210 protein-coding genes, 1 tRNA gene, 1 other RNA gene, 3 pseudogenes and 2 riboswitches (2 of these 217 only partly in view) are annotated in these 227,500 nt (G+C 63.3%); of the genes and pseudogenes, 116 read left to right on the top strand and 99 right to left on the bottom strand.

From position 1 onward, the window contains the following. Window positions 1-71, top strand: partial view of a 1-aminocyclopropane-1-carboxylate deaminase gene (locus ABIE49_RS18780; protein WP_192735600.1) — the 3' portion only. It extends 943 nt beyond the left edge of the window; 71 of the gene's 1,014 nt are visible here — the last part of the coding sequence; its start codon lies beyond the left edge, outside the window; its stop codon occupies window positions 69-71. 15 nt (window positions 72-86) lie between these two features. On the opposite strand, the gene recQ is transcribed toward ABIE49_RS18780, so the two are convergent. The 4 genes from recQ to ABIE49_RS18760 all read right to left on the bottom strand — a co-directional run bounded on the left by recQ (window position 87) and on the right by ABIE49_RS18760 (window position 5,108). Continuing rightward, window positions 87-1,949 carry a DNA helicase RecQ gene (gene recQ / locus ABIE49_RS18775; protein ID WP_192735599.1) on the bottom strand — a complete coding sequence of 621 codons (1,863 nt, stop codon included), beginning with the start codon at window positions 1,947-1,949 and terminating at the stop codon, window positions 87-89. Between the two features lie 82 nt (window positions 1,950-2,031). Beyond that, complete coding sequence (locus ABIE49_RS18770; RefSeq protein WP_192735598.1) at window positions 2,032-3,408, bottom strand: vWA domain-containing protein; 1,377 nt, start codon at window positions 3,406-3,408, stop codon at window positions 2,032-2,034. Window positions 3,409-3,413: 5 nt separating this feature from the next. Next, window positions 3,414-4,364, bottom strand: coding sequence for an AAA family ATPase (locus tag ABIE49_RS18765; protein ID WP_192735597.1), 951 nt, complete (start codon window positions 4,362-4,364; stop codon window positions 3,414-3,416). Between the two features lie 108 nt (window positions 4,365-4,472). Next, window positions 4,473-5,108, bottom strand: coding sequence for an HAD-IA family hydrolase (locus ABIE49_RS18760; RefSeq protein WP_354067539.1), 636 nt, complete (start codon window positions 5,106-5,108; stop codon window positions 4,473-4,475). Between the two features lie 110 nt (window positions 5,109-5,218). On the opposite strand from ABIE49_RS18760, the gene ABIE49_RS18755 reads away from it, so the two are divergent. Continuing rightward, window positions 5,219-5,980 carry a S1 family peptidase gene (locus ABIE49_RS18755; protein ID WP_192735595.1) on the top strand — a complete coding sequence of 254 codons (762 nt, stop codon included), beginning with the start codon at window positions 5,219-5,221 and terminating at the stop codon, window positions 5,978-5,980. A gap of 99 nt (window positions 5,981-6,079) precedes the next feature. Here ABIE49_RS18755 and ABIE49_RS18750 read toward each other — a convergent pair whose 3' ends face one another. The 3 genes and pseudogenes from ABIE49_RS18750 to ABIE49_RS18740 form a co-directional block, all read right to left on the bottom strand. After that, window positions 6,080-8,302 carry an acetate--CoA ligase family protein gene (locus ABIE49_RS18750; protein WP_192735594.1) on the bottom strand — a complete coding sequence of 741 codons (2,223 nt, stop codon included), beginning with the start codon at window positions 8,300-8,302 and terminating at the stop codon, window positions 6,080-6,082. A gap of 198 nt (window positions 8,303-8,500) precedes the next feature. Further along, on the bottom strand, window positions 8,501-9,070 hold the full coding sequence (locus ABIE49_RS18745) for a class GN sortase (RefSeq protein WP_192735593.1): 570 nt from the start codon (window positions 9,068-9,070) through the stop codon (window positions 8,501-8,503). 118 nt (window positions 9,071-9,188) lie between these two features. Beyond that, window positions 9,189-11,409 (bottom strand): annotated as a pseudogene (locus ABIE49_RS18740) (marine proteobacterial sortase target protein). Window positions 11,410-11,654: 245 nt separating this feature from the next. On the opposite strand from ABIE49_RS18740, the gene ABIE49_RS18735 reads away from it, so the two are divergent. Together ABIE49_RS18735 and ABIE49_RS18730 are read left to right on the top strand one after the other, a co-directional pair. Then, entirely contained in the window at window positions 11,655-12,419 is a 765-nt protein-coding gene (locus ABIE49_RS18735; protein ID WP_192735592.1) for a helix-turn-helix domain-containing protein, read from the top strand. Window positions 12,420-12,622: 203 nt separating this feature from the next. Beyond that, window positions 12,623-12,832: a cold-shock protein gene (locus ABIE49_RS18730; RefSeq protein ID WP_192735591.1), complete on the top strand. Its 210-nt coding sequence runs from the start codon at window positions 12,623-12,625 to the stop codon at window positions 12,830-12,832. 107 nt (window positions 12,833-12,939) lie between these two features. Here ABIE49_RS18730 and ABIE49_RS18725 read toward each other — a convergent pair whose 3' ends face one another. Both ABIE49_RS18725 and ABIE49_RS18720 read right to left on the bottom strand, forming a co-directional pair. Next, a complete protein-coding gene (locus ABIE49_RS18725) occupies window positions 12,940-14,490 on the bottom strand; it encodes an acyl-CoA synthetase (protein WP_192735735.1) in 1,551 nt (516 codons plus the stop codon). A 69-nt stretch (window positions 14,491-14,559) separates the two neighbouring features. Further along, window positions 14,560-15,768 (bottom strand): ABC transporter substrate-binding protein, encoded by a 1,209-nt coding sequence (locus tag ABIE49_RS18720; RefSeq protein WP_192735590.1) that lies wholly within the window; start codon window positions 15,766-15,768, stop codon window positions 14,560-14,562. Between the two features lie 173 nt (window positions 15,769-15,941). Between ABIE49_RS18720 and ABIE49_RS18715 the strand changes: the two genes are divergently transcribed. From ABIE49_RS18715 to ABIE49_RS18680, 8 genes are all read left to right on the top strand, one after another. Continuing rightward, window positions 15,942-17,096: an acyl-CoA dehydrogenase family protein gene (locus ABIE49_RS18715; protein ID WP_192735589.1), complete on the top strand. Its 1,155-nt coding sequence runs from the start codon at window positions 15,942-15,944 to the stop codon at window positions 17,094-17,096. A gap of 114 nt (window positions 17,097-17,210) precedes the next feature. Continuing rightward, window positions 17,211-18,365: an acyl-CoA dehydrogenase family protein gene (locus tag ABIE49_RS18710; RefSeq protein WP_192735588.1), complete on the top strand. Its 1,155-nt coding sequence runs from the start codon at window positions 17,211-17,213 to the stop codon at window positions 18,363-18,365. 34 nt (window positions 18,366-18,399) lie between these two features. Next, a complete protein-coding gene (locus ABIE49_RS18705; protein WP_192735587.1) occupies window positions 18,400-19,611 on the top strand; it encodes an acyl-CoA dehydrogenase family protein in 1,212 nt (403 codons plus the stop codon). A gap of 79 nt (window positions 19,612-19,690) precedes the next feature. Further along, window positions 19,691-20,347, top strand: coding sequence for a glutathione S-transferase family protein (locus ABIE49_RS18700; RefSeq protein WP_192735586.1), 657 nt, complete (start codon window positions 19,691-19,693; stop codon window positions 20,345-20,347). A gap of 195 nt (window positions 20,348-20,542) precedes the next feature. Continuing rightward, complete coding sequence (locus ABIE49_RS18695) at window positions 20,543-21,361, top strand: helix-turn-helix domain-containing protein (RefSeq protein WP_192735585.1); 819 nt, start codon at window positions 20,543-20,545, stop codon at window positions 21,359-21,361. Window positions 21,362-21,470: 109 nt separating this feature from the next. Next, on the top strand, window positions 21,471-22,337 hold the full coding sequence (locus ABIE49_RS18690) for a beta-keto acid cleavage family enzyme (RefSeq protein WP_192735584.1): 867 nt from the start codon (window positions 21,471-21,473) through the stop codon (window positions 22,335-22,337). Window positions 22,338-22,432: 95 nt separating this feature from the next. Continuing rightward, window positions 22,433-24,049 carry an acyl-CoA carboxylase subunit beta gene (locus tag ABIE49_RS18685; RefSeq protein WP_192735583.1) on the top strand — a complete coding sequence of 539 codons (1,617 nt, stop codon included), beginning with the start codon at window positions 22,433-22,435 and terminating at the stop codon, window positions 24,047-24,049. A gap of 5 nt (window positions 24,050-24,054) precedes the next feature. Beyond that, window positions 24,055-26,013, top strand: coding sequence for an acetyl/propionyl/methylcrotonyl-CoA carboxylase subunit alpha (locus ABIE49_RS18680; RefSeq protein ID WP_192735734.1), 1,959 nt, complete (start codon window positions 24,055-24,057; stop codon window positions 26,011-26,013). Between the two features lie 152 nt (window positions 26,014-26,165). Here the strand turns inward: ABIE49_RS18680 and ABIE49_RS18675 are convergent, their stop codons facing one another. From ABIE49_RS18675 to ABIE49_RS18645, 7 genes are all read right to left on the bottom strand, one after another. After that, the gene (locus ABIE49_RS18675) at window positions 26,166-27,158 is read right to left on the bottom strand and encodes an ABC transporter ATP-binding protein (RefSeq protein ID WP_192735582.1); all 993 of its coding nucleotides are present in this window, start codon (window positions 27,156-27,158) and stop codon (window positions 26,166-26,168) included. Continuing rightward, on the bottom strand, window positions 27,155-28,168 hold the full coding sequence (locus ABIE49_RS18670; protein WP_192735581.1) for an ABC transporter ATP-binding protein: 1,014 nt from the start codon (window positions 28,166-28,168) through the stop codon (window positions 27,155-27,157). The genes ABIE49_RS18675 and ABIE49_RS18670 overlap by 4 nt, the downstream gene beginning before the upstream one ends. Then, window positions 28,168-29,061, bottom strand: a complete 894-nt coding sequence (locus ABIE49_RS18665) for an ABC transporter permease (protein WP_192735580.1) — start codon at window positions 29,059-29,061, stop codon at window positions 28,168-28,170. Before ABIE49_RS18665 ends, ABIE49_RS18670 begins: the two co-directional genes overlap by 1 nt. Window positions 29,062-29,072: 11 nt before the next feature. Then, on the bottom strand, window positions 29,073-30,020 hold the full coding sequence (locus tag ABIE49_RS18660; RefSeq protein ID WP_192735579.1) for an ABC transporter permease: 948 nt from the start codon (window positions 30,018-30,020) through the stop codon (window positions 29,073-29,075). A 39-nt stretch (window positions 30,021-30,059) separates the two neighbouring features. Further along, entirely contained in the window at window positions 30,060-31,655 is a 1,596-nt protein-coding gene (locus ABIE49_RS18655) for an ABC transporter substrate-binding protein (protein ID WP_192735578.1), read from the bottom strand. Window positions 31,656-31,906: 251 nt separating this feature from the next. After that, entirely contained in the window at window positions 31,907-33,469 is a 1,563-nt protein-coding gene (locus ABIE49_RS18650) for an AMP-binding protein (protein WP_192735577.1), read from the bottom strand. 74 nt (window positions 33,470-33,543) lie between these two features. Further along, a complete protein-coding gene (locus ABIE49_RS18645; protein WP_192735576.1) occupies window positions 33,544-34,698 on the bottom strand; it encodes an iron-containing alcohol dehydrogenase in 1,155 nt (384 codons plus the stop codon). 1,009 nt (window positions 34,699-35,707) lie between these two features. Here ABIE49_RS18645 and ABIE49_RS18640 point away from each other — a divergent pair. Then, complete coding sequence (locus ABIE49_RS18640; RefSeq protein ID WP_192735575.1) at window positions 35,708-36,010, top strand: DUF6916 family protein; 303 nt, start codon at window positions 35,708-35,710, stop codon at window positions 36,008-36,010. Window positions 36,011-36,116: 106 nt separating this feature from the next. Here the strand turns inward: ABIE49_RS18640 and ABIE49_RS18635 are convergent, their stop codons facing one another. From ABIE49_RS18635 to ABIE49_RS18615, 5 genes are all read right to left on the bottom strand, one after another. Beyond that, window positions 36,117-36,650: a GNAT family N-acetyltransferase gene (locus tag ABIE49_RS18635; RefSeq protein WP_192735574.1), complete on the bottom strand. Its 534-nt coding sequence runs from the start codon at window positions 36,648-36,650 to the stop codon at window positions 36,117-36,119. Next, window positions 36,647-37,171, bottom strand: coding sequence for a phage tail protein (locus tag ABIE49_RS18630; protein WP_192735573.1), 525 nt, complete (start codon window positions 37,169-37,171; stop codon window positions 36,647-36,649). Before ABIE49_RS18630 ends, ABIE49_RS18635 begins: the two co-directional genes overlap by 4 nt. 9 nt (window positions 37,172-37,180) lie before the next feature. Next, the gene (locus ABIE49_RS18625; protein ID WP_192735572.1) at window positions 37,181-37,702 is read right to left on the bottom strand and encodes a phage tail protein; all 522 of its coding nucleotides are present in this window, start codon (window positions 37,700-37,702) and stop codon (window positions 37,181-37,183) included. A gap of 9 nt (window positions 37,703-37,711) precedes the next feature. Further along, on the bottom strand, window positions 37,712-38,212 hold the full coding sequence (locus tag ABIE49_RS18620) for a phage tail protein (protein ID WP_192735571.1): 501 nt from the start codon (window positions 38,210-38,212) through the stop codon (window positions 37,712-37,714). Between the two features lie 181 nt (window positions 38,213-38,393). Continuing rightward, window positions 38,394-45,344: a cadherin domain-containing protein gene (locus ABIE49_RS18615; RefSeq protein WP_192735570.1), complete on the bottom strand. Its 6,951-nt coding sequence runs from the start codon at window positions 45,342-45,344 to the stop codon at window positions 38,394-38,396. 730 nt (window positions 45,345-46,074) lie between these two features. On the opposite strand from ABIE49_RS18615, the gene ABIE49_RS18610 reads away from it, so the two are divergent. The 3 genes from ABIE49_RS18610 (at window position 46,075) to ABIE49_RS18600 (ending at window position 51,818) form a co-directional block, all read left to right on the top strand. After that, window positions 46,075-47,286 carry an efflux RND transporter periplasmic adaptor subunit gene (locus tag ABIE49_RS18610; RefSeq protein WP_192735569.1) on the top strand — a complete coding sequence of 404 codons (1,212 nt, stop codon included), beginning with the start codon at window positions 46,075-46,077 and terminating at the stop codon, window positions 47,284-47,286. Then, window positions 47,283-50,438 carry an efflux RND transporter permease subunit gene (locus ABIE49_RS18605; protein WP_192735568.1) on the top strand — a complete coding sequence of 1,052 codons (3,156 nt, stop codon included), beginning with the start codon at window positions 47,283-47,285 and terminating at the stop codon, window positions 50,436-50,438. Before ABIE49_RS18610 ends, ABIE49_RS18605 begins: the two co-directional genes overlap by 4 nt. 189 nt (window positions 50,439-50,627) lie before the next feature. Continuing rightward, window positions 50,628-51,818 carry an ABC transporter substrate-binding protein gene (locus ABIE49_RS18600; protein ID WP_192735567.1) on the top strand — a complete coding sequence of 397 codons (1,191 nt, stop codon included), beginning with the start codon at window positions 50,628-50,630 and terminating at the stop codon, window positions 51,816-51,818. A gap of 145 nt (window positions 51,819-51,963) precedes the next feature. Here ABIE49_RS18600 and ABIE49_RS18595 read toward each other — a convergent pair whose 3' ends face one another. The 4 genes from ABIE49_RS18595 to ABIE49_RS18580 form a co-directional block, all read right to left on the bottom strand. Beyond that, the gene (locus ABIE49_RS18595; protein WP_192735566.1) at window positions 51,964-52,356 is read right to left on the bottom strand and encodes an MAPEG family protein; all 393 of its coding nucleotides are present in this window, start codon (window positions 52,354-52,356) and stop codon (window positions 51,964-51,966) included. 162 nt (window positions 52,357-52,518) lie between these two features. Continuing rightward, window positions 52,519-53,604 (bottom strand): lipocalin-like domain-containing protein, encoded by a 1,086-nt coding sequence (locus ABIE49_RS18590; RefSeq protein WP_192735565.1) that lies wholly within the window; start codon window positions 53,602-53,604, stop codon window positions 52,519-52,521. Continuing rightward, on the bottom strand, window positions 53,594-56,056 hold the full coding sequence (locus tag ABIE49_RS18585; RefSeq protein WP_192735564.1) for an ABC transporter permease: 2,463 nt from the start codon (window positions 56,054-56,056) through the stop codon (window positions 53,594-53,596). The genes ABIE49_RS18590 and ABIE49_RS18585 overlap by 11 nt, the downstream gene beginning before the upstream one ends. Further along, the gene (locus tag ABIE49_RS18580; protein WP_192735563.1) at window positions 56,053-56,727 is read right to left on the bottom strand and encodes an ABC transporter ATP-binding protein; all 675 of its coding nucleotides are present in this window, start codon (window positions 56,725-56,727) and stop codon (window positions 56,053-56,055) included. The genes ABIE49_RS18585 and ABIE49_RS18580 overlap by 4 nt, the downstream gene beginning before the upstream one ends. 314 nt (window positions 56,728-57,041) lie before the next feature. On the opposite strand from ABIE49_RS18580, the gene ABIE49_RS18575 reads away from it, so the two are divergent. The 4 genes from ABIE49_RS18575 (at window position 57,042) to ABIE49_RS18560 (ending at window position 61,257) form a co-directional block, all read left to right on the top strand. After that, entirely contained in the window at window positions 57,042-58,313 is a 1,272-nt protein-coding gene (locus ABIE49_RS18575; protein ID WP_192735562.1) for an MFS transporter, read from the top strand. Window positions 58,314-58,317: 4 nt separating this feature from the next. Further along, on the top strand, window positions 58,318-58,977 hold the full coding sequence (locus ABIE49_RS18570) for a glutathione S-transferase family protein (protein ID WP_192735561.1): 660 nt from the start codon (window positions 58,318-58,320) through the stop codon (window positions 58,975-58,977). 18 nt (window positions 58,978-58,995) lie between these two features. After that, window positions 58,996-60,105, top strand: coding sequence for a hypothetical protein (locus ABIE49_RS18565; protein WP_192735560.1), 1,110 nt, complete (start codon window positions 58,996-58,998; stop codon window positions 60,103-60,105). 111 nt (window positions 60,106-60,216) lie between these two features. Then, entirely contained in the window at window positions 60,217-61,257 is a 1,041-nt protein-coding gene (locus ABIE49_RS18560; protein WP_354066871.1) for an N-acetylmuramoyl-L-alanine amidase family protein, read from the top strand. A gap of 33 nt (window positions 61,258-61,290) precedes the next feature. Here the strand turns inward: ABIE49_RS18560 and ABIE49_RS18555 are convergent, their stop codons facing one another. Beyond that, window positions 61,291-61,863, bottom strand: a complete 573-nt coding sequence (locus tag ABIE49_RS18555) for an outer membrane protein (RefSeq protein ID WP_192735559.1) — start codon at window positions 61,861-61,863, stop codon at window positions 61,291-61,293. Between the two features lie 167 nt (window positions 61,864-62,030). On the opposite strand from ABIE49_RS18555, the gene ABIE49_RS18550 reads away from it, so the two are divergent. After that, entirely contained in the window at window positions 62,031-63,323 is a 1,293-nt protein-coding gene (locus tag ABIE49_RS18550; protein WP_192735558.1) for an enoyl ACP reductase FabMG family protein, read from the top strand. 172 nt (window positions 63,324-63,495) lie between these two features. Beyond that, window positions 63,496-63,687: a hypothetical protein gene (locus ABIE49_RS18545; protein ID WP_192735557.1), complete on the top strand. Its 192-nt coding sequence runs from the start codon at window positions 63,496-63,498 to the stop codon at window positions 63,685-63,687. Window positions 63,688-63,772: 85 nt separating this feature from the next. On the opposite strand, the gene ABIE49_RS18540 is transcribed toward ABIE49_RS18545, so the two are convergent. Both ABIE49_RS18540 and ABIE49_RS18535 read right to left on the bottom strand, forming a co-directional pair. After that, window positions 63,773-65,515: an N-acyl-D-amino-acid deacylase family protein gene (locus tag ABIE49_RS18540; protein ID WP_192735556.1), complete on the bottom strand. Its 1,743-nt coding sequence runs from the start codon at window positions 65,513-65,515 to the stop codon at window positions 63,773-63,775. 79 nt (window positions 65,516-65,594) lie between these two features. Then, window positions 65,595-66,833, bottom strand: coding sequence for an MFS transporter (locus tag ABIE49_RS18535; RefSeq protein WP_192735555.1), 1,239 nt, complete (start codon window positions 66,831-66,833; stop codon window positions 65,595-65,597). Window positions 66,834-67,022: 189 nt separating this feature from the next. On the opposite strand from ABIE49_RS18535, the gene ABIE49_RS18530 reads away from it, so the two are divergent. Continuing rightward, complete coding sequence (locus ABIE49_RS18530) at window positions 67,023-68,270, top strand: hypothetical protein (protein ID WP_192735554.1); 1,248 nt, start codon at window positions 67,023-67,025, stop codon at window positions 68,268-68,270. A 127-nt stretch (window positions 68,271-68,397) separates the two neighbouring features. On the opposite strand, the gene ABIE49_RS18525 is transcribed toward ABIE49_RS18530, so the two are convergent. Beyond that, entirely contained in the window at window positions 68,398-68,553 is a 156-nt protein-coding gene (locus ABIE49_RS18525) for a hypothetical protein (protein ID WP_354066869.1), read from the bottom strand. A gap of 159 nt (window positions 68,554-68,712) precedes the next feature. On the opposite strand from ABIE49_RS18525, the gene ABIE49_RS18520 reads away from it, so the two are divergent. Further along, complete coding sequence (locus tag ABIE49_RS18520; RefSeq protein ID WP_192735553.1) at window positions 68,713-68,952, top strand: hypothetical protein; 240 nt, start codon at window positions 68,713-68,715, stop codon at window positions 68,950-68,952. 111 nt (window positions 68,953-69,063) lie between these two features. Here the strand turns inward: ABIE49_RS18520 and ABIE49_RS18515 are convergent, their stop codons facing one another. The 4 genes from ABIE49_RS18515 to ABIE49_RS18500 form a co-directional block, all read right to left on the bottom strand. Next, on the bottom strand, window positions 69,064-69,351 hold the full coding sequence (locus tag ABIE49_RS18515) for a hypothetical protein (protein ID WP_354066868.1): 288 nt from the start codon (window positions 69,349-69,351) through the stop codon (window positions 69,064-69,066). A 6-nt stretch (window positions 69,352-69,357) separates the two neighbouring features. Continuing rightward, entirely contained in the window at window positions 69,358-69,597 is a 240-nt protein-coding gene (locus ABIE49_RS18510) for a transcriptional regulator (RefSeq protein WP_354066867.1), read from the bottom strand. A 115-nt stretch (window positions 69,598-69,712) separates the two neighbouring features. Further along, window positions 69,713-70,729 carry a DUF6925 family protein gene (locus ABIE49_RS18505; RefSeq protein WP_192735551.1) on the bottom strand — a complete coding sequence of 339 codons (1,017 nt, stop codon included), beginning with the start codon at window positions 70,727-70,729 and terminating at the stop codon, window positions 69,713-69,715. A gap of 99 nt (window positions 70,730-70,828) precedes the next feature. After that, complete coding sequence (locus tag ABIE49_RS18500; RefSeq protein WP_354066866.1) at window positions 70,829-73,111, bottom strand: TonB-dependent receptor; 2,283 nt, start codon at window positions 73,109-73,111, stop codon at window positions 70,829-70,831. 114 nt (window positions 73,112-73,225) lie between these two features. Beyond that, window positions 73,226-73,425: riboswitch (cobalamin riboswitch) on the bottom strand. A 134-nt stretch (window positions 73,426-73,559) separates the two neighbouring features. On the opposite strand from ABIE49_RS18500, the gene ABIE49_RS18495 reads away from it, so the two are divergent. From ABIE49_RS18495 to ABIE49_RS18485, 3 genes are read left to right on the top strand one after another with little or no spacing between them, the layout of a single operon-like run. Further along, window positions 73,560-74,603 (top strand): FecCD family ABC transporter permease, encoded by a 1,044-nt coding sequence (locus tag ABIE49_RS18495; protein ID WP_192735550.1) that lies wholly within the window; start codon window positions 73,560-73,562, stop codon window positions 74,601-74,603. After that, window positions 74,600-75,382 (top strand): ABC transporter ATP-binding protein, encoded by a 783-nt coding sequence (locus tag ABIE49_RS18490; protein ID WP_192735549.1) that lies wholly within the window; start codon window positions 74,600-74,602, stop codon window positions 75,380-75,382. Before ABIE49_RS18495 ends, ABIE49_RS18490 begins: the two co-directional genes overlap by 4 nt. Next, entirely contained in the window at window positions 75,382-76,212 is an 831-nt protein-coding gene (locus ABIE49_RS18485; protein WP_192735548.1) for an ABC transporter substrate-binding protein, read from the top strand. Before ABIE49_RS18490 ends, ABIE49_RS18485 begins: the two co-directional genes overlap by 1 nt. 137 nt (window positions 76,213-76,349) lie before the next feature. Here the strand turns inward: ABIE49_RS18485 and ABIE49_RS18480 are convergent, their stop codons facing one another. From ABIE49_RS18480 to soxC, 10 genes are all read right to left on the bottom strand, one after another. Beyond that, window positions 76,350-77,390, bottom strand: coding sequence for an MBL fold metallo-hydrolase (locus ABIE49_RS18480; protein ID WP_192735547.1), 1,041 nt, complete (start codon window positions 77,388-77,390; stop codon window positions 76,350-76,352). A gap of 123 nt (window positions 77,391-77,513) precedes the next feature. Further along, window positions 77,514-77,975, bottom strand: coding sequence for a DsrE family protein (locus tag ABIE49_RS18475; protein WP_502915914.1), 462 nt, complete (start codon window positions 77,973-77,975; stop codon window positions 77,514-77,516). After that, window positions 77,972-79,714: a thiosulfohydrolase SoxB gene (gene soxB / locus ABIE49_RS18470; RefSeq protein ID WP_192735546.1), complete on the bottom strand. Its 1,743-nt coding sequence runs from the start codon at window positions 79,712-79,714 to the stop codon at window positions 77,972-77,974. The genes ABIE49_RS18475 and soxB overlap by 4 nt, the downstream gene beginning before the upstream one ends. An 85-nt stretch (window positions 79,715-79,799) precedes the next feature. Next, window positions 79,800-80,108 carry a hypothetical protein gene (locus tag ABIE49_RS18465; RefSeq protein ID WP_192735545.1) on the bottom strand — a complete coding sequence of 103 codons (309 nt, stop codon included), beginning with the start codon at window positions 80,106-80,108 and terminating at the stop codon, window positions 79,800-79,802. After that, window positions 80,105-80,968 (bottom strand): sulfur oxidation c-type cytochrome SoxA, encoded by an 864-nt coding sequence (gene soxA, locus ABIE49_RS18460; RefSeq protein ID WP_192735544.1) that lies wholly within the window; start codon window positions 80,966-80,968, stop codon window positions 80,105-80,107. The genes ABIE49_RS18465 and soxA overlap by 4 nt, the downstream gene beginning before the upstream one ends. After that, entirely contained in the window at window positions 80,965-81,276 is a 312-nt protein-coding gene (soxZ, locus tag ABIE49_RS18455; RefSeq protein WP_192735543.1) for a thiosulfate oxidation carrier complex protein SoxZ, read from the bottom strand. The genes soxA and soxZ overlap by 4 nt, the downstream gene beginning before the upstream one ends. 27 nt (window positions 81,277-81,303) lie before the next feature. Continuing rightward, window positions 81,304-81,798 carry a thiosulfate oxidation carrier protein SoxY gene (gene soxY, locus ABIE49_RS18450; protein ID WP_192735542.1) on the bottom strand — a complete coding sequence of 165 codons (495 nt, stop codon included), beginning with the start codon at window positions 81,796-81,798 and terminating at the stop codon, window positions 81,304-81,306. A gap of 27 nt (window positions 81,799-81,825) precedes the next feature. Further along, window positions 81,826-82,149 (bottom strand): sulfur oxidation c-type cytochrome SoxX, encoded by a 324-nt coding sequence (soxX, locus tag ABIE49_RS18445; RefSeq protein WP_192735729.1) that lies wholly within the window; start codon window positions 82,147-82,149, stop codon window positions 81,826-81,828. Between the two features lie 114 nt (window positions 82,150-82,263). Beyond that, window positions 82,264-82,938 (bottom strand): c-type cytochrome, encoded by a 675-nt coding sequence (locus tag ABIE49_RS18440; RefSeq protein ID WP_192735541.1) that lies wholly within the window; start codon window positions 82,936-82,938, stop codon window positions 82,264-82,266. Then, window positions 82,922-84,202 carry a sulfite dehydrogenase gene (soxC, locus tag ABIE49_RS18435; protein WP_502915998.1) on the bottom strand — a complete coding sequence of 427 codons (1,281 nt, stop codon included), beginning with the start codon at window positions 84,200-84,202 and terminating at the stop codon, window positions 82,922-82,924. Before soxC ends, ABIE49_RS18440 begins: the two co-directional genes overlap by 17 nt. Before the next feature lie 208 nt (window positions 84,203-84,410). Here soxC and ABIE49_RS18430 point away from each other — a divergent pair, with 208 nt between their 5' ends. From ABIE49_RS18430 to ABIE49_RS18410, 5 genes are all read left to right on the top strand, one after another. Beyond that, a complete protein-coding gene (locus tag ABIE49_RS18430; RefSeq protein WP_192735728.1) occupies window positions 84,411-84,746 on the top strand; it encodes an ArsR/SmtB family transcription factor in 336 nt (111 codons plus the stop codon). A 9-nt stretch (window positions 84,747-84,755) separates the two neighbouring features. Then, window positions 84,756-85,451 carry a DUF938 domain-containing protein gene (locus tag ABIE49_RS18425; RefSeq protein WP_192735539.1) on the top strand — a complete coding sequence of 232 codons (696 nt, stop codon included), beginning with the start codon at window positions 84,756-84,758 and terminating at the stop codon, window positions 85,449-85,451. A gap of 113 nt (window positions 85,452-85,564) precedes the next feature. Further along, window positions 85,565-86,809, top strand: a complete 1,245-nt coding sequence (locus tag ABIE49_RS18420) for an MFS transporter (protein WP_192735538.1) — start codon at window positions 85,565-85,567, stop codon at window positions 86,807-86,809. Window positions 86,810-86,833: 24 nt separating this feature from the next. Then, window positions 86,834-87,193, top strand: a complete 360-nt coding sequence (locus ABIE49_RS18415) for a nuclear transport factor 2 family protein (RefSeq protein WP_192735537.1) — start codon at window positions 86,834-86,836, stop codon at window positions 87,191-87,193. A 206-nt stretch (window positions 87,194-87,399) separates the two neighbouring features. Next, window positions 87,400-88,650 carry an MFS transporter gene (locus ABIE49_RS18410; RefSeq protein WP_192735536.1) on the top strand — a complete coding sequence of 417 codons (1,251 nt, stop codon included), beginning with the start codon at window positions 87,400-87,402 and terminating at the stop codon, window positions 88,648-88,650. Here the strand turns inward: ABIE49_RS18410 and ABIE49_RS18405 are convergent. Both ABIE49_RS18405 and ABIE49_RS18400 read right to left on the bottom strand, forming a co-directional pair. Further along, window positions 88,601-89,095, bottom strand: coding sequence for a VOC family protein (locus tag ABIE49_RS18405; RefSeq protein WP_192735535.1), 495 nt, complete (start codon window positions 89,093-89,095; stop codon window positions 88,601-88,603). The two genes, ABIE49_RS18410 and ABIE49_RS18405, sit on opposite strands and share 50 nt — an antisense overlap. 92 nt (window positions 89,096-89,187) lie before the next feature. Continuing rightward, complete coding sequence (locus tag ABIE49_RS18400; protein WP_192735534.1) at window positions 89,188-89,733, bottom strand: carboxymuconolactone decarboxylase family protein; 546 nt, start codon at window positions 89,731-89,733, stop codon at window positions 89,188-89,190. A gap of 158 nt (window positions 89,734-89,891) precedes the next feature. Here ABIE49_RS18400 and ABIE49_RS18395 point away from each other — a divergent pair, with 158 nt between their 5' ends. Together ABIE49_RS18395 and ABIE49_RS18390 are read left to right on the top strand one after the other, a co-directional pair. Beyond that, complete coding sequence (locus tag ABIE49_RS18395) at window positions 89,892-91,076, top strand: acyl-CoA dehydrogenase family protein (RefSeq protein WP_192735533.1); 1,185 nt, start codon at window positions 89,892-89,894, stop codon at window positions 91,074-91,076. A 172-nt stretch (window positions 91,077-91,248) separates the two neighbouring features. After that, window positions 91,249-92,389, top strand: a pseudogene (locus ABIE49_RS18390) (acyl-CoA dehydrogenase family protein). 161 nt (window positions 92,390-92,550) lie between these two features. Here the strand turns inward: ABIE49_RS18390 and ABIE49_RS18385 are convergent. From ABIE49_RS18385 to ABIE49_RS18350, 8 genes are all read right to left on the bottom strand, one after another. After that, window positions 92,551-93,591 carry an amino acid ABC transporter substrate-binding protein gene (locus tag ABIE49_RS18385; RefSeq protein WP_192735531.1) on the bottom strand — a complete coding sequence of 347 codons (1,041 nt, stop codon included), beginning with the start codon at window positions 93,589-93,591 and terminating at the stop codon, window positions 92,551-92,553. Window positions 93,592-93,648: 57 nt separating this feature from the next. Continuing rightward, window positions 93,649-94,248, bottom strand: coding sequence for a L,D-transpeptidase (locus tag ABIE49_RS18380; RefSeq protein WP_192735530.1), 600 nt, complete (start codon window positions 94,246-94,248; stop codon window positions 93,649-93,651). 175 nt (window positions 94,249-94,423) lie between these two features. Continuing rightward, window positions 94,424-94,525 carry a DUF2474 domain-containing protein gene (locus ABIE49_RS18375; protein ID WP_192735727.1) on the bottom strand — a complete coding sequence of 34 codons (102 nt, stop codon included), beginning with the start codon at window positions 94,523-94,525 and terminating at the stop codon, window positions 94,424-94,426. Window positions 94,526-94,614: 89 nt separating this feature from the next. Further along, window positions 94,615-95,622 (bottom strand): cytochrome d ubiquinol oxidase subunit II, encoded by a 1,008-nt coding sequence (gene cydB, locus ABIE49_RS18370; protein WP_210337217.1) that lies wholly within the window; start codon window positions 95,620-95,622, stop codon window positions 94,615-94,617. Further along, complete coding sequence (locus ABIE49_RS18365; protein ID WP_192735529.1) at window positions 95,619-97,028, bottom strand: cytochrome ubiquinol oxidase subunit I; 1,410 nt, start codon at window positions 97,026-97,028, stop codon at window positions 95,619-95,621. Before ABIE49_RS18365 ends, cydB begins: the two co-directional genes overlap by 4 nt. Before the next feature lie 87 nt (window positions 97,029-97,115). Then, on the bottom strand, window positions 97,116-98,099 hold the full coding sequence (locus ABIE49_RS18360; protein WP_192735528.1) for a hypothetical protein: 984 nt from the start codon (window positions 98,097-98,099) through the stop codon (window positions 97,116-97,118). Between the two features lie 53 nt (window positions 98,100-98,152). Then, window positions 98,153-98,632 (bottom strand): cupredoxin domain-containing protein, encoded by a 480-nt coding sequence (locus tag ABIE49_RS18355; protein WP_192735527.1) that lies wholly within the window; start codon window positions 98,630-98,632, stop codon window positions 98,153-98,155. Window positions 98,633-98,944: 312 nt separating this feature from the next. Continuing rightward, window positions 98,945-99,136, bottom strand: a complete 192-nt coding sequence (locus tag ABIE49_RS18350; RefSeq protein WP_192735526.1) for a hypothetical protein — start codon at window positions 99,134-99,136, stop codon at window positions 98,945-98,947. On the opposite strand from ABIE49_RS18350, the gene ABIE49_RS18345 reads away from it, so the two are divergent. Beyond that, a complete protein-coding gene (locus ABIE49_RS18345; protein ID WP_192735525.1) occupies window positions 99,135-99,299 on the top strand; it encodes a hypothetical protein in 165 nt (54 codons plus the stop codon). The genes ABIE49_RS18350 and ABIE49_RS18345 overlap by 2 nt on opposite strands. 12 nt (window positions 99,300-99,311) lie before the next feature. Here the strand turns inward: ABIE49_RS18345 and ABIE49_RS18340 are convergent, their stop codons facing one another. From ABIE49_RS18340 to ABIE49_RS18320, 5 genes are all read right to left on the bottom strand, one after another. Next, window positions 99,312-99,923, bottom strand: a complete 612-nt coding sequence (locus tag ABIE49_RS18340; RefSeq protein ID WP_192735524.1) for a sigma-70 family RNA polymerase sigma factor — start codon at window positions 99,921-99,923, stop codon at window positions 99,312-99,314. 360 nt (window positions 99,924-100,283) lie between these two features. After that, window positions 100,284-101,021, bottom strand: a complete 738-nt coding sequence (locus tag ABIE49_RS18335; protein ID WP_192735523.1) for a response regulator — start codon at window positions 101,019-101,021, stop codon at window positions 100,284-100,286. After that, window positions 101,018-102,763, bottom strand: coding sequence for an ATP-binding response regulator (locus ABIE49_RS18330; protein ID WP_192735522.1), 1,746 nt, complete (start codon window positions 102,761-102,763; stop codon window positions 101,018-101,020). Before ABIE49_RS18330 ends, ABIE49_RS18335 begins: the two co-directional genes overlap by 4 nt. Further along, window positions 102,733-104,799 carry a sensor histidine kinase gene (locus tag ABIE49_RS18325; protein ID WP_192735521.1) on the bottom strand — a complete coding sequence of 689 codons (2,067 nt, stop codon included), beginning with the start codon at window positions 104,797-104,799 and terminating at the stop codon, window positions 102,733-102,735. Before ABIE49_RS18325 ends, ABIE49_RS18330 begins: the two co-directional genes overlap by 31 nt. 31 nt (window positions 104,800-104,830) lie before the next feature. Continuing rightward, window positions 104,831-105,787 carry a TRAP transporter substrate-binding protein gene (locus tag ABIE49_RS18320; RefSeq protein ID WP_192735520.1) on the bottom strand — a complete coding sequence of 319 codons (957 nt, stop codon included), beginning with the start codon at window positions 105,785-105,787 and terminating at the stop codon, window positions 104,831-104,833. A 256-nt stretch (window positions 105,788-106,043) separates the two neighbouring features. Here ABIE49_RS18320 and ugpB point away from each other — a divergent pair, with 256 nt between their 5' ends. The 10 genes from ugpB to ABIE49_RS18270 all read left to right on the top strand — a co-directional run bounded on the left by ugpB (window position 106,044) and on the right by ABIE49_RS18270 (window position 116,730). Continuing rightward, on the top strand, window positions 106,044-107,366 hold the full coding sequence (gene ugpB, locus ABIE49_RS18315) for a sn-glycerol-3-phosphate ABC transporter substrate-binding protein UgpB (RefSeq protein ID WP_192735519.1): 1,323 nt from the start codon (window positions 106,044-106,046) through the stop codon (window positions 107,364-107,366). 141 nt (window positions 107,367-107,507) lie between these two features. Next, on the top strand, window positions 107,508-108,461 hold the full coding sequence (locus ABIE49_RS18310; RefSeq protein ID WP_192735518.1) for an aminoglycoside phosphotransferase family protein: 954 nt from the start codon (window positions 107,508-107,510) through the stop codon (window positions 108,459-108,461). A gap of 236 nt (window positions 108,462-108,697) precedes the next feature. Further along, the gene (locus ABIE49_RS18305) at window positions 108,698-110,317 is read left to right on the top strand and encodes an ABC transporter substrate-binding protein (RefSeq protein ID WP_192735517.1); all 1,620 of its coding nucleotides are present in this window, start codon (window positions 108,698-108,700) and stop codon (window positions 110,315-110,317) included. A gap of 6 nt (window positions 110,318-110,323) precedes the next feature. Next, window positions 110,324-111,337: an ABC transporter permease gene (locus ABIE49_RS18300; RefSeq protein ID WP_192735516.1), complete on the top strand. Its 1,014-nt coding sequence runs from the start codon at window positions 110,324-110,326 to the stop codon at window positions 111,335-111,337. A 5-nt stretch (window positions 111,338-111,342) separates the two neighbouring features. Next, entirely contained in the window at window positions 111,343-112,242 is a 900-nt protein-coding gene (locus ABIE49_RS18295) for an ABC transporter permease (RefSeq protein WP_192735515.1), read from the top strand. 10 nt (window positions 112,243-112,252) lie between these two features. Continuing rightward, window positions 112,253-113,965: a dipeptide ABC transporter ATP-binding protein gene (locus tag ABIE49_RS18290; RefSeq protein ID WP_192735514.1), complete on the top strand. Its 1,713-nt coding sequence runs from the start codon at window positions 112,253-112,255 to the stop codon at window positions 113,963-113,965. A gap of 20 nt (window positions 113,966-113,985) precedes the next feature. Then, complete coding sequence (locus ABIE49_RS18285) at window positions 113,986-114,165, top strand: DUF4089 domain-containing protein (protein WP_192735513.1); 180 nt, start codon at window positions 113,986-113,988, stop codon at window positions 114,163-114,165. A 7-nt stretch (window positions 114,166-114,172) separates the two neighbouring features. Continuing rightward, window positions 114,173-115,549 (top strand): AtzE family amidohydrolase, encoded by a 1,377-nt coding sequence (locus ABIE49_RS18280; protein ID WP_192735725.1) that lies wholly within the window; start codon window positions 114,173-114,175, stop codon window positions 115,547-115,549. Window positions 115,550-115,563: 14 nt separating this feature from the next. Next, entirely contained in the window at window positions 115,564-115,956 is a 393-nt protein-coding gene (gene hpxZ / locus ABIE49_RS18275) for an oxalurate catabolism protein HpxZ (RefSeq protein WP_192735512.1), read from the top strand. Between the two features lie 36 nt (window positions 115,957-115,992). After that, window positions 115,993-116,730, top strand: a complete 738-nt coding sequence (locus tag ABIE49_RS18270; RefSeq protein WP_192735511.1) for a GntR family transcriptional regulator — start codon at window positions 115,993-115,995, stop codon at window positions 116,728-116,730. Window positions 116,731-116,834: 104 nt separating this feature from the next. Here ABIE49_RS18270 and atzF read toward each other — a convergent pair whose 3' ends face one another. Beyond that, window positions 116,835-118,670, bottom strand: a complete 1,836-nt coding sequence (gene atzF / locus ABIE49_RS18265; protein ID WP_192735510.1) for an allophanate hydrolase — start codon at window positions 118,668-118,670, stop codon at window positions 116,835-116,837. Window positions 118,671-118,871: 201 nt separating this feature from the next. Next, window positions 118,872-119,558 (bottom strand): GntR family transcriptional regulator, encoded by a 687-nt coding sequence (locus tag ABIE49_RS18260; protein WP_192735509.1) that lies wholly within the window; start codon window positions 119,556-119,558, stop codon window positions 118,872-118,874. A gap of 100 nt (window positions 119,559-119,658) precedes the next feature. Here ABIE49_RS18260 and ABIE49_RS18255 point away from each other — a divergent pair, with 100 nt between their 5' ends. The 3 genes from ABIE49_RS18255 to ABIE49_RS18245 are packed head-to-tail and all read left to right on the top strand — an operon-like array spanning window position 119,659 to window position 121,554. Beyond that, entirely contained in the window at window positions 119,659-120,843 is a 1,185-nt protein-coding gene (locus ABIE49_RS18255) for a cytochrome P450 (RefSeq protein WP_192735508.1), read from the top strand. A gap of 28 nt (window positions 120,844-120,871) precedes the next feature. Next, a complete protein-coding gene (locus ABIE49_RS18250; RefSeq protein ID WP_192735507.1) occupies window positions 120,872-121,339 on the top strand; it encodes an SRPBCC family protein in 468 nt (155 codons plus the stop codon). After that, entirely contained in the window at window positions 121,336-121,554 is a 219-nt protein-coding gene (locus tag ABIE49_RS18245) for a ferredoxin (protein WP_192735506.1), read from the top strand. Before ABIE49_RS18250 ends, ABIE49_RS18245 begins: the two co-directional genes overlap by 4 nt. Window positions 121,555-121,587: 33 nt before the next feature. Here ABIE49_RS18245 and ABIE49_RS18240 read toward each other — a convergent pair whose 3' ends face one another. Further along, window positions 121,588-122,106 carry a MarR family winged helix-turn-helix transcriptional regulator gene (locus tag ABIE49_RS18240; RefSeq protein WP_502915913.1) on the bottom strand — a complete coding sequence of 173 codons (519 nt, stop codon included), beginning with the start codon at window positions 122,104-122,106 and terminating at the stop codon, window positions 121,588-121,590. Between the two features lie 147 nt (window positions 122,107-122,253). Here ABIE49_RS18240 and ABIE49_RS18235 point away from each other — a divergent pair, with 147 nt between their 5' ends. Next, complete coding sequence (locus ABIE49_RS18235) at window positions 122,254-124,119, top strand: feruloyl-CoA synthase (protein ID WP_192735505.1); 1,866 nt, start codon at window positions 122,254-122,256, stop codon at window positions 124,117-124,119. A gap of 3 nt (window positions 124,120-124,122) precedes the next feature. On the opposite strand, the gene ABIE49_RS18230 is transcribed toward ABIE49_RS18235, so the two are convergent. Beyond that, window positions 124,123-124,653, bottom strand: coding sequence for a MarR family winged helix-turn-helix transcriptional regulator (locus ABIE49_RS18230; protein WP_192735504.1), 531 nt, complete (start codon window positions 124,651-124,653; stop codon window positions 124,123-124,125). 112 nt (window positions 124,654-124,765) lie between these two features. Here ABIE49_RS18230 and ABIE49_RS18225 point away from each other — a divergent pair, with 112 nt between their 5' ends. After that, window positions 124,766-125,980 carry an ABC transporter substrate-binding protein gene (locus ABIE49_RS18225; protein WP_192735503.1) on the top strand — a complete coding sequence of 405 codons (1,215 nt, stop codon included), beginning with the start codon at window positions 124,766-124,768 and terminating at the stop codon, window positions 125,978-125,980. A gap of 444 nt (window positions 125,981-126,424) precedes the next feature. On the opposite strand, the gene ABIE49_RS18220 is transcribed toward ABIE49_RS18225, so the two are convergent. Then, window positions 126,425-126,949, bottom strand: coding sequence for a MarR family winged helix-turn-helix transcriptional regulator (locus ABIE49_RS18220; protein WP_192735502.1), 525 nt, complete (start codon window positions 126,947-126,949; stop codon window positions 126,425-126,427). Window positions 126,950-127,034: 85 nt separating this feature from the next. Here ABIE49_RS18220 and ABIE49_RS18215 point away from each other — a divergent pair, with 85 nt between their 5' ends. From ABIE49_RS18215 to ABIE49_RS18205, 3 genes are read left to right on the top strand one after another with little or no spacing between them, the layout of a single operon-like run. Then, the gene (locus ABIE49_RS18215) at window positions 127,035-128,246 is read left to right on the top strand and encodes a cytochrome P450 (protein ID WP_192735501.1); all 1,212 of its coding nucleotides are present in this window, start codon (window positions 127,035-127,037) and stop codon (window positions 128,244-128,246) included. A gap of 8 nt (window positions 128,247-128,254) precedes the next feature. Further along, a complete protein-coding gene (locus ABIE49_RS18210) occupies window positions 128,255-128,578 on the top strand; it encodes a 2Fe-2S iron-sulfur cluster-binding protein (protein WP_192735500.1) in 324 nt (107 codons plus the stop codon). A 56-nt stretch (window positions 128,579-128,634) separates the two neighbouring features. Further along, window positions 128,635-129,849, top strand: a complete 1,215-nt coding sequence (locus tag ABIE49_RS18205; protein WP_192735499.1) for an ABC transporter substrate-binding protein — start codon at window positions 128,635-128,637, stop codon at window positions 129,847-129,849. Window positions 129,850-129,973: 124 nt separating this feature from the next. On the opposite strand, the gene ABIE49_RS18200 is transcribed toward ABIE49_RS18205, so the two are convergent. Continuing rightward, entirely contained in the window at window positions 129,974-131,248 is a 1,275-nt protein-coding gene (locus ABIE49_RS18200) for an NAD(P)/FAD-dependent oxidoreductase (RefSeq protein WP_192735498.1), read from the bottom strand. Window positions 131,249-131,380: 132 nt separating this feature from the next. Here ABIE49_RS18200 and ABIE49_RS18195 point away from each other — a divergent pair, with 132 nt between their 5' ends. After that, on the top strand, window positions 131,381-131,791 hold the full coding sequence (locus ABIE49_RS18195) for a hypothetical protein (protein ID WP_502915912.1): 411 nt from the start codon (window positions 131,381-131,383) through the stop codon (window positions 131,789-131,791). Window positions 131,792-131,808: 17 nt separating this feature from the next. Then, window positions 131,809-132,699: a sigma-70 family RNA polymerase sigma factor gene (locus tag ABIE49_RS18190; RefSeq protein ID WP_192735497.1), complete on the top strand. Its 891-nt coding sequence runs from the start codon at window positions 131,809-131,811 to the stop codon at window positions 132,697-132,699. Window positions 132,700-132,741: 42 nt separating this feature from the next. On the opposite strand, the gene ABIE49_RS18185 is transcribed toward ABIE49_RS18190, so the two are convergent. Further along, a complete protein-coding gene (locus tag ABIE49_RS18185; protein ID WP_354067525.1) occupies window positions 132,742-133,407 on the bottom strand; it encodes a GntR family transcriptional regulator in 666 nt (221 codons plus the stop codon). A gap of 159 nt (window positions 133,408-133,566) precedes the next feature. On the opposite strand from ABIE49_RS18185, the gene ABIE49_RS18180 reads away from it, so the two are divergent. The 11 genes from ABIE49_RS18180 to ABIE49_RS18130 all read left to right on the top strand — a co-directional run bounded on the left by ABIE49_RS18180 (window position 133,567) and on the right by ABIE49_RS18130 (window position 145,706). Then, entirely contained in the window at window positions 133,567-134,694 is a 1,128-nt protein-coding gene (locus ABIE49_RS18180; protein WP_192735495.1) for a cupin domain-containing protein, read from the top strand. A gap of 12 nt (window positions 134,695-134,706) precedes the next feature. Next, entirely contained in the window at window positions 134,707-135,618 is a 912-nt protein-coding gene (locus tag ABIE49_RS18175; RefSeq protein WP_192735494.1) for a fumarylacetoacetate hydrolase family protein, read from the top strand. 15 nt (window positions 135,619-135,633) lie between these two features. After that, the gene (locus tag ABIE49_RS18170; RefSeq protein ID WP_192735493.1) at window positions 135,634-136,287 is read left to right on the top strand and encodes a flavin reductase family protein; all 654 of its coding nucleotides are present in this window, start codon (window positions 135,634-135,636) and stop codon (window positions 136,285-136,287) included. Window positions 136,288-136,581: 294 nt separating this feature from the next. Beyond that, window positions 136,582-137,754, top strand: a complete 1,173-nt coding sequence (locus ABIE49_RS18165; protein ID WP_192735492.1) for an ABC transporter substrate-binding protein — start codon at window positions 136,582-136,584, stop codon at window positions 137,752-137,754. A gap of 199 nt (window positions 137,755-137,953) precedes the next feature. Continuing rightward, a complete protein-coding gene (locus ABIE49_RS18160) occupies window positions 137,954-138,868 on the top strand; it encodes a branched-chain amino acid ABC transporter permease (protein ID WP_192735491.1) in 915 nt (304 codons plus the stop codon). After that, window positions 138,865-139,812 carry a branched-chain amino acid ABC transporter permease gene (locus ABIE49_RS18155; RefSeq protein WP_192735490.1) on the top strand — a complete coding sequence of 316 codons (948 nt, stop codon included), beginning with the start codon at window positions 138,865-138,867 and terminating at the stop codon, window positions 139,810-139,812. Before ABIE49_RS18160 ends, ABIE49_RS18155 begins: the two co-directional genes overlap by 4 nt. Then, on the top strand, window positions 139,805-140,572 hold the full coding sequence (locus tag ABIE49_RS18150) for an ABC transporter ATP-binding protein (RefSeq protein WP_192735489.1): 768 nt from the start codon (window positions 139,805-139,807) through the stop codon (window positions 140,570-140,572). Before ABIE49_RS18155 ends, ABIE49_RS18150 begins: the two co-directional genes overlap by 8 nt. Continuing rightward, entirely contained in the window at window positions 140,565-141,293 is a 729-nt protein-coding gene (locus tag ABIE49_RS18145; RefSeq protein WP_192735488.1) for an ABC transporter ATP-binding protein, read from the top strand. Before ABIE49_RS18150 ends, ABIE49_RS18145 begins: the two co-directional genes overlap by 8 nt. A gap of 163 nt (window positions 141,294-141,456) precedes the next feature. Further along, window positions 141,457-142,059 carry a class I SAM-dependent methyltransferase gene (locus ABIE49_RS18140; RefSeq protein ID WP_192735487.1) on the top strand — a complete coding sequence of 201 codons (603 nt, stop codon included), beginning with the start codon at window positions 141,457-141,459 and terminating at the stop codon, window positions 142,057-142,059. Window positions 142,060-142,371: 312 nt separating this feature from the next. Beyond that, window positions 142,372-144,204 (top strand): glycoside hydrolase family 17 protein, encoded by a 1,833-nt coding sequence (locus tag ABIE49_RS18135; protein ID WP_192735486.1) that lies wholly within the window; start codon window positions 142,372-142,374, stop codon window positions 144,202-144,204. Between the two features lie 38 nt (window positions 144,205-144,242). Next, on the top strand, window positions 144,243-145,706 hold the full coding sequence (locus ABIE49_RS18130) for a GH1 family beta-glucosidase (protein ID WP_192735485.1): 1,464 nt from the start codon (window positions 144,243-144,245) through the stop codon (window positions 145,704-145,706). Window positions 145,707-145,852: 146 nt separating this feature from the next. On the opposite strand, the gene ABIE49_RS18125 is transcribed toward ABIE49_RS18130, so the two are convergent. Then, the gene (locus tag ABIE49_RS18125; RefSeq protein WP_192735484.1) at window positions 145,853-147,289 is read right to left on the bottom strand and encodes a glutamine synthetase family protein; all 1,437 of its coding nucleotides are present in this window, start codon (window positions 147,287-147,289) and stop codon (window positions 145,853-145,855) included. A gap of 115 nt (window positions 147,290-147,404) precedes the next feature. After that, complete coding sequence (locus ABIE49_RS18120; RefSeq protein WP_192735483.1) at window positions 147,405-148,763, bottom strand: aromatic ring-hydroxylating dioxygenase subunit alpha; 1,359 nt, start codon at window positions 148,761-148,763, stop codon at window positions 147,405-147,407. Window positions 148,764-148,880: 117 nt separating this feature from the next. Between ABIE49_RS18120 and ABIE49_RS18115 the strand changes: the two genes are divergently transcribed. Together ABIE49_RS18115 and ABIE49_RS18110 are read left to right on the top strand one after the other, a co-directional pair. Further along, window positions 148,881-149,666: an IclR family transcriptional regulator domain-containing protein gene (locus ABIE49_RS18115; RefSeq protein ID WP_192735482.1), complete on the top strand. Its 786-nt coding sequence runs from the start codon at window positions 148,881-148,883 to the stop codon at window positions 149,664-149,666. A 225-nt stretch (window positions 149,667-149,891) separates the two neighbouring features. Further along, the gene (locus ABIE49_RS18110; RefSeq protein ID WP_192735481.1) at window positions 149,892-150,254 is read left to right on the top strand and encodes a hypothetical protein; all 363 of its coding nucleotides are present in this window, start codon (window positions 149,892-149,894) and stop codon (window positions 150,252-150,254) included. Window positions 150,255-150,261: 7 nt separating this feature from the next. Here ABIE49_RS18110 and ABIE49_RS18105 read toward each other — a convergent pair whose 3' ends face one another. From ABIE49_RS18105 to ABIE49_RS18095, 3 genes are all read right to left on the bottom strand, one after another. Next, window positions 150,262-150,480, bottom strand: a complete 219-nt coding sequence (locus tag ABIE49_RS18105; RefSeq protein ID WP_192735480.1) for a hypothetical protein — start codon at window positions 150,478-150,480, stop codon at window positions 150,262-150,264. Between the two features lie 34 nt (window positions 150,481-150,514). After that, on the bottom strand, window positions 150,515-150,874 hold the full coding sequence (locus ABIE49_RS18100) for a PilZ domain-containing protein (protein ID WP_192735479.1): 360 nt from the start codon (window positions 150,872-150,874) through the stop codon (window positions 150,515-150,517). Between the two features lie 140 nt (window positions 150,875-151,014). Beyond that, a complete protein-coding gene (locus ABIE49_RS18095) occupies window positions 151,015-151,911 on the bottom strand; it encodes a helix-turn-helix transcriptional regulator (RefSeq protein WP_192735478.1) in 897 nt (298 codons plus the stop codon). A gap of 125 nt (window positions 151,912-152,036) precedes the next feature. On the opposite strand from ABIE49_RS18095, the pseudogene ABIE49_RS18090 reads away from it, so the two are divergent. From ABIE49_RS18090 to ABIE49_RS18065, 6 genes and pseudogenes are all read left to right on the top strand, one after another. After that, window positions 152,037-153,585 (top strand): annotated as a pseudogene (locus ABIE49_RS18090) (benzoate-CoA ligase family protein). Window positions 153,586-153,739: 154 nt separating this feature from the next. Then, the gene (locus ABIE49_RS18085) at window positions 153,740-154,552 is read left to right on the top strand and encodes an alpha/beta fold hydrolase (protein ID WP_192735477.1); all 813 of its coding nucleotides are present in this window, start codon (window positions 153,740-153,742) and stop codon (window positions 154,550-154,552) included. Between the two features lie 51 nt (window positions 154,553-154,603). After that, entirely contained in the window at window positions 154,604-155,122 is a 519-nt protein-coding gene (locus ABIE49_RS18080; protein WP_192735476.1) for a DUF309 domain-containing protein, read from the top strand. 98 nt (window positions 155,123-155,220) lie between these two features. Next, the gene (gene boxC, locus ABIE49_RS18075) at window positions 155,221-156,909 is read left to right on the top strand and encodes a 2,3-epoxybenzoyl-CoA dihydrolase (RefSeq protein ID WP_192735475.1); all 1,689 of its coding nucleotides are present in this window, start codon (window positions 155,221-155,223) and stop codon (window positions 156,907-156,909) included. Window positions 156,910-157,028: 119 nt separating this feature from the next. Beyond that, entirely contained in the window at window positions 157,029-158,465 is a 1,437-nt protein-coding gene (gene boxB, locus ABIE49_RS18070) for a benzoyl-CoA 2,3-epoxidase subunit BoxB (protein ID WP_192735721.1), read from the top strand. A 294-nt stretch (window positions 158,466-158,759) separates the two neighbouring features. After that, window positions 158,760-160,088, top strand: a complete 1,329-nt coding sequence (locus ABIE49_RS18065) for a hypothetical protein (protein ID WP_192735474.1) — start codon at window positions 158,760-158,762, stop codon at window positions 160,086-160,088. A 76-nt stretch (window positions 160,089-160,164) separates the two neighbouring features. On the opposite strand, the gene ABIE49_RS18060 is transcribed toward ABIE49_RS18065, so the two are convergent. After that, window positions 160,165-160,965, bottom strand: a complete 801-nt coding sequence (locus tag ABIE49_RS18060) for an SDR family NAD(P)-dependent oxidoreductase (RefSeq protein WP_192735473.1) — start codon at window positions 160,963-160,965, stop codon at window positions 160,165-160,167. 97 nt (window positions 160,966-161,062) lie between these two features. Next, on the bottom strand, window positions 161,063-162,121 hold the full coding sequence (locus tag ABIE49_RS18055; RefSeq protein ID WP_192735472.1) for a polysaccharide deacetylase family protein: 1,059 nt from the start codon (window positions 162,119-162,121) through the stop codon (window positions 161,063-161,065). A gap of 164 nt (window positions 162,122-162,285) precedes the next feature. On the opposite strand from ABIE49_RS18055, the gene ABIE49_RS18050 reads away from it, so the two are divergent. The 10 genes from ABIE49_RS18050 to phoB all read left to right on the top strand — a co-directional run bounded on the left by ABIE49_RS18050 (window position 162,286) and on the right by phoB (window position 172,267). Then, window positions 162,286-163,680, top strand: a complete 1,395-nt coding sequence (locus tag ABIE49_RS18050; protein ID WP_192735471.1) for an OmpA family protein — start codon at window positions 162,286-162,288, stop codon at window positions 163,678-163,680. A gap of 2 nt (window positions 163,681-163,682) precedes the next feature. Next, window positions 163,683-163,979, top strand: a complete 297-nt coding sequence (locus ABIE49_RS18045; RefSeq protein WP_192735470.1) for a hypothetical protein — start codon at window positions 163,683-163,685, stop codon at window positions 163,977-163,979. 296 nt (window positions 163,980-164,275) lie between these two features. Then, window positions 164,276-165,331 carry a lysylphosphatidylglycerol synthase domain-containing protein gene (locus ABIE49_RS18040; protein ID WP_192735469.1) on the top strand — a complete coding sequence of 352 codons (1,056 nt, stop codon included), beginning with the start codon at window positions 164,276-164,278 and terminating at the stop codon, window positions 165,329-165,331. Window positions 165,332-165,373: 42 nt separating this feature from the next. Then, window positions 165,374-166,678 (top strand): ATP-binding protein, encoded by a 1,305-nt coding sequence (locus tag ABIE49_RS18035; protein ID WP_192735468.1) that lies wholly within the window; start codon window positions 165,374-165,376, stop codon window positions 166,676-166,678. Between the two features lie 143 nt (window positions 166,679-166,821). Continuing rightward, window positions 166,822-167,832 (top strand): phosphate ABC transporter substrate-binding protein PstS, encoded by a 1,011-nt coding sequence (gene pstS / locus ABIE49_RS18030; protein WP_192735467.1) that lies wholly within the window; start codon window positions 166,822-166,824, stop codon window positions 167,830-167,832. Window positions 167,833-168,084: 252 nt separating this feature from the next. Further along, on the top strand, window positions 168,085-169,074 hold the full coding sequence (gene pstC, locus ABIE49_RS18025; RefSeq protein ID WP_192735720.1) for a phosphate ABC transporter permease subunit PstC: 990 nt from the start codon (window positions 168,085-168,087) through the stop codon (window positions 169,072-169,074). Between the two features lie 3 nt (window positions 169,075-169,077). Then, window positions 169,078-169,923 (top strand): phosphate ABC transporter permease PstA, encoded by an 846-nt coding sequence (gene pstA / locus ABIE49_RS18020; RefSeq protein WP_192735466.1) that lies wholly within the window; start codon window positions 169,078-169,080, stop codon window positions 169,921-169,923. After that, on the top strand, window positions 169,920-170,741 hold the full coding sequence (gene pstB / locus ABIE49_RS18015) for a phosphate ABC transporter ATP-binding protein PstB (RefSeq protein WP_192735465.1): 822 nt from the start codon (window positions 169,920-169,922) through the stop codon (window positions 170,739-170,741). The genes pstA and pstB overlap by 4 nt, the downstream gene beginning before the upstream one ends. A 23-nt stretch (window positions 170,742-170,764) precedes the next feature. Further along, window positions 170,765-171,481 (top strand): phosphate signaling complex protein PhoU, encoded by a 717-nt coding sequence (phoU, locus tag ABIE49_RS18010; protein WP_192735464.1) that lies wholly within the window; start codon window positions 170,765-170,767, stop codon window positions 171,479-171,481. Window positions 171,482-171,565: 84 nt separating this feature from the next. After that, window positions 171,566-172,267: a phosphate regulon transcriptional regulator PhoB gene (gene phoB, locus ABIE49_RS18005; protein ID WP_192735463.1), complete on the top strand. Its 702-nt coding sequence runs from the start codon at window positions 171,566-171,568 to the stop codon at window positions 172,265-172,267. A 168-nt stretch (window positions 172,268-172,435) separates the two neighbouring features. Here phoB and ABIE49_RS18000 read toward each other — a convergent pair whose 3' ends face one another. Then, window positions 172,436-172,945, bottom strand: coding sequence for a GcrA family cell cycle regulator (locus ABIE49_RS18000; RefSeq protein WP_192735462.1), 510 nt, complete (start codon window positions 172,943-172,945; stop codon window positions 172,436-172,438). Between the two features lie 482 nt (window positions 172,946-173,427). On the opposite strand from ABIE49_RS18000, the gene ABIE49_RS17995 reads away from it, so the two are divergent. The 3 genes from ABIE49_RS17995 (at window position 173,428) to ABIE49_RS17985 (ending at window position 176,750) form a co-directional block, all read left to right on the top strand. After that, window positions 173,428-174,633: an aspartate aminotransferase family protein gene (locus ABIE49_RS17995; protein WP_192735461.1), complete on the top strand. Its 1,206-nt coding sequence runs from the start codon at window positions 173,428-173,430 to the stop codon at window positions 174,631-174,633. Beyond that, window positions 174,633-175,559 carry an ornithine carbamoyltransferase gene (gene argF, locus ABIE49_RS17990; RefSeq protein ID WP_192735460.1) on the top strand — a complete coding sequence of 309 codons (927 nt, stop codon included), beginning with the start codon at window positions 174,633-174,635 and terminating at the stop codon, window positions 175,557-175,559. Before ABIE49_RS17995 ends, argF begins: the two co-directional genes overlap by 1 nt. Window positions 175,560-175,748: 189 nt before the next feature. Then, window positions 175,749-176,750 (top strand): Hsp33 family molecular chaperone, encoded by a 1,002-nt coding sequence (locus tag ABIE49_RS17985; protein ID WP_192735459.1) that lies wholly within the window; start codon window positions 175,749-175,751, stop codon window positions 176,748-176,750. An 811-nt stretch (window positions 176,751-177,561) separates the two neighbouring features. Here the strand turns inward: ABIE49_RS17985 and apaG are convergent. Then, window positions 177,562-177,954, bottom strand: a complete 393-nt coding sequence (gene apaG / locus ABIE49_RS17980) for a Co2+/Mg2+ efflux facilitator ApaG/CorD (RefSeq protein ID WP_192735458.1) — start codon at window positions 177,952-177,954, stop codon at window positions 177,562-177,564. Between the two features lie 240 nt (window positions 177,955-178,194). Between apaG and ABIE49_RS17975 the strand changes: the two genes are divergently transcribed. Genes ABIE49_RS17975 through ABIE49_RS17965 form a run of 3 tightly spaced genes read left to right on the top strand, consistent with a single transcriptional unit; the run spans window position 178,195 to window position 181,221 of the window. After that, window positions 178,195-179,424 (top strand): OpgC domain-containing protein, encoded by a 1,230-nt coding sequence (locus ABIE49_RS17975; RefSeq protein ID WP_192735457.1) that lies wholly within the window; start codon window positions 178,195-178,197, stop codon window positions 179,422-179,424. After that, window positions 179,424-180,182, top strand: coding sequence for an SGNH/GDSL hydrolase family protein (locus ABIE49_RS17970; protein ID WP_192735456.1), 759 nt, complete (start codon window positions 179,424-179,426; stop codon window positions 180,180-180,182). Before ABIE49_RS17975 ends, ABIE49_RS17970 begins: the two co-directional genes overlap by 1 nt. A gap of 13 nt (window positions 180,183-180,195) precedes the next feature. Beyond that, window positions 180,196-181,221 (top strand): SGNH/GDSL hydrolase family protein, encoded by a 1,026-nt coding sequence (locus ABIE49_RS17965; RefSeq protein ID WP_192735455.1) that lies wholly within the window; start codon window positions 180,196-180,198, stop codon window positions 181,219-181,221. 177 nt (window positions 181,222-181,398) lie between these two features. Here ABIE49_RS17965 and ABIE49_RS17960 read toward each other — a convergent pair whose 3' ends face one another. Continuing rightward, on the bottom strand, window positions 181,399-182,592 hold the full coding sequence (locus ABIE49_RS17960) for an O-succinylhomoserine sulfhydrylase (protein ID WP_192735454.1): 1,194 nt from the start codon (window positions 182,590-182,592) through the stop codon (window positions 181,399-181,401). A gap of 72 nt (window positions 182,593-182,664) precedes the next feature. Next, window positions 182,665-182,744, bottom strand: a riboswitch (SAM riboswitch). Window positions 182,745-182,863: 119 nt separating this feature from the next. Between ABIE49_RS17960 and ABIE49_RS17955 the strand changes: the two genes are divergently transcribed. From ABIE49_RS17955 to ABIE49_RS17945, 3 genes are all read left to right on the top strand, one after another. After that, a complete protein-coding gene (locus ABIE49_RS17955) occupies window positions 182,864-183,970 on the top strand; it encodes a 2'-deoxycytidine 5'-triphosphate deaminase (RefSeq protein WP_192735453.1) in 1,107 nt (368 codons plus the stop codon). A 202-nt stretch (window positions 183,971-184,172) separates the two neighbouring features. Continuing rightward, window positions 184,173-185,219, top strand: a complete 1,047-nt coding sequence (locus tag ABIE49_RS17950; protein ID WP_192735452.1) for a hypothetical protein — start codon at window positions 184,173-184,175, stop codon at window positions 185,217-185,219. A 162-nt stretch (window positions 185,220-185,381) separates the two neighbouring features. After that, window positions 185,382-186,824 (top strand): MATE family efflux transporter, encoded by a 1,443-nt coding sequence (locus ABIE49_RS17945; RefSeq protein WP_192735451.1) that lies wholly within the window; start codon window positions 185,382-185,384, stop codon window positions 186,822-186,824. 1 nt (window position 186,825) lies between these two features. On the opposite strand, the gene ABIE49_RS17940 is transcribed toward ABIE49_RS17945, so the two are convergent. The 6 genes from ABIE49_RS17940 to ABIE49_RS17915 form a co-directional block, all read right to left on the bottom strand. Continuing rightward, window positions 186,826-187,299: a hypothetical protein gene (locus ABIE49_RS17940; protein WP_192735450.1), complete on the bottom strand. Its 474-nt coding sequence runs from the start codon at window positions 187,297-187,299 to the stop codon at window positions 186,826-186,828. 151 nt (window positions 187,300-187,450) lie between these two features. Next, complete coding sequence (locus ABIE49_RS17935; RefSeq protein WP_192735449.1) at window positions 187,451-187,987, bottom strand: hypothetical protein; 537 nt, start codon at window positions 187,985-187,987, stop codon at window positions 187,451-187,453. Then, window positions 187,984-188,385: an SRPBCC family protein gene (locus ABIE49_RS17930; protein WP_192735448.1), complete on the bottom strand. Its 402-nt coding sequence runs from the start codon at window positions 188,383-188,385 to the stop codon at window positions 187,984-187,986. Before ABIE49_RS17930 ends, ABIE49_RS17935 begins: the two co-directional genes overlap by 4 nt. A gap of 36 nt (window positions 188,386-188,421) precedes the next feature. Then, a complete protein-coding gene (locus ABIE49_RS17925) occupies window positions 188,422-188,781 on the bottom strand; it encodes a VOC family protein (RefSeq protein WP_192735447.1) in 360 nt (119 codons plus the stop codon). Window positions 188,782-188,839: 58 nt separating this feature from the next. Beyond that, a complete protein-coding gene (locus tag ABIE49_RS17920) occupies window positions 188,840-189,679 on the bottom strand; it encodes a helix-turn-helix transcriptional regulator (RefSeq protein WP_192735446.1) in 840 nt (279 codons plus the stop codon). Between the two features lie 9 nt (window positions 189,680-189,688). Then, window positions 189,689-190,267, bottom strand: a complete 579-nt coding sequence (locus tag ABIE49_RS17915) for a methylated-DNA--[protein]-cysteine S-methyltransferase (protein ID WP_192735445.1) — start codon at window positions 190,265-190,267, stop codon at window positions 189,689-189,691. Window positions 190,268-190,412: 145 nt separating this feature from the next. Here ABIE49_RS17915 and ABIE49_RS17910 point away from each other — a divergent pair. The 4 genes from ABIE49_RS17910 (at window position 190,413) to ABIE49_RS17895 (ending at window position 192,096) form a co-directional block, all read left to right on the top strand. Beyond that, window positions 190,413-190,486 (top strand) — tRNA-Gly (locus tag ABIE49_RS17910). Window positions 190,487-190,632: 146 nt separating this feature from the next. Beyond that, a complete protein-coding gene (locus tag ABIE49_RS17905) occupies window positions 190,633-190,965 on the top strand; it encodes an excalibur calcium-binding domain-containing protein (RefSeq protein ID WP_354066864.1) in 333 nt (110 codons plus the stop codon). A gap of 31 nt (window positions 190,966-190,996) precedes the next feature. Continuing rightward, window positions 190,997-191,408: a transfer-messenger RNA gene (ssrA, locus tag ABIE49_RS17900) on the top strand. A gap of 118 nt (window positions 191,409-191,526) precedes the next feature. Further along, window positions 191,527-192,096, top strand: a complete 570-nt coding sequence (locus ABIE49_RS17895) for a hypothetical protein (protein ID WP_192735443.1) — start codon at window positions 191,527-191,529, stop codon at window positions 192,094-192,096. A gap of 13 nt (window positions 192,097-192,109) precedes the next feature. Here ABIE49_RS17895 and ABIE49_RS17890 read toward each other — a convergent pair whose 3' ends face one another. The 7 genes from ABIE49_RS17890 to ABIE49_RS17860 all read right to left on the bottom strand — a co-directional run bounded on the left by ABIE49_RS17890 (window position 192,110) and on the right by ABIE49_RS17860 (window position 198,053). Next, window positions 192,110-192,430 (bottom strand): cupredoxin domain-containing protein, encoded by a 321-nt coding sequence (locus tag ABIE49_RS17890; protein ID WP_192735442.1) that lies wholly within the window; start codon window positions 192,428-192,430, stop codon window positions 192,110-192,112. Window positions 192,431-192,441: 11 nt separating this feature from the next. Continuing rightward, a complete protein-coding gene (locus tag ABIE49_RS17885) occupies window positions 192,442-192,963 on the bottom strand; it encodes a DUF4142 domain-containing protein (RefSeq protein WP_192735441.1) in 522 nt (173 codons plus the stop codon). 96 nt (window positions 192,964-193,059) lie between these two features. Continuing rightward, window positions 193,060-193,746 (bottom strand): RNA polymerase sigma factor, encoded by a 687-nt coding sequence (locus ABIE49_RS17880; RefSeq protein ID WP_192735440.1) that lies wholly within the window; start codon window positions 193,744-193,746, stop codon window positions 193,060-193,062. 122 nt (window positions 193,747-193,868) lie between these two features. Next, a complete protein-coding gene (locus tag ABIE49_RS17875) occupies window positions 193,869-194,234 on the bottom strand; it encodes a nuclear transport factor 2 family protein (RefSeq protein ID WP_192735439.1) in 366 nt (121 codons plus the stop codon). Between the two features lie 153 nt (window positions 194,235-194,387). Beyond that, window positions 194,388-194,738 (bottom strand): RidA family protein, encoded by a 351-nt coding sequence (locus ABIE49_RS17870; RefSeq protein ID WP_192735438.1) that lies wholly within the window; start codon window positions 194,736-194,738, stop codon window positions 194,388-194,390. Window positions 194,739-195,036: 298 nt separating this feature from the next. Then, window positions 195,037-196,299, bottom strand: a complete 1,263-nt coding sequence (locus tag ABIE49_RS17865; RefSeq protein WP_192735437.1) for a serine hydrolase domain-containing protein — start codon at window positions 196,297-196,299, stop codon at window positions 195,037-195,039. Between the two features lie 95 nt (window positions 196,300-196,394). After that, complete coding sequence (locus ABIE49_RS17860) at window positions 196,395-198,053, bottom strand: FAD-binding dehydrogenase (protein ID WP_192735436.1); 1,659 nt, start codon at window positions 198,051-198,053, stop codon at window positions 196,395-196,397. A 381-nt stretch (window positions 198,054-198,434) separates the two neighbouring features. Here ABIE49_RS17860 and ABIE49_RS17855 point away from each other — a divergent pair, with 381 nt between their 5' ends. The 6 genes from ABIE49_RS17855 (at window position 198,435) to ABIE49_RS17830 (ending at window position 203,588) form a co-directional block, all read left to right on the top strand. Next, a complete protein-coding gene (locus tag ABIE49_RS17855) occupies window positions 198,435-198,905 on the top strand; it encodes a hypothetical protein (protein ID WP_192735435.1) in 471 nt (156 codons plus the stop codon). 43 nt (window positions 198,906-198,948) lie between these two features. Beyond that, a complete protein-coding gene (locus ABIE49_RS17850; RefSeq protein WP_354067749.1) occupies window positions 198,949-199,185 on the top strand; it encodes a hypothetical protein in 237 nt (78 codons plus the stop codon). Between the two features lie 23 nt (window positions 199,186-199,208). Then, window positions 199,209-199,799, top strand: coding sequence for an SCO family protein (locus ABIE49_RS17845; RefSeq protein WP_192735434.1), 591 nt, complete (start codon window positions 199,209-199,211; stop codon window positions 199,797-199,799). 85 nt (window positions 199,800-199,884) lie between these two features. Continuing rightward, window positions 199,885-200,802: an ABC transporter substrate-binding protein gene (locus ABIE49_RS17840; RefSeq protein WP_192735433.1), complete on the top strand. Its 918-nt coding sequence runs from the start codon at window positions 199,885-199,887 to the stop codon at window positions 200,800-200,802. 72 nt (window positions 200,803-200,874) lie between these two features. Then, window positions 200,875-202,515 (top strand): lysine--tRNA ligase, encoded by a 1,641-nt coding sequence (locus ABIE49_RS17835; RefSeq protein WP_192735432.1) that lies wholly within the window; start codon window positions 200,875-200,877, stop codon window positions 202,513-202,515. A gap of 290 nt (window positions 202,516-202,805) precedes the next feature. Then, window positions 202,806-203,588 (top strand): class II aldolase/adducin family protein, encoded by a 783-nt coding sequence (locus ABIE49_RS17830; RefSeq protein WP_192735431.1) that lies wholly within the window; start codon window positions 202,806-202,808, stop codon window positions 203,586-203,588. A gap of 97 nt (window positions 203,589-203,685) precedes the next feature. Here the strand turns inward: ABIE49_RS17830 and ABIE49_RS17825 are convergent, their stop codons facing one another. Together ABIE49_RS17825 and ABIE49_RS17820 are read right to left on the bottom strand one after the other, a co-directional pair. Next, window positions 203,686-204,195 (bottom strand): mismatch-specific DNA-glycosylase, encoded by a 510-nt coding sequence (locus tag ABIE49_RS17825; protein WP_192735430.1) that lies wholly within the window; start codon window positions 204,193-204,195, stop codon window positions 203,686-203,688. A gap of 2 nt (window positions 204,196-204,197) precedes the next feature. Continuing rightward, window positions 204,198-204,848, bottom strand: a complete 651-nt coding sequence (locus ABIE49_RS17820) for a S24 family peptidase (protein ID WP_210337213.1) — start codon at window positions 204,846-204,848, stop codon at window positions 204,198-204,200. A 92-nt stretch (window positions 204,849-204,940) separates the two neighbouring features. Here ABIE49_RS17820 and ABIE49_RS17815 point away from each other — a divergent pair, with 92 nt between their 5' ends. Next, window positions 204,941-205,885, top strand: a complete 945-nt coding sequence (locus ABIE49_RS17815; protein ID WP_192735429.1) for an IS1595 family transposase — start codon at window positions 204,941-204,943, stop codon at window positions 205,883-205,885. Between the two features lie 234 nt (window positions 205,886-206,119). Beyond that, a complete protein-coding gene (locus ABIE49_RS17810) occupies window positions 206,120-206,536 on the top strand; it encodes a hypothetical protein (protein WP_192735428.1) in 417 nt (138 codons plus the stop codon). Here the strand turns inward: ABIE49_RS17810 and ABIE49_RS17805 are convergent. Further along, a complete protein-coding gene (locus ABIE49_RS17805) occupies window positions 206,517-206,909 on the bottom strand; it encodes a hypothetical protein (RefSeq protein ID WP_192735427.1) in 393 nt (130 codons plus the stop codon). The genes ABIE49_RS17810 and ABIE49_RS17805 overlap by 20 nt on opposite strands. 311 nt (window positions 206,910-207,220) lie before the next feature. Between ABIE49_RS17805 and ABIE49_RS17800 the strand changes: the two genes are divergently transcribed. Next, window positions 207,221-207,565, top strand: coding sequence for a DUF952 domain-containing protein (locus ABIE49_RS17800; RefSeq protein WP_192735426.1), 345 nt, complete (start codon window positions 207,221-207,223; stop codon window positions 207,563-207,565). Then, complete coding sequence (locus tag ABIE49_RS17795; RefSeq protein ID WP_192735425.1) at window positions 207,562-208,659, top strand: quinone-dependent dihydroorotate dehydrogenase; 1,098 nt, start codon at window positions 207,562-207,564, stop codon at window positions 208,657-208,659. Before ABIE49_RS17800 ends, ABIE49_RS17795 begins: the two co-directional genes overlap by 4 nt. Window positions 208,660-208,810: 151 nt before the next feature. Here ABIE49_RS17795 and ABIE49_RS17790 read toward each other — a convergent pair whose 3' ends face one another. From ABIE49_RS17790 to ABIE49_RS17770, 5 genes are all read right to left on the bottom strand, one after another. Next, window positions 208,811-210,136 carry an MATE family efflux transporter gene (locus ABIE49_RS17790; protein ID WP_192735424.1) on the bottom strand — a complete coding sequence of 442 codons (1,326 nt, stop codon included), beginning with the start codon at window positions 210,134-210,136 and terminating at the stop codon, window positions 208,811-208,813. A 2-nt stretch (window positions 210,137-210,138) separates the two neighbouring features. After that, a complete protein-coding gene (locus ABIE49_RS17785; RefSeq protein ID WP_192735423.1) occupies window positions 210,139-210,873 on the bottom strand; it encodes an MBL fold metallo-hydrolase in 735 nt (244 codons plus the stop codon). A 26-nt stretch (window positions 210,874-210,899) separates the two neighbouring features. After that, window positions 210,900-211,202: a DUF6460 domain-containing protein gene (locus ABIE49_RS17780; protein ID WP_192735422.1), complete on the bottom strand. Its 303-nt coding sequence runs from the start codon at window positions 211,200-211,202 to the stop codon at window positions 210,900-210,902. Window positions 211,203-211,351: 149 nt separating this feature from the next. Next, complete coding sequence (locus tag ABIE49_RS17775; protein WP_192735421.1) at window positions 211,352-213,223, bottom strand: ATP-dependent DNA ligase; 1,872 nt, start codon at window positions 213,221-213,223, stop codon at window positions 211,352-211,354. Further along, on the bottom strand, window positions 213,220-214,257 hold the full coding sequence (locus ABIE49_RS17770; protein ID WP_192735420.1) for a ligase-associated DNA damage response exonuclease: 1,038 nt from the start codon (window positions 214,255-214,257) through the stop codon (window positions 213,220-213,222). The genes ABIE49_RS17775 and ABIE49_RS17770 overlap by 4 nt, the downstream gene beginning before the upstream one ends. 51 nt (window positions 214,258-214,308) lie before the next feature. On the opposite strand from ABIE49_RS17770, the gene ABIE49_RS17765 reads away from it, so the two are divergent. The 6 genes from ABIE49_RS17765 (at window position 214,309) to ABIE49_RS17740 (ending at window position 221,773) form a co-directional block, all read left to right on the top strand. Further along, window positions 214,309-215,235: a class I SAM-dependent DNA methyltransferase gene (locus ABIE49_RS17765; RefSeq protein WP_192735419.1), complete on the top strand. Its 927-nt coding sequence runs from the start codon at window positions 214,309-214,311 to the stop codon at window positions 215,233-215,235. Window positions 215,236-215,332: 97 nt separating this feature from the next. Beyond that, complete coding sequence (locus tag ABIE49_RS17760) at window positions 215,333-216,082, top strand: FadR/GntR family transcriptional regulator (RefSeq protein WP_192735418.1); 750 nt, start codon at window positions 215,333-215,335, stop codon at window positions 216,080-216,082. Window positions 216,083-216,194: 112 nt separating this feature from the next. Then, complete coding sequence (locus tag ABIE49_RS17755; RefSeq protein ID WP_192735417.1) at window positions 216,195-217,424, top strand: ABC transporter substrate-binding protein; 1,230 nt, start codon at window positions 216,195-216,197, stop codon at window positions 217,422-217,424. A gap of 194 nt (window positions 217,425-217,618) precedes the next feature. Continuing rightward, window positions 217,619-220,198: a ligase-associated DNA damage response DEXH box helicase gene (locus tag ABIE49_RS17750; RefSeq protein ID WP_192735416.1), complete on the top strand. Its 2,580-nt coding sequence runs from the start codon at window positions 217,619-217,621 to the stop codon at window positions 220,196-220,198. 39 nt (window positions 220,199-220,237) lie between these two features. Next, window positions 220,238-220,912 carry a ligase-associated DNA damage response endonuclease PdeM gene (gene pdeM, locus ABIE49_RS17745; protein WP_192735415.1) on the top strand — a complete coding sequence of 225 codons (675 nt, stop codon included), beginning with the start codon at window positions 220,238-220,240 and terminating at the stop codon, window positions 220,910-220,912. 459 nt (window positions 220,913-221,371) lie between these two features. Further along, window positions 221,372-221,773, top strand: coding sequence for a hypothetical protein (locus ABIE49_RS17740; RefSeq protein ID WP_192735414.1), 402 nt, complete (start codon window positions 221,372-221,374; stop codon window positions 221,771-221,773). Window positions 221,774-221,861: 88 nt separating this feature from the next. On the opposite strand, the gene ABIE49_RS17735 is transcribed toward ABIE49_RS17740, so the two are convergent. Then, entirely contained in the window at window positions 221,862-222,725 is an 864-nt protein-coding gene (locus tag ABIE49_RS17735; RefSeq protein WP_192735717.1) for a LysR substrate-binding domain-containing protein, read from the bottom strand. A gap of 115 nt (window positions 222,726-222,840) precedes the next feature. On the opposite strand from ABIE49_RS17735, the gene ABIE49_RS17730 reads away from it, so the two are divergent. The 3 genes from ABIE49_RS17730 to ABIE49_RS17720 all read left to right on the top strand — a co-directional run bounded on the left by ABIE49_RS17730 (window position 222,841) and on the right by ABIE49_RS17720 (window position 225,984). Beyond that, the gene (locus tag ABIE49_RS17730) at window positions 222,841-223,776 is read left to right on the top strand and encodes a DMT family transporter (RefSeq protein WP_192735413.1); all 936 of its coding nucleotides are present in this window, start codon (window positions 222,841-222,843) and stop codon (window positions 223,774-223,776) included. Beyond that, window positions 223,773-224,555 carry an MBL fold metallo-hydrolase gene (locus tag ABIE49_RS17725; RefSeq protein ID WP_192735412.1) on the top strand — a complete coding sequence of 261 codons (783 nt, stop codon included), beginning with the start codon at window positions 223,773-223,775 and terminating at the stop codon, window positions 224,553-224,555. Before ABIE49_RS17730 ends, ABIE49_RS17725 begins: the two co-directional genes overlap by 4 nt. A 79-nt stretch (window positions 224,556-224,634) precedes the next feature. After that, the gene (locus ABIE49_RS17720; protein WP_192735411.1) at window positions 224,635-225,984 is read left to right on the top strand and encodes an NRAMP family divalent metal transporter; all 1,350 of its coding nucleotides are present in this window, start codon (window positions 224,635-224,637) and stop codon (window positions 225,982-225,984) included. A 95-nt stretch (window positions 225,985-226,079) separates the two neighbouring features. On the opposite strand, the gene ABIE49_RS17715 is transcribed toward ABIE49_RS17720, so the two are convergent. Further along, window positions 226,080-226,865, bottom strand: a complete 786-nt coding sequence (locus tag ABIE49_RS17715) for a TIGR02186 family protein (protein WP_192735410.1) — start codon at window positions 226,863-226,865, stop codon at window positions 226,080-226,082. Then, on the bottom strand, window positions 226,862-227,500 hold the 3' portion of the coding sequence (locus ABIE49_RS17710; protein ID WP_192735409.1) for a sulfite exporter TauE/SafE family protein. The gene runs 288 nt beyond the window's last position; the window shows 639 of its 927 coding nt (coding positions 289-927); the start codon falls outside the window, past its right edge; the stop codon is at window positions 226,862-226,864. The genes ABIE49_RS17715 and ABIE49_RS17710 overlap by 4 nt, the downstream gene beginning before the upstream one ends.

The raw sequence follows: 227,500 nt of genomic DNA, 5'->3' as shown, positions 1-227,500 counted from the left end.
AAGTGCTCTACGCCCATCTCGGCGGTGCGCCCGCGATCAACGGATATGCCTACACGTTCCGCAATGGCTGACGCGGCGGCGAGTGCCTAGCGCTCCGCGGACTTCACCAGCGCGATCAACTCGTCGCCATAGTGCTCGAGCTTCTTGTCGCCGATGCCGGGGATGTTGCGCAGTTGGTTGAGCGTCGCGGGGCGGGACGCGGCGATGCCGTCGATGGTCGAATCGTGCAGTACGACATAGGCCGGCACGCCGCGCTTGCGCGCGATCTCGGAGCGCCACGCCCGCAGCGCGGCCTGCAGGCCGGCATCGGCGGGCGCACCTTCTCCGGTAGACCGTGGCGCCAGATCTCCGCGTCTTGATTTGGTGCGGCTGGCGCGGACGCGGGTGCCGGCGGGCGCCTCGCGCAACATCACCGCGGTCTCGCCCTTCAGCACGCCGCGCGCGCTCTCGGTCAGCTTCAGCGCGCCAAAGGCCTCGCTGTCGGCGCGGAGGTGGCCCATGGCGACGACCTGCCGGATCGCGGCGCGCCATTGCTTCTCGTTGAGTTCGGCGCCGATACCGAACACTGAAATCTTGTCGTGGCCGAATTGCGTGACGCGCTCGGTCATGCGGCCGACCAGCACATCGATCAGATGCATGGCGCCGAAGCGCTGTCCGGTGCGATAGGCGCATGACAATATTTTCTGCGCGATCACCTTGCCGTCGAGAAGCTGCGGCGGTGAAAGACAATTATCGCAATTGCCGCAATTGCCGGCGCTGACCGCTTCGCCGAAATAGCCGAGCAGGCGGCTGCGCCGGCAGCCCGCGGTCTCGGCGAGGCCGACCAGTGCATCGAGCTTGCCGACCGACACGCGCTTGAACGCGTCCGAGCCGGTGGATTCGTCGATCATGCGGCGCTGCTGCACGATATCGGACAGGCCATAGGCCATCCAGGCGCTGGAGGGCTTGCCGTCGCGGCCCGCGCGCCCGGTCTCCTGGTAATAGGCCTCGATGCTCTTCGGCAGGTCGAGATGCGCGACGAAGCGCACGTCGGGCTTGTCGATGCCCATGCCGAACGCGATGGTGGCGACGATCACGACGCCGTCTTCGTTGATGAAGCGATCCTGGTTGCGGGATCGCAGACCGGCGTCGAGGCCGGCGTGATAAGGCAGCGCCGGCACGCCGGCCTTGTTCAATGCCGCGGCGGTGTCCTCGACCTTGGCGCGCGACAGGCAATAGACGATGCCGGCGTCGCCGGCATGGCGCTCGCTGATGAAGGCCTTGAGCTGGGCGGGCGCGTTCTGCTTGTCGACGATCTCATAGCGGATATTCGGGCGGTCGAAGCTGGCGACAAAACGCGGCGCATCGGTAAGCTTGAGCCGCTCGGCGATTTCCTGGCGCGTGAGGTCGTCGGCGGTGGCGGTCAGCGCGATCCGTGGCACATCGGGGAAACGCTCTGATATGACGGATAGGCCGATATACTCGGGCCGGAAGTCGTGCCCCCATTGCGACACGCAATGCGCCTCGTCGATCGCAAACAGCGCGATCTTGGCGCGGGCAAGCAGGCCGAGGCAGCGCGGCGTCAGCAGCCGCTCGGGCGCGACATAAAGCACGTCGAGGTCGCCGGCCAATAGCCGCTGCTCGACCTGGTTGGCTTCCTCATACGACAGCGTCGAATTCAGCACCGCGGCCTTGACGCCGGCTTCGAGCAGGCCGGCGACCTGGTCGCGCATCAATGCGATCAGCGGCGACACCACGATGCCGCAGCCTTCGCGCAACAATGACGGCAGCTGATAGCACAGCGACTTGCCGCCGCCGGTCGGCATCAGCACCAGGCAGTTACCGCCGTCCGTGACGTGACGGACGATCTTTTCCTGCTCGCCCCGGAAAGCCGGCAGGCCGAATACGGAGTTCAGCACGGCCAGCGCGTCGGGGGCTTTGTCCGGCTTGCGGTTAAGGGCTGCTTCCATATCGGCTTCAAAACGGGGTCAACAGGCGGGAATCGGGGTGCGCGAGACGAACAATACAGGATTCAGGCGCCTTAGGGTGGAACTACTGATAGCTCGCCACGATATCCGACACTGCGCGTTCCAGCTGTTGCGCGGTCGCACATTGCCGCACGACGGTGCAGAAGGTCGAATAACGCGGCATTTCCGAATCGCCCCAGCCCCAGGCCATGCGCCCTTCGGGATTGAGCCACACCAGGCGCTTCGATCGCTCGCCGATACGGCGAAGGATATCCGCGCGAGGATCGAGATTGTTGCTGCGGGCGTCGCCGAGAATGATCACCGTGGTCTGCGGCGTGATCGCGTTCATCCATTCGTGCTCGAAATCGGCGAAGGAGTTGCCGTAATCCGACGAACCGAAGCCGACCTTGGACATGATCTCGGCCATCGCCTCTTCCGGCGATTTCGATTCCAGGATGTCGCTGACCTCGATCAGATGGCCGGAAAAGGCGAACGAGCGGACATCCGAGACCACTTCGTGCAGGCTGTGGATCAGCAGCAGGAAGAAATCCGACACCCGCGCCACCGAACCGGAAACGTCGCACAGCGCGATGATCTTCGGCTTGTCGCGGTGGCGCCATTTCCATGCGGTGAGGAACGGCACGCCGCCCCAGGCGGCGTTGCGCCGGATGGTCCGGCGCACGTCGAGATGGCCGCGGCGCTGGCGTTTGCGCGGCTTGCTGTAACGCTCGCGCAGGCGGCGCGCGATCTGGCGGATCAGAACCCGCATCTGCGCGACCTGCCGCGGCTCGATCCGCGACAGCGGCGCGTTGCGCAGGATTTCGTTGCGCAGGTTCTCGGCTTCCTCGCGGCCGTACAGCATCAAGGCTTGCGAGACGGTCTCGCGCACGGTGTCGCGCAAGCCGTCGAGTGCTACCTGCAGCCGTTCCGCAAGGGCGGGGTTGGTCGCGGTCAGTGCGTCGAGGTCGTCGCGCAGGCGCTGGATGCCCATCTGGTCGAGGATGCGGCCCGAGAAGATGCCGCGCTGCGTGAAGTAGCGGATGTCGGACAGATATGCGGCATTCGAAGCGTTGGCGATGGCAGCCGCCATCGCGTTGCGGTCCTGCGACAGCAGCATCTGCGCGAGTTGGCCGAGATCCCGGGCCTGGTCGCCGCCATCGGCGTCGCCTGGCGCATCGGACGTCGCACCGGATTCCGGCGTGTCGGACTTGTCCGTCTCGCTCTCTTCGGAAGGTGGTGGCGTCGGCTCGGGCTGATCGAAGAACAGATCAAAGCACGCTCCGAGCGCCTTCTTCTCGTCCTGGGTTTTCGCGAGCGTCAGCAGAAATGTGTCGCGCAGCACGGTGCGGTCGCTGAAGCCGACCTTGGAGACCGCGCGCATCGCATCGATGCTTTCGGCCGGCGAGAGCCTGACGCCTGCGCCCCGCGCCGCACGAAAGAAGCGATGCAGGTTTTCTCTCATCCGTTTTATCCGAAGACGACGCTCTGCCGCGAGGTCTTGGCGATGAAGGTAGATACCTGGGGCAGTGTGGCCTCGATATCCGCCTCGTACTTCAGCAGCACGTTGAGCGTATCCTTGACGATCTCGCTGCCGAGTTCGGGCGCCTGCAGCAGAACCAGCACCCGCGCCCAATCGATCGTCTCGCTCACCGACGGCAGTTTCTTCAGGTCGAGCGAGCGAACTTCGTGGATGAAGCCGACCATCTGCTTGCGCAGCGTCTGCGAAATTCCGGGTACGCGGCTTTCAACGATGCGCTCTTCCAGCTTCTGCTCGGGGAAGCCGATGTGCAAATGGAGGCAGCGCCGCTTCAGCGCGTCGCCGAGATCGCGTTCGCTGTTCGAGGTCAGGATCACGGTGGGGGCCGCGACGGCGGTAACGGTGCCGAGTTCCGGAATCGTGACCTGGAAATCGCTGAGGATTTCCAGCAGCAGCGATTCGAACTCGGCGTCCGACTTGTCGATTTCGTCGATCAAGAGCACGCAGCCGGCCGGCTGTTCCAGCGCCTGCAGCAGCGGCCGCGGTTCGACGAATTCCTTGGAGAAGAACACGTCGCCGAAATCATGCAATTGTGCCAGCGCGTCGTGCAGCGTTTCGGCGCCGCCGAGCACTTCGCCGAGCTTGTCCTTCAGGATCTGCGTGTACAGCAGCTGCTTGGCGTATTTCCACTCGTAGAGCGCCTTGGCTTCGTCGAGGCCCTCGTAGCATTGCAGGCGGATCATCTTGAGCCCGCGCCACGCCGCGATCGCCTTCGCAAGCTCGGTCTTGCCGACGCCGGCGGGACCTTCGACCAAAATGGGCTTGTCGATCTGCTGCGACAGATAGACCGCGGTCGCGATCTGCCGGCTCGCAATGTAGCCCTGCGCGGCAAGGCCGCTTTCCACTGCCTCGATCGAGGCGGTCGGCCCTTTGTCAGCCACGGGTTTCAACTCCGAAATTCACTGGATTTCAAGGTGTTCTGCCCTCGTTCCCTGCAAAGAACAAGCCTCGTTTGCTCATATGGAGGCGGCAAATTCGGCTAATTCCGCCTAGCGCAATGTGAGCCCGGTCGCCGCCTCCAGCTCCGTGATCGCCTGCGCCGCATTGAGCACCTTGATCGTGGTCATGCCCATCTGCCGCGCCGGCTTCAGGTTGACGCCGAGATCGTCGAGATAGACGCAGTTTTTGGGATCGACCTGCAGCGTTTCGACCATCATCTGGTAGATGCGCGGGTCGGGCTTACGCAGGCCGATCTTGGCGGACTCGATGACGTGATCGAACAGCACCATGACCTCGGCGACATAGAGCGAACGGCCGCTGCGGCTGCCGATCGCGTTGGCCGGAAGGTTGTTGGTGATGCAGCCGGTCTTGAATTTGGCCTTCACGCGTTTGAGCGCCTCGACCATTTCGGGGCGCAAATCGCCCGAGAGCAGAGGCAGCACGTCCCTGCCGCGGACCTCGGCGCCCAGCGCCTTCGATTCCGTGGCGAACAGCGCATCGAAGGCTTCGATATCGACTTCCGCGCGCTCGAATTTCGCCCAGGCGTTTTCCAGATGATTGGCGGCGTTGGTGCGCCGGATGATGTCGGCGGGCAGCCCGCGCTCGGTCTCGAACCGCGTAAAGGCCTCGAACGGCGAAGTGGTCAGCACCCCGCCGAAATCCCAGATCACCGCCTCGACCATTATTTCCCCGCCATATCAATACGCGACGGGGGAGCGGCTAACACGGAATGCCCTTCCGGGCCAGTCCGATCCGCGGCTTGGCGATGTCGGTTGCGCGGGGTATTGCTGCGGCCATGAAAGTCCTCGCTCGAATAATTGCCAGTCTTGCGCTGCTGGTGACCGCGCCGGCTTACGCTATCGTGGGCGGCGGCGCGCCATCCGCCGAGGGCGTCGGTCGTTCGGTCGTCACCATTGTCGGTTCCCGCGGCAATTTCTGCACCGGCGCGGTGATCGCGCCCAAAATCGTGCTGACCGCGGCACACTGCGTGCAGCCCGGTGCCGATTACAAGATCGTCGAATATGGCGCCGACCAGCAGCCGTCGTTGCAGGACGTCAAGAGCGTCGCCATTCATCCCGGCTTCAAGATGCAGGCGATGCTGGCGCACCGGGCGACGGCCGATGTGGCGCTGCTGCAATTGGGTTCTCCCGTCAAAGGCAAGACGGCGTCGACGCTCGGCATGCCCAACATTCCCATCATCGTCGGCAGCCGCTTTACGATCGCCGGCATCGGCGTCACGACGCGCGGCGACGGCAAGAGCGGCGGCACCATCCGGGCCGCCGGATTGGTCGCAACCGGCAAGCCGGGGACGCTGCAGATTCGGCTGGTCGATCCCGTGAGCCAGGGCACCCGCGACGGGCTCGGCGCCTGCACGGGAGACTCTGGTGGGCCGGTATTCGAGGACAAGCAATCAGGTCCGGCCATCGTTGGCGTCGTCAGCTGGTCGACCGGACCCAATAGCTCGGCCGGTTGCGGTGGGCTCACCGGCGTCACGCCACTGACGCTCTACCGCGACTGGCTGGTGCAGACCGCGCGGCAATGGGGCGCGGGGTTGTGAGCCCAACTGTCATTGCCGGGCTTGACCCGTCAATCCATCCCCTTCAAGCGATTCATTTTTGATGGATGCGCGGGTCAAGCCCGCGCATGACAAGGGAGCCTAATGCCCCGCCGCCTTGTTCGCGGCCGCGTTGTTGAGCACGATCAGGCCGTCGACGGCGACGCCGACCTTGCTGTTGATCAGGAACGGATTGACGTCGATCGAGGCAATGCGGGTTCCCGCGTCCGCCATTAGATTGGATAGCCCAACCAGCGCCTTCACCGCGGAAGCCTCGTGCAGCGCGGGCTTGCCGCGATAGCCCTTCATCTTGACGCCGGCCTTGGTCTTGCCGATCAGCTGTTTCGCCTCGTCGGCATCGAGCGGCGCGCCGGCAAGCGCGACGTCCTTCATCAGTTCGATATCGACGCCGCCGGTGCCGAACAGCACCACGGGGCCCATCTCGGCATCGAGCGAGGCGCCGACCACGAGTTCGAGGTCGGACTTGACCTGCTGTGCGATCAGAATGCCTTCGAGCTTCGGCTTGTTCTTCAGCTTCCTGACCCGCGCGGTGATGTCGTTGAACGCCTTCTTCACCTCGGCGGCATTGTTGATGTTCAGCACCACACCGCCAATGTCCGACTTGTGCAGGATCTCGGCGCTGACCACCTTGGCGACGACGGGGAAGCCGATCTTCCTGGCGATCTTCACCGCGTCCGCCGCGGTCTGCGCGATCTCTTCCTTTGAGACGGGAATGCCGTAGGCCTTCAGCAGTTTCTTCGAGGCGACTTCGTCGAGCGCCGCAGCGCCGTTGGCGCTTTTTAGCGTCTTCTCCAGCACGGCACGGGCGGAAGCCTTCGAACTCGACGCGATCTCCGGCACGACTTTGCGCAGCGAGGCATATTCGATCAGCGACTTGATCGCGCCCACCGCGCGGTCGAGGCCCTGCATGACCGCGATGTTCGGCAGCGACTTACGCAGGCCCTTGGTGAACTCGGTGAAGCCGATCGACATCGCGCTGATATAGACCACGGGCTTGCTGGCCGCCCCCGCCATGTCGTTGACGATACGCAAATTGCGTTCGCGCAGTTCATGCGGCGCCTTCGGCAGTTCGGCGTCGATGATGACAATATCGGTATCGGGATCGTCGATCATGATTTTGATCGACTGCATATAGACGGAGGGATCGACCACCGCGGCAAATCCGGCGTCGAGCGGATTGCCGACGATGCTGCCCGGTCCGAGCATCTTTGCGAGTTTCTCGGTCGCGTCCGCGCTCAGTGGCGCGAAGTTGAGCCCGGCTGAATCGAATGCGTCGATCAGCAGGCCGCGCTTGCCGCCCGACAGCGACACCGCGGCGAGGCGATTGCTATTTGGCGGTTCGGCATGCACGAAACATTCGGTGGTCTCGATCAGTTCGTCGAGGCCGCGAACGCGGATCACGCCTTCGCGCGTCGAGATCGCATCGAAGGTTTGAATGGAGCCGGCAAGCGCGCCGGTATGCGCCATCGCAGCGGCGCGGCCGCCCTCGGAGGCGCCGAGCTTGAGCGCGATCACCGGCTTGCCGGCGGCACGCGCGGCTTTGCAGGCCTCGCGGAACACCTTGGTGTTTCGCACGCCTTCGAGATAGACCACGATCACGCGGATCGACGGATCGGCCGCGAAATAGGCCATCAGGTCCGGCGTCTCCAGCCCGGTCTCGTTGCCGGTCGTGACCATGTAGCCGACGCCGACGCCGCGATCTTCCAGCGCCTGCCGGATCGCCATCACGATCGCGCCGGATTGCCCGGCGATCGCGACGGGACCGGCTTCCATGGTGACGATGCGGTCGTCGATATTGGTGAACAGGTTTTCGCCCGCGCTCAGATTACCGAGGCAATTCGGGCCGGTCACGGCAAGGCCGGTTTCACGCACCGCCTCTTTCAGTTCGACGGCCAGCCGCTGGCTTTCGGCGTCCTGCAACTCGCTGAAGCCCGAGGTGACGATGGTGGCGGAACGCGCGCCGGCCGCCGCGGCGTCGCGGATCACCTGCACCGCGAAACGGGCCGGCACCAGCACCAGTACGTGGTCGGGTTTCTCCGGAAGGCTGGCGAAATCCTTGAAACAGGGCACGCCCCAGATCGTTTCGCGCTTGGAATTAACGGGAAACAGTTTGCCCTTGTATTGGTATTTGATCAGATTGTTCCAGATGCGCTCGGCATAGTTCCCGGGCTTATCGGTCGCGCCGACCAGCACGATGTTGCGCGGGTGCAGCATCGCATGGATGCTTTTGACGATGTCGCTGGCGTCGGACGAGGGCGACCAGTTTTCGGCCGAATGCGACGCGTTGACTACCCGAGCTTCCATGGAGCGTGCCCTTACCTTGTTGTTTCCTTTGGCAGACGGCGATCTCGTGCGATCGCTTCGGCCATGCGTTTTCATTCCTTCTATTGAGACTTGAGGAGGGTGGCAACACGCGTTGGCCCGATAGCGCCCTTCGCGTAGCGCACGATATCCCGGCAGGCGGAGTATTTGTCGCGTCCCGGGATTGACGGGCGGATGACCTCAGGGAACAGGCCCGATCAAGGTGGCGTGCAGGAGATAGCGATCCGGCCCCGGCGTCAGCGCTTCGAACGGCCAGCACGTCGACAGCACCAGTCCATATCCGTCGCGCAACGGATCGATGCCCGAAGCATCGAAACGCACGATCGAGGTCGAATCCGCGCGATATCGGAATTTCCTGCCGTCGCGGCGCGTGACGTCGATCTCGTCACCGACGACGACATTTTGAAGGAAGCGGAAGTGCGTATCGCGGTGCGCGGAGTAGACCGCCACGCCGCGCTCGCCCGCGTCGGGCGTGTTCTCGACATGACCCGGCCCGAACGCGAGCGCCTGGCCGCTGCTGCCCGCCAGCACGATGGTGCTGGCATGGATCCGCTTTACTTCGATGCGGGCCACCGGCCATGTGTCCGCCCATGACCACGGTTTTGTCTCGCGGCCGGTGGCGATGGTTTCGGTGAAGGCGCGCTCGAGCAGGATTTGCGCGAGCAACGCCTTGGCATGGATGTAGCCACCCTGGCCGAACAGGATGAGGCCGGTGACGGCGAGCAGGAGTGGGAGGATGAAGCGGCGCATTCTTCGGTGTTCTCGTCGCAATGACGGTTCGAAAAAAGTCGCGCGCGCGACCCTGGGGGACGGAGGGCCGCGCGCGCATTCGGGAGGAGCTTGGGGGGGCTCCTCCGTCAAGGGGGCGTCAGGGGATCAACGCCTGGCGCCGATTGAACGCGAACAGGACAAGACTGAATATGAGGAAGATCACACCCAGGATCATTCTCAGCTCGGCGTCGGTCGCGGTCTTCGGAAGCTGGACCGTGCTTGGCGCTGCCGTGACCGCAGGGGCCGCGCGTTTCAATGCCGCAACCTGAACCTGGGCCTCGCCGGCCTCGGCGCGACGTTCCGTCGGCGTGACCGGCAGAAGCGGGCGTTCACCGAACACCTTGGCGAAATCCCAACCGGCCGGCAGGTTGATCGGCAGTTCCGAGACTTTCAGCGGTTCGCCTTCGGGACGGCTCGGCGTCTTGTCGACCGCGACGAGACTGGTCAGCCGCGTCACCAGTTGATGATCGAGCGCCAGCGCGAGGATGATTTTGTCGGCATCCTCCGGACTCTCCTGCCGCGTGGTGCGCGCAACTTCGGCATCGGCAATCTTGCGGCGCGCCCATAGTTTCGACAGGCCCTTGCCCTCGGCCGCATTCGCCAGCGGAAGCGTCACCACCCACGGACGGTCACCGATCCGGCCCTTGATCTCGACCGAGCCGGCGAGCTTGTCGAGCTTGGCGGCAAGAATCAGCGGCTCATCGCGGTAGAGGTCCGGGATCGCCGATGGCGTGATGTCGGCCGCTACATCGGAGAATTTGGCGGTGAGATTGGTCACCGCGGGATTCTCCAGTTTCGAGAACAGCCCGCGCATGCGCTCCTCGACCTGTTCAACCGAGCCGATATGGGTGAAGGCGCCGCGGCCGAGTTCGGCGGCGCGCGTCATCAGATGGGTGTTTGGCGCGGAGCCGATGCCGACCATGAAGATGCGCGAGCGGCCACGCAGCGCGTTGATGGTCTCGAACAATTGCTGCTCATTGCCGATCGCGCCGTCGGTCAGGAACACGACCTGACGGACATAGTTGGTATCGCCGCCGGGGGCCGTGTCGCTGAGCGCGGCGCGCATCGCCGGCACCATTTCGGTGCCGCCATTGGCCTGCAGCGCGCCGACGAACGAGGTGGCCTGACCGACACGCTCGCGGTCGGCCGGCACCGAGGCCGGGAACAGCATCTCCATGGTGTGATCGAAGCGGATCACGTTGAAGCGGTCGGTGGGCTGCAGGCGGCCGAGCGCGTAAGTGAGGCTGGCCTTGGCCTGGATGATCGAGACGCCGCCCATCGAGCCGGAATTGTCGATCACGAAGATCACCTCGCGCGGCAGCGGCTTCCTGTCGTTCTGTTCGACCGAAGGCGGTGTCACGAAGGCGAGCAGATAATCGTTGCCGCCGACATGTTCACGGAACAGGCCGACCGACGGCGCCTTCTCCGCGGCAGGCTTCCAGGTCAGCTCGAAATCGCGATCCGCCGGCACCGCGCCTTCGGCGAGCTTGATGACGCGCGTGCTGCCGTCGGGGCTTTCGGTCTTGATGGTGTGATGATGGCTCTTGATCTCGCCGAGCGGGAAGCCGGCCTGCAGCCGCACCGTGATGCTGGTCGGATTGACCCGCGCGTTGGTCGCGGGGTCGAGCACGTGCGGAGAGATGCGGTCGCGGTCCGGAACAGGATCGGATTTGCTGGCGCCCCAGCCGCCGCCGGGCCGGAAGTCGACGCTCTGCACGACAGGTGCGGGATTGTAGCGCGGCCCGATCACCATCGGCAGCCGCAGCGAGAATTCATTGCCGCTCTGTGCGACCTGCTCCTGATACTCGATCTGCACCAGCACGGTTTCGCCGGGACCGATATTGGCAACCGAGTTGGTGAAGATGTTCGGCCGCTCCTGTTCGGTGAGCGCGGCCTTCTGTCCGTTGCGCGCCGCCTGCTCATAGATGATGCGGGCCTGTTGGCGCTCCTTGATGTCGCCGACGATGACGCGGTCGCCCGACCACCATCTTCAGCGTATCGACGGCGCCGCCGGATGGCAGTGGATAGACGTAAACCGCCTCGACCCAGTCTTGTGTCGGGTTGCGGAAAACCTGCGTGACACGGGAGCGGACGGTGGGGCCGGACACGGTGATGTCGACATCGATGCCAAGCCGCGAGGCATCGGCGTAGCCGTCCTCGGTCTTCAGCAGCAGCGAACCGGAGCGGGCGTCGCCCGGCTTCAGGAAGGCGGTCTGCGTGCGCTCGGCGGACCAGGCCGGCAAACTCAAAAATAAGGCCGCAAATCCGATCAGGAGTGCGGCGGCGCCTTCAAAGGCGAAGAACAGGATTACGCGCATTTTGCGCGACAGGCGCGCACGCCTGTCGGGCTGGATTTCACCGCAGATCGTCATTTCCTTCACTCCGTGCGACGTGTTCGTCGTGGGAAGGAATCTCCGGTAACGCGCTGACTGGCGCGAGCGGAATGATCGGCATTGTTCAGCCCGACGCCAGCGCCGTGCGCCACGGCAGGGGCGGCATTGTGCGGGTTTGTGATGGATTGTGCGTCTGGTAGACTGCCCAAACAGGCCGAACAGGGGTGACGATGCCGACGCCGGACAAGCAGCTTTCCGCCGAACAAAGCCGGCAGATCGCCGATACCATTCGGGAAGAGATCGCCCGCCGCCGCATCTCCCGCCAGTCGCTGGCCGAGCTCGCAAAACTCAGTCTTTCGACGCTGGAGAAGGTGCTCGGGGGCCGCCGTCCGTTCACGCTCGCGACCACAGTGCGGCTCGAACAGGCGCTCGGCGTATCCCTGCGCAAGACGCCTGACGCGCCGGCGCCGGCCGCGCCGGTCAATGGCGACATCGCGCCGGATGGATTGGGCGCCTATTCGCGCCGCGCGGTGGCGTGGATCGAAGGCGCCTATGTCACGATACGGCCGTCGTTCGGCGACAAGGACGCGATCTTCGCCTACCTCACCGAGATTGTCTGGAGTGACGCGGCCTCATCGCTCGTGTTCCACGAAGGCGAGCGGCAGGATGCCCTGTACACCCAGTTCGGCGAAGTCGCGGTGCCGAACCAGTCCGGCCACATCTATCTCGTCACCAACCGGAACGGTCAGCATCGCCTGATCACGGTGGCGCGCGTGGCCATATCTGGCGAAATGTACGGCATCATCACCACGCTGCTGGCAGGGCGCGGCTCCATGCTGACGCCGATTGCCGCTCCGATCGCGTATGTCCCGATCAAGATGGTCGCAAACCCGAGTTTTGGGCGCATTTCGTCCGATAATGCCAATTATGCGCTGTATCGCGAACGTCTGCGGCGGACGATCGATGAGCCGTTTGCCATGTTTCTGCCCGGTTAGAGCCTGTATTTGACGCGTTTCTTGACGCGCTATCGTCCCTTGTAATTCCCGCGCAAAGGGCCTATATCCCACCTATTCGAATTGTCGTTTGCCTTGTTGACTACGCCGACACCGGCCCATCCCCAAGACATCGTTGAAATCGGATCAAGCTCACGCGGAGGTCGTGTGAGCAAAGCGCATTCGCGCATCTTGGAGATAGTTACATGGCTACCGGAACAGTTAAGTGGTTTAACGCGACCAAGGGTTTTGGCTTCATTCAGCCCGACGATGGCGGAACGGACGTGTTCGTTCACATCTCGGCTGTCGAACGCGCAGGCCTGAGCTCGCTCAACGAAGGTCAGAAGATCTCGTTCGAAGCGAAGAAGGACCCGATGCGCGGCAAGACCAGCGCTGAGAACCTTCGCGTCGACTAACAAAGGTTGCTGATTACGGATTACCACGGATGTACTGGGATCCTCTAATTAGCCTCTGATACAGAAGCCCGCCGGTGCAAATCGGCGGGCTTTTCGTTGCCAGCACATCATCGCGAGGCAATGGCCTTGTCGGTCGGCTTCGAAACGCTGAAATTCTTTCGCAGCGTCGGCTTGTGAATCTTTCCCGTCGCGTTGCGCGGCAGGGCGTCGACGAACTCGATCAGCCGCGGACACTTGAACCGCGCCAGATTGGCCTGACAATGCGCGTGAATCTCGTCGGCTGAAAGCGTATGGCCCGGCTTGATCGCGACGATCGCCATGCCGACTTCACCCCATTGCTCGTTCGGGATGCCGATCACGGCGGCTTCGGCAATGGCGTTGAGTTGATGCAGCACGCTCTCGACCTCGGCCGGATAGACGTTCTCGCCGCCGGAGATGTACATGTCCTTCCAGCGATCGACGATGTAGTAGAAACCCTCTTCGTCGATGCGCGTGGCGTCGCCGGTATGCAGCCAGCCGTCGGTGAAGGATGATTGGTTGGCGTCCGGCCGGTTCCAGTAGCCCGGCGTGACGTTCGGTCCCTTGACCCAGAGTTCACCGAGCTCGCCGACATCGGCGTCTGACCCATCAGGACGAACGATCCGCACTTCCGTATGCAGCACCGGCTTGCCGGAGGAGCCGGCCTTGCGCGCGGCGTCCTCCTTGTCGAGCGTCAGCACCGCGGGGCTGGTCTCGGTCATGCCGTACCCCTGCTGCAGGGCGACGCCGCGGGCTTCCCATATTTTCAACAGCGGCACCGGCATCGGCGCGCCGCCGACACCGCCGATCACGAGCCGGCTGAGATCGGCTGCAGCAAACGACGGATGCTGCGACATGAACTGGTAGATCGCAGGCACGCCGAAGAACTGGTTGATGCCTTGCGCGGGATCGCTGATCAATTGCAGCGCGAGCGCAGGATCGAATGCGCGCATGATCAGCACGGTGCCGCCGGCGTGCAGCACGGGATTGGTGTAGCAATTCAGCCCGCCGGTGTGGAACAGCGGCAGCACCGTGAGCAGCACCGACGACGGCGAGATGTACGCGGGACCGCCGAGATTGACGCAATTCCAGAACGTCATGCCGTGGGTGATGATCGCGCCCTTCGGCTGGCCCGTGGTGCCCGAGGTGTACATGATGGTCGAGATGTCATCGAGCGTGACCATCTCCGCGCGATCGAGCGGTTTTGACGCGGCGATCGCCGTCTCATAGGAGTCGCCGGGACCGAGCAGCAGTGCCGATGACACGTTGCAGAGTTTGGCGACCGACAACGCAACCTCGGCGAGGTCCGTGTCGTGGATCATGACTTTGGGCGAGGCATCGCCGACAATGAACTGCAGCTCGGGAACGGTGAGGCGGGTGTTGAGCGGCAGGAACACGGCGCCGATCCGGAAGCAGGCGAACTGCACCTCCAGCGTATCTGATGTGTTCAGCGCCAGCACCGCGACCCGGTCGCCGCGCGCGATCTTGAGTTTGTCGCGCAGATGCGTCGCGAGCAGCGAGATCCGCGCATCAAACTCCGCATAGGAAAGCCGGCGCTGGCTGGCGAGGTCGATCGCCGCGATCTTATCCGGCGTGCGGCGGCCGAAATGGGCGATCCAGTCGTAATAGCGGACGGACAAGGTTTCCTCCACGTCTTGCGGTTTTGTGCCGCCGGCGCGGCTGATAATAACCACGGCAACTCACGCGGTTCACGAACCCCGCAGCAACTCGCTGATGACATTGAACTGGTTGTCGCGAAACTCGACCATGTAGCCGTCCTTGATGGGTCGATAGTCTTTCGGTGAGGTGTTGAGCTTGACGCCCGGCATCAGCAGCGGCAATTGTACATCCCTGAGGTTGGCGGCCTGCGCCATGATGTTCTCGCGGCTCAGGTCGTTCTTGCACTGCTCCAGCACCACCACCAGCGCCTGGGCGACCATGTAGCCATAGCCGGCGGCGAAATTCGCCGGATCGACATTCGGCACCCGCGCCTTCATGAATTCGCGGTAGGCGACCAGGTCGGGGTCTTTGGAATCGGCCGTGTACGGCTTTAGCGAGCCGACCGACATGATGCCGCTCGCGGCCTCCAGGCCCGCCGGCACCATCACCGTTTCCTTGTTGGCGCAGCCCGAGGAGATGAAGCGCATCGGCCGCCAGCCGGTCTCATAGGCCTTGCGGATCGCCTGGGCGCAAGCGCGCGGCGTCACGCTGTAGATCAGGAAAACGTCGGCCTTGGTATTGGCAAGCGTCAGGATCTGCGAATCCACGCTGGGATCGGCGACTTCGAAGCTCGATGCCAGCGCGATCGCCTTGTCGGCGTCGGCCCCGAGCGCCTCTTTCACGCCGCGCAGATAATCCTTCCCGGCGTCGTCGTTCTGGTAAAGGATCGCAAAGCGTGCATTGGGATTTTTGGCGCGCGCATAGCGCACGTCGATGCCGGCTTCCTCGACATAATTCGGCGCCCAGGGCAGCGCCATCAGCCAGGGCTGGTTGACCGGATCGTTCCATTTCGATGCGGATGAGATCAGGAACAGATGCGGCACCTTGGCGCTGTTGAGGTATTTCGCGGTCGCCGAACTCGGCGCGGTGCCCATGGTGCCGAACATGAAGGCGACGTTGTCGCTTTCGACCAGCCGCCGCGTCGCCTCGACCGTCTTCGGCGGCGAGAAGCCGTCGTCGAGTGAGACCATGTTGAGTTTGCGCCCGTTGACGCCGCCCTTCTCGTTGACCATGTCGAAGTAGCCGGCAAAGGCCTTGCCGACGACGCTGAGCGCCGAGGCCGGGCCGCTATACGGCATGATGTTGCCGAACTTTATTTCGCTAGACGTGATGCCGGGCTGTTGCGCGAAGGCAGCTGGCGATGCAGCGAGCGACAGCGCCAGGAAAATGGCCGGGACAGATTGGCTCCATCGGATCATGCTTCATCTCCCCGGCGTTTTGCCGATTTTGTGTTATTGCTTTTTTGCAGAAGGCTAGGGCATGGCCGGGGAACCGGTCTTGCGTTGAGTTGCTGACGCTGGCGCTCCTCAGCCGCTCAACGCAAGTTTAGGTCGGCCGATTCAGGGCATCGTGATTCCGTCGGGAGGACAGCATGCTGGAGCGGACAAAGGCGAACAGCCCGTTTTACAACGCGGATCACGAAGCGTTTCGCGACGTGATGCGGCGTTTTGTGACGCGTGAGATCGAGCCCTATGCCCATGAATGGGACGAAGCCGGCGAGTTTCCGCGCGCGCTCTACGCCAAGGCCGCCGAGATCGGCCTGCTGGGGCTGGGCTTTCCCGAGGAATATGGCGGCGTCGCTGCCGACCAGTTCATGAAAATCGTGGCCTCGCAGGAACTCGCGCGTGCGGGCGCCGGCGGTGTCTCCTCCAGCCTGATGAGCCACACCATCGGCTCGCCGCCGATCGCGCGCGCCGCCCGCCCCGAGATCAAGGCGCGGGTGCTGCCCGAAGTTCTGTCGGGCAAGAAGATATCGGCGCTGGCGATCACCGAGCCGAGCGGCGGCTCCGACGTCGCCAATCTCCGCACCAAGGCGCGCCGCGACGGCGACCATTATGTCGTGAGCGGCGAGAAGACGTTTATTACGTCAGGCATGCGCGCCGATTATCTGACGGTCGCCGTGCGCACCGGCGGTGAGGGCGCCGGCGGTGTCAGCCTGCTCCTGATCGAGGGCGATACGCCGGGGCTTTCGCGCACCAAACTCAAGAAGATGGGCTGGTGGGCCTCGGACACCGCGACGCTGCATTTCGACGAATGCCGCGTGCCCGCCCAAAACCTGCTCGGCGAGGAAGGGCAGGGGTTCAAGCTGATCATGCATAATTTCAACAGCGAGCGGATGGGCATGGCGGCGAGCTGCACGGCTTACGCGCGCGTCTGCGTCGAGGAGGCGATCGCCTACGCCAAGGAGCGCCAGACATTCGGCAAACCGATCGCGCAGCACCAGGTGATCCGCCACAAGCTGGTCGACATGGCGCAGAAGGTCGCGGCGTCGCAGGCGATGCTGGAAATGCTGGCATGGCGGCTCGGCCAGGGCGAAAGCCCGGTTGCCGAAATCTGCATGATGAAGAACCAGGCGACGCAGACCATGGCGTTCTGCGCCTCTGAGGCCGTGCAGATCTTCGGCGGCGCCGGCTTCATGCGCGGCATCAAGGTCGAGCGCATCTACCGCGAGGTGAAGGTCAACGCCATCGGCGGCGGCACGGAGGAGATCATGAAGGATCTGGCGTCGAGGCAGATGGGGTTGTGACGGACCGTCATTCCGGGGCGTGCGAAGCACGAACCCGGAATCTAGAAATGAGCCAAACATATCGAGGTTCCGGGTTCGGCGCTTCGCGCCGCCCCGGAACGACAGGGAATAAAAATGCTCTTCACCGCCGACCACGACGAACCCCGCCGTATCTTGCAAAAATTCATCGCCGCCGAAATCAATCCTTTCGTCGACGAATGGGAGGAGGCCGGACAGTTCCCTTCTCACGAACTGTTCAAGAAGCTAGGCAACCTCGGCTTTCTCGGCCTCAACAAGCCCGTCGAATTCGGCGGTCAGGGGCTTGATTACAGCTACGCGCTGATGATGGCCGAAGAGCTCGGCGCCATCCATTGCGGCGGCGTGCCGATGGCGATCGGGGTGCAGACTGACATGGCCACCCCGGCGCTGGCGCGGTTCGGCTCCGATGAAGTGCGCCGCGAATTTCTGACGCCGGCGATCGCGGGCGATGCGGTGGCCTGCATCGGTGTGTCGGAGCCGGGCGCCGGCTCCGATGTCGCCTCGATCAAGACCAATGCCCGCTCAGATGGTGACGATTACGTCATCAATGGCGGCAAGATGTGGATCACCAATGGCGTAAAGGCGGACTGGATCTGCCTGCTCGCCAACACCAGCGACGGGCAGGTGCATCGCAACAAGTCGTTGATCTGCGTGCCTATGAGAACCAAGGGCGTCGAGGTCGCACGAAAACTCGACAAGATGGGCATGCGCTCGTCCGACACCGCGCAGATTTTCTTCGACAATGTCCGTGTGCCGAAGCGCAACCGGATCGGCGAGGAGGGCATGGGTTTTACATATCAGATGGTGCAGTTCCAGGAGGAGCGGCTGTGGGGCGCCGCGGCGTGCCTGAAGGCGCATGAGTACATTATCGCCGAGACCATCGAATACACCCGCAACCGAAAAGCGTTCGGCAAGACCATCCTCGACAACCAGGTGGTCCATTTCAAGCTTGCGGAAATGCAGACCGAGGTCGAGCTGTTGCGCGCGCTGATCTACCGCGCCGCCGAGGCGCTGATCGCGGGCGAGGACGTCACGCGGCTTGCGACCATGGCGAAGCTCAAGGCCGGACGGTTGGGTCGCGAACTCACCGATGCCTGTTTGCAATTCTGGGGCGGCATGGGCTTTATGAACGAGACACATGTCAGCCGCGCCTATCGCGACAGCCGCCTGACCTCGATCGGCGGCGGCGCCGACGAGGTGATGCTGACGGTATTGTGCAAGATGATGGGCACGCTGCCGGGTGCGAAGTAAAATTCAACTTAACCAGCCATGAACGGATATCGATATGCTCTATCAGGAGAGCCAGAAGGTCACCGAGCTGAAGCACCGCCTTCAGTCCTTCATGGATCGCCACGTCTATCCGAATGAGGAGCGCTTCTACAAAGAGGCCGAGGAGCTGGGGGCCTGGAAGGTTTTCCCGGTTGTCGAGGAGTTGAAGCCGAAGGCGCGGGAGGCCGGCCTCTGGAACCTGTTCCTGCCCGAGAGCGAGCATGGCGCCGGCCTGACCAACCTCGAATACGCACCGCTGTGCGAGGTGATGGGGCGCTCGCATCTTGCGCCTGAAGTCTTCAACTGTTCGGCGCCCGACACCGGCAACATGGAAGTGCTGGCGCGCTACGGCACGCGCGAGCATCAGGAGCGTTGGCTCAAGCCGCTGCTGGCTGGCGAAATCCGTTCCTGCTTTGCCATGACCGAACCTGCGGTCGCCTCCAGCGACGCCACCAATATCGAGAGCTCCATCCGGCGCGACGGCGATGATTACGTCATCAACGGCCGCAAATGGTACACCACCAACGCCACCGACCCGCGCTGCAGGATCTGCATCTTCATGGGCAAGACCGATCCCGATAATCCGGATCGCCATCGCCAGCAGTCGATGATCCTTGTTCCGATGGACACGCCAGGCGTCAAGGTGCTGCGGTCTATCCCGGTGTTCGGGTTCTATGGCGTGCCTGACAGGGCCTCGGAAGTGGTGTTCGAGAATGTCCGCGTGCCCGCCACCAACATGCTGCTTGGTGAGGGCCGCGGCTTCGAAATCGCGCAGGGTCGTCTCGGTCCCGGCCGTATCCACCACTGCATGCGGTTGATCGGGCTTGCCGAACGGACGCTGGAGAAGATGTGCGTGCGGACCAGAAGCCGGGTTGCGTTCGGCAAGCCGGTTTCGGAACAGACTGTCACGCAGGAGCGAATCGCGGAATCGCGCATCATGATCGAGCAGTCGCGGCTGTTGACCCTCAATGCGGCGCATATGATGGACACCGTCGGCAACCGGGCGGCCAAGGTCGAGATCGCAATGATCAAGGTCGCGGTGCCCAACATGGCATGCCAGGTGATCGACTGGGCCATTCAGGCCCATGGCGGCGGCGGCACCAGCAACGATTTCGGTCTGGCTGCGGCCTATGCCACGGCGCGCCTGCTGCGCCTCGCCGACGGTCCGGACGAGGTTCATCGCAACCAGATTGCCCGCCTCGAACTGCGCAAGCACAGCAATGCCTGAGACGCGCCGCCAAGATGATATTGCGGGCGCCGCTTCGGCGCTCCAAACTGGCCTGAATCGAAATTGAGGAAAACGCCTGATGATCACGCTTTATCACTGCGACGGGGCGCGCTCGTTCCGCCCGCTCTGGATGCTGGAAGAACTCGGGCTGCCATATGAGCTCAAGATGCTGCCGTTTCCGCCGCGGGTGTTCGCCAAGGAATATCTCGCGATCAATCCGCTCGGCACCATTCCCTTCATGGTCGATGGCGAGACCAGAATGACGGAATCGTCCGGCATCTGCCACTACATCGGCACCAGATACGGCCCGACGCCGCTGATCGTCGGGTCCGACGAGCCGGCCTATGGCGCCTTCCTGAACTGGATGTATTTTTCCGATGCCACGCTGACCTTTCCGCAAACGCTGGTGCTGAGATACAGCCAGCTCGAGCCGGAGGAGCGCCGCAATCCGCAGGTTGCGGGGGACTATGCAAAATGGTTCCTCGGGCGGCTGCGGGCCGTGGAAGCCGCCACCGGCAAATCGGAAACGCTCTGCGCGGACCGCTTTACCGCCGCCGATATCGCCAACGGCTATGCGTTGCGGCTGGCCGGAAATATCGGGCTGGCCAAGGATTTCGGGCCCAATGTCGCGGCCTATTGGGCGCGGTTGCAGGCCCGTGACGGTTATAAGCGGGCGGTGGCGGCCGAGCAAAAGGCCGGCGTCGAGCAGAATGTGGCGCCGCGGGTCCGGGGCTGATTGGAAACGCCGTCATTCCGGGATGGTGCGCTAGCACCAGACCCGGAATCTCGAGATTCCCCGATGCGCAATCGCGCACCTGAGGTTCGCTTCGCGCCCCGGAATGACGCTTTTTGTTCGTCTGGTAAGCCCCCCATTTTCCGCTATGGTTGCCCCCATCGCAGCGGCCCAAGAGCCGCGCGAGGAGGATCCACCATGGACGACATCGGCCACAAATCGGGCCATCTGATGCTGATCACTCCGGAGCGCGTGTTTTACGCGGGCCTGCTCGGCCGGCCGCGGGAACGCTGCTCGGGTGCGTTCAACATCTATGTCGCGATCGAAGGCGGGTTGCGGCTTACAGCCGACGGTCGGAACAGCCACGCCGAAATGGTGGTGGTGCTGCCGAACATCAAGCACACCATCGCCAGCGACTATCGATCGGTGCTGAGCGTCGTGATCGAGCCGGAAAGCGTTTGTCCCGGCGTGCTCGAAGACCTCGCCGCGCGGCTGTCGGGGCCTGAAGGCAAAGCCTTCGCCGACCGCATTCGCGCCGCCTATCTCGCCTTGCGCGAGAACCATGCGGGCGAGGATTTTTCCAGCGCCGAATTCGATTTTCTGTGCCTTGGCGAAGCCCTCCCACAACGCGTGCTCGATCCACGTGTGGCGCGTGCCATACTGCAGATCGGAAGATTCTGCGGCGAACCGGTGACGGCCGCGAGCTGCGCGGCGGAGGCCGGACTGTCGCCGTCGCGCTTCCTGCATTTGTTCAAGGAAGAGACCGGAATCTCGTTCCGCTCCTTCCGTGCCTGGAAGCGGGCGCGGCATTTGCTGCATTTCGCCAACCAGGACATCAACCTCGCGCATCTCGCGCAGGACATCGGCTATCCTGATTCGACGCATTTCAGCCACTCGATCCGCCGCTTCTACGGCTTGAAGCCGCGCGCGATCTTTTCCGGCTCGCGCGATCTGGCGATCTACCGCAGCAATCGCACAGGCTTCGGCAATAGCGGGTTGACGCAAGAAGCGGGCTGATGCGGGCCCCATGATCGGCAGCGCATGATCCGGAAAAGTGTGTAGCGGTTTTCCGAACGGATCATGCGCAAAACAAGGGCGATTTCCGCCCATTTCCGAAGGCTGATTCATGAGCGACAAGGCCGTCATTACCTGTGCGCTGAACGGCGTGCTGACCGACCCGAAACAGCACAACGTGCCTGTGACGCCAGAACAAATGGCGCGCGAGGCCAGGGCTGCCTTCAACGCCGGCGCCAGCATCATGCATATCCATCTGCGCCAGCAGGAGCCGAACAAGGGCCACCTGCCGTCGTGGGAGGTCAGCGTCAGCAAGGAGATCCAGCAGGCGGTGCGCGAGGCCTGCCCCGGCGTCATCATCAACCACACCACGGGCACCTCGGGCCCGAACTACGGCGGCGCGCTCGATTGCGTGCGCGAGACAAAACCCGAAATCGCGGCCTGCAACGCCGGTTCGCTGAATTATCTGAAGGTGAAATCGGACAACACCTGGGCCTGGCCGCCGATGATGTTCGATAACGCGGTCGAGAAGGTGCAGGACTATCTCGACGTGATGAAGGTCGCGGGCACGATTCCGGAGTTCGAATGCTTCGATGTCGGCATCGTGCGCTGTGTCGGCATGTACCGGCAGACCGGCATGTATTCAGGGCCGCTGGAGTATAATTTCGTGATGGGCGTCGCGTCCGGCATGCCGGCCGATCCGGATCTGCTGCCGATCCTGCTGAAGCTGAAAGTGCCCGAAGCGCACTGGCAAGTCACTGCGATCGGCCGCGCCGAAATCTGGCCGCTGCACCAGCGCTGCGCCGATCTCGGCGGACACCTGCGCACCGGGCTTGAGGACACCTTCTATCTCGCCGACGGCGCCAAGGTGACCTCCAATGGCCAATTGATCGAAGCCATCGCCGCCTGCGCCCGCCGCGCCGGCAGAGAGATCGCTTCGCCGTCCGAGGCAAGACAGATATTTGGGACGAGGCATTGAGTTGTCATTCCGGGGCACGCGAAGCGTGAACCCGGAATCTCGAGATTCCGGGTCTGGCCCTACGGACCATCCCGGAATGACGAGCAGGAGAAATAATGGCCATCATTGAATCGACCATCGCCCCAAGCAGCGCCGCCTACAAGGCCAACCGCGACGGCATGCTGGCGCTGATCGCGCGCATGCGCGGGCTTGAGGAGCGGACGCGCGCCGCCTCCGCCGCTGCCAAGGACCGCTTTCACAAGCGTGGCCAACTATTGCCGCGCGAGCGCGTCGCGCTGGTGCTCGATCCCGGCTCGCCCTTTATCGAATTGATGACGCTGGCGGGCTACATGTTCGACGTGCCGGATGCCGACAAGAGCATCCCGGGCGGCGGGGCGATCGCCGGCATCGGGTTCGTCTCCGGTATCCGCTGCATGGTCAGCGCCAATGATTCCGGAATCGACGCCGGTGCGTTGCAGCCTTACGGCCTCGACAAGACCTTGCGCGTGCAGGAACTGGCGCTGGAGAACAAGCTGCCCTACGTGCAGCTGGTCGAAAGCGCCGGCGCCAACCTGCTGCGCTACCGCGTCGAGGATTTTATTCGCGGCGGCAATATCTTTCGCAACCTGGCTCGGCTGTCGGCGGCGGGCTTGCCGGTCGTCACGGTGACCCACGGTTCGTCGACCGCGGGCGGCGCTTATCAGACCGGGCTCTCCGACTACATCGTGATGGTGCGCGGCCGCACCCGCGCCTTCCTCGCTGGGCCGCCGCTGCTCAAGGCCGCGACGGGCGAGATCGCGACCGAGGAAGAGCTCGGCGGTGCCGAGATGCACACCTCGATTTCCGGCCTCGGCGATTATCTCGCCGAGGACGACCGCGACGCGCTGCGGATCGCGCGCGACATCATGACCAACATGCAGTGGGACCGGCCGAAGCCGGCTGAAACCTCGTATCGGCCGCCGCGCTATGATTCGGAGGAATTGCTTGGCATCATGCCGATGGACCACAAGCGTCCGGTCGACATGCGGCAGGCCATCGCGCGCTTCATCGACGATTCCGACTTTACCGAATTCGGCAGCAATTACGGCCCCGCCACCATCTGCGGCCACGCCCGCATCGAGGGGCAGGCGATCGGCATCATCACCAATAACGGTCCGCTCGACGTGCCCGGCGCCAACAAGGCGACGCATTTCATCCAGGCCTGCTGCCAGTCGCGCACGCCGCTTTTGTATATGAACAACACGACCGGCTACATGGTCGGGAAGGCCTATGAGGAAGCCGGCATGATCAAGCACGGCTCCAAGATGATCCAGGCGGTGACCTCGGCCACCGTGCCTCAGATCACCATCTATTGCGGCGCCTCGTTCGGCGCCGGCAATTACGGCATGTGCGGGCGCGGCTTCCATCCGCGCTTTTGTTTCTCCTGGCCCAATGCCAAGACCGCCGTGATGGGCGGCGAGCAGGCGGCGGAGACGATGGCGATCGTCACTGAAGCGGCGGCTGCGCGTCGTGGCAAGCCGATCGAGAAGGAAAAGCTCGATGCCATGAAGTCGCAGATAACAGGCGTGTTCGACGGCCAGATGGACGTGTTCTCGACCTCGGCACGCGTACTCGACGACGGCGTGATCGATCCGCGCGATACCCGCAGCGTACTGTCCGAGGTGCTGGCGATCTGCCGCGAGGCCGAAGCCCGCACGCCGCAGCCCATGCAATTCTCGGTCGCGCGGCCATGACTGTCATGAAACCGACGCCGTTCTTCAAGATCCTGATCGCCAATCGCGGCGAGATCGCGCTGCGCATCATGCGCACCGCGCGCCGCCTCGGCTATGGCGTGGTCGCGGTCTATTCCGATGCCGACCGCGACGCGCTTCATGTCCGCGAAGCGGATCAAGCCGTGCGGATTGGCGAGGCGCTGCCGGCGCAATCCTATTTGCGGATCGAGGCGATCATTGCGGCGGCCAAGGCCAGCGGCGCAACGGCGGTGCATCCCGGCTACGGCTTCCTCGCCGAGAACGTAGATTTCGCGCAGGCCTGCCGCGATGCGGGGCTGGTGTTCATCGGTCCGTCGCCGGAAGCGATCCGGGCGATGGGCAACAAGGCCGGCGCCAAGGACATCATGGAAAAGGCCGGCGTGCCCTGCGTGCCCGGCTATCAGGGCGCGGACCAGAGCGACGCTGTCATGCTGGCGGAAGCCAGGAAGATCGGCTTTCCCGTGATGATCAAGGCGGTGGCCGGTGGCGGCGGGCGCGGTATGCGGCTGGTCGCGGATGCCTCTTCGTTTCCGGATGCGCTGCGCAGCGCGCGGTCGGAAGCACAGGGCGCGTTCGGCGATCCCACGGTCATTTTGGAACGCGCCATCGTTGATCCCCGCCATATCGAAATCCAGGTGTTCGGCGATCGTTACCGTAATGCCGTCCATCTCGGCGAGCGCGATTGCTCGGTGCAGCGGCGGCATCAGAAGCTGATCGAGGAGGCGCCGTCGCCGGCAGTGTCGCCGAAGCTGCGGGCGCGGATGGGCGCGGTCGCGGTGTCAGCGGTGAAATCGATCGGTTATGAGGGCGCCGGCACGCTGGAATTCCTGCTCGATGGCGGCGGCGAGTTCTACTTCATGGAAATGAACACGCGGCTGCAGGTCGAGCATCCCGTCACCGAGGCAATCACGGGCCTCGATCTCGTCGAACTGCAACTGCGCGTCGCCAGCGGTGAGCCGCTCGGGCTGGTGCAGGAAGACATCAAGTTCTCCGGCCATGCCATCGAGGTGCGGCTGTGCTCGGAAGACGCAGGCCACGATTTCATGCCGCAATCCGGCACGATGGCGCTATGGCAGGTGCCGGACGGTATCCGGGTCGAACATGCGCTGCAGTCCGGCTCCGAGATTCCGCCGTTCTATGATTCGATGATCGCCAAGATCATCAGCCATGGCGCGACCCGCGATGAGGCGCGGGGCAAGCTGATCGTCGGACTGGAGCAGGTGGCTGCATTCGGCGTCACCACCAATCAGGGCTTTCTGATTTCATGCCTGCGTCATCCCGGGTTTTCCGCGGGTGAGGCGACCACCGCCTTCATCGGCAACCATCGCGATGAACTGCTGGCGCCGCGCAAGGATGCGGGGGCGAAAGCCGAGCTCGCGGCGTTGCTGCTCTACGTCACCGATCCCTCGGCACCGAAGTGGAAGCCCGGACGTTCGCTGGCGGCAGCGTTCCCGGTTCCCGTTCGTGTCGAGATCGACGGTGCCGTCCATGAGATCGAGATCGTGCGCGAGCGTGACGGCAGCTATCGCGGGCTCAACAATGTCCTCTACCGGATCGAAGTCCACGCCGTCGACGGCGACACCATCCGCTTCAGCCGCGACGGTCTTTCGGAGTCCGTCAAATTCCTGCGCGATCGGGATCGGCTCTATTTCCTGCACCGCGGCGCCGCGATTGCAGTTCGCGACCTGACGCTGGCGGCACCGGTGTCGGCCGCCGCAAGCGGTGGCGACGGCAAGGTGCGCGCGGCGATGAATGGCCGCGTCGTGGCAGTGCTGGTCAAGCCGGGCGAGCAGGTCACGGCCGGCCAGCCTGTCATGACGCTGGAAGCGATGAAGATGGAGCACGTGCATACGGCGGGTGTTGCGGGCAAGGTCACAGCGATCGATGTCGCCGAGGGCGAGCAGGTGACGACGGGGAAGATCGTGGTCGAGATCGAGGCGGCTTAGCTCCGTCGTCCTGGACAAGCGAAGCGCGATCCGGGACCCATAACCACCGATGTACGTTTGGCGAAGGCTGGAGCCACAGCTCGTTTCAACAACAGATGACCGGGTCCCGGCGTTCGCCGGGACGACGATGGAAATCGGGACGAGGGTAGATTTCATTCCGCCCGCCCCGTCCCCTCATTGAGCCAGCACGCCACCTCATGACGCGCGCCGGCATCAAGCAGCGTTGGCCGTTCCACCTTGCAGCGGTCCATCACGTAGCGGCAGCGGGTGTGGAAGGCGCAGCCCGACGGCGGGTTGATCGGGCTTGGCACGTCGCCGTCGATCATGGGCGCGAGCTTCTTCGCCTTCGGGTTCGCGACCGGCACCGAGGCCAGCAGCGCCTGCGTATAGGGATGGCGCGGATTGGCGAACAGCTCGGTCTTGTCGGCGATCTCGACGATGCGGCCGAGATACATCACCGCGACGCGGTGGCTGATATGGGCGACCACGGCGAGGTCATGGGCGATGAACAAGTATGAAAAGTTGTTCTTGCGTTGCAGGTCGATCAAGAGGTTGATCACCTGCGCCTGGATCGAGACGTCGAGCGCGGATACCGGCTCGTCGCACACGATCAGGCTCGGCCCGAGCGACAGTGCGCGCGCGATGCAGATGCGCTGCCGCTGTCCGCCGGAGAACTGATGCGGATAGTTCTTCATCTGGTCCGCGCGCAGGCCGACCTGGGCGAACAGTTCGGCGACCCGCTCCTGCTGCGCGCGTCCGGTGGCAAGGCCGTGGACGCCAAGCGGTTCGCCGACGATCTCGCCGGCGGTCATGCGCGGATTGAGCGAAGCGAACGGGTCCTGGAATACGATCTGCATCGAGCGCCGATGCGGCCGCAGGTCCGTCTTGCTGAGGTTGGTGATGTCAGTGCCGTTGAGCTTGATGGCGCCGCTGGTCGGTTCCACCAGCCGCAGCACGCTGCGCGCCACCGTCGACTTGCCGCAGCCGGATTCTCCAACCAGCCCGAGCGTCTCGCCTTTACCCACCGAGAAGCTGACGCCGTCGACCGAATGCACGGTGCCGATGCGCCGGCGCAGGATGCCGCCGCGCACCGGGTAATGCTTGACGAGGTCGGTAACCTCCAGGAGGGGCGTCGCGTCGGTCATGGCGCGGCCACCATTTCCGCCGCGCGCCAGCACGCCGCAAAATGATTGTCGCTGAAATCCCTTAGCGGCGGATATTCGACGCGGCAGCGATCGATCGCGAATGGACAACGCGGCGCAAAGGCGCAGCCCGGCGGCAAATTGGTCAGCGACGGAACCATGCCGGGAATTTCGTTCAGCCTGACATCCTCTTTTGCGCCAAGCGAAATCACCGCCGGCATCGAGGCCATCAGGCCGCGGGTGTAGGGATGCCGTGGATTCTCGAACAGCGCCTCGACGGTGGCTTCCTCGACCTTCTTGCCCGCATACATCACGATGACGCGCTGCGCGGTCTGGGCGACCACGCCGAGATCGTGGGTTATCAGGATCAGCCCGGTGCCGAGCGTCTTTTGCAGGTCGACGATCAGCGCCAGGATTTGCGCCTGGATCGTGACGTCGAGCGCGGTGGTCGGCTCGTCCGCGATCAACAGCGCCGGGCGGCACGCCAGCGCCATCGCGATCATCGCGCGCTGGCGCATGCCGCCGGAAAGCTGGTGCGGGTATTCATGCGCACGGCGCTCCGGCTCGGGAATACGGACGAGGCGCAGCATTTCGACCGCTTTCACCCAGGCTTCCTTCGCCGTCATGTCCTGGTGCAGGCGCACCACTTCGGTAATCTGGTCGCCTATCCGCATCACGGGATTGAGCGAGGTCATCGGCTCCTGGAAGATCATCGACATCCGGTTGCCGCGGATCTTGCGCATATCAGCTTCGTCGATGCCGAGCAAATCAGTGCCTTCGAGTGTCACCGAGCCGCCGACGATCCGGCCCGGCGGATCCGGCACCAGCCGCATGATCGAGAGTGCGCTGACGCTCTTGCCGCAGCCGGATTCGCCGACGATCGCCAGCGTCTCGCCGCGGCGGACGTGGAACGAGACGTCATCGACTGCCCGGAACAGGCCCGAATTGGTGAAGAACACCGTCTGCAGGTTCTTCACATCGAGAACCGTCTCATCCGCCCGTGCCAGCGTCATCAGCCGCGCTGCCTCGGGTCGAGGATGTCGCGCAGCGCATCGCCGAACAGATTGGTGCCGAACACCGCAAGGCTGATCGCGACGCCGGGGAAGATCACCAGCCACGGCGCGGTGCGGACATATTCCGCCGCCGATTCCGACAGCATGCGGCCCCATGACGGATAGGGCTCGGGAATGCCGAGACCGAGGAACGACAGCGAGGCCTCGGTGAGGATGGTGGAGCCGAGCTGCGCGGTCGCCAGCACGATCAGCGGCGCCAGCGTGTTCGGCAGCACGTGGCGAATGGCGATGCGCGTTTCGCTCATGCCGATCGACTTGGCGGCTTCGACGAACGGCAGTTCGCGCAAAGCCAGCGTGTTGGCGCGGATCACCCGGGCCACCGTCGGAATCAGCGGGATCGCGATTGCAATAATGACATTCGGCAGCGACGGTCCGAGGGCTGCCGTCATGACCAGCGCCAGCACCAGCAGCGGGAGGGCCTGCAGAATGTCGGTCACGCGCTGGAACAGTAAATCGACCCAGCCCGAGAGATAGCCGGAGACGAGGCCGACGATGACGCCGAGCGTCGAGCCCAGCAGCGTGGCGCCGATGCCGACGGCCAGCGAAATCCGGGCGCCATGGACGATCCGGCTCCAGACATCGCGGCCGAATGAATCGGTACCCAGCCAATGCACGGCGTCGGGCGCCGCCAGCCGGTGGGTGGAATCGACGCTGAGCGGGCTGAAGCGGCAGATCAGATCAGCCGATATCGCCACCCAGACGAACATCACCATGATGAAGAGGCCGATGGTGCCGAGCATGTAGCGTTGCGCGAGAAACGTCAGCCGGCGCCAGCCATGCGTCGAATGGGCGCCGGCGCGTTTCAGTTCGCTATCGTAATTGACCACGGCCAAACCTGAATCTCCTAATCCCCGTACCGGATGCGCGGATCGATCGCGGCATACAGCAAGTCGACGGTGAAGTTGGCGAACACGACGACCACCGCGATCAGCATCACGAGGTTCTGCACGATCGGGTAGTCGCGCCAGCGCAGCGCCTCGACCAGGAAGCGGGCGATGCCCGGGATATTGAACACGGTTTCGGTGACGATCAGCCCGCCGATCAGGAAAGCGGCCTCGATGCCGATCACGGTGATGACGGGCAGGATGGCGTTTTTCAGCGCATGGCGGTAGTTGACCGAATTTTCCGAGGCGCCCTTGGCGCGCGCGGTGCGGATGAAATCCTGGCGCAGGATTTCGAGCATCGAGGAGCGCGTGATGCGCATCGTCAGCGCGGCGCTGCGAAAGCCGACCGCCATCGCCGGAACGCAGTAGATGGCGATCGCTTCGGTCCAGGTTTTGGGGTTGGGGTTGAAGATCGGCATGGTTCCGAACATCGAAACCGACGCCATCAGGATCAGCAGTCCGAGCCAGAACGAGGGCAGCGACAGCCCGCTCAGGCTGACGATACGCAAGGCATAATCGAGCCGGGTGCCCTGATGAACGGCGCTGATGACGCCGAGGGGGATACCGATCGATGCGGAGAACAGCAGCGCCAGCCCCGCCAGCTTTGCGGTGATCGGAATCCGCGGCAGGATCTCCTGCAGCGCCGGCTTTTCCGACACATAGGAATAGCCGAGATCGCCGTGCAGCAGCCCGCCGATCCAGCGGAAATACTGCACCACGATCGGGTCGCTGAGACCGAGTTCCTTTTCCAGATTGGCCTTGTCGGCGGGATCGACGAATCCCGCCGCGTCGAACAGGATGTCGACGATATTGCCGGGGACGACGCGCAGCAGCACGAAGATGATGATCGAGATCCCGATCAGGGTCACGAACATCAACGCGAGGCGTCGCACGATATAAGCAAACACCTGGCTATTCTCCCTCGCCGGCCGACGTAATGGCGGACGCTACTTGTCCATCCACACGTCTTCGTAACGATAGCCGTTATAGGAGCTGTTCACCATGATGGTGATGCCCTTGACGTAGGGCTGCCAGCACGAACCCGAGCGGCCGTGATAGATGATCGGGCGGGCGACGTCCTCCTGCAGCTTCTTGTCGATCTCCCAGACGATTTTCTTGCGCTTGGCGACGTCGGTTTCCTGGGACTGCTCGCCGAACAGCTTTTCGATGTCCTTGTTGCAGTAGTTGGTGTAGTTGCGCTCCGAGCCGCAGGAATAGTTCTCGTAGAACGACTGGTCGGGATCGTCGACGGCATTGCCGGTCAAATTGAGGCCGAGCGCATAATCCTTGCGCGCGACTTTCGAGAACCAGTTCGCCGTCTCGACCACGTCAAGCTCGCCGTCGATATAGATGCTCTTGAGCTGATCGATCAGGATGATGGCGGGGTCGCGATAGATCGGAATGTTGCGCGTGGCGACCTTGACCGCGAGCCGCTTGTCCGGCCCGAAGCCCGCCTTCTGCATCAGCTTGCGCGCTTCTTCCCGGTTGGCGTTGATGTCGGGGCCGTAGCCCGGGATCGTCTCCAGCATCTCTTTCGGCATCGCCCACAACCCGCCCGGGGCGGGAAGCATGGTGCCGCCGATATCCGCCTGTCCCTCGAAAAGGATCGAGATGAACGCCTTGCGGTCGATCGCCAGCGCCATCGCGCGGCGGATATCCAGGCTGTCAAACGGCGGCGAAGACGAGTTGACGATGATGTTGGTCGAGACGTTGATCGGCTCGACGACGCACACGGCGTTCGGCGACTGCTTCTTGACGTCCTTGAGCAGCGGGATCGAGACTTCGGTCGGGAAGGTCATGTCGAACTGGCCGGAAATAAAGCCGAGAATGGCGGTCGACCGGTTGGTGATGATGGTGAATTCCATGCCGTCGAGATACGGCAGGCCCTTCTTCCAGTAATCCGGGTTGCGCGTCAGCTTGATCGATTCATTGGCCTTGAACTCGACGAACTTGAACGGACCGGTGCCGGTCGGCTTGGTGCGCATGTCGCCGGGCGAGACGTGGCAGGGATAGACCGGCGTATAGCCGGAGGCGAGCAGCGCCAGCAGCGCCGGCTGCGGCCGCTTCAGGTTGAATGACGCCTCGAAATCGCCTGACGTGGTGACGTCGACGACCTCGTCATACCAGGATTTGCGCGGGTTCTTGCGGAACTTCTGCGGCGACTTGCCCATCAGCATGTCGAAGGTGCATTTGACGTCGGCGGAGGTGAACGGCTTGCCGTCGTGCCATTTGACGCCCTGCCGCAGCTTGAAAGTGAGCTTCTTCTTGTCGCCGCTCCAGGCCCAGCTCTCCGCAAGATCAGGGACGATCGACTCCATCGAGTTCTGCGGGACGTCCTGCTTGTAGATCACGAGGTTGTTGAAAACAGGCATGAAGGGAATGTTGACCGAATAGGTCGCCTCCTCGTGGATCGAGGCGCTGGCCGGGCTGTCGCGGTGGTAGACCTTGAGGATGCCGCCCTGCTTGGGCTCGCCCGCCGATGCAACATGGTAGGCCGGCAGCAATAACAACGCCGCGACGGCAAGCGTTCGCACGCTCCGCATGGTGTCCCCTCCCGAGAATGTTCGGTCTCAATGGCCGATTACCGCCGACGATAGCATGACCATCCTGCCGGGCAACCGGCCAAGGCCGTGCTGAGGTTGGCAATTCGAACTACTGAAACTCCGTATGGCGGAACTGGCCCGACTTTTGCGGCGATTTGCACGGAAATGGCTGAGCAATTGCGGCCGTCGTTGCGACGCACACAAGATGATCGCGCCATATTGCCTCACCCGAGCGTTCACGCGATCCGCGCTCACACGATCCGCGAGGTCTTGTTGCCCCAATAGCGGTCGCGCAGCAGGCGCTTGTAGAGCTTGCCGGTGGGCAGCCGCGGCAGCTCCTTCTCGAAATCGATCGAGCGCGGCACTTTTTGGCGCGACAGCGACTGGCTGCAGAACGCGATCAATTCCTCCGCGAGATCCGGTCCCGGCGCAACGCCCGGCATCGGCTGCACCACCGCCTTCACTTCCTCGCCGAGATCCGGGTTGGGCACGCCGAACACCGCGGCATCGGCGATCTTGGGATGGGTGATCAGCAAATTCTCGCATTCCTGCGGGTAGATGTTGACGCCGCCGGAGATGATCATGAACGTCGCGCGGTCGGTGAGATAGAGGAAGCCGTCATTGTCGACGTAGCCGACATCGCCCACCGTGCTCATGCTGCCGTCCGCCGAGCGGGCTTCGTTGGTCTTGGCCGGGTCGCCGAAATATTCGAACGGGGTCGCGGTCTTGAACCACACCGTGCCCGGCGTGCCGACCGGAACGGCCTGCATGTTCTCGTCGAGAATATGCAGATCGCCGAGCAGCACCCGGCCCACGGTGCCGCGATGGGCCAGCCATTCCTGGCTGTTGCAGGAGGTGAAGCCGAGCCCTTCGGTGGCGCCGTAATATTCGTGGATGATCGGTCCCCACCATTTGATGATGTCGTCCTTGACCGCCGCCGGACAGGGCGCGGCGGCATGGATCGCGATTTCCAGCGACGAGAGGTCGTATCGCGTCCGCGCCTCTTCCGGCAGCTTGAGCATGCGCGAGAACATCGTCGGCACCAGCTGGGTGTGCGTGATGCCCCATTTCGGAACCAGCGAGAGATAATGTTCGGGATCGAACTTTTCCATGATGATGGCGGTGCCGCCCATCTTGATCGTCAGGTTGACGGCGGCCTGCGGCGCCGAATGGTAGAGCGGCGCCGGCGACAGATAGATCATGCCCTCGCGGTACTGCCAGATCTTCACCAGGAAATCGAACAGCGGCAAATTCTGGTCGGCCGGCAGTTCCGGCAGCGGGCGCAGAATTCCCTTCGGCCGGCCGGTGGTGCCGGAGGAATAGAGCATCGCGGTGCCGACGCATTCATCCGCGATCGGCGTGTGCGGCAATCCTGCCGTTACGTCCAGCAGGCCGACGATGCGATCGCTTTCGGGCCAACTTTCTCCTTGGCCATCGGCGACGATGCAAAGCTCCACCTGCGGGCATTCCTTCAACGCCTCGCGCGCGACATCGAGTTTTTCCCGAGAGGTGATCAGGATGCGCGACTGGCTGTTGGTCAGGATGTAGGCGAGTTCGCTCGCGGTGAGGTAGGAGTTCACGCAGGTGTAATAGAGGCCGGAGCGTTCGCCGGCGCCGCAGGCTTCGAGATAGCGGCTGTTGTTCTCCATGAAGATCGAATAATGGTCGAGCCGCTTCAGGCCGCGGTTGCGGAACAGGTGCGCCAGCCGGTTGGAGCGCGCGTCGAGTTCGCGATAGGTGACGGTCTCGCCGGTGCCGGCCATGATGAAGGCGGGCTGCAGGGGGCGAAGTCGAGCATGTTTGCCGGTGTACATTTACTTCCCGTCTATCTTTTTGTTTTGAGCATGATCTTCTCGGAAAACCGGTGCCCACTTTTCCGGATCATGCTCTAGGCAGCCAATTCGAGAATTTCGCGGACCTGTGCCGGCCCTTCGATCTTGCGGGGATTGCGCGGCACCCACGGCGTCGCCATCGCCTGCTGTGCGATACGGTCGAAATGCTCAGGCCCGACTTTGACCTCGCGCAGGCTGCGCGGCATGCCGAGGCCGCCAATGAATTTATCGAGCACTTCGCTGGCGTCCTTGCCCGGATGCCCCATCGCGGCTGATACCAGCGCCTGGCGCTCGGCATTAACGGATATGTTCCAGCGCATCACGGACGGCAGCATCACGCACGACGTATGGCCGTGCGGCACGCCGAACTCGGCGCCGAGCACATAGCCGATGCCGTGGCTGGCGCCCATCGGCACGCCCGCGGCCAAGGGGCCAGTCGAGAGCCAGGTTCCGATCTGGCAATCCATCCGCGCATCGAGATCGCGGCCATCGGCCTTCACCCGCGGCAGCGCCTGCGCCAGCAGCGCAAGCCCCTTGAGCGCCTGGGCGTCGGCATAGGGATGCGCCTCGCGCGCGCAGATGCCCTCGACGCAGTGGTCGACGGCGCGGATCCCGGTCGAGAGCCACAGCCATTCCGGCGTGTGCAGGCCGATCGCGGGATCGAGGATCACGGCCCGCGGCATCGCCAGCCGGTGGCGCAGAGCTTCCTTGACCTTGGTCCGCTCGTTGGTAACGCCGGCGTTGGCGGTGAATTCGCCGCCGGCGATCGTCGTCGGCACGCTGATCTGACGCACCGCCGGCGGGTTCATCGGCGGCGGCGCGCCGGCGACGGCTCTTATTTTGTCGATGCCTTCGACGGTCGTAATGTCATTGGCGAGGCAGAGCTGCACCGCCTTGGCGCCGTCGGTGATCGAGCCGCCGCCGATGGTGACGATGAGGTCCGCCTTGGCGGCGCGGGCCTGTTCGGTCGCCGCGATCACGGCCGCCCGCGGCGTGTGGGCGGGCATCGCGTCGAAGGTCGCGACGCAGCGCGGCCCCAGCATGTCGCGGATGTTCCTGATGACATCGGTCTCGCGGTTGAGCGTGCCGCTGACCATCAGGAACGCTCTGACCGCGCCGAGCCGGTCCATCTGTTCGACGATCACCTCGGATGCCGGCCGCCCGAACACGACCTCATCCATGGCGCCGAATACCACACGCCCTCTATGCACGCTTGTCCTCCCCGGACATTTTGGTCTTGTTGGCAGGGAGGTTAGCGGAGGAAATTCCGGTGGGGAAGGTGGGGCGGGATTTGCAGCTGGGGTAGGGCCCTCGTCATTGCGGCCTCAACTGCGTTCCCTCCCCCCTTGCGGGGGAGGGTTAGGGAGAGGGGTGGCGTCATCGGGACTGCCCGTGGAAACCCCTCTCCCCAGCCCTCCCCCGCAAGGGGGGAGGGAGCCGACTGTTCGTGTGGCGTGAGTGATGGCCACAATAGCGATGAACGCACCTTCACATTCCCGCGGCGCGTTGCGCCCGAGTCTTGCTGAAATTCTTCGCCCTTTCATAGAGAGGGCGCAGGGAATGCCGGATGCGCGCTGCACCCGCGGTCTCGTGTGCGAATAGTGCAAAGAAAGCTGCACACGAGCATACAGGGCAGCGGAGAGCATCCGACATTCCCTGCGCAGTGGCTTTACGGCTTATATCGTGCTCTCCCCGGTGAGACGGCCTCTATTGCCACCGTCACCCCTCGGAAGCGTTAGCTTCTTCGGGGCTTGACGCCGTTACGGGCGCCAGGACCACACGCTTTCACCGTACGCCTCAGCCGCGACCGTCAATCGCAACGTCAGCGTCCACCGCATCCCCGCCCCTCGTCATGACGACGGCCGACGCCCCTCTGAGTGGGACGGGATGGCTATTGATGTGCCGGTGATTTGGGGTGGAAGGAAAGGGAAATATTTTTGATTTTCGGAAATTTTATGCTTGACATGATTTCTGTAAAGCAGAACTGATTTGCCCGTCGGGTTACTATGTCGCACCCTGGCCGTCATTGCGAGCCACTGGGTCGCGCGAAAGCGCGCCCGATGACAGGCTCCGCGAAGCAATCCATTACTCGGCTTGGCGCGCCATGGATTGCTTCGCTGCGCTCGCAATGACGGGGAGAGGACGGAGTCCGGGCACAAAAATCCGGGCGCGTCGTGCCGCGATATGTTAGAGGCTTGGCACAACCAAAGGGGATAGTTGATGGCTTCATCGCCGGACCTTGCGATGCTCAGGCTCGACGACTTCGCATCCCATCTCGAAGCTGACTTCGAGATGCAGACGACCGGTGGCGTGCTGCCGCTGAAGCTGTTGAAGGCCGATCCGACTGGTGCGGGCGGAAGCGAAGGCGCGGCGTTCTCGCTGCTGTTCGCAGCACCCGCCGGCACGGCGCTGCCGCAGGCGATCTATCCGGTGAGGCATCCTGCGCTCGGGGTGATGGAGATATTTCTGGTGCCGATCGGTCCGCTGCAAGGCGGCAACGGGTATCAGGCGATATTTTCGTGAGGCGAGGGATCGTAGGGTGGGCAAAGCGTCAGCGTGCCCACCATTACACGATCGGGCCAGAATGGTGGGCACGGCGCAAGTGCGCCTTTGCCCGCCCTACGCACCGTCACGTTGCACCCGCCCTCCAGCGCATCAGATCATAAACGCCCTTGTCTTCCTCGGTGACAAAACCGAGACGCCGGTAAAGCCGCATCGCCGGATTGAGTTTCTCGACATGGATCGAGACATCCTTGGCCACGGCGGCGGCTTCATCCAGGAGGTCGCGCAGCAGGGCTTCGCCAAGTCCTTTGCCGCGATGTTCGGGGAGGAACGCAATGTCGATGATGCAATGCTGGCTCGGCCAGCGTTCCATGTAGAGACGGCCGATGTCTGCTCCGGCTCGTATCACCACCAGCCGGTCGGCTGCGGGATGTTGATTTTGGTAATGCGTGTGCTGCGCGCGAAACTGCATGTCGAGGAACGCCGCCTTTTCGGCCTCGCTCCACGGAAAAGCCGCGAGTTCGCTGGTGCGGGTCGAGGTATAAAGCCGAGCGAGGAACGCCAGATCGGCGTCGGCGATGCGGCGAAAGCTGAGACCCGCGCCGGCAGCGCGCAACCAGCCGAACGAAACTGGCGAGATGTCGGCGGCCCGCAGGTTCATCCGCGCGGCGGGAAAACGCCCTGCAAGGCGATGATGTAGGTCAGCGTCAGATACGGCTGCATGTTGTTATGAGGATGCGAGCTGCCGGTAAGAGCCAGTGTCTGCGCATTCATCTGAACGAGATTGGCGATGTTGGACTGATAGATGGTGCCCGCCTTGGATCGCGAGATGAATTCGGTAGGTGTGGGCTCCTTGAGCGTGGCGTTCTCGGTCGAGCCCTGGATAAAATGGTTGTGGAGCGGCAAGTTCCCCTGCAACAGGGTTACGGTCTGGCCGCCGCTGGATTCGCCGAGATAGCGGTCGCTCAGTCCCGTCCCTTGCCCCTGGCTGATGGCGCCTGAGCCCATCAGGTTGGGGAGCGCAAAGGTCGATTTGCCGTCGCCGCCGTAATAGGTCCCGAGTATCGAAAACAAGGCCGTGTTCTGCGAGATCGGCATGAGCTGGCCGTTGCACAACGCCCATCCTGTCGGCGCAAAGTCGCCGCCGAATATCCTGATCTCCGCAACGAACGGGTCTGACATGGATGGCCTCTAACTTTGCGTCGGAAAAATGCCGTACAGCGAAATGATGTAGCTGACGGTCAGGAAAGGCATCATGTTGTCGTGTGGATGGTTGGAGCCGATGCCTTGGACAGCGGTGGCGACCAATTGAGGGCCCGCCACATCGATCACGAAGGGGCTGATGGTTGGCGAGGTCGCCAGCACATTGCCGCTTGGGCTCGGGTTCGTCGCGATCGCAGTCGAGGCCATGAACGCATGATTGTGGATCGGAATCTGCTGGGTAGTCAGCGTCACCGTTTCGACGCCGCCAGTTTCGCCGATCGTGTACGACTGCACGATACCGGGTCCCTGTCCCTGATGGATCGGCAGGCGACCCCGCAAATCGGGCAGGGCGAAAGTAGACTGGCCGTCTCCGCCATAGGTCGTCCCGATCAGGGTGAAGAGCGCGTCGTTCTCCGAGATCGCAATCAGGGACCCGTCGCAGAACGCCCAGCCGACTGGTGCAAAGTTGCCGCCGAACATTCGAATTTCGCCGATATAGGGATTGCTCATGGAAAATCTCTAGTTTCGCGACGGGAAGATGCCCGTCAGGGAAATGATGAAATTGACCACGAGAAATGGCTGCCGGTTCTCGTGAGCCTGGCCACCGCCAACGTTCGATACGGTCTCGGGATGCAATGTCGTTGGAGAGGTGAGACCCCCATAGGGGATGCCGACCTCACGTGCGAGGATATTGCCCTGCACCGTGTTCACGTTGCCCTGCGTGTCGGATGCGAGCAGTCCATGATTATGTGCGGCCATTTCACCGGTAATCAGCGTGTGAAACTCCTCGCCGCCTTTCTGGCCGATGGCGAAGCCCGGGGCCTGATGAAGCCCGGTTCGCCCGCGCAGATCGGGGAGCGCGAAGGTGGTCCGTCCATCGCCGCCATAGAATGTCTGGAGTATCGAAAACAACGCTTGATTCTGATTGATCGGCAGAAGCTGCCCGTTGCAGAACGCCCAGTTCTTCGGCGCAAAATTCCAGGAAATAAGCTTGATTTCACCCAGGTAAGGTTGACCCACGCTCTCTCCCCTTGCTTCCAGTCAATCTACCTAAGGTATTAACCTATCTTATCTTCGCCGTCGAGATGAATCTGCGGCGACGCGCGGGAGGGGCGCGGCCATTAATCCGTATGGACAGCGCCGCATCAGCGCGATCCGGAGCACGCCATTGCGGCGTCAACGGGCACACGCCGTTTGCTGGCTAGATCAGCAAGCCGACATGGAGCTGGGCGAGATGAACGCCCGAATGACTGTCGATCAGCACGTTCAGGGCATCGCCGGGATGCGCGCCGTCGATTTGCGCGACGCTCACCCAGTTCGGCGCGGACGGCGGGCCAAAGGGGTTCGTCGCGTTCACCTGCAGCGTCGCGAACTGGCCGCTGCCATCCTCGACCGCGCGCACGATCATCCCGTCGCTGAAACCGCTCGCATGGAATTGCGAGGTCAGCGCGGAGAAGTCGAACCGGTCGCCTTCAGCGTAGCTGTAATCCGTCACATGCGTGACGGGCGGCGGCGTCGCCGCGTCGACGTCGACATGAGCGAACACGAAACTGTCCGCGCCGCCGCCGCCGAACAGGAAGCCGCCGCCCGTGCCGGCGTCGATGGTGTCGTTGCCGGGATTTGCGGCGGCTCCAATTGACGCGGTGGTTATCACTGGTCCGAGCGAGATGGTCGGCGTCAAGGTCGTGGTCGGCGCCAGCGCGACGTCGATTGTGTCGGGCAGCCGGCGCTCGCCGGTATCGAGAACGACATTCATGACGCCAGCGATGTCCGAATGCTCCAGGCCGATCACGTGACCGAGTTCGTGCTCGATCACCGTCAGCAAGTCGATACGACCGGCGGCGCTCCCGCTGGTTGCCGTCAGCTGGTTCGGCGCAGTCACGGTATCGAATTCGCTGTTATTGGCCGGCGTCGGATCGATGAACCAGCCCCAGCCTGCGCCGTTGCTGTCGATCGTGATTCCATGCTCGTCGCTGTTGGCGAGGAAGCCGGAATTCGGCAGGTCCGCGATGCGGATCTGGGCATTTTGCATTTGCGCGATCTGCGCGGCCGACGCGCCGGCAGCAGCCCAATGCGCAATCGCGACCGCGAGCAGCGGCGCCAGCGCGTCCATCGTGAGGACGTCAGAACTGCCCGGTCCCTGGCCGTTCAGCGCCATTTGCGGGGTCGCCGGCGGCGACGGCGGGGCGGGCTGGTTGAAGAAGACGTTGGTGTCGACCCGCATCGTGTTGCCGGGGGCGGCACTGGCGGTCAGGCCGTTCGCGGCAGCCAGCGCCGCTGCGCTGCCCTGGGTGACGTTGACGTGATCGCTGCCGCCGGGGGCGCCGCCGACGCGCGCGGTGGTGTTGGCGCCGCTGGCATTGGCGTTCACGAACGTGTTGCCGCTGATATTGGCGTTGATCACGCTCAAGCCGGCGGTGTTGAAATTTTGAACCATCAGCCCGCGGTCGTCGATAATGTCGCGGATGGTGTTGCCGGTCAAAGTGAGGTTGAAAGTGCTCGCCGAGTTCTGGGAGCCGTTGCCGATCTGGGCGTTGATGCCCTCGAACCCGAGGCCGCCGCCGCCGACGCTCTGAATGATATTGTTGGTGACGCTCAGCGTCATCGAGCCGCTGGCGGCCTCGTCGTGGAGGTCGAGGCCGTTGCCGATTTGGGCGCCGGACCCGGTCACGCCCTGGGTGCCGATCGTGGTGTTTTGGATGAATCCCGTGACGGTGCCGGTGCCGAAATGGTTGACGGCGATACCGACCGCGCGGTTATTCGTGACGACGTTGTTGTTGACGTCGAAATTGATATTTCCGGCGAGCGCGCTGCCGAGGGTGATGCCGGAATTGTTGGTATTGAAGGTGTTGAGGCCGCCGGCCGTGCCGTCGCCGATGTGGACGTTGAGCGTGCCGTCGTTGGACGAGCCCTGGAAGCCGGTCGCGGTGAAGGTCGCCGGCGTCGACAGGTTGCCGCTGAACGTATTGTGCGTGGCGTGAACCGTCGCGGTCGGCGTTCCGGCGACGCCGCCGGTGGCCAGGTTGATCGTGAACTGGCTGCCGGCCACCGTCGAGGCGCCGTTGTTGGAGAAGGTGCTGTCGGTCACCACCAGATCCGTCAGCGTGCCGCCGGTGTTCTCGATGAAGACGTTATGGACATACGAGTTGGTGACGTTGAGGTCGTCGAAGTTGGTGGCGTGGCTGGCGTTGCCGGTCAGTTCGAACAGATAGATATTGCCCTCACCATTGCCCGCGGTGGAGTCGCCGCTGCCTGAAATGTTGAGGTTGCTCAACACCAGGCCGTTGATTGTGTTGCCGTTGATGCCGTTGCCGTCGGCGCCGGTGATGTTCATGTTGCGCAGGGTGACGTCCTGCGTGTTGGTCAGGCTGATGGCGTGGCCGGTAGTGTTCTGGATGGTGCCGCCGGTGCCGTCCGTCGTGCCGGTGCCGGTGACGACCAGATGTCCGCTGGTGCCGGTCGTGTTGAGCACGATGCCGTTGACCGCGCCGTTGGACGAGATGTCCTGGAAGGTGACGTTGCTTGCGCCGATCGTGGTGCTGGTGATGTTGAGCGCGGTGCCGGTGCTGCTGGTGAGGTGGTTGGTGCCGGTCACGTTGACCGTGCCGCCGCCGGTCGCCACGAAGGCGTTGGAGGCGCCGGTATCCAGCGTCATGCCGCCGGTGAAATTGATGGTGCCGCCGGTATTGCTGGTGAGCGAGATGCCGCCACCGGCATCGTTGCTGTCGGTGACGGCGCCAGAGAAGGCAATCGTACCGCCGGTGTGGCTGGCGACCGAAGCTGACAGGCCGGTGCCATTGCCGATCGCGCCGCCATAACTGATGTTGCCGGTGCCGCCGTTGATGTCGAATTCCGCAGTGGTGTGGCCGGACAGCGTGCCAGTGGTGCCGGTGAAGGTACCGGTCAGCGCACCGCCGAGCTGAACGCCATAGGCGCCGCCGGATGAACTCAACGTGTCGATGGTGACGTTGAGCGCGCCGCCCTGGTCGATGTCGACCGCCTGGCCGGCGCCCGAAATCTGCATCTGGTCGATGGTCAGGCTGCCGACCGCGTTGCCGCCGCCGCCCTGGCCGTCGTCGAGGCCGGTGGTGCCCGCGGCGGTCGTGATGTTGATGCCGTGGATGGTGTTGTTCTGGGCGAGGTCGATGCCCTGGTCGCCGGCACTGGTGACATTGATGGTCGGCCGCGCGCCGCTGGCGGTTTCGATGACGATGGCCGGGCCGCCGAACGGATCGGTGAGCGACAGCGGCTGGTCGTCGCCGAGCAGGGTCTGCCCGTCCTTCAGGTTGATGCCGGGGCCGGTATAGGTGCCGGCCTTGACGTAGATGTAGTCGTTGACGCCAGGGCCGCTGGACCCGTTGAATTCGGTGACGTCGGTGAATGGATTGGTCTGTGAACCGCGTGGCGCGGCCCCGTCGATGGCACTTTGGTCGCCGTTGATGAACCAGACCTGCGGCGTGACGCCGACCTGGATGGTGTCGGTGTCGGTGATGGCGCCGGGGATGCCGGTGTGGCCATGGTCGTTGGTGGCAATCGTCAGTGTCGTCAGCGATGAACCGGTGGCGCCGTCCGCCGCGGTGTAGACCACGCTGCCCGCGAGTGAAGCGTTGATCTCTGCGATCGAGCCGGTCAGCGTCACCGTACCGGTGCCGTTGCCGCCGATGGCCGCGCCGCCGCCGACGGCACCGATCGTCACCGCGCCGCCGCCGGCCGATGTCAGCGTCGTCGTGATGTCGGTGGCAACGCCGGCCTCATTGGCGTCGATATCAGATGCCGACAGACCGGTGATGGTATGGGTGGATCCGGACATCACCGTGAAGGGACCCGGCACGCCGGTATTGACCGGCGCGTCATTGACCGCCGTTACGTTGATGGTCTCGACCGCCGCGGTGGCGTCGGTGAGGCCATGGCTGTCAGTCGCAGCCGCGTTGAACGTCACCGCGCCGTTGAAATTTGCGGCCGGGACGAAATACAGCGTCGCGGCGTTGCCTGAGGCCGCCACATCGGCGCCCTCGGTCACGACCGTAGTCAAGCCGGCGTCGCTGTAGAGCGTGCCCTGCGCGCCGCCCGGCAAACCGCTGATGTGGAACGATGCAACGGAGTCGCCGGAGTCCACGTCGGTGCCGGTGATCGTGATGGGAATGTAGGCCGGCCCGGCCGGGTCTTCGTTGCCGGTCGCGATGATGGCGTTGGTATTCGGCGCTTCATTGACGTTCTGAACGTGAACGGTGACGGCCTGATCGGTGTGCAGGTTCGGCGCGCCGTTATCGGTGACGCGGACGATGACATCATAGTTGTTGTCAGTGCCGATGTCGGTCGGGACCTCGAAGTTCGGTGCGGATTGGAAGGTGAGTACACCGGTGCCGGGGTCGATTGAGAACTTGCCCGCGTCGACGCCGCCGGCGAGCGAATAGGTCAGTGTCTGCGCCGGACTGTCCTGATCTGACGAGGTGACCGTGGCGACTGCGGTCTGGTTCTCGTTGACGTTGATCGAAGCGCTCGAGGTGATGACCGGTGCGTCATTGACGTCGGTGACGGTGACGGTGATGGTCTGGTCGTCGGACGAGAGGCCGTCAAAGGCGCGGACGGTGACAACATAAGTGTTGTTGCCACTGGTCGCGGTATCGGTCGGATTCTCGAAATCGGGCGCGGTGATGAAAGTGACAACGCCGGTGTTCGCATCGATCGCGAACTTGGCGCCGTCGTCACCGGGGACGATCGAATAGGTGACCGGCGAGGGGCCGGCATCCGGGTCGGTGGCGTGGACGGTGGTTACCGCCGTGGTGTTCTCCGCGATCGATTTGGCGAAGACGGCGCCGCCGCCGTCGGAGTCGATGGCCGGCGCCAGGTTGGTGACGACATTGACCGTGAACGTCTGCTGGCTGTGCAGCGTGCCGTCGCTGGAATCGACGGTAATGTCATAGCTGGGATCGGCGAGGAGGATCTTGCTTGGATCGGCGACGGTGACGACGCCGGTCGCGGCATTGACCGTGAAGCCGCCGCCCGAGGTATCGCCGACCAGCGAGTAGGTGACGGCCGGGCCGTTGACATCGGTGGCTGATGCGGTGACGCCGACCGTAGCACCGGCCGCAGAACCGACGACGACCTGGTTGGCCGCGCCGTTGCTGTCGACAGGCGTCGAGGGCGCGATGTCCGATACGGCGATGACGAAGGCCTGCGAAGAGGCCAGCGTGCCGTCGCTGGCCTGCACAACGACGGTATAGCTGGCGCCCGAGGTTTCGAAATCGATCCTGGTGGCGTCGGCGACGGTGACGACACCGGTCGTGGCATTGACGGTGAAGCCGCCGCCCGAGGTGTCGCCGGCCAGCGAATAGGTGACGCCCGGGCCGTTGATGTCAGTCGAGGACGCGGTGACGCCGACGGTCGAGCCGTTGGCGGCGCCTTCCGCGACGGTGTTGGCGGCGGCGTTGCCGTCGACGGGCGTCGAAGGGGCCACGTCGGCGACGCCGATGACGTAGGATTGCTGGGTGAACAGGGTGCCGTCACTGGCCCGTGCCACGATCGTATAGCTGTTGCCCGGCGCGCTCTCAAAGTCGATTGCGCTGGAGTTGGCGACGGTAACGACGCCGGTGGCGGCATCGATGGTGAAGCGGCCGCTGGCGCTGTCGGCGAGGCTATAAACCACGCCGGGTCCGTTGATGTCGGTCGCGGAGACGGTGATGCCGACGGTCGAGCCGTTGGCCGCACCCTCGACAACCGTGTCGGCGGCGGCGTTGGTATCGACGGGGATCGATGGTGCGATATCGGTTACGCCGATGGTGAAGGTCTGCGAACTGGTGAGGGTGCCGTCGCTGGCTTGCGCGGTGACGGTATAGGCGTTGCCGGCCGCGGTCTCGAAATCGATCCTGCTGGAATCGGCGACGGTGACGATGCCGGTCGCGGCGTCGATGGTGAAGCCGCCGCCGGACGTATCGCCGGTCAGCGAATAGGTCACGGCCCCGCCATTGATGTCGCTCGAGGCGGCGGTGATGCCGACGACGGTGCCGTTGGCCGCGCCTTCGGTCACCGTGTTCGCCGCGGCATTGCTGTCGGTCGGGGCCGCGGGCGCGACATCCGCCACGCCGATCGTGAAGCTCTGCGTCGTGGTGGAGACGCCGTTGGCCGCCTGCACGGTCACGGAATAGGCGTTGCCGGGAGCGCTTTCGAAATCGATCCTGGTGCCGTCGGCGACGGTGACGACGCCGGTCGTGGCGTTGATGGTGAAGCCGCCGCCGGATGTGTCGCCGATCAGCGAATAGGTCGTCGCCGGGCCGTTCGGGTCCACTGCGAGCGCGGTGAGGCCGACGGTCGAACCGTTGGCGGCGCCTTCGGCCACGCTGTTGGCGGCGCCGTTACCGTCGACCGGCGTCGCCAGCGCGACGTCAGTCACGTTGATGGCAAAGATCTGCGAACTCGTCAGCGTGCCGTCGCTCGCTACCGCGGTGATATTGAGGACATGCCCGGGCGCGGTGCTTTCGAAATCGATCTTGCTGGGATCGGCGACCGACACCACACCTGTGGCCGCATCGATCTTGAAGGCGCCGTTGGCGCTGTTGCTCAGGCTGTAGGTGACGCCCGGCCCGTTGATGTCGGTGGAGGAGGCGGTGATGCCGACCAGCGTGTTGGCGGCGGCGCCTTCCGCCACGGTGTTGGCGCCGGCATGGCTGTCGACCGGGGTCGAAGGCGCAATGTCTGACACGTTGATGGTGAAGCTCTGCGACGAGGTGGAGAAGCCGTCGAACGAATTCACCGTGATGGTGTAGGCGTGGCCCGCCGCGGTCTCGAAGTTGACCTTGGCGGGATCGGCGACCGTCACCACGCCGCTGGCCGCGTCGATCTTGAAGCCGCCGCCGGAACTGTCCGACGCCAGCGTATAGGTAATGGCCTGGCCTTCGGCGTCCGTCGAGCGGACGGTGACGCCGACCAGCGTGTTGACGGCGGCGCCTTCGACGACATTGTTGGCCGCGGCGTTGACGTCGGTCGCGGTCGCAGGCGGCGTGTTGGCTGTCGGCGGCGCTGGTCCGGGGCCAACGATAATGACGGGGCCACCGGGGGGCGTGCCGGGGCCGGGCGGTGGCGGCGGATTCACGCCGGGAGGTGTGCCGCCGGTCACGGGCGGCGGCATCGAACCGGGGGGCAAATCGTTCGCCATTATTCGTACTCCCAACGCAAGTTTCTTGTCCGCGTCACGCAGCCAATCGCGCGGCTAGCGCGATGCGTGAACACGTCGAATATTTTGATGGATGGTGTGCGCGGTGTTGCAGCAGCCCGGTCCGCCCGATGAACGGAGGACTGCAAACGCAATTCGGGGAGACCTGTTACCAGCGACGGAAATTTCGCTCGTCACTCCGAAATGCCTCTCACTCACGCCGCAACGAAAAGGGGGTAATCAATGTTCAAGAAATGCGGCTCTATAAAAATTTACGCTTTAGCAACCATGATGGTATGGAGGATACAACCTAGAGTCAACGTTTACCATGTATTAACCATATAGGGTAGTGATTAGCCTTGACGCGCGTGCGACACGCGCCGGACAATTCTCCTTATCTTCACGCAATCCGCTTTGAATGGAACTTTCTGGCGCTGCCGTGCCATGCGGCAATTGTGTGATGTCACGTTTTCGTCATCACGGGCGCGGCCTCAACGCTGGGGTAATCGCGCCATCGGCAATTTTCCTTCAGGCCAGCGCTTCTGTCCCATACGTGCGAGCCAGTACCCCGCAGCGGCGCAAGGCGTGATCGTCCGCCATGCATAACGATTGTGCTTGATCCCATCGCCTTCTTGAACAGACTGGGAACCAGTCACATCTGTGACCTCCGCCGGGGAGCGGCAGCCGCCTCCATCGATCGGGATGTCGGGAAGTGCCAGGGGAGATCGAGCAGATGGAATTGAGCGCGACTGAAAAACGGAATCGTCCGGTCCGACCGGAGGGCCGTCGAGTCTTCCATCCTGCGCTTCGCAACCTCTCGCCGCTGATCCTGGTCTCCGCGCTGGCGTTGTCCGGATGTGGCGACAAGCCGCCGCAGCCGGCCGCGGCCGCGCCGCCGCCGGTTACGGTCGCACAGCCGGTGAAGCGCACCGTCACGGATTGGGATGAATTCACCGGGCGCTTCGAGGCGCTGGAAGAGGTGCAGGTGCGCGCCCGGGTCGGCGGCTTCGTCAACACCGTCGAATTCCGCGATGGCGCCATCGTGCGCGCCGGCGATCTGCTTTACACGATCGATTCCCGCCCCTTCGAGGCCGTCGCCGCGCAGGCCGAGGGCCAGCTCGCGGATTCGCGGGCCAAAGTGGAGCTTGCCAAGCGCGAACTCGATCGCGCGCTGAATCTGGTCCAGACCAGTGCGGTCTCCGAACAAACCGTCGATCAGCGCCGCCAGGCCTTGCAGGCCGCGCATGCCGCGGAAATGCAGGCCGATGGCGCGCTGAAGGCGGCGAAACTCAATATCGAATTCACCCACGTCCTGGCCCCGATGACCGGCCGTGTCGGCCGCCATCTCGTCAGCCCCGGCAATCTCGTGCAGGGCAGCGAGGGCACTGCCACGCTGCTCACCTCGATCGTCACGCTCGATCCGATCTACATTTATTTCGACGTCGACGAGGCGACCTATCTCAAGAACAACAGGCTGTGGTTCGAGGGAAAGCGGCCGAGTTCGCGCGACACGCCGAATCCGGTGGAAGTCGCGCTGACCGGCGAGGACAAGCCGTCGAAAGAAGGCAAGATGGATTTTCTCGACAATCGTCTTGATGTCTCGACCGGCACGCTGCGCAGCCGCGCCGTCATTCCCAACAAGGACTTCTCGATTTTGCCGGGGCAATTCGGCCGCGTGCGGCTGATCGGCTCTTCGCCCTACGAGGCATTGCTGCTGCCGGACACGGCCATCGCCACCGACCAGTCGCGCAAGATCGTCTTTGTCGTCAAGGATGACAACACCGTCGAAGCAAGGGCTGTGAAGCTCGGACCGCTTGACGAAGGCTTGCGCGTGGTTCGCGAGGGGTTGAAGGCGGAAGATCGCGTCATCGTCGATGGCATCCAGCGCGCCCGGGTCGGAGCGAAGGTGACGCCGCAGACCGCGCCGGCCGGTGGCAAATCATGAACCTCGGCCGGCTCTCCATCAACCAGCCCATCCTGGCGATGGTGCTGTCGATCGTGCTGCTGATCGTCGGCGCGATCGCCTACACCACGCTGCCGGTCTCGGAATATCCGCAAGTGGTGCCGCCGACCGTCGTCGTCACCACGCAGTATCCCGGCGCTACCGCGCAGACCGTCTCCGACACCGTTGCAGCTCCGATCGAGCAGGAGATCAACGGCGTCGAGGATATGCTGTATCTCTATAGCCAGGCGACGTCGAACGGCAATCTCACCATCACGGTCACCTTCAAGCTCGGAACCGATCTCGACAAGGCGCAAGTGCTGGTGCAGAACCGCGTCGCCATCGCGCAGCCGCGACTGCCGGAAGAGGTGCAGCGCAACGGCGTCGTCACCCGCAAGAACAGTCCCGACATCCTGATGGTCGTGTTCATGCTGTCGCCGGACGACAGTTTTGACCAGCTCTACATCTCCAACTATGCGCTGCTGCAGGTGCGCGACGAGCTGCTTCGCCTCGATGGCATCGGTGACATCCAGATGTTCGGCGCCCGCGACTACTCGATGCGGCTGTGGCTGGACCCGGACCGCATCGCGACGCTCGGACTGACCTCGGCCGAGGTGATCGCTGCGATCCGCGCGCAAAACCTGCAGATCACGGGCGGGCAGATCGGCGAGCCGCCGATCGCCGACCGCGCATTCCAGCCCAATCTCACCTTCACCGGCCGGCTGAAAGATCGGAAGCAGTTCGAGGACATCGTGGTCAGGGCCGGCGCCGACGGCCGCACGGTGCGGCTGCGTGACGTGGCGCGGGTCGAGCTCGGTGCGTTGTCCTATTCGACCAACAGTTTCCTGCTGCGGAAATCGGCGGTGGCGCTGCTGGTGACGCAGCGGCCCGGCTCGAACGCGCTGGCGACCGCGAAAAATATCACCGATGCCATGGAGAAGCTGAAGACCCGTTTCCCAAAGGGCCTCGACTACAATATCGGCTACAACCCCACCGAATTCATCGCGCAGTCGGTCCACGAACTGATCAAGACGATCTACGAGGCGATGATCCTCGTCGTCATAGTCGTGCTGGTGTTCCTGCAGGGCTGGCGTCCGGCGATCATTCCGATCATCGCGATTCCGGTGTCGCTGGTCGGCACCTTCGCCGTGATGGCGGCGCTCGGATTCTCGATCAACAATCTCACGCTGTTCGGGCTCGTGCTCGCGGTCGGCATCGTGGTCGACGATGCGATCGTGGTGGTGGAAAATGTCGAGCGGCACCTCGAGCACGGCATGAGCCGGCGCGATGCGGCGCTCAAGACCATGGAGGAGGTCGGCAGCGCGCTGGTCTCGATTGCGCTGGTGCTGTGCGCGGTGTTCGTCCCGACCGCATTCCTCGGCGGCATCTCCGGACAGTTCTTCCAGCAATTCGCCGTTACGATCGCGGTGGCGACCGCGATCTCCTGCTTCTGCTCACTGACATTGTCGCCGGCGCTGGCCTCGCTGATCCTGGTGCCGCACGCGGAAAAGAAGCCGCCGGCGAGCTGGAATTTCATCGCCCGCGGCTGGGACGCATTTGCGGGCGTCTTCAACCGGACTTTCGACCGGCTGTCCCACGGGTATGCCAATGCGGCCAACTTCGTGATCCGGCATTCGACCGTCATGCTGCTCTTGTATGTGGCGTTGATCGGCAGCGCCGGATGGCTGCTTGCCATCACGCCGCAAGGCTTCATTCCCGCCCAGGACCGCGGCTACGTCATCATATCGGCGCAGTTACCGGGAGCCGCATCGCTGGCGCGCACCACCGATATCGTCCGCCAGATCGAGAAAACGGCGCTAGATACCCCGGGCATCATTCGCGTCGCGGCATTCGCCGGCTTCTCGGGCGCGACCCGAACGCAGTCAGGTAATGCTGCGGCCCTCTTCCCGGTATTCGAAGAACCGGAAGTGCGTCTGAAGAAAGGCCTGACCGCGCAGGCGATCACCGCGGATCTGCGACAGCGCCTGGCCGCGATCCAGGGGGCCTTCATCATCGTCATTCCGCCGCCGCCTGTGCCTGGCATCGGAACCGGTGGGGGGTTCACCATGCGGGTCCAGGATCGCCAGGGCCGCGGCCCCGAACTCCTGGCAGCCGCCAACGACGAGCTTGTCGCCGCGGCGCGCAAGGCGCCCGAGTTGACGCAGGTGTTTTCGCCCTTCACCGCCAACACGCCGCAGCTCTTCGTCGACATCGACCGGGTCAAGGCGCAGAAGCTCGGCGTGCCGATCTCCGGCGTCAACGAAACGATCCAGACCTATTTCGGCTCGACCTACGTCAACGACTTCAACCTGTTCGGCCGCACCTATCACGTCACGGCCCAGGCCGACCTGCCGTTCCGCAAGGAAGCGTCGGATCTGGCGCGGCTGCGCACCCGCAACGCCGCAGGCGACATGGTGATGCTCGGCAGCGTGGTGGATTTCCGCGACGTATCCGGCCCCGACCGGGTGGCGCGCTACAATCTCTATCCGGCGGCGGAACTGCAGGGCGAAGGGACGCCGGGCACGAGTTCGACGACCGCGATCAACACCATGAAGAAACTCGCGGAGGACACGCTGCCGAGCGGGTTCTCCTTCGAATGGACCGACCTTTCGTACCAGCAGGTCACCGGCGGCAATGCGGGTCTCTACGTGTTCCCGATCTGCGTGCTGTTCGTGTTCCTGGTGCTGGCGGCGCAATATGGCAGCTGGAGCCTGCCGTTCGCCGTGATCCTGATCGTGCCGATGTGCCTGCTCGCCGCCACCATCGGCGTGCGGATCATGGGGCAGGACGTCAACATCCTGACCCAGATCGGTTTCGTGGTGCTGGTGGGGCTGGCGGCGAAAAACGCGATCCTGATCGTCGAATTCGCGCGCGATATCGAGCTTGAAGGCAAGCCGCGGCTGGAGGCGGTGATCGAAGCCTGCCGCTTGCGGCTGCGGCCGATCCTGATGACGTCGTTCGCCTTCATTCTCGGCGTGCTCCCGCTGGTGATTTCGTCCGGCTCGGGATCGGAAATGCGCCAGGCGGTCGGCGTCGCGGTGTTCTTCGGCATGATCGGCGTCACGCTGTTCGGCCTGATCTTTACGCCGATCTTCTACATGATCGTCCGTGGGCTGGCCGATCCGAAGAAGCCAAAGGACGTCGCCGCGGTGTGATCGCGGGCGGAACTATTCCCGTCACCCCCGCGTAACGGCTTCGCGCTCTCTCGGTGAGCGCAAGAGCGCTCATCCGGGGGTGACGGATAACTCAAGACTATTGGCTGACTTGAATAGATGGGCCGCCGCAGGGTTATAAAATATCATTAACCTGAAATTTCCAAGACCAAGAACTGCCGGGAGACAGATATGAAATCGGGTTTGTTGGCGGCCGCAGCATTGAGCGGTCTTTTGTTCGCCGGATCGGCCTCGGCGCAGGGCGTCAAGATCGGCATTCTGAACGATCAGTCCGGGGTCTATGCCGATTACGGCGGCAAATGGTCGTTCGAGGCCGCCAAGATGGCGATCGAGGATTTCGGCGGCGAGGTGCTCGGCCACAAGATCGAGATCGTCTCCGCCGACCACCAGAACAAGCCCGATCTCGGCACCGCGATCGCGCGGCGCTGGTATGAGGTCGAGAACGTCGACATGATCACGGAGCTGACGACGTCCTCGGTCGCGCTCGCGATCCATGATCTGTCGAGGCAGATGAAGAAGATCGACATCGTCGTCGGCGCGGCCACCTCGCGCCTCACCGGCGACGCCTGCCAGCCCTACGGGTTCCACTGGGCCTACGACACCCACGCGCTGGCGGTCGGCACCGGCGGGGCGCTGGTGCAATCCGGCGGCGACAGCTGGTTCTTCCTGACCGCCGATTACGCGTTCGGCCATGCGCTGGAAAAAGACACTGGCGATCTCGTCAAGGAAAAGGGCGGCAAGGTGCTGGGCGCGGTCCGCATTCCCCTGAACTCGTCGGATTTTTCGTCGTTCCTGCTGCAGGCGCAAAGTTCAAAGGCGAAAATCATCGGGCTCGCCAATGCCGGTCTCGACACCACCAACTCGATCAAGCAGGCGGCCGAATTCGGCATCGTCAGGGGCGGACAGAAGCTCGCCGGCCTGCTGCTGACGCTCGCCGAAGTCCACGGCCTCGGGCTGGAAGCGGCGCAAGGCCTGGTGCTGACCGAAGGCTATTACTGGGATCGCGACGACAGGAGCCGCGACCTCGCCAACCGCTTCTTCAAGCGCACCGGCCGGATGCCGAACATGATCCAGGCCGGCACTTACTCCGCGACGCTGCAATATCTCAAGGCGGTCAAGGCGGCCGGCACCAAGGACACCGAGGCCGTCGCCAAGAAGCTGAAGGAGCTTCCGGTCGACGACCTCTTCGCGCAAGGCAAGGTGCTCGAAAACGGCCGCATGGTGCATGACCTCTATCTGTTCGAGGTCAAGAAGCCGTCGGAGTCGAAGAAACCGTGGGATTATTACAAGCAGCTCGCCGTGGTCCCCGGCGACAAGGCGTTTCCGAACGCCAAGGATTCGGGCTGCCCGCTGACGAAGTGATTTGTCGTCCCGGCGAACGCCGGGACCGATAACCACCGGCGGCTGTTGTTTGCAGAAGGTGTCTGCCAGCTTGCCTTAACGCTTCTGCACGGCGTATGAGTCCCGGCGTTCGCCGGGACGACGTGGGGAGGGAGTTGCGCGACACTCACCCCTGCACGATCCGCCACACGATCGCGCCTGTTGCCCCTACCCAGAGCACGATCGCAGCCGACGCCTGGATGCCAAAGCCGCGGCCTCGCTTGGCGGCGGCCTGCGAATAGCCGAACATGTAGAGGAGGCGGCCGGCGATCCAGACCAGGCCGAGCCCTGCTGCAAAGGGGTCGCTGATGTAAATTGCAAACAGCCACAGCGACGGCAGGAAGATCGGCATCCATTCCAGCGTGTTCATCTGGACGCGGAACACGCGCTCGAAATCCGGATGGCCAGACGTCGCCGGCACCTTGATGCCGAACGCGCTGCGCGCTTTCGAGACCTGAATCGAAGTGAAGAAGTAGAACAGGATGGCAAGGCAGGTCACGAGAGCGGTGAAGTGGTACATTGGCGGGTGATTCCTCTTTACGAACGGTCCTAGCCGTCATTCCGGGATGGTGCGTTAGCACCAGACCTCAGGTGCGCAATTGCGCACCGGGGAATCTCGAGATTCTCAGATGTGCAATAGCACGTCGTAGTTCGATGCTTCGCATTGCCCCGGAATGACGTTTCAGTACCCCGTCATCTCCAGATAGCCTAATCCGGTGTGGCTGCCACGAAAGCTGATCGGGCCTTCCCAATAGGGAAAATTCGTTCCCATCCAGCTCTTCGGGTTGAGCGGCGTGCAGTCGATCGTGACAGCGAGTTTGGGAATGGCGATGCGCCATGAGGTCGGGATCTTGCGGCCGGCGATCTCCGTGTAAGCCTGCGGCGTGAAACTGATGTCTGCTGAAGCGAGCGGCTCGGTGTTGCCGTCGCGGGCGACCCATTTGCCTGAGCCGTAATGCTGGCCGTCGGTCTGGCGCATCCGATACAGCATCAGCTTTTCGCCGGTCTTGAAATGCAGCGACAGCCAGTCCCAGCCGCTCTGGTCGGAGGCCAGCGGCTGGCTGCTCCATTCGCGGTCGAGCCAGGCCTGACCGGTGACATCGACCGTTTTGTCGTCGATGGTGAGGCTCCCTTTTGCCTGATAATGCGGCTGGCTGTAGTAGTAGGAGGCCTGCTCGCGCAGCGATTTGCGGCTGTAGCCGGCCTCGCCTTGCAGCACCAACGGCCGGTCGGCATCGAGGCGCAGCGCATAGTTGAAATCGGCGCCTGAGGCCTTGAGTTCGAGCGGCGCCATGTTGGTCGCGCTCATGGAATCAAGCCCGCGCATTTCCCAGGAATCGATCCAGGCGAGAAATGGATTGGCGTCAGCGCCAGCCTGACCGACGCCGCCGCGGGCAAAGGTCTCGCTGGTGCGATGGGTGTCGGCGCGCGTCACCGCGGCATGGCCCATCCAGAGCTGCTGATTGGCCCAGCCTTCCCGTTGCGTGCCCGGCTTTGTCGCTTGCCGGAACAAGGTCCACTGCGCGCCATAAGGGACACCGTTGCCATCGGCAAGATTGGCGGTCACGTACCACCACTCGATGCGGAATTCCGGATGCGGGCCGTGATCGGCCGGAAAAGAAAATGTCTGGCCGGGGATGACGGCGGCATAACCACTGGCACTTTCGCCTAAGCCCGCAAAGCCCTGCGCCAACGCCTTGCCGCTGAGCGAGGCTAGAAGGACGCCGCTCGCAAAGGCACGGCGGGATATCAGGCCGCTACCGCTCATTGGCAAAGATCCTGATCAGGCTTGCCGGCTGCATCCGCGCCAATCGCATCACCGGAAGCGCTGCCGCACAAAACGCGGCCGCCATCGCGACGCCGACCAGCCACAGCAATTGTGCCGGGAAGACGTGGAACGGCAGACGCCAGCCAAAGGCCTTTACGTTCACGATCGCGAGCAGGCACCACGCCACCATGAGGCCCAGCGGCAGCGCGAACAGCGCGGTGATCAACGCAACCGACATCGTCTTGAGGAGCTCGATCGCGGCCAGCCTGCGTCTGGTAATGCCGATCGCCCATAGCGGCGCCAGCTGCGGCAGCCGCGAATTGCTCAGCGTCAGCAGGCTGGTGAGGAGCGCGATGCCGGCGACGCCGAGCGTGAAGGCGTTGAGCGCCGCCGTCACCGAGAAGGTGCGGTTGAAGATGCGTTTCGATTCCGCCTTCATCGTCGCCTGATCGGCGACGTTGCGATCGTCGAGCCCGAACTTTTCCTGCAAAGCCGTGATCAGCGCCGGAATCTGGCCGGGTGCGACGCGCAAACCCATCCGTGTCAGCGGGACCTCCGGAAAACGTCGCGTCAGCGCGGCATAGTTGACCGCGATCTGGCTCTTCGGATTGCCGTAGTCGGCATAGATGCCGACGATTTCCAGCGTCCAGTTGCCGCCCGGCGCCGGAATGTCGATGCGATCGCCAATCGAAAGCTTCAGGCGTCGCGCCAATTGTTCGCTGACGAGGCAGGTCGTGCCGGGACGAAGTCTGGTCCAGGCGTTCGGCGCCGACTCTAATAGCGGCCAGCTGTCGCGATAGGTGGTGTGATCGGGCAGGCCCAGCACTTCGAGCGGCGCCCCTGCCAATTGGGTGTCGGCGCGGCCGCCGGGCAGGATCGCCTCGACCTCGGGCCGTTCGCGCAGCCAATTCCTGATCTCGGTCGCCTGGGCATTGCTGGACGCGCTGACATAGACATCCGCCGCCAGCCTTCCGTCGAGCCAGACCAGGAACGTACGGTTGAAGCTGCCGACCATGGTGCCGACGCCGACATTGACCGCGAGCGCGAGCAGCAACGCCATCAGCGCCAGCGACAATCCCGAAAGCTGCTGACGGCTGTCGGCCCAGAACCAGGTGCTGAGCGGGCCGCGCGCATGCCGCTGGCCGAACGCGAGCACGACTTCCAGCAGCATCGGCAGGATCAGCGCGGCGCCGAGGAGCAGGGCCGCGAGCACGGCAAAGCCCGACACCAGGGAGTCGCCGAACAGCAAGAACGCGCCGGCAGCGGCGAATACGCTGAGCGCCACCGCGCTCTGGAACATCAGCCAGCGGCGCTGCGCCTGTTGCCAGGCATAGGGTTGCGCGGTGGCGAGCAGCGGCAAACGAAGCGCCTTGGTCAGGCTGGTCGCCGCGGCGGCGAGCGCGCCCAGAATGCTGATGGCGATGCCGGCGAGCCACCATTCGCCCTTCAGCGTCAACTGTCCCGGGATCTGCGCGCCGTATAGCCCGCGCAGGGATGCGGCGACGTCGGGCAGCAATGTCGCCGCGATCAGGTAGCCGCAGACGAGGCCGATCAGGCCTGCGAGGAGCGCCAGCGACACCAGTTCGATCACCATCACGCTGTTCAACATCCGCGCCGAGACACCGCAGGCGCGCAGCGTGCGCAAGGTGGGCAGGCGCTGCTCGAAGGCAAGGCCGATGGCGGAATTGACGATGAACAGGCCGACGAAGAACGACAGCAGTCCGAATGCGGTGAGGTTGAGATGAAAACTGTCGGTGAGCCGTTCGAGATCGCTTTCGGCGTCCGGCGCAACCAGACGCAGTTTGTCGCCGACGACATTTTCCAGCGAGGGGTGTTTGCCTTTGGCCTTGCCGATCAGCAGGCGGGACAACTGATCCGGCATGTTCAAAAGGGTCTGCGCGATGCCGATGTCGACGACCAGCACGCCGGGCACCAGCTGCGTCTGCACGCGCAGCGGCGGCAATGTCACGCCGCCATTGGTGACGGCTGTGGCGCCCTCGGTGAGCTTGAGATCGGAAAGCGTTTCCGGCGCCACCAGCATTTGCCCGGGCGGCGTCATGAAGGCTTGCAGATTGGCGGTTTCGACCCCGGGTGCGCTGCCGACCTCGCGCGGCAACGTCACCGGCTCGATGCCGAGCAGGCGGAACGAGCGTCCGCCGATCTGGATGCGGCCTTCGAGCGCCGGCGATACCGGCCAGCCGGCGCGGCGCAGGTCGACGAAGAGTTGTTGCGGGAAGGCTGGACTGTCGCGGCCGACCAGCATCGCGGTCCGCGTGCCGCCGAATGTGGCGGCGGCGCGGTCATAGGAGGTGCGCGCCTGCTGATTGAGCGCCTGCACGCCGCTCCACAACGCGGTCGCCGAAATCAGGCCGATCAGCAACGTCGCGAGCTGCATCGGATGCCGCCGCCAATGGCTCAAGAGCACGGCGAGCGTCCAGAGCGCGCGTTTCACGCGATCACCCCGGCGTGCAGATTGACCTGGCGGTCGAGCGTGGCGGCGAGCCGCGCGCTGTGCGTCACCATCAGGAAGCCGCAGCCGCTGCGCGCCACGAGGTCACGCGCCAGCGCCAGCACTTCGTCGGCAGTGGCTTCATCGAGATTGCCGGTCGGCTCGTCCGCGAGCAGCAGCAGCGGCTTTGTCGCCAGCGCGCGGCCGATCGCAACGCGCTGCTGCTGACCGCCGGACAATTGCTCGGGATAACGTTTCAGGAAATTCTTCAGGCCCAGACGCTCCACCAACTCGCGATGCCAGGCATCATCGTGCCGTCCGGCGATGCGCGACTGGAACTTGAGATTGTCCTCGACGGTCAGGCTCGGGATCAAATTGAATTGCTGGAATACGAGACCGAGGCGATCGCGGCGCAGTTCGGCGCGGCCGGCATCCGTGAGCTCGGAGACCAGCGCGTTGTCGAGCCTGATCGCGCCGCCATCGGCGGCATCGAGGCCGGCGATCAGGTGCAACAGCGTGCTCTTGCCGCTGCCGGATTCACCGGTCAGCGCGACGCTTTCACCCGCGGCCACCGAAAGATTCACGCCGCGCAGCACCGCGACCTCCTCGCCGGCGGCGCGGTAGCTCTTGGTCAGGCCGTTCACGGTGAGCACGATCGATTCGCCGTTGGTCATGCGCTGATCACGCGAGCTTCCGGCGCGTGCGGAAAGCCGGCTTGGCCAAAATGTCGATGTGGCGATAGATCGAACGGACCATGAAATTCCCCTGGCATGATGCCCTGCAACATATCAGGACCGCGATATCAGATCACGGCCTCAATATCAGGGACGACGGGATCGTGATCCGGTTGTAACGGTGCGCATCAGGAGGCGCAAAGTTGCAGGGCACGCTTCCGGTCAAAATGCGCAGTTGCCTTGCCGGGGAGGCCATGGCTAGCATCGCATGCCGAAGTCACTGAATCGGCAACGGTAAACTTGGGGTAGCAGCCATGACTGAACATGTGACGCCCAAAGGCGCCTGGACAATCACATTTCTGCTGTTTCTGTTCATGCTGGTCAATTTTGCCGACAAGATCGTGGTCGGCCTGGCCGGCGTGCCGATCATGACCGAACTGAAGCTCGATGCGGAGCAGTTCGGCACGCTCGGCTCCTCGTTCTTCCTGCTGTTTTCGATCTCGGCGATCGTCGTCGGTTTCATCGTCAATAGCGTACCGACCCGCTGGGTTCTGCTGGCGATGGCGGTGGTCTGGTCGGTGGCACAGTTCCCGATGGTCGGCACCGTCAGCTTCACGACGCTGCTGATCTGCCGCATCATTCTCGGCGCCGGCGAAGGCCCGGCGTTCTCAGTCGCGGTGCATGCGGTCTACAAATGGTTTCCGGACGAGAAGCGTACGCTGCCGACCGCGATCCTGTCGCAGGGCTCGGCCTTCGGCGTGATCCTCGCGGTGCCGGCGCTGAACTGGATCATCGTCAATCACAGCTGGCATTATGCGTTCGGCGCGCTCGGCGTCGTCGGCCTGATGTGGGTGGTGGCGTGGCTGATCATGGGAAAGGAAGGCCCGCTGGTGCAGACGGTCGCGATGGCCGCCGCCGATCCCCGCGTTCCCTATTTTCAGCTCCTGACCTCGCGAACCTTCATCGGCTGCTGTGCCGCGACCTTCGGGGCCTACTGGGCGCTGTCGCTCGGTCTCACCTGGTTCACGCCCTTCATCGTGCAGGGGCTCGGTTTTTCGCAACAGGATGCGGGCTGGATTTCGGTGCTGCCCTGGGTGTTCGGCGCCGTGATCGTGCTGCTCACGGGCTGGATCTCGCAGGTGATGCTGACGCGGGGCTTTACCACCCGCGGCGCACGCGGTGTGCTGGGTTCGGTGCCGCTGATCATCGGCGGCCTGATTCTCGCGATGATGCCGTATTCCGCACCGGGCGGAACGATGATCGCGCTGCTCGTGGTCGGCTCCGGTTTGTGCGGCTCGATCTATGTCGTCTGTCCGCCGATGCTCGGCGAGTTCACGCCGGTGCAGCAGCGTGGCGCCGTGATTGCGATCTATGGCGCGATCTACACGCTGGCGGGCATTATCGCTCCCCTCGTGATGGGCAGCGTCATCAAGCACGCGGCGACGCCGCTCGACGGCTATTTGACCGGCTTCACCATCAACGCGGTCGTTATGGTGTCGTCGGGACTGCTCGGCCTGCTGCTGCTGTGGCCCAATAGCGAGCGGGCGCGGCTGCTGGCCCAGGCCGCACAACCGAAGTTCGCGTGAGCCAATGGCCCGCTACAAGCTCCATTGCATCGGCGCCTCGGGAAATTCCTACAAGCTGGCGCTCTACATGAACTGCGCCGGCCTCGACTGGGAGCCGGTCGGGGTCGATTTCGCCGGCGGTGCGACCCGCGATCCGAACTGGCGCGCCGGCACCAATGCGATGGGCGAGGTGCCCGTGCTCGAAGTCGACGGGCAGCTCATGTCGCAATCGGGTGCGATCCTGGTCTGGCTCGCAGAAGCCACCGGCCATTTCGCGCCCGCCGCCGACGAGCGATACGAAGCCTTGCGCTGGATCATGTTCGATAATCACAAGTTCACCAACAACCATGCAATGCACCGGTTTCAGCGATCGTTCATGCCGGAGCCGGTGCATCCGGCGATCCTTTCGTTCCTGCGCGCGCGGACCGAGTCGAGTTTTGCAATCGCCGACAAACACCTCAGGGATCGCGCCTTCATGCTCGGCGACCGGCCGACCATCGTGGATTTCTCGCTGGCCGGGTATGTCTATTATCCGCCGGAGGAGACCGGCTTCGACATCGCGGCAGATTATCCGGCGCTGGATGCCTGGCGCGAGCGCCTTGCGGCGCTGCCGGGCTGGAAGCCGCCCTATGAGCTGATGCCGTTGGGATCGGATCTGCGGTTGATGATGAACCGGCCGGCATAGCGGCGTTGGGAGACGGCCATGGGGATCAGAATTTTTGGCGGGTCGCCCGTGGCGGCGCTTGCGCTCGCGCTGTCGTTCGCGCTGCCGATGGCTATCGGTTTCACAGGCATCGCGATGGCGCAGGGTGCACTCACGAAGAACCAATCGGACGCGCTCAATGCGTATAATGATGCGGTAAAGAACTTCGAGGCGATCCTGGGACAGCGGCGCGCGCAGATCAATTCGAAGCAGCCGCTGCCGAACCTGCCGGGACAGGCGCTCTATCTGGCGCGCAACAAGATGCTGAGCGCCTACAAGGATCTCACCGACGCGATGCCGTCCAAAATCGGCGGGCCCAACAAGTACGAAATTCCGCCGGCCTATTTCAACGTGGCTACCGAGCCGCTGCTCGACGAGTACAGGAAGCTTTTCGATGTGATGCAGGCGCCGCCCGCCAGCGCACAGAAATCAGATACCCCGTTCAAGGACGTCGTCGATCTGGGAACGGCGATTGCGCGCGCCAAAGGCCTCGATGCCGTCAATGCCGAGGCGGCGGGCCGCATCAGCCTCGGGCTGTTCTTTGCCGAGACCAATGGCAATCAAACCATCGGCAATGCGCGCTCGAACAAGTACAAGGGCAGCCTGCAAACCGGCACATCGGAAGATCTAAACGGCCGCAGGAAGTGGGCGACGATAAAGCCGTCGATCGCGGCGTTCGATCCTGCGCTGATCCAGCGCGACGACAAGGAGGAGGCGCGGGCCGGCAATATGGATCACCGGTTCAACCACTGGACCTCGGTGCGCGATGCCCTGATGAACGCGCATGCGGAAGTCTTCCCGCAGGTGCCGTCGATCGTGAAGACGCTGCCGGACCCGATCGATCAGATGAAGCTGTTCGAGCTGATCCAGATTATTCCCGCGCCGACCAAGTCCGCGCTCAAGTCAGGCAATTTACTCAACTACCGGGTTTCCGATCCCAGGATCATGGGATTCTTGCGGAACAACAGCGTTTTCACCTTTGGGCAGGCCGACAGGGCACGGACGTCTGCAACCATGCGCGAAATCCTCGATGCGATGTGGCTGTTCAATGCCAAATTCGAACAGGCGCTTGCCAGGTTCAAGGAGATCAAGGCGGGGCAAAAGGTCTGAAGCCGGCCGGTGGAACCTTGCAACCGGTAACTCATGGTTCATACTCCCGGCCGATGCTGTCCGATGCGGTCATGAAGCGCGCATGGAAGTCACTCTGGGGGAGAGTGGGGATTGCCGTCGGTAAGGAAAACATTCGACCAGTCAGGCTTTGGCGGTTGGCCCCGCCGCCGCACCATCGTCGCCGCGATGGCGGCCCTGCTGCTTCTGCCTGTCGAGGCCAGCCATGCCGGCTGGCTGTCTGATGTCTTCAAGGGCACGTCAAAGCAAGTTCAATCGCCAAAGCGTCAGGCGCCAAAGCAGAGTTCATCGCCAAAGCGCGCCGCCGCGCCAAAGCCGGTTGCTTCAAAGCCTGCCAGGGTAGCGAAGCCTGCCGCCGCGCCCAAGCGCCGCACGGCGAAGGCTGTTGCCCCGAAGGTGGCGGCCAAGTCGCCGGTTTCGAAGGCGGTTGCAACAACTTGCGAACCGTCAAAGTTCCGGATCGTTCTGGATGTGGGGCATACCGCCCAGTCGGAAGGCGCGATCAGCGCCCGCAACGTTTCCGAGTTCGTCTACAATCTGCGGCTGACGCAGCGGATCGAGGAGAAGCTGAAGGCCGAAGGCTTTACCGAGACGAAGTTGCTGCTGACCGAAGGCAAGGCGAGGGCCAGCCTGGTCAAGCGCGTCGCCGCGGCGAATAATCTTCCCGCAAATCTGTTCCTGTCGATCCACCATGACTCCGTGCCCAAGAAATTTCTCGAGGACTGGGAGTTCGGCGGCAGGAAAAGCCGTTTCAGCGACCGCTTCAGCGGCTATTCCGTGTTCGTCTCCAGCAACAACCCGGAATACAAGGCGAGCCTCTCGATCGCCGAACTGCTGGCGAAGGAAATGAAGGCCCAGGGCCTGAAATATGCCGAGCAATATTCGCAGCCCATCATGGGCCGCTACCAGCATCCGCTGCTGAACAAGGAGACCGGTGTCTACAGCTATGACAAGCTCATCGTGCTGAAAAAGACCAGGATGGCGGCCGTGCTGCTGGAGGCGGGCTCGATCATCAACCGGGACGAAGAGCTCCAGATGGACTCAGCCGAACGCCGGGGCATCATCAGCAGCGGTGTTGTCGCGGCCATCAAGGAATATTGCGATCGTCGATGGGGCATCCTCGGACCGCTGTGATCGCGGCGACGGCGTCAGTCGGAAAGCCCTGCGTCAGCGGGGAGCGCTGGGGATAATCGAAGCGCCAGGCAGCGAATTGATTTCACTGTCGATGGGGGTGCTCTGGGATCGCTGGGTGTAGCCGAAGCCGAGCGACAGGCTGAGATTCGGCGCCGGCTGGAATTCGATGCCGGCATTCGCGCGATAACCCGGCAGCGTGCCGGACTTCTTGTCGAACGCCGCAAACGGGCCGCCGATGCCGCTATCGTATTTCAAGGTTTCGAAGCCGGCATAGAGCGAAACGGGCAGGCCGCCCGCGCTTCCGAAATTGTAGCCGGCCTGCATGCCCTCGTAACGGAGCGAGCCGAAATTGCCGAACGCTCCAGCCTGGTTGATGCCGTTCCAGTTCATTCCCGCAGGAATGCTGGTGCCGCTGATAAACATGCCGTTCTGGAAATTGTAGCGCGTCGGGGAGTCCTGGTCGGAGGGCAAGGTCCCGCCAAAGCCGAGGGGCCAACTCGGGCTCCAATAGGGCACGGGGGCGGCCTGGGCATGGGCCGTCCGCCCGCCCAGACAGAGCGCCGCCAGGACGAGCGCGAGACCTAATCTGCCTGCAAAAATCGACATCCGTACCATCGCCAAACTTCCCCAATCATACCCTCCAGGTATCGGGAACGCCAGCACGGCGCCCTATCGATACTTAGGTTCATGCTTGGGTCCAGGATGGAACCGATGTACTTGGTACCGGTCAATTTGTTAGTATTCGAAGAACCTCTCCAGCCAAGGATATCCGCGTGCAAAAGTTCGAGCCGCTTCGTCAGGTCAACCCCGTTTCAGGCTACGGCAAAAACGACGTTCTGGTCATTTTCGGCGAGGTCTTTGCCCGAGGTTACGTCAACGGCCTGATCGATGAAGCCAAGAAGGCCGGGATGACAGTCATCTATGGCACGGTCGGTCGCCGCGATGAAAATGAGCAGTTGCGGCCTTTGACGGCGGAGGAGTTGGCCGAGAAAGACCAGCCGCTGGTCAACGTTCCCCTGGAGTGCGGATTCGACCTGGCAAAATCGAGCAAGGGTCTCAGCCCCTGCGACCAGCTCAAGGGTCTAAAACTCAGCGAGTGGGACAAGGCCACGGTTGATCTTGCGCAGGTGGAAGAGTCGCGCAAAGCCGGCCGCGAAAATTTTCGCGCGCGCGTGCAGCAATATCTGGTCGAGTTGCAAAAGCAAATTCCCGACGGCGCCAAGGTCCTGATCGCTCACACCATGGCCGGCGGCGTTCCGCGCGCGAAGATCATGATGCCCGTCATGAACCGGGTCTTCAAAGGGACCGCTACCTCTTCCAAGGAGTTTTGGGAAGGCGACCTCGGCCGGCTCTGCGAAATGAGCTTTATGGATGTGAGCGCGAATAGTCTTTCGGATCTGATCGAACTGAGTGCCGGGCTACGCGACAGCGTCGCCAAAAACGGCGGTCAGGTTTCCTACGTGGCCTATGGCTATCATGGCACCGAGATTCTGATTGCCGGCGAGTATCACTGGCAGAGCTATTCACCCTACCTGCAGGGTTTTGCGAAAATCGAACTCGAGAATATCGCGCGGCGCGCGACCGCGGACGGCGTGAAAGCGAGCGTCTTCAATGCGCCGGAGATCCTGACCAATTCAAGCTCGATCTTTCTGGGTGTTGAAGTGGCGCTCTATCCGCTCCTCGCCGCCTTCAAGAAAGAGGCGCCCGATCATCCGGTCACCAAGAAACTTCTGGCCGAGTGTGCTGACCTGCTGAAACCCGAACACAGCCTTGAGGCACTGATCGAACTCACCGACAATTATTTCCGGTCAGACATTATCCAGCGCTGGACCAAGTTCGAACAATGGCCGCAGCACAATGGCCCCGAGCAGATGGAATTGATGCACGCCACGTCGAAAGCAATTATCGACATGCACAAGGACGGCCGCAAGCTTCTCACGGCGGCGCTGAGTGAAATCGTGTTCAAGGCCTGCGGATACGCCATGCTGCATGAGGCATTGAATCCCCGCCAGCCGGTATGGTGGGTCGGCCATCAATTTGTCACCCAGGCTGCAACCAAGGCCTGACGCTGGTCCAAAATTCGGTCGTGACACCCTTGCCCCCGCGCACCGGTTTGCCCCGGGCGTGCGCCTGTGCCTTGCGATCACCCCGATTTGAGCGATCTTGAAGCCGTCACAGATTGCGGCAGTGCGGTAGGGGCCACACATGGGAAGCGGGGGTGATTAAAGGAAATTTGCGATGCGTTTTATTTTGGCCCTGGGCCTTTTGATCGCCTTTAGTGCTTCTGCCAGCGCCGCAAAGAAGGTGCATCACGCCAAGCAGCGGCATGTCATTGTTCGTGCCGTCCAGCCGGTGGACCCACGCTTTCCGCCCGTGCTCATGGACCAGACCCCGAGATACGATGATCCGTCCAAGTTTGGTGGCGGCTGATCTGCGACGACCGGGTACAAGCATGCGATGATGGCATCGAAGCGCGGTGACGCGCTCGACTTCGATTGCGCTGGCCAATCCCGCGTCAGCTCGCCGCCGCGCCAAACTTCGGTTGCGATCCCTGCGCGCCGCGGACCAGTTTGCCGGGGCGTGCGCCGGTGGCCTTGCCGCCGCGCTGCGTCACTACTCCAGAGACGATGGTGGCATCATAGCCGTCGACCTGCTGCATCAGCCGGCGGCCGCCGACCGGCAGATCGTAATGCACCTTCGGCGGATGCAGATGCAGCTTGTCGTAATCGATGACGTTGACGTCGGCCTTGAAGCCAGGTGCGATCACGCCGCGATCATAGAGGCCGACCGAGAGCGCGGTCTTGCGCGACTGCGCCGCGACCACGAACGGGATCGAGAGCTTCTCGCCGCGGCTGCGGTCACGGGTCCAGTGCGTCAGTAGATAGGTCGGGAAGCTGGCATCGCAAATGATGCCGCAATGCGCGCCGCCGTCGGAAAGGCCCGGCACCGAATGCGGATCGCGCAGCATCTCGCGGGTCGCATCGAGATTGCCGTCGGAATAATTGAGGAACGGAACATAGAGCATGCCACGGCCGTCGTCGGTCAGCATCGCCTCATAGGCAAGTTCTTCCGGCTGCCGGCCCTGGCGGCGAGCCTGCGCGCCCAGCGTGTTTTCCGGCGGCTGTTCGTAATCCGGCGGATTGCCGAGCAGGTACATCTTGTCGTAGTTCGGGCGGAAGAATAGCGGGTCGTCGGTCGCGGTCGCATGCTCGCTCAGGATCGCCTTGCGCATCTCGGGCTGATGCAGGCGCTTCAGGCGTTCTTCCAGCGGCAGGTGGGCGATCGCCTTGTAGCTCGGATGAGTCTGGAACGGGTTGCGCGACAATTCGAGTCCGAGCATCAATCCGACCGGACGCGCAGGGATCTGCGCGGTGATGTCGAGGCCGCGCGCAGATGCTGCGCTGATCATGTCGAGCGTCTTGCGCCAGCGCTGCGGCTCTTTGTCGTTCTGCGTGATCGAGAACGTCACCGGAATTTTGGTGTTCTCTGCCACCCGCAGCATCATCGGAAGATCTTCATTGATGGTGGAGAGGTCGAGCACGAACTGCAGCACGCTGCGGCCCTGGCCGTGCATCGCGGCGGCAATCGCGGTCAGTTCGTCCTCGCCGGCCTTCAAGGTCGGCGTGTAGTCGCCGGTCGAGGTGCGGTGATTGAGCGTGCGCGAGGTCGAGAAGCCGAGTGCGCCCGCGCGCACGGCATCGGCGGCAAGCGCCGCCATCGCCTTGTTATCCTCGGGCGTGGAGGGATCGCGGCGCGCGCCGCGGTCGCCCATCACGTAGACGCGCAAGGCCGCGTGCGGCAGTTGGGCGCCGACATCCATGTCGAAGTTTCGCTTCGACAACCATTCCATGTAATCCGGAAAGCTTTCCCAGGCCCATGGAATGCCGGCGCTCAACACCGGCTCCGGAATATCCTCGACACCTTCCATCAACTGAATCAGGCGGACATGGTCGCTCGGCCGGCACGGCGCGAAGCCGACGCCGCAATTGCCCATGATCGCCGTCGTGACGCCGTTCTGCGACGACGGCGTAATCTCCTGGCTCCAGGTGACCTGGCCGTCATAATGGGTGTGGACGTCGACAAAGCCGGGCGTGACCAGTTTGCCCCGAGCGTCGATCTCTTCCGTGCCTTTCCCGGAAACCTTGCCGACCTCGGTGATGCGGCCGCCCGAGATGGCGATATCGGCTTCATAGAGGTCGCCGCCCTTGCCATCGGCAATGTTGCCGCCACGGATCACGAGGTCATGGGAACTGGTCATGGCGATTCATCCCGGGTTGAAGTTTTGTTGACTGCATCATCGGTAATACCCTGATGCAGTCAACCGCCGGGATTGAGGTTCAGGAATGCATCACGCTTGTGACCGGGCCCTCCGACCGCGTCTTCGGCTTGCGGTCGGTGATGAGCGCTAGCAGCACCGTCAAAACCATGAAGGCGACGGAGGCGCCGAACACCCAATGCGGCATGTGCTGGTCCATGATCCAGCCGAACAATAGCGGGCTCAAAATGCCGCTGAAGTTGAAGCCGGTGGAGACGATGCCGAACGCACGGCCGGCCGCACCCGGAGGGGCGGCATTGCGCACCAGCATGTCGCGCGAGGGCGCGATCACGCCGCCGAGGAACCCGGCGATGCCCATCGCCGCGGTCAGCACCACCGACGGCAGGGTGGTCGTCGCGATCACCAGCATGATCAGCGCGTTAATTCCAAAGCAGGCGGCGGCGACCTGGCCGTGGCGCGTGGTGCGGTCGGCAAGATAGCCGCCGGCCAGCACGCCCGCCGCGCTGGCGCCGAGAAACGCCGTCAGCGCGATATTGGCGGCGGAGAATGTCACGCCATAGCCGCTCATCAGCGCGACCACGCCGAAATTGCTGATGCCGGCGTTGGAGAGGCCCAGCAGCATGAAGAAGAAGGTCAGCATGATGATTGCCGGCGTGATGACGCTTTGCCTGTGGGGTGTCGCGCCATCCACTTTGCGGTCGGCCGAGCTCGCATCGGGAATGCCGACCACGATCAACAGCAGCGCCACCACAGGGCCGACGGCGCCGGCCACGATCAGCGCGCCGAGGCCGCCAAGCCACGCCACCAGTGCTGCCATGATCGCAGGCGCCACCGCGCCGCCGAGGAAGCCCGCAAACGTATGGATCGAAAACGCGCGACCCATCCGCCTTACGTCCATATGCGCCGAGAGGATGGCGTAGTCGCAGGGGTGATAGACGCTGTTGGCGAGCCCGAGCAGCGCGGCGCAGACAATCAGCGACGTGTAGCTCAGATTCATGCCGAGCGTGATCAGCGCGAGACCGCCGACACAAAGGCCGATCAGCAGCACCTTGCGGGCGCCGATATGGTCGGCGAGATAGCCGATCGGCGCCTGGGTGAGACCAGACACCAGCCCGAACACGGTCAGGGCGAAGCCGAGCTCGATGTAGCCGACGCCGAGCTGTGCCTTCAGATAAGGAAACAGCATCGGCAGCACGAAGATATGGAAATGGCTGACCCAATGGGCCACCGAGATTCCCGCCAGCGTGCGCAGAGAACTGTCCGCTTTCACGTGCTGCGGTGCGGTCAGAACATCGACCATATCAGCGTCAAACCCCGTCTCGATCTACGGCCCGGCAAAGGCTGGTTTTTGAAAATCCCCGCCGAAAATAGTGGTTAGCGGTTATTTGTCCATGAATACCGCTGCATGGCTGCCCCCGCAGCGAGCGGAAGTGGCCAAATGCGTCAATAAGTTCAGGGACAAAGTCGGCGGGTGCGGCAATGATCCGGCATGATCGATCCGGGGAAGCCGCTCCGGGTGCTGGTGTCAGAAGGTTCCAGTACCTCAGCCCGCGAGGCCATCACGATACTGGGCCTGTCGGGCCATCATGTCGAGGTTTGCGATCCCTCCGCCCATTGCCTGGCGCGGTTCTCACGCTTCGTCCGCAAATTTCACCGCTGCCCGGGCCTGCGCACAGACCCCGCCGGATTTCTGGCGTTTGTCGAGCAATTGCTGGCGCGCGAACGTTTCGATGTGCTGCTGCCGACGCATGAGCAGGGTTTTCTGTTTGCGCGGATGCGCGCGCGACTGGAAGGCCGCACCGGTGTTGCGTTGCCTTCATTCGAGAGCTATCGCGCCGCGCACAGCAAGGCCGGATTCAGCCGGCTGCTCGATCAATGGAAGCTGCCGCAGCCGCCGACGCGGATCGTGAAATCTGCACGCGCGCTGCGCGACGCCATCGGTTTTCCGGCCGTGGTCAAGACCTCGATCGGCACCGCAAGCCGCGGCATCTGGTTCGTGCGCAATACGGATGATCTCGAAATGGCGCTACGCGATCTCGGCGCCGACGATGCGTTCGCCGATGAGGTGCTGGCGCAGGACCTCGTCACGGGCACCACCGAGAAGGCGCAGTCGGTGTTTTGCCGGGGACGGCTGGTCGGCTTTCATGCCTATCGGCAAGTCGCTGTCGGCGTCGGGGGCGGCGAGGCGATCAAGCAAAGCGTGGGCCGGCCGATGGTGCGCGCCTATCTCGAGACCATCGGCGGGCAACTCGGCTGGCACGGTGCGCTGTCGGTCGACGTTATCATGCCCGACGATGGCACGGCGCCGCTCCTGATCGATTGCAACCCGCGGCTGGTCGAGCCGGTCAACGCCTATCGCGCCGGCATCGATCTCGTTGGGTTATTGCTGCGTGTCTCGCAAGGCGAGACGCCGGAGCAGTTGCCGGAAAGCCGCGAGGGCGTGCTCACGCATCTGGCGATGCAGGCGCTGCTCGGTTGCGCATCGCGCGGTGGCACGCGGGGCGATATTATCCGGGAATGCGGCCGGGTGTTTACCGCCAGCGGACCCTACGCCGGCAGCCGCGAAGAACTCACGCCGGTGCGGCTGGACTGGTTCAGCGCCGTGCCGCTGGCGATGACCGCAGCATTTCTGCTGGCCTCGCCGTCGTCAGCGATCAAACTGGCGCGCGGCGGTTTCGGCGCGCATCTGCTCGATGTCGGAAGTATCCGGAAGATTGAGAGTGAGGGATTTCACTAGAAGTCGCGTCGTCCCGGCGAACGTCGGGACCCATAGCCACCGATGCTTGTTGTTGAGGAGTGTCTACCCGCTTGCCGTATCACAACAGCCGCGGAGTGGGTCCCGCCGTTCGCCGGGACGACAATCATCACAAAGGCTCGTCGTCATTGCCGTGGCGGTCACGTTTGGGCGTGGCGATGTCGCCATCCTCGTAATCGTCGTCTTCGACAGGCGGGCCTTTCGGCTTCACGGGCTTGTCGTTGTCCTGCCTGGGAGGCTCGCTCTTCGTCCCGTTTCCACCCATATCGCTCCTTTTCGCCGGCGCAGCCGGCCTTATCCGGTCGAAATGACGCATTCACCGCAATCAGACCGACTTTGTGCAATATACTACCGCCAGCAACACGAATTTTCCTTGCCCTTTTTGCCGATACGGCTTCAAACGGGGCAATCAAACGGAGTCAGAATGAAGAAGCCTCGCATCGAAACCGAAGAACAGCAGCCCCGCAAAGTCATTCGCGCCGACAAGGCGCCGACGTCAGGATATTCGCTGGTGGTCGACGGTCACTTCAAATCGCACCACGACACGGTCGAAGCCGCCGAAGAGGCGGGCACAGCGCTAAAGAACAAATTCCAGATGCTGCAAGTGCAGGTCTATGACGCCGAGACCAAGACGCGCTCGATGATCCATTGGCCACCGGCGTAACGCTGCAAGCATAACTTCAGTGCTGAAGTTAAGGCTGAGCTCAAAGAGCTCAGCCTTAAGAGTTCAGCCTTGAGAGTTCAGCCTTGGGTCCCCGCCTCAGGGTCTTCGATCTTAAGTCCGTCGTCCGCCGCTTTGCTGGCTCGCCAGCCAATCGCCCAATGCCGGGGTCGGCCGCTTCTCGGCCGGCTGTTTCGATTTGGCCGCGGCCTTCTTTGCCTTGACGGGAGCCGGCGGTGCGGCGGCTTCGCGGGCAAGCCGCAACGCCTTCAGCTTCGCCATATTGTCAAGCATGGCCCTCGAGGCCGCATCGCGGTCGGCCTTGCCGGACCGCGCGTCCTGGGCTGCGCGGGTGGTTTTATCCAGACGCGCCTGGGCGCGGTCGCGATCTTCTTTGCTCATTTTACGTCAGCCTTCTTCGCCACTTTGGCTTTCGCTTTGGGCTTGGCCTTCGGTTCGGGGCGGATTGGCAAGGTCCTCAGCTTCCTTGGCCAGCCGCAGCGCGCGCAGCTTTTCAGTCCGCTTGCGAATCGCAATGTCGGAGGCCGCGATCTCGGCCATCGCCTTGATGCCCTCGACCTCCTGGGTACGCTTGCGGTGCAGCCGAATCTCTTTCATTTCGGCCGGACTCTTCGGTTCGTCGTTCATCATATACCTCTGGAACCGCGACGGATGCCGTCGGGCGGTGTTTCGGCGGTAATACCATGGATTGCGCCGATGGGGGCGCGAATTTGGCTCGAAAACGCCCCGTTATCGGGTTGATTCAGCCCTCATGGTGAAGGGCGGCGGGATCATCGCCGTCTTCAGGACCGCTCTGGTCGAAAGTGGCCAGCCAGGCTGCCAATGTCGTTGACGCCTGACCTTCGGCTTTGACCTGGCGCAGCGCGATGCGGATGCCGGCGCGGCCGTGACGGTCGCCGGCGATCGCCACCGGCGGCTCCCCCGCCAGCACCGCATCGACGACGCGCCGCTTGATCGCTAGCGTTTCGGGATCGCCGCACGCCGCCAGGATCCGTTGAAAACGCTGGTGATGTGCCCGGTCGAACGGCCGGGCCCCGCCCATTCCGTCGCGCAACGGATGCGGCGGATAGATGTGCGCGCAAGGGATCCAGCCCTCGGGAACAGGCTCGGTGGCTGCATGGGTCCGGCCGCTCTTCAGCAGTCTTGGCAGCACATGCGTGTGCGGCCCTTCCGGGCTCTTGCCCGAGGGCGGCGGGATCGGCTGATAGACCTCGATGCGGCCGAGCCGGCTGATGAAGACGCGATGCGGGTTCGCGCCAAGGATCATCCCCATCGCGGGATTGTCGTGTTCGAAGATGGCGCGGCCGCAGAGTTGGCGCAGCCGCGCGGCGAGATCGGGGTCACTGACGCGCACGCAGAAATCCGCCTGCAGCGCACCGAGGCCAAGATCGAACAGGAAGGATTCGCGGTCCTCCGGCCGCAGCGCCTCGCGATCGGCGCCGACTTCCGTCAGCGCGTTGCGGCCGTTCATCGCGCAATCGCCTGACGGCAGGCACAGCGCGATCCGATGGCTCCAGCCTGATTTGCTGATGCTCTCGGAGGCGAACGGCCGGCTGTTGCCGCCCGGTTTCAGCGCAATGCCGCCGCGCGGCGTCACGGCTGCAACGGCCTCGATCGATTGCGTCAGCCGCACCGGCTCGTCGCGATCGCGGGCGAATTCGGCGATGGCGCCGAAGGTGCCGAGACTCCATTGCGTGTCGGGATCGGCAATTTCCCGCTGCAACAGATCGGTCGGCGCGACGGCGGAAACATCAGGCATCAACCAGCATTCCCTTAACCCTCGGGGCTAAAGAGAATACTGGCTTGTCAGGTCAGGACAAGCCGGTCCGGAGCGGGCCCCGGACCGGCGTCCGCGGGCTCAGAACGTCGCGCCGGCCTTCACCATGTAGGTCCGACCCGGCAGCGGATAGGCGCTGAAACGGCCGTCGGTGAACGTGCTTGCGATCGCATAGTCGTAGTACAGCGCGTTGAGCACGTTGTTGACGCTCACCGACCAGAAGAAGTGCTGATATGCCCCGCTCAGCTTGAAGTCGATGGTGGCATCGGCAGGGATGCGGCGCTGGGTATTCTTCTGGTCGTTGTCCATGTAGCGCTCGCTCCAGCCGCGCACCGTGGCGTCCGCAACCAGATAATTTTGCCAGATATTCCACGTCACGCCGCCACTGGCGGTGTAGCGGGACACCAGCGGAACGTCATTGCCGGCGAACTGCCCTTCACGGAACACCGCGCGGGTGTAGGCCACGCCGCCGCGCAGCAGCACGCTGTCGCTGACGCGAAGCGAGGCGCTGGTTTCCGAGCCGTACCGGCGGGTCGGATCGAGGTTGACGTTAAAGAACAGTGCCGGGTTGAAATGGATCTCGTTCTCGAGGTCCATGTTGTAGATGCTCGATTGCATCTGGAATCCGCCCGACTTGATGCGGAAGCCGCCTTCGACATCGTGCGAGGTCTGGGTTTTCAGCTGGAAGGTGCCGGGAATTGGGGTGAAGAAGACAGGATCGAAGGAGGGTCCGGAGGACAATCTCTCGTCGACGTTCGGCGTGCGGAACGCGCGGGCGGCCCGGCCGAATACCGAGACGATATTGTTGAAGCGATGTTCGAGGCCGACATGCAGCGCGTGCTGGACTTCGCTGCTATCCAGCGGAAGGTTCTGAGCGCCGCACGTAAAGAACAGGGCGCAGTTCGGCGGATCGTTAAGACGGTCCCGCGCACTCAGGCTGGTGTTCTGGATTCGCGCGCCGTACGAGAAATCCGTTGTCGGCAACAGCCCAAGGGTTTGCTGCCAATAGCCGGCAATCGTTCGCTGCGACAGATCATAAGTATGGATCGGCGGCGTGCCCTTAAATTCCGGCCGCTCCTGGTGGAACGTCGCATCGTAATAATCGATGCCCGTCAGGATCGAAGAGGGTAGCCCGAAGATTACGTTCTTGACGCTCAATCGAGGCGTCAGGGACCATGTCTGCAGATGGCTGTCGACGTAACTGTTGGCGAAGGGATTGAAGAACGCGCCTTGTTGCTTTTTATCCCGCACACCGCCATCGATGATGAGATCGACGCCGTTCCACAGGGTTTTGGTGAAGCCGGCGGTGGCGCTGGCGCCCTGCTGGTTGCCGTAGTCGAGCGGCGTGGCGGCGCCGCGGCGGTTGGTGACGAGCTCGTTGAGACCAATGGATGGATCGACCAGCCGGCCGCCCGGTAAGCCGAGCTTCTGATCGTCGCCGGTAACGGTTACGAAGGCGGTGAGGCCGGGCGTGGTGTAGTTGAGGTTGCCGACCCCCTTGCGCTGGTCGAGCGCATTGTTGACGCGGTAGCCGTCGGACTTGATGCCGTTACCGTAGAACGATGTCGACCACGGACCAAAATTGGTCGCGGCCGAGACCGAGGCCATGCGCTGATTGAAGGACCCGACGCCGGCTTCGCCGCGGATCGCGACCGGCGGGCCGCCGACGCCGTTTTTAAGCACGATGTTGATGACGCCGCCGACGGCATTGTCGCCGTACAGCACCGCGCCGCTGTTGCCGCGGGTGATTTCGATGCGCTCGATCGAATCGCGCGGAATGGTCGAAAAATCGACGCCGGCCATGTCGATGTCGTTGAGCCTTCGGCCGTTGATCAGCACCAGGGTATTGGAGGTCGCAAACGCACCGAATCCGCGCAGATCGACGCTGGTCTTCGCGCCGTTGACGCCGCCAAACAGGCTGGTCAGTTGCACGCCCGGTGTTTGCGCGATGATTTCCTGCAAGGTCTGCGCGGGTGAATGCGCGATTTCCTCAGCCGTGATGACGGTCGCCGATGTTCCGACGATGCCGGCGAATTGCCGGACCGGCGCTCCACCGCCGCCCAGGCCATCGCCTTGCGACGCGACGTTGGAGCCGGTCCCCGGCGCAGGGTTCCGATTGCTTGACGGCCTCGGGTTCGGCGCGACGACGCGGCGCGTACCCGAGCCTTGATCGGTAGCAGGCTTGGCGCGGGTCCGGTTCTGGTCGCCGGGCGGGTTGACCTCGATCGCCGGCAATTGATCGGCGGCCGCGGCGGTCTGCTGGGCCTGCGCGCCGGAAATGCCGAGCGCCATGATCGGCGCCAGAAAGCTGGATGCCAGCAAAAGATGGCGGCGCCGCTTGGCGACTGGGGTGGTGGAAGACATGGTTCAGGCCTCGGTATGACGTCAGTGGCACGTCACAGCGAACCAAGTCCCACCATCGTGCTGCAAACAGCTCTGGTGAAACTAATGCCTGTACTCCCCGACCGACATCTTCGCGTGTGACCACGGCTGACGGCAGGTCTCCTGGCTTGCGGGTCGTTACCTTTCGTCGCCTTCCCAGGACCGAGAATCCCAGTGGCGTAGGACGAAAGATTCACCGCTTACAGTTGCGGGGGCAGCCGCGGAATTGGGGGACTGTCCCCGCACCGCATTCCCTTTTGATCCCCAAAACGGGAACCGTCGAAAATTATGGTAGAAGTTTGTCAAAGATAGAGTCAATCCCATCAGGCGCCGCCTGCGGTCCTCACTGGACGAGTGCGTCTTTTATGTCGCATGAGCAGTACCGTTCGAACGCGTAGTGCGGTACGGGCTGACCGTCCGGGGACGATCGATGAGTGTTGAGACCATCATTGCTGCAAACGAGGAGGCCGCGCGGCGCCGGATTGGCGTGACGGCCGCGCTTGCCGGCCTCGTCGGGCTGCTCGTGCTGATCTCGCTCGGCATCGGGCCGGTGCGGCTGTCGCCGCTGGCGGTGATGGAAGCTCTGCTCGGCGGTGGCAGTGATGTGTCGCAGGTGATCGTGCGGGAAATCCGCCTGCCGCGGACCATTTTGGCGCTGGCGATCGGCGCCATCCTGGGAATGTCAGGCGCGTCGCTGCAGGGCCTGCTGCGCAATCCGCTGGCCTCGCCCTCGCTGTTCGGCGCGCCGCAATCGGCGGCCTTCGGCGCCGTGCTGGTGATCGCGCTGGGGTGGGCCGATGTGCGCTCCTATGCGCTGCCTGTCGTGGCGATCATGGCCGCTTTCGGATCGGTGTTCGTGCTCTTGACGATCGCCGGCCGCAATGCCGGGCTGCTGATCCTGATCCTGGCGGGTCTTGCGATTTCGAGTCTGGCGGGAGCGGCGACGGCGCTGGTGATGAACCTCTCCAGCAATCCCTTCGTGGTGCTGGAGATCGCGTTCTGGCTGCTCGGCTCGCTGGAGGATCGCAGTTTTCAGCACGTGATGCTGGCGCTGCCGTTCATCATCGCCGGTGGCATCATCCTGTTCAGCCAGCGCCATTCCTTTCGCGCGCTCAGCCTCGGTGAGGAAACCGCGCAGAGCCTCGGCGTCGATGTCGGGCGCCTGCGGCTGATCGTGATCGCCGGCGTGGCGCTCGGGGTCGGCGGCGCGGTGGCGGTCACCGGCACCATCGGCTTCATCGGCCTCGTCGCGCCGCACCTGATGCGGCCCCTGATCGGCCACGATCCGGCGCGGCTGCTGGTGCCGAGTGCGCTGGCAGGCTCGGCGCTGCTGCTCGCCGCCGACATCGCGGTGCGGATCATTCCCTCGACCAGCGACATCAAGGTCGGTGTGCTGACCTCGATCATCGGCGTGCCGTTCTTCCTCTATCTGATCGCGCGCGAACGCCGCGCGCTCGGGGGAGGCGTCGCATGAGCGAAGCCGCACTTCTCACCGCCCGCGGCGTGAACGTGACATTGGCTGGTCGCCATGTGCTCAGCGATGTCTCGCTGTCGCTGACCACGGGTCATCTGGTCGCTCTGGTCGGGCCGAACGGCGCCGGCAAAACCACGCTGCTGCGCGCGCTGTCGGGGCTGCTGCCGTCCCGCGGCGACATCCATATCGGCGGCGATGCGCTGACTGGTCTGCCGCTGCGCGAGCGCGCAAAACGCTTTGCCTATCTGCCGCAAGGCCACATCGTGCACTGGCCGCTGCCGGCGCGCGACATCGTGGCGCTCGGCCGTTATCCGCATGGCGCGACCGATCCGGCGCGGCTGTCGCCAAGGGATACTGAAGCCGTATTGCGTGCGATGCAGGCGGTCGACGTGGTGGAGTTCAGCGAACGCCGCGTCACCGAACTGTCCGGCGGCGAGCGCAGCCGCGTCGCGCTGGCGCGCGTGCTCGCGGTGGAGGCGCCGGTGATCTTGGCCGACGAGCCGACCGCTTCGCTCGACCCGCGCCACCAGATCGACGTGATGAAGAATTTGCGCGCCACCGCCGACAAGGGCGTGCTGGTCATCGTGGTGACGCACGACCTCGGCCTGGCCGCCCGATTCGCCGATCATGTGCTGGTTCTGAAGGAGGGCCGGCTGGTATCGCAGGGCGCGCCGGTGGAGGCGCTGTCGGAGCAGGTGATAGCCGACGTGTTCCGGATCAGCGCCTACCGCGCCGAATACCAGCGCGAGGCCGTGATCGTGCCGTGGGCGGATCTGTGATGCGCCGCCGGCTTGCCGTGCTGCTGTCGGTTGCGGCGCTGGCGATGCCTGATAGCGCGGCGCTGGCCGCCAAGCTGCCGCGCATCGTGTCGATGAACGTCTGCAGCGATCAATTGCTGCTGTCGCTGGCCGATCCCGAACAGATCCTCGGGCTTTCGCGTTATTCGCGCGATGCCTGGGTGGCCGGTGACGTCGCGCGCTATCCAAAACTGTCGGGCGGCGCGGAAGACGTGATGGTGCTGAAGCCCGACATCGTCGTCGCTAATCTGTACGACAAGCGTTCGACGCGGGAATTGCTGAAGGCGCACGGGCTGCGCCTCGCCGAACTTCCGGTGCCGCGGACCCTGCCCGAGGTGAAGGACCAGATTCGCGAGTTCGGTGACATCGTCGGTCACCCCGATCGCGCAGCGGCGCAGATCGCGTTGCTCGATGCGGCATTGGCGCGGGCGCGCCAGGCTGTTGCCGCAAAACACTATCGGGTGCTGCCGCTGTCGCGGCGCGGCTGGGTCGCCGGCAGCGACAGCTTTGTCGGCTCGCTGCTGGCCGAGACCGGGCTGCTCAACACGGCCGGCGAGCTCGGCTTCAACTTCGGCGGCTTCGCTTCACTCGAGGCGATCGTGAGCCAGAAACCGGATTTGCTGCTGGTGTCGCAGGCCGGCGATTTCGCGCGCGACGACGGCCAGGCTTTTCTGCTGCATCCGGCGCTCGCGCGGTTCTATCCGCCGGAAAAACGCATCGTGATTCCGGAACGTCTGACCGAATGCGGCGGTGTGATGCTGGCGGAAGCGCTGGATGTGTTGACGGCGGAATTGAAGCGCGTGGGGCGGTGAAGTATTTCCGTCGTCCCTGCGAACGCAGGGACCCATAACCACAGGACGCTGCAACTTAAGCAAGGCGTCGGCCACTGCCTTCCATCATCGGTGCCGCGGCGTATGGGTCCCTGCGTTCGCAGGGACGACAGCAACGCTCACCCCATCACCACCGGGCCGCCGGCTTTCTTCCAGGCGTCGATGCCGCCCTCGATGTGGGCGGTGTTGGCAAGGCCGGCGTTCTTGGCGGCGGTGACCGCCATCGCGGAGCGTTCGCCGAACGCGCAGAAGAACACCACGCGGCGCCCGGTCGCGGCCGCGACTTCGCGCAGCATGCCGCCCGGCGCCAAGCTTTCGGCGATGCCGGGGTAGGGTGCATGCAGCGCGCCCGACAGCGTGCCGTGCTTGGCGCGCTCGCTGGCTTCACGCAGATCGACCAGCAGGATGTCGGGCTTGCCGATACTGTCGATCGCGGCGCGCGCTGACAATGCGAGGCCCTGCTTGGCGAGATCGTCCTGATGCAGGCCGACATGCATGTTGGCCGGCAGCACCACATCCATCAGTTTTGGATTCGGCAAATTGAGATTGTTCATCAGCTCGACATACTCGTCGATGCCGCGCACCTGCAGACGCGGATTGTAACGCTTCTCTTCGCCGATCGTGGAGACCGTGTCGCCCTTGTAGTCATGGGCGGGGAATACCATGGTCTCGTCGGGCAATTTCAGCAGCCGGTTGAAGATCGAATCATACTGCGCCCGCGCGCTGCCGTTCTGGAAATCGGTGCGGCCGGTGCCACGGATCAAAAGCGTGTCGCCGGTGAAGACGCGGTCGCCCATCAGATAGCTGTAGGAATCATCGGTGTGGCCAGGCGTGTACATGACATCCAGGCTCAAACCCTCGATCATCACCTTGTCGCCGTCGGAGACGCGCATCGACACCACGTCGGCCTTGCTCTGCTCGCCCATGATGGTGATGCACTGGGTGCGATCGCGCAGTTCGCCGAGACCCGTGACGTGGTCGGCGTGCAGATGGGTGTCGACCGCCTTGACCAGGCGCAGGTCGAGTTCGCGCAGCAGCTGGCAATAGCGGTCGGCCTTTTCCAGCACGGGATCGAGGATCAGCGCCTCGCCGCCGGCGCGACTGGCCAGCAAATAGCTGTACGTGCCCGAAACGCTGTCGAAGAGCTGACGAAAGATCATGATCGCTGCCGCGTTCTCTATTTGGGTCTCGCGGAGGATATTATTCTATTTTGACTACGGTCTCAAATGGCTTTCGTCTCTGCGGGCGGCTTTTTCGAGGTAGTCTTGCTTATCCAAGGCCGATCACGGCCTGACCAACGTATATCCATTCTCGGTCAGGAACAGAATCTGCGCGACGCCGACCTGGACCGGCGTCGCAGCCGCGATGAATTCCGGCCGTTTGCCGCTCTCGCGTTCGAGCGTGTCGACGGTGTTGAGGCAGATATCGAACCGCGCACCCTGGGCGACCAGGCTCTCGACCATCTTGCGGTTGGGATTCTCCGGGCGCAGTAGCTCGATGCCCGGGCCGAACGCGACGATTTCGATCGCGACCTTGTCGGGGTCGTAGTACTTCATCAGGTTGCTGGCGACGCTGAGCACGAGACCCTGCTTGCGTGGGTCATTGTCCGAAAGCTGCAGCACGATCTTGTGCTCGGCAAACGGCTTGTCCTGCAGCGGCGCCTGCTGGGCGCGCACGGCCGGCGCGGCGGCTGCGATCAACAGCGCTGTGGTCATCGCGCGGATCATGGTGAGATGGCCTGTCATACCTGTTTCGAAATGCCCGGATTGCCCTCGACGCCCTTCAGCGTCACGCCCGGGGCCGAGCGGTTGGGCGGCTTGCCTGACTTCAGATGTCTGGCCACCACATCCCAGGCCGGCGTGCCGGTCTGCTCGTTGACGGAAGCCCATCCCGCCACCTTGTAGCTCTTGGCGGCTTGCAGCTGATAGCCATTATCGAGCGTCAGTTCGGAGATCCGCTTGCCGACGCTTTCCGCCGGCGTGCAGGCATAGGCGAGGCCGCCGAGCCGGACCATGTCGCCGCCCTGCTGGTAATAGGGATCGGTGTTGAAGAGGTTGTCGCAGACGTCTTCGAGCACGTCCTTGATCTGGCTGCCGGTCATGGTCACGACGTAGGTCTCGGGGTAGGTAACCGCGGTCTGCGCCAGCACGTCTTCCATCGTCAGCGGCTGGCCCGCCAGCGCCGTGGTGCCCCAGCGGAAACCCGGCGACAGCGCGATTTCGGTGTCGAGTTCGCTGCGCAGCGCGTCGCAGATCAGTTGATCCATGCTGCCGCTGAAATTGCCGCGGCGGTAGAGCAGGCGATCGGCGGAAGCGATCTTGTCGACCCAGTCGCCCGCATGCGGCGCGCGGGTCTTGTCGATCAGCCCTTGCATCGTCGGATCTGGCTTCAGCAGTTCGGAGAACACCGGCAGCAGGCGGTAGCGGACGTTTGCGACCTTGCCCTTGCCGATGTCGAGATCGAGCACGGCGAGGAACTTGCCGTTCGAACCGGCATTGGTGACCAGCGTGACGCCGCCCGGATTGGTCACCGCGATCGGCTGCGGCACGGCGTCGTGGGTGTGGCCGCCCAGAATGACGTCGATGCCGGTGACGCGGCTGGCGAGCTTGAGGTCGACATCCATGCCGTTATGCGACAGCAAAATAACCGCATCGACCTTGTCGGTGTTGCGCAAGCCATCGACCAGCTTCTGCAGTTCTTCGTCCCGGATGCCGAATTTCCAGTCCGGCGTGAAGCGCTTGGGGTGCGCGATCGGCACGTATGGAAAAGCCTGTCCGATCACGGCGACCCGACGGCCGCCCATCTCCTTGATCGTGAATGGCTTGAACACGCGGCCCGATGCCGGATCGAACGCCTTGGCGTCGTTGAAGGCGGCTTCCTCGGTCAGGAAAACGTTCTGCGCCAGGAACTCGCCCTTGAAGCGCTCGAGATTGCTGCGCAGCGCCTTCTCGCCATAGGTGAATTCCCAATGGCCGGTCATCGCGTCGATGCCGAGCAGGTTCGAGGCGTCGACCATGTCGGCGCCCTTCATGACATTGGCAAGGCCCGTGCCCTGCCAGAGGTCGCCGCCGTCGAGCAGCAGCGAGCGGCCGGCGCCGGCATCGCTGCGCAGGCGATCGACCAGCGTCTTCAGATGCGCGAAGCCGCCGAGCTTGCCGAACCGCTGCGCGCCTTTTTCGAATTCGATGCAGGTAAAGGCATAGGCATCGGCGCTGTCGGGCCGGATGCCGAAGCGGTCGAGGAAGGCTTTGCCGACCAGATGCGGCGGATTGCCCTGCATCGAGCCGACGCCGAGATTGACGCTGGGCTCGCGGAAGAACACCGGCTTGAGCTGCGCATGCGTATCCGTGATGTGCAGGATGCGGGCATTGCCGAAGCGCTCGAGGTCGTAGACGCTGTCGGCGCTGCGCGCGAGGCGAGGCAGGCTGCCTGCGAGGGTAGCCGCGCCTGCTAGCGTCAGAAACTCCCGGCGGCGGATCGGCATACTAATCTCCGCGCGTCGCAAAACACGCTTCTTACTTGAGCATGATCTTGTCGGAAAACCGGCACCCACTTTTCCGGATCATGCTCTAGCGAATTTCCAAATCTCTCCAGCGTTCTTTTTCGCTGGTGGCCTGGAAGATCGAAGCTTTCGCCAGCGCTTCCGCTTCTTTGGCTGACGCCGTGGCCTTATCGAAATCGCCGCCATCGGCGAACTTCTTGGCCGCCGCCAGCGTCGAGGCCGTCGTGGTCCATTGATTTCGCAAGGAAGCCGCCTGCTTGTTGGCAGCTTCCGCGGCGGCGACGGCAGCCTTGTAGTCGTCCTCGCCGGCGGCCAGCGCCGAGGTCGCACCTAGCAGCAGCAACGCGGCGATCGATGTGAGTGTCGTGATCCTCATGGCCGCGCTCCCGGGCCTGATATCGGCAATCCGTTGCTGACATAGGACAGGTAGTATTCGACGTTGCGGTATTCATCGTCCTGCGGCGTCAGCGGCACGCCGCGGATCTGGCTGTTGCAGGTGGTGAAGCGCCGGCTGGTCGTGCCCATGCCGTTCCACTCGGAGCGATAGATCGGCATCGCGTTGACAATGCCGAGCGCCGGCGCCAGCACTTCGGTGCGGACCCTCTCGCCAGGGCTCTGCACATGGCAGGTGGCGCAGGAGAAATTGAGCTGGCCGCGCCTTGTGTAGAAATATTCCTTGCCGTTTTCATAAGCAGCCAGCGCGCGCGGGTCGTTGGGAACCTTGATGTTGAACGGCTTGCCGCGCGAGGTGAAGGCCATATAGGCGGTCAGCGCCGCCATCTCGTCGCGCACATAGGAGAACGCCGGCTCGCCGTTGGCTTCGCGGCAGCGGTTCAGCGCCAGCTCCAGCGTGATGACCTTGCCTTCCTTCTCGTCGAAGGTGGGATAGTCCTGGCGAATGCCGATGCCCTGATTGGGGAAGCAGTCGCCATAGGTCTTGCCGTTCTTGAACGGCTTGGAAAACATCTCCTTGCCCAATTCGAGCGAGAACTCGTAGGGCGGGAACTGTTCCTTGTCCTGCCATTGCTTGTACAGGTCCGCGTCCATCGAATAAGGACCGTTGACGAAATCCTCCGGCTTCAGCTTGGGGAATTTGTCGTAGAAGAATTTCTTGAACGCTTTCTCGTCGGCGACCGGGTCGACCTTGTCGGCAGAGACCGCAGGCGGGGCGGCGAACGCCAGCAGGGCCAGCGCGAACGCCGCCGCAGCGAATTGTGTTGCGGATCGCAGCTTCATTGAATCTTCGCCGTGGTCGTGTCGGTGGCGCCCTTGTTGTCGACCCAGCTCACTTTCAGCTCGTCGCCCTTCTTGCCGCCCTTGAAGGCGAACTTGACGTAGGGGTCCTTGGAGACGCCGCCGCCCCAGTCGGCTGTGAATACCGGCTTGCCGTTATATTCGAAGGTCAATTGCTGGATGAAATGCGGCGGAATGAGTTCGCCCTTGGAATCCTTGATGAAGCCGGAATCCATCGGGTGCTGGATCAGCGCCTGCACTTCGGTGGTTTCGCCTGACGAGGTGGCGCGCACGCGAATGGTCGATGCCATTGTTTCGATCCTTCGATTATCTGTGTCTTAACCGCCGCAACCGCCGACGGTGACTTTGACTTCCTTGGTGGCGCTGTAGAGCTTGCCGCCGGCTTCGACGACGACGATCACGTTGCTGGTCTTCGCCATCTTGATGCGGTTGGCAACGCTCGGCATCGTGCCGGCCGGAATCTTGTAGGAGGCCACCAGGGCGACCGGGTTTTCAGCCACCAGGAACGAGATCGAGGTCACGTCGGCCAGCGTCGTCGAAACCGACACCGGAACCACGGCGCCGTTTTCGGCGATCTCGGGCGCGTCCATCTTCACCTTGTCGGAAGCCTCTGCCGTCTTGCCGTAGAGCGACTTGATCGCGTCGGCTTCGCTCTTCTGCTTGAACGCATCTTCCGGATATTTGTCGTTGGCGGCCGCGAACGCCTGCGTGAGGCCAAAAGGAAGATTCCCAAGGCCGACCAGCGCCACCGCGCCCGCGCCTTGCAGGATCAGGCGCCGCGTGGCGGAAAATCCATTGTCAGTGCGTGTCATCCGAAAGTTCTCCTGAAAGGCGCGTCGTCACAATGTTTGCAGGAAATCCACGACCGCGCTGATTTCGTTGTCGGTCAAAATCCGGTTTCGTCCGAACGGAGGCATCACCGTCAGCGGATTGCGCTTGGTTTCGTCGTAGATAATGGCGACGAGCTCGTCGCGGTTGGGGTATTTGCTTTTGATGTCGACCAGTTCCGGCCCGAGCGTGCCGGGATACTGGCCGCCCTTGATCGCGTGGCAGGTCAGGCAATTGCCCTTGCTGCGGTCGAAGGCCAGTTTCTGGCCTTCCGCCGCCGCGGACTGGGCAGCAGCGGGACTCGCGGCGGCGCCGATCGATAGCGCCAGCACCATCCCCGCGATCAGGCCAAGCTTGTTTAGAGGTGTGTTGCTCAAGGACGTTTCCCGTAATTTCTATTCAGCTTGCCAATTCTACTTTGCGTATCAACGCTACTTTGCTTGCCAATTCTACTTTGCCAGCATGGTGTCGAGTGACCCCGTCGTGCGCGGCGTCAGGTTCTTGCCTTCCGCCGTGGACACGATTTTGACGCTGGCGGGGTCAACGCATGCGCTCATGCACGGTTTCGCTGCCGTATCGGGCCTCGGATCGGTCCAGAGGAAATTGTCGCGATTGGGCATTTTGACTTTCGGCAAGCTTTCCCGGTCGGCGACGAATTCACTGGGAACGATGTCGTTCAGGTTCAGAATATAGGCGGTCAAAGCATAAACGTCATCGGCTGACAATGTGTGCGGTGCGGCTATCGGCATGGCGCGGTTAATGTAGTCCCACAGGGTCGGCGCAAACGGCCAGTAGCTGCCGACCGTCAGCTCCGGCCGGTCATCCCTGAGCGTCCCGGCGCCGCCGACGAGCTTGGGAAACCGGCCCTCGCCTTCGCCGAAAGTTCCATGGCAGGCCGCGCATTGCTCGGCATAGACCTCCGAACCCCTGATCACGCCGCCGCGGCCCGCAGGCAGGCCCGCACCATCCTCGCCGCGCGCATCGATATCCCAGCCGGCGATCTGCTCGGGCGTCGCCCGCTCGCCATAGCCGTAATATCCGGGCTCGGCGGCGTAAGCGAAGGTGCCGGCGGCGGCGATCATGCTGACGCAAAGCAGCGCGAGGTGCTTACGCGAGCTGGACATCGAACACGCTCCCGTCGCCCTTCACCTGCCAGGTCTGGATCGAATTGTTGTGGTAGACCGAATTGGTGCCGCGCTGCTTGCGAAGCTGCGCGATGGTCGGCTGCACATAGCCGGTTTCGTCGATCACGCGGGATTCCAGCAGCGCCGGCGCGCCGTCCCAGCGCCAGGGTATCGTGAATTTCGTCAGCGCCTTCGACAGAACCGGCTCATGCAGCCGCGCGCTTTGCCAATTGACGCCGCCATCGGTCGAGACGTCGACGCGCTTGACCTTGCCGTTGCCGGTCCATGCCAATCCCCTGATTTCATAGAGGCCGGGACTCGAGAGCGGCTTTTCCGGGCAGGGGAAGGTGATGACGGATTTGGCGTCGATCAGCCAGGTGAAGCCGCGCGAGGTGCCGTCGGGCATCAGGTCGGTATATTTCGAGGTTTCTTCGCGCGAATGCCAGGGTTTGTCGCCGAGCTTGATCCGGCGCAGCCATTTGATGCTGACATTGCCTTCCCAGCCCGGCACTACCAGCCGCAGCGGATAACCCTGTTCGGGCCGCAGCGCCTCGCCGTTTTGCGCGTAGACCACGAGGCAATCGTCGAGGCATTTTTCGAGCGGCAGGCTGCGGTTCATGTGCGCGCCGTCGGCGCCCTCGACCATGGCCCACTTGGCTTCTTTCTTGATGCCGACCTCTTCCAGCAGGGTCGACAGCCGCACCCCGGTCCATTCCGCGCAGGAGATCATGCCGTGATTGAACTGCAGCGAGTTCAACTGCGCGGCACGCCACTCCATGCCGCCATTGGCCGGGCATTCGATGAAATGGATCCGCGTCACGGACGGAAAACGAATGATGTCCTTCATCGAGAGCAACAGCGGGCGCTCGACCAGGCCATGAATCATGAGCTTGTGCTGCTCCGGATCGACGTCCGGCCGGCCGGCGTGATAGCGCTCGAAAAACAGGCCGTTCGGCGTGATGATGCCGTGCAGATCCTGCAGCGGCGAAAAGCTGATGGAGGATTCGGTGCCGGCGGTGAGCCACGGCACGTTGCGCCTGATGACGCCGGCCTCGGTATCGGCGGGCCGGCCATAGGGCCGGTCGACCACGCCGGGCCCGATCGATTGCGACCATGGCGCGTCCGCAGGCGGGGATGCCGGCGAGGGCTCTGCATTTCCCTGTTTTGGACCGAGAGCAAGGCTGCCGGTCAGCGCCGCGCCAAGGCCGAGCAGGGAACGCCGGCCGAGCCGCGTATACGCGCCCGTGCTCGACAGTAGAGATATGCTGCGCCAGAGATCAGGCCGCACGTTTCATTCCCCTTGCCGCCGCATGGCCGCATCATTTGTTGCTTTTTCGCGGGTTTATCGGCATTCACTAATTTAGTCAATGCTAAATAACCATAGGCGCGATAAACTGATACACCGCGCCCAGTCGGCGCTGATTTCGATCCGGATGCAGACGATGAGAGCAGAAGCGGCAACAACCAACAAGATGCCCGTCGGCAATGGCGCCGAGGACGAGGCGTCCCTGAAGAAGCTGGCGAAACAGGCCGGCGAGGCCGCGCAGCTGCTTAAATTGCTCGGTCACGAGAAGCGGCTGCTGGTCCTGTGCTTTCTCGCGGTGCGCGGCGAGATGACCGTCGGTGAACTCGTCGGCGTCGCCAAGCTCAGTCAGTCGGCGCTGTCGCAGCATCTGGCAAAATTGCGTGCCGACGGCCTGGTCGAATTCAGGCGGGCCTCGCAGACGCTGCATTACCGCGTCGTCGATCAGCGCGCCCTGCGCGTCTTGCAGGTCTTGAAGGAAATCTATTGCGGAGACTTGAAGTGAGATTTTGCGGTGGCTGAGTTTGTGGTGGAGTTTGGCAAGGATGGCCGGCCGATTGAGGCCGACGGCCGGCTGGATGCGGCCGCATTCCATCGCAACCACGCACCGATCTGGGCGGTGCTGCAGAAATTCCTCGCCGGCAAATCCGGCGACGTGCTGGAGGCCGGCAGCGGCACCGGCCAGCATGTCGTGCATTTCGCCCGCCATGCGCCCGACGTCACCTGGTGGCCGAGCGATTTCAACGAGGCGCATCTGAACAGCATTGCGGCGTGGCGCGCCCATGCGGGCCTGCCGAACATCCGTCCCGAAATGCGGATCGATCTCAGCGATCCCGCATGGTGTCCCCAGATGCAGGACGGCAGCGGGCCCTCCGACTTGCTGGCGGTGTTCTGCGCCAATGTGATTCACATCGCGCCCTGGCGCGTCGCTGAAGGCTTGTTCGCCGGCGCGTCGCGTTACTTACGCAGCGACGGGCGGCTGTTTCTCTATGGCCCGTTCAAACGCGACGGCAAGCACACCGCGCTCAGCAATGCCGTCTTCGACACCAGCCTTCGCGACCGCGACCCCGAATGGGGCGTGCGCGATATTGCCGATGTCAGCCGATTGGCTGAAGGCGTTGGGCTCGCATTGATCGCAACCGTGCCGATGCCGGCGAATAATTTCATTCTGGTGTTCGAGCGATCGATAAAGGGTGAGCCCAGCGCATAGCGCGCGCCCGTTTGCGCCGGTTGATCGCACGTCTGCGCGTCTTCATAGTGCCGCAAATCAAACAAGCCAATGAATTGCAGCTCCCGCCGGGGCCTGCCGGGGCGGGAATGCCGATGCTGGATGCCACTGCCACCGCAGAGATCGTCAATGACGCGCGGGCGCGCGCCAATGTGCTGCGTCTCGCCGCGGCACAGGCGCTGACCGGCGCCAAGTCCGCGGTGATCTTCGCCACCGGTTCGATCGTCGGCGCGACGCTGGCGCCTGACATCTCGCTCGCGACCGTGCCGCTCTCGATGTATGTGCTGGGCCTTGCCGCCGGCACGCTGCCGACTGGTGTGATTTCGCGCGCGCACGGTCGCCGCATCGCTTTCATCATCGGCACCGGCTGCGGCGTGCTCACCGGTTTGATCGGCGCGCTCGCGATCCTGCAGGGCGCGTTCTGGCTGTTCTGCTGCGCGACCTTCTTCGGCGGACTCTATGGCGCGGTGTCGCAATCCTATCGCTTTGCCGCCGCCGACGGCGCCAGCGTCGCGTTCCGCCCCAAGGCGGTCTCGTGGGTGATGGCGGGCGGCGTGTTCGCCGGCGTGCTCGGTCCGCAGCTCGTGCAGTGGACCATGGATATCTGGCCGCCTTATCTGTTCGCCTTCAGCTTTCTGATGCAGGCTTTCGTCGCTTTGGTCGCGATGGCGGTCCTGTCCAGCGTCGATGCGCCGAAACCTGCGGCGGCGGACATGCATGGCGGCCGGCCGCTGTTTGAGATCGCGCGGCAGCCACGATTCATTGCGGCGGCACTGTGCGGCGTGATCGCCTATCCCATGATGAATCTGGTGATGACATCAGCGCCGCTCGCGATGAAGATGTGCGGGCTGACCGTCAGCGATTCCAATTTTGGTATCCAGTGGCACATCGTGGCGATGTATGGGCCGAGCTTCTTCACGGGCTCGCTGATCGCACGCTTCGGCGCGCCTCGCATTGTCGCGCTCGGCCTGCTGCTGGAGGCCGCCGCCGCATTGATCGGCCTATCCGGTATCACCGCGATGCATTTCTGGGCCTGCCTGATCGTGCTCGGCGTCGGCTGGAACTTCGCGTTTATCGGCGCGTCCGCGCTGGTGCTGGAGACGCACCGGCCGCAGGAGCGCAACAAGGTGCAGGCCTTCAACGATTTCCTGGTGTTCGGGATGATGGCGATCGGCTCGTTCTCGTCCGGCCAGTTGCTGGCGCATTACGGCTGGTCGATGGTCAACATGGTGGTGTTCCCGCCGGTGCTGCTGGGGCTCGCGGTGCTGTCGCTCGCATCATTCGCGCGACGGCGGGCGAAGCTGCGGGAAGTTGACGAACTTGCCGGCCCCACTATCTAATAGAAATCCTGATCTGGAGGCCTCATGCCCTCACGCGCGCGTCTTGACGAATTCATCGCCGTCGTTGTTTCGGGCGACCATGCCGGCGCCATCGAGCGCTATTACACCGAGGACGCCACCATGCAGGAGAACAGCGCGCCGCCGCGCGTCGGCCGCGACGTGCTGGTGGGGCAGGAGCGCGCGACGCTGGAGCGGGTGTCTGATGTCGTCACGACCTGCGTTTCCTCGGTTCTCGAAGGTGATCGGGTCGCGATCCACTGGATCTTCGATTTCACCTATCCATCCGGCAAGACGATGCGGATCGATGAAGTCGCGATGCAGGAATGGCGCGGCGACCGGATCTTTCGCGAGCGGTTCTTCTATGAGCCGCCGAAGAAGGCCTGATGACAACTGCTGACATTTCGGCGGCGGTCGAAGCTTTTTGTTTTGCTATCTGCTAACCGTCGTCATGGCCGGGCAGAAGCGCGAAGCGCGTCTTCGCGCTAGATGACCCGGCCATCCACGTCTTTGGCGGCCGCTAGCAAGGAAGACGTGGATGCCCGGCACAAGGCCGGGCATGACGGGGCAAACGCAAACAAAAGCAAGAAACATTGGACGCATCCACTTACACCACTCCCGACGAAACCTCGCTCCGCTACGACGGCTGGCGCATTGTGCTCGTCTGTTTCCTGCTCGCGACTTTCGGCTGGGGGCTCGGCTTCTACGGCCAGAGCGTCTATGTCGCCGAGCTGCAGCGGCTGCACGGCTGGCCGGCGTCGCTGATTTCGCTCGGCACGACGTTCTTCTATCTGTCCGGCGCGGCGCTGGTTGCCTTCGTTAGCGAGGCGATCAGGGCGTTCGGTCCCCGCAACTGCATGATCGCCGGCATCGGCACGATGGCGATTGCCGCTGTTACGATCGGCCAGGCGCGCGAACCCTGGCAGCTCTATCTCGCCAACGCGTTTCTCGCCTTCGGCTGGGCCGGCACCAGCCTCGGCATGATCACCAACACGCTGGGCCTCTGGTTCGACAAAAAACGCGGGATGGCGATCAGCCTGGCGCTGAACGGCGCCAGTTTTGGCGGGATCGCCGGCGTGCCGCTGCTGGTGCTGGCGATCGGCTATTTCGGTTTCCCGGGCGCGATGATTGCCGCGGCGGTGGTGATGGTAGCGCTGATGGTGCCGGTCATCCTGATTTACGTCGGACGGCCGCCGGGCCATGCTAGCGCAAACGGAGGCGCGGTCAGCGCTGCGGACGCGCCATCGCCGATTCAGATTCGCGCGCGGGCATTTCGCGATATCGGATTTCTGACGGTATCGTCGGCCTTCGCGCTGGTGCTGTTCGCGCAGGTCGGCTTCATCGTGCATCTGATCTCGTTTCTGGATTCGGTGATCGGGCGCGAGCGCGCGGCCATCGCGGTCGCGCTGTTGACCGCCATGGCGGTGGTCGGCCGCGTGCTGTTTTCGTTCGTGATCGACCAGATGAACCAGCGGCTGGCGTCCGCGCTCTCGTTCGTCAGCCAGGCGGTGGCGCTCGTGATCGTCATCAACGTGCACAATGACTACGCGCTGATGGCGGCCTGCGCGCTGTTCGGATTTTCGGTCGGCAACCTGATCACGCTGCCGGCGCTGATCGTGCAGCGCGAATTCGATCCACGCTCGTTCGGCGTGCTGGTCAGCCTGATCACCGCGATCAACCAGATCACCTATGCATTCGGTCCCGGCGTGGTCGGCCTGCTGCGCGACATGTCGGGCAGCTATTCGCTGCCGTTTTACGGCTGTATTGGCCTCGAATTGATTGCGGCGGTGCTGATCATGATTCGCGGGCGCCCAGCAAATCCTCGAGATCCAGCCGCTTCGTGAACATCGACAGCGAACCGTCGGTGGCGCGCGGCCATTCTTCCTTGGGCCGGTCGCGGTACAGTTCGACGCCGTTCTCGTCGGGGTCGCGCAGATACAGCGCCTCGCTGACGCCATGATCGCTGGCGCCGTCGAGCGCAATGCCGGCCTGCATCACGCGATGCAGCGCGTCCGCCAGCGCCGGGCGGGTGGGGTAGAGGATCGCGGTGTGGAACAGCCCGGTGGTGCCCGGCGGTGGCGGTTGGCCGCCTTTGCTTTCCCAGGTGTTGAGGCCGATGTGATGATGATAGCCGCCGGCCGAAATGAACGCCGCGGCCGTGCCCATCCGCTGCATGATCTCAAAACCGAGTACGCCGCAGTAAAACCCCAGCGCGCGTTCGAGATCCGCGACCTTGAGATGGACATGCCCGATCCGTGTGCCGGATATGATGGGCGGGTTGTCGGGCATGTCGATGTCTCCATTTGCCTTGCCGGGATTACAAGTAGGGAGAATCCGGAAAACGGGTACCCCGCAATTCGGAAACCAAGCGTTTCCAAACCTTACGCCAAATCCGACACTTCCCCATCCGGCAGCCCGAACTCAAAGGTGTTCAGCGTCATCGACACCATTGTGTAGTAGCCGCACAGGCCGATGACCTCTGTCACGCCGCGCACCGTTAGCAATTCCACCGCCGCGTCATACAACGGCTTGGAGAGGCCGTGGCCCTCATGCAGTGACTTGGCGACGTCGTAGATCATCTGGCCCTTGGGATCGTCGAAAGTGGGCGTGCGGCGGTCGCGGATGTCGTCGATGATTTTCGGGTCCATGCCGCCTTTCAGCGCCAGGCGCTTATGCGCGAACCATTCGTAATGCGAGGTCCAGTGCCGCGCGGTGACGAGGATCGCGATCTCGGAAAGTTTTGCGGGAAAGATCGTGTTGAAGCGGAGTTGCTCGCCGAGTCGCGTGGCATGCTTGGCCATCTGCGGGCTGTTGAGCCAGGCCATCATCGGCGCCGGCGGCGCGCCGCGCTTGCCGGCAATCGACTCGTCGTAGGTTTCTTTTTGCTCGGGGCTCATTTCGCCAGGCGAAAGCAACTTCAGCCGCATGTCGGTTTCCTCTTGTTTTTCAATCGTTGCCGCCTCTGCGATACACCCGATCCCGGCGCGTGACTATGGCGTTGCGCGCATGTGCGGCGCAGAGAGATGTTGAATTCCGCGATGCGGCGACTAAGGTCTTTTCAACTCGCCCAATATGGAAACGCACCATGTCCGATCCTGATCAATTCCGCCGTGAAACCCGCACCTGGCTCGAGGCCAATTGCCCGCCGGAAATGCGCAAGCCCATGACCTCGGAGGGCGACACCTACTGGGGCGGCCGCAACGCCAAATTCTCTTCCGAGCCGCAGCGCGTCTGGTTCGAACGGATGCGCGACAAGGGCTGGACCGTGCCCGACTGGCCAAAGGAATATGGCGGCGGAGGCCTCGACCGCGCCGAGCACAAGGTGCTGCGCGAGGAAATGGCGGCGATGGGCGCGCGTTCGCCGCTGTCGAGTTTTGGTATCTGGATGCTCGGGCCGGCGCTGCTGAAATACGGCAACGAGGCGCAGAAAAAGGAGCACCTGCCGAAGATTGCCGCGGGCCTGATCCGCTGGTGCCAGGGCTATTCCGAGCCCAACGCCGGATCGGACCTCGCTTCGCTGCAGACCCGCGCCGAAAGCGACGGCGATGATTTCGTCATCACCGGCCAGAAGATCTGGACGTCCTATGCCAACTACGCCGACTGGATCTTTTGCCTCGTGCGCACGGACGGGTCAGCCAAGAAGCATGACGGCATCAGCTTCATTCTGTTCGACATGACGTCGAAGGGCGTCACGACCAAACCGATCCTCTTGATCTCGGGCTACTCACCGTTCTGCGAAACCTTCTTCGATGGCGTGCGGGTGCCGAAATCGCATGTGGTCGGCACCGTCAACCGCGGCTGGGATGTGGCGAAATACCTGCTGCAGCACGAGCGCGCGATGATCTCGGGCATGGGCGAGCGCGGCGTCGGCCGGCCGCTCGGTCAGGTCGCGGCTGACTCGGTCGGCAGCGACGAGCAAGGCCGGCTGGAGGATCCGATGCTGCGCGGCCAGATCTCGACCTTCGAGATCGACGAGGCGGCGCTGTCGGCGGCGGCGGAACGCGCGGTCGATCTCGCCAAAGCCGGCCAGTCGCATCCGGCGTTTTCCTCGGCGATGAAATATTACGGCACCGAGCTCAACAAGCGCCGCCATGAAATCCTGATGTCGGCCGGCGGCGTCGACGCGCTGGAATGGGAAAGCGAGCGCTCCAAAGGCGGCGCCCGCCCGCGCGCCTGGCTGCGCACCAAGGCGAATTCGATCGAAGGCGGCACGTCGGAGGTGATGCTCGGCATCGTCGCCAAGCGGATCCTCGATCTGCCGGGGGCGTAGTGCCCAACCTCTCTCGTCGTCCCTGCGAACGCAGGGACCCATAACCACCGCTGTTGAGTATTTGGTTGTGACACCAGCTCCATTCCTACTCGATAGGCCGCGGCGTATGGGTCCCTGCTTTCGCAGGGACGACGAAGCAACTTAGTTCATCTCGAAACCGGAATCCTCTCCAATGGCACTCGTCCTCACCGAAGAACAATCCATGCTGCGCGACAGCGCGCGCGGCCTTATCAGCGACAAGGCGCCGGTGTCGCATTTGCGAAGCTTGCGCGACAGCAAAGACGCCACGGGATTTTCCCGCGAGCTCTGGAAGGCGTTTGCCGAGATGGGCTTTTTCCGGCCTGTTGGTGCCGGAAAACTTTGGCGGCAGCGGGTTAGGTGCCGTCGAGGCCGGCGTGGTGATGGAGGAAATCGGCCGCACCTTGATGCCGTCGCCGTTCCTGTCGACCGCGGTGCTGGCGGCCTCCGCACTGACGCGTGGCGGTAGCGACGCGCAGAAGGCCGCGCATCTGCCCAGAATTTCGGACGGCTCGCTGCTCGCGGCGCTCGCGGTCGACGAAGGCGCCAAGCATCGCCCGCTGCAGACCAAATTGCAGGCCGTGCGCTCCGGCAACGGCTTCAAGCTGAGCGGCGCAAAAGCTTTTGTGGTCGACGGCCACACCGCCGATCTCCTGATCGTCGCGGCGCGCACCGGCGGCTCCGCCGGCGAGCGTAACGGGCTGACGCTGTTCCTGGTCGATCCCAAGTCCAAGGGTCTTGCCGTGGAACGCACGGCGATGGTGGATTCGCACAATGCGGCGCGCATCGAGTTCGACAATGTCGAGGTCAACGCCGATAGCGTGCTCGGCGAGGTCGATCAGGGCGCAGCATTGCTCGAAGGCGTGCTCAATATCGGCCGCGGCGCGGTGGCTTCCGAAATGGTGGGCCTCAGCGAGGAAGTGTTCGGTCGCACCGTGACCTATCTGAAAGAGCGCAAGCAATTTGGAAAACTGATCGGCGAATTCCAGGCGCTGCAGCACCGCGCCGCCGAGCTCTATATCGATATCGAGATCACCCGCGCCGCCGTGCTGAAGGCGCTGCAGACGCTGGATGACGATTTTACCAACGCCGGGGCCGCAGTCGCCGTTGCAAAGGCGCGCGCCGGGACCACCGCGACGCGGGCGGTGCAGGAAGGCGTGCAGATGCATGGCGGCATGGGCATGACCGACCAGTTCGACATCGGCTTCTTCATGAAGCGCGCACGGGTCTGCCAGGAGTTGTTCGGCGACAGCAACTACCACGCCGATCAACTGGCGCGGATGAAGAGTTATTGATTTGCGTCTGCAGAGACATAATCGGTGTCATCGCCCGGCTTGACCGGGCGACCCAGTACGCCGCGGCGGCCGTGATTGATCCGAAATGTCCCGGCGTACTGGATCACCCGCTTTCGCGGGTGATGACAGCGAGTGTGTGGCTAGGCTTGCGAGCTTAAGCGCTACCTAATCGGCGGGGCGTACTGGATGCCGCCGTTGCTCCAGAGCGAGTTCAGGCCGCGCGGGATCTTCAGCTTGGATTCGGCGCCGACATTGCGGTCGTAGATCTCGCCGTAATTGCCGACATGGCGGATGATGCGGGCGGCCCAGTCCTTGGAGAGGCCGAGGTCCTCGCCATAGGCGCCTTCGGTGCCGACCAGCCGCATCACGTCGGGCTTTTTCGACTTCAGCGCCTCGTCGATGTTCTTGGAGGTGATGCCGAGTTCCTCGGCGTTGATCATCGCGTATAGCGTCCACTTTACGATCATCATCCAGTCGTCGTCGCGCTGCCGCACCACGGGTGCCAGCGGCTCCTTCGAGATGACGTCGGGCAGGATGGTGTGATCGTCCGGCTTACTGAGGTTGATGCGCAGCGCGTAGAGCTGGGAGACGTCGGCGGTCAGGGTGTCGCACTTGCCTTCATTATAGGCTTTGACGACATCGTCCAGCTTGGCGAATTTCATCTCCGTGTATTTCATGTTGTTGGCGCGGAAATAATCCGCGACGTTGAGCACCGTGGTGGTGCCTTCCTGCACGCAGATCTTGCTGTTGTTCAGGTCCAGCCCGGAATCGATCTTGCGCGAGGCCGGCAGCATGAAGCCTTCACCGTCATAATAGGCGACGGCCGGGAAATAGAGCGCGTTGTTGACCTCACGCGACATGCTCCAGGTGGAGTTGCGCGAGAGAATGTCGACCTTGCGGCTCGACAGCTCCTTGAACCGCTCGCTGGCGTCGAGCGGAATGAACTTCGCCTTCTTGGGATCGTCGAAGATAGCCGCCGCCACCGCGCGGCAGAAATCGACGTCGAAGCCGGTCCAGTCGCCCTTGTCGTCGGGGATCGAGAAGCCGGGCAGGCCCTTGTTGACGCCGCACAGCAGTTCGCCGCGCTTGAGCGTCCGCTTCAGGGTCTTGGTGTCATAGCGTTCATATGTGATTGCGCCAGCCGCGACCGCGATTGCGACCGCCAGCCCAATGAGGAGGCCGCCTCGAAAAGTACGTAGCATTTTTTAACTCACCAATTTCAGGGAAATGGATCTGCGGAAGAGACGGTGCTGTCGCAATTACAGTTCGGGCTTCTGCCGGATGATCACCTTGGTGCCGACCGGGACGCGCTCATAGAGATCGGCGACGTCGGCGTTGACGAGCCGGAAGCAGCCGGAGGAGACGGCGGTGCCGATCGTGTCGGGACGGTTGGTGCCGTGAATGCGGTAGACGGTGGTCCCGAGATACATCGCCCGCGCACCGAGCGGGTTACCCGGGCCGCCGGCCATGAAGCGCGGCAGATAGGGCTGGCGTTGAATCATTTCCGGCGGCGGCGTCCAATCCGGCCATTCCTTCTTTTGCGTGATGTTAACGAGTCCCTGCCACGTGAAACCCTCGCGGCCGACGCCGATGCCGTAGCGCAGCGCGCGGCCGCCGCCCTGGATCAGATAGAGATGGCGCTCGGCCGTGACCACGATGATGGTTCCCGGCGCTTCGTTGGTGCGGTAGAGCACCGCCGTCTTCCTGAACTGCGGATCGAGCTGGACGGATTCGTCGGCGACCAGCCCCGGCTGGTCACCCACATCGGGCTGCCGCAGCTGCGCGTTGCTCTGCGAGGCTGAGAGGACCAGACCGCTCGTTGCGATCATCATCCAGATCAGGTGCCGAAACTTCGTCATTGCGGAGCTCTCCTTGTTGGCGCGTTGGCCAATTGGTTGGCGCTTGGGCCAAATCAGCGGAACCATCAAATCTCAGGGCCAGCTTGATGGCAAGTTTAGGGCAGCAGGGCCGGTATCTTGCTGGAATGGCTTCTATTTTTGTTCATCTCGATCGCGGCTGATTGTGACAGACGGCTCATTTCGGCGCGATCCAGAGTCGCAGGCCGTAGGAGATCAGCGTCACCGTGCCGACGCCGCCGAGCCAGAGCGCGGCAAACCACAGCAGGCGCTGCGTCAGCGGCCGCGGTGTCGGCTCGCTGGATTCTTGATTGGACGCGTTTTCTTGACGCGAACCGGGGTCCACTTCGCTGGAAAACGCTTTGGTCATCAGTGATAACCGCTTCCGGCTTTGACCTTGCCGCGGAACACCCAATAGGCCCACGCGGTATAGCCGAGGATCAGCGGTATGAGAATCGCGACGCCGACCAGCATGAAGAGTTGGCTATTTGCGGGCGAGGCCGCCTGCCAGATCGTGATGCTCTGCGGCACGATATAGGGATACATGCTGATGCCGAGCCCCGCATAGGACAGCGCGAACAGCGCCAGCGTCAGGAAAAACGGCTGGTAGTCATATTTGTTGGCGAGGCTGCGAAGCAACATCACGGTGACGGCCGCCACCGCCACCGGAACCGGAGCGGTGAGGATGATGTTGGGCCAGGCAAACCAGCGATGGGTGTACTGCACATGCAGGAACGGTGTTGCAATGCTGACGATGCCGATGGCGCACAGCATCGCGACCAGCAGCAGCCAGCTTAGCTGATAGGCGCGGTCGCGCAATTCGCCTTCGGTCTTCATGACCAGCCATGTCGAGCCGAGCAGTGCGTAGCCGATCACGAGCGCGACGCCGGTGAGGATGCTGAACGGCGTCAGCCAATCCCACCAGCCGCCGGCATAGTGTCGTCCCGAGACATGAATGCCCTGCAGGATCGCGCCGAGCGCAATGCCCTGCGCCAGCGTCGCCAGCAGCGAGCCGCCGGCAAACGCAATGTCCCAGCGGTTGCGTTCGCGCGTGGTGCGCCAGCGGAACTCAAAGGCGACGCCGCGGAATACCAGGCCGAGCAGCATCACGATCATCGGCGTGTAGAGCGCCGGCATCAGCACGGCATAGGCCAGCGGGAACGCCGCCATCAGGCCGCCGCCGCCGAGTACCAGCCAGGTCTCGTTGCCGTCCCAGACCGGGGCGACGCTGTTCATGATGACGTCGCGGTCTTCCTTCTTCGGAAACAGAGGAAACAGGATGCCGAGGCCGAGATCGAAGCCGTCCATCACCACATAGACGAACACCGCAAAGGCGATGATGAAGGCCCAGATGGTCGGAAGGTCGATGGGGATCATCGCGCGGCTCCCTCGGCGACAGCACCGGCGGCCGGCGTGATGCCGGCGGCACGCGCCGGGACGTCGCTGCGCGGACCTTCCTCGCCATGATGCGGCGGCTGCGCCATCAGGCGCAGCAGGTAGATCACGCCGGCGGTGAACACCACGAAATAGACGATGATGAAGGCGATCAGCGACGAGGCAACCGCGGGCGCCGCCAGCGGTGATGCCGAGTCGGCCGTCCGCAACAGGCCATACACCGTGAACGGCTGACGCCCGGTCTCGGTGGTGATCCAGCCCGCCAGCACCGCGATGAAACCCGACGGAGCCATCGCGACCGCAAACACGTGCAGCAAACGCGAATTGTACAGCGTACCGCGGAAACGCATCAGCAAGCTGAGCAGGCCGAGCCCCACCATCAGCAATCCCATGCCGACCATGATTCTGAACGACCAGAAGGTGATCGGCACCGGCGGCCAGTTTTCACGCGGCACGGTGTCGAGACCGGCCATCGGCGCGTCGAGGGAATGTTTGAGGATCAATGAGCCCAGTTTGGGGATTTCGATCGCGTAGTCCATCTTGCCCGCGGCCTGATTGGGCCAGCCGAACAGAATCAGCGGCGCGCCGTCCTTGTGGCTCTGGAAGTGGCCTTCCATCGCCATGATCTTCACCGGCTGATGCTCCAGCGTGTTGAGCCCGTGCTGGTCGCCGGCGAGGATCTGGAGCGGGGCGACGATTGTTGCCATCCACATCGCCATCGAGAACATCACGCGCGGGCCGGCCAGATGCGGGTCGCGCAGCAGATGCCAGGCGCCGACCGCGCCGACCACCAACGCGGTGGTCAGGTACGCCGCCAGCACCATGTGCACGAGCCGGTAGGGGAAAGATGGATTGAAGATCACCTTGAACCAGTCGACCGCGATGAACTGGCCTTCGGCATTAAGGGCGTGACCTGTGGGCGTCTGCATCCAGGAATTGGCCGACAGAATCCAGAACGCCGAAATCAGCGTGCCGACCGCGACCATCAAGGTCGCGAAAAAATGGAGCCTGGGGCCGACGCGATCGAGCCCGAACAGCATCACGCCGAGAAAACCCGCCTCGAGGAAGAACGCGGTCAGCACCTCATAGGCCATCAGCGGGCCGATCACGGGGCCAGTCTTGTCCGAGAAGGCCGACCAGTTGGTGCCGAACTGGTAGGACATCACGATGCCCGACACCACGCCCATGCCGAAGGCGACCGCGAAAATCTTCAGCCAATAATTGAACAGGTTGATGAAAACCTCGCGCCCGGTCCACAGCCACAGCGCTTCAAGCACCGCAAGATAACTGGCGAGCCCGATCGAGAAGGCGGGAAATACGATGTGGAACGACATCGTGAAGGCAAACTGCGCCCGGGCCAATACAACGGCATCCCAGCCTTCGAACATCGGCACCACCTTATCGCAGCTAAGCTGGCGTCAATCCTATCATGCCGGATGCGATAACAGTACCGCGCCTTTTGCAGCAGAGGCCCGCTATCCAGTCGGTGTTCCGGCATCCGGAGGAGCATTGAGTCGCCGAACCATTTCTGCGCGCACGGCGCGTGCCGCATTTTGGTCGTGCTTTGTCGGGCTGCAGAAGGTCTGGCCCGTGCGCAGCCGAACGCTGATGGTGCAGGTGCGGTCCTTGGAATCGGGCTCGTCGACCTCGATCGCTGCGACGTCACCTGCTCGGATCGTCTCGGCGGATGGTTTGCCGCTTAACGCAATCCGCTCGACACGGATCTCGCCTTGCCGAATGATCCAGCACGCGCCGGCTAATCGGTGCGCGTAGCGGTAGAGTGCAAAGGCAGCAAGAAAGCCGAGCGGCAAGAGCAATCCGAGCGCCATCTCCCACTCGCCGATCCAGAATGCGATGAGGAATGGCAGGGCGCACAGGCCGGCCACAACCGGCACGGCGATTCGAATCACGCGGCCCAGATCGGGATTGACCGGCGAGCCAAGGATGATCTCGGCGTTGCCGGCCTCGAGCGGGTTGTCGATGGGCGCGGCATCGGGAAGACCGAGCAATCCCGTAGCAATTGCGGTGGTTTCGTTGACGCGCGTGATGTCCGGCAGCGGTGGAGAGATCAAGACACCCCCTGAGGCCAGCCTGCACACCAGGCTGAAACTCGCTGGATAGCTGAACCTGTTCTTGCGGACGCGAACCTCGGCGATGTCGTGATGGCTGATCATTCGCTTGTGCACCTGGCCGAGCGGACGCTGCTCGCCGATCAGGATGCCGTCTTGCGTGATGATCCAGGCCACATTGCATTCAAGCGCGGCAACGCCGATCAGGAACAATCCGAGCGGCACGACCCAGAGTGCAGGAATGAATGGTCGGCCGCCCGAGGCCCAGGTAAGCAGGCCCGGGACAATAATCAGAAGAATTGCAGCGCCGGAGCCCGCCTGGACAAACCTTTCCCTGAGCGAGGATCCCTTGCGCAGCCGAACTTCATCCGGGTTTGCCGCAGCATCCATTGTCAGCGGCAAACATCATGAGCGGCTCGATCGCGTCAAGCAAAAGTGCAGGATTACTCGATCACGATCTCGCCGGTCATGCCGAGATCGGCGTGGGTCTTGCCGTCAGCGCCCTTGATGTCGCAGCGCAGGTCGGTGACGCGGCCGGCGGCGACCGGCACCAGCCACCATTCGGCGGATTGTCCCGGATAAACTTCGATCTCGCGCATCGCGCCCTTGAACTCGGCGAGCGTCACGGTCTTGCCGTCGCGCTGTTGCGTGACCTGCGCCTTGCGCGTCCACACCATCGCTGAGAAAGCGTGCGAGGTGAAGTAATGCGGATCGTTGCTGTCGTTGCGCAGGATCAGCTTGTAGAGCTTGCCGGTCTCCAACTTCAGTTGCTTCGGCGCGAATTCATGCTTGCCGGGCGAGCCCAATGCGACGGTGACCTCGATCGGCGTCTGCCGCGACAAATCACCGGCCGCGATCGCCGCGCCCGAGACGAGGCCGAGCAAAACAGATGCGCCGATGGCGGCGCGATACGAGACGAACATGGTGGCCTCCCCCTGCGTTCCGGACGATTGCCGGCACCTGATTTGATGCTAATGCAAGTGCAAATTAGTTGCAAATAAATCGGGAGCGGTACCCAAGTCCGGACGAAGAGGGGGGCCGCTTTACTTTGCATGGGGTTGTTTTCGAGATTTTCTTCAGGCCCCGTCCCGGACGTTGGAGCCCGCCAACTGGCTCCTGGCGCGGCGTATTGGCCCCGCCCCCCAAATACAGAGCGACCCGGGCGGGGGGCATCCCGGCCGGGTCGTTGGAGGTTCTTGGGAGGTTAAGCTTGGTCGGCTCGTCAGAAACTTGGTTTAGCGAACGACGTCCGGGATCACACAGACCTCGGCGGCGCTCACGGTGCTGCAATCGACCACTTGCTCGCGCACGAACATCGAACCGGTATCGCGCTGGGCGCGAGGGCTGACATTTTGAGCGGACAGCGAAGCAAGGGTAGCGACTGCGCCGAGCGGGACGATGAAGAGGCGGAAGGACGGCTTCAGCATGTTCGCTCTCCTGTTCGGCGGTGGTGTTGCGTTGTTGATGATCGGTATAGGGGCAGAGTTTTTCCGGGTGATGTCGCCAATTGTTTCATTTGTTTCGTCGCCTTTAATCTTTGGCTTCGAAATCGACTCGGTTTCTGCTTCTAACACCAATCTAACCGATTGAAATAGCTGATATTTACGCAGCGATGCTGTCCACGCCGGCCACCTTAAGCAAGTCGGCCAATTGTTTGCGGGCATAGAACATCCGGGTCTTCACCGTGCTCTGGGGAATACCGATGATCGCGCCGGCCTCTTCCACCGACTTCTCGTGGTAGTAGACCAGATTGATGATCTCGCGATGCGCCGGCGACAGCTTGGCGACACAGGCGCGCAGGATGGCGCTGGTGTTGCTGCGGTCGAGCGACGCTTCCGGGGTGTCGGCTTCGTCGGCGATCTCCAACACGTCGTCCTGATCGATGTCCTCATGCTTGCGCTGGCGCAGCGCGGTCAGCGCCTTGAAGCGGGCGATCGACAGCAACCAGGTCGAAACCTGGGAACGGCCCTCGAACTGGCTGGCGGTGCGCCACACGTCCAGAAACACCTGGCTGACGAGGTCTTCCGCCATCGTGGTATCGCGCACCATGCGCAGGATGAAGCGGTAAACCCGTACGTGATGCCGGGAATAAAGCACGTGCATCGCCGTGCGGTCGCCTTTGGCAATGCTCTCCAGCAGCGATTCGTCCGATGTCGCGCGGGCATCGGCAATATGCTTGCGGGCTGCAGCGTTGATGGCAATCACGTTCGGCATGACAAACTCCCAGTTCGCCGCTTGGCGGCGTGTCGTTGGGAGATTTCTAGTTAATCAACGTTTCGGGATGTCTGCACGGAAGGGGGAAAATGGTTTCGTGCCGGGGAGAATTGTTTCGTCGCAGCGGCCGCGACGAAACATTCGGAGCAAAAGTATCAATAATTTCAATGTGCGGAAAATTGGAGGATTTCAGTCGGGGAATGGTTCCGCTGTGCGGGAGAAATTGTCGTCCCGGCGAAGGCCGGGACCCATACGCCGCAGCCAATCTTGTTGGAACAGGACAACGACCAAACGTGCAAAATCACGACTGCAGGTGGTTATGGGTCCCGGCCTTCGCCGGGACGACGCTGATTTTCGCAGCTAGCCCTTCTCACCGGTCGGCGAGAACAGATAGCCGCCGCCGCGGATGGTGCGAATGACGGCGGGCTTGGTCGGGTCGATCTCGATCTTGCGCCGGATCCGCATGATGCGCAGGTCGACCGCACGGTCGAACGCTTCGGCGTCGCGCGCATTCGCCAGTTCCAGCAGCCGCTCGCGCGACAGCACCCGCTTCGGATTGGCGGCAAACACTTTCAACAGGCCGAATTCGGACGCGGTCAGCGGATGCTCGTTGCCTTCGTCGTCGCGCAGCGCCTGGGCTTCGAGATCGAGCCATTTGGTGCCGAACCGCACCAATTGCTCCTTCTCCGCCTTGGCGCTGGCGGCCTCGGGCGCCACCGCCTTGACCGGCGCGCTGCGGCGCAGCACCGAGCGGATGCGCGCCATCAATTCGCGCAGCTCGCAGGGCTTTGCGATGTAATCGTCGGCGCCAAGCTCGAGGCCGACGACGCGGTCGATCGGGCTTGCGGTCGCCGTCAGCATGATGACGGGGACGTTGATGCGGCTCTTCAGGTCGCGGATGATCGAGAGCCCGTCTTCCTCGGGCATGTTGAGGTCGAGCACGACGAGGTCGGGCACATTGGTTTCGATGACGCCGCGCAGGCTCTTGCCGCCGTCGCACAGCGTCACCGCGAAACCGTGCATCTTGAGGTAATCGCCGACCATTTCGCGGGCCGGCGCCTCGTCGTCGACGATGATGATGTGCTGGCTCTGGCTCATGATGTCTCTGCTGCAGGCAGTGTAACCGTAAACGTCGACCCCTGTCCGGGGCCTGGGCTATCCGCGGTCACATGGCCGCCATGCATGTCGATAATGCGTTTGACGATCGATAGACCGAGGCCGGTCGAGCTTTCGCCCGCGGTCGGCTTGGCCGACAGCCGCTGGAAGCGGCCGAACAGCCGGCCGAGATCCTCGGGCGACAGGCCCGCGCCCTCATCCGTGATCCGCACGACGGTGTTGTCACCCTCATGGGTGACGCCCACCGTGATCTTGCCGCCGATCGGTGAATATTTGATGGCATTGCTGACCAGATTGTCGATCGCCTCGCGGATCCGGTCGACGTCGCACATGGTGACGAAATTCGGCGGCGCGGAGACGCTGATGGTCTGCTGCTTGTTGACGGCCGAGGGTAGATTGGCGTCGGTGACTTCGGCCACCAGGGCGCCGACGTCGACCGGCTCGCGGCGGATGGTGATGTCGAAGGCGTCCGCCATCGCGTCCGAAATCAGATGATCGACCATCGAGGTCAGGCGCTTGGTGGCGTCGCGGATGTGGTCGACCTGCGCAGTAACGTTTTCCTTCGGCGAGCCGGCGCCGATCAGTTCGTTGAGCATTTCTGTGCGGCCGAGAATGACGCCGAGCGGATTTTTCAGGTCGTGGGCGACGGTGCCGAGGATTTCGTTCTTGAAGCCGTTGGCGCGCTGCAGCCGCAGCCACTGCGCCGAAAGCCGGCGGTTGGCCTGCATCAGCGCGCGGGTGCGCTGGGCGACGCGGTCTTCGAGCTGGGTATTGGCCGCATGCAGCTGCTGGTAGAGGATCACATTGTCGAACGCGATCGACAGCCGGCTGGAGAAAATCTCGACCAGCGCGCGGTCGGTGTCGGAAAGCTGGCGTTCGGCCTGCAGCAGCACAACGACTTCCCGGCCCGAGCCGGTGCGCAAATAGAGCACGCTGCGGTGGTCGGCGAACTCGTTCTTGCGGCGCGTGAAGGCGTCTTCCACCATCTGCCGCAAATCCGGATCGAGCGACTTGGAGCTGGTGGTGCCGATGAAGCGGCTGTAGCAGCCCGAGCCCGCCAGCACGGAGAATTCGCTGCCGGGGGCGCCGTCGTCGCGCAGCACCAGTATACCGGCGCAATCGACATTGAGCAGCGAAGCCAGTTGCGTCAGCACCCCTTCGGCGAGGCGCTGCATCGATTTGAAGTCGTACAGGGTCGAGGCGGCGTCGATGATGATTTCGAGCCCTCGCCTTGTCTGCACCATGCGCTCGAGCTGCTGGTAGCTGCGCAGGGCGGCGGTCAGCGAGGTGAACAACTTGTCCGCGGTGAGCTCGGTCTTGGCCTTGTAGTCGTTGATGTCGTACTGGACGATGACGCGGCGTTCCGGCGCCTGGCCGGGCTGTCCGGTGCGCAGGATGATGCGTACGGTCTCGTTCCTGATGTCGTTGCGGATGTACTCGACGAGGTCGAGGCCGGCGACGTCGGTTTCCATGATGACGTCGAGCAACACGGCGGCGATATCGGGATTGTTGCGCATCAGGACGCGGCCTTCAGCCGCGGAATAGGCGGAGAGGATTTCCAGCGTGGCGCCGTGGAGGTTGTAGTCGCTCAGCGCAAACCGGGTGCCTTCATGCACCGCCTGATCGTCGTCGATGACGGCGATCTTCCATTTGCGTACAGACGAATCATCCGGGGCGGTTTCGGAATCGTCGATCAGGTGGAGGACATCGTCCTGTTCGGCCATTGAGGGGTTCCGTCGGCTGCTGCGTCTGTGATCGTGGGTCCGCTGGTTACGATTCCCTTGGCGACCTTGGGCATGATAATGCGGAAAGTGGTGCCTTGTCCTAGCCTTGACTCCAGCATCATCCGGCCGCCGAGCTGTTGAGTGACAAGATTATAGACGATATGCAAGCCCAGTCCGGTACCGCCCTCGTTGCGGCGCGTGGTAAAGAACGGATCGAACGCCTGCCGCTGGACGTCCGGCGTCATTCCGGCCCCATTATCGGCAAAAATGATTTCGACATCGTCACTGCCGCGGGCCCGTGCCGAAAGCGAGATCGCCCCGGAACGGCCGTCGGCGAAGGCATGATTGGCTGCGTTGAGGAAAAGATTGGTTAAAATCTGGCCGTAGGAGCCGGGATAGCCGTCGATCAAGAGGCCCTCCGGCACGTCGACCGACAGCGTAATCGTCGCCTTCTTCAATACCGGGCGCAGGCTCGCCACGATCTGGTCGGTGGCCTCGCTGAGGCTGAATTGTCGGCGCTCGGCATGGGAGCGGTCCACCGCCACCTGCTTGAACGACTGGATCAGTTCGCCGGCACGGTGCAAATTGGCCACCAGTTGCCCGGCGGCGTCGCGCGAGCTCTTGACGAACTCGTCGAGCTTGGAGCGGCGGAGCGGCTCGGTGCGCAGCTCGGTCTCGAAGATATCAGCGCGGCGCGCGAAGCTCGATGCCACCGTCAGGCTGATGCCGATCGGGTTGTTGACCTCGTGGGCGACGCCGGCGACCAGGCCGCCCAGCGCCGCCAGCCGTTCGGCGTCGATCAGGTTCTGCTGGGCGGCATTGAGTTCGAGCAGCGCGCCCTCGGCCTTTTCCTTTGACGCGCGCAGTTCGTCCTCGGTCTTGCGTTTGGCGATGGCGTTTTCGCGGAACACCTCCACCGCGCGCGCCATCGCGCCGACCTCGTCCTTGGCTGACGTGCCCTGCACGGCGCGATCGTAATTGCCCGAGGTGATCGCGTGCATCGACGCCATAATCTGCTGCAGCGGCAGCCGGATCGAGAGTGCGATCAGGACACCCGCGGACAGGATGATGCCGAGGAAGATCACGGCGATCGACAGCACGCGGCGTGAAATGCCCGCCAGCGTGCGGTCGAAGGTTTCCTGCGCCTTTTGCTCGCGCTGGCGCATCTTCACCGACAGTCCGTCGATCACGCCGATCGCATCGGCCTGGCTGGCGTCGATGGTGTTGCGCAACAATTCGGTCCGGATCGCAAGCTGCTCGGTCAGCTTCGCCAGTCCCTCGCGCAGCGCCAGGGTTTTCGCGTGCAGCCGCGTCAGCGCCATGCGCTGCAGATCATTGTCGGCGAGGTCGGACATCACAGGGATGGTCTTTTCGATCGTCTCGGTATTCCGCCGGGCGTCCTCGGCCGAAGCCGACGCCAGCGAAAGGTAATAGGCGTTGGCGGCGACCAGCATCCCGGTAAACGCCTCGCGGGATTTTCCGAGCGACGGCCAGATCAGCGCATCGCGGTGCCCGGTGGCGCCCTCGATGATGGAATAGAGCCCGGCCATGTCCCTGGCCGGGCCCAGCACCTGCTGTTCGTAGGTTTTCGAGATCGTCGCCTGAACCGCGCGCAGTTCGCCGAAACCGTTGAGAAAGCGGTCGGTGACCTGCTCGAGCTGCTCGACCGAGCCCGAAAGCATCGGGTCGTTCGAGGCGCGGTTGGTCAGCGTGCCGAGCACGGCTTCGCGCAGCAGCAGGATCTCCGCGAACAGTTCCGGGCTCGGCTGGTTGATGTAGCGATGGATCAGGTTCTGCAGCCGGCTGGTTTCGCTTTCGAGCAGCGCCAGGATCTTGTCGGATTCCCTGACGTGGCGGACATCTTCCCAGGCCGAACCGAGCACCTTGGCGCCGTTCCATATCAGCGCGGCGAGCACCACGACCACGGCGGAGTTCAGGGCCGCGATCGACAGGATGCGCCAGCGGATCGGGACCGCGCGCAGCACCTGGACGATGCGAATACGGCCGCGCGCGGCGAGGCCCGCCGGCCGTTCCACTGATCCTTCCTGTTGCGAGGTTGCGGCCAACTCACTGCACCCCACGAATTCGTTCGATGAGCTGCGCCATCGCAGGGTCTTGCTGCGCCCTGGTGTAGATTCCCGCCATCGCCGCCTCGAGCGGCTTGCGGTCGAAATCGGTGACGATCTTGACGCCGGCGTCCTCCGCCTGCTTGCGCGAGCGCTCTTCGAGATCGCGCCATTTCTCGCGCATGAAGCGGCTCGAACGCATGGCGGCTTCGCGGAAGCTCTTCTGGTCCTCGGGCGACAGGCCAGACCAGGCCTTTTTCGACATGACCAGTACTTCCGGGCTCATCGTATGTTCGGTGAGGGTGTAGAAGCCGGCGAATTTGTAGTGATCGGTGGTGACGAAAGACGGCCAGTTATTCTCGGCGCCGTCGATCAATCTGGTGGAGAGTCCGGTCAGCACCTGACCGTAGGGCAGTGCGACCGGATCGGCGCCGAGCGAGCGGATCATCTCGACCATCTGCTCGGATTGCTGCACCCGAATCCGCAAGCCCTTGAGGTCGGCCATCGAGGTGACCGGGCGGACGTGGTTGTAGATCGAACGGGCGCCGGAATCGTAGAACGCGAGGCCGATGAAGCCGTAAGGTTCGAAGCTGTCCAGGATCTCGTTGCCGATTGGTCCATCCAGCACCTTCTGCAAATGCTCGATGGAGCGGAACAGAAACGGCATCGCCAGCACATTCATCGCCGGCACCATGCTCCCGATCAATGCGACGTTGGTACGATTGATATCGATGGCGCCTGCGCGGGTCTGCTCCAGGGTTTCCTTTTCCTCGCCGAGCTGGCGCGAATGGAACACCTTGATCTCGTGGCGGCCGCCGGTGCGTTCCGCAACCAGGCTGCCCATATAGTGCAGCGCCTGCACGGTCGGATAACTCTCGTTCTGGGTATCGGCGGCGCGAAATTCGCGCGCAAAAGCGCTCGTTGAGGCCGCTGTCAGGAACAACGCCAGAACAAGCATTATGATCCGCGAAAGGTCGGCGCGGCGATACACAGGTAACAAATCCCCTTGTGAAGAAGTCTGCGGCGGGAGAAAAAGGTTCAATATTTTTTTAGCAGAAAGCACCCACGCTTGGCTATCGGGAGCCGCTGCAATCGTTAATTGTGCGGTGCGACGGCGGTAGTGGATTGAAACGGCGGGCCCGGGCATCTATTGAGGCGCAGCGCGCAGATTTGATCGCGGTCCTGACAAGCGGTTTTGGCAAAGTGATTCATCAGTGAAGTCGCTCTTGAGGTTGTTTCAGTTCGTCGCGCTCGCACTCACCGTGCTGGTGTCTCCGGCGCAGGCGACCACCGAGATCATGTGGTGGCACGCGATGTCGGGTGAGCTCGGCAAGCAGCTGGAGAAGCTCGCGGCCGATTTCAACGCCTCGCAATCCGACTACCGGATCGTTCCGACCTACAAGGGCAGTTACACGGAAACGGTGACGGCGGCGATCTTCGCCTTCCGTTCGCGCAGCCAGCCCGCCATCGTTCAGGTCAACGAGATCGCGACCGCGACCATGATGGCGGCAAAGGGCGCGATCTATCCGGTGTTCGAGTTGATGCGCGACCAGTCGGAGCCGTTCTCGCCGACGGCCTATCTGCCGGCCGTCGCCGGCTATTATTCCGACGTTGCCGGCAACATGCTGTCGTTCCCCTTCAACGCCTCGACACCGATCCTCTACTACAACAAGGACCTCTTCCGCGCCGCCGGTCTCGATCCGGAAGTGGCGCCGAAAACCTGGCCCGATGTTGGGGCCGCGGCGAAGAAGCTGCGCGCGGCAGGCGCGGTCTGCGGTCTGACCACCTCCTGGCCTTCCTGGATCAATGTCGAGAATTTTTCGGCATTCCATAATTTGCCGCTGGCGACCAAGGGCAATGGGTTTGGCGGTCTCGACGCCGAACTGACCTTCAACAACCCGACCGTGGTGCGCCACATCACGCAACTTGCGGAATGGCAGGCCACGAAAGTGTACGACTATAGCGGCCGCGGCCAGTCGGCCGAGCCGCGCTTCCAGAAGGGCGAGTGCGGAATCTTCATCGGTTCGTCGGCGACCCGCGCCGACATCAAGGCGAATTCGAAATTCGAGGTCGGCTACGGACTGATGCCGTACTATCCCGACGTCAAAGGCGCGCCGCAGAACACCATCATCGGCGGCGCGACCTTATGGGTGCTGCGAGCCCGGCCACGCGACGAATATACCGGGGTCGCGAAGTTTTTCGCGTTTCTCTCGAAGCCGGAAGTCCAGGCGGCCTGGCACCAGAACACCGGCTATCTGCCGATCACCCGCGCCGCCTTCGATCTCTCGCGCGCGCAGGGGTTCTATGATCGCAATCCCGGAGCGGCGATCTCGATCGAGCAGATGACCTTGAAGCCGCCGACCGAGCACTCCAAGGGAATCCGGCTTGGCTCGTTCGTGCTGATCCGCGACGCGATCGACGAGGAACTGGAGCAGGTCTTCAGCGGCAAGAGGACCGCGCAAGCCGCCCTCGACCTCGCCGCCGAGCGCGGCAACCGTCTGCTGCGGCAGTTCGAGCGGGCGAATCCGGACAGGTAGGGCGCGTGCGATCTCGATCTTCCGTCATTGCGAGCGAAGCGAAACAATCCATCGCTCGGCATAACGGAAGGATGGATTGCTTCCGCCTTCGCTGATCAGCTACGGCGGACAAGTCGTGGCTATCGAATGACGGTTGATTTGATGACACCCTTACTGCCGATCCTCGCCGACTATGAAGCCTTCCACGCCTGGCGCGCCGACACCTCACGTTGGCTGCCGGCGGCGCTGGACATAGCGCACGGCCACGGCTTGAAGCCTGCGGCGCCGCATGTTTTCGCGACCGGTACCAACCTTGTCGTCGGCCTTGGCGACGAACTGATCCTGAAGCTCTTTCCGCCGATGCTTCGCGGCCAGTTTGTCTCCGAGCGCGCTTCGCTGAGGCAGTTGCGCGGACGATTGAGCATCCCGATTCCGGAAATCCTGTTCGAAGGCGAGCGCGACGGGTGGCCCTATCTCATCATCACGCGGCTGCACGGTGTCGTCGGCTCCGAGGTCTGGCCGACGCTGCCTGAAGACCAGAAGGAGCGCGTGCTTGCGCAGATCGGCGTGACCATTGCCGAAGTGCAGCGCGCCCCGCTCGGAGAGCTCGCAAACATCGAGCCGCAATGGGACCGGTTCATATCCAGGCAAATAGAGGGCTGCCGCGCGCGGCACGAGCGCCTCGGGATGCCGGAGAAGTTTCTCGATGGCTTCGACGACATCCTGCGCGATGCCGCGACGCTTATCCCGCTGGATAAGCCGCCGGTCATTCTGACCGGCGAATACATTCCGGAGAACTTCCTGTTGCGCCAGGAGAGGACCGCATGGCGCCTGTCGGGGCTGTTTGATTTCGGCGATGTGATGACCGGCTGGGGCGAATATGACCTGCTGGGTCCGAGCGCGTTCATGGCCGCGGGAAACCCGCGGCGGCTGCGCAGCCTGTTCGAAGGGTTCGGATACGCACCCGCCGACATCAATTCGGCCATGAAACGGCGGCTGATGGCGCTGATGCTGTTGCATCGGGCCAGCGATCCGGTCCGGCATATCTGCATCGAGAACTGGCAGGGCAAGGCCGGCAACCTTTCCGAATTGCAGGACCTGGTCTGGCCGGTCTGACGGGTGCGACGAAACCGCACATCAAAGAGGCGTGCAAAAATTCTGCATAAAGAGTGAGCAATTATGCATCTTTGTATGCAATTGGAGGATCGTTTTGTCGAGTCGGCTTCGCCTGATATTTGATATCTCCATGTGATATCACTCAATTAGTGGAAGATTAGCCCTTCATTAAGGTTTGGCACGAACCTTGCGATTCCCGGTTCCAAAGCCGTTTCCCTCAGGCGTTGGAGCATCACATGAAGCGTCGCGATTTCCTGAAATCCGTCACCGGAGTCGCCGCGGGCGCCCTGGTGCCGGCGCCGGCTATCTTCTCCCCCGCCAAGGCCGATGCGCGATCGGAGACGCTTCTGATCGTCTCGGAAGGCGGTCCCAACAACCTCGACATCCATGGCGTCGGCACCAACGTGCCCGGTTATGAAGTGTCGTGGAATTGCTACGACCGCCTGATCACCCACGAGATGAAGAGCGGTCCCGGCGGCGTGCCTTATTACGACCGCGACAAGTTCAAGGGCGAACTCGCTGACGACATGAAGATCGATGACATGTCGGTGACCTTCAAGCTGAAGAAGAACGCGAAATTCCATGACGGCGTGCCGGTGACGTCCAAGGACGTCAAATGGTCGCTCGATCGCGCGGTCTCGGTCGGCGGCTTCCCGACCTTCCAGATGAGCGCGGGCTCGCTGACCAAGCCGGAGCAGTTCGTTGTCGTCGACGACAACACGCTGCGCGTCGACTTTGCCAAGAAGGACCGCCTGACGATCCCCGATCTCGCCGTCATCGTGCCCTGCATTGTCAATTCCGAGCTCGTGAAGAAGAACGCGAGCGAGAAGGACCCCTGGGGTCTCGAATATACAAAACAGCAGACCGCGGGCTCCGGCGCCTACAAGCTCTCGAAGTGGACCGCCGGCACCGAAGTCATCATGGAGCGCAATGATGCCTGGGTCGGCGGTCCCCTGCCGAAGATCAAACGCGTGATCTGGCGCATGGTGCCGCAGGCCGGCAACCGCCGCGCGCTGCTGGAGCGTGGCGACGCCGACATCTCCTATGAACTGCCGTTCAAGGATTTCCAGGAGATGAAGGCCAACGGCAAGCTCAACGTGGTGTCGCTGCCGTTCAGTAACGGCATCCAGTATATCGGCATGAACGTCACCAAGCCGCCGTTCGATAATCCCAAGGTGCGCCAGGCGATCGCCTACGCGCTGCCCTATCAGAAAATCATGGATGTCGTGCTGTTCGGCCTCGCCAACCCGATGTTCGGCGCTTCCGCCGACAAGGCCACCGAAGTGGCGTGGCCGCAGCCGACCAAATACGCCACCGACATGGCCAAGGCGAAGGCGCTGCTTGCGGAAGCCGGCTACGCCAACGGTTTCGAGACAACGATCTCGTTCGATCTCAACTTCGCAGGGGTCAACGAGCCGCTCTGCGTGCTGGTGCAGGAGAGCCTCGCCCAGATCGGCATCAAGGCCACGATCAACAAGATCCCCGGCGCCAACTGGCGTACCGAGTTGAACAAGAAGGAGATGCCGCTCTACACCAACGTGTTCTCGGGCTGGCTCGATTACCCCGAATACTTCTTCTACTGGTGCTATCACGGGAACAATTCCGTCTTCAACACCATGAGCTACAAGTCGCCGGAGATGGACAAGCTGATCGACGGCGCGCGCAACGCGGCCTCGACCGGCGACAAGGCGGCCTACGACAGCGACGTGAAGGGCTTCGTCGATCTCGCCTACAAGGATATCCCGCGGATTCCGCTGTATCAGCCCTTCGTCAACGTCGCGATGCAGAAGAACATCTCGGGCTATCAATACTGGTTCCACCGAAGGCTCGACTATCGCGCGCTGGTGAAGGCGTAATCCGCCATGCTGACCATGATCGGCAAGCGGCTGATGTTTGCGATCCCGTCGCTGATCGGGGTCGTGATCGTGACGTTCCTGCTGACGCGGGCGCTGCCCGGCGATCCCGCCGCGTATTTTGCGGGGCCCGCCGCGACCAAGGAGGCGGTCGAGCAGATCCGGAAAAAACTCGGCCTCGACAAGCCGCTGATCGAACAGTTCTTCCGCTACACCAACGATCTCGCCCATGGCGATTTCGGTAATTCGCTGACGACAGGTCAGCCCGTTGCCGCCGAAATCCGCAATCGCCTGCCGGCTTCTGCCGAGTTGACGCTGCTCGGCCTGTTCGTTTCCATCGTGATCGCTATCCCGCTCGGCGTGCTGGCCGCCACCCGGCCTGGCTCGTGGATCGATCACCTCTGCCGGATAACGACGACGGCCGGCGTGTCGCTGCCGGTGTTCTTTACCGGGCTGGTGCTGGTCTATGTCTTCTATTTCCGGCTCGGCTGGTCGCCGGCGCCGCTCGGCCGGCTCGATGTGTTCTACAGCGCGCCACCGACGGTGACCGGCTTCTATCTGATCGACACCCTGATCGCGCGCGATTTCGAGGCGTTTCGTTCCGCGCTGAGCCAGCTGATCCTTCCCGCAACGACGCTGGCAATCTTTTCGCTGGCGCCGATCGCGCGCATGACGCGGGCGTCGATGCTGGCGGTGCTGGCGTCGGACTTCGTGCGCACGGCGCGCGCCAGCGGCCTGTCGCCGGGCACCGTGATCGTCACCTATGCGTTCCGTAACGCGATGCTGCCTGTGATCACCACGCTCAGCATGGTGTTCTCGTTCTTGCTCGGGGCCAACGTGCTGGTGGAGAAAGTCTTCGCCTGGCCCGGCATCGGCTCCTACGCGGTGGAAGCGCTGATCTCGTCGGATTTCGCGCCGGTGCAGGGCTTTGTGCTGACCATGGCCGTCATGTACGTGCTGCTCAATCTGATCATCGACATTCTCTATGGCGTCATCGATCCGCGCGTGAGGCTGGAGGGGTAATAAGCATGAGCACCGTTGCGCCTGCCGTCGAACCCGTCGGTCCCGCGCGAACGTCGGGACTGACAGCGATCTTCGAACACACCCGCTATGTGCTCGGTGAGAACCGCGTCACCGCCTTTGCCTTCGCCCTGTTGATCGTGATCCTGTTCGCGGCGGTATTCGGTCCGTACATCGTGCCCTACGATCCGCTCGCCAGCGACACCGCCGCTGCCTTGAAGGCGCCTTCGGCGGCGCACTGGTTCGGTACCGATCAATTGGGCCGCGATATCTTCAGCCGCGTCATCGTGGCGACACGGCTGGATGTGTTCATCGCGGTGGCTTCGGTGGCGCTGGTGTTCCTGATGGGCGGGCTTGCCGGCATCGCCGGTGGCTATTTCGGCGGCTGGACCGACCGCATCGTCGGCCGCATCGCAGACACCATCATGGCGTTTCCGCTGTTCGTGCTGGCGATGGGCATCGTCGCTGCGCTCGGCAATACCGTGCAGAACATCATCATCGCGACCGCGATCGTGAATTTTCCGCTCTATGCCCGCGTCGCCCGCGCCGAGGCCAATGTCCGGCGCAACGCCGGCTTCGTCCAGGCGGCGCGGTTGTCGGGCAATGGCGAGTTCCGGATTCTGCTGGTGCACATCCTGCCCAACATCATGCCGATCATGATCGTGCAGATGTCGCTGACCATGGGTTACGCGATCCTCAACGCCGCAGGTCTGTCCTTTATCGGCCTTGGCGTGCGGCCGCCGACCGCTGAATGGGGCATCATGGTCGCGGAGGGCGCCGGCTTCATGGTGTCGGGCGAATGGTGGATCGCGCTGTTCCCCGGCCTCGCGCTGATGATCGCGGTGTTCTGTTTCAACCTGCTCGGCGATGGTCTGCGCGATATCGTCGATCCGCAGCGAAGAACCTGAGGACATGCCGATGACCGCGCTGCCATTGCTCGACGTCAACGACCTCACGGTGGAATTCGCCACGCGGCGCGGCATCGTCAAGGCGGTGCAGCACGTCAACATCTCCGTGGCCAAGGGCGAGACGCTCGGCATCGTCGGCGAGTCAGGCTCCGGCAAGTCGGTGACGTCTTACGCCGTGATGCGGATCCTCGACCGCGCCGGCAAGATCGCCGAGGGCTCGGTGATGTTTTCCGGCATCGACGTCAAGGCCGCGACCGAGAACCAGATGCGGGATCTGCGCGGCCGCGAAATCTCGATGATCTTCCAGAACCCGCGCGCGGCGCTCAATCCGATCCGAAAAGTCGGCGACCAGATCGAGGACGTGCTGCGCCAGCATGTGCAGTCAGCGGCCAGTGATCGCGGCGAGAAGGCGATCGAAGCGCTGGAGCAGGTCAAGATCGCACGCCCGCGCGAGCGCTACCACGCCTATCCGTTCGAGCTGTCCGGCGGCATGTGCCAGCGCGTCGTGATCGCGCTGGCGCTGGCTTGCAATCCGCAGCTCCTGATCGCCGACGAGCCAACCACCGGCCTTGATGTCACGACGCAGAAAGCGGTGATGGACCTGATCGTCGAGCTCACAAAACGGCGCGGCATGTCGACCATCCTGATCACGCATGACCTCGGATTGGCCGCCGCCTATTGCGACCGCGTGGTGGTGATGGAAAAGGGTCGCGTGGTCGAGACCGCGAAATCCGCCGACATTTTTGCCAACCCCGAACATGCCTACACCAAGAAGCTGATGCGCGCGACGCCGCGGATCGGCGTCTCCTTGCGCGATCTGTTGCCGGAAGAAGATGCGGCGGCGCTGCCGGCGCTGACGCCAGCGGCTCCGGCCGACAATCAAACCAAGCCGCTGCTGCTGGTCGAGAAACTGGTGAAGGAATATCCGCGCCAGGGCGCCACGGCTGTGCTCGGCAAGCTGTTCTCGCACAAGCCGCCGGTCGAGGCCGAACTGTTCCGCGCGGTCGACGGCATCAGCTTTTCGGTCGGTCACGGCGAGAGCGTCGGCCTGGTCGGTGAATCCGGTTGCGGCAAATCGACGACGTCGATGATGGTGATGCGGCTGCTGGACCAGACCTCGGGTCGCATCGTGTTCGATGGCGACGAGATCGGCACCATGCTGCCCAACGCCTTCGCGCGGCTCCCGTTGCGCAAGAGCATCCAGATGGTGTTCCAGGATCCGACCGACAGCCTCAACCCGCGCTTCACGGCGGCGCGCGCCATCGTCGATCCGATCATGCAGCTTGGCGACATCAGGGGACGCGATGCGCTGCGCGCCCGTTGCGAGGAACTCGCCGGGCTGGTCGGTCTCCCCGTTAATCTGCTCGATCGCTTTCCGCACCAATTGTCCGGCGGCCAGAAGGCCCGCGTCGGCATCGCCCGCGCGATTGCGCTGCACCCAAAACTCGTGATCCTCGACGAGCCGACCGCGGCGCTCGACGTCTCCGTGCAGGCGGTGGTGCTCAATCTGCTGCAGGACCTCAAGTCGTCCTTGGGTATGAGTTATCTGTTCGTCTCCCATGATTTGAATGTGGTGCGCCTGTTGTGCGATCGTGTCATCGTGATGCGCGCGGGACGAATCGTGGAACAGGGCCCGTCCGAACAGGTCTTGGGCAATCCGCAGGACGCCTATACAAAGGAACTGCTGACGGCGATCCCGCATCCGCCGTTGCCGGTTCACTAATAAACCTGAATGGGAGCGAAATGGCCGAACCCCTGGACGACTATATCGACGCCGTCGCGAAAGCCTTGGCGTTGCCGGTGGAAGATTCCTGGCGGCCGGCGGTGCGCGCGAACCTCGAAGTATCGCTGAGACTGGCACGGCTGGTCGACGAATTCGCATTGCCCGACGAAACCGAGCCCGCCAGTGTCTTCGCAGCCTGACCGCGTCATGACCGCAGAAGAGATCGCCCAGGCCGTGGCCGGCGGCAAGATGACCGCGCTCGCCGCGACTGAGGCTGCATTGGCGCGGATCGCAAAGCACGATTCCGTTCTGAACTCCTTCACTGACGTCACCGCAGATCGCGCGCGTGCGAAAGCTCGCGCCGTCGATGCCGCGATTGCGGCGGGGCAGAAAGTCGGCCCGCTCGCGGGCGTGCCGTTCGCGGTGAAAAACCTGTTCGACGTGAAGGGCCTGCCGACGCGCGCGGGCTCGAAGATCAACCGCGACCTCGCGCCGTCTTCGCGCGATGCCACGCTGGTCGAGCGCATGGAGGCGGCGGGCGCCGTCCTGGTCGGTGCGCTCAACATGGGCGAATACGCCTACGACTTTACCGGCGAGAACGTCCATGACGGACCGTCGCGCAATCCGCATGATCCAACCCGCATGACGGGCGGCTCCTCCGGTGGTTCCGGCAGTTCGGTCGGCGGCGGCCTGGTGCCGATCGCGCTGGGCTCGGACACCAATGGTTCGATCCGGGTGCCGTCGTCGTTCTGCGGAATCTTTGGCCTGAAGCCGACCTATGGCCGGCTGTCGCGGGCGCGCTCGTTTCCGTTCGTGGCGAGCTTCGATCATCTCGGACCTTTTGCGCGCAGCGTCGGCGATCTCGCACTGGCCTATGATGCGATGCAGGGGCCTGATGCCGATGACGCCGCGTGCTCGACGCGGCCGGTCGAGCCGGTGACGTCGCAGCTCGCGCAAGGCATCGGCGGGCTGCGGGTCGCGATTGCCGGCGGTTATTTCCAGAAGAATGTGTTTCCGGAGGCCGTCGAGGCCGTGGCGCGCGTCGCCAAGGCTCTCGGTGCGACGCAGACGATTGAAATTCCCGAAGCCGCGCGCGCCCGGGCCGCGGCTTACGTCATCTCGACCACCGAGGGCGCGTCGCTGCATCTTGATCGCCTGCGCAAGCGGCCGAACGATTTCGATCCGGCGGTGCGTGATCGCCTGATCGCGGGTGCGATGGTGCCGGCGCCACTGGTCGATCGCGCGCAGAAATTCCGCCGCTGGTATCGCTCGCAAGTGCTGGAGCTGTTCAAATCGGTCGACGTGATCATCGCGCCGGCGACGCCCTGCACCGCGCCCAAACTCGGGCAGGTCATGTTCAAGCTCGACGGCGTCGAACTGCCGGTGCGCGCCAATATCGGCATCCATACCCAGCCGATTTCGTTCATCGGGCTGCCCGTGGTCGCGGTGCCGGTGCCGCTGGAGCCGATGCCGATCGGAGTCCAGATCATCGCCGCACCGTGGCGCGAGGATATCGCGCTTCGCGTCGCTCATGCGCTGGAGCAATCCGGCGTTGCTGCGGCGCCTGCGCCAAGAGGAATTTAGCGAGGAATTTGGCCATGGATATCGATCTTCCCGACGTGCTCGCCGAGGTGTCAGCGCAATTCGCGCGTTATGAAGCGGCGCTGGTGTCGAACGACGTTGCGGTGCTGGATGAATTGTTCCGCAACGATCCCCGCACGCTGCGCTACGGCATCAACGAAAACCTCTACGGCTATGAGGCCATCATGGCGTTCCGCGCCGGCCGCTCGCCAGTGGGGCTGATGCGCACGACCGACAAGACCGTCATCACCACCTATGGCCGCGATACCGCTGTTGCCTCGACGTTGTTCTATCGCGACGTGTGGAGCGGCAAGAAGGTGGGGCGGCAAATGCAGACCTGGATTCGGTTTCCCGAGGGGTGGAGAATCGTCGCCGCCCATGTCAGCATCATCGACGAGCCGGCATCGTAAGGGGATCTGAGTCGAAAGGACTTTGGGACAACCGACATGAGCCTTGACGATCTTCCAACGCGCATCCCGCAAGCCGGCCTGGAGTCCGAGCCGATGGTGCGGCGCGTCGACCGTGCCTCGCCGCAAGCGGACAAGGTCACGCGCGCGGAGGAATTGCGGCTGCAGCTCGCCGACGAGATCGTGCGCGGGGTGCTGGCGCCGGGATCGGGGCTGGACGAGACCGATATTGCGCGGCGCTTCAGCGTGTCGCGGACGCCGGTGCGCGAGGCGCTGCGGCAGCTGGTGGCGAGTGGCCTGGTCGAATCCCGTGCCCATCGCGGCGCCGTGGTGGCGCAGCCGTCGATCGAGCGGCTGACCGAAATGTTCGAGGCGATGGCGGAGCTGGAAGCGCTGTGCGCAGGCCTTGCCGCGGAGCGGATGCCGGCGGCGGATCGCCAGAAGCTGGAGGCGATCCACGAGGAATTGCGGGTGCTGAGCTACGCCGGCAATCCTGAACGCTTCCACGAAGTCAACGAGCGCTTTCACAACGCAATCTATGCCGGCTCGCAGAACGGCTATATCGCCGAGATGACCCTGGCGACGCGGGTGCGCGTGCAGCCGTTCCGGCGCGCCCAGTTCCGCAATCTCGGGCGGCTCGCCAAATCGCACGCCGAACACGACCGGGTCGTCGTCGCGATCATGCGCGGCGACAAGGCTGGTGCGGCGGCCGCGATGCGCGCGCATATCGAGCTGGTGCGCGGGGAGTATGAGCTTTACGCGGTGTCGCATCCGTAGTGCGTTGTAGGAATGGGTAGAGCGAAGCGAAACCCATCATAACTGCTCATCCTGCATGCCGTACGATGATGGGTATCGCTGCGCTCCACCCATCCTACGAAGCTTTAAACCGCCGCCTTCTGCGCCATGAACGCGCGCCAGCCGCCGAATGCTGAAATATCCCGCGCGCCGCTCACCGCGGCCGGTTCGACCAAAAACCCCTTCACGCCGCGGCCGTCCGCGAGACGAATGGTACCGATCGACAGCGGCGGCGGAATCGCGGCGACGAATTTTCCAAATGCGGCCGCCGACAGCGCCCAGAGTTCGAGCTTGATCGACGACCCCGCGCCAGCCTCGACGCGAAGCATGCCGGGTTTTGGCGGCGTGGTGTCGAGCGCGTAGAGCGTGTAGTCCGGCGCGGTCGAGGCTTCTGCCAGCAGGCGGCCGCCGAGATCAGTCAGTTCGCGGTTCAGCGCCATGCCGGAGAGATGCGCGCCGACCGCCGCGATCGCGATTTCGTCGCCGCTCAGTTGCGATGACGGCGCTGCGAGCGGCGGCTGAGCCGGGCCCTTGGCACCCATCTTCAATCCAGCGTCGGCATGGAAGGCGCGGCCGATGCTGGCGAGCTGTGCGTCATGTCCGGCGGGCGCCAGCAGCGTGATGCCGAACGGAATGCCGTCGGGCCGCATCGCCGCCGGCAGCGCCAGCCCGCAGAGATCGAGCAGGTTGACGAAATTGGTATAGGTGCCGAGCCTGGAATTGAGCTCGATCGGATTGGCCAGCACCTGCGCGGTTGAATAGGCGGTCGGCGCGGTCGGCAGCACCAGCGCATCGATATTGCCGAAGGTGCGCTCGGCGACGCGCCGCAGCGCCTGCAAACGATAGAGCGCCGCGAACGTATCGGCCGCGGTCGGCCGCGCGCCGGCCATGGTGATCTCGCGCGTGACGGGATGAATCGAATCCGGCGACGACGCCAGCAGATCGCGGATCACCAGATAACGTTCGGCGACCCACGGCCCCTCATAGAGCAGCCGCGCGGTTTCATAAAACGGCTCGAGATCGAATTCGATCAGCGCCGCGCCGAGCGAGGTCCATCGATTCAGCGCTTCGCCATAGGCCTTTTCGGATTCGCGATCGCCGAAGAAGATCAACTGACCGCTGCGGGGAACGCCGAGCCGCAACCGTGCGGGAAATGCCGTGACCGCGCCCAGCGGCCGGTCGCGTGAAAACGGATCGGCGTCATCAGGGCCGGCCATCGCTGATAGTGCCGCCACGGCGTCATCCACCGTGAGTGCGAACACCGAAATGCAATCCAGCGTGCGGCAGGCCGGCACTAGCCCGGCATTGGAGATCAGTCCGAGGCTCGGCTTCAGCCCGACGATGTTGTTGAGCATCGCCGGCACGCGGCCGCTTCCGGCGGTGTCGGTGCCGAGCGCGAGCGGCACCAACCCGGCTGACACCGCGACTGCCGATCCCGAACTCGATCCGCCTGGAATAAGATCGTTGCGGACCGGATTGACCGGGATGCCATAGGGCGAGCGTACGCCGACCAGGCCGGTGGCAAACTGATCGAGATTGGTCTTGCCGATGATGATGGCACCGGCCGCGCGCAGTTTTGCGACCGCGGTCGAGTCCCGCGTCGGCGAATAGGAAAACGCCGGGCAGGCGGCCGTGGTCGGCAGGCCCAGCGCGTCGATATTGTCCTTCACCGCGACCGGCACGCCCAGTAGCGGAAGCGTCGCCGGATCCTTTGCGCTCAGCGCTTGCGCCTCCGCCAGCGCGTCCTTTTCGTCGCGCAGGGAGATGAACACGGCGGGATCGTTGTGGTCGCGGATGCGCTGATAGCTGCGCGCGACGGTTTGCGCCGGCGTCATGGTGCCGGCGCGGTGCGCGGCGACGATCGCAGCAACGGTTTCAGTCAATTGATGCCCCGTCCTGGGTTGGCTGAGGTCAGTCACCATCGACTTACCAAAGCGAGGAGTTCCATCCGGATTGAAGCAAGCGATGTGCCATTGTGTACAATTAGGCTGCAATCGGAGAAATTAAAATAGGTGTGTAATATCTGTAGCTTAATCTCATTGTCGGGAGTCGGTGCGGACTCGCTCTCGCGGCACGAAGCTTTGCGAGTGCCTAATTTATAGGCGATACCGTTGCTCTCGAAATCACTGGCTGAAGCGAACCGGGGCGAGCATCTTCCGCGGCCAGCTTTCAATGTAGTCCAGCAGACGCCCGGCGGCGCCGGCGGCGGCCTCGGCATCACCGCGGGCGATGGCGCGAGCAATCTCGACGTGATGCTCGACGCCTTCGCCCGGCAAGGTCCGCCCGTGATGCATGAACCAGTAGCGGCGATTCAGCGTCGTGATCAGCTGCATCATGGATGCCGCGATCGGATTGCGGCACGCCGCGAGACAGAGATCGTTGAACTCCGCGTCCAGGCGGGCAAAGCCGTTGAAGTCCTCGCTCGCGAGTGAAGATGCCATCGCGTTCGCGATCCGCTCGAACGCCTGCCGTTCTTCGGTATTGGCGCGGATGGCAGCGGTGCGGACCACCAGGATTTCGATCGGCCGGCGCGCCTCGATCACGTTCAGTTCCTCGTCGGGCCGGCTGTCGGCGACGATGCAGCCACGCCGCGGCAGGATTTGCAGCAACCGTTCGCGGGCGAGCCGCTGCATGGCTTCGCGAACCGGCGTGCGGCCGATGCCGAGTTGCTTCGACAGCGCCGCTTCCGAGACCACCGTCCCCGGCGCAAGCGCCAGCGTCGCGATCATTTCCTCAAGCTCGCGATAGGCGTGCTCCGTCAGGTTCGCGAGGTCATTTCGCTTGGGGGAGGGCTTCCTGGGGCGACGCATGCTGCCTCCCTAGCACGGCGGTTGACTGTCGTCGATTGATATACTACTGATATATCAGATACCATCGCGACGGTGCAACGCAGGTCGGGGAGAAAGAAACATGCCGCTTCGGCCTCCGGTCACCGATTGGACCAGCGATTGGGATCATCTCGATCCGTCGTGGCTGTCCGATCCCTATTCGATCTGGCGCGAATTGCGCGAAGCCTGCCCGGTGGCTCACACCGGCCGTTATCGCGGCGTGTATTTCCCGACCCGCTACAGCGATATCCGCGAGATCGCCTACGATCCTGCGCATTTCTCCTCACGCCGGGTCGTCGTCCGCGAAGGCGATTACCGCGTCAACTCGCCACCGATCACATCCGATCCGCCGGATCACCGGCCGCTCCGGATGGTGCTGATTCCACCGTTCACGCCGCAGGCCGTCGCCGCGCTCGAAGGACGGACCAGAGCTGTCTGCAACGAATTGATCGATGCATTCATTGAAAACGGTATCGGCGACGGCGCGGTCGATTATGCGCAGCATATTCCGGTGCGGATCATCGCCCACATGCTCGGAATCCCCGCGTCCGACGGCGATCGCTTTCGCGGCTGGATCACCATGGCGCTGCAGGACGGCATCACCAATCAGGCGGTGTTGAAGCAGGCGGAGGAGGAGATGTCGGCCTATTTCGCCGAACAGATCAAGCAACGCCGCGGGCAATTGGGCGAAGACCTCGTCAGCTTCCTGATCCAGGCTCGGCAGCCCAACGGCGAAGCCTTCTCCGACCATCAAGTGCTCGGCGCGCTGCGCCTGCTTCTGGTCGCCGGCACCGATACCACATGGAGCGCGATCGGCTCGGCGATCTGGCATCTGGCGACCGTGCCGGGCGATCGCGAGCGGCTGGTCAGGGAGCCGGAACTGATCCCAACAGCGATAGAAGAGCTGCTGCGGGCGTATGCACCCGTCACCATGGCGCGCGAGATTGTCGATGACGTCGCGGTCGGCGGCTGTCCGATGAAGCGGGGCGAGATGGTGCTGGTGTCTTTCCCGGCGGCCAATCGCGATCCCCGCAAGTTTCCCGACGCAGACAAGGTCGTGATCGATCGCAAGGAAAATCCGCACGTCGCGTTCGGACTCGGCATCCACCGCTGCATCGGCTCCAACCTTGCGCGCATGGAGATGCGGGTGGCGGTGGAAGAATGGTTGCGGCGGATTCCGGAGTTTCGGCTGGACCCATCCCGGCCGATGACCTGGTCGCAGGGTACCGTGCGCGGGCCGCGCCTGCTGCCGATCGTGTTTGGCTAAATCATCCGCCAAGGAACTGGAGCTAGCGATGTCATACTCATTCGACCGCCGCCACGATATTCTGATCGAGGCGCCGCCGGAGGCGATTTACGACTACGTCTGCAATCCGAATTCCTGGCCGGAATGGCTGGCTGCCTCGCATCGTATCGATGGCGCCGATCGGGCACTCGCAACCGGCGAAACCTTTCGCGAGCAATGGCATATCCGCCGCGGTGAGGTGGTGCTGGACTGGATCGTCACCGAGAGCGATCGACCGAATGCCTGGACCGTGCAGACGTCAACCGATTTCATCGGGCCAATCGTGATCCGCTACACGTTCGACCGTGCCGGCGATGTCACCAAGTACACGAGGCATCTGCGAAACCCCGCCCGGCCCTCCGCACCGAGCGACGCGCAACTCCAGCGTATGGATGAAGAAGCCATCATTGGCCTGGCTAACATCAAGCGGCTGGTCGAGCAGCGCTGGGCATCTCACTCGGCGGGCCAGCGCGCATGAGTACGCGGATCTTGGTGCGGGTCATGCCGGAAAAATGCCAGGGACACGCCCGTTGCCACGCGCTCGCACCTGAATTGTTCGAACTCGACGAACTCGGCAATGCACGAGAGACGAGCCGCACGCTTGTCCCGCGCGAACTCGAGGACAAGGCGTTTACCGCGCAGTCCAACTGTCCGGAGGGCGCGATCGTCATCGAGGACAGCGCCGAGAACTGAGGCCAAAGGGCGCAAGGCCATGGACCGGTGCGTTCAGGTGAACGCCGCCAGAATCCGCAACAAGTGCTCCCGGTTCTCGGCCCCGATCTTCTCGGCCACATGACGTTCGTGTTCGGCCGCGAGCAGCTTGAACTGCCGCAGCGATGCCTGACCTCGTGCGGTCAGATGCAGCGCGTGGGAACGGCGGTCGGTCCTGGATTGGACGCGCCGCACCAGCTTGCGATCTTCGAGACTGTCGAGGAGGTGCACCAGCCGGGCGCGCTCGATCCCGAGCCGTTTGGCGACCGCCATCTGGCTCAGGCCCGGATTGGCGCCGATCACCGTCAGCACCGAATACTGCGTCGGCTTGATATAGACCGCCGCAAGCGTCCGGATGAAATCCTGAAAGATCCAGATCTGGAAGCGCCGCACCGCGTAGCCGGCATGGCCGACCAGCCCGTCGAGGCCGACCTCGATGTCCCGTTCCTGGTGGCGTGCCTTGCCATTTCCGCCACGCTTGCCGTTCGCGGAAACTGAGGTTTTCAAGGCTGGTTGGGCCGCTCTGCTCGACACATGCTTCTCCCCGCGTCGTTCTCCTTCTAGCGCTTTGCGCCCGGGAAGGAAATATTGTTGTTGACGACAACAATTGTTGCGACCAACAATATGGGCAAGAGCGGCCCAAAGAGGCTGGCGGCTGACGGGCCGCGCGAGGAGGAACCGATGACGACAGCCGCCGCCACAGGCCGCGACCAATCCGAAGCGCTGTTTGCGAAGCCCGCGATCTCTGCCGATCGCCGCGCGGACGGCAGCATCATCCTGAAATCGACGGTGCCGCTGAAGCAAAGTGCGCGCTGCGTCGGCGACTGGCTGGAACGTTGGGCGCGGCAGACGCCGGAGCGGATCTTTCTTGCCGACCGCAAGACGCCAGATGGGCCGTGGAACACGCTCACTTATGCCGGTGCATTGCGGCAGGTTCGCTCGGCCGCGGCGTGGATTTTGGCGCAGGGGCTAAGCGCGCAACGGCCATTGGTGATCCTGTCCGACAACAGCGTCGACCATGCATTGTTTGCGCTGGCCGCCCAGTATGTCGGCGTACCCTCGGCGGCGATCTCGCCGGCCTATTCGCTGATGTCCAGGGATTTCGACAAGCTCAAGGGCATGATCAGCCTGCTCGGGCCCGGCGCGATCTATGTTTCCAGCGCCAAGCCATTCGCGGCGGCGCTCGCGGCGATTGCACCGTTGCATTCGGCAAAAATTGTCAGCAGCGATCCCAGCGACGGCGACGTGATCCCGTTCCCAAAGATCGCGGCGACACCGGAAACGCCGGCCGTTGAAGAGGCCTTCAAGGCCGTGACGCCGGACACAATTGCAAAGTTCCTGTTCACCTCGGGTTCGACCGGCACGCCGAAGGCAGTCATCAACACCCAGCGCATGCTGACCTCGAGCCAGCAGGCCAAGGCGCAGACCTGGACGTTCCTCGAAGCGGCGCGCGACAATCTCGTGATCCTCGACTGGCTGCCGTGGAGCCACACGTTCGGCGCCAACCACAATTTCAATCTGGTGCTGCGCAATGGCGGCACGCTCTATGTCGACGGCGGCAAGCCCGCGCCGGGGCTGTTCGCGACTTCGCTGGCGAACCTGCGCAGCGTGATGCCGACGGTCTATTTCAACGTGCCGCGCGGCTTCGACATGCTGATCGCGGCGCTGCGCAGTGACGACGAGCTGTGCGGCAAGTTTTTCAGCGAGGTGAAGTTCGCGTTCTATGCCGGCGCCGCGCTGCCGCAGAATCTCTGGGATGCGCTGGAACAGCTCTCGATCAAAACGGTCGGCCAGGCGCTGCCGATGGTGTCGGCCTGGGGCTCGACCGAAACCTCGCCGCTCGCGACCGATTGCCATTTCCAGGCCAGGCGCTCCGGCAATATCGGCGTACCGATATCAGGCACCGAACTGAAGCTCGTGCCATCAGGCGACAAGCTCGAGGTGCGGGTGCGCGGACCGAATGTCACGCCCGGCTACTGGAAGGCGCCGGAACTCACCGCGCAGGCGTTCGATGCGGAAGGCTTTTATCTGATCGGCGATGCCGTGACCTTTGCCGATCCCGAACGGCCGGAACTCGGATTGTTTTTCGACGGCCGCGTCGCCGAGGATTTCAAGCTCAATTCCGGCACCTGGGTCAATGTCGGCACGTTGCGCGTCGCCGGCATCGCAGCATTGGCGCCGCTGGCGCAGGACATTGTCGTCACCGGCCATGGCGGCGATGAAGTCCGTTTTCTGGTGTTCCCCAACACCGCCGCCTGTCGTGCCCATGCGGGCCTGGCCGACAGCGTCGATGTGAAGAATGTCATTACCAACGACAAGGTGCGTACTGCGATCGGGCAGGGTCTCGCCAAACTGAGGGCGCAGGGCGGCAATTCGTCCGGCCACGCCACGCGCGCGTTGCTTTTGGCCGAGCCTGCCTCCGTCGATGGCGGCGAGATCACCGACAAGGGCTACATCAACCAGCGCGCGGTGCTGACCCGGCGGGCAAGCGCAGTGGCGGTGTTGGACGATGTCGCGTCGACCGAGTGGATCGGGTGCGCCGGCTAAGCTTCAAGAGGCGTTGCTTCGCGAAAGTTCGTGCCGGTAGGCGTCGACCAGCCGCGTCAGCATCTGAAGAAATGCCGCCCGCTCTGGCTTGCTGAGCGGGGCGAGCGTGTGTTCATTGAAGATCGCGCCGGCCCGGCTTGCCTCATCGGCCCGCCTTTGCCCGGCCGCGCTGAGCGAAAGTTCGACCGCGCGCTTGTCGCGGGACGATCGCTTGCGCCTCACGATGCCGGCCTCTTCCATGGCGGACAGGATCTTCACGAGGTTGGGCAGTTGCATCTTGAGCACGGCCGCGAGTTCGCTCTGCGTCACGGCCTCATTGTCGCGCACGGTCATGAGGATGGAATATTCGACCGGCGACACTTCCAGCGCCTCGAAGTGCCGAAAAAAAGCTTCGAAATTCAGCAGCTGCAGGATCCGGATCATGAACCCGGGCGTCTGCTGTAACGCGCTCAGATCGAGCGACTTTTTCTTGTCATCGGCGGTTTCAACCAGCGGGGATTTTCTCGCCGCGGCGCGGCTGCGGGGCTTTTGCATTTGTTCGTTGATTCCCGGTCGAGATTGACTCTCCGAAAAATACTTATATTATATAAGTAATTTCGGCAGCGTGAAGATTGCCTTTTGGAGTTGTAAACACAGGGAGGTCCGGATGGGTCATGTTTTTTTGCGGCTTAAGACGCCGCTGGTTGCTGCGGCCACGGTTCTGCTCGTCTCGGGCGCGCAGGCGCAGGAAAAAGTCCGCATCGGTATCCTGAACGATCAGTCCGGCGTGTTCGCGACCTACCAGGGCATCGGTTCGGTGGTCGCGGCCCAGATGGCGGTCGAGGATTACGGCGGCAAGGCTGCCGGCAAGGTCGTGGAGGTGGTCGCGGCCGATCACCAGAACAAGCCTGACATCGGCGTCGGCATCGCGCGGCGCTGGTATGAAAACGAAAGCGTCGATGCGATCTTTGATCTGCCGAACTCGGCGATCGCGCTCGCGGTCGCAGGCATCAGCGAACAGAAAAACAAGGTGTTCATCGGCTCCGGCGCCGGAACCGTGCTGCTCACCGGCGCGAAATGCACCCCCAACACCGTACACTGGACCTACGACACCTACGCCTATGGCCACGGGCTCGGCAAGGCGGTGGTGGCGAAGGGCGGCAAGAAATGGTTCTTCCTGACCGCCGACTACGCGTTCGGTCACGACCTCGAAAAGCAGGCGATGGAAGCGGTCAAGGCCGCCGGCGGCGAGGTGGTCGGCGCCGTCCGCCATCCACTGGGGACGGCGGATTACGCCTCGTTCCTGCTGCAGGCACAAGGCTCCGGTGCTGATATCGTCGGCATCGCCAATGCCGGCGACGACACCATCACGTCGATGAAGCAGGCGGCCGAATTCGGCCTCACCCAGAAGCAGAAGCTGGTCGGCCTGATCCTAGGCATGAACGGGTTGCCGGCGCTGACGCTGAAGGCGGCGCAGGGCGCGCAGATCATGAATCCGTTCTACTGGGATCTGAACGACGGCACCCGCAGCTTCGCCAAGCGCTTCTCCGAGCGCCATCCGCAGAAGAATTATCCGAACGACATGCAGGCGGGTGTCTATGCCTCGGTGATTCATTACCTCAAGGCCGTCGATAAGACCGGCGGCGCCACCGACGGCAAGGCGGTTGTCGAAGCGATGAAGGCGATGCCGACCGACGATCCCCTGTTTGGCAAGGGTTTCATTCGCGCCGATGGACGAAAAATTCATCCGCTCTACCTGCTCGAGGTCAAGAAGCCGGATGAGTCGCAGTCGAAATGGGACCTTTTGAAAGTGGTCGGCACGATCAAAGGCGAGGACGCGTTCCGGCCCGAAAAGGACGGCGGCTGCCCGCTGTCGAAATAGACGGCGCGCCGCGGCGCGGTCATCGTCAGGGTCTAACTAGGTTCGCTTTCTCGTCATGGCCGGGCTTAGCCGTCCGAAGGACGGCGTCGCTTCCGCTCGCCTATGCCCGGCCATCCACGTCTTTCTTGCTTAATGGATGCAAAGACGTGGATGCCCGGCACAAGGCCGGGCATGACGAGCTTTTGACCCATTATCGATCTTCGCCAGCAAGCAGCAGCCAAAGTTCCCAACCGCGCATTTCGTTGCCTTAGCAACACTCTATTGTTGCCACGGCAACTAATTCGTGACAGTCTCGCGATCGATGATGGCCGCAGAAGCAGTCCAGCTGCCGGGTCTCGCAGGGAGGTATGGATGCCCGAAGGCAAAAGCGGGTCGCGGAACGTCGCCGCGTCACGCGCGGCGCGGACCGGTGCGCTTCACATGAAATGGTCGTTGCTGGACCGCCTACGGGCCGCCGACGCCCTTGACGGCATCGAGATTGCCGTGGACGCGGCGCAGCAGGTCGATCAGCACCTCCCGCTCGTCCTTGCGCAGGACGGACAGCAGCCGTCGTTCGCGTTCGAGCGCGGCGACGATGACCCTGTCGTGGGTCGCGCGTCCCTTCGCGGTCAGCGAAATCGAATGGGTGCGTCCGTCGTCGGGGGCGGTCCGGATCGCGACCAGCCCCCGTTTTTGCAGCATCGACAGGGTGCGGCTGACCGGTCCCTTGTCGAAGCCGATCACCTGGCAGATCCGCGAGGCCGGGATGCCGGGCTCGATCGCCAGCAGCGACATGATCCGCCATTCCGTGACGTTGACGCCGAAATTGCGCTGATAGAACGCCGTGGCGCTGTTCGAGAGCTTGTTGGCGATGAAGGTAATGAACGCCGGAACGTAGCGCTCGAGATCGAGGGTCGGGCCGTCATCGGCATCTGCGACCTCCGCCGGTCTCGGCCGGCGCGCATTCCTGGCGGGTGGTTGACTGCTCATGTCCCTGATCATCGCTGCAAACGCTAGGCTTGAGAGATAGAGACATGCGCCAGCTCTTTACAAGAACAAACTTTGGGAGGTCGGAATGAGTGCATCAGGCTTCGCGCCATCGGCAGGCGTGCCGCATATGGACATCGATCCGTTCTCGATCGAGTTCTTCGAAGACCCGCATCCCGCCCACGAGGTGCTCCGGGAAGCCGGGCCGGTCGTTTGGTTCGACAAATGGAAGGTCTACGGCGTCGCCCGCCATGCCGAGGTCCACGCCGTCCTCAACGATCCCCTGACCTTCTGCTCCAGCCGCGGCGTCGGCCTCAGCGACTTTGCGAAGGAAAAGGCCTGGCGGCCGCAAAGCATCATTCTGGAGGCCGATCCGCCGGAACATGCGCGCACGCGGGCGGTGCTGAGCCGCGTGCTCTCGCCGACGGTCATGAAGCAATTGCGCGGCAGCTTTGTCGCAGCGGCCGAATCCCGGGTTGAAGCGCTGCTCGCCAAAGGCAGCTTCGACGCCATCGCCGATCTCGCCGAGGCCTATCCGCTGTCGGTGTTTCCCGATGCGCTCGGGCTCAAGCCGGAGGGGCGCGAAAACCTGCTTCCCTATGCGAGCCTCGTCTTCAATTCGTTCGGGCCGCCGAACAAGCTGCGCCAGGACGCGATCGAGCGCTCGGCGCCGCATCAGGCCTATGTCGCCGAACAGTGCCAGCGTGAAAATCTCGCGCCCGGCGGTTTCGGCGACTGTATCCATGCCCGCGCCGATGCCGGCGACATCACGGCGGCGGAAGCGCCGCTTCTGGTGCGCTCGCTGCTCAGCGCCGGCCTCGATACCACGGTCAACGGCATCGGCGCCGCGGTCTATTGCCTGGCGCGTTTTCCCGAGCAATGGGCACGGCTGCGCAGCGACCCGACGCTGGCGCGCAACGCCTTTGAAGAGGCGGTGCGGTTCGAAAGCCCGGTGCAGACGTTCTTCCGGACCACGACGCGGGACGTCGAGATCAGCGGTGTTGGGATCGGCGAGGGCGAGAAAATCCTGATGTTCCTCGCCGCCGCCAACCGCGATCCGCGGCGATGGGACCGGCCTGACGAGTATGACGTCACGCGCAAGACCAGTGGCCATGTCGGCTATGGCTCCGGCATCCACATGTGCGTCGGCCAGCTGGTCGCGCGGCTCGAAGGCGAGGCGGTGCTTTCGGCGCTGGCCAAACGGGTCAGTGCGATCGAGATCACGGGGCCGGCGACGCGGCGTTTCAACAACACGCTGCGGGGCCTCGAAAGCCTGCCCGTGTCAATCAAAGCAGCGTGAGCCTGATCATGCCAACCATTATTTTCAATCGTCCCGACAACCGTTCCGAACGTATCGAAGCGAGCGCCGGCGACAGCGTCATGCAGGTCGCAACCACGCACGGCGTCGACGAGATCGTGGCCGAGTGCGGCGGCAACGCCATGTGCGCGACCTGCCATGTCTATGTCGATGAGGGCTGGATCGCGCGGCTCGCGCCCATGAGCGAGGAGGAGGATGAGCTGCTCCATGGCGTCGCCGCCGAGCGGCTGCCAAACAGCCGGCTGTCCTGCCAGATCAAGATCACGCCGGAGCTCGACGGCCTCATCGTGCGTCTGCCGGACCGGCAGATCTGAATCCAAACCCGGCGCAGTCCGGGAACAACAACGATCACATCCATAGGGAGAGAATGATGAAGAATATCAGGGTCTATCTGGCGCTCGCGCTATCCTGCGCCGCGTTCGGACCGGCGCGGGCGGAGATTTCCGAAAACGTCGTCCGGATCGGCGTGCTCAACGACATTTCCGGCATCTTCCAGGACACCAACGGCATGGGATCGGTGGAAGCCGCGCGCATGGCGGCCGAAGATTTTGGCGGCGGGGCTAAGAACATCAAGGTCGAGATCGTCTATGCCGATCACCAGAACAAGGCCGACGTCGGCTCGGCGATCGCGCGCAAATGGCTCGATGTCGACGGCGTCGACGCCATTGTCGACGTGCCCAATTCGGCCGTCGGCCTCACCATCAACTCGCTGCTGCGCGATTCCCGCATGACGTTCCTGGCGTCATCGACGGCGAGTTCCGATCTCACCGGAAAAGCCTGTTCGCCGAACACCATTCAATGGGTCAACGACGTCTGGGCCACCGGCAACGCCACGGCGGCGGCGATGGTCGGGCGCGGCGGCAAGGAATGGTATTTCGTCACGGTCAACTTTGCGCTCGGTCAGGGCATCGAGGCCGAGGCCACCAGCTACATCGAAAAGCACGGCGGCAAGGTACTGGGTTCGGCCAGGCATCCGCTCGGTACGTCCGACTTCGCCTCGCTGTTGCTGCAGGCGCAGAACTCCAAGGCCAAGGTGATCGGGCTTGCCAATGCCGGCGGCGACACCATCAACGCGGTAAAGCAGGCGGCCGAGTTCGGCATCCAGCAGGGCGGCCAGACCATGGTGGCGTTCCTGCTGTTCGTCAACGACGTGCACGGCATGGGATTGAAGGTCGCCCAGGGCCTGCAACTGCTCGAAGCGTTTTATTGGGACATGGATGACGACACCCGCGCGTTCGCCAAGCGCTTTGCGGCGCGGCCCGGCATGAACGGCAAGATGCCGAGCGGAAACCAGGCCGGCGTCTATGCCTCCACGCTCGCTTATCTCAACGCGGTGGCGGCGACCGGCAGCGACCATGCCAAGGACGCCGTGCCGGAGATGAAGAAGTTCAAGGGCAAGGACAAGCTGTTCGGCGACGTCACCATCCGCCAGGACGGCCGCGTCATTCACCCGATGTACCTGTTCGAGGTGAAGAAGCCCGCGGAGTCGAAATATCCGTATGATTATTACAAGCTGGTTTCGACGATTCCCGCCGATCAGGCGTTCCGGCCGATGGCCGATGGCGGGTGCTCGCTGGTGAAGTAGCGGAGGCCCGTAGGGTGGGCAAAGGCGCTCTTGCGCCGTGCCCATCATCACGAGCAATGCGGGAGACGGTGGGCACGCTTCGCTTTGCCCACCCTACGATTGCTGCGTCAGGGAGCTTGGCGGCTCACCCCGTCACCTTGCTCGAGCCTTGCGTGATCAGCCGCGCCGCGCGCTGGTTCCTGGCGTGGATCCAGAGCCAGCTCATGGCGACGCTGAGCCGGTGGCGCAGGCCGATCAGGAAATAGATGTGGGCGATGCCCCAGATCCACCAGGCGAGATTGCCGCGCAGCTTCATCCAGCCGAAATCTATCACAGCCTTGCGCTTGCCGATCTGCGCCAGGCTGCCGGCATGCTTGTAGCGGAACGGTGGCAGCGTGCCGCCGCCGAGCCGCGCCTTGATGAGGGCTGCGACGTAGCGGCCCTGTTGCTTGGCCGCCGGCGCAATGCCGGGCACCGGATTCCCGCTCGCATCTGCAATCGTTGCGGTGTCACCCACAGCGAAGATATCGGGATGGCCGGGCACTGTCAGGTCCGGCTTCACCTGCACGCGGTAGGCGCGATCGGCGGGCGCACCCAGCCATTCGGCCGCGCGCGAGGCACGCACGCCCGCGGCCCAGATGATGGTTTTCGCGTCGAGCCTGTTGTCGCCATAGACCACGCCATCGATGCTGCATTCCGTCACCGGCTTTCCCAGCATCACTTCGACGCCGAGGCCCTCAAGCGAGGTTTGTGCGTAGGCCGAGAGATCGTCGGGAAAGCCCGCGAGCACGCGAGGACCTGCCTCGATCAGCACCACGCGCGCCTTGCTGGTGTCGATGTTGCGGAAATCCTGCGGCAACGTGTCCTTGGCGAGGTCGGCAATGGTGCCGGCGAGTTCGACGCCGGTGGGACCCGCGCCGATGATGACGAAAGTCAAAAGCGCGGCGCGCCGCGCCGGATCGGTCTCGCGCTCGGCGCGCTCGAACGCGACCAGGATGCGCCGCCGCAGCGTGGTGGCGTCCTCCAGCGTTTTCAGCCCGGGTGCGAACGGTTCCCATTCGTCATGGCCGAAATAGGCGTGGCGCGCACCGGTTGCGAGGATCAGCGTGTCATAGGGCAGCGCCTCGCCGTCATCGAGCAGCACACGCTTGCCCGCGGCGTCGACGCCATTGACGTTGGCGAACAGCGTCGTGACATCGGGCCGGTCGCGCAAGAGATAGCGGATCGGCCAGGCGATCTCGGAGGTCGCCAACGATGCGGTGGCAACCTGATAGAGCAGCGGCTGGAACAAATGGTGGTTGCGCCGGTCGATCAGCGTGATTTTGACAGGTGCGCCGGCAAGCCCGAAGGCGGCTTCCAGCCCGCCGAAACCGGCGCCGACGATCACCACGTGGTGCTGATTTTTCGGCGCTAATGTCATGGAATTCAGCCTCGGTTCGAGATGTCTTCGTGCCCTCATTATGTAGTTATTTGTGCACTGCTTCCAAGAGAAGCTTCAGCGCGTGTTTGCCAATCGACCGATAGCGAAAGCGCATCGTGAGGGGTGAAATTCATGGCTGAAAATATTCTTTGCAAGCCTGCATCCTTTGCCCACCGCCAGACGTCCTTGGATCGAGCTGCCTGGTTCTGCAGCACCCAAGCCATGGAGAAGCACATGAAACGGACTCTGATCAGGTATAAAACAAAACCCGAAATGACCGAGAAGAACGCCGAGCTTGTTGCCGCGGTGTTTGCCGAACTGAAGGCGCTGCATCCGGAGGGCGTCCGTTATCTGTCGCTGCGGCTGGAAGACGATATGTTCATCCATATCGTCGAGACCACGGCTGACGACGGCGCCAGCGTGTTGCCCAAACTGGCATCGTTTGCCGCCTTTCAGAGTGGTATTCGGGAGCGTTGTGCTGAGCCGCCGCTGGCGCGCGCCGTTACCATCGTCGGCAATTATCGGATGCTGGGCGAGGCGTGAGGTCTTCGGAAGCGAGAATGACAGAGATACCTGAAGCTTCGCCAGCCGCGACGGATATCGATGCGCTTCTGGTCGCGCTGCGGCCAAAACTGCATCGCTATTGCGCGCGCATGGTGGGTTCGGTGATCGACGGCGAGGACGTGCTGCAGGACGCGCTGATCAAGGCGGTGGAAGCGTTCGCAAGCTCTGGCCCGATCGGCAACCCCGAGGGTTGGCTGTTCCAGATCGCGCACAACACCGCGCTGGACTTTTTGCGCAAGCGCAAACGCCGGGAGGCGCTTCATTCGGTTGCGGAGGTGGAGATGATGGCCGACCAGCTCGATGCCGTGTTGAGCCGCCAGATCGCCAGCGCCAGTCTGCGCACCTTCATGCGCCTCAATGTAACGCAGCGCTCATCCGTGATCCTGATGGACGTACTCGGATGCTCCTTGGCGGAAATCTGCGCTGTCATGGATGTGAGTCTTGCCGCCGCCAAGGCCGCGCTGGTTCGCGGCCGCGCACAACTTCGAAAATATGCCGATGAGCCCGACGATGCGCCGCAGCCGAAACTGTCCGACGCCGATCGCAAGCGGCTCGGCGCTTATGTCGCCCATTTCAACGCGCGGGATTTCGACGCCATCCGCGCCATGATATCAGACGACGTGCGGCTCGATCTCGTCAACAAGACCCGCATGACCGGCAAGGCCGAAGTGTCGCGATACTTCGGCAACTATTCCAATGTCAGCGACTGGCATCTGGTGCCGGGCCTGGTGGAGGGACATCCGGCGGTTCTGGTGTTCGATCCGAACCAGCCCGATTCAAGACCGAAATATTTCATGCTGCTGAACTGGTCGGTCGACAAGGTCGCCACCATCAGGGATTTCCGTCACGCGCCCTACATCATCGACGGCGCTGAATATCTGGTTTGAGCAACTCTGCGCGCGTTCTGGACCAGCGCAAACGGGTGACCGTTACGCTGACGACGGCCACACGGTCGACGCCTCGATGATGTCTGCGGTTCGCCGGTAATGCTCCGCCAAATAACGCACGGCGTCTTCGCTGCGGCGAAGCGTGGCGTCCATGATCTGCTGATGCTCGGCGGCAACATCGCGCGTCGGCGTTCCTGCCACCCTGCCGACCAGGCACGGCAGCCGGTAGCGCTGGGTTTCGACATAGAGCTGGTCTGCCAGGTCGAGCAGCCGCGGCGAGCCGCAATGGGCGATCAGCGCGCGATGGAATTGATAGTGCCGCTCATCCATCGCATGCATGTCGACGGCGCCGACTTCGCCGGAGAGGCGCGATTGCCGTTCGGCCTGCAGGCTGAGCGCATGGAAGGCGGCCACGATGGCGGCTTCCCAATCATCGTCGCCATCGCGCATCGATCGGCGCAGCGCGTCGGATTCGATCAGGATGCGGGTTTCCGTCGCGTCCTTCATTTCCTCGCGCGACAGCGGCGCGACGGAAAAACCGCGCAGCGCCGTTGAGAGCACGAGGCGCTCGGACTGCAGCCGCATCAACGCCTCGCGCAGCGGCGAAAAGCTCAGGCCGTAGCGCTGCTTCAGCGCTTCGAGCCGCAGCGGCTTGCCCGCGTCGAGCGCGCCGGAGACGATATCGGTGCGCAGGCGCTGATAGGCCACCTCGCTCAATGTTCCGGGCTCGCCAGCTGCTTCGCTAGCGATCCGGCGGTCGTTTCCCGTTTTCGCGGCCGCCACCATCGATTCAATTTCTTTCGAAAATTTCCTATTGCTTCGAACATATATCCTATTTTATATGATTGGCAATCCAGGGAGAGCGAAATGGCAACAGGACGCCGCGAAAACCACCGGGAAGACGTCGCCGGGCGCGCCAATGTCGAGGACACCCCGGAATTGCTCGCCTATTACGATGAGTTGGAAAATCTGGACGCGGGTGCGCTGTGGACGGTCGCCAACAAGATCGAGCCCTGGCAGCCCAAGTCGTCATCCGTCCCGGTGCTTTGGCGCTATGAGGATCTGCGCCGGCATGTGCTGCGGTCCGTCGAGCTGGTGTCTCCCGAAAAGGCCGGCCGACGCGTCATCTATCTGAACAATCCCGGCCGTCGCGACCGTGCCGCCGCCGTCGGCTGGCTGTATTCCGGGCTGCAGGTGATGCATCCCGGCGAGGTTGCCTCCGCCCATGCGCACTCAGCCTCTGCGCTGCGCTTCATCATGGAGGGCGAGGGCGCCTACACCATCGTCGATGGCCACAAACTCACACTCGGCGCCAATGATTTCGTGCTGACCCCAAACGGCACGTGGCACGAGCACGGTGTCTCAGGCGACGGCACGCCGTGCATCTGGCAGGACGGTCTCGATATCCCGCTCGTCAACACGCTCGAGGCCAATTTCTACGCGGTGCATCCGAAGATGCAGCAGGAGGTCGGCTATCCCGTCGACGACATGACCCATGCCTGGGGCAATCCGGGCCTGCGGCCCGCGGGCGCGGAATGGACGCGCGGATATTCACCGCTGCTGAAATACGAGTGGGCCCCGACCTACGAGGCGCTGCAGCGCTACGGCAAGGCCTCCGACGGCTCACCCTATGACGGCGTGCTGATGAACTACGTCAATCCCGTCACCGGCGGGCCCGTCATGCAGACGATCGGTGCGTCGATGCAGATGCTCCGGCCCGGCGAGGCCACCAAGGCCCATCGTCACACCGGCAGTTTCATCTATCAGGTGGCGAAAGGAAGCGGTCACTCGATCATCGACGGCAAGCGCTTCGACTGGAAGGAGCGCGACATCTTCTGTGTGCCGTCCTGGTCCTGGCACGAGCATGTCAACGGATCTGGTAGCGACGACGCCTGCCTGTTCACCTTCAACGACCTGCCTGTGATGCACGCCCTCGGCCTGTATCGCGAGGAAGCCTATGGCGACAATCAAGGCCGGCAGCCGCTGACATCCTAGGGAAAACCAATCATGCGTCTTGTTACCTACCGCGCTAACATCGAGGCGGCGGCTCGCCTCGGCGCCATCGTCGATGACCTGGTCGTGGACGTCGAGCGGATCGGCGCGCATGCCGGCACAGCATTGCCGTCCTCGATGCTCGATCTCATCGATCTCGGGCCGCCGGCGACGATGGCGCTGAAGAAGATCTTAAGCGATCACGCAAGCCATTGGCCGGTAGGCACGGCGCTGCCGCTTGCCAATGTCAGACTGCTGGCGCCAATCCCGCGGCCCCGGAAGAACATTTTCGGGATCGGGCTGAACTATGTCGAGCACGTCGCGGAATCGTCGCGCGCCCTCGACACCGCGAAGGAATTGCCGAAGCAGCCGATCATCTTTTCAAAGCCTCCGACCAGCGTGATCGGGCCCAATGAGGCCATCGAGCACAACCGGACCATCACGCAGCAGCTCGATTGGGAAGTCGAGCTCGCGGTCGTGATGGGGCGAACGGCGCGCCGCATCCCGGAAGCGCAGGCCCTCGATTTCGTTTTCGGCTACAGCGTGATGATCGACGTCAGTGCGCGCGACAATCGCCGCGCCGGCCAGTGGATCTATTCCAAGGGCCAAGACACCTACGCGCCGTTCGGTCCGTGCATCGTGACATCAGATGAGATCAGCGATCCCCACGCGCTCGATCTCTGGCTTACGGTGAACGGCGTCGAGAAGCAGCGCTCCAACACCCGCCACATGCTGTTCAAGGTGCCGCTGCTGATCTCGGACATTTCGGCCGCGATCACGCTCGAGCCGGGCGACATCATCGCGACCGGTACGCCCGATGGCGTGGGCGCGGGGCGCACCCCGCAGGAATGGCTGTGGCCTGGCGATGTCGTCGAAGCGGAAGTGGCCGGCATCGGCCGGCTGCGTCATCCGGTCGTGGCGGTCTGAGCGCGGGGGCCGGCGATGCTGTTCGACATGGAGACGCTGGAGGCCCAACAACGCTACAAGATATTGACGGCGACGGTGACGCCGCGGCCGATTGCCTGGGTGACGACACTTTCCGAAGATGGTGTCGTTAATGCAGCTCCCTACAGCTTCTTCAACGTAATGGGACATGAGCCGCCGACGCTGGCGATCGGGCTGCTCGCCGGACCGGGCCGCTTCAAGGATACCGCGACGAATATCCTTGCGACCGGAGAGTTCGTGGTGAACCTGGTTTCGGAACGGAATGCCGCGGCCATGAACGTCACCTGCATCGATGCGCCGCCCGATATCGACGAGCTTGCGCTGGCGGGCCTCACCGCCGCTCCGTCACATGCGATACGGCCGCCGCGCATCGCGGAGTCCCCGGTTTCATTCGAATGCCGGGTGCTGAGTTCGATGGTGACCGGACCGCGCCAGACAGCGGTGATCGGCCGCATCCTCTGCGCGCACGTTGATGGTGCGGCGGTTCAGGACAAGGAGCGCTGCTATATCGACACGCCCGCGCTGCGGTTGATCGGCCGCATGCATGGCAGCGGCTGGTATGCCCGCTGCACCGATCTGTTCCAACTCGACCGGCCGAGCTGGGCGGAGTGGCGACGAAACGCCGCGCCCCAACCCGATCAGGCGCCATGAACATGATGGCGCGCGCTGTCTCCTCCGATTGTGCAGCAGCCGCGCCCTGCGACTTTGTTGCCCCGGCAACCGGAACTATAGTTCTTGCCTTCCGCGCCATCTGCGAATTATGGTGCAGGCCGCTGGGGTATGGGCCGAAGGTTCTAATCGGAGCTTTCGGTTCGTGCTTGCTGCCGGCCGCAGATTTCGCGCACAAAATATCCGGGCTTACCGGGGCTACACGAAGGCGCAGGCCTCGAGACGGCAGCCGCACTGGCTGGCGGAACAAAATAGATAATGAGGAGGGGAGTGAATATGAAAAAGACATTCTGGCTGGCGGGCGCAATGGCTCTGGCGCTGGCGCAGCCCGCGCTTGGCGCCGACAGCATCAAGATCGGTTTCGTCTCGACCTTCAGCGGCCCCACGGCCGCGATCGGCAACGACATGCGCAACTCGTTCGAACTGGCGCTCGATCATCTGGGCCGCAAGATGGACGGCAAGCCGGTCGAGGTGATCTATGAGGACGACGGCCAGAAGCCTGACGTCGGCAAGCAGAAGACCGAAAAGCTGATCCAGTCCGACAAGGTCGATTTCATCGTCGGCTACATCTGGTCGAACGTGCTGCTGGCCTCGCTGAAGACCGCGGTCGATGCCAAAACCTTCCTGATCTCGGCCAATGCCGGTCCCTCGCAGCTCGCCGGCGAATTGTGCTCGCCTTACGTGTTCTCGACCTCCTGGCAGAACGACCAGACGCCGCAGGCGATGGGCACCTACATGAACCAGAAGGGCGTCAAGTCGGTGTTCCTGATCGGCCCGAACTATGCCGCCGGCAAGGACATGCTGGCCGGCGTCAAGAGCACGTTCAAGGGCCAGGTGGTCGGTGAGGAATACACGGTGTGGCCGAGCCAGCTCGACTTCTCCGCCGAACTCACCAAGGCCAAGAACTCCAAGGCCGAGTCGATCTTCGTGTTCTATCCGGGCGCTGCCGGCGTGCAGTTCCTCAACCAGTATGCCCAGGCCGGCATCAAGGCGCAGATCCCGCTCTACACGGCATTCACCATCGACGAATTGTCGCTGCCGCTGCAGAAGGAGAACGCGCTCGGCGTTCCCGGCGCGCAGCAATGGGTCAACGACCTGCCGAACCCCGAGAACAAGAAGTTCGTCGAGGACTACCGCAAGAAGTATCCGAACCTGCGCCCGACCTTCTATGGCGCGCAATCCTATGATGCCGCGCAGCTGATCAACAGCGCGGTGGTTGCGGTCAAGGGTGACACGACCAAGAAGGACGCGATGAAGGCCGAGATGGAGAAAGCCAACTTCAAGTCGGTGCGCGGCCCGTTCAAATACGGCAAGAACCACATTCCGATCCAGAACTTCTATCTGCAGGACGTGGTCAAGGATGCCGACGGCCAGCTCGCGCTCAAGACGGTGGCCACCATCGTCAAGGACAGCCAGGATGGCTTCCACGATAAATGCCCGATGAAGTGATCGCGGGTTCTACCGACGCATGGTCCGCCAGAAATTGACGGCTTGGCCAGAATCTTGGCAAGAAACTTGGCAAGGATCATGCATCCAATAAGAAAATGGCGGCGGCGCAAACGCGCTGCCGCTGTTTTGTTTCGAGCTGAGGGGCATGACCGCGACCAACGCGTGGCGTTGACGCCGGTATCATGGAGAGGGCGCTAAGTTGGTTCTTGTCGAACAATCGCTGAACGGGTTTCAGTTCGGCCTGCTGCTGTTCCTGTTGGCGGCCGGGCTGACGCTGGTGTTCGGCATCATGGATTTCGTCAATCTGGCGCACGGCTCGCTCTACATGATGGGCGCCTATTTCGCCGCGACGTTCACCGCATGGACCGGAAGCTTCATCCTCGGCGTGCTGCTGGCGCTCGGCGCCACGCTGCTGCTCGGGATCGTGCTGGAATTCGTCGCGCTCCGGCATCTCTACGGCCGCGACCATCTCGACCAGGTGCTGGCGACGTTCGGACTGATCCTGTTTTTCAATGACGCGGTGCGGCTGATCTGGGGCCCGGCCGGCCTTGCGCTGCCGCTGCCGGCCTGGCTGACCGTGCCGGTCCAGATCATCCCCGGCGTGTATTATCCGGCCTACCGGCTGTCGATCATCATCGTCGCGCTCGCGGTCGCCGCGCTGCTTTACGTCGTCGTGATGCGGACCAAGATCGGCATGCTGATCCGTGCCGGCGCCTCCAACCGCGAAATGATCGGCGCGCTCGGCATCAACATCAAACTGCTGTTCACGCTGGTGTTCGGGCTTGGTGCGGCGCTGGCCGGTCTTGCCGGACTGATGCAGGCGCCGATTCTCACCGTGCAGATCGGCATGGGCGAGAACATCCTCATCCTCGCCTTCGTCATCATCGTGATCGGCGGCATCGGCTCGATCCGCGGCGCGTTCCTGGCCGCGATCTTTGTCGGCATGATCGATACGCTCGGCCGCGCCTTCCTGCCTGATCTCCTGCGCATGGTGCTGAGTTCCGCCGCCGCCTCCACCGCCGCACCCGCGCTGTCGTCGATGCTGATCTATCTCTTGATGGCGATCGTGCTGGTGGTGCGGCCGGAGGGGCTGTTTCCGGCCGCCAAGCGATGAAATTACAAATCAATACTAGCAACGTCGTCGTGGCGCTGGTCGCCGCCGGGCTGGTCGTGCTGCCGCTCTATTCGCAGCTCACCGGTAACATCTTCATCCTGACGCTGTTCACTCGCATCATCATCTTCGCGCTGGCCGCGGCCAGCCTCAATCTCATCATGGGCTATGGCGGCATGATGAGCTTCGGCCACGCAGCCTATCTCGGCATCGGCGGCTATGCGGTCGGCATCCTCGCCTTTGAAGGCATCGGCTCCGGCTTCATCCAGTGGCCGGTGGCGCTGGTGGCGTCGGCGCTCTATGCGCTCGTGATCGGAGCGCTCAGCCTGCGCACCCGCGGCGTCTACTTCATCATGATCACGCTCGCCTTTGCACAGATGGCCTATTACATCGCGTCGGGCATGTCGCGTTACGGCGGCGACGACGGCCTGACCATCTACAAGCGCAGCAATTTCGGCGGCCTGATCGACCTGTCGAACCGCGTGCAGTTCTATTACCTCTGCCTCGGCTGCCTGTTCGGCGGCATCTATCTGATCTGGCGGATCATCAATTCGCGCTTCGGTCTGGTGGTGCAGGGCATTCGTTCCAACGAGCAGCGCATGCAGGCGATCGGCTATCATGCCAACCGCTACCGGCTGGTCTGTTTCGTCATCTCCGGCACCATCTGCGGCCTCGCCGGCGCGCTGCTGGCGAATAACACCGACTTCATCAGCCCGGCCGGAATGTACTGGACGCGCTCCGGCGAGCTCATGGTGATGGTGGTGTTCGGCGGCATGGGCTCGCTGTTCGGTCCTGTCATCGGCACGATCTTCTTTCTGCTGCTGGAAGAACTGCTGTCGCAATTCACCGAATATTGGGCGCTGATCATGGGGCCGCTGCTGCTGCTGATCGTGCTGTTCGCGCGCGGCGGCATCATGGGCCTGCTCGGGAGGTTTAACCGTGGCTGATCCCTTGCTCCGCGTTGAAAATCTGGTGCGGCGCTTCGGCGGCATTCTTGCCACCGACAATCTGTCGCTCGACGTCATCCCTGGCGAGTTGCACGCCATCATCGGCCCCAACGGCGCCGGCAAGACCACGCTGATCAGCCAGTTGACCGGGCAATTGACGCCGAACTCAGGCACCATTGTTTTCGGCGGTCGCGACGTCACCGCCCTGCCGTCCTATAAGCGCAGCCGGCTCGGGCTGGCGCGCTCGTTCCAGATCACGTCGCTGCTGCCGGATTTCACCGCGGCCGACAATGTCGCGCTCGCAGCGCAAGCCCATGACGGGCACTCGTTCCGGTTCTGGGGCAATGCGCGCAAGGAAAAACCGCTGCGCGACGCCGCGCAGGCCGCATTGACGCGGGTCGGGCTCGGCGCCCGCGCCGACGTGCCGGTATCTGAACTCAGCCATGGCGAACAACGCGAACTCGAGCTTGCGGTCGCGCTCGCCACAAAGCCGCAATTGCTGCTGCTCGACGAGCCGATGGCGGGGCTTGGCGTCACCGAGTCGGCGCGCATGGTGGCGCTGCTGAAGGAACTGCGCAAGGAAGTCACCATCGTGCTGGTCGAGCATGACATGGAGGCGGTGTTCGCGCTCGCCGACCGCATCACCGTCCTCGTCTACGGCCGCGTCATCGCGTCGGGCGATCCCGATGCGATCCGCCACAACGACGAAGTCAAGCGCGCCTATCTCGGCGATCAGCACGTGGTGGTCGCTCATGGCTGAAACAAGGACGGCCGAAACTCTGCTCGAAATTGATGGCATCGAAACCTGCTATGGCCTCAGCCAGGTGCTGTTCGGCCTGTCGCTGAAGGTTCAGTCGGGCGAAATGGTCGCGCTGATGGGCCGCAACGGCATGGGCAAGACCACGACCATCCGCTCGATCATGGGCATGACGGGCGCGCGTGCCGGCACCATCCGTTTCGCCGGGGAGGAGGTGCGCAGCCTGCCGTCATACAAGATCGCAAAACTCGGCATCGGCCTGGTGCCGGAAGGCCGCCAGATCTTTCCGAATCTCACGGTGTACGAAAACCTGGTCGCGGCTTCCGGCAATCGCGCGGGGAATTCCGATCCCTGGACCATCGAAAAAATCCACGCGCTGTTTCCCCGTCTCGCCGAGCGCGGCGGCAACATGGGTGTGACGCTGTCCGGCGGCGAGCAGCAGATGCTGGCGATCGGCCGCGCGCTGATGACCAATCCGAAGCTCTTGATCCTCGACGAAGCCACCGAAGGCCTGGCGCCCCTGATCCGCGAGGAAATCTGGAGCTGCCTGTCGATGCTCAAGGGGCGCGGGCAATCGGTGCTGGTGATCGACAAGAACGTCGCCAACCTCTCCCGCATCGCCGACCGGCACTACATCATCGAGCGGGGACGCACGGTGTGGAGCGGCACGTCCGAGCAGTTGATCGCCGAGCCGGATCTGCAGCACCGGTATCTGGGGATTTGAGGGGGCGCCGTAAAAGTCTCCTTCGTCATGGCCGGGCTTGACCCGGCCATCCACGTCTTTCTTGCTTTGCGGAGACAAAAAAATACGTGGATGCCCGGGACAAGCCCGGGCATGACGGGTTGAGAGACTGACGCGTTCACAACGCCCACACCAAAATCCCGCCATGAACCCCGACGCCGACCGCATCATCGGACTCTATCAACGCCACGCACGCGCCTGGGCGCAGGATCGCGGCAACCAGCTGATGGAGCGCGCGTGGCTCGACCGGTTTCGCGCGCTGCTGCCGGCCGGAGCTGCCGTGCTCGACATCGGCTGCGGCTCAGGTGAGCCGATCGCCCGTTACCTCACCCAGCAGGGATGTCATGTCGCCGGTGTGGATTCGTCGCCGGAACTGATTGCCCTGTGCACGGCGTCTTTTCCGCATCTCGCGTGGCACGTCGCCGACATGCGCACGCTCTCGCTCGCGCGGCGCTTCGACGGCTTGCTGGCCTGGGACAGTTTCTTCCACCTCTGTCCCGATGACCAGCGCCGGATGTTCGCCATCTTCCGGCAGCATGCTGCCCCGCGCGCGGCATTGATGTTCACGAGCGGTCCGGGGCACGGCGAGGCGATCGGGAGCTACAGGGGCGAGCCGCTCTATCATGCCAGCCTGGACGCCGCCGAATACCGCGCGCTGCTGAGCGCGAATGGCTTCGACGTGATGGCGCATGTCGTCGAAGATCCGGAATGCGGCGGTCATACGGTCTGGCTGGCGCAGCTCGCCTAGATCGGTCGGCCAGCCTGCGCTGCGCGCAGATCAGCCAGAACGATCCCGGGACACGCTTCCTGTGCCCGGATTGTTGGAGGATGACGAACGCTGGTATACTCATTTTCGTCAAACTGACGTGTTCTAGCGGGGGCCGCATGCAATCACGTCAAGCCAGATCGTGACTCCCACCAGGCCAAAGTATGTCTAGCAATGTATTCAATTGCCTCGTTGTTGACCGGCGGTTCATTACGATTGTCGGCGCCGCGATTACCGCGCCGCAATACGACGTTGAGCACCGCTTGCTCGTGATCTAGCTCAAGGCATTGCGCGATGTCCCTCGATGCTCCCGCCGCGTTGCGAACTGGTTTGCCGGCCCGGCCGACCGGCGCCTCCCGCAAGAGCGTGCCGCTGGCGCTTTTCCTCGTTTCGATGAGCATGATTGTTGCGGCCTGGTACTGGCTGGCGAGCCCGGTGCTGCTGGATCATGCGCTGATCGATCCCGCCAAGAAGCTCGACTGCGTGTCCTATGCGCCGTTCCGGAGCGGGCAGACGCCGTGGAATTCCAACATCATCATCAGCCCAGAGCAGATCGCGGAAGATATCAGCCAGCTGGCCGGGATATCGAACTGCATCCGCACCTACTCGGTCGAGAACGGCCTCGACAAGGTGCCTCAGCTGGCGTCGAAGGTCGGGATCAAAGTCATCCTCGGCATCTGGCTCGGACGCGACCGCGTGAAGAACGCAACGTTGATCGACACCGCGGTATCGCTGGCCAAGGATTATCAGGGGACCGTGACCTCCGTCGTCGTCGGCAGCGAGGTGCTGCTCCGGGGCGAAATGACGGTGGCAGACCTTCGCGAAATCCTCCGCTCGGTCAGGTCGCGTATCACGACGCCGATAACCTACGCCGATTCCTGGGATTACTGGCTGCGCTACCGCGAGATGGCGGCCGACGTCGATTTCGTCACCGTCCACATGTTGCCGTTCTGGGAAGATGAGCCGATCCGAGCCGAAAACGCGGCGGCACATGTCATCGATATCTACCACAAGGTCGCGCAGGCGTTTCCCGGCAAGGAAATCCTGATCGGGGAGGCGGGTTGGCCGAGCAAGGGACGCATGCGGGAGGTCTCGCTGCCGTCACGCATCAATCAGGCCCGCTTCGTTTCCGAACTGCTCGATCGGGCGGAGCGGGAAAAAATCCGCGTCAATGTGTTTGAGGCCTACGACGAATCATGGAAGCGCCAGTGGGAAGGTACGGTCGGCGCCCATTGGGGCCTTCTCGACGGCGATAGCCGTCAGATCAAGCACGCGCACGGAGCGGCCGTCAGCAATTATCCGTTCTGGAAGCTGCAACTGGGAGCTGGTCTTGCGTTCGGCATTTGTGTCTTTGCCGTTGCATTGTTGACGCTCTGGCGTCGGCGGGTGGCGACAGGATTGGCGCCGTGGCTGGCCGTGTCGGCGTGTGCGACGACGGGCGGAATCCTGCTGGGGCTCGGCGCCGAAAAGGCCTTTTATGAAAACTATGGCGTCGCCGGTCTGCTGAACCAGGGGTGGCTTCTGACCGCAGCCATCGCGCTGCCGCTGCTGTGCGTCAACGCGTTGATGGCCGGACGGCCGTTGCCGTCCCTCCGGGAATTGCTCGGCCCACGCCAGGGCTGGCCCTCATCATTGCCTGCGCTGGTCCTGGGCGTTGTGCTCATGGTCACCACGCTGATCACGGTAGAGGTCGCGCTCGGCCTCGTGTTCGATCCGCGTTCGCGGGATTTCCCGTTTGCCAGCGTGACCATGGCGGCTGTGCCGGTCTGGACGGTGGCGCTGCTCTGCCGTCGAAAGTCGGACGACGGCGTCACCGCCGAGGCGGTGTTTGCAGGCCTGCTCGCGGCGGCTGCGCTTTTTCTCGTTTTCAATGAGGGTGTTCACAACTGGCAATCGTTGTGGACCGCGGCGGCGTTCGTCCTGTTTGGCGCCGCGCTGTGGCCGCCGCGTTTCGTTGCCGTGTGGAGTGCGCACTCGAATATGCCGTTCGTCTTCCGGAAGACGCTTCGCAAGCAAGAACTCGCCGTGCAACCGGTTGCCGTCGCTTCCCTGCCGCCGCCAAAACCGCAGGCCGCTACCGCCGGCGGCTTCGTTGCGGCAACGTCAAAGGTCGAATGCGATAAATAGCTGTGTGCTGAACAGGGCTCTGGTCCGGGAACGAACGCATGTGGTCGAACAGATTTTCCCGGCGCCGTTTGGGCAAGCTTGCAGGATGGGCGGCGCTCGGCCTGTCGGCGGGGTCGGTCAAGTCAGCCGATGCACAAAGCAGTTCCAGTGGCCAGAAACCCATCGCGGCCTTTCCGGCTGATTTTAAATGGGGCACCGCGACCTCGTCCTATCAGATCGAAGGCGCCGTCAACGAGGACGGCCGAGGGCCGTCGATCTGGGATCGTTTTGCGCACACGCCCGGAAAAATTGTCGACCACAGCACCGGCGACATCGCTGACGACCACTTTCATCGCTACAAGGACGACGTCCAATTGATGAAGGCGCTGGGGACGAAGACCTACCGCTTCTCGATCGCGTGGCCTCGCGTTTTTCCCGAAGGAACAGGCGCGCCCAATCCGAAGGGCCTCGACTTCTACAACCGGTTGCTCGACGAGCTGCTGGCAAACGGCATCGAGCCGTTTGCCACGCTGTATCATTGGGACTTGCCGCAGGCGCTGCAAGAGCGCTTCGGTGGCTGGATGTCGCGGGACACCGCGAAAGCGTTTGCGGATTATTCCGCCTATGTCAGCGAGCGCCTGAGCGACCGCGTCAAGCACATTTTCACGATCAACGAATGTTCGAGGCTGGTTCAACTCGGCCATGGCCTTGGCCTCGACGCGCCGGGCCTGACACTGTCGCAAGGCGAGCAGAACCAGGTTCGTCACCACGTTGCCCTTGGGCACGGCCTTGCCGTGCAGGCGATCCGGGCATCCGCCAAGGCCGGAACCAAAATCGGCCTCGCCGAGAACATGGTCAACTGTATCCCCGCGATCGAGACGCCGGCGAATATCCGCGCCGCCGAGATCGCGGTGCGCGAACTCAATGCCGGCTATCTGACCGCTATCCTCGAGGGAAAATTCACCGACGCCTATCTGGCGCAGGCCGACGCCCCGAAACATACCGCCGACGATCTCCGTGTCATTTCATCGCCGATCGATTTCGTCGGGCTCAATGTCTACACGCCCGACCATTACGTGCTGGCCGCGGACAATTCGCGCGGCTACACGCTGGCGCCGTTTCCGGCATCGTTCCCGCATATGGATGCGTCCTGGCTGAGGATCGGTCCGGAGGCGCTGTATTGGGCGCCGCGTCACGCGGCGAACATTTGGGGCGTGAAGTCGATCTACATTACCGAGAACGGGACGTCGTCGACGGATCAGCCGGCCGCGGACGGCACCATCTATGACGTCGACCGGGTCATGTATCTGCGCAACTATCTGTTCCATCTGCAGCGCGCGACGGCGGAAGGTGTGCCGGTGGCCGGTTACTTCCTGTGGAGCCTGATCGACAATTTCGAATGGATGGACGGCTACCAGAAGCGCTTCGGCATCTACCACGTCGACTTCAACACCCAGCGCCGCACGCCGAAACTGAGCGCGTCGTTCTATCGGGAAGTGATCAAGCAGAATGCGGTGGTGTGAAGCGGCTGGTGGCCCTCTCTCCGTCGCCCCGGCCTTGAGCCGGGGCCCATACGCAGCGGCCCATCCGTGAAAGTGACGGCGTCAGACACCTTCTACAACAATGATCGCCGCGGAGTATGGGTCCCTGCGTTCGCAGGGACGACATATCAAAACATCTCGAAATATTCGCGATGTTCCCACTCCGAGACCTCGGCCTGGAAGCGCTCGATCTCGGCGTTCTTGATGTGGACGTAATAGTCGACGAACTCTTTTCCGAACGCTTGACGGAAGAACGGATCGTCGTCGAGCGCGAACACCGCCTCGCGCAGCGTCTTCGGCAGCAGCGCCGCCTTGGTCTCATAGGGCGTGTCGGCTGACGGCCCGGGGTCGAGCTTGCGGTCGACGCCGTCGAGGCCGGAGAGAATCTGCGAGGCCATGTAGAGGTAGGGATTGGCGGCGGGCTCGCCGATGCGGTTTTCGAGGCGCGTTGCTGCATCATTGGGGCCGCCGAGCACGCGGATCATCACGCCGCGGTTGTCGCGGCCCCAGATCGCGCGATCCGGCGCCAGCGAATAGGTGCGGTAGCGCTTGTAGCCGTTGATGGTCGGCGTCGTGAACACGGCAGAGGCGCGGGCGTGGGCCAGCAGTCCCGCGAGATAGTTGCGCGCGAACGGGCTCAGCACCTCACCGCCTTCCGTGGTCATGAAGGCGTTCGCGCCGCTGGTGCGCGACACGATCGATTGGTGCAAATGCCAGCCGGACGCGAACACGTTCGGCAGCTTCGGGCGGCACATGAAAGTGGCGTGATAGCCGTGGCGCCGGGCGACCTGCTTCACGGCGCTGCGAAACAGCACCATGTTGTCGGCCGGCGTCAGCCCCTTGGTCGGCGCAAAGGTGAATTCGCACTGACTCGGGCCGAACTCGACCTCGACCGACCGGAGCGGCAGGCCGAGCGCCAGCACGTCGCGCCGGATGATTTCCAGCACCGGCTCCATCTGGTCGTAGCGCTGCTCGGTCAGGTATTGATAGCCGTGCGACAGCAGGCTCACCGAAGGCGGCTGGCCGGGCTGCCCGGCATCCTCCGGCGCCATGCGCGCGTCTTCGAGTTTGAAGATGTGAAACTCGACTTCGAGGCCAGCTACAAAATCGTAGCCGCGCTGGCCGAGCTGATCGAGCACGCCGCGATAGAGATGCCTTGTGGCGAACGGCACCGGGCGGCCATCGATGAAATAGATGTCGCACAGCAGCCAGCCTGTCGTGGGCGCCCATGGCAGCACGCGGAACGTGGTGGGATCCGCGACCATCAAGACGTCGGCGGCGCCCTCCATCTCGCGCATGCCAAAACCGCCGCCGGATGTGAACACTGGAAACACCGTGCGGTGCGAGGTGTCCTTGGCGAGCATGGTCGTGGTGATGGAGCAGCCGCTCTCCAGCGAGGCCAGGGCCTCGCTTGCGACCAGCGTCTTGCCGCGCAGGATGCCGTGCTGGTCCGGGAACGAGAGCCGGATGACTTCGAGTTTTTGTTCTTCGACAATGCGGCGCAGGCGGCTTGCCGCCTCCTTCTGCTCCGCCGACCACAGGCCGTGACGCTCCACGAAACTCAATGCGTCACTCCCTCGTTGTTCGTCGTTCCGGGGCGACGCAAAGCGTCGAACCCGGAACCTCGAGATTCCGGGCTCGGGTCTGCGACGCGCCCCGGAATGACGTTGTCAACCACCATCACTCAGCCGCCGTCAGATGCCGGATCTTGTCCGATATCTCACCCGGCACAGGCGCGGCCCATGGCGCGCCGCGGCGGCGTTTGACGTCGACTTCCATCCAGTAGATTTCCCAGCCTCTCGTCGGCCCAATGCCGTCCATGGTGGCGGGGCCCTGGATGCTGCGGGCGCGGGACGCGTCGAGGAACATGAACGGTTTCTCGCCGCCGGAAACCTTTTCGATCTCCTGCCGCAGCAGGCGGCGATATTGCACGATCGCCTTGTCTGAGGTGCCGAGATGCTCGTTGGTGCGATCCTGGATCGCGCCCATCGATTCCACCGCCCACTGGTCGTGCACGTTGATGTCGGCGCCCATGCCGGTATAGGTCTCGGTTGCCTGCTCGTGCGGATCGAAGCCGTAATCGTTCGACTTGTTCTTGCGCGATTTGTAGTCGGGCAGCTCATAGAGTTCGAGGCGCTGGTCGCGCATCTTCTTCTTGTCGACCGGCGCCGTGTAGGAAGTGAAGATCGCGTACCAGTAGCAATTCTCGTCATCGACAGGCACGTGCCACTGCGTGATCGTCATTTCCGTGCTCATCGGAATCACGAAGCCGTGCGGAAATAATTGATTGGTGACGCGCACATGGGTGCGCTCCTCGTCGATCTCGCGCAGCGCGATCAGCCGCAGGCCGTATTCGGTGTGTTCGACATTGATGATCGGGTTGTCGTATTCGCGCAGGATTTTCGTCATCGGCATGTCTGACCCGGCGGACGCGCCGCGGAACTGCTTGCCGTAGCTGGCGGAAGTATCCTCGTCCTCGAAGAAGCGATGCAGGAACGAGGCGTGGGCCGGATCGATGCCGACTTCGAGCGCCTGCAGCCAGTTGCAATTGATGTGGCCCTTGAACGCAAACGTATGGCTGTCCGGTGCGATGAAGCAGTCGATCTCAGGAAATGCCGGCGGCTCGCCCTCGCCGAGGTAAGCCCAGAGGATGCCGCTCTTCTCGACCACGGGATAGGAGCGCTGCTTGATGCCCTTGCACAGGTTCGAGCCCTTCGGCTCCGCCGGCGTTTCGATGCACTGGCCCGTGGTGTCGAACAGCCAGCCATGGAACGCGCAGCGCAGGCCGCCATTCTCAAGCCGGCCGAACGCGAGGTCGGCGCCGCGATGGGCGCAATGACGATCGATCAGCCCGTAACGATCGTTCTCATCGCGAAACAGCACCAGATTCTCGCCGAGCAGCTTGACGGCTTTGACCGGCCGCGGCCCCGGCAGTTCGTCGACCAATGCGGCCGGCTGCCAGTACATCCGCATCAATTTCCCGCAGGGATCTTTTGGCCCGGTGCGGGTGATCAGGTCGTTCGCTTCCTGGCTCATCATGGCGTTCAGCCCTTTCGTCGGCGGCAGTTTGTTCGCCTATTGAACGAATGGGCGAATTATGCCATGACTGGAGAGGACGGCAAGCACAATTTTGAACGCTTCCAATCGGAAGGGCCAATGCCAAAGCTGAAACGCGCCGAGGGCGACGAGCGCGCCACCGATTTTGTCGAGAGTCTCGACCGCGGCATCCGCCTGCTCCAGGTGTTCGGCACGATCGCGGGCCCCGCGACGCTGAGCGATCTGGCGCGCGCCGCCGAACTGCCGCGCGCCACCGCCCGCCGTATCCTGTTCACGCTCGAGCATGGCGGCTTCGTTACGTCAGACGGCAAGCTGTTCACGTTGACGCCGCGCGTGCTGACGCTCGCCGCCTCCTATCTGCAATCGAGCCAGGTGGTGACGGTGCTGCAACCGGTTCTCGACCGGATCGCGCTGGCCGCGCAGGAAATAAGCTCGCTCGCGGTGCTCGATGGCGACGAGGTCGTTTTCATCGCGCGCGGCAGTCCGACGCGGGTGTTCTCCGCCGGCCTCGACATCGGCTATCGCCTGCCGGCGTTCTGCACCTCGGTCGGCCGCGTCATGCTCGGCCAGTTCGACGATGGCGACCTCGCCGCGCGGCTCGCCGCCATGCGGCGCGAGCCGATGACGCCGCACACGGTGACCGATCCAAAACGATTGCTCGGTTGCGTGCGCGGCGATCGCGAACAGGGCTATTCGCTGGTCGATCGCGAGGCCGAACCGCATTTCCGTTCGATCTCGGTCCCGGTGCGCCGCTACGACGAGGTGATCGTCGGCGCCATCAACATGGGCGCGCATGTCGACCGCGTCTCGACGGCCGAGATGATCGAGCGCTTTCTGCCGCTGCTGAAAGAGGGCGCGCAGTCGGTCAGATCGATGTTGTTGTAAGCATTGCTGCGTAGGGTGGGTGGAGCGAAGCGATACCCACCATTTATTGACGCTGCACATCAACGAAGGTGATGGGTTTCGCGGAGTTTATCATCGGGCGCGCATTCGCGCGACCCGGTGGCTCTACCCATCCTACAGCCGCATGGCTGAATTTTTCTGCCCCTTGCCATGAACGCATTCCCCTCCGGCCTGCACGAAGTCGATGCAGATGCCGTGAGAGACGTAATGAAAAATCCCGACTGGGCTGTCCGTATCGTCGCCGTTCCCCCCGGCGATGCCCCGTTATGGGTCCGCCAGAGATGGGTCGGCCTCGATTTGCCGGTCATCCGCTATGCGGCGCATCGAAAACTTCTTGCCTTCGGCGTTCTGTCGCGGCCGCGTTCACGGGCGGCGCAATGGGCGGCCGTGTTTCGCGGGCAGGCGGAGCTGATCGCCGGCTATGCGGTGGAGGCGGCGCCTGCCGTCGGCATTCTCGCCAAATCGAGTCCCGAGGCCGCCGCATGGTGGCGCGAGAACACGCCGCATCTAATCGCGCCGAAACGCTACCTCGTGTTTCACGAAGAAGTCTGCCGGATTGCCGAAATCTGACGGGATACTAAATCCGCCTGAGCGCGGCGGCGATCATTTCGAACTTGGCGACGATCTGCGGTGTCACCAGATAGCGAAGCGTGCCCGCAACCGACAGGCTGACGACGATCGCGACGATCGTGTACTGCGCCGTCAACACCGGCAGTATCGCGCGAAGCGGGCGCGGCCGGCTTCTCGGCATCTTGGCGGCGATGCGGATGGAAGCGTCGTCTTCAAGGGTACTCATGCGATCTCATCCTGCGGCAGTTTCCGTGATCGCATCAGTGTTCGGTTCGCAGCTGATCGAGGCGCGACCGCAGTTGCCGGTTCGCCCGTTCGCTGGCGCGCAGCTTGCGCGCCCAGTTCAGCTCGACGACGCCTCCCGTCTCGCTTGCACCTGAAAACACCAGACCCGCGGCGAACTGATCGCGCCAGACCAGGCGCGCCAGGCAGGAGATCCCCTTGCGTTCGATTTCGAAATCCACCTCGTCGGGCACGAGGGCGGAACTTTCAAACTCGATCCTGGCCCCGAACGGGCTGAAGTTGCGCACGACGCAGGCGAGCGTTGAAGAGCGGGCGTTGAACGCGACCCTTCCGCCGTAATAGACGCGGTTTCTCGGCAGTTTGCGGCGCTCGGACATGATCTGTATTCCCTGCGTTTAACGCTTTGGTAACACTATTGGAGGGTGTGTTTCCGCAAAGAACCGTTGCGGTGGTTAACCGCGGCCGTGGTTAATGGTGGCGTTCTTTCGCGAGCGGTGCACGAAGACACCGCGTCCGCTCAGCCCCGCGCGAACATCCGCGCTTCATCGTGCAGCACCGGCGCCACCGCATCGACCAGCCGCGCCGCGGCGTCGTTGACGTTCAGCCCGGCGGTATCCACCACGGCCGACGCGCGGGCGTAGAGCGGTTCGCGGCTGACCAGAATGGTACGCAGTTCAGCCATCGCGGAGCGATCGTCCGCCATCGGACGCAGGTCGCCCTGGCCGCGCACGCGCGCCATGTGTTCTTCGGGCTTCGCCTTCAGCCAGATCGTGTAGAACGACGACAGGATCAGGTCGAACGTCAGTGGTTCTGAGACGATGCCGCCGCCGGTGGCCAGCACCATCAGCTCCTTGCGCGCCAGCAACTGCCCGAGCGCCGCCTGCTCCATGCGCCGAAAGCCTTCCTGGCCGTAGAGCGCGATGATCTCGGCGACGGACAATCCGTTCTGCGCCTCGATCTCCTTGTTGAGTTCGACGAAGCTCCAGCCGATTTTCTTCGCCAGCATCTTGCCGAGCGTTGATTTGCCGGCGCCGCGCAGGCCGATCAGCGCGATACCCGAGAACGACATCTTGCGATGCGCCGTGGCACTTCCGCCCGCGAGCACATCCTTGGCCTGCGCGATCTGCGCGGATGTCGCCTTGCGCACGAGGTCGCGAATGACAGCCCAGTCGGGCACCGGTTCGGTGGAGGGAATGAGATCTTCCAGATGCGCGCCCATCGCGTTCGACACCCGGCGCAGCAGCACGATCGAGACGTTGCCCTTGCCGCTTTCGAGCTGCGCGATATAGCGTTCGGAAATGCCGGAGACCTTCGCGAGCACTTTTCGCGACATGCCGCGCAACGCCCGCATGGTGCGCACGCGCTGGCCGAGCTGCTCAAGAAAGCCGGTTTCGGGATCGCTGGTTTCGGACATTTCCCTGAAGTAGCCCTGGCTGCAAATCGGCGCGTTTCGGAAACATAATGCCGATGAGGATTGACAGCAAGCACGCATGGTGGTCTTTATATGAATTATAATTCTTAAAATCTGGGAGAAGCGTCTTGAGCGGCACGTCCGGTTCCTACAATGCGGTGACCTGGCTGCTTGATCGCAATATCGACGAGGGCCGGGCTGAGAAACTCGCCTTCACCGATACGGTCTCCGAACTCACCTATGGCGACCTGCAACGCCAGAGCTGCCGCGTCGCCAACATGCTGCGCCGGCTTGGCGTCCGCCGCGAAGAGCGCGTCGCGATGATCATGCTCGACACCGTCGATTTTCCTTCCGTGTTCCTCGGCGCAATCCGCGCCGGCATCGTGCCGGTGCCGCTCAACACGCTGCTGACGGCGGATCAATATGCCTACGTGCTGGCGGATTGCCGCGCGCGGGTGCTGTTCGTTTCCGAAGCGCTCTATCCCGTCGTCAAAGACATCGTCGGCCGGATGCCGGACCTCGAACATGTGATCGTGTCCGGCAAGGACGCGCTTGGCCACAAGAAGCTTGCCGACGAACTCGCGCGCGAGAGCGACAGCTTTGCGACCGCGGCGACGCATCCCGATGAGCCCGCATTCTGGCTCTATTCGTCGGGCTCCACCGGCATGCCCAAGGGCGTGCGCCACCTGCATTCCAATCTCGCCGCCACCGCGGAAACCTACGCCAAACAGGTGCTCGGCATTCGCGAGGACGACGTCGGCCTCTCGGCAGCAAAGCTGTTTTTTGCCTACGGCCTCGGCAACGCGCTGACCTTTCCGATGTCGGTCGGCGCATCAACGGTGCTGAATTCCGATCGCCCGACGCCGGCGGCGATGTTCGCGCTGATGAACAAATACAACCCCAGCATCTTCTTCGGCGTGCCGACATTGTTCGCGGCGATGCTCAACGACGAGACGCTGAAGGACACGGGCGCCGGCCAGCGGCTTCGCGTCTGCACCTCGGCGGGGCGAAGCGCTGCCGGAATCGGTCGGCAATGCCTGGAAGGCGCGGTTTGGCGTCGACATTCTCGACGGCGTCGGCTCCACCGAGCTGTTGCACATCTTTCTGTCCAACGCGCCCGGCGACATCAAATACGGCTCGTCCGGCCGCCCCGTGCCGGGCTACCGCGTGCGGCTGGTCAATGAAGCGGGCAGCGACGTGCCCGATGGCGAGGTCGGCGAGTTGCTGGTCGATGCGCCCTCGGCCGGCGAAGGCTACTGGAACCAGCGCAGCAAGAGCCGGCAAACGTTTGAAGGCCACTGGACCCGCACCGGCGACAAGTACATCCGCGACGCCGACGGCCGCTACACGTTCTGCGGCCGCAGCGACGACATGTTCAAGGTATCCGGCATCTGGGTGTCGCCGTTCGAAGTCGAGAGCGCGCTGATCACCCATCCCGCGGTGCTGGAAGCCGCCGTGGTGCCCGAGGCCGATCCGGAAGGCCTGCTGAAGCCAAAGGCCTTCGTGGTGCTGCGCGCCGAAACCAAAACCGACGGCCTGCATGATGCGCTGAAGGAGCACGTCAAGCAGAAGATCGGGCCGTGGAAATATCCGCGCTGGATCGATGTGGTGGACAGTTTGCCGAAGACGGCAACGGGAAAAATCCAGCGGTTCAAATTGCGGGATGGTGCGCCATAATTGCGTCGTCCCGGCGAACGCCGGGACCCATACGCTGCGGCAGTTGTTGTTGAGCACAATGGTCGACGGCTTCTTTCAACAACAGATGACCGGGGCTATGGGTTCGGCGTTCGCCGGGACGACAAGCATCTCGATCACTTCGAAGAGTAACAACATGACCCTCTCCCCCACCGGCTTCCTCACCATCGGCGCCGCCAATCTCGAATACCGCATGATCGGTCCCGCACCCGCGGACGCGCCGACCATCGTGATGCTGCATGAGGGCCTCGGATCGGCCGGACTGTGGGGCGATTTTCCGGACAAGCTTCAGGCCGCCACCGGCACCGGGGTCTTTGCTTACTCGCGCAGCGGTTACGGCGCTTCCACACCGGCGAAACTGCCGCGTGCCGTCGACTACATGCACAGCGAAGCACTCGACGTGCTGCCGAAGCTGCTCGATCAAATCGGCTTTCGCCGCGGGCTCTTGCTAGGCCATTCCGATGGCGCCTCGATCGCGGCGATCTATACGGGTGCGCATCAGGATCACCGCGTCGAGGGCGTCGTGATGATCGCGCCGCATTTCATTGTCGAGGACATCTCGGTGGCGTCCATCGCGAAGATCAAGACCGCCTATGAGACCTCGGACCTGAAGGCAAAGCTGGCGCGCTGGCACAAGGATGTCGACAACGCCTTCTATGGCTGGAACGGCGCCTGGCTCGATCCGGCCTTCCGCAACTGGGATATTTCCGAATACCTCGCTTATATCCGCGTGCCCGTCGCGATCCTGCAGGGGCGGGATGACGAGTATGGGACAATGCGCCAGATCGAGATCGCCCAGGAAGAGTGCTACTGTCCGGTTGATGTGACCGTGATCCCGGGGGCGGGACACCAGCCGCATCGGGAGGCGCCGGGCGCGACGCTGGATGCGGTCCAGGAATTCGCAAACGCGGTGTTGCGTGTTGACGGCTCGCAGGGACGGGCCGCGTAAGCTATTTTTCCGTGCACTGTTTGGGATTGTCGGTCGTCGGGTCATGCCCCGATGACCACGCCGCCTCTGGCCGCAGGCAACCTTCCGCTGCCGCGCTGGGCCTATGTGCCGGGCGAGGCTGTTGAGGCCGAGGCCGACTACGAAACGCTGGCGCAGGTCACCGCGCTCGTGCCGTCGCGGTTCGGCGGCCATGTGCCGGCGCGGCATCCGGCGCTGCGCTACGCGCTGCGGATCAATGACCATGGTTATTTCTGGGAGTCGCAGGAGATCCTTGAAGCGGTGTGGGCGGCCGCACCGCAAGGCGGCCGCGAGCGAATCCTGCTGCGCGCCTGCATCCAGATCGCGACTGCGAATTTGCGCCTGCGCATGCAAAAGCCGCACGCCGCAGCAAGGTTGCTCGGCGAGGCGCTCGGCGAACTCAAGGCGCTCGGTCTGCGCAACGCCGGCGGTGACGGGTTCGCCGACGGTTTTCCGGCTTTAGCCCTGGCCGAACTCGTGAAGGCCAAACTGGGGCGGCCACAGCTTGCCAAGGCCGATTGGGTGGCCTTTGGCTCCGTGAGCCGAACATGAAACAAAATGCATGTTCCGACGTTTTTGACTAGACCTGATCAAAAACATGCATTATTGTGCATGTAAGGTAAGGCTAACAAAAGCGTCAGGGTGGCCCAATGGCTGGCGAAGATCGCGTCCTCGCAGGCGGTGCAAAATACATCGATTTCCAGACTGATCCGTCGCGCTACCGGCATTGGAAGCTCGATGTCGATGGTGACGTCGCGACGCTGACCATGGATGTCGACGAAAATGCCGGCCTGTTCGAAGGCTATCAGTTAAAACTCAATTCCTACGACCTCGGCGTCGACATCGAGCTTGCCGACGCCGTGCAAAGGCTGCGTTTCGAGCATCCGGAAGTGAAAGTCGTGGTGATGCGCTCGGGCAAGAACCGCGTGTTCTGCGCCGGCGCCAATATTCGCATGCTGGCGGGCGCCACCCACGCCCACAAAGTCAATTTCTGCAAATTCACCAACGAGACCCGCAACGGTCTGGAAGACTCTTCCGAGAATTCCGGGCAGCGGTTCATTACCGTCGTCAACGGCACCGCGGCCGGCGGCGGCTATGAGCTGGCGCTGGCGACCGATCACATCATGCTCGCGGACGACGGCTCGGCCGCGGTGTCGCTGCCGGAAGTGCCGCTGCTCGCCGTGCTGCCGGGCACCGGCGGCCTGACCCGCGTGGTCGACAAGCGCAAGGTGCGCCGCGATCATGCCGATTATTTCTGCACCATCGAGGAAGGCATCAAGGGCAAGCGCGCCGTGCAATGGCGCCTGGTCGACGAGATCGTGCCGAACAGCAAGCTGGAGGCCAAGGTCGCCGACCGCGCCAAGGAATTCGCCGCAGCTTCGAAGCGCAACGGCAATGGCAAGGGTCTCGCGCTGACGCCGCTCCAGCGCACCATCAATGAGGCCGGCATCCGCTACGGCTTTGTCAGCGTCGATATCGACCGCGCGCAGCGCATCGCCACCATCTCGATCAAGGCGCCGGAAGAAGCCCCGCCCGCCGATATCGACGGCCTGATCGCGCAGGGCGCATCGTTCTGGCCGCTGCAGGTCGCGCGCGAGCTCGATGACGCGATCCTGCACCTGCGGATCAACGAGCTCGAGACCGCGATGCTGCTGTTCAAGTCGCATGGCGACCGCGCAGGCGTCGTCGCCTGCGACGCGTTCCTCGATGCCAACAAGGCGCACTGGCTGGTCAACGAGATCAGGCAATACTGGAAGCGGGTGCTCAAACGCATCGACGTCACCTCGCGCACGCTGGTGACGCTGGTCGAGCCCGGCTCCTGCTTCGTCGGCACGCTGGCCGAACTCGTGTTCGCCGCCGACCGCTCCTACATGCTGATCGGCCAGAAGCAGGGCGACAACCGCGCCCCGCCGACCATCGAACTCACCGCGATGAATTTCGGGCCGTATCCGATGAGCCATGGTCTGACGCGGCTGCAGTCGCGCTTCCAGGCCGATCCGTCCGATCTCGAGCGCGCCGAGGCGACTATCGGCACCACGCTCGATGCCGAGGCTGCCGAAGAGCTCGGCCTCGTCACCTTCGCGCTCGACGATATCGACTGGGATGACGAGGTGCGGGTGTTCCTGGAGGAGCGCACCTCCTTTTCGCCCGACGGCCTCACCGGCATGGAAGCGAATCTGCGCTTTGTCGGACCCGAGACCATGGAATCGAAGATCTTCTCGCGCCTCACCGCGTGGCAGAACTGGATCTTCCAGCGCCCCAACGCCGTCGGCGAAGAGGGCGCGCTGCGCCGCTACGGCACCGGCCAGAAGGCGCAATTCGATATGACGAGAGTTTAAGGGCGAGTAGCGAATGGCGAGTGGCGAGTAGTTTTTCTTTTCTATTCGCCATTCGCTACTCGCTGTTCGCCGAACCAACCGCATCTGTCCCAACACGGGAGGCCTTTGCCATGAACTTCATGAACGTCGACTACTCAACCAAGATTCCCAACAACGTGAATCTCAGTGAAGACCGCCAGGTGCTCAAGGCGCTCGAGGGCTGGCATCCCGGCTACATGGATTGGTGGAGCGACATGGGGCCGGAAGGCTTCCAGCAATCCTTGGTCTACCTGCGCACCGCCTATTCGGTCGATCCGCGCGGCTGGGCCAAGTTCGATTACGTCAAGATGCCGGAATATCGCTGGGGCATTCTCCTTGCTCCCCAGGAGGAAAACCGCGTCATTCCGTTCGGCGAGAATTTCGGCAAGCCGGCCTGGCAGGAAGTCCCGGGCGAACACCGCGCCACGCTGCGCCGCCTGATCGTGATCCAGGGCGACACCGAGCCGGCCTCGGTCGAACAGCAGCGCCATCTCGGCAAGACCGCGCCCTCGCTGTACGACCTGCGCAATCTGTTCCAGGTCAATGTCGAAGAGGGCCGCCATCTCTGGGCGATGGTCTATCTCTTGCAAAAGTATTTCGGCCGCGACGGCCGCGAAGAGGCCGACGATTTGTTGCGCCGCCGCTCCGGCGACGCGGATTCCCCGCGCATGCTCGGCGCCTTCAACGAGGCGACGCCCGACTGGCTGTCGTTCTTCATGTTCACCTATTTCACCGACCGCGACGGCAAGATGCAGCTGCATTCGCTGGCGCAGTCCGGCTTCGATCCCTTGTCGCGCACCTGCCGCTTCATGCTGACCGAAGAGGCGCATCACATGTTCGTCGGCGAGACCGGCATCAGCCGCGTCGTGCAGCGCACCTGCGAGGCGATGAAGGCAGCCGGCATCACCGATCCCACCGATATCGCAAAAGTCCGCGCGCTCGGCGTGATCGATCTGCCGACCATCCAGAAGAAGCTGCATCTGCATTATTCGCTGTCGCTGGATCTGTTCGGCTCGGAAGTCTCGACCAACGCCGCCAATGCCTTCAACGCCGGCATCAAGGGCCGCTACAAGGAAACCCAGATCGACGACGACCATCAGCTGAAGAACGCGACCTATCCGGTGCTGAAGCTGGTCGATGGCGTGATCAAGCGCGTCGACGAGCCGGCGCTGACCGCGCTCAACATGCGCCTGCGCGACGACTACACGCAGGATTGCGCCAAGGGCATGCTGCGCTGGAACAAGATCATCTCTCTCGCCGGCTACCAGTACAAGCTGACGCTGCCCGACGTCGCCTTCCACCGCCATATCGGCGAGTTCAAGGATATCAACGCGACCCCGGAGGGCGTGTTGATCGACACCGCCACCTGGAACGCGCGCAAGAACGATTGGCTGCCGTCATCCGATGACGGCGACTTCATCGCCTCGCTGATGACCCCGGTCACGGAAGCCGGCACCTACGCCTCCTGGATCTCGCCGCCGAAAGTCGGCATCGACAACAAGCCCGGCGATTTCGAATACGTGAAAATCGAGACGTGATCTTGTGTCGTCCCGGCCTTGAGCCGGGACCCATACGCCGCGGCGCTATTTTGAGAGACGCTGTTCGACGACTTGCTGTCAACCACTAATTTCTGTGGTTATGGGTCCCGGCTCAAGACCGGGACGACACCGGTTTGTTGGGTGGCGCCTTAGCGCCGCACCTACTCCGCTATTTCAACACCCCCATTCGCATAGACATGCCGCCATCACCCGCGGCCGGGCGCAAAATTGGTGGAATCGCCAACGGGCTCCTTTAAGGAAGGCCGCGGTTCCCTTATGAGGAGCAGCAAGGCCATGATGCTCGCTCTGGTGGACGAGGATGGCTATGGGAGTCATCCGATGTTCGACTGGATCAAGAAGAACTTGTTTGGCAGGCAGCCGCAGGTCGATCCATACGATCAGTGTGTCATCGAATTCATCGAGGAATGCAGGCGGCAGGGCTGCGTACTGTCGAGCTACGATCACCAGGATCGTAGCTTTCGGTTCGGCACTGATGCTGGCTTGAAGGTTCAGCTCGACAATCTGTTTGCGAGCTGGCTCCCACTGGACCAGCACGGCCGTGCCGAGGCAGTTGCGAAGTTCGTTCGCTCGATTGTCGAGTCAGGGGAAAACACCGAGATATCGCCGGAGACGCTCTCGGAGCAACTGATGCCTGGCATCCGCGCCCGCACATTGATTGGTGGCGCGATGTTGCAGAACTGGATCGCTGGCGCGCCGGCGGATGGAACCACGGAAATCGCGTGGCTTCCATTCGCGGGAGATCTTGCCGCCTGTGTCGTGTGGGACAAGCCGCTGACGATGGCTCCAATGACGCGCCTCAACTTGAAATTTGCGGATATCCCGATCGACAGGGCGATGTCGAGAGCGATGACGAACTTCCGTGCGAGGATGCCTGCGGTAGTTTTCGAACCCGTCGGCAAGGGCGTCTTCGGCTGCAACATGCTTGACGACCATCAATCGGCGCTCCTTCTGCTGCAGCTGGGAAAGGACTATGTCGTGCCTCCCCTCGAAGGTACGCCTGTCGCGCTCGTCCCAAGTAGGAATACCTTTTATGTTACCGGCAGTGCCAACACAGCGGGGCTGACGACGTTGCTGGACAGGTCTGAAACGGCAAGCCAGTTGCCGCATTTCTGCTCGTCGATGATCCTGCAATGGGCCGGCGATCGCTGGTCGGAATTTCATTTTGATTCGGGTACCGCCAACGCGGATCGGCAGCGACGAATCGCACTGGATCGACTGACCAACGACTACCGTGTTCAAAAACAACTGCTGGATCAATTTTACCAAAAGCAGAGCCTGGATATTCCTGTTTCCGAGGTTCTGGTCTTTCACAAACCGAATCAGGAGACGTCGCTTGTCACCGTTACAGCGCTGGGTTCGGCGGCCAGGGGCACGCTCTTGCCGCAGGTCGAGCGCCTCAATTTTGTCAAGCAGACCATCGATCCGCGCACGGGCCAGGCGCAAGCTGACGACGTCGCTGATGTCGCCTGGTCCGAAGCCATGGACGTTGTCGGCAGTCTCCTTGAGCCGGTTCCCTACCTCTACCCCCCGCGCTTCCGCGCGTTGGGTTTTCCCGATGCGGTCGCCTGGGCAAAGCTCAAGGCGCTGACGCGACAGAAGTGAATCGATCGGGCCGCCTTTGCGGGCCGCCTAATCGATTCCCGGCTAATCCGATCCGTTGGTCGGCCTGAACCCGCTTTTACCCCGCGATCTCAAGCCCCGCATTCGCATACACCACGCCGCCATCGACCGCGATGGTGTTGCCGATGACATAATCGCCGGCGCGCGAGGCGAGATAGATCGCAATCCCCGCCATATCCTCATCGGTGCCGATCCGCTTCGCCGGAATGCGCTTGGCAACGTCGTCGGCGTGGTCGCGTGCGGCCTTGTTCATGTCCGACTTGAAGGCGCCCGGCGCGATCGCGGTGACGTTGATATTGTCCTTGACCAGTTTGGTCGCCATGCGCCGCGTCAGGTGGATCACCGCGGCCTTGCTCGCGGCGTAGGAATAGGTCTCCGTCGGATTGACGAAGATGCCGTCGACCGAGGCGATGTTGATGACCTTGGCCGGCCGTTCGTGCGAGGCCGCCGCGCGCAGCGGTTTCGCCAGCGCCTTGGTCAGGAAGAACAGCGACTTGACGTTGAGGTCCATGACCTTGTCCCAGCCGCTCTCCGGAAACTCGTCGAACTCGGCGCCCCAGGCGGCGCCGGCATTGTTGACGAGGATGTCGAGCTTCGGCTCGAGCTTGATCATCTCGGCGGCCAGCCTGTCGCAGCCTTCGACCGTTGAAATATCGATCGGCAGCGCGATGCACTCGCCGTCATAGGCTGCGGTGAGCTCTTTTGCGGTCGCTTCGCAGGGACCGGCCTTGCGCGCGGTGATATAGACCTTCGCAGCTCCCTGCGCGAGAAAACCGGCCGCGATCATCTTGCCGATCCCGCGCGATCCGCCCGTCACCAGCGCGACGCGGCCCTTTAGCGAAAACAGATCCTTGAACATGCGTTCCTCCTTTGCTCTTGCCAGCGGTTTTGAGCGCGGCAACGGAACGAGTCAAGGAAGTCCACTCCTGTCGTCCCTGCGAACGCAGGGACGACGGCTACGCCGCGTCGATGCGCCGAAAGCCGTTCCACATCGCGGTGGCGGCGCCGGAGGTCAGCACCGGGATGATGCGCTCGTCCTGGTAATTGCCGTTGAGCGAGACCCGCTGCAGCGCGGTCAAATGGCCTGCGCTTTCCGGGAAGATCATGCCCGGCCGAGTCGTCACCGCGGTCTTGAAGCCGGCCGCCTTGGCGAGTGTGAACTCCCGCTGGCCAGCGGCGATCTTGTCGCCATAGGGATAGGCAAGATGCAGCACCGGGCGTTGCAGCGCCGCCTCGATCCGCATCCGGCTGGTGGCGATTTCGAAACTGGCGGTCGCCTCGGTCTGCTTCGCCAGATTGCAATGCGTGATGGTATGCGCGCCGATGGTCACCAGCGGTTCGTCGGCAAACGCCTTCAACTCGTCCCAGGACATGCAGAGGTCGCGGGCGATCTTCGTCTCGTCCACATCATAGCGCGTGCATAGTGCGGAGATTTCGCGCTGCACGTCGAGCTCGCCCGGCAGGCTGCGCAGCCACTCGTGCAGCCGGTCGAAGGCGACCTGCTTGGCCGCCGGCGTCGAGGCATCGAGACGGGTAACCACGCCGCCGATCGGCACCTCGATCGAGGAAGCCTTGGCGAGCGCCAGCTCCATTGCAACCCACCACAACCGGCCGGTGCCTTCGGCGAAATCGCTGGTGACGTAGACGGTCATGGGTGCGTCGAATTCACGCATCACGGGCAACGCGAAATCGCGGTTGTCGCGATAACCGTCGTCAAAGGTGAAGCAGGCGAAGCGCCGCGCGAAATTGCCTTGGGAAAGCCGCGCATGCGCCTCGTCCATGGTGACCAGGTCGACGTTGAGGGACCGCAGATGCGCCAGCACCGCGCGCAGGAATTCGGGTTCGACCTCGAGATGATAATTGGGCTGGAATTCCACGTCGCGGCGCGGGCGCACATGGTGCAGCATGAAAATTGCGCCGACACCTGCGAAGATTGGTCGCAGCAGATAATGCGCACCCGAGAAGTAAAGCGCTTCCAGTCCGGCGCGGATAACGGTGTTGCGGAGCATTTTCATCAGGACTTGCCGCCTGTTTCATTATGTTTCTAACTTAGCGGCAGACCGTTGAACAAACGGTTAGCTGGGCAAATATCTGCACCCCGACGCTTCTCTGCTATTTCGGGTTTGACAGCCCCGCAAGGGTTTGTTTTCTCTCTGTTTCCGGACCCTTAGGAACTCGAATGCACGGACTTTTCAGGTGGAGTGGCAAATGGTGGCCGGGTGTGATTCCGCTCGTCATCCTTTGGGGTTTCGCCGCCTGGACAAGCACCGTGCCGCTGGAAGCCGACCTGGCGCAGCGTTCTACCACAGCGCTGAAAGATACCGTCCTCGACAAAAGGCGAATAGTGGTTGCGGGCCGGGACGTGACGTTTGCAGCCGAAGCCTTCTCGGAAGAGGGCCGGCTGAGCGCGGTTGCGTCGGTGGAAGCGGTGCCGGGCGTGCGGCTGGTCAATGACGAAACCCGCCTCGTTCCCGAAGCCAAGCCGTTCGTTTGGTCGGCTGAACGCGACGTCGTCCGGGTGACGCTGGGCGGCAGTTCGCCGCTGCCTTCGAGCAAAAGCAAGCTGACGGAAGCCGCACGCGCGATGCTTGGTGGCGTCGAAGTCTCCGACCGCATGAACCTGGCTCGCGGGGCGCCGCAGCGCTTCGACGCTGCCGCGCTGCTGTTGCTCGACCAGATCGCAAAACTGAAGGACGGAAAGATCACGCTGTCGGACAACAAGGTCACGCTGTCAGGGATGGCGCGTGAACTTGGCGGCCGGGAAGCCATCGCCGCCGCTCTGAAAAATCTGCCTGAGGGCTATTCGGTCGCGGCCAACGACGTCAAGGCGCCGCCCTACATCTTCCAGGCCTACAAGGACCCGGTTGCGGTGACGCTGACGCTGACCGGCTATGTGCCCGACAACAACGCCCATGCGGCGCTGGTGGCGGCGGCGGGCCGCAAATTCTTCAGCGAGAAAGTCGTCGACAACCTGAAGGCGAGTGTCGGTGCGCCATCGGGATTTGCCGCGGCCGTCGTGCCGGCGCTCGGCGCGCTGTCGCGGCTCTCGACCGGGACGCTCGTGGTCAGCGACCGCGAGGTGAAACTGTCGGGCGATGCGCTTTACGAGGCGGCCGCGACCCAGATCCGTGCCGGCCTTGGCAAGGAGTTTCCGCAGGGGTGGCAATTCAAGCCTGAAATCTCGGTCAAACCGACCGCGGCGCCGGTCGACCCCACAGTCTGCCAGCAACTGTTTACCGACCTGCTCGGCAAGGCCAGGATCCGGTTCGAATCCGGGAAGGCCGACATCGTGGCTGACTCCGCCGGGCTGCTCGATCGGCTGATCGAGACTGCATTGCGCTGCCCGAACGCCAATATCGAGGTCGTCGGACATACCGATTCCGACGGCGAGGAACCCGCCAATCAGGCGCTCTCGGAGAAGCGCGCCCAGGCGGTCACCGATTATCTGGTCAAGGCAGGACTGCCCGCGAACCGTTTCACGTCGACCGGCCTTGGCAGCACCCAGCCGATCGCCGGTAATGACACCGACCAGGGCAAGGCGCAGAACCGCCGTATCGATTTCGTGGTGAGGTAAGGATGGCCTTTCTGGCGTCGTTCTTCTGGGGCTGGCTGTTGGGCTCACTGCTGCTTGGGCTCGCCATGGGCTGGATTTCCATCGTTCAGCACGGCGAGGGCGTATCGAAAAAATGGAAGCGGTGGCTGGCGGCGCTGGCGGTCGTCTTGGTCGCGGCCGCGGTTTCGCGCGTGGTTCCCGGCCGGTTTGGCTATTGGCTCGACCTCGGGCTGATCATGTTCGCGCTCTATCTTTGCGGCTGCGCGGTGGGGTCGTGGCTGCGGGACTGGGTGGTCTCGCGCAGCGCGCCCGCGGCTTGAAACGCCCCGGTATGACCCGTTCCAGCCCAAGGGATTGGTTGAGGGATTGGCTGAGGGATTGCCCTGGGGATGCCCCAGCGGACCCGGCCGGAGCCCGCTTTGGACGCGCAGAATGCAGCAAAACTGTGCATCCACTGTCATCAAACCCGCCTAATAGATTGAAGAACCGCGTTTTATTGTCGTTAGACGAATTCCACTCCGGCCCAAAACGCGCTACTGGAGTCCCCAGGGAGCAGCGGAGCGTCGGCGGAATTCGCACCGTTGCCGTCGTCGCGGGATCGCAATTCGAGGTCTAGATGCTGGAAGCAATACGCAGGGCGATTTCGTTTCTGCGCCAGAAGCAGGTCCTGCATAAGCTCGGGGTTGTGATCAGCATCGCGGTCATCGGAACCGCGTGCTACGTGCTCTATCATATGCTGCGGGGCATCGACACCAACGAGGTGATCGAGGCCATCAAGAGCACGGAACCACGCCAGATCGTGCTGGCGGCGCTGTTCGTGGCGGCGGGTTACTTCACGCTGACCTTCTACGATCTGTTTGCGGTGCGGGCGATCGGCCACACCCACGTCCCCTACCGCATCACCGCGCTTGCCGCCTTCACCTCCTATTCGATCGGCCACAATGTCGGCGCCAGCGTCTTCACCGGCGGCGCGGTGCGCTACCGCATCTATTCGGCCTGGGGTCTGAACGCGATCGACGTCGCCAAGATCTGCTTTTTGGCCGGGCTCACCTTCTGGCTCGGCAATGCCGCTGTGCTCGGGCTGGGCATCGCCTATCATCCGGAAGCCGCAGCTTCGATCGATCAGTTGCCGGTCTGGCTCAACCGTGCCCTGGCGTTTGCGATTATCGCCGGCCTCGTCGGCTATGTGGTCTGGGTCTGGACCCAGCCCCGCGGCGTCGGCCGTGGACCCTGGAGCGTGACGCTGCCGGGCGGGCCGCTGACGCTGCTGCAGATCGGCATCGGCATCATCGACCTCGGGTTCTGCGCGCTGGCGATGTATATGCTGGTGCCGGACGAGTCCAATGTCGACTTTATCTTCGTCGCGGTCATCTTCGTCTCGGCGACGCTATTGGGCTTTGCCAGCCACTCGCCCGGTGGGCTCGGCGTGTTCGACGCCGCCATGCTGGTCGGGCTCTGGCAGATGGACCGGGAGGACCTGCTGGCCGGGATGCTGCTGTTCCGGGTCCTCTATTATATTGCGCCTTTTGTCATATCTGTAATCTTGCTGACGCTTCGGGAGGTTATCCTGGGGGCGCGGTCGAAGCGCCTGCGCCAATTGACGCCTGCCTCCGACGCTGAGCCGAGGCGTGAGGCCGTCTATGTGCGCGAACGTGGAGACACCGGCGCCTGAAAGCGCGTAAAAGCGCAAAAGACAGAGGGAACAAAGCCAACGATGGCGATCGACGATTCCTCCTCTTCCTCCTCCTATTTTGCCCCATGGTCCGACCGGTTACGGCATTCGGCCATTATCCTGCTGGTCGCGGGCCTCGCTTTGTCGGTATTCGTTGCGACCGGCGAACTCGGGGTGGCGCGCGCAATTGCCGCCTTTATCTGCATTGCCGCCGCTGCCCTGGTGCCATGGCGGCTGCATGATGCGGTCACCTCGCGCGAGGACGTTCGCGGCGTCAATCCGGTCGAAGCCGCCGCCGTCAGCGCCGTCGTGGCCGGCATGCCGGATCCGGCTGTGCTGCTCGACCGCGCCGGCCGCGTCCTCCATCTCAATGCGGCGGCAGCCCAGCTGGCGCCTGCGCTGCGCAAGAACGAGCTTGCCCAGTTCGCGCTTCGCTCGCCCGAAATCATCACCGCCCTGCGCGAGGCGATCGCGACCACCGAACCGCGCCGCGCGACCTATCTCGACCATGTGCCGGTCGACCGCTGGATGGAGCTGATCATCACGCCGGTGCCGGTGCCGACGCTGTTCGGCGGCACCGACAAGTGCATGCTGATGACGTTCCACGACCAGACGCCGCTGCGCCGGGTCGAGGAGATGCGCGCCGATTTCGTCGCCAATGCCAGCCACGAACTGCGCACGCCGCTCGCCGCCCTGTCCGGCTTCATCGATACGCTGCAAGGGCCGGCCAAGGATGACGTCAAGGCGCGCGAGCGCTTTCTCGGCATCATGCACGCGCAGGCGACGCGGATGGCGCGGCTGATCGACGATCTCTTGTCGCTGTCGCGGGTCGAATTGTCGGCGCACGTTCGGCCCGACACCTCGGTCGACATCGTGCCGATCATCCGCCAGGTCGCCGACGGGCTGGAGCCGCTGGCGCATGAACGCCAGGTCACAATCGACATCGATCTGCCTGAGCTGCCGGTGACGATCGCGGGTGATCGTGAGGAACTGCTGCGGCTGTTCGAAAATCTGATCGAGAACGCGCTCAAATATGGCGCGTCCGGCGGCAAGGTCATCGTCTCGCTGGTGCAGGCGGCTTCCGCCGACGGCGCGCCTGAGGTCCGCGTGCTGGTGCGCGATTTCGGGCCCGGAATTGCCCCGGAACACCTGCCGCGGCTGACCGAGCGGTTCTACCGGGTCGATGTCGGCGACAGCCGGGCGCAGGGTGGAACCGGGCTCGGTTTATCCTTGGTGAAACATATTGTTAACCGCCATCGCGGCCGGCTTTTGATCGAAAGCGTGCCCAAAAACGGGGCCACTTTTACCGCCTGCTTTCCCCAGGCAAAACCTCCGGCAGGGGCTTAAAATCTAGCGATTTCAATCGCTTGAGGCTGTCATCCAACTGTCATCGAACCTTCGTAAAAGCTCTACTGACCGCACCTAAACGGATGCGGCGTGAGCGCGATCGGGCGTTAACAGGCGCTTCGCTCACCAGATGGAGACCAGCCATGAATTTCATCAAGACAATCGTCGCGGCAGGCCTCGTCGCCGCCTCGACCTCGGCATTCGCCGCCGACATCACCGGCGCGGGCGCCACCTTCCCGTTCCCGGTCTATTCCAAGTGGGCCGATGCCTACAAAAAGGAGACCGGCAACGGTCTGAACTACCAGTCGATCGGCTCCGGCGCCGGCATCAAGCAGATCCTGGCCAAGACCGTGACCTTCGGCGCCACCGACGCGCCGCTGAAGGCTGAGGCCCTCGAAAAGGACGGCCTCGTGCAGTGGCCGATGGTGATGGGCGCGATCGTCCCCGTCGTGAACCTCGAAGGCATCAAGTCGGGCGAACTCGTGCTCTCGGGCGAAGTGCTCGGCGACATCTATCTCGGCAAGATCAAGAAGTGGGACGATCCTGCGATTGCCAAGCTCAATCCGAAGCTGAAGCTGCCGACCGACGCCATCACCGTGGTCCGCCGCTCCGACGGTTCGGGCACCACCTTCAACTTCACCGACTATCTGTCGAAGTCGAACGCCGAGTGGAAGACCAAGGTCGGTCTCGGCACCGCGGTCGAATGGCCGACGGGCGTTGGCGCCAAGGGCAATGAAGGCGTTGCCGGCAACATCGGCCAGACCAAGAACGCGATCGGCTACGTCGAATACGCCTACGCCAAGCAGAACAAGCTGACCTACGCCGCGATGGTCAACAAGGCAGGCAAGACCGTGCAGCCGACGGTGGCCTCGTTCCAGGCTGCTGCGGCCAATGCCGACTGGGCGAAGGCGCCCGGCTACTACGTGATCCTCACCGACCAGCCCGGCGAAACCTCGTGGCCGATCACCGCCGCGACCTTCATCCTGATGCACAAGTCCGCGACCGATAAGGCCGCGTCCCAGGAAGCCATCAAGTTCTTCAAATGGTCGTTCGAGAAGGGCGGCAAGATGGCTGAGGAACTCGACTACATCCCGATGCCGGACTCCGTGGTCAAGCTGATCGAAAAGACCTGGACCGCCGAGATCAAGAGCTGAGCTTGAGAACAAGAGCCGGACCGCGTTCCGGCCCGGCGACAATGGGAGCGTGCTCCCACTCTGCCCAACCCGGTTTCCGGGTTGGGTCTTTCCCTCCGGGCAGGAGGGCGAATACAGGCGGGTCTGGTTTGCCAGGTGACTTGGTCGACGGGGTCTTGGTCGACGGGGGTCTTGGTTCAAGAGTCCGGTGCAAAACCGGCGCCGGGTCCGGGGCAGTTGGGCTATACAGTACAGGGGATTGGCGTGGCAGACATGGCCGTTCAGAGCGACGTGATGGAAGCTGCAGGACCTTACGATCGCGCCAGGGCCCTCAGTGCCTTCAAGCTTGGTGACGTTACCTTCTATTGGCTCACGCGCGCTTGCGCGATCTCGGTGCTGCTCATTCTCGGCGGCATCATCTTATCGCTGATCGTCGGCGCCTGGCCTGCGATCAGGGAATACGGCTTCTCGTTCCTGTTCACCTCGCGCTGGGCGCCGTCAGCCGATCCACCGGTGCTGGGCGCGCTCGGGCCGATCTACGGCACGCTGATCACCTCAGTGATCGCGATGATGATCGCCATTCCGGTCGGTATCGGCATTGCGGTGTTCCTGACCGAGATCTGTCCGATCTGGCTGCGCCGGCCGATCGGGCTCGCGGTCGAACTGCTCGCCGGCATTCCCTCGATTATCTACGGCATGTGGGGCTTCTTCGTGCTGGGCCCGTTCTTGGCCAACTCGTTCCAGCCGTTCATGATCAGCATCTTCGACGGCGTGCCGGTGCTCGGCACCATCTTCGCAGGTCCCCCGTCCTATCTCAGCCTGTTCAACGCCGCGCTGATCCTGGCGATCATGGTGCTGCCCTTCATCACCTCGATCTCGGTCGACGTCTTCAAGACGGTGCCGCCGGTGCTGAAGGAAGCCGCCTACGGCGTCGGCTGCACCACCTGGGAAGTCGTCCGCAACGTCGTGATCCCCTACACAAGGGTCGGCGTGATCGGCGGCGTGATGCTGGCGCTCGGACGCGCGCTCGGCGAGACCATGGCGGTCACCTTCATCATCGGCAATTCGTTCAAGATCTCGTCCTCGATCTTCGCGCCGGGCACCACGATCTCGGCGGCGATCGCATCCGAATTCGCCGAGAGCGACGGCCTGCACCAGTCCGGCCTGATCCTGCTCGGCCTGCTCCTGTTCGTGCTGACGTTCTTCGTGCTGTCGGCCGCCCGGCTGATGCTGATGCGGCTGGAAAAGAAGGCGGGGAGCTGAGCCATGAACCCGATTTACGCCTCCCGCCGCCGCAACGACATCATCATCCGCGGCCTCTGCGTCGGCGCCGCTTTGTTCGGCGTGACCTGGCTCGCGCTGATCCTGTTCACGCTGTTCTATAACGGCCTGGCCGGCCTCAACCTGGCCGTCTTCACCCAGGACACGCCGCCGCCCGGCTCGACCGATGGCGGTCTGCGCAACGCCATCATCGGCTCGATCATCATGACCGTGATCGGGGTCGGCATCGGCGCGCCGCTCGGCATGCTGGCTGGAACGTATCTCGCCGAATACGGCAAGCATGACCGGCTCACCTCGCTGATCCGCTTCATCAACGACATCCTGCTCAGCGCGCCCTCGATCATCATCGGCCTGTTCGTCTACGGCGCCATCGTGGTGCCGATGGGCGGCTTCTCGGCCTTTGCCGGCTGCCTGGCGCTGGCCGTGATCGTGATCCCCGTGGTGGTCCGCACCACCGAGGACATGCTCGGCCTGGTGCCCAATCCGCTGCGCGAAGCGGCGTCCGCCCTCGGCCTGCCGCGCTCGCTGGTGATCAAGCGCATCGCCTATCGCGCCGCGCGAAGCGGCCTCATCACCGGCGTGCTGCTCGCCACCGCCCGTGTCGCCGGCGAAACCGCGCCGCTGCTGTTCACCGCGCTGTCGAACCAGTTCTTCAGCCTGGACCTCACCAAGACGATGGCGAACCTGCCGGTCACCATCAACAACTTCGTGCAGAGCCCCTACGAATACTGGAAGCAGCTCGCCTGGAGCGGGGCGCTGCTCATCACCCTGACCGTACTCGCCCTGAATATTGGCGCGCGCATCCTTGGCGCCGAGAGGACCGCAAAATGAACGATCTTTCCGTATCCGTGAGTGCTGCGAACGGACCTGTTCCGCAGGTCGCCTTGCCCGACGCGCCGCCGAAAGTGACCGCGCGCGGCCTGAACTTCTACTATGGCGAGCACCATGCGCTGAAGAACATCAACCTCACGCTCGGCACCCACCGCGTCACCGCCTTCATCGGGCCGTCCGGCTGCGGCAAGTCCACGCTGCTGCGGATCTTCAACCGGATGTACGACCTCTATCCGGGCCAGAAGGCGACCGGGCAATTGATGCTCGACCAGACCAACATCCTCGACCCCAAGCTTGATCTCAATCTGCTGCGCGCCCGGGTCGGCATGGTGTTCCAGAAGCCGACGCCGTTTCCGATGACGATCTACGAAAACATCGCCTTCGGCATCCGCCTTTATGAGAAGATCTCGAAATCCGAGATGGACGGCCGCGTCGAAAAGGCGTTGCGTGGCGGTGCGCTGTGGAACGAGGTCAAGGACAAGCTGAATGCGTCGGGCCTCAGCCTGTCCGGCGGCCAGCAGCAGCGGCTCTGCATCGCGCGCACCGTGGCGGTGCGCCCTGAAGTGATCCTGTTCGACGAGCCCTGCTCGGCGCTGGACCCGATTTCGACCGCCAAGGTCGAGGAACTGATCCAGGAATTGTCGGAGGACTACACCATCGCCATCGTGACCCATAACATGCAGCAGGCGGCGCGCGTCTCGGACAAGACCGCCTTCATGTATCTCGGTGAACTGGTCGAGTTCGACGACACCAACAAGATTTTCACCTCGCCGAGCGATCGACGCACCCAGGATTACATTACCGGCCGGTTCGGCTAAGCGCACATCGCGAGGAGAAGACAATGGCTTCAGAACATACCGCGAAGGCGTTCGACAGCGATCTTCAGGAATTGACCCGTCTGGTCGCCGAAATGGGCGGCCTTGCCGAACGCATGATCACCGAATCCGTCGATGCCTTGATCCGGCGCGATGTCGCGCTCGGAAAACGCGTCGTCGCCTCCGACGTCGAGATCGACCGCCTGCAGCACCTCATCGAGGAACGCGCGGTGCTGACGATTGCCCGCCGCCAGCCGATGGCCATCGACCTGCGCGAGATCGTCGGTGCCATGCGGGTGGCCACCGATCTGGAGCGGATCGGCGACCTCGCCAAGAACATGGGCAAGCGCGTCGCGGCGCTGGAGAACGATTTCCAGCCGCTGAAATTGATCCGCGGTCTCGAACACATGACCGATCTGGTGCAGTCGCAGGTCAAGTCCGTGCTCGACGCCTACGCGTCGCACGACCTGCCGGCGGCGATGGCGGTCTGGAAGGGCGACGAGGAAGTCGACGCCATCTGCACCTCGCTGTTCCGCGAGCTCCTGACCTACATGATGGAAGATCCGCGCAACATCTCGTTTTGCATCCATCTGATGTTCTGCGCCAAGAACATCGAACGGATCGGCGACCATGCCACCAACATCGCCGAGACCGTGTTCTACATGATCGAAGGCCAGCAGATCCTCGACAAGCGCCCGAAGGGCGACATGACCAATTTCGCCACCACGGTGCCAGGAAACTAGAAGCGAAACTAGAAGCGGAACTGGAAGCGGAAGACGTTCGCGTAACAAACCGCGTCAAAATCGGATATCAAGAGGCTGACATAGATGAACGCACGCATTCTGGTGGTTGAAGACGAGGAAGCGCTCACCACGCTTTTGCGCTACAACCTCGATGCCGAAGGCTATGAGGTCGAAACCGTCGCCCGCGGTGACGACGCCGATACGAGGCTGAAGGAGCGGGTGCCCGACCTGATCGTGCTGGACTGGATGCTGCCGGGCCTGTCCGGCATCGAACTGTGCCGCCGCTTGCGGGCGCGGCCGGAGACCAAGGCGCTGCCGATCATCATGCTGACCGCGCGCGGCGAGGAAAGCGAGCGGGTGCGGGGGCTGGCGACCGGCGCCGACGACTACATCGTAAAACCCTTTTCGGTGCCGGAGCTGCTGGCGCGGGTGAAGGGCCTGTTGCGGCGGGCGAGCCCGGAGCGGCTGGCCACCGTGCTGACCTATGGCGATATCGAACTCGACCGCGAGAAGCGCCGCGTCGCGCGCTCGGGCCGTCCGATCGATCTCGGCCCGACCGAATATCGCCTGCTGGAGTTTTTCCTGGAACATCCCGGCCGCGTGTTCAGCCGCGAGCAACTGCTCGACAGCGTCTGGGGCCGCGACATCTATATCGACGAACGTACCGTCGACGTCCATATCGGCCGCCTGCGCAAACTGCTCAACCCCGGCCGCGAACAGGACCCGATCCGCACCGTGCGCGGCGCCGGCTACGCGCTGGATGATCGGTTCGCGAAGGTGGAGTAGCCAATACTCTATCGTCGTCCCTGCGAACGCAGGGATCCATAACCACCGATCTCATTTTTTGAAATGAGCTGGAGCTCCAGCCAGGCATAACCACGAACCCCTGTGGTTATGGGTCCCGGCGTTCGCCGGGACGACAGCGATGTTTTCCGCGTAGCTTCCGCGCAGCCCTTACCTTGTCGGCTTCGGTGCCGGGCGGCGGCGATCGGAGGCCGGCTGATAGGCGATGCGCGAGTGATGTGCGCAATAGGGCAGGCTGGTGAGCGCCTTGCCGCCGCAGAAAAAGAATTCCGAGCTGGAGGGATCGCCGATCGGCCAGTGGCAGGTGGCCTCGTTCAGTTCGAGCAGCGTCAGCCGCTGGCTCATCGGCACCACATTGTCGTAGGCGACCGGATCCGGCTCCATCTCCACCTCGAAGGCGTGGGCCAGCGCGGTATTGCCGCGCGACACCGGGCGCGCCACCCGCATCATCTGCTGGGCGGGGCGCGCCTTGCGCTGACGCGGCGCGGCCGAGGAGGGGCTCTTGGCACGGCCGGAAAGACCCAGCCGATGCACTTTGCCGATCACTGCATTTCGCGTCACATTCCCGAGTTCCGCGGCGATCTGGCTGGCGGAAAGTCCGCCCTCCCAGAGCTTTTTAAGCTGCTCGACGCGCTCGTCGGACCAGGTCAATACCGTCATCGCATTCTTCCCTTCGCACAGAGCCGGCCAAACCGGGGGCAGCGCTGGCGATGCCAATTCTCAAAAATCCCAGCGGGCAGAATCCCTTAGCCCTCGCCGGGCGCAAAAAAGCCGCCCGAACGTTTACGCCTTACAAAATGGACTCTAGGGGTCAGTACTTCCGCACGAGATGTCGTACCCGACAGCCCAGACGCTACAATATGGCGGGACTCTGGCGCAAGAGTCCGCGTCCGTGCGTCCACATGTTCCGGTATTTATGCATTGTAATTGGAGTTTTCCACGGCACCGGAATGCTACGGATTGCTTTATCCTGCACTGCAGGAAAGCCCTTTTTAGGCGTGTTGACACGGTCCAAAGCCAGCATAGAATGCCTGTCACGTGCCGCCCCGAAAAGGCGGCACGTTTTGTTTTCGCAAGACCGGCTGTGCCGCGTTCGCACCAATGCACGCTATGTGGCCGGTCTCTAACCGTCAGTGATGGCCATGACCAACAGCGCCCCGTCGCATCTGCTTCCCGTATTCGCGAGAGTCGATCTCGGTTTCGAACGCGGCGAAGGCGCGTGGCTGATCTCAACGTCCGGCGAGCGCTATCTCGACTTCACCTCGGGCGTGGCGGTGAATGCGCTTGGCCACTGCCATCCGCATCTGGTCGCAGCCTTGCAGGAGCAGGCCACCAGGCTCTGGCACATGTCGAACCTGTTCCGGAGCCCGGACGGCGACAAGCTTGCAGCAAGGCTGTGCGAGCAGAGCTTTGCCGATCTGGTGTTCTTCTGTAATTCCGGCGCGGAAGCGATGGAATGCGCGATCAAGGTCGCGCGCCGCTATCACGCCGCCAAGGGCCATCCCGAGCGCTATCGCATCGTCACCTTCGAGGGCGCGTTCCACGGCCGCACGCTGGGCACGCTGGCGGCGACCGGCTCGGCCAAATATCTGGAAGGCTTTGGTCCGCCGCTGGATGGCTTCGACCAGGTCGCGCATGGCGATCTCGAAGCGGTCAAGAAGGCGATCGGGCCGCAGACCGCCGCGATCCTGATCGAGCCGGTGCAGGGCGAGGGCGGTGTCCGCAGCGCGCCGCATGCGTTCTTCAAGGCGCTCCGCCAATTGTGCGACGACAAGGGCCTGCTGCTGATTTTCGACGAGGTGCAGACCGGCATGGGCCGCACCGGCGATCTGTTTGCCTATAAGCGCATCGGCGTCACCCCCGACATCATGTCGCTGGCAAAAGCGCTCGGCGGCGGTTTTCCGATCGGCGCCTGTCTCGCCACGGCAGAGGCGGCGTCCGGCATGACGCCGGGCTCGCACGGCTCGACCTTCGGCGGCAACCCGCTGGCGATCGCCTCCGCCAACGCGGTGCTCGACGTGATGCTGAAGCCCGGCTTCTTCGAGCACGTGCAGAAGGTGTCGCTGCTCTTGAAACAGAAGCTCGCCTCCGTGGTCGATCGCTATCCTTCCGTGCTGGCAGAAGTGCGCGGCGAAGGGCTGCTGATCGGCGTCAAGGCCGTCGTGCCCTCGGGCGATCTCGTTGCCGCGCTGCGCGACCAGAAGCTGCTGACGGTCGGCGCCGGCGACAATGTCGTGCGCTTCCTCGCGCCCCTGATCGTTTCCGAATCCGAAATCGAGCAATCCGTCCAAAGCCTCGAACGCGCCTGCATCGCGCTGTCGGGCGACAAGAAGAAGGCGGCGGGGTGATGAGCAAGTCCCTACGTCACTTCCTCGATATCAGCGAGCTGCCGCCGAAGGAATTGCGCAACATGCTGGACCTGAGCGTCGCCATGAAGGCGAAGCTGAAGGCGCATGAGAAGAACAGGAAGCCGCTCGAGGGCAAGACGCTGGCGATGATCTTCGAACGGCCGTCGACCCGCACCCGGGTCTCGTTCGACGTCGGCATGCGCCAGCTCGGGGGCGAGGCCATCATGCTGACCGGCGCGGAAATGCAGCTCGGGCGCGGCGAGACCATCGCCGATACCGCGCGCGTGCTGTCGCGTTACGTCGATGCGATCATGATCCGCATCCTCAATCACGATGCGCTGCTGGAGCTTGCCGCCAACGCCACCGTGCCCGTCATCAACGGGCTCACCCGGCGCTCGCATCCCTGCCAGGTGATGGCTGACCTGATGACGTTCGAGGAGCATCGCGGCTCGATCGAGGGCCGCACCGTGGCCTGGACCGGCGATGACAACAACGTCTTGGCGTCATGGGCGCACGCCGCGGAGCGCTTGAAGTTCAAACTGAACGTGGCGACCCCGCCGCAACTCGCGCCGAACAAGGCGATGAAGGACTGGATCAAGGCGACGCAGGCGCCGATCGTGCTCGGCAACGACCCGGAAGCCGCCGTCGCCGGCGCCGACTGCGTCGTGACCGATACCTGGGTGTCGATGGGCGACAAGGATGGCGAGCATCGCCACAACGTGCTCAAGCCCTACCAGGTCAACGCCCAGCTGATGTCGCTGGCCAAGCCCGACGCGCTGTTCATGCACTGCCTGCCCGCCCATCGCGGTGAGGAGGTCACCGACGAGGTGATCGACGGCCCGCAATCGGTGGTGTTCGACGAAGCCGAAAACCGCCTGCATGCGCAAAAGGGCATTCTGGCCTGGTGTTTTAACGAAGTGGCGTAGGTCAAAATAATTGTCGTCCCGGACAAGCGAAGCGCGATCCGGGACCCATACGCCGCGGCCCAAATGATTTGAAGGCAGTGGTTGACGCCTTGCCTTACTCAGAACTCCCTGTGGTTATGGGTCCCGGCCTTCGCCGGGACGACAATGACCCCCTTTCGATTCATCCCTTCCGACCCCAGATAAAGCGCCATGACTCAATCCCCCGACATCAAAATCACGACTGAGGCGCCGATCCGTGCGCCATCGGCGGTTCCCATTGACGATGCGGCGCTGCCGTTCGAGGTCAATGCGCTCGACCTGCGCGGACGGCTGACCCGGCTCGGCCCCGCGCTCGACGACATCCTGACCAAGCACGATTACCCGGCCCCGGTCTGCAAGCTGCTCGGCGAGGCCATTGTGCTGGCGACGCTGCTCGGCTCGTCGCTGAAGTTCGACGGCCGCTTCATCCTGCAGACCCAGACCGACGGCCCGGTGTCGTTCCTGATCGTGGATTTCCAACTGCCGGATCGGCTGCGCGCCTATGCGCGCTTCGATGCGACGCGGCTGAAGGAAGGACAGGATTCCGGCGCGCTGCTCGGCAACGGCCATCTGGCGATGACCATCGACCAGGGCGCGGACATGAGTCGCTATCAGGGCCTGGTGGCGCTGGAGGGCGGCAATCTCGAAGACGCCGCGCACGAATATTTCCTGCGCTCCGAACAGATCCCGACCCGGGTGCGGCTTGCAGTCGGCGAGGAATGGCGCGGCAGCGGCGATGGTCCGAAACACCGCTGGCGCGCCGGCGGCATGCTACTGCAATTCCTGCCCCAGGCGCCGGAGCGGGCACGGCAGGCCGACCTCGATCCCGGCGATGCGCCGGAAGGCGCCGTGACGCATGCGGTGGCCGAAGACGACGCCTGGGTCGAAGGCCAGTCGCTGATCTCGACCGTCGAGGATGTCGAACTGCTCGATTCGGATCTGTCGGGCGAGCGCTTGTTGTACCGCCTGTTCCACGAACGCGGCGTGCGCGTGTTCACGCCGTTAGCCCTGCGCGCGCAATGCTCCTGCTCGCGCGACGCGGTGTCATCGATGCTGAAAAGCTTCCAGCCGCAGGACCGCGCGGAAATGGTCAAGGACGGCAAGGTGGTGGTGACCTGCGAGTTCTGCTCGTCGGTCTATGAGTTCACGCCTGATGAAGCGGGCGTGGAATAGTGCTCTTGTCATTCCGGGGCGCGCGTAGCGCGAGCCCGGAATCCATCAGGCCGCATACGCTGTCGCTCCATGGATTCCGGGTTCACGCTTCGCGTGCCCCGGAATGACGGATGGAGAGTGCGACAAAACAACCCGACGGGCAAATCACTTCCGTTTTTCGGAAGGTGTGTCAAGTCCCGGAACAGAAAATATTTCTGTTTACCAGAACTGCAAATCAGGTGCATATGTTTGGCCATCCCGTCCTACTCAGAAGGGCGTCGGCCGTCGTCACGGACGTTGGGCGGGTTGCGGTGGACGCTGGTTTACGCCTCGACGACGGCGTGGATTAAGCGTACGGCAAAACCGTGTGGTCCTGGCGCCCGTTGCAGGCGTCAAGCTGTCGGAGAAGCGCAAGCGGGAACGGCAGCGACGGAGTCAACCAAGAACTCGTCTCCGGGGAGATCACGGCATAAGCCGTAAAGCCATTGCGCAGGGAAGGCCGGGTGTTCTCCGCTGCCCTGTATGCTCGTGTGCACTTTGTTTTGTGCAATCCGCACGCGAGACCGCGGGTGCAGCGCGCACCCGGTCTTCCCTGCGCCCTCAGTTTGAGAGGGCAAGGAAATTTCTGGCAAAGCTCGGGCGCAATGCGTCGCGAGATCGCGAACACGCATTCAGTTGTCATCGCCCGGCTTGACCGGGCGACCCAGTATTCCAGAGACAGCAGTGATTGAACCGAGAAGCCGCGGCGTACTGGATCGCCGCATGCGCGGGGATGACAGTGGAATGTGGGGCCGCACGTTCGCCGGGACGACGTGCGGTGAGACAAGCGCCCCTAATTCAACACCCGCTTGTTATCCGGGCTATCAAGCGAAAATGTCGGCACGTCGATCTCGAATTTCTCGCCGCTTTCGTTGACCATCTGATAGCGCCCGGTCATGAAGCCGGACGCGGTGGGGAGCGGTACGCCGGAGGTGTATTCGAAGCGTTCGCCGGGGGCCAGCACCGGCTGCTCGCCGACCACGCCTTCGCCGCGGACTTCCTGCTTGCGGCCGGTGGCGTCGGTGATGATCCAGTGCCGCGTCCGCAGCTGCACCGTCTCGTTGCCGGAATTGGTGATGACGATCGTGTAAGACCAGAAATACTGACCCTTATCGACCGACGAGCGCTCCGGCATGAAGTTCGGTTCGACGGTGACTTCGATCAGACGGGTGACGGCGCGGTACATGATGAAAAGCTTCCAGAATCCTGTGGCGCAGCATAGCGAAGAAAGCCGGTGGAACCAATCACCGGGCGGCCGGCGCGGGCGGGCTGTTGAGCTATTCCATCCTCGTTTCAACATAGTTTCGCCCTAAGGCGCACCCGCGCGGTTCCGACCCCCGTATCTGGCTTGTATTGCGTGCTTGCGGGCCGATATTATCCTTACGGCCGTGCAATTTGCTTGGATTCGCTGCCAAAACGGTGCCCGATGTCGTCCATTGCCGATCAGATTGCCGGACCGTCCGCGAGTGACGCGGCGGCCGCCTCCGCGCCGGCGATCACGCTGCCCGCGGCCGGCGAGCGCGAATTGCGGCTCGATCTGTTTCGCGGGCTGGCGCTGTGGCTGATCTTCATCGATCATTTGCCGCCGAACATCCTGACCTGGTTCACGATCCGCAATTACGGCTTTTCCGACGCCACCGAGATCTTCATTTTCATCTCCGGCTATACCGCGGCGTTCGTGTATGGCCGCGCCATGCTGGAATCCGGCTTCGTGATCGCCACCGCCCGCATCATGCGGCGGGTCTGGCAGATCTACGTGGCGCACGTGTTCCTGTTCACGATCTTCCTGGCGGAAATTTCCTACGTCGCCACCAACTTCAACAACCCGCTGTATTCGGAAGAAATGGGGATCATGGATTTTCTCAAGCAGCCGGATGTCACGATCATCCAGGCCTTGCTGCTGAGATTCCGCCCCGTCAACATGGATGTGCTGCCGCTCTATATCGTGCTGATGCTGTTCCTGCCCATCATCCTGTGGCTGATGAAGTGGCGGCCCGACGTCTCGCTGGGGCTGTCGGTGGCGCTCTACGCGGCGACCTGGCAGTTCGATCTGTACCTGTCGGCCTATCCGAACGGCACCTGGTTCTTCAATCCGTTCGCGTGGCAATTGCTGTTTACGTTCGGCGCCTGGTGCGCGCTCGGCGGCGCGGTGCGGATGTCGGCGATACTCTCCTCGCCGATCACAATGTGGATCTGCTTTGCCTATCTGCTGGCCGCCTTCTTCGTCACGCTGACCTGGCATCTTCCGCAGTTGAATTTCTTGATGCCGAAGCGGCTCGAACAGTGGATGTACCCGATCAGCAAGACCGATCTGGATGTGCTGCGCTTCGCGCATTTCCTGGCGCTGGCGGCGATCACCGTGCGCTTCCTGCGCAAGGATTGGCCGGGGTTGAAATCGCCCTGGCTGCGACCATTGATCCTGTGCGGGCAGCATTCGCTTGAGATATTCTGCCTCGGCGTCTTCCTCGCCTTTGCGGGGCATTTCGTGCTGGCCGAAATCTCCGGTGGAGCGGGCCTGCACTTCCTGATCAGCGTCGTCGGAATCCTCATCATGTCCGGCATGGCGTGGGTCATTTCGTGGTACAAGAATTCCGCCGACAAGAATGCGAAGAAAAAGGGCGCTGTTGGCAACGCCGATATGGCGGGAGGGGGCTGATGAAGTCCAACCCGATGATGATCCTGGGGCTGACCTTGATTGCCGGCTTGCTGGCCGTGGCCCCCGTGCGCGCCGAGGAGGCCCCCGCCAATTGCGAGGTTCCGGCGTATCTGCTGACGTCCGAGAGCAAGCTGCCCAAGGTCGAGACGGCCATTGCCGGCGACCGCCGGCTGGAAATTCTGGTGGTGGGCAGCCGGTCGTCGAGCATCCCGTCGTCCGAAGCCAGCGCCTATCCCGGCCGGCTGCAGGCGATGTTGAAGGAGGCGCTGCCGAAGGTCGCCGTGAACGTATCCGTAGAACTACAGGTCAAGAAGACGGCCGAAGAGGTCGCTGGCGGACTTGTTAAGCTGGTCGAGCTAAAGAAGCCTACTTTGGTTATCTGGCAGACCGGCACCTACGATGCTATTCGATCGATCGATCCCGATGATTTCCGCGCCGGTGTCGAAGATGGCGTTGCTGCGTTGCAGAAGGCAGGGGTCGACGTGATCCTGATGAATCTGCAATACAGCCCGCGTACTGAAACGATGATTTCCGCGCCGCCCTACCTGGATAATATGCGTGTGGTGGCGCAGCAGCACGACATTCCCTTGTTCGACCGCTTCGCCATGATGCGGCACTGGAGCGACGCCGGAGATTTCGACCTGTCCAGCACGTCGCATGGCCCTGACCTGGCCAAGCGGGTGCACGATTGCCTCGGCCGCGCGCTTTCGAAATTCGTGATCGACGCGGCGCATGTGAACCCGGCCCAGCAGAATTGAGGAACTAGCGTAAATGAGTCGTTACTGCCCTTTTTCCCCGTCTGCATCGCTGGCAGCGTTCGCCATCGCGGCGACGGTGCTGCTGATGCCGGCGTCCGTTTTGCAGGTGCAGGCGCAGGCGACCCAGACCGCCCAGCAGGCGACGTTATCCGACACGGCCAAAACTGAAGCCGCCAAACCGCCGGCGGCGCCGACCACCGGTGCGGGCAGCGTGGCGGCCGCCGAGCCGTCCGGCCCGGCGGCGCAGAGGAGCGTGACCGGCAAGGCGATCGACAAGGCGAAAGAGGTCGCGAAATCGGCCGCCGACATCTTCAGCCGCGTTCCCTGCCTGCCGCCGAAGGGTGGCGCCAAGAAGATGGGATCGCTGCCGCGTGTCGCGGGCAAGCTCGCCGCGGGCGAGCCGGTGGTGATCATCGCGTTCGGATCGTCGTCGACCGCGGGCTTCGGCGCGACCTCGCCGGAATTCAACTATCCCAACCGCCTCGCGGCGCAGCTGCACCGGCAATACCCGACCGCCGACATCACCGTGATCAATCGCGGCCAAGGCGGCGAGGACGCGCCCGAAATGATGAAGCGGCTGCAGACCTCGGTCATCGACATGCATCCGGACCTGGTGATCTGGCAGGTCGGCACCAACGCCGTGCTGCGCAATCTCGATCCGGCCGAAACCATCAAGCTGGTGGAAGACGGTGTCGCGCGCATTCAGGCGACCGGCGCGGATCTGGTGCTGATCGATCCGCAATATTCGCCGCGCGTCAACGAACGCGCGGAGAGCGCGGGCAAGATGATCAATTTGCTGGGCAAGGTTGCCGAACTGCGCAAGGTCGGCATCTTCCCGCGCTTCGAGGTGATGCGCGACTGGCACGAGAAGCAGGCGATCCCGATGGACAATTTCGTCATCGCCGACGGCCTGCACATGAGCGACTGGGGCTACGCCTGCTTCGCGCAACTGCTCGGCGACGACATCATCCGCTCCGTCGGCCAGATCAAGCTCGGCGTCAACGTGCCGTCCGACGTGCGGACCTATCGGCCGATGTGATTGCGGCTATCGCCGGTACCCACCGCCGTCGTCCCTGCGAACGCAGGGACCCATACGCCGCGGGCCAAATGATTACAGGCAGTGGTCGATGGCTTCCCTAACTCACAACGCCCTGTGGTTATGGGTCCCTGCGTTCGCAGGGACGACACCTGTTGTGTGGCTACATTCGCAATCAGCTCACGCCTTCTCCAGCGCCTGCACAAAATCCTCGATCAGGTCATCCGCATGTTCGAGCCCGGCGGAGAATCGAATAAAACCCTCGCTGATGCCGAGTTCGGCGCGCGCCTCCGGCGTCAGCCGCTGATGCGTCGTGGTCGCCGGATGGGTGACGAGGCTCTTGGCGTCGCCGAGGTTGTTCGAGATCCGTGAGATCTGCAGCGCGTTGAGGCAGCGGAACGCGGCCTGCTTGCCGCCCTTGACCTCGAAGCCGACCAGGGTCGAGCCGGCGCGCATCTGCCGCTTCACCAGTTCGGCCTGCGGATGGTCGGCACGGCCGGGATAGATCAGCCGCGAGACCTTCGGATGGTTCGCCAGCGCGTCGGCGACCTTGCCGGCGGTCTCGGTCTGCGCGCGCACCCGCACCGCCAGCGTCTCCAGGCCCTTCAGCAGCACCCAGGCGTTGAACGGCGAGAGCGACGGGCCGGTATGGCGCATGAAGTTATGGAGGTGCTCGGCGACGAATGCTTCCGAGGACAGGATGATGCCGCCGAGGCAGCGGCCCTGGCCGTCGATGTGCTTGGTCGCAGAATACACCACGACGTCGGCGCCGAGTGTCAGCGGGCTCTGCCAGATCGGCGTGGCGAACACATTGTCCACGATCAACCGTGCGCCGCCACTGTGCGCGATCTCGGCAATCGCCGGGATGTCGAGCACGTCGAGCGTCGGATTGGTCGGGCTCTCGAGGAAGAAGGACTTGGTGTTCGGCCGCAACGCGCGCTGCCACTGGTCGAGGTCAAGACCGTCGACCAGCGTCGTCTCGATGCCGTAGCGCGGCAAGAGATCCTGCACCACGTAAAGGCAGGAGCCGAACAGGGCTTTCGAAGCGACCACGTGGTCGCCGGCCCGGAGCGGTGCGAGGATCGCGGTCGTCACCGCGGCCATGCCGGTAGCGGTCGAGCGCGCGGCTTCCGCGCCCTCGAGTTGCATCATGCGGCGCTCGAACATCTCGATCGTCGGATTGGAATAGCGCGAATAGATAAAGCCGGGCTCCTCGCCCTTGAATCGGGCCTCGCACTGCTCCGAGGTGTCGTAGACGTAGCCTTGGGTGAGGAACAGCGCCTCGGACGTCTCGCCGAATTGCGAGCGTAGCGTGCCGCCATGGACAAGGCGGGTTTCGGGACGATAGCGGGTGGTAGACTTAGCCTCAGGCATGTGACCTCCGTCGTGACCACCATTGAAAATGGTCACAAAAAACCGGCCTGGAAAAATTTCCACAGGCCGGGATCACACGTGTCCCCGGCCTGTTTAGCGACTTATTTAACGTGGCTGCAAGCCGGCCGGCTCAAATCACCACGGGATAAGTCATGCTGATATTCCCTCGCGCCCTTTTCGTCAAGCCGGCCATCGGATAACCCCTAAATGCCCATATTTATGAGGTTTGGATGACATTTGGGTCACCCTTCCGGGCCCCTTGAGGACCGCCGTGCCGTTCACGCTGCCGCCCGACGCCAACGGAATTCTGCCCGACCGCATGATCGCGGCGATGGCGGATGCGGGCCTGATCCTGCCGGCCTATCCCTTTGTCGAGAGCCAGATCCAGCCCGCCAGCCTCGATCTGCGCCTCGGCGACATCGCCTACCGGGTGCGCGCGAGCTTCCTCCCGGGGCCGGGTGCGACGGTTGCCGAGCGTATCGACGAGCTGAAACTGCACGAGATTGACCTCACTGACGGCGCGGTGCTGGAAACCAACTGCGTCTATATCGTGCCGCTGCTGGAGAGCCTCGCGCTGCCGCCGGAGATCGTCGCCGCCGCCAACCCGAAGAGCTCGACCGGGCGGCTCGACGTCTTCACCCGCGTGATCGCTGACGGTACCCGCCGCTTCGACATGATCGGCGCCGGCTATCACGGGCCGCTCTATGCCGAGATCAGCCCGAAGACGTTTCCGGTGCTGCTGCGCGAGGGATCGCGGCTGTCACAAGTGCGCTTTCGCACCGGCGACGCCATCCTCAACGCGGACGAGCTGGACGCGCTGCATGAGGCCGAGCGGCTGGTCGATATCGACGACGCCGATCTCGCCAATGGCGTGGCGCTGAGCGTCGATCTAAGCGGCGCGAATTCCGGCGGCTTTGTCGGCTACCGCGCCAAGCGCCACACCGGCGTGGTCGATGTCGACCGCCGCGGCGGCTATGCGGTCGATGAATTCTGGGAGCCGATCGCGGCGCGCCCGGACGGCAGCCTGATCCTCGATCCCGGCGAGTTCTATATTCTGGCCTCGAAAGAGGCGGTGCAGATTCCGCCGGATTACGCCGCCGAGATGGTGCCGTTCGATCCTCTGGTCGGCGAATTCCGCGTGCATTATGCCGGCTTCTTCGATCCCGGCTTCGGCTATGCCGGCGCCGGCGGGCAGGGCTCGCGCGCGGTGCTGGAAGTGCGCTCGCGCGAGGTGCCGTTCATCCTCGAGCACGGACAGATCGTCGGCCGCCTGGTCTACGAAAAAATGCTGGCGCGGCCCCATGCCATGTACGGCCAGCGCATCGGCTCGAACTATCAGGCGCAGGGCCTGAAGCTGAGCAAGCATTTCAGGGTGTAGCCTGCAATCCTCGACATCCTCATCCTGAGGAGCGGCCTCTTGGCCGCGTCTCGAAGGATGCAGGCCCGTCTGTGGCCTCATGGTTCGAGACGTGCGAAGACGCGCTCCTCACCATGAGGACGATCCTCCGTCATTGCTGGCGCTCGCAATGACGGCTGATATATGCTCGCCCCTCAACAAGAAAATCGGCGCGGGAGAGAGCATGTCCGAAGAGCAATCGCAGCAAGCGCAATGGGCGAAGTGGCGCAGCATCGCTGATCTCTACCACGCGTTTTTCACCGGCCTCGTTCTCACCGTGGTCTCGCGGCGCGGTACGGCGGATGCCGCCGAATTCGTGTTCCGGGTGTTTCGCCGCCAACAGCAGGAACGCTTCCTGCCGGGGCTGGAAAAACTCGGGCTCAGCCATCTGCCGCCGGCGGTCGCGGCTGCGCAGTATCATTATCTCTCCAACTGGATCGGCGGCGTCCATGTCGAATACATGTACGAGACCGATCGCAAGGCCTGGATCCGTTATCCGCCGCCGCGCTGGATCTGGCGGGGCACCGCGATCTGCGGCGTGCCCGGCGATGTGTCGCGCGCGATGCTGCGGGGCTGGCACGGCAATAACGGCGTGGCGCTCGGCAATCTCAATCTCGGCTTCGTCTGCACCAAGCAAAGCGTCGAAGGCCAGGACGGCCTCGAAGGCTATTACTACGAATACGATCACCCGCTCGATCTCGATGCGCGGATGGTGTTCGCGCGGCATCTCGAAGCGCCGCGCTTCGATCCCGCCGCCGCGCCGGCATTGCCTGTTGCAAGCTGGCCGAAGCCGCGGTTGGAAAAGGCCTATCGCAACTACGCGATGGAATATGTGAAGACCGCGGCTCCCGTGATGGTGCAATGCTTCGGTCCGGAGGATGCCCGATATCTGTTGCACCTCACCGGCAAGCTGATCGGCATGCAATATTTCGACGAGATCTCGCAAAACCTTGGGGCGGGCCGCGGCGGGCCGAAGGAATTTGCCAGCTTCCTGCGTGCGCTGTTCGAGGCGCAGGATGATGCGGTTGAGATCAGCGAGTCCGACGGCACGTTCGAAATCCGGCAGCAGAGCTGGAAGCTGATGGCCGATGTCGGCGATTATCACCCGGCCTGCGCCAGCGTCCTGCGGGGATTGTTCGAGGGCCTGGCGGCCGGCTGCGGCCGCCATATTCCCGTGCATTTGAAGCCGCCAGCCGGCGGAAAGGCACCGTTCGTCTGGTCGATCGGCTAGGGGAGTGCGCCCGCCTGCAATCGCGCAGGGGCCCATTGCGTTTCGCGCACGCGGAATCAGCGCCTGCCGTGCTAGGAAACATCCTGGCGCAGCGAGATAATGCGCCCAAAATATTGAATGGGTGCGCGATCTCTGAATTGCCTTTCGCGCGCGGGAGCAGAAATGTCCGATATCGGCGTTGCCGAAATTCCCGTCGACGAGGAAGAGCGCCCGCTGCCGCCGCCGCCGCCGCCGGCGAAGAACGCGCTGGTCGACGGTCCGATCCTGCGCACGCTGCTGTGGCTCGCCTGGCCCAACGTCATTGCGCTATCGGCCGGCACCTGTGTGGTGATCGCCGAGACCTCCTATATCGGCCGGTTAGGGGTGGAATCGCTGGCCGCGATGGCGCTGGTGTTTCCCTGCGTGATCCTGACCATGACGATGTCGGGCGGCGCCATGGGCGGCGGTGTCGCGTCCGCGATCGCGCGCGCACTCGGCGCCGGCGATACCGAGCGCGCGTCGGTGCTCGCTGCGCATGCCTTGCTGATCGGCCTCTGCTTCGGGCTCGTCTTCATGCTGGGCATGCTGATCTTCGGTCCGAAGCTGCTTGAATTGCTGGGCGGCCGCGGCAACGTGCTGACGCAGGCGATCGGCTACACGCAGATATTCTTCGGCGGTGCCGTCGTGCCATGGCTGATGAACACGATGGCCGGCATCCTGCGCGGCACCGGCAACATGAAATTGCCCTCGCTGCTGATGCTCATTTCCGCCGTCTGCCAGATCATCCTTGGCGGCACGCTCGGTCTCGGCCTCGGGCCGATCCCGCAATTCGGCATGCGCGGCGTCGCCGCCGGTTCGCTGATCGCCTACCTGATCAGCATCTCCGTGATGTCATGGTATCTGTTTTCCGGCCGCGCGCGCATCGTTCCCAGGATCGTCGGCCTGCGGATTCGCTGGGCGATGTTCATCGACATTCTCAAGGTCGGCGCCATCGCCTGCTTCTCGCCGCTGCAATCGGTGCTGACCATCAGCATCTTCACCTACATGCTGGCGGGTTTCGGCACGGAGATCCTGGCCGGTTACGGCATCGGCGCGCGGCTCGAATTCATGCTGACGTCGATCGCCTTCGCGGTCGGCATCGCGACGGTGCCGATGGTTGGTATGGCGATCGGTGCGAAGCGCATCGCGCGGGCCCGCAGGATCTGCTGGATCGCGGGCGGTGTGGCCTTTGTCGGGGTCGGCGCGTTGGCGACCTTGATCGCGATCTTCCCCGACATCTGGGTCAATCTCTTCACCGACAATGCGGGCGTGCGCGCGGCAAGCCGGCAGTATCTGTCTACGGCGGCGCCGATGTATGCCTTCCTCGGCCTTGCCACGACCTGCTATTTTTCATCGCAGGGCGCGGCGAAGGTGCTTGGCCCCGTACTGGCGCAGACCGCGCGGCTGGTGTTCATCGTCATCGGCGGCTGGTGGCTGTCGACGCACAACGCCACCGCCATGGACTTCTTCAAGCTGACGGCCGCATCGATGATGCTGCTCGGCCTGCTGTCCTGCCTCAGCGTGATCCTGACGCGGTGGGGACCGAAACGCGTTCCCCTTGCCAAGGCTCGCCCGGCGCTGTTGTAGCTCAGCGCCGCCGATGCCGCCGGCTGTGACGGCCGCCGCCCATATTGGCCATGCGCATCAGCTGCGGGATCATGCTCATCATCTCGCTGCCGCCGGCGCCGCCAAGCATGCCCATGATGTCGCCGCCGCCCACGCCACCCATGTTGACGCCATAGCCGTGGGCCATGCCGCTGCCATAGCCGCCATTGCTGCCACCGTAGCCGCCGGGGATTTTACCGCCGCCCATCATGCCGCCGAAACCACCGCCGCCGCCTTCCATCATGCGGCCCATCATCGGGCCCATTGTCTGCATCATCATGCCGAAGCGGCGCTTGCCCATCTTCGCCTTCATCATTTCCAGCATCGGCGCCATCTGCGTCATCATGTCGTCGCCGCCACCGAAGCCGGCGAATTGCGCCTTCGCCGGCGTCGTCGTCAGGGCAAACAGCAGCAACAGCGTGGCCGCCTGACACACAACCTTGTCAGTTCCAGTCATGGTTCGACCTCCCAATGCGCCGCGGCCCGCGGAGGCGGTGCCATCCGGGCGCAACTGGTGACGCTAGGAAAGGGAGGCTTGCCGATCTGTGCGAAAGATCACGGTAGAGCATGATCCCGGAAAAGTGGCCGCCGGTTTTCGGAAAGGATGCTCAAAATGACAAAGGCTTCCGTTTGGCGGTGAACTCGGTATTGACACGCCAGCTCGCGCCGTTGTCCGCGGAGATCTCGCCGCGCCACAGGAACGAGTTCGGTGTGATCTCGGAAAAACTCCAACGCATCAATTGGCCGTCCGGCCGCGTGCCGTGCTGCACGATGTCACGGCCTTCAGCGCGGCCGATCATCTGCAGAAAACTTCGCGCCACCGGATCGGTCCACTGGATCCGCCAGGCATCGATATCGGGATCGTAGACCCGCAGCGTCGTGCCATAGGAATTGATCCTGGTGGTGGCGTCGCCGTGGCGCGCTTCGCCGCGCGGCGGCACGATCCAGACATCCTGGATCGCGCGGCCTTCCAGCGCCCAGCCGAAATGCCATTCACCGGCGCGGCGGCGCTCGCGGCCGTCGTCGGAGAATTGCCTGACGTCGAGATCCCATGAGCCGATGAAGCGTCCGTACAGATCCATCTTGCCGGCGCGGTCGGTTGAGGGACCGACCGCGCCGAGCGCTTCGAGAAACGCGGAAATCATGCCGCGGCCTTCCCAAGCGCGTTCTGCATCGCCAGCGCCGCCTGATCCATCTGCGCGTTCATGTAGGGCGCGATTTCATGCGGCAGCACGTCGACGGTCCAGGCCAGCCGGCTGCGGCCATCGGCTTCGGCCGTGACCTGCACCGAGGCGCTGTGCTGTTTGATCCGTTCGCTGATGACGGCATAAACCAGCCGCCGCCGCGCATCGTCGCAATCGACCAACAGTTCGCGCGCCACCGTGCCGTTGGAGAACGTCACGATCCGCGCGTCGCCGTCGAGGCGGGTGTCGAGCACGAAGCCGGGCACCAGCCGCGTATGCAACGCCCCGAAATCGCGTACCGCGTCCCAGACGTCATTGGGATTGGCGTCGATGATGATGTCCTTGTGGATGGAAGCCATGTGATTCCTTTCGAAGCTCATCTGTAGGGTGGGCAACTACGTACAAACCGCCTCGACATTGTTGCCGTCAGGGTCGATCAAAAACGCCGCATAGTAGGTCGGGCTGTAATCCGCCCGCGCACCCGCGCCGCCATTGTCGCGGCCGCCGGCCTTAAGTCCCTCGGCGTGGAATTTCTTGATCGCAGCATGATCGGGCGCGCGGAACGCGACATGGGCGCCGGTGCTGCCAGCGCCCTTGTGCAGGTGCAGCCAGAGCGCGGGTTCGCCCTTGGGGCCGAAGCCGGCGCCGGAGTCGTCGCGCGAGCACAGCACAAAGCCGAGGGGCGCGAGCGCTGCCGTATAGAAGCGCACGCTGGCGTCGAGATTTCCGACGCGTAATCCGATGTGATCGTACATTGCTGTTCTCCAGTGAGAAGTGCGCGCGGGAATGCCGCGCAACCTGGAGAAACCCTAGCTAGTTGAGGGCAAGCCGTTCTTGGAGAATCTTGCGCTTCCCGCGCGAGGCCTGGCGGAACCGCAGCGGCGAGGCGCCGGCGGCGCGGTGGAACGTGCGCACGAAATTGGAGAGGTCGCCGAAGCCGACGTCATAGGCGATAGCGGTGATCGGGCTGTCGTCATCGGCCAGCCGCCGCGCCGCATGGCGCAGCCGCGAGCGCAGCAGATATTGGTGCGGGGTGACGCCGAGCACGTCGGAAAACAGCCGCAGGAAATGGAACGGGCTGATGCCGGCTTGCGCGGCGGCATCTTCAAGGTCGATTTCGCGGTGCGAATTGGCATCGATCCACAGCGCGGTTTCCACCGCGCGGCGGCGGTCGCGGGCGGCGTCGGGACCAGCCTTTCGCGGCTTGCCGGAGACCACCGCGACAAAGCGGCTGGCGAAAACCTGCCCGATCTCGTCGAGGCCAATGTCGCTGTTGCCATCTGCCGCCGCCTGCGCCAGTTCGCCGAGCACCATCAATTCCCCGAGCGGCGGCGCCGAGCCGATCTGCCAGATATCCCTGGCTTCGCTGATCGCATCGACCAGTTCCGCGCCTAAGAAGAACGACAGGCACTCGTCGCCGCAGACGTGGTCATGGGTGCAGGTATATTCGTCGCCGGGATGGCCGATCAGCACCGATCCCGCTACCAATTCACTGAACTTGCCACGGCAGTGCAGGCCGAAACTGCCCTTGCGGACATACGAAATCGAGTGGCAGCGGTGCTGCTCGGCAAAAGGCTTATCGCCGGGTCCCGCGCTGCAGCGGAAATCGGACACCGAAATGGATTTTCGTTCCAGGAGCGTGGTCGCGGCCATCCCGTAAATTTAGGTAGGCGGGCGTGGCGGCGCAACCGGCAGCAGCACGTCGAACAGGGTCTTGCTGGCGGTCGGATGGGTGCCCTCGATCGACAGCAGCCGGCGCTTGGAAATGGCGCCGCCGTTCGGCGAGATCTTGTCGGCATAGTGCCCGGCCTCGAGCACGCGATGGCAGGGCACGATGATCATGAAGGGGTTACGGGCAATCGCCTGCGCCACCGAATACACCGCGCCCGAGGCGCGCAACGCACTGGCGATCTCGCCATAAGTGCGGGTCTCGCCGCGCGGGATGGTGCGCGCGAGCTGATAGACGCGCTGGTTGAAGGCGGGAATCCCGGTCATGTCGAGCGCGACATCGGAAAGGTCGCTAGGCGCGCCGCGCAGCAACGCCACGATGCCTTCGATCGCGCTTGTGACATTCTCCGGAGGGCGAAGTTCGCGGGCGTCGGGATAAAGCTGGAACAGCCGCCGCCTGGTGTCGATCTCGCGGGCTTCCGGGAGCTGCACGCCCATAACGCCGAACTCGCCCCATGCGATCCCGCACCGGCCGATTCCCGTGTCAAAAATGCTGTAGCCCCGCCCCGCCATACGCCACCAACCCCGGCAGGATCATAACACCGTCATCAAAGCACGCATCTGGAATCTTTGTAACCCGTTAAGGGCCTGGGGGAGGCGCGGGTACCGCTTGGCGGAACGCCCGCGGTCGGCTAATCAGGGGAGCGCAAAAGCGTTCGCGGGCGTAGTTCAATGGTAGAACGGCAGCTTCCCAAGCTGCATACGAGGGTTCGATTCCCTTCGCCCGCTCCAAGTTTTTCGGACGAGTTTGTAGGGCGGGGTTAGCGAAGGATTGCGCTTTTCGCTAATCCTTCCTACGGGCCTGGAGCGATTATTTCGCCGCCCAAAAAACCTGCAGCCAGGTTGGGAATCCGTGCAAGAACAAGGGGCATTGTTCGATGGCGTGGAAGCCGAAATATCCGAATCCACCGAGCTCAACCGGCTTGTCGTTTCGCCTTAAGCGCATGAGATCACGGATGGCACAGGCCGTGACCGAAAACGCCAGAGTGGCGATACTATCTGCGTTAACCGGTGCGGCGTTGTGCTGGACGCTCCTGAGCTTCATCTCTTGGCACCCGCTGCAAGTTCTTAAGCATATCGCGGCATTTCCGAATTGCTCCGCCGCCCGCGCGGTTGGCGTTGCGCCGTCATATCGAGGTCAACCAGGCTATTGGTCTAGGCTCGATGCGGATAATGACGGCATCTCGTGCGAGATTTGGCCACGACGCTGACTGGGCCGATAGCACGCCCATAGCCACCTTGCGCCTATCTTTCGCCCTCAATCCCGCGTACAACCGCTTCGTCGCAAGACGATGGCGCTGAACCTTAGAATGGACTGCGGGCAGACCCGGGGGCAGTACCCGGCGCCTCCACCTTAGCAGCTTGAGCTTAAAGGTCTCATTTCAGCATGATCCGGAAAAGTGGGTACCGGTTTTCCGATAGGATCATGCCCAATATGAGATCGATTCTGCCGCAAGGCAAAATCCCAGGGCTGCTATGGCGGGGGCGAACCAGGATCGATGGTCGCAAAGAAGTTCTGAATTGTGCTCGGCATGATACCGCCGTTATCGGGTCAAAAACCTAAATGCAAACGATAACGTTGCATTGAACGAAGTGCGCCTCGCGGCGTAACCTGTTCGGGGTTGGTCCACCTGGCAACAGAACGGCCATGGCCGCGTCAACCTTCGGGTTGGCGCGGCTTTTATTTGTGAACCGGCCTCGCGCCGTGCGCGACTACAATCACAAGCACGATTGTGCTAAATTGCTGTGCCGCAGAGATGGAGCCGAATGCGTTGACCCAGGCCATCGCTGCCGACAACACCTCCCGCAACCTACTGATGATTGCCGCCGGCGGTCTGTTGTCGGGCCTGTTGACGCCGCTCACCCCGCAACTGATCGACAAATTCACCGGCGGTTCCGGCAATCTGCGCATGGCGCTGGTGGCGGTGCCGTTTGCGGTGCTTGTCTTCTTCGTGGTCCGGCGCTGCAGCGCCAATCCGGTTTGGGCGGCGCTGCTTGCCGGCATTGTCACCATGGTCGCTTTCGTCTGCGCCGTGAACGCCGCGATCTTCATCGATGCGCAGGCCTATGGCGCTTCCAAGATCATGCGCAATGTGCTGGCGGGCCTCGCCGGCGGTTTCGTCGGCGCCGGCCTGATGGCGCTGGCGATCGCTCTGCTGCCAGCCGGGCCGCGCGATGCGGCGTTATGGATGCGGATGCTGCTGACGGGCACGCTGGCCGGCACGCTGATGGCGGTCGACAGCGCGCTCGATCTCGATCTCACCTCGGTGCTCTATCCGGTGTGGCAGGCCGTCGTCGCGGTGCGGCTCGCGATGGTGCTGCAGCGAGCGACGTTGACCTGACGAGGTTGCCGGCTTACGGCGCGATCGTCAGCACCGCCTTCATGTTGGGATGGAAGCGGCAGTAATACTCGACCGTACCGGCCTTCTTCAGCACCGACGTCACGGTCTTCTTCGGCGGCATGGCGACATCGAAATCGCCGTTTCGCGCGGTGGCCGTGTGAGCGAAGATATCCTTGTTGATCCATTCGATGGTGTCGCCGACCCTGGCGGTTACCTGCGCCGGCGACACCACGAGATTGTCCATCACGATCTGGATGGTTGCGGCATGCGCCGGGACGGCGATTGCGCCCGATATCAGGGCGGTCACGATGAGAAACGTGCGTCTCGGCAGCATGGCAGTCTCCCTTACTTCAGGCCGGCGGCGACGTGTTCGGCATGCTGCTGGTGGCCCTGAAACAGCTTCAGGCCGGTCTGCAGCAGGCTCTTCAGCTCGGCATTGCTGGCTGACGGGATCAACAGTGTCTCGAGCGCGCCATTGACGGCCTTGTGGTAGGCAACCTCGTTGGCGATATAGGCCTTGTCGTAGTCGGCGCCTTTCAGCTTGCCGAGTTCGGCCAGCTTGTCCGCCGCCTGCTTCGAGAGCGTCTTGCTGGTGTCGTTATCCTCGGGCGTCACCTTCAGTTTCTTGACGAGGTCGAGCGCCTGCTTGTTCACGGCTTCATGGTCGCGCACCATGCCTTCCGCGAACGCCTTGACGTCCTTGTTGCTGGCCTTGGTGATCGCTTGCTTGCCGGCGGCGATGTCGATGACGCCTGCGGTGTAGGCGATATGCGCGATCTGCGGGTCGGTGGGCTTTGCGCCCTGCGCCAGTGCGGCGCCGCCCAAAAGGCTCAATGCGGCAATCGCCGCGCTCAATCGAACGAACATGGTGTGACACTCCTGTGGCGCCGACGCGGGCGGCCGGCTTTCAAGTTGATTGCACAGGAGTTGGATGGCGCAGGTAGCAGGAGGTTCCCGAAAAAATCAGATCAAGCCGAGCCGGTTCAGCACCGCCTCGGTGAGCCGTTCGCAGCGCCTGCCGGCAAACGGAAACGCGTCGATCACGACGGGGCCGATCTTCTTCTCGACATTGTCGCGCAGCATGACGCGGGCGCGATGCAGCCTCGTCTTCACGGTCACAGGATTGAGCCCCAGAATCTCGGCGGTCTCCTCGACATTCATGCCCTCGATCACCCGGGTGATGAAGACGAGCCGGAACGGTTCCGGCAATTCGTCGATGGCGTGTTCGACGACATGCTGAATTTCACGTTGGGCCATGGATTTTTCCGGGTCGTCAGCGGCCGCGCGGGGGAACTGGATGATCTGGGCTTCGAGCGTGCCCTGCGGCAATGACGACAGTTCCACGCCCGGCCGCTGCCGGCGCAATCGTCCCAGCGCCTCGTTCATGGCGATCCGCGCCAGCCAGGTCGCCAGGCTGGAATCGCCGCGAAAACTCTCCAGATGCGTGAAGGCGCGGACGTAAGTCTCCTGCACGACGTCCTCGGCCTCGCCGTCATTGCGCAGGATGCCGCGGGCAAGCCGGTAGAGGCGGCGGTTGTTCGCCTGCATGATGGCGCGAGCCGCGGTCTCATCGCGCGCCAGCGCCCGGCGGATCAGATCGAGGTCACCAGTGTCGACGGGCGGAATATGAGGCGTGTGGGCCTGACGCATGATGGTTCCACCAATAGCATTGTATTGGGGTTGGATGCGGCAAGGCGGAAGAGGTTCCCGGAATAATTCGGGGCGCGTCGGCGGCTACCCGGGATTGCCCGGGCAGCCGCACAGCCTTTCGCTCACGCCCCCGCCGGCACCTGATCGAGGAAGCCGGTGATGCTGCGGATGCGGCCGTCGCTCAGCACGGCGAAATCCGTGCCCTTGATCGGGCTGTCGGCGCCGTCGGGGCCGAGACCCCAACAGAAGCGGACGTGGTCGCCGTACCCATTGGGTTCGCCGATCAGCCTGAATTTGAAATCCGGAAACCGCTGCTGCACGCCTGCGATCAGCGCATCGACGCCGTCATGGCCGTCGCCGCTCATCAAGGGGTCGATATAGCGGGCGTCTTTGGCCCAGTTTTGGCTAAGGATCTCGCGGCGGCGGGCCGGGGTTCGCTCGTTCCACAGATCGATGTAACTGGCGGCAATGGTCTTCGGGTCGGTCATGGGGCTCTCCTTCGTTGCGGCCGAACGGATCGGCTGGCCTGTTATCGAAGGTTCGCGCGCGTGTTTCGATTACCTCGGAGGTCAAAGAAACGCGGTCAATGAACAAAAGAAAGGTACGACGCGAGGGCAGGCAAGCCCTCGCGCCGCGAAAAATCACTTCGCCGCAACCACCATGATCTCGACGTTGTATTGCGGGGACGCCAATTTGGCCTCGACCGTGGCGCGCGCCGGGGTGTTGCCCGCCGACACCCAGCCGTCCCACACCGCATTCATTTCCGGGAAGGTTTTCATGTCGGTGATGTAGATCGTGGCCGACAGAAGCTTCGACTTGTCGGTCCCGGCTTTGGCGAGATGGCCGTCGATGGTCTTGAGCACGTCCTGCGTCTGCTTGGTCACGCTTTCGCCGGCTGCATTGTTGGCGACGACGCCCGCGAGATAGACGGTGTTGCCGTGGACGACGACCTGGCTCATGCGCGGGCCGGTTTCGAAACGCTGGACTGACATGGTGTTCTCCGTTTTTTAAAGTGGCGCGCCTCCTTAGCGCGACAGGGCGCGATCGGCTACTGCGTTCTTGGCAATGAAGGCCACCCAAATTGTCACGTATCGGGGAATCTACTTAAAAAGCCGAGTTGGTTTGGCTTTGCCGGAACGCTGCGAGCGGCCGACGATATTGCACGGAGAGCAATTGTCCGATTGCAACGCAAAAAGTCATGCGGCCTTGAAATTGCTGTGGGACGGTGTCGCCGGATATGCGCGATGAGTTCTGCCGGTGATCAGTCCACTGCTTCGCCGCTGAGGTCACTTATTTTTCGAACGCGTCATACACCAGCGCCTTGAAGGCCGGGGTGATGCGTGAGCGCTCCAGCTGGGTCTGCTCCATCAGGATGTAGACCATGTCCAGTTTGGGATCGACACCGAAGTACGTTCCGCTGCCGCTGTCCCATTTCAGTTCGCCGATCGAACCTGCCGGCGGCGGCTTTGCGTTTCCCGGTTCTACGCGCACCGCCAGGCCATAACCATAACCAAAGCCATCGCCGGGAAAATAATAGTAGTCCCGCCCGACGCCGGAGCCCGGTCCGATCTGGTCTGACGTCATCTGTTTGAACGCAGCCGGACTGAGATACTGCTTGCCGTCGAGCTTTCCGCCGCCCAGCAGCATTTGCGCAAATCGTGCATAATCCGTGATGGTCGAGAGCAGGCCGCCGCCGCCTGACTCCCATTCGGCGTGCCTGCGCCGTTCCTCCCCCGACATACGCAGCACGGTATCGCCCGGCAGTGGCTCGGCCATGCGCGCCGCTTCAGCCGCGCCCTGCAGCACGAACTTTGTGCTGGTCATGCCAAGCGGATCGAGGATGCGCTCTTTCAGGAACTGATAGAGCGATTTGCCGGAGACGATTTCGATGACACGCCCGAGAACGTCGGTGGAATGGCCGTAGCGCCAGAGTGTGCCGGGCTGTCTCGCCAGCGGCAGGCGGGCAATGCGTTCGGCAAAATCCGCGTTGTTGAAATGTCCCTCAAAGATGTTGGCGTCCGTATAGGCCTTCATGATCAATTCGCTGCCGATGTATTCATAGGTGATGCCGGACGTATGCCGGAGCAGGTCCTCGATCGTCACCGGCCGGATCGGCGGCACGAGCTGCAGGACCGGGTTGCCGTCGCTCGGTTTGAATTCCACGCCGACTTTCGTGTCGGCAAATGCCGGAATGTATCGGGACACCGGATCGGCCAGCGCCAGTTTTCCGTCGTCGATCAGCATCATCGCCGCCACGCTGGTGATCGGCTTGGTCATCGAATGGATGGCAAAGATCGTGTCCGGCGTCATCGGCAGCTTGGTGGCGACGTCCCGAACGCCAAAACCCTTGAGATAGACCGGCTTGCCATGTTGCTGGATCAATACGACCGCGCCGGGAAGCTTCCCGGTCGCCACTTCGTTTTCAAAGAATTGCGACACGCGTTCGAGTTTGGCAGGCGAGGGCGCCGGCGCGGCGGCGTTGCCCTGGGCGCGGGCGGGAGCGTCGCTCCCGGCCAAGGCTGCCGCGACCAGTATGGCTATGATCTTCGGCATCAAAACAACAGCCCTGGCAATGGGTTCCTTACTTTGCATGGGGTTGTTTTCGCGGTTTTGTTTCCGGGTCCCTCGGCTTTGGTCTGCTTGCCGTGTCATCCTGCCGCCTTCGCCGCCGCACGTCCCGCATTCCGCCCCGAAAACAGACAGCCACCGAGGAACGTGCCTTCCAGCGAGCGGTAGCCGTGCACGCCGCCGCCGCCGAAACCGGCGGCTTCGCCGACGGCGTACAGCCCCTTGATGATGTCGCCGCCCGTGCCGAACACGCGCGAGTCCAGATCGGTCTCGAAGCCGCCCAGCGTCTTGCGGGTCAGGATGTTGAGTTTGACCGCGATCAGCGGGCCATGCTCGGGGTCGAGGATGCGATGCGGTTTGGCGGTGCGGATCAGTTTGTCACCGATATAGCGCCGCGCATTGTGGATGTTCATCACCTGCGCATCCTTGACGTAGGGATTGGTCATCTCGCGGTCGCGCGCCTCGATCTGCCGCTTGATGTGATCGAGCTGCAGCAGATTGTCGCCGCTGAGCGCGTTCATGGCGCTGACGAGGTCGGCGAGGTTGTCGCGCACGATGAAGTCGGCGCCTTTTTGCTTGAATGCTTCCACCGGCGCCGGCGCGCCCTTGTTGGTGGCGCGCTTGATGGTCATGCGCCAGCTCTTGCCGGTGAGGTCGGGGTTCTGTTCCGAGCCGGACAGCGCGAACTCCTTCTTGATGATGCTCTGGGTCAGGATGAACCAGGAGTAATCGTAACCCGTCGACATGATGTAGTGCAGCTGGCCGAGCGTGTCGGAGCTGGGAAACAGCGGCGCGGGCAGCCGTTTGCCTGTCGCGTCGAACCACAGCGATGACGGGCCAGGCAGGATGCGAATGCCGTGGCGCGGCCAGATCGGCGACCAGTTGCGGATGCCCTCGACGTAATGCCACATCCGGTCGCGGTTGATCAGCCGCGCGCCGGCAGCCTCGGTGATCCCGATCATCCGGCCGTCGACATGTTCGGGCACGCCGGAGATCATGAATTTCGGCGGTTCGCCGAGGCGCTTCGGCCAGTTCTGCCGGACCAGATCGTGATTGCCGCCGATGCCGCCGGAGGCAACGATCACCGCCTGGGCGCGAAAGCTGAAATCGCCGATGACCTGGCGTGAGCTGCTCTGGCCGCGTTCGACATTGGTGGGTGCGAGGATCGACCCGTTGACGCCCTCGACGGTGCCGTTGGTGATACTGAGCGCATCGACGCGGTGGCGGAACTTGAAAGTCAGCCGGCCACTCTTCTGCGCCTCGCGCGCCCGCCGTTCGAACGGCTCGACGATCCCCGGGCCGGTGCCCCAGGTGACATGAAAGCGCGGCACCGAATTACCGTGCCCCATCGCGTCATAGCCGCCGCGTTCGGCCCAGCCGACCACGGGAAAAATACGGTGGCCCATCGCACGCAGCCAGTCGCGCTTTTCGCCGGCGGCGAAGCCAACATAGGCTTCCGCCCATTTCTTCGGCCAGTAGTCCTCCTCGCGGTCGAAGCCGGCCGTACCGTTCCAGTCTTGCAGCGCGAGATCAAAACTGTCCTTGATGCCGAGCCGGCGCTGTTCGGGGCTGTCGACCAGGAACAGGCCGCCGAACGACCAGAATGCCTGACCGCCAAGGCTTTGTTCGCCCTCCTGGTCGATCATGATGACGCGCTTGCCGGCGTCGGCGATTTCGCATGCCGCGACCAGCCCGGCCAGCCCGCCGCCGACCACGATTACGTCGGTGTCCTCTGCCATCATGTCCTCCCCAGCCCAGAGCCCCCTTCCGATTGAAATCGGAAAGGGGCTCTGTTGTTGTTTTGACGCGTTTTCTTCACGCGAACCGGTGCCCACTTCGCTGGAAAACGCTCTGATGTTGATTCAAGCCACGCCATCCAACGCGGTCAACGGCAAATGCCGCTTGCCTGTGGCGAAGCTACCACCGTGAAAATGTTAACTTGTTCCAGTTTGGGACCTTTTCGCGCGTCGGGTGCAGCGCCATTGCAACACTTAATTTGAATTTGTTTTGAGCGGCTCCAGCCGCCTAGACAAAATCACGGTCTCGAACGACGCTCGCGCAGTCTTGCATCACTAAGACAATCAGATTCGGGTTCGACGTTTCAGGACTGGGGCTGGGAAATGAAGCTGGTGACGGGGTTGCTTGCGGCGGTGCTGCTGCTGGCAGGGGTTGTATCGAGCCAGGCGGTGGTCCGGATCGCCGACGATCGCGGCGGCCGGATCGGTACCTATGTCGATAAGTACCAGGGCCTGCGGAGTTCCGGCGAGATGGTCATCATCGACGGCCTGTGCGCGTCGGCCTGCACCATCGTTCTCGGCGCCGTTCCCCACGACAAGATCTGCGTCACCTCGCACGCCAATCTCGGTTTCCATGCCGCCTGGGATTTCGGCGCCAACGGCCGGGCGATCACCAACGCCGAAGCCACCCAGATGCTTTATTCGATGTACCCGACGCCAATCCGGCGCTGGATCGCCCAGCGCGGCGGCTTGACCCAGCGCATGATCTTCCTGCGCGGCAAGCAATTGCAGGCGATGTTCAAGCCCTGCTATCTCGACGCCCAGGCCTCCGCGATCAAGCCAGCGTCTCGCTGAAACAGCAGATATCCCTCCGCATGACGTGATCGGCCGCGCGGCCATGGCGCTTGCCTGGCCCTGGAACTGGCCCTATCTGAACCCCATGGTTCAGCCGATTTCCACCCAGCACGGGATGATCGCGGCACACCGGCCGCAGGGCAGGGTGGCATCCGCGATCGTCTGGGGCGCCGCCAGCCTCGGCGGCCTCGCCGTATGCGGCGCCGCGGCGCTCTGGTTCCACTACGGGACCACGGTGTTTTTTGAAATGATCGCCGCCGGTATTTCGGCCTGCTTCTGATCCGGACATAGGGAATTTTTTACATGGACCGGAGCATCCGACCGCTGGTGATTGTCGCATCCTTTGCCGTCAGCCTGCTGGTTGGCCTCCTGATCATGCTGTGGGCGCTGGGCGGGCTGCGCACCGTCACGGCGCCGGCCGCGATCGGCGGGCCGTTTCAACTGACCGACCAGGCCGGCCAGACCGTGACCGACAAGGATCTCAAGGGCCGGCCGACGCTGATCTTCTTCGGCTTCACCCATTGCCCCGATGTGTGCCCGACCGCGCTGTTCGAGATTTCCGAAGTGCTGAAGGCGATGGGCAAGGACGCCGACCGGGTCAACGCCTTTTTCGTCTCGGTCGATCCGGAGCGCGACACCGCGGCCGCGATGAAGGATTATCTCTCCAGCTTCGATCCGCATCTGAAGGGCCTGACCGGCAACCCCGAGGCGGTGGCCAAGGTGCTGTCGGCCTACCGGGTTTATTCCAAGAAGGTCCCGCTCAAGGACGGCGATTACACCATGGACCACACCGCACTGATCTATCTGATGGATCGCGACGGCCGCTTCGTCTCGCCGTTCAACCTGAAACGGACGCCCCAGGAAGCTGCGACCGATCTGAAGAAATACCTCTGAGCCGTACCAAAGCCCCGCAAAACGGCCTCGCATCGGATGCCGGATGGTCTATAAGGCCATCCAATTCCACAACAAAACGCCGGCAATGCCCCACCAGCCAGCCTTGTTACAAAGCGCCAGATTGCCAAAATCGGTCCGCAGCCTGCTGACCGGGATGACGGTCGCGGCTGCGCTGGCCGTTATCTTGCCCGGTGAGGCGTCCGCACAAACCGCGCCGCGGCCCGCGGTCGAGGCTGCGCCGCAGGCGGTGCCTGGCTTCTGGGACCCCAGGCGGCGTCCGGACCGGCCCGATTTGTCGCGCCTGACCGTGATCCGGTTCCTGACGGAAACCGACTATCCGCCGTTCAACTTCACCGGCCCCGACGGCAATCCGGCCGGCTTCAACGTCGATCTGGCGCGCGCGCTGTGCGACGAGATCAAGGTCACCTGCACCATCCAGATGCGCCGTTTCGAGACCCTGATCGACGCCATCACCAGCAACCGCGGCGACGCCATCATCGCGTCGATGGCGGTGACGCCGCAATTGCGCGCCCGCATCGATTTCACCGACCCCTATTACCGCGCGCCGGCGCGCTTCGTGTCGCGGCGCGACGCCGTGATGCCGGAGGTGCGTCCCGAATATCTCGAAGGCAAGAAAATCGGCGCCATCGCCGGCACCTCGCATGAGGCCTATCTGAAGGCGATGTTCACCGACGCCGAGATCAAATCATACCCCAATGACGAGGCGCTGCGGCTGGCTTTGCGGCGGAGCGAGGTCGATTTCATCTTCGGAGACGCGATCGCGCTGGCGTTCTGGATCAACGGCACCGATTCAGGCGAATGCTGCGCCTTCTCGGGCGGGCCGTTCGTCGAGAGCCGCTATTTCGGCGAGGGCATCGGCATCGCGGTCCGCAAGGGCAACGATCTGCTACGACAGTCGCTGAACTGGGCGCTGTTCCGGCTCTGGGAAAAAGGCCGCTATACCGATTTGTGGCTGCGTTATTTCTCGATCAGTCCGTTTTGACGGAGTCGCAGACTCCGTCATTTTGCAATTTGCCACGGAAGCGCTAGTTTCCGCGGCCCCCGGAGACCTCTGATGTCCACGATCGACCCATCCAGCCCGAGCGATTTGCGTGCGCTCGCCGAACAATCCAACGCCTGGCCGTTCGAGCAGGCGAAAGCGATTGTCGCGCGGCTGAAAAAGAGCCCGAAGGACGAGGTGCTGTTCGAGACCGGTTACGGCCCGTCGGGGCTGCCGCATATCGGCACCTTCGGCGAGGTCGCGCGCACCACCATGGTGCGCCATGCCTTTCGCGTGCTCACCGAGGACAAGATCAAGACGCGGCTGCTGGCGTTCTCCGACGACATGGACGGCCTGCGCAAGGTGCCGGACAACGTGCCCAATCGCGACATGATGGCGGCTCATCTCGGCAAGCCGCTGACGCGCGTGCCGGATCCGTTCTCGAACGAGCACCCCTCGTTCGGCGCCGCCAACAATGCGCGGCTGCGGGCGTTCCTCGATCATTTCGGCTTCGACTACGAGTTTGCCAGTTCGACCGACTACTACACGTCGGGCCGCTTCGATGCGACGCTGCTCAAGATGCTCGCCGCCTACGACAAGGTGATGGCGATCATCCTGCCGACGCTGGGGCCGGACCGGCGCGCGACCTATTCACCCTTCCTGCCCATCAGCAAGACATCAGGCGTCGTGCTGCAGGTGCCGATGATCCGCCGCGATATCGCCGCCGGCACGATCACCTATGTCGACCCGGACAGCGGCGAAGAGGTCGAAACCCCGGTCACGGGCGGCAATGTGAAGTGCCAGTGGAAGGCCGACTGGGCGATGCGCTGGGTCGCGCTCGGCGTCGATTACGAGATGGCCGGCAAGGATCTGATCGACTCGGTGAAGCTCTCGGGCCAGATCACCCGGGCGCTCGGCGCCACGCCGCCGGAAGGCTTCAACTACGAACTGTTCCTCGACGAGCAGGGCCAGAAGATTTCCAAGTCGAAGGGCAACGGGCTCACGATCGACGAATGGCTGCGCTATGCGTCGCCGGAATCGCTGTCGCTGTTCATGTACCGCGAGCCGAAGGCGGCGAAGCGGCTGCATTTCGACGTGATCCCGCGCAACGTCGATGACTACCAGCAGTTCCTCGATGGCTTGCCGCGGCAGGACGCCAAGCAGCAGCTGCAAAATCCGGTCTGGCACGTTCATGCCGGCCAGCCGCCGAAGGCCGACATGCCGGTCACGTTCCAGCTGTTGCTGACGCTGGTGTCGTCGTCGAATGCGGAGAACGCCGAAACGCTGTGGGGTTTTATCGGGCGTTATCGTCCCGGCGTGACGCCGCAGACGCATCCGAAGCTCGATGCGCTGGTCGGCTACGCCATCAATTATTATCGCGACTTCGTGGCGCCGACCAAAAAATTCCGCGAGCCGACCGATGGCGAGCGGGTGGCGCTGCAGGATCTGCGCGACGCGCTGTCGCAATTGCCGGCGACGTCGACGGCGGAAGAGATCCAGAACGTGGTCTACGAGATCGGCCGCCGCGAGCCGTTCCTCGATCTCGTCAAGAAGGGCAAGGATGGCCGGCCGGGCGTTTCGCTCGACTGGTTCAACATGCTCTACCAGGTGCTGCTCGGTCAGGAAAAAGGCCCGCGCTTCGGCTCGTTCGTCGCGGTGTACGGTCTGACCAACGCCGTGGCGATGATCGACGGCGCGCTGGCGCGGAGCGCGTAGCCCCTATGTCGTCCCGGCGAAGGCTGGGACCCATACGCCGCGGCCGATGTTATTGAAAAAGGAAGATAACGACCTGCGTGCAAAACAATTATCGCTGGTGGTTATGGGTCCCGGCCTTCGCCGGGACGACGATAGAGTTGGGCTTTGCAACGCATCATCTCACTGCGACCGCGAGCCGCAAATTCAGATGGCAGGCCCGCCGCAATTTCAACCGCGGCCTGCACCGAATTGCGCTACACTATCCGCCATCAAGCCTCCGTGGAGAGGCGGGGAACATTGGGAGCAGACGCATGCAGTTCAGGGTTTCGCCGGACTTGCGCAATGACACCAGCGCCGACGAATGGCAGGCGCGCGTCGATCTGGCGGCCGCGCATCGTCTCGCCTTCAACCAGGGTTTTTCCGAAGGCATCTTCAACCATCTGACCTACACGGTGCCGGGCCGCAGCGACCGCTACTACCAGATCCCGTTCGGCATGCATTGGTCCGAGGTCACGGCCTCGTCCTTCATGGAAGTCGGCATCGATGACGGCGAGGTCAAGCGCGGCGAGGGCGAAGTCGAGCGCTCCTGCTATTGCATCCACGCCCCGATCCACAAGGCGCTGCCGCAGGCCAAAGCGGTGTTTCACACCCACATGCCCTATGCCAGCGCGCTGACGCGCCTCGACGACCCGCGCATCAAGGAGATCGGCCAGACCGAGGTCGGGCTATCAGGCGCCATCGCCTATGACGACGAATATACCGGCCCGGCCGTCGATCCCGCCGAGGGCGCCCGCCTTGCGAAGGTGATCGGCGACAAGCAGGTGCTGTTCATGGCCAATCACGGCATCTCGACGGTCGGTGCGACCGTCGCCGACGCTTACGACATGCTCTATTACGTCGAGCGCGCCGCGCAGGTGCAGATCTACGCGATGTGGACCGGGCAGAAGCTGAAGCAGCTTCCCGCGCCCGTGGTGGAGAAGACCCAGCGCGAATACAAGGATGAGCGTCTCTACAAGGGACCCACCCCGGCACAGCGGCACTTCGATGCGTTGAAGCGCATGCTCGATCGGAAAGAGCCGGATTACGCGACGTAGGCTCACTTGTCATGGCGGGCTTGACCCGCGCATCCATCTTGCTTCGTAAGAGTCTTTTGTTTGATGGATTGCCGGGTCAAGCCCGGCAATGACAGCATTAAGCCCGCACCGCATCCGCAAACGCGTGCCACACTTCCGGCCGCCAGCTTCCATTCGCGGCGCCCGACGTGGAGGGCAGGATCCAGATCCTGGTGTCGGCGATCCGCTCAGCCTGTTCGCCGTAATCGCGCCTGCCGCCGAGAAACCCTTGCCCGGCCGCCTTGCTCGTGAACGCCAGGAATTTCGGCCTGAAGGCCGCAACCGAATTGCTCAGGCGAGATCGCGCATCCAGTCGCAGTTCGGATAGCGGGATCTGGTGATCCATTCCCGAATGCGTCTTCACGAGATCAGTAAGACCGATCCGATGCTGCAGCAGATCTCGGTACTGGTGCGGCTGTAGCAGCGCCGGCGTCAGCCCGGTCTCGTGGAGAATCTTCCAGAACTTGTTCTGCTTGTGCGCGTAGTAAGCCTTTGCTTTGGCTGATGCCGTCCCTGCAGCCATCCCGCACAGAACGATGTGAAGGGAATCTTCCAGCAGGTCCTGCAGGACATCGGGAGTCGGGGACAAACCTACTGGCTCGCCCATACGATCCGCGCGATCCATTCGACGTCGTCGGCGTCGAGCGCGCGGTCGGCCTGCGCCGGGTTGAGCGATTGCAGCTCCAGCGTCCTGGTGGTGCGGCGCTTCAATTCCTTCACCAACACCTCGCCATCGCTCGTCTTCAACACCACGCGGTCGCCGCGCCGGATCGGTGTGCCCGGCGAGACCACGATGATGTCGCCGTCGCGGTAGGCGGGCTTCATCGAGTCGCCGGATATTTCCAGCGCATAGGCGTGCTCGTCGCCCGCGGCGGGCAGCGCCACCTCGTCCCAGCCCTTGCCGGCGGGGAAACCGCTGTCGTCGAAATGGCCGCCGCTGCCCGCTTGGGCGAGGCCGAGCATCGGCACCGATTGCTGGCTGCGCGCGCCGTCGCCGATCAGCTGCACAAACGTGTCGATCGAGGAATTGGTGGCGGCCAGCGCCTTGGAGACCGATTCGGTCGAGGGCCAGCGTTCGCGGCCGTCGCCCGTGATGCGCTTGGATTTGTTGAAGGTGGTGGGGTCGAGGCCGGAGCGCTTGGCGAGGCCCGAGGGCGACAGCCCGGCGCGCTCGGCGAGCCGGTCGAGCGCGGTCCAGACCTGGCCATGGGTGAGAATGCGGGCTTTGGTTGGCTTGGCCATGGGATCACTCAACGTCGGGTTTAGGAATTATTACGCACTTATATACTTGACAAAAGTGGAATGAATCCCTAAAACGGTATCATCGGAGAGCGATGATGGCCACGGCTGCAACATTCCAAGACCCCATGTTCCATGACGAGGGTAAGGCCCGCGAAGCCCTTGAGGCTGTCCGCTGGCCTGATGGCCCTATCTGCCCTCACTGCGGCTCCTCCGATCCCGACAAGCTGGCGAAGGTCGAAGGCACCAAGAAGTCCCATCGTCCCGGCCTGTACTACTGCAACGACTGCAAGGGCCAGTTCACCGTGACCGTCGGCACCGTATTCGAGCGCTCCAAGGTGCCGCTCACCAAGTGGTGGATGGCCGCGCATATGATGAACTCAGGCAAGAACGGCGTATCGGCTCACGAAATCCACAGAGCGCTTGGCGTCACCTACAAGACCGCGTGGTTCATGATGCACAGACTGCGGGAAGCTATGACCGATGCAAAGCCCGGCCCTATGGGAACGCTGGGCGGCTCTGTGCAGGCCGATGAGACCTATCACCTCAATACGTCAAAGCGCGCCAAGGGCTACAAGAAGGGTCTCTCGCAAAAAGCGTCGGTCTTGGCGCTGGTTGACGAGAACACCGGGACCGTCCGCACCTTCCATATCAACAAGTCCATGACCGCCGCGAAGATTGCGGAAATTCTATTCACTAACGTTGAGCGCAAGGCCACCTTGGTTACTGACGAGTCCAACCTTTACAAGGTGCTCGGCAAGGAATTTGCCGCGCACCAAACGATGAACCACTCAGGGCGCGAGTACGTCAACGCTGGTGGCTTCACTACTAACAACGTTGAGAACTTCTTTGGTGTGTTCAAGCGCGGCATGCGCGGCACGTACACGTTCTGCGGCGAACAGCACTTGAAGCGCTATTTGGTCGAATTTGAATTCCGCTACAACAATCGTTCCGGCCTTGGCGTTACCGATGGGGAACGGACGGCTATTGCTCTCAAGGGTATCGAGGGTAAGCGCCTGACGTACCGCAGCACTCACTAAAATTAGGAATAAGAAACAGGCGGCAAAGCGTTTTCGCGCTTGGAAGAAAAGGAAGCGGTTCGTCTGAGTGAGGATAAGAAACAGCACTAGTCATCTTTTTTCGTCTGCTTTTTCTTCTTTGCCTTTGCCTTCTTCCCGACCTTCATTTCCTCGTGCGGCTTCGGCTTCATGCGCACGAGCGCGCCCATTAGCTGTTTAGTGGTTTCCAATTTATCCCTTTGGGAAGGTGACATAGTGATAAAACCCTTCGTTGGCCCTCGACTGAAAGTTGCGAGGGCTAAAGGTCACATCGAGGAAATCCATCGACTCACCGCCGCCCTTTATGCCCGCGATCCCTACGACATTATCCGCGAGCAAGATACGGAAACGGGAGAGTATATCTACCGCATCCGCATCAAAGAGGCGATCCCCTGCGAATGGGGTACAGTCATTGGGGATATTGTCCACAATCTCAGAGCCGCGCTTGACCAACTCGTTTGCGATCTGGTGATCGCTAACGATGGCAAGGTCAGCAAGACCAATGGGTTTTTGATTACAGAAACCCGCGAGACGTTTGAAAGTTATCTTCCCAAGAAAATAAAAGGAATCAGCCGCCGCGCTGAATGGCTCATCCGCCGATTCAAACCATACCTCAGAGGGGGGCGGGGGTAAATTTGGTTGTCCCCATCTCTACCTTCTGGATTTCCTCGACGACCTGGATAAGCACAAGGGACTGATCCCGGTAGCCGCCGCCCAGCCGCACATTGATTTCAAATGGCTCATTCAGGCGGGATCGGTCCCCGCTCCCGGCCCAGATGGGGTTATTGACATCAAGGTCCCGATGCCTGCCAGACCTGAGACAGTCTGCCCCCTTGCAGATAATGCGGAAATTCTCCGAGTCCCGCTCGGCCTCGACCACCAAGTAAAGTTTTCCTTCGCGGTATCGATCGCTGATGTTGAGGGCCTTGGCGGCGAGTCGATCGCTAAAGTCTTGGAAGAGACAGCCCAGTTCATCGAAAAGGCCATCGACATCCTCGAACGCCACGCGAGGCCTCCGGCCGCCTAGTTTCGCATTTTGCACTGTTCCTCACAGTGCACTTGCACACTCAACCTAACTGCAATTCGGGCGCGCCAATTGCGATTTCACGCAATGGGCGTAAGCTAGGAATAATTGCACTTTTGTCAAGTATATAAGTGCGAATTATTACCTGAAACGCGGGATTTCCGCAAATTCCATGCTGGCCGGACGGCGTGGCGGCGCTTGAGTTCGGCCCCAGCCGCCTTTACGGTCTGCGCCGACCCGGAATCCCGGGAAAAATCCCAAGAGACTCAACGACAAACAGGGAATGCCGGCGAGTGCCCACGATCTACAAAATCAGCCCCGCCTCGGCCTGGCGCGAGGCCGAGCGGCAAGGCGTCTATCGGGGCAGCGCGGACGATCTGCGCGACGGCTACATCCATTTTTCCACAGCGTCCCAGGTCGCCGAGACCGCGCGGAAACATTATTTCGGCCAGACCGGGCTGTTCTTGATCGCGGTCGACGCCGATGCGCTGGGCGACAGCCTGCGCTGGGAACCCTCGCGCAACGACGAATTGTTCCCACATCTCTATGGCGAACTCGATCTTGGCGCCGTCACCGCCATCCTCGACATGCGGGCGCGGTCCGACGGCGATCATGACATTCCGGAGCTTGCGCCGTGATCCGCGCCTTCGACGCCTTTTCACTGCCGCTGCTGCGCTGGTTCGATCCGGAGGATGCGCATCGCATGGCCATCCAGGGTCTGCGGCTGTTGCCGCCGATCCGCTCCAAGCCTGATGATTCGAAGCTGGCGGTGCGCGCCTTCGGCCTGAACTTTCCCAATCCGATCGGGATGGCCGCGGGCTTCGACAAGAGCGCGGAGGCGCCCGACGCGCTGCTGCGGCTGGGTTTTGGATTCGTCGAGATCGGCTCGGTGACGCCCAAACCGCAAGTCGGCAATCCGCGGCCGCGGCTGTTCCGGATGGAACGCGACGAGGCCGTGATCAACCGGATGGGCTTCAACAATGACGGGGCGGAGATTGTGCTGCGGCGGCTCGCCTCGCGTGCGCATCTTTCCGGCATCGTCGGCGTCAATGTCGGGGCCAACAAGGATTCGGCCGACCGCACTGCCGATTACGTCAAGCTGATCGAGACCTTTGCGCCGGTCGCGAGCTATTTCACCGTCAACGTCTCCTCGCCGAACACGCCGGGCCTGCGCAATCTGCAGCAATCGGCCGCGCTCGACGATCTCCTCGCGAGAGTGATCGATGCGCGCGAGCGGGTGCGCAAGAATGCCGGCGATTCCCCGGTGCTGCTCAAGATCGCGCCGGATTTGAGTCTGGCCGAACTCGACGACGTCGTGCACATCGCGCGCTCACGCCGGGTCGACGGCATGGTCGTGGCCAACACCACGCTGGCGCGGCCCTCGACGTTGCGCGAATCCGGCCGCGCCAAGGAGCAGGGCGGCCTGTCGGGACGGCCGCTGTTCCGGCTGTCGACGCGGATGGTGGCGGAAACCTATGTGCGTGCCGAAGGTGCCTTCCCGCTGATCGGAGTCGGCGGCATCGATAGCGGAGGCGCCGCGCTGACCAAAATCCGCGCCGGTGCCAGCCTGATCCAGCTCTATTCGTCGCTGATCTACAAGGGCCTCGGGCTGGTCGAGGACATCAAGAACGATCTGTCCTCGACCTTGCTGCGCACGGGGCGCGATTCGCTTGCGGAAATCGTCGGCGCCGACGCCGCGACGATCACCGCCGAGGAATGGCCGGTGCAGTGATCTTTCCCTCTCCCCTTGTGGGAGAGGGTGGCTTCGCGAAGCGAAGACGGGTGAGGGGTTCTCTCCTCACGGTAAGATTTCGAGATGCGGATAGAGACCCCTCATCCGGCGCTTCGCGCCACCTTCTCCCACAAGGGGAGAAGGGAAGAACTCACTCTCCAAACGACTTCTTCAACAGCGCCGGATAACGCAGCGCCTCAAGCCCGCCGCGGGCGGCGTAATGCACCAATAGCGCGCCCCACAGCCCGGCATTGCCGAACGATCGCAGCGCCAGCCACGCGCCAAGGAAGATCGCAAGCGACAGCAGCATCAGGTTGCGCATGTCGCGCGCCCAGGTGGCGCCGATATAGACCCCGTCAAAGGCAAAGGCGAACACGCCGAGCAGCGGTGCGAAGATCACGAACGGCAGATAATCGCGCGCGATGCGCCGCACGTCGGCGCTCGCCGTCATGATGTCGATCAGGGAGGGGCCGAACATTGCGAAGACGGCGGCGACGGCGAGCGCAAAGCCAAAGCCCCAGATCACGACCAGTTTGACCGCACCGGCGAATCCGCCTCTGTCGCGGGCGCCATAGGCGCGGCCGCAGAGCTGTTCGGCGGCGTTGGCAAGGCCGTCGAGAAAAAAGGCGCTGATCATCAGGAAATTGTTCAACACCGCATTGGCTGCGAGCGTCAGGTCGCCGGCGCGGGCGCCCTGCGCGGTGAAGAACAGGAAGGCTGCGATCAACGCCGCGGTGCGAATCAGGATGTCACGATTGACCGCCAGCAAGCGCATCAGCTTGGTGCGGTCGAACAGCGTCGCGCGCGAGATGGCCTGTTGCCCATGGGAGAGGCGCCGCGCGATCATGATGCCGAGCAGGAGCCCGGCTGCTTCCGCGATCACGGCCGCGATCGCCGCGCCGGCAATGCCGAAGTCGAGCACCAGCACCAAAAGCGCGGTGGCTGCCGCATTGATCAGGTTGATGGTGATCTGCGTGCCGAGCGCCAGTTTGGCGCGGGCCTGTCCGATCAGCCAGCCCAGCATGACATAATTGCCGAGCGCCAGCGGCGCCGACCAGATCCGGATCGTGAAATAGGTTTTCGCCGCGCGCGTAACGCCTTCGCTGCCGCCCATCGCCTCCAGCAGGAGGCTGGCGAGCGGGATCTGCAGCAGGATGAGCGCGGCGCCGACCAGCGCGGCGGCGATGAAGCCGCGCAGCAGGATGGCCCGTAGTTCCTGCGTGTCGCCGGCGCCGAGCGCCTGCGCTGTAAACGCCACCGTGCTCATGCGCAGGAATCCGAACAGCCAGAATAGGCAGTCGAACAGCACGGAGGCGACCGCCACGCCGCCGAGCAGCGTGGCGTCACCGAGCCGGCCGATCGCCGTGGTCGAGACGATGCCGATCAGCGGCGTCGTCAGGTTCGCGATCATCGCGGGACCCGCGATGGCAAATACCTGCGCCGTCGTGACTTTCGAGGGAGCGGCCGGCGAATGCATGCTTACAGCTCGACCACCAGACCGTCGCTCGCGGTGCTGTAGGAAAGCGAACCCAGCCGTCCCAGCATGTCGTCGCTCATATGCGTCAGGATCAACCGCCTGGCGTTGATCTCGGGCAGATGGGCTTCCAGCGTTTTCAGGCTGAGGTGATTCTTGACGATCTTTTCGTAATAATAGGCCTCGGCAATGAACAGGTCGGCCTCGCGCGCGGCCGGGATCAGCGTTTCCGTCCACTCGGTGTCGGCGCTGTAGGTGATGATGCGGCCTTCGGCCTCGATGCGGTAGGCCAGGAATGGTCCGCCGGATTCGCCGTGCACGACGGGATAGGGCGTCACCTTGACGGCGCCGAAGCTGCGGCTTTGCTCGGGATCGAGCGCGACGACGGAGAGCTCGAAGCGCTGCTTCGTCCTTGAGGAATGCTCGAACATTGCTTCCATCAATTGCGTCAGCCGGGTCTCGATTCCGTGCGGACCGGCGATGACGAGCGGACGGGCGCGGCGGGTGAACTGCGCATCCAGCAGGAAGAACGGCAGTCCGCCAAAATGGTCGCCGTGGAAATGCGTGATCAGGATCAGGTCGATGCCGTCGCTGATGACACCGAGCCGCTTCAGCGCCGGCAGCGACGAGGCCCCGCAATCGATCAGGAAATTGACGCTGGCGCCGGTGACATGGAAACAGGTGTTGGCGCGTCCGCCGGAGCCGAGCGCGTCGCCGCAGCCGATAAATTGCAGTTGCATCGGCTGCGGTCCCTTGGCGAGGAGATTTAGCGCCCGCGCGGGCTGCCGAACAGCCGCGACAACAGCCAGACCGGAATCACGATCACGGCGCCGAGCAGGAAGTAGCGCCACAGCCAGTTGACGGCGTCAAAGCCGAGATCCCAGAGCCGCTGGAACAGCATGCGGATGCTGTGCAGGATGTTCCAGGGATCGAAGCCGACAGCGGCGAGCACCACGCCGACCAGAACCGACAGCAGGATCAGCCGGAATGCCACCGCCAGAGGCGAGCCGCCGAGAAAGCGGTTGAGGCCGTCATTGCTGGCCGGCAAATCCCTGACGTCGTTGGGCATCGATCTCTCCTGCGGGTCACGCCCGCGTATTGTAGCGTTTTTGAGCGAAGTGGATACCGGTTCGCGTGAAGAAAACGCGTCAAAACAAGAATCCACTACAGCGGACAGCAGATGGGGAACCTATCTCAGTGCGTCAATGGCTGGCCGGATCAAGGCGCGGTAATGCTGACGTCACTCTTCAGCATCCGCTCCAGCGTTTCCAGCCGGTCGGCCTCGCGCGGCGGCTTGTCCCAGCGCAGCCGGCTGATGCGCGGAAACCGCATCGCGACGCCGGATTTGTGCCGCGGCGAGCGCGCCAGCCCCTCGAAGGCGACTTCCAGCACCAGTCCCTGGTCTGGCTCATGCACGACATGCCGCACGGGTCCGAATTTTTCGGTGGTGTTGCGGCGGACGAAACGGTCGATCCGCAGCAATTCCTCATCGGTGAAGCCGAAATAGGCTTTGCCGACCGGCACCAGCTGTTCGCCGTCCTCGCCCGAGGTCCAGACGCCGAACGTGTAGTCCGAATAATAGGACGACCGCTTGCCGTGGCCGCGCTGCGCATACATCAGCACGGCGTCGATCAGATGCGGGTCGCGCTTCCACTTCCACCATTGGCCTTTGGGACGGCCCGGCAGATAGGCGGCGTCGCGGCGTTTCAGCATCACGCCCTCGACGGCGTCGGCATCCTCGCCCGCGCCGGCTTGGGCCGGATCCGCGCGCGCCGCCGTCAGCGCGTCCCAGCTGTCAAAGGCGACCGTCGGCGATAGATCAATCCTGGCATCGTCAAGCTTTTTGACGAACGCTTCCAGCCGCGCGCGGCGTTCGATGAACGGCAGTTCGCGCAAATCGTTCTCGTCGTCGCCGAGCAGATCATAGGCGCGCAAATGGATCGGATACTCTTTCATCAGTTTGGGCGAGACGACTTTGCGGTTGAGGCGCTGCTGCAGCACGTTGAACGTCTGCACGCGGCCCTCGCGCAGCACCAGCAATTCGCCGTCGATCGCGAAACTTGAAGATCCTTGCAGATGCAGCGACGGCACGAGGTCCGGAAAACTCCCGGTGATGTCTTCCCCGGTGCGCGAATAGAGCCGCGCCTGGATGTGGCCGCGCTCGTCGCGGCCGCTCACGGCCTGCACGCGGATGCCGTCCCATTTCCATTCCGCGATGAAGTCGGCGGGGTCGAGATTGGCAAAGTCCGCATCCTCGATCGCATGCGCCAGCATCACAGGGCGGAATGGTGTCGGATCGCGATTGACGGGTTTTTCGCTGCGCCCTTCCAGCCAGGCGAACAGCTCGAGATAGGGCGCGCTCAATCCCGGCCACATCAGCTCGACGTCGTGGGCGTCCTTGCCTCCAAGGTTGGCCGCGGCGGTCTTGGCGAGCCGCGCCGAAATGCCGATCCGCATCGCGCCGGTAACCAGCTTTAGCAGCGCCCAGCGGCCGGTCTCGTCCAGCTCGTCAAGCCAGCGCGCGAGTTGTTTTGGCAGCTCGGTCTTGCCGAGCGTGCGCAGCGTGGTGACGACGTCGGAAAGCGTCGGGGGAGGTGGGTTGTTGTGGCCGGCGGGGCGTGGATCATAAGCACCACCCGCGTGGTACCCCTCTCCCTGACCCTCCCCCGCAAGGGGGGAGGGAACGGTGAGAGTTGTTGTTGTGGCTTTCGATATTGTTCGAGGTGATCGCCTCGCGCTCGACTCGGCTCCCTCCCCCCTTGCGGGGGAGGGCTGGGGAGAGGGGTGGCCCAGCAAATACTGATCATGATGGACTGCGCGCTTCGGCCACATCAGCGCCACCGTCTCGGAGAGATCGCCGACATAATCATAGGACAGGCCGAACAGCACGGGATCAGCACGATCCGTGATCAGGTCGCGGATCAGGCCGGGCTTGGCGTGCTTGAACGACAGCGCGCCGGTCAGCGCCGCCAGCGCATAGCCGCGGTCGGGATCATCAGTCTCGCGAAAATACGCCGTGAGCAGTCGAAGCTTGTTGTTGCGGCCGGGCTCATAGGCGAGGCGATCCAGCAGTTCGGCGAAGCGGTTCATGCCTCGGCCTCTTTGGAGGGGGGCGCCTCGTGCTCGTCCTCATCGCCATAGCCGACCAGATCGAGCGGCCGCGCGGCGAGGCCTTTTGTCTTGCACCAATGTACCAGCGCATCTTCCTGACCGTGGGTGACCCAGATCTCGCCGGCGCCGGTAGCCTCGATCGTCGCGGTCAGCCCGTCCCAGTCGGCGTGATCGGAAATCACCAGCGGCAATTCGATGCCGCGCTGGCGGGCGCGGGCCCGCACCCGCATCCAGCCCGAGGCGAACGCCGTGACCGGATCGGGAAACCGCCGCGTCCAGATGTCTGAGGTGGCCGACGGCGGCGCCAGTGTGATGGTGCCGGCGAGGTCGGCCTTCTTCACGCCCTTGGCCGGACGCAACTCGCCGAGCGCAACGCCGCGGCTCTGATAATAGTGCGTGATCGCTTCCATCGCGCCATGCAGGTAGATCGGCGCGTCGTAGCCGGCCTCGCGCAGCAGCGCGATCACGCGCTGCGCCTTGCCGAGCGAGTAGGCGCCGACCAGATGCGCGCGCTCCGGGAACAGCGCCACGGAAGCCAATAGCTTCTTCACTTCATCCGCCGCGTTGCCATGACGAAACACCGGCAGGCCGAACGTCGCTTCGGTGATGAAGACGTCGCATGGCACCACTTCGAACGGCGTGCAGGTGGGATCGCTAGCGTCCTTGTAGTCACCTGAGGCGACGATGCAGGTGTCCTTGCAGGTGACGGCAATCTGCGCCGAGCCCAACACGTGACCGGCGGGATGGAATTTGATTTTGACGTCGCCGAGCTTGAGTTCCTCGCCATAGGCGATCGCCTGCGTACTGCCTGCGAAATTATCGCCATAGCGCAGCCGCATCATGTCGAGCGTCTCTTGCGTCGCCAGAACCGCGCCATGGCCGGGACGGGCGTGGTCGGAATGGCCATGGGTGATCACGGCGCGCTCGACGGACCGAACCGGATCGATATGGAAGCCACCGGGCTTGCAGCACAAACCGGCGGGAGCTGGCAGCAGGATGTCTTGTGGACGCATCTTGGTTATATAGGGCGTATTGCCCCGATTTTTACCTGCCCCATAGAGCCCATGCCCACGCGAATATTCCTGACCTCCGGCGATCTGATGGCCGATCGCCGTTATGATTTTGCGCGCGACCTGCAAATGAAGGGCGATCTGCCCGGCGCCGCCGACCTGCTGCTACAGGCGACGGATCTGGCGCCGAATTTTGTCACGGCGTGGTTCACGCTCGGCGATATCCGCGAAACGCTGGGCGAGCGCGATGCGGCGATCGCCGCGTTTCGCAAGGCGTGGGACGGTGATCCCGATGATCGTCATGGCGCCCGCCTGCGGCTGATGCGGCTCGGCGCCGAGCCATTGGCCGCTATGCCGCAAGGCTATGTGCAGGTGCTGTTCGACCAGTACGCGCGGCGGTTCAACGCCGCACTGGTGGACAATCTCGGTTATCGCGGCCCGGACCTGCTGTTCAAGGCGGTGCTGTCGGTGCGCGCCGCGGCCCGCAAGCCTGCCTTCTTCAAGCGCGCCATCGATCTCGGCTGCGGCACCGGGCTCGTCGCCACGGCCTTCGCCAGGGAAGTCGATCATTTCATCGGCATCGATCTGTCGCCGCGCATGATCGAGAAGGCCCGTTCTATCGGCTTCTATGCGGAGCTTGAAGTCGGCGACATCGTGCAAGGTCTGCGCGCGAGGCCTGACAGCAGCGCCGATCTCATCCTGGCCGCCGACGTGATGATCTATGTCGCCGATCTCGCGCCGGTGCTGGCGGAATCGAGCCGCGTGCTGGCCGCGGGCGGTCTGTTCGCCTTCACGACCGAGACGCATGCCGGCGAAGGCGTCATTCTCGGCGCAGGCCTCCGCTATGCCCACGCGGCAGCCCATGTGCGCGAAACGGTGGAGGCGGCCGGTCTGGATTTATCCCTGCTCGAAGATCGCTCGGCGCGCACCGAGGACAACATGCCGGTGCCGGGCCTGGTCGCGGTCGCAGCCAAGGGCTGACTGCCGCCTGTTCGGCCCGAGAAGCATGCCCACACGGGCAGGCTGGACAAACCGGCGAGGATACACCAATCTGGACCTACCAGATTGGTAGGATCAGATGAGCGCGCCTCAGCAAGCAAGCGAAGGATCGCGAGCGGTCAAGCGGACCATCGAGTTCATTCGCCATCACCGATTGCAGAAGGGCGACCGGCTGCCGTCAGAGCGCGAGTTGTCGGATCGCTTTGGCGTCACCCGCAGTTCGGTGCGGGAAGCGTTGGCGGTTCTTGATGCGCTGCGGCTGACCGAGCGCCGGCCGAAGTCCGGCATTTTCCTGCGCAACGCGCTCGAAGACAGCGGGCTCGATTCCCTGGTCATCCAGGCCAATCTGGACTTGCCGTTTGACGAGCGCACCATGCGCGACGTGAGCGAGGCCCGCGTCATATTTGAAACCCACGCGATCCGCCTTGCATGCGCGCGCAGGACCGATGCCGATCTCAACAGGCTGCGGGAGTTGGTCGCCAACTATTCCAGTCGGGTGCAGGCCGAACTCAATGTCGCCAATGAAGACGTCGAGTTTCACCTGGCAATGGCCGCAGCCAGCCAGAACGCGATTATCGTCCGAACGCTCACGCCTTTGTTTCTCATGAGCTTTCAGTGGCGGCAGAAGTATTTCTCATCCCCGGTCGTTCGCCGCCGCTCACTGGCCGATCATCAGGAGTTCGTGGCCACCATTGCCGACAGGGACGAAACCCGGGCGGCGGCTCTGGTGCAAAAGCATGTCCATTCCGCATTCGACGAAGTTCGGGCAATGGCGGAAGGAAACGAGCAGCCGGAATCTCACAACCAATGGGAAGGCCGGGAAGAGTAAGTTGCCGGGAATGCCGGCCACGCAGCGCAAGTCGAAGCCAATTTCGATCCGCACAACCTGAATGACCGATCGCTGCATTCAGGCATCGACAGCAACAAAGGGAGAAACAACAATGAAAAACAAGCAAACACGGCGCGAGTTCGGCGCCACCGCGCTATCCGCCCTCGCGGCTTCCATATTGCCCGCCCCGTTCGTCTGGGCCGCCGAGAAGAAATACGATCCGGGCGCGAGCGATACCGAAATCAAGTTGGGCCAGACCGTGCCGCACAGCGGCCCGGGTTCGCTCTATGGCGTGCTGGGCCGCGTCGGCGAGGCCTATTTCCAGATGCTGAACGAAAAGGGCGGCATCAACGGCCGCAAGGTGAAATTCCTCACCATGGACGACGGCTACAGCGCGCCGAAATGCGTGGAAGCGACGCGGCGGCTGGTGGAGAATGACGAAGTGCTGGCGCTGTTCGGCTCGCTCGGCACCGCGCCGCAGACCGCCGTGCACAAATACCTCAACAACAAAGGCGTGCCGCAGCTGATGCTCAACACCGGCGCCTCGAAATGGAACGATCCGAAGAACTTCAAATGGACCATGGCCGGCCTGCCGCTCTATCCGACCGAGGCGCGCATTCTCGCCAAATACGTCGTGGCGACGAAGCCGAATGCCAAAATCGGCATTCTCTACCAGAACGACGATTTCGGCCGCGATTTCCTGGCGCCGTTCAAGAAGGTTCTGGAGGAAGCCGGCGGCACCGCCAAGGTGATCATGGAGCAGAGCTACGATCTGACCGAGCCGACCATCGATTCGCAGCTGATCAATCTATCGAAGTCGGGCGCGGATGTTTTCTACAACATCTCGACCGGCAAGGCGTCGTCGCAGTCGATCCGCAAGGTGGTCGAGCTCGGCTGGAAGCCGTTGCAATTGCTGTCGGCAGGATCGACCGGACGTTCGATCCTCAGCGCCGCCGGTTTCGAGAATGCCACCGGCATCGTCGCCATCCGCTACGCCAAGGAAGTCGGCGTGCCGCGCTGGGAAAACGATCCCGACGTGATGGCGTTCGAGGCGCTGCGCAAGAAATATCTGCCCAATGTCGATCCCGACAACACCATCGCCTTCGCCGGCTACGGCCAGGTGGCGTCGATGGCGGAAATCCTGCGCCGCTGCGGCGACGATCTCACCCGCGCCAACGTGCTCAAACAAGCGACGACGCTGGCCGGCTTCCACTCGCCGTACTTCCTCGACGGCGTCAATTTCAGCTACACGCCGGAGGACTACACGCCGATGAAGACGCTCTTCATCTCGCAGTTCAACGGCAAGGACTGGGATATCTCCGACAAGCCGGTGACGGAGTAGCGGATCTTCTCCCTCTCCCCGCTCTTCGCGGGGAGAGGGTAGGGGTGAGGGGCCTCACCGCGATTCTGTGTGTGTGTTGAGAGGTGTACCGCCTCACCCGGATTGCATCTGCGATGCAATCCGACCTCTCCCCGCAAGCGGGGCGAGGTTGATACCCCTCGACGTGGCGCGCTGAACGGCTTAGTTCTTGTTTTGTGCCGCCCCGAATCCTACCCGCCATATCGGCCGAGCCGGCCGCGCTGCTGCCCGAGCGCTTCCTTCAATGGTTCGCGTCGCGCGGCTGGTCGCCGCGTGAGCATCAGCTGGAACTACTGGCGAAGGCGCGGGACGATCGCTCGGCGCTGCTGATCGCGCCGACCGGCGCCGGCAAGACGCTGGCGGGGTTTCTGCCGACATTGGTGGAACTGTCTGCTCCGCCACCGGTCGCAGCGGAGGGCGCAAAGAAAAACGTCATCTCCACCGGCCGCGGCGTGAAGCGCACCGGTGGCCTGAACACCCTTTACATCTCGCCCTTGAAGGCACTCGCGGTCGATATCGCCCGCAATCTGGAGACGCCGATCGCCGAGATGGGCCTGCCTATCAAGGTCGAGACCCGCACTGGCGACACGCCGGTGTCGCGCCGGCAGCGGCAGCGGCGCTATCCGCCGGATATTCTGCTGACCACGCCCGAACAACTGGCGTTGCTGTTGTCCTCCGACGATGCGCCGTTCCTGTTCGGCTCACTGAAGCGCATCGTGCTCGACGAATTGCACGCGCTGGTCACCTCCAAGCGCGGCGATCTGCTGTCGCTGGGACTGGCGCGGCTGTGGCGGCTGGCGCCTGAGATGCGCGGCATCGGATTGTCGGCGACGGTCGCCGAGCCGGAATCCTTGGCGCGGTTTTTAGTGCCGCAGCGTGACCGTAAGATAGAAGCCGCCGACATTGTCGTTGCCGGCGGCGCCGCGGCGCCCGTGGTCGAGATGCTCGACACCAGGGAGCGCCTGCCATGGGCCGGGCACAGCGCCCGCCATGCGATGGCTGAAATGTACGAGCTGATCAAGCGAAACAAGACCACGCTGGTGTTCGTCAACACCCGCAGCCAGGCCGAGATGCTGTTCCAGGATTTCTGGCGTATGAACGACGACGGCCTGACGATTGCGCTGCATCACGGCTCGCTCGACGTCGCGCAGCGCCGCAAGGTCGAGGACGCAATGGCGGCCGGCAAACTGCGCGGTGTGGTCTGTACCTCCTCGCTCGACCTCGGTATCGACTGGGGCGACATCGACCTCGTGATCAATGTCGGCGCGCCCAAGGGCTCCTCGCGGCTAATGCAGCGGATCGGCCGTGCCAACCATCGACTGGACGAACCCTCGCGCGCGGTGCTGGTGCCGGCGAACCGTTTCGAGGTATTGGAATGCGCCGTTGCGATCGATGCGATCGCGGAGAATGCGCAGGATACCCCGCCGCTGCGGATCGGCGCGCTCGACGTATTGGCGCAGCACGTGCTGGGATGCGCTTGCGGCGAGCCGTTTCTCTCCGATGAGCTCTATGAGGAGGTGCTGACATCGGCGCCTTACTCTGGTTTGACGCGAACCGATTTCGACGACGTGGTCGATTTCGTCGCCACCGGCGGCTACGCGCTGAAAACCTATGAGCGCTTCGCGCGCATCAAGCAGGACAAGCAAGGCCGCTGGCGCGTCGCCAATCCCCGCGTGCGGCAGAGCTATCGCCTCAATGTCGGCACCATCGTCGAAGAGCCGATGCTGAAAGTCCGCTTGGTGCGCTCGCGCGGGGGCGGTTCGGGATCGACCGGCGCGCTCGGACGCGGCGGACGGATGCTCGGCGAAGTCGAAGAATATTTCATCGAAGGGCTGGTGGTCGGCGACACCTTTGCCTTTGGCGGCGAGGTGGTTCGCTATGAGGCGTTGGCCGAAGATCAAGTCTACGTGTCTCGCGCCAACGATAAAGATGCAAAAGTGCCGTCCTATGCGGGCGGCAAGTTTCCGCTCTCGACCTATCTCGCCGAGCGCGTGCGTAAATTGCTCGACGACAAGCGGGCCTGGCACGCGCTGCCTGATCAGGTGCGCGACTGGCTGTCGCTGCAACGGCATTTTTCGCGCGTGCCGGCGGTGCGCGAATTGCTGATCGAAACCTTCCCGCGCGGCAACAAACATTATTTGATCTGCTATCCCTTCGAGGGGCGGCTGGCGCACCAGACGCTCGGCATGCTGCTGACGCGGCGGATGGAACGGGCGCGGGTGCGGCCGCTCGGCTTCGTCGCCAATGAATATGCGGTCGCGGTGTGGGGGCTCGGCGACATGTCGTTCATGATCCGCCAGGGCAAGCTCGATCTCAACGCGCTGTTCGATCCGGACATGCTGGGCGACGATCTCGAGGCATGGCTTGCCGAATCCGCGCTGATGAAGCGGACCTTCCGCACCTGCGCGGTGATCTCAGGCCTGATCGCGCGGCGCTTCACCGGCGAGGAAAAGTCCCGCCGCCAGGTGCTGTTCTCGACCGATTTGATCTACGACGTGTTGCGCAAGCACCAGGCCGACCACGTGCTGCTGCGCGCCGCGCGCGCCGATGCCGCCACTGGACTGCTCGATCTCAAGCGGCTCGGTGATATGCTGTCACGTATTCAGGGCCGAATCATCCATCGGGAACTCGACCGTGTTTCGCCGCTGGCGGTGCCGGTGATGCTGGAAATCGGCCGCGAGTCAGTTTATGGCGAGGCGGCCGACGAGTTGCTGGCGGAAGCCGCCGATGAACTGGTCAAGGAAGCGACAGGATAGAACGTGACGGCAGCGGCGCAATCTTCGGACGATGATCAAATGGCACGGGCTTCGAAGGTTGCGATTGCGGATGTAACGTTCCTCGCCGATCTCTCCGGCGCGTTGTTCTGGCAGGAACAGCGCCTGCTCGTCGTTTCCGACCTGCATCTGGAAAAAGGCTCCAGCTTCGCCGCGCGCGGCGTGCTGCTGCCGCCTTACGACACGGTGGCGACGCTGAGCCGGCTTGCCGCCGTGATCGCGCGGCACGACCCGCGCATGGTGATCGCGCTCGGCGACAGTTTTCACGACCGCAATGCGCATGAGCGGCTGTCGGTGCCCGATCGCGAGGCGCTGTCGGCGATGCAGGCGCGGCGCGACTGGATCTGGATTGCGGGCAATCACGATCCGGCCTTGCCGTCGGATCTCGGCGGTGTCGTCGCCAACGAGGTCGCGATCGGCAACGTCACGTTCCGCCATGAGCCCACGGGCGCGTCAGGTGAAATCGCCGGCCATCTGCATCCCAAGGCCCGCGTCGCCACCCGCGGCCGCGCGATGGAGCGGCGGTGCTTTGCCTGCGACGGCGAGCGCGCGGTCATGCCGGCGTTCGGCGCCTATACCGGCGGCCTCAGCATCCGCGATCCGGCGTTTGCAAAGATCTTCCAGACGCCAGGCCTGACGGCGCACGTGCTCGGCGACAACAGGCTGCACGCGATCGCAGCGTCGCGGTGTTATTGAGCGGACGACGCTGCTGCCGTCGCTCTATGACCGCTTCCTCGTATCCTGTGAGGTGAACCGCGAGACGCGGCAAATCGTTCATGCGAATTCACGAAGCGAATCGTAGCTTACCTTTGATACGAGCCAACTTACCTTTTCGTAATACGGTTGACACGTTCGTGATTTCGGCAGTCGCGGATTCGAAACAGTGAGTCAGCGCTAATTCACTATGTGGTGAGCCATTGTTGATTGGCGCAACAGCTCTGCGCCAATCATCGCCAGCCGCACATGGATTTGCTGCCTTTCGCCGCCGCTTAACGAGGATTCTTGGTGCTGACTCCAAGTGCGTCGGCGAGCTCCATCGACTGCTTCAAAAAACGCATAAGACCTAAGCGGGAGAGCGGGCTTGTCCCGCCGAGACAACAGGTCGATTACAAAATCAAGGCGAGCTGAGACTCGCTTAACCATGGAGCAAGTACCATGAACTACAAAACACTCGTTGCCGCATCCTTGATGTCGATAGCTCTGACATCCGCAGCGACGTCCGCGGCATTTGCGCAGTGCACGGACTGCGCAATGTATCCAGATCGCGATTACCTGAACAAAGGCGTCCCAACCCCCGCCAGCAAGATGATGGCGGAGCCGGGCGGCGCAGCAGCTGCGAGCACTGCGAATTTTGAAAACGGTGCGTACAATGGACGTGCCGGAGCCAGGGTGGCTGGAACGCAGCGCCGCCACCCCCACGACGCGAACGCTTCCATGGCCGGGGGTTCTGCCTTGGCCGGTGCCCCCTCACAGCGGGTGTACCTCAAGAACCTGCACGACTCCGGATACAATCCTGCCAGCGATGTCGACGGCGCCGGCAACATGAAAGTAAACTGATCCCCCGACGCACCATTCGGCATGCGTTACTTGGTGCGCCCCCCAGCCCTCGCAAGCGGGAGAGGGGGCGTGCCGAGTTCGCCGCCAGCTACGCCGCCTTCGCCTGCACTGTATTGCAAAACTCCGCCAGCCGATCGGCGAGCCGCAACGTGGCGGGGCTGGCATCCGGTGCCGCGACCAGCGCGACTTCGGTTCGGTCGATCGGCGCAAAGCCGTCTTTCGCCGTCAGCACGCGGTGGTCGGCCTGGATCGCCATCTCGGACAGAATGCTCAGGCCCATGCCGGCGGCAACCGCGGCCTGGATGCCGGAGAGGCTGGAGGACGTGTAGGCCATGTGCCAGGCGCGGCCTGCGCTTTCCAGCGCGTGGATCGCGCGCGAGCGATAGAGGCAGCCGGTGGGAAAGCCGATCAGCGGCACCGAGCCCGTGGTGGTGTCGCGCGGCCGGCTCTTGCTGGTGACCCAGTGCACGCGTTCGGGCCACACCGCGATGCCGATTTTCTCGCCGGCGGCGCGCTTGAACAGCGCGAGATCGAGTTCGCCGCGTTCGAGGTCGCGCTTCAGGTAAGTGCTCTGGTCGGAGCGGACATCCATCCGCAAGCCGGGATGCGAGCGTGAAAACGCCGCCAGCAATTTCGCCAGCCGGTAGGCCGCAAAATCTTCGGGCACGCCGAGCCGGATCGCGCCTTCACTGCCGGGGCGCGTCAGCACATCGCGGGCCTCTTCCGCCAGCGACAGCAGCCGCCGCGCATAGGACAGCAACCGTTCGCCGGCCTCGGTCGGCGTGACGTCCTTGCCGCGCCGGTTCAGCAACGGTTGGCCGACGTCCTCCTCCAGCCGCTTGATCTGCTGGCTGACGGTCGACTGGGTGCGGTGGACGCGCTCGCCGGCGCGGGTGAAACCGCCGGAATCCACCACCGAGACGAAGCTGCGCAGCAGTTCCAGATCGAGCACGGCCATGGCTCGCCTCCGCTCTTCAGGTCTATTCATAAATCCACTGGATGGCAGTTTATCATTTAATTTCTGAATATCAAGGTGAGGGCCTACATCATGGGCAAAGGAGACTCCCATGTCGCTCGCGCCCTCGCTTCCCGTTCCCCGCGCCGGTTTCAACTGGCTGCCGCTCACCATCACGCTGTTCTGCCTGCTCTGGAGCTTTGCCTTCGTCGCCGGCAAGATCGGCGTCACCGATTGTCCGCCGCTGATCCTGCTCACGGCGCGGTTTTCGCTCGCGGGCGTCCTGATCCTCGGCATATCCGCACTTCGCGGCGAGGGATGGCAGCTCAGCTGGCGCGACGTGGCCGTGTTCGCGGTACTCGGCGTCGCCAACAACGCGCTGTATCTCGGGCTAGGTTACACCGGCCTCAAGACCGTATCCGCCGGCCTTGGCGGCCTGATCGTCAGCGCCAATCCGGTGTTCACGGCGGTGGCGGCCGCGGTGTTTCTCGGGGAGGCGCTGACCTGGCGCAAGGTGACGGGGCTCTTGCTCGGCATATCAGGCGTCGGCTTCATCGTCTGGCATCGCATGTCGGTTGGGTCAGACAGCGTGGACGGCATCGTCTACACGCTGGCCTCGCTCGCCTCGATCGTGGTCGGCACCATCCTGTTCAAGGTGCTGGCGCCGAAGGGCAGCCTCTGGGTCGGCAACGGCGTGCAGAATCTCGCCGGCGGCCTGGCGCTGCTGCCGTTCGCCTTCACGTTTTCCAGCGTCAGCGACATCGTGCCGAGCGCGCGGCTGCTCGGCGCATTCGCCTTCCTGGTGCTGGGCGGATCGATCCTTGCCTATCTCTTGTGGTTCCACCTGCTGAAAGTCTGCGGCGCCACCGCTGCCAGCGCCTATCACTTCCTGATGCCGCCGCTCGGCATGCTGTTCGCCTTCGTCGTGCTCGGCGAGCACGTCGAATTCCGCGACCTGCTCGGGATCATTCCGGTGGCGCTCGGGATTTATCTGGTGACGCGGCCCGCTGCGGTGGCCGCTCCCGCTTCGCAAAGGAGTGCATCATGACCTTATCCATCACCCTGATCGGCGGCCCGACCGCACTGATTGAAATCGATGGTTTCCGCCTGCTCACCGATCCGACCTTCGATGCGCCCGGCGCCTATCAATTGCCGCATGTGAAGCTGGAAAAGCTGGTGGGCCCCGCGGTGACGGCGGAGACGATCGGTGAAGTCGATGCCGTGCTGCTCAGCCACGACCAGCATTCCGACAATCTCGATCATTCCGGCCGTGAGTTTCTCAAAAGGGCAAAGCGCGTGCTGACGACGGAAGCCGGCGCCAGGCGGCTCGGCGGCAGGGCCGAAGGCCTGGCGCCGTGGGCAGTCACCGAACTCACCGCCGGCAACGGTCGTGCGCTGACGATAACAGCCACACCGGCGCGTCATGGTCCGGTGGGTATCGAGCCGTTGTCGGGCGACGTGATCGGCTTCGCGGTGGCGTCGAACAAATCAGGTAGCCGCCCGGTCTATATCAGCGGTGACACGGTCTGGTTCGACGGCATCGCCGAGGTCGCGAAGCGATTCAGGGCGGGCGTGGTGCTGCCGTTCGCGGGCGCGGCGCAGACCCGCGGCCCCTTCCATCTCACGATGGACACCAACGACACGATCGAGACCGCGCGTGCGTTCTCCGATGCCGTGATCGTGCCTGTACATACCGACGGGTGGGCGCATTTCCGCCAGAACGCGAATGATTTGCGCGTGACCTTCGATGCGCTCGGCTTTGGTCCGCGCCTGCGGATTCTGGAGCCGGGTGTCCCGACCCTGATCGAGCCGTTGCATCCCGCGTGAGCCGTGGCGGCTTGTCGAAAGTTCTGCCTCCGGAACCAAATCCTGCCCGGGTTCGTTGTCGCGGCGGCTGGACCCGGGTATGGCAGATCGCAACAAGTCGAGTTCAACAGATCACGGGCACAGGGATGCCGGCAACAAACAACCGGCATCGAAGGGCGAACAGCATCAGCCGTTTCGCCTCCGCGACGCCGCAAAGGCGCTCGGACCCGGCCTGATCACCGGCGCGTCCGACGACGATCCGTCGGGGATCGGCACCTACAGCCAGGCCGGCGCGCAACTCGGCTACGGCATCGGCTGGACCATGCTGCTGACCTTTCCGCTGATGGCGGCGATCCAGGAAATCTCCGCCCGGGTCGGCCGCGTCACCGGGCACGGCATATCAGGCAATGTGTGCCGGCATTATTCGGCGGCGCTGCTCAACATCGTGGTGGCGCTGTTGTTCATCGCCAACACGATCAACATCGCGGCCGATCTCGGCGCCATGGCTGATGCGACCAAGCTTCTGATCGGCGGCCACGGCATCGTCTATGTCGTGTTCTTTGGCGTCGTGTCGGTCGCCGCGCAAATCTTCCTCGACTACAAACGCTATGTCGCGGTGCTGAAATGGCTGACGCTCAGCCTGTTCGCCTATGTCGCGGCGCTTGCCTTTGCACAGGTCTCGTGGGGCGAGGCGCTGACCGGCATCCTGCTTCCCAGGATCACCTGGAGCGCGGATTACTTCACCACCATCGTCGCGATTCTCGGCACCACGATCTCGCCCTATCTGTTCTTCTGGCAGGCCTCGCAGGAGGCCGAAGACCAGCGCGTCGACGCGAAGAAGCGGCCCCTGATCGAAAGGCATCACGGCGCGCAGAAGGAATTCCATCGGATCCGCGCCGACACCATCATCGGCATGGCGTTCTCGAATCTGATCGCGCTGTCGATCATCGTGACGGCGGCGGCGACCTTGCACGCGACGGGCAAGACCGACATCCGGAGTTCGGCGGAGGCCGCCGAAGCCCTGAAGCCGATCGCCGGCGCCTTCGCGGAAACGATCTTTGCGCTCGGTATCGTCGGCACCGGATTGCTGGCGATCCCCGTGCTTGCCGGCGCCACCGCCTACGCGGTTGGTGAGGGACGGCGCTGGCCGGTCGGCCTCGCGCGCAAGCCAAAGGAAGCGGCCGCCTTCTACGCGGTGCTGGCGCTGTCGGGTACAATCGGCATCGCGCTCAATTTCACGCCGATCAATCCGATCTCGGCGCTGTACTGGAGCGCCGTCATCAACGGCGTGCTCGCCGTTCCCGTGATGGTGCTGCTGATGCTGATGGCGCGCCGCAACGACGTGATGGGCCGCTTTGTCGTCGGCGGCTGGCTCTATTGGCTTGGATGGCTGTCGACCGCGGCAATGCTGCTCAGCGTGCTGGCAATGGGGATCGGGTTTTTTCTGTAGGGTGGGCAAAGGCGCTTGCGCCGTGCCCACCATCTTTCCCAGGTCATTACCTTGAATGGCGGGCACGCTTCGCTTTGCCCACCCCACGACCTTGTTCAATCCTTCCGGAACACGATCGACGCCATCCAGCCCGTCATCAGCGCCATGAAGGCCGTTACCAGCCCATAGGCAAGACCATTGTTGTGGGCGGCGTTGGCGATGAACTGTTCGAAGCCGACCTTGACGATCTCGAACGCGGTTTCAGTGCGCGTGACCAGCGCGCCGTCGGCGAACAGCTTGATCTCGACGTCGTAGGTGCCGATCGGCACTTCGCCCGGCAGGGGAATGCCGGTGCGGAACAGCGTCGGCGTCAGGAACGTCACCGCCGATTGTTCCTCGCGATACAGCCCGTGCTGTTTGCGCAGGCGCACGAACGCGCTGCGGAACGGGTCGTTGGGCACCACGTCGGCAAAATCAGGGCCGACGCGCTGCGTCAGCAGCACATTGTTGAGGCCGAGTTGCTGCCGCCGCTGCACTTCGGGTGAGGCGATGTCGTCGAACGGCCGGTTGGAAAACAGCGCCAGATACGTCGGCACTTTGAGGAACTGCCGGGAGTCGGTGTTGATCCAGATGCCGAACTTGCGCTCCTTGCGCCGCGTCACCATGTCGGCGCGCGGGCCGCTGACGGTCACGACCAGATCGTAATTGTTGCGGCCGGCCGGCGTCTGGGCGTCCTTTTCGACCGAGCCGAACAGCACCAGCTCCTCGCCGGAATAATTCGGCGTCACCGTCACGCGGTGGTTCGACACCGACACGATCAGCCGTTCGGCGCAGGCCGGCGAAATGGCGAGCGCGGCGCCAAGCACGAGACCTGCCACGATGAGGGAGGCGCGCGCGATCATACCCCGCCTCCCGTTTCGCGGATCGTGAACAGATCGGCCGGCCGGATCACCAGTTCCACGGCAAAGCGGATGCCGACGGCGAGCACCAGAAGCCCGAGCAGCAGCCGCAGATGTTCGCCGCGGATCTTCTGGCCGGCGCGGGCGCCGAACTGGGCTCCGGTCACGCCGCCGATCATCAGGATCAGCGCCAGCACGGCGTCGACCAGATGGTTGGTCACCGCATGCAGCAGGGTAGCGAATATCATCGTCACCAGCGTCAGCACCATCGAGGTGCCGACGACCGTCGAGGTCGGCACCCGCAGCACGTAGATCATCAGCGGCACCAGGATGAAGCCGCCGCCGATGCCCATGACGGCGCCGATGAAGCCGATAATCAGGCCGATCACGACGACCGGGATCACGGACAGGTAGATCTTCGAGCGCTTGAAGCGCATCTTCAGCGGCAGGCCGTGAATCCAGCCATGGCTGCCGGGGCGGCGTATCGTCGCCGCACCGCCGCGCCGGGCCCGCAGCAGCGCGCGCAGGCCTTCCCAAAACATCAGCCCGCCGACCGTCGTCAGCAGGATGACGTAGGACGTCGCGATCAACAGATCGAGCTGGCCGAGCGAGCGCAGCAGCGTAAACGTCCAGACCCC

Source organism: Bradyrhizobium sp. OAE829 (assembly GCF_040546575.1).
Lineage (GTDB): Bacteria > Pseudomonadota > Alphaproteobacteria > Rhizobiales > Xanthobacteraceae > Bradyrhizobium.
Note: the sequence above shows the minus strand (reverse complement) of the source record. Positions and strands in the feature narration are given on the sequence as shown.

Bases quoted from the DNA above. Each gene is read 5' to 3' on its own strand.
- recQ (WP_192735599.1), bottom strand. From the start codon at position 1,949: ATGGAAGCAGCCCTTAACCGCAAGCCGGACAAAGCCCCCGACGCGCTG.
- ABIE49_RS18770 (WP_192735598.1), bottom strand. From the start codon at position 3,408: ATGAGAGAAAACCTGCATCGCTTCTTTCGTGCGGCGCGGGGCGCAGGC.
- ABIE49_RS18755 (WP_192735595.1), top strand. From the start codon at position 5,219: ATGAAAGTCCTCGCTCGAATAATTGCCAGTCTTGCGCTGCTGGTGACC.
- ABIE49_RS18750 (WP_192735594.1), bottom strand. From the start codon at position 8,302: ATGGAAGCTCGGGTAGTCAACGCGTCGCATTCGGCCGAAAACTGGTCG.
- ABIE49_RS18745 (WP_192735593.1), bottom strand. From the start codon at position 9,070: ATGCGCCGCTTCATCCTCCCACTCCTGCTCGCCGTCACCGGCCTCATC.
- ABIE49_RS18735 (WP_192735592.1), top strand. From the start codon at position 11,655: ATGCCGACGCCGGACAAGCAGCTTTCCGCCGAACAAAGCCGGCAGATC.
- ABIE49_RS18730 (WP_192735591.1), top strand. From the start codon at position 12,623: ATGGCTACCGGAACAGTTAAGTGGTTTAACGCGACCAAGGGTTTTGGC.
- ABIE49_RS18720 (WP_192735590.1), bottom strand. From the start codon at position 15,768: ATGATCCGATGGAGCCAATCTGTCCCGGCCATTTTCCTGGCGCTGTCG.
- ABIE49_RS18715 (WP_192735589.1), top strand. From the start codon at position 15,942: ATGCTGGAGCGGACAAAGGCGAACAGCCCGTTTTACAACGCGGATCAC.
- ABIE49_RS18710 (WP_192735588.1), top strand. From the start codon at position 17,211: ATGCTCTTCACCGCCGACCACGACGAACCCCGCCGTATCTTGCAAAAA.
- ABIE49_RS18705 (WP_192735587.1), top strand. From the start codon at position 18,400: ATGCTCTATCAGGAGAGCCAGAAGGTCACCGAGCTGAAGCACCGCCTT.
- ABIE49_RS18700 (WP_192735586.1), top strand. From the start codon at position 19,691: ATGATCACGCTTTATCACTGCGACGGGGCGCGCTCGTTCCGCCCGCTC.
- ABIE49_RS18695 (WP_192735585.1), top strand. From the start codon at position 20,543: ATGGACGACATCGGCCACAAATCGGGCCATCTGATGCTGATCACTCCG.
- ABIE49_RS18690 (WP_192735584.1), top strand. From the start codon at position 21,471: ATGAGCGACAAGGCCGTCATTACCTGTGCGCTGAACGGCGTGCTGACC.
- ABIE49_RS18685 (WP_192735583.1), top strand. From the start codon at position 22,433: ATGGCCATCATTGAATCGACCATCGCCCCAAGCAGCGCCGCCTACAAG.
- ABIE49_RS18680 (WP_192735734.1), top strand. From the start codon at position 24,055: ATGAAACCGACGCCGTTCTTCAAGATCCTGATCGCCAATCGCGGCGAG.
- ABIE49_RS18675 (WP_192735582.1), bottom strand. From the start codon at position 27,158: ATGACCGACGCGACGCCCCTCCTGGAGGTTACCGACCTCGTCAAGCAT.
- ABIE49_RS18670 (WP_192735581.1), bottom strand. From the start codon at position 28,168: ATGACGCTGGCACGGGCGGATGAGACGGTTCTCGATGTGAAGAACCTG.
- ABIE49_RS18655 (WP_192735578.1), bottom strand. From the start codon at position 31,655: ATGCGGAGCGTGCGAACGCTTGCCGTCGCGGCGTTGTTATTGCTGCCG.
- ABIE49_RS18650 (WP_192735577.1), bottom strand. From the start codon at position 33,469: ATGTACACCGGCAAACATGCTCGACTTCGCCCCCTGCAGCCCGCCTTC.
- ABIE49_RS18640 (WP_192735575.1), top strand. From the start codon at position 35,708: ATGGCTTCATCGCCGGACCTTGCGATGCTCAGGCTCGACGACTTCGCA.
- ABIE49_RS18635 (WP_192735574.1), bottom strand. From the start codon at position 36,650: ATGAACCTGCGGGCCGCCGACATCTCGCCAGTTTCGTTCGGCTGGTTG.
- ABIE49_RS18630 (WP_192735573.1), bottom strand. From the start codon at position 37,171: ATGTCAGACCCGTTCGTTGCGGAGATCAGGATATTCGGCGGCGACTTT.
- ABIE49_RS18625 (WP_192735572.1), bottom strand. From the start codon at position 37,702: ATGAGCAATCCCTATATCGGCGAAATTCGAATGTTCGGCGGCAACTTT.
- ABIE49_RS18615 (WP_192735570.1), bottom strand. From the start codon at position 45,344: ATGGCGAACGATTTGCCCCCCGGTTCGATGCCGCCGCCCGTGACCGGC.
- ABIE49_RS18610 (WP_192735569.1), top strand. From the start codon at position 46,075: ATGGAATTGAGCGCGACTGAAAAACGGAATCGTCCGGTCCGACCGGAG.
- ABIE49_RS18605 (WP_192735568.1), top strand. From the start codon at position 47,283: ATGAACCTCGGCCGGCTCTCCATCAACCAGCCCATCCTGGCGATGGTG.
- ABIE49_RS18600 (WP_192735567.1), top strand. From the start codon at position 50,628: ATGAAATCGGGTTTGTTGGCGGCCGCAGCATTGAGCGGTCTTTTGTTC.
- ABIE49_RS18595 (WP_192735566.1), bottom strand. From the start codon at position 52,356: ATGTACCACTTCACCGCTCTCGTGACCTGCCTTGCCATCCTGTTCTAC.
- ABIE49_RS18590 (WP_192735565.1), bottom strand. From the start codon at position 53,604: ATGAGCGGTAGCGGCCTGATATCCCGCCGTGCCTTTGCGAGCGGCGTC.
- ABIE49_RS18580 (WP_192735563.1), bottom strand. From the start codon at position 56,727: ATGACCAACGGCGAATCGATCGTGCTCACCGTGAACGGCCTGACCAAG.
- ABIE49_RS18575 (WP_192735562.1), top strand. From the start codon at position 57,042: ATGACTGAACATGTGACGCCCAAAGGCGCCTGGACAATCACATTTCTG.
- ABIE49_RS18570 (WP_192735561.1), top strand. From the start codon at position 58,318: ATGGCCCGCTACAAGCTCCATTGCATCGGCGCCTCGGGAAATTCCTAC.
- ABIE49_RS18565 (WP_192735560.1), top strand. From the start codon at position 58,996: ATGGGGATCAGAATTTTTGGCGGGTCGCCCGTGGCGGCGCTTGCGCTC.
- ABIE49_RS18555 (WP_192735559.1), bottom strand. From the start codon at position 61,863: ATGTCGATTTTTGCAGGCAGATTAGGTCTCGCGCTCGTCCTGGCGGCG.
- ABIE49_RS18545 (WP_192735557.1), top strand. From the start codon at position 63,496: ATGCGTTTTATTTTGGCCCTGGGCCTTTTGATCGCCTTTAGTGCTTCT.
- ABIE49_RS18540 (WP_192735556.1), bottom strand. From the start codon at position 65,515: ATGACCAGTTCCCATGACCTCGTGATCCGTGGCGGCAACATTGCCGAT.
- ABIE49_RS18535 (WP_192735555.1), bottom strand. From the start codon at position 66,833: ATGGTCGATGTTCTGACCGCACCGCAGCACGTGAAAGCGGACAGTTCT.
- ABIE49_RS18530 (WP_192735554.1), top strand. From the start codon at position 67,023: ATGATCGATCCGGGGAAGCCGCTCCGGGTGCTGGTGTCAGAAGGTTCC.
- ABIE49_RS18525 (WP_354066869.1), bottom strand. From the start codon at position 68,553: ATGGGTGGAAACGGGACGAAGAGCGAGCCTCCCAGGCAGGACAACGAC.
- ABIE49_RS18520 (WP_192735553.1), top strand. From the start codon at position 68,713: ATGAAGAAGCCTCGCATCGAAACCGAAGAACAGCAGCCCCGCAAAGTC.
- ABIE49_RS18515 (WP_354066868.1), bottom strand. From the start codon at position 69,351: ATGAGCAAAGAAGATCGCGACCGCGCCCAGGCGCGTCTGGATAAAACC.
- ABIE49_RS18510 (WP_354066867.1), bottom strand. From the start codon at position 69,597: ATGAACGACGAACCGAAGAGTCCGGCCGAAATGAAAGAGATTCGGCTG.
- ABIE49_RS18505 (WP_192735551.1), bottom strand. From the start codon at position 70,729: ATGCCTGATGTTTCCGCCGTCGCGCCGACCGATCTGTTGCAGCGGGAA.
- ABIE49_RS18500 (WP_354066866.1), bottom strand. From the start codon at position 73,111: ATGTCTTCCACCACCCCAGTCGCCAAGCGGCGCCGCCATCTTTTGCTG.
- ABIE49_RS18495 (WP_192735550.1), top strand. From the start codon at position 73,560: ATGAGTGTTGAGACCATCATTGCTGCAAACGAGGAGGCCGCGCGGCGC.
- ABIE49_RS18490 (WP_192735549.1), top strand. From the start codon at position 74,600: ATGAGCGAAGCCGCACTTCTCACCGCCCGCGGCGTGAACGTGACATTG.
- ABIE49_RS18485 (WP_192735548.1), top strand. From the start codon at position 75,382: ATGCGCCGCCGGCTTGCCGTGCTGCTGTCGGTTGCGGCGCTGGCGATG.
- ABIE49_RS18480 (WP_192735547.1), bottom strand. From the start codon at position 77,390: ATGATCTTTCGTCAGCTCTTCGACAGCGTTTCGGGCACGTACAGCTAT.
- ABIE49_RS18475 (WP_502915914.1), bottom strand. From the start codon at position 77,975: ATGACAGGCCATCTCACCATGATCCGCGCGATGACCACAGCGCTGTTG.
- soxB (WP_192735546.1), bottom strand. From the start codon at position 79,714: ATGCCGATCCGCCGCCGGGAGTTTCTGACGCTAGCAGGCGCGGCTACC.
- ABIE49_RS18465 (WP_192735545.1), bottom strand. From the start codon at position 80,108: ATGAGGATCACGACACTCACATCGATCGCCGCGTTGCTGCTGCTAGGT.
- soxA (WP_192735544.1), bottom strand. From the start codon at position 80,968: ATGAAGCTGCGATCCGCAACACAATTCGCTGCGGCGGCGTTCGCGCTG.
- soxZ (WP_192735543.1), bottom strand. From the start codon at position 81,276: ATGGCATCGACCATTCGCGTGCGCGCCACCTCGTCAGGCGAAACCACC.
- soxY (WP_192735542.1), bottom strand. From the start codon at position 81,798: ATGACACGCACTGACAATGGATTTTCCGCCACGCGGCGCCTGATCCTG.
- soxX (WP_192735729.1), bottom strand. From the start codon at position 82,149: ATGGTGCTGGCGCTATCGATCGGCGCCGCCGCGAGTCCCGCTGCTGCC.
- ABIE49_RS18440 (WP_192735541.1), bottom strand. From the start codon at position 82,938: ATGTCCAGCTCGCGTAAGCACCTCGCGCTGCTTTGCGTCAGCATGATC.
- ABIE49_RS18430 (WP_192735728.1), top strand. From the start codon at position 84,411: ATGCCCGTCGGCAATGGCGCCGAGGACGAGGCGTCCCTGAAGAAGCTG.
- ABIE49_RS18420 (WP_192735538.1), top strand. From the start codon at position 85,565: ATGCTGGATGCCACTGCCACCGCAGAGATCGTCAATGACGCGCGGGCG.
- ABIE49_RS18415 (WP_192735537.1), top strand. From the start codon at position 86,834: ATGCCCTCACGCGCGCGTCTTGACGAATTCATCGCCGTCGTTGTTTCG.
- ABIE49_RS18405 (WP_192735535.1), bottom strand. From the start codon at position 89,095: ATGCCCGACAACCCGCCCATCATATCCGGCACACGGATCGGGCATGTC.
- ABIE49_RS18400 (WP_192735534.1), bottom strand. From the start codon at position 89,733: ATGCGGCTGAAGTTGCTTTCGCCTGGCGAAATGAGCCCCGAGCAAAAA.
- ABIE49_RS18395 (WP_192735533.1), top strand. From the start codon at position 89,892: ATGTCCGATCCTGATCAATTCCGCCGTGAAACCCGCACCTGGCTCGAG.
- ABIE49_RS18385 (WP_192735531.1), bottom strand. From the start codon at position 93,591: ATGCTACGTACTTTTCGAGGCGGCCTCCTCATTGGGCTGGCGGTCGCA.
- ABIE49_RS18380 (WP_192735530.1), bottom strand. From the start codon at position 94,248: ATGACGAAGTTTCGGCACCTGATCTGGATGATGATCGCAACGAGCGGT.
- cydB (WP_210337217.1), bottom strand. From the start codon at position 95,622: ATGATCCCCATCGACCTTCCGACCATCTGGGCCTTCATCATCGCCTTT.
- ABIE49_RS18365 (WP_192735529.1), bottom strand. From the start codon at position 97,028: ATGTTCGAAGGCTGGGATGCCGTTGTATTGGCCCGGGCGCAGTTTGCC.
- ABIE49_RS18360 (WP_192735528.1), bottom strand. From the start codon at position 98,099: ATGGATGCTGCGGCAAACCCGGATGAAGTTCGGCTGCGCAAGGGATCC.
- ABIE49_RS18355 (WP_192735527.1), bottom strand. From the start codon at position 98,632: ATGTTCGTCTCGTATCGCGCCGCCATCGGCGCATCTGTTTTGCTCGGC.
- ABIE49_RS18345 (WP_192735525.1), top strand. From the start codon at position 99,135: ATGTTCGCTCTCCTGTTCGGCGGTGGTGTTGCGTTGTTGATGATCGGT.
- ABIE49_RS18350 (WP_192735526.1), bottom strand. From the start codon at position 99,136: ATGCTGAAGCCGTCCTTCCGCCTCTTCATCGTCCCGCTCGGCGCAGTC.
- ABIE49_RS18340 (WP_192735524.1), bottom strand. From the start codon at position 99,923: ATGCCGAACGTGATTGCCATCAACGCTGCAGCCCGCAAGCATATTGCC.
- ABIE49_RS18335 (WP_192735523.1), bottom strand. From the start codon at position 101,021: ATGAGCCAGAGCCAGCACATCATCATCGTCGACGACGAGGCGCCGGCC.
- ABIE49_RS18330 (WP_192735522.1), bottom strand. From the start codon at position 102,763: ATGGCCGAACAGGACGATGTCCTCCACCTGATCGACGATTCCGAAACC.
- ABIE49_RS18320 (WP_192735520.1), bottom strand. From the start codon at position 105,787: ATGCTTGTTCTGGCGTTGTTCCTGACAGCGGCCTCAACGAGCGCTTTT.
- ABIE49_RS18310 (WP_192735518.1), top strand. From the start codon at position 107,508: ATGACACCCTTACTGCCGATCCTCGCCGACTATGAAGCCTTCCACGCC.
- ABIE49_RS18305 (WP_192735517.1), top strand. From the start codon at position 108,698: ATGAAGCGTCGCGATTTCCTGAAATCCGTCACCGGAGTCGCCGCGGGC.
- ABIE49_RS18300 (WP_192735516.1), top strand. From the start codon at position 110,324: ATGCTGACCATGATCGGCAAGCGGCTGATGTTTGCGATCCCGTCGCTG.
- ABIE49_RS18295 (WP_192735515.1), top strand. From the start codon at position 111,343: ATGAGCACCGTTGCGCCTGCCGTCGAACCCGTCGGTCCCGCGCGAACG.
- ABIE49_RS18290 (WP_192735514.1), top strand. From the start codon at position 112,253: ATGACCGCGCTGCCATTGCTCGACGTCAACGACCTCACGGTGGAATTC.
- ABIE49_RS18285 (WP_192735513.1), top strand. From the start codon at position 113,986: ATGGCCGAACCCCTGGACGACTATATCGACGCCGTCGCGAAAGCCTTG.
- ABIE49_RS18280 (WP_192735725.1), top strand. From the start codon at position 114,173: ATGACCGCAGAAGAGATCGCCCAGGCCGTGGCCGGCGGCAAGATGACC.
- hpxZ (WP_192735512.1), top strand. From the start codon at position 115,564: ATGGATATCGATCTTCCCGACGTGCTCGCCGAGGTGTCAGCGCAATTC.
- ABIE49_RS18270 (WP_192735511.1), top strand. From the start codon at position 115,993: ATGAGCCTTGACGATCTTCCAACGCGCATCCCGCAAGCCGGCCTGGAG.
- atzF (WP_192735510.1), bottom strand. From the start codon at position 118,670: ATGGTGACTGACCTCAGCCAACCCAGGACGGGGCATCAATTGACTGAA.
- ABIE49_RS18260 (WP_192735509.1), bottom strand. From the start codon at position 119,558: ATGCGTCGCCCCAGGAAGCCCTCCCCCAAGCGAAATGACCTCGCGAAC.
- ABIE49_RS18255 (WP_192735508.1), top strand. From the start codon at position 119,659: ATGCCGCTTCGGCCTCCGGTCACCGATTGGACCAGCGATTGGGATCAT.
- ABIE49_RS18250 (WP_192735507.1), top strand. From the start codon at position 120,872: ATGTCATACTCATTCGACCGCCGCCACGATATTCTGATCGAGGCGCCG.
- ABIE49_RS18245 (WP_192735506.1), top strand. From the start codon at position 121,336: ATGAGTACGCGGATCTTGGTGCGGGTCATGCCGGAAAAATGCCAGGGA.
- ABIE49_RS18235 (WP_192735505.1), top strand. From the start codon at position 122,254: ATGACGACAGCCGCCGCCACAGGCCGCGACCAATCCGAAGCGCTGTTT.
- ABIE49_RS18230 (WP_192735504.1), bottom strand. From the start codon at position 124,653: ATGCAAAAGCCCCGCAGCCGCGCCGCGGCGAGAAAATCCCCGCTGGTT.
- ABIE49_RS18225 (WP_192735503.1), top strand. From the start codon at position 124,766: ATGGGTCATGTTTTTTTGCGGCTTAAGACGCCGCTGGTTGCTGCGGCC.
- ABIE49_RS18220 (WP_192735502.1), bottom strand. From the start codon at position 126,949: ATGAGCAGTCAACCACCCGCCAGGAATGCGCGCCGGCCGAGACCGGCG.
- ABIE49_RS18215 (WP_192735501.1), top strand. From the start codon at position 127,035: ATGAGTGCATCAGGCTTCGCGCCATCGGCAGGCGTGCCGCATATGGAC.
- ABIE49_RS18210 (WP_192735500.1), top strand. From the start codon at position 128,255: ATGCCAACCATTATTTTCAATCGTCCCGACAACCGTTCCGAACGTATC.
- ABIE49_RS18205 (WP_192735499.1), top strand. From the start codon at position 128,635: ATGAAGAATATCAGGGTCTATCTGGCGCTCGCGCTATCCTGCGCCGCG.
- ABIE49_RS18200 (WP_192735498.1), bottom strand. From the start codon at position 131,248: ATGACATTAGCGCCGAAAAATCAGCACCACGTGGTGATCGTCGGCGCC.
- ABIE49_RS18195 (WP_502915912.1), top strand. From the start codon at position 131,381: ATGGCTGAAAATATTCTTTGCAAGCCTGCATCCTTTGCCCACCGCCAG.
- ABIE49_RS18190 (WP_192735497.1), top strand. From the start codon at position 131,809: ATGACAGAGATACCTGAAGCTTCGCCAGCCGCGACGGATATCGATGCG.
- ABIE49_RS18180 (WP_192735495.1), top strand. From the start codon at position 133,567: ATGGCAACAGGACGCCGCGAAAACCACCGGGAAGACGTCGCCGGGCGC.
- ABIE49_RS18175 (WP_192735494.1), top strand. From the start codon at position 134,707: ATGCGTCTTGTTACCTACCGCGCTAACATCGAGGCGGCGGCTCGCCTC.
- ABIE49_RS18170 (WP_192735493.1), top strand. From the start codon at position 135,634: ATGCTGTTCGACATGGAGACGCTGGAGGCCCAACAACGCTACAAGATA.
- ABIE49_RS18165 (WP_192735492.1), top strand. From the start codon at position 136,582: ATGAAAAAGACATTCTGGCTGGCGGGCGCAATGGCTCTGGCGCTGGCG.
- ABIE49_RS18155 (WP_192735490.1), top strand. From the start codon at position 138,865: ATGAAATTACAAATCAATACTAGCAACGTCGTCGTGGCGCTGGTCGCC.
- ABIE49_RS18145 (WP_192735488.1), top strand. From the start codon at position 140,565: ATGGCTGAAACAAGGACGGCCGAAACTCTGCTCGAAATTGATGGCATC.
- ABIE49_RS18140 (WP_192735487.1), top strand. From the start codon at position 141,457: ATGAACCCCGACGCCGACCGCATCATCGGACTCTATCAACGCCACGCA.
- ABIE49_RS18135 (WP_192735486.1), top strand. From the start codon at position 142,372: ATGTCCCTCGATGCTCCCGCCGCGTTGCGAACTGGTTTGCCGGCCCGG.
- ABIE49_RS18130 (WP_192735485.1), top strand. From the start codon at position 144,243: ATGTGGTCGAACAGATTTTCCCGGCGCCGTTTGGGCAAGCTTGCAGGA.
- ABIE49_RS18120 (WP_192735483.1), bottom strand. From the start codon at position 148,763: ATGATGAGCCAGGAAGCGAACGACCTGATCACCCGCACCGGGCCAAAA.
- ABIE49_RS18115 (WP_192735482.1), top strand. From the start codon at position 148,881: ATGCCAAAGCTGAAACGCGCCGAGGGCGACGAGCGCGCCACCGATTTT.
- ABIE49_RS18110 (WP_192735481.1), top strand. From the start codon at position 149,892: ATGAAAAATCCCGACTGGGCTGTCCGTATCGTCGCCGTTCCCCCCGGC.
- ABIE49_RS18105 (WP_192735480.1), bottom strand. From the start codon at position 150,480: ATGAGTACCCTTGAAGACGACGCTTCCATCCGCATCGCCGCCAAGATG.
- ABIE49_RS18100 (WP_192735479.1), bottom strand. From the start codon at position 150,874: ATGTCCGAGCGCCGCAAACTGCCGAGAAACCGCGTCTATTACGGCGGA.
- ABIE49_RS18095 (WP_192735478.1), bottom strand. From the start codon at position 151,911: ATGTCCGAAACCAGCGATCCCGAAACCGGCTTTCTTGAGCAGCTCGGC.
- ABIE49_RS18085 (WP_192735477.1), top strand. From the start codon at position 153,740: ATGACCCTCTCCCCCACCGGCTTCCTCACCATCGGCGCCGCCAATCTC.
- ABIE49_RS18080 (WP_192735476.1), top strand. From the start codon at position 154,604: ATGACCACGCCGCCTCTGGCCGCAGGCAACCTTCCGCTGCCGCGCTGG.
- boxC (WP_192735475.1), top strand. From the start codon at position 155,221: ATGGCTGGCGAAGATCGCGTCCTCGCAGGCGGTGCAAAATACATCGAT.
- boxB (WP_192735721.1), top strand. From the start codon at position 157,029: ATGAACGTCGACTACTCAACCAAGATTCCCAACAACGTGAATCTCAGT.
- ABIE49_RS18065 (WP_192735474.1), top strand. From the start codon at position 158,760: ATGATGCTCGCTCTGGTGGACGAGGATGGCTATGGGAGTCATCCGATG.
- ABIE49_RS18060 (WP_192735473.1), bottom strand. From the start codon at position 160,965: ATGTTCAAGGATCTGTTTTCGCTAAAGGGCCGCGTCGCGCTGGTGACG.
- ABIE49_RS18055 (WP_192735472.1), bottom strand. From the start codon at position 162,121: ATGAAAATGCTCCGCAACACCGTTATCCGCGCCGGACTGGAAGCGCTT.
- ABIE49_RS18050 (WP_192735471.1), top strand. From the start codon at position 162,286: ATGCACGGACTTTTCAGGTGGAGTGGCAAATGGTGGCCGGGTGTGATT.
- ABIE49_RS18045 (WP_192735470.1), top strand. From the start codon at position 163,683: ATGGCCTTTCTGGCGTCGTTCTTCTGGGGCTGGCTGTTGGGCTCACTG.
- ABIE49_RS18040 (WP_192735469.1), top strand. From the start codon at position 164,276: ATGCTGGAAGCAATACGCAGGGCGATTTCGTTTCTGCGCCAGAAGCAG.
- ABIE49_RS18035 (WP_192735468.1), top strand. From the start codon at position 165,374: ATGGCGATCGACGATTCCTCCTCTTCCTCCTCCTATTTTGCCCCATGG.
- pstS (WP_192735467.1), top strand. From the start codon at position 166,822: ATGAATTTCATCAAGACAATCGTCGCGGCAGGCCTCGTCGCCGCCTCG.
- pstC (WP_192735720.1), top strand. From the start codon at position 168,085: ATGGCCGTTCAGAGCGACGTGATGGAAGCTGCAGGACCTTACGATCGC.
- pstA (WP_192735466.1), top strand. From the start codon at position 169,078: ATGAACCCGATTTACGCCTCCCGCCGCCGCAACGACATCATCATCCGC.
- pstB (WP_192735465.1), top strand. From the start codon at position 169,920: ATGAACGATCTTTCCGTATCCGTGAGTGCTGCGAACGGACCTGTTCCG.
- phoU (WP_192735464.1), top strand. From the start codon at position 170,765: ATGGCTTCAGAACATACCGCGAAGGCGTTCGACAGCGATCTTCAGGAA.
- phoB (WP_192735463.1), top strand. From the start codon at position 171,566: ATGAACGCACGCATTCTGGTGGTTGAAGACGAGGAAGCGCTCACCACG.
- ABIE49_RS18000 (WP_192735462.1), bottom strand. From the start codon at position 172,945: ATGACGGTATTGACCTGGTCCGACGAGCGCGTCGAGCAGCTTAAAAAG.
- ABIE49_RS17995 (WP_192735461.1), top strand. From the start codon at position 173,428: ATGACCAACAGCGCCCCGTCGCATCTGCTTCCCGTATTCGCGAGAGTC.
- argF (WP_192735460.1), top strand. From the start codon at position 174,633: ATGAGCAAGTCCCTACGTCACTTCCTCGATATCAGCGAGCTGCCGCCG.
- ABIE49_RS17985 (WP_192735459.1), top strand. From the start codon at position 175,749: ATGACTCAATCCCCCGACATCAAAATCACGACTGAGGCGCCGATCCGT.
- apaG (WP_192735458.1), bottom strand. From the start codon at position 177,954: ATGTACCGCGCCGTCACCCGTCTGATCGAAGTCACCGTCGAACCGAAC.
- ABIE49_RS17975 (WP_192735457.1), top strand. From the start codon at position 178,195: ATGTCGTCCATTGCCGATCAGATTGCCGGACCGTCCGCGAGTGACGCG.
- ABIE49_RS17970 (WP_192735456.1), top strand. From the start codon at position 179,424: ATGAAGTCCAACCCGATGATGATCCTGGGGCTGACCTTGATTGCCGGC.
- ABIE49_RS17965 (WP_192735455.1), top strand. From the start codon at position 180,196: ATGAGTCGTTACTGCCCTTTTTCCCCGTCTGCATCGCTGGCAGCGTTC.
- ABIE49_RS17960 (WP_192735454.1), bottom strand. From the start codon at position 182,592: ATGCCTGAGGCTAAGTCTACCACCCGCTATCGTCCCGAAACCCGCCTT.
- ABIE49_RS17950 (WP_192735452.1), top strand. From the start codon at position 184,173: ATGTCCGAAGAGCAATCGCAGCAAGCGCAATGGGCGAAGTGGCGCAGC.
- ABIE49_RS17945 (WP_192735451.1), top strand. From the start codon at position 185,382: ATGTCCGATATCGGCGTTGCCGAAATTCCCGTCGACGAGGAAGAGCGC.
- ABIE49_RS17940 (WP_192735450.1), bottom strand. From the start codon at position 187,299: ATGACTGGAACTGACAAGGTTGTGTGTCAGGCGGCCACGCTGTTGCTG.
- ABIE49_RS17935 (WP_192735449.1), bottom strand. From the start codon at position 187,987: ATGATTTCCGCGTTTCTCGAAGCGCTCGGCGCGGTCGGTCCCTCAACC.
- ABIE49_RS17930 (WP_192735448.1), bottom strand. From the start codon at position 188,385: ATGGCTTCCATCCACAAGGACATCATCATCGACGCCAATCCCAATGAC.
- ABIE49_RS17925 (WP_192735447.1), bottom strand. From the start codon at position 188,781: ATGTACGATCACATCGGATTACGCGTCGGAAATCTCGACGCCAGCGTG.
- ABIE49_RS17920 (WP_192735446.1), bottom strand. From the start codon at position 189,679: ATGGCCGCGACCACGCTCCTGGAACGAAAATCCATTTCGGTGTCCGAT.
- ABIE49_RS17915 (WP_192735445.1), bottom strand. From the start codon at position 190,267: ATGGCGGGGCGGGGCTACAGCATTTTTGACACGGGAATCGGCCGGTGC.
- ABIE49_RS17905 (WP_354066864.1), top strand. From the start codon at position 190,633: ATGGCGTGGAAGCCGAAATATCCGAATCCACCGAGCTCAACCGGCTTG.
- ABIE49_RS17890 (WP_192735442.1), bottom strand. From the start codon at position 192,430: ATGCTGCCGAGACGCACGTTTCTCATCGTGACCGCCCTGATATCGGGC.
- ABIE49_RS17885 (WP_192735441.1), bottom strand. From the start codon at position 192,963: ATGTTCGTTCGATTGAGCGCGGCGATTGCCGCATTGAGCCTTTTGGGC.
- ABIE49_RS17880 (WP_192735440.1), bottom strand. From the start codon at position 193,746: ATGCGTCAGGCCCACACGCCTCATATTCCGCCCGTCGACACTGGTGAC.
- ABIE49_RS17875 (WP_192735439.1), bottom strand. From the start codon at position 194,234: ATGACCGACCCGAAGACCATTGCCGCCAGTTACATCGATCTGTGGAAC.
- ABIE49_RS17870 (WP_192735438.1), bottom strand. From the start codon at position 194,738: ATGTCAGTCCAGCGTTTCGAAACCGGCCCGCGCATGAGCCAGGTCGTC.
- ABIE49_RS17865 (WP_192735437.1), bottom strand. From the start codon at position 196,299: ATGCCGAAGATCATAGCCATACTGGTCGCGGCAGCCTTGGCCGGGAGC.
- ABIE49_RS17860 (WP_192735436.1), bottom strand. From the start codon at position 198,053: ATGGCAGAGGACACCGACGTAATCGTGGTCGGCGGCGGGCTGGCCGGG.
- ABIE49_RS17855 (WP_192735435.1), top strand. From the start codon at position 198,435: ATGAAGCTGGTGACGGGGTTGCTTGCGGCGGTGCTGCTGCTGGCAGGG.
- ABIE49_RS17850 (WP_354067749.1), top strand. From the start codon at position 198,949: ATGGCGCTTGCCTGGCCCTGGAACTGGCCCTATCTGAACCCCATGGTT.
- ABIE49_RS17845 (WP_192735434.1), top strand. From the start codon at position 199,209: ATGGACCGGAGCATCCGACCGCTGGTGATTGTCGCATCCTTTGCCGTC.
- ABIE49_RS17840 (WP_192735433.1), top strand. From the start codon at position 199,885: ATGCCCCACCAGCCAGCCTTGTTACAAAGCGCCAGATTGCCAAAATCG.
- ABIE49_RS17835 (WP_192735432.1), top strand. From the start codon at position 200,875: ATGTCCACGATCGACCCATCCAGCCCGAGCGATTTGCGTGCGCTCGCC.
- ABIE49_RS17830 (WP_192735431.1), top strand. From the start codon at position 202,806: ATGCAGTTCAGGGTTTCGCCGGACTTGCGCAATGACACCAGCGCCGAC.
- ABIE49_RS17820 (WP_210337213.1), bottom strand. From the start codon at position 204,848: ATGGCCAAGCCAACCAAAGCCCGCATTCTCACCCATGGCCAGGTCTGG.
- ABIE49_RS17815 (WP_192735429.1), top strand. From the start codon at position 204,941: ATGATGGCCACGGCTGCAACATTCCAAGACCCCATGTTCCATGACGAG.
- ABIE49_RS17790 (WP_192735424.1), bottom strand. From the start codon at position 210,136: ATGCATTCGCCGGCCGCTCCCTCGAAAGTCACGACGGCGCAGGTATTT.
- ABIE49_RS17785 (WP_192735423.1), bottom strand. From the start codon at position 210,873: ATGCAACTGCAATTTATCGGCTGCGGCGACGCGCTCGGCTCCGGCGGA.
- ABIE49_RS17780 (WP_192735422.1), bottom strand. From the start codon at position 211,202: ATGCCCAACGACGTCAGGGATTTGCCGGCCAGCAATGACGGCCTCAAC.
- ABIE49_RS17775 (WP_192735421.1), bottom strand. From the start codon at position 213,223: ATGAACCGCTTCGCCGAACTGCTGGATCGCCTCGCCTATGAGCCCGGC.
- ABIE49_RS17770 (WP_192735420.1), bottom strand. From the start codon at position 214,257: ATGCGTCCACAAGACATCCTGCTGCCAGCTCCCGCCGGTTTGTGCTGC.
- ABIE49_RS17765 (WP_192735419.1), top strand. From the start codon at position 214,309: ATGCCCACGCGAATATTCCTGACCTCCGGCGATCTGATGGCCGATCGC.
- ABIE49_RS17760 (WP_192735418.1), top strand. From the start codon at position 215,333: ATGAGCGCGCCTCAGCAAGCAAGCGAAGGATCGCGAGCGGTCAAGCGG.
- ABIE49_RS17755 (WP_192735417.1), top strand. From the start codon at position 216,195: ATGAAAAACAAGCAAACACGGCGCGAGTTCGGCGCCACCGCGCTATCC.
- pdeM (WP_192735415.1), top strand. From the start codon at position 220,238: ATGGCACGGGCTTCGAAGGTTGCGATTGCGGATGTAACGTTCCTCGCC.
- ABIE49_RS17740 (WP_192735414.1), top strand. From the start codon at position 221,372: ATGAACTACAAAACACTCGTTGCCGCATCCTTGATGTCGATAGCTCTG.
- ABIE49_RS17730 (WP_192735413.1), top strand. From the start codon at position 222,841: ATGTCGCTCGCGCCCTCGCTTCCCGTTCCCCGCGCCGGTTTCAACTGG.
- ABIE49_RS17725 (WP_192735412.1), top strand. From the start codon at position 223,773: ATGACCTTATCCATCACCCTGATCGGCGGCCCGACCGCACTGATTGAA.
- ABIE49_RS17720 (WP_192735411.1), top strand. From the start codon at position 224,635: ATGGCAGATCGCAACAAGTCGAGTTCAACAGATCACGGGCACAGGGAT.
- ABIE49_RS17715 (WP_192735410.1), bottom strand. From the start codon at position 226,865: ATGATCGCGCGCGCCTCCCTCATCGTGGCAGGTCTCGTGCTTGGCGCC.